Genomic DNA, 227,231 nt, shown 5'->3' with positions numbered 1-227,231 from the left:
GCCTTTGGCGGGATGGGCTCAGAGCGCGCATCCATTTGGAGTGCCGGAAAGCGGAGGCGCCGTGGCGGGGCCAGGCTGGCTGAGCGGTCTATTTGCGCAGATCTCCGCGTGGCAATCGCATTTCTATAGACAGCTCACCGGTGCGGTACGCGCCTGGCAGGCCGACGGAACGGCCGCCTGGGGCTTGTTAGGCCTCTCGTTTGCGTATGGCATATTCCATGCGCTGGGCCCAGGCCATGGCAAAGCCGTGATTGCTTCGTATGTCCTGGCCAATCGCCAGACCGCTCGCAACGGCGCGTTGCTGGCACTCTTGGCTGCGCTATTACAAGCCCTGGTCGCCATTATGCTGGTCGCTGTCATGGCCTGGCTGTTGCACGCGACGGCACCAGAAATGAATCGCGCCACGCGCTGGCTGGAAACCGCGTCATACGCATTGATCACGCTGTTGGGAGCATGGCTGGTCTGGAGCAAAGCGCTGCGGCCTTGGCTGCGCCGAGCGGACCATCGCCATGTCCATGGTGCAGAGCAGGGGCATGCGCACGGAGCCGCGCATGATGATCATGGTCATCACCATCATGACGACTGTGGTTGCGGGCACGTGCATGTCCCATCGCCCGATCAAGTCGCTGGTGCGCTGGACTGGCGCAAAGCCATGTCGGCCATCCTCGCGATGGGATTACGGCCATGCAGTGGCGCGCTCATTGTCTTGGTCTTTGCGTTGTCGCAAGACTTCTTCGCAGCGGGGATAGCCGCCGCGTTGGCCATGGGGTTGGGGACGGGGCTTACTGTTGCTGCATTGGCGGTTTTTGCCGTTGTGGCGGCGGGGGCTGCTACGCGGGTGGGGGCTTATGCTTCTGCTGTCTGGATGACTCGGGTGCGTGTGGCGATTGAGGCGGCGGCGGCGGTGTTTGTGTTGCTGCTGGGGGTGTTGTTGTTGGGGGGGCAGATTCGCGGAGGAGGGTGATTTTTGGGAGGCGCTTTTTGACGTTCCGGTTTGCGTTCTATTGGCGCCGACGTCCGCCGTGTCAAAGCGGTGCCGGCCCTATCGCCCGGTCTGGCCGCCTGCGCGGCCAGACTGCCCTTCACCAGCCTCGCCAGGCGGGGCGGCTGGGCAAACTCGCTTCGCTACGCTGCGCTCAAACATGCCCAGCCGACTACCCCCCGCCTGACAAGGCAGGTTCGGCGGGCTCTACGGGCCGGCACCGCTTTGACACGGCGGACGTCGGCTCACGTTGTCTGCATATGACGGATGTTCCTGCAGTGGTGGCACGGGCAGTGGCAACATCGTCGTTGATTGGCCGGCCGTGCACATTGCAACTTACGCCACGATTCAGCCGTGACCCGTGCCAGCCAGCGACCGCGGCATGCCACTACTGTGAGTCCCTGCCGGGTGTCTGGAAGCTGCACCGGCCCGTAGAGCGCGGATTTAGCCCGCGAAGCGGGCCGAGGCCCCTGGTCACGGGCCGAGTCCGTGCGATAGGGCCGGTGCGGCTTCCAGGCACCCGGCAGGGACGCCTTCCCAGAGATACATCCCGCCAGCGCTGATCGATCAGCAATCGCCGTAATTTTTTCTGCGTCAATAATTGATATGTTATATCATCTCGTAGTTTTTGAAATGATATAACATAGTCGAGACGGGAAATGACGTTAAACCCTCATCCGCTAGCGCTGACACTCTCTCTAGCGCTAGCCCCCGCCGTGCAGGCGCAACAAGCCCAAGCGGCCGATACCAATGCAGACACTGCTGCCACCTTGGCTCCCATCACCGTGTCGGCCAATCCGCTGGGCCTGGACCCCGACAGCATGGCCTTGCCCGCGCTGGTGCTGGACGGCAACGCGCTGATTGAGCGCCGTCAAGGCACCCTGGGCGATACGTTGAACGGTTTACCGGGCATCAACTCGGATACGTTCGGCGGCGGCGCCAGCCGGCCTGTGATCCGCGGCCAGACCGCGCCACGGGTCAAGGTGCTGTCAGACGGTTCGGAATTGATGGATGCTTCCAGCATTTCTCCCGACCACGCTGTGACGACAGAGCCCCTCTTGGCGCAACGCATCGAAGTCCTGCGCGGTCCGGCCACGCTGTTGTACGGCGGAGGCGCCATTGGCGGTGTCGTCAACGTGCTGGATAACCGTATCCCCACGGCAATCCCGGAGAAAGGCGTGGAGGCCGAAGCAGAGATTCGCGGTGCGACCGGCACCAACGAGCGTGCAGGCGCAGTGAGCATCACCGCCGGCACAGGCCAGTTTGCAGTCCACGTCGAAGGCATGAAACGTCGCACCGATGATTACGACGTGCCGGATTGGACCAGCAAAGAGCTGGCAGGCTCGTATAGCGAGTCCTCGCAAGGCAGCCTGGGCCTGTCGTGGGTCACGCCGCGCGGTTATGTCGGGGTGGCATTCACCTATCTGGACAGCAAATACGGCCTGCCCGGACACAATCACGAATATGAAGGCTGCCACCCCCATGGCACGCATCTGCATTGCAGCGGTCACGACGATCACGATCACGAGGGTGAAGACGGTCATGATCATGACCACGAACATGGTGAGGATGAGGATCCTCCCTACGTCAAGCTGCGCAGCAAGCGCGTGGACGTCCGTGCGGAATATACCGAGCCTTTTGCCGGATTCGAAAAGATCCGCTTTCGTGGCGGTCTGACGGATTATCAGCATCAGGAAATCGAAGGCGGAGAAGTCGGCACCACCTTTAAAAACCGCGGCTATGACGCGCGTCTGGAGTTGGAGCACAAGCCGCTGTACGGCTGGCGCGGTGTGATCGGTTTGCAGAATTCGTTCAGTGATTTCAGCGCTGAGGGCGAAGAGGCGTTCTTGCCGCGCAGCGATACGCAGTCGACGGGCCTCTTTTTGCTAGAGGAATATCGTCTGGCCGATTGGCGCTTTGAGGTTGGTGCACGCCAGGACTGGCAACGTATTTCTCCCGAGGGCGATAACCCGCGTTCCAGCCAATCAGGCACCTCTTTGTCGGCCGCCGCAATCTGGGACTTTGCGCCGCAGTATTCGGTGGCCTTGTCTTTGTCGCGCTCGCAGCGCCTGCCCAATGCGCAGGAGTTGTATGCAGACGGTGTGCACCTGGCGACGAATACCTATGAAATCGGCAATGCAGATTTGAGCAAGGAAACCTCGCACAATATCGATTTGACTCTGCGCAAGCATGAAGGCGACACGACGTTCAGCGTGAGCGCTTTCCATAATCGGGTCAAGAACTACATTTATGCGAACACGCTCGATCAGTACGAGGATTTCCGCTTGATCGAATACGCGCAGCATGATGCAGAATTCACAGGGATCGAGGGCGAGGTACGCCACCAGTTCAACAAGGTGTTTTCGGCCGGTGTGTTCGGTGACTACGTACGTGGCAAATTGACCGGCGGCGATGGCAATCTGCCGCGTATTCCTGCTGCGCGCGCGGGCGTGCGGGCCAACGTCAAGTGGCAGCAATGGTCCGGCGGCGTCGAGTATGCGCATGTGTTCCGCCAGAACGATATCGCGTCGTATGAATCAAGCACGGCGGGGTATGACATGGTGAATGCCGTGGTGAGCTATCGCAGTACGTTTGGCGCCGATACCGCTTATGAGGTCTATCTACGCGGGACGAACTTGCTGGATAAGCTAGCCTATAACCACGCGTCTTTTATTTCGACAGCCGCGCCGTTGGCGGGGCGTAGCGTGCTATTGGGCATGCGGGTGATGTACTGATCGCGACGTAAATCTAGGATTTACGTCCCGCACGTGGATGAGCCTGATCATAGGCTTTGGCCAGATGCTGAAAGTCCAGTCTGGTGTAGATCTGTGTCGTAGAGATGTTGGCATGCCCCAGCATTTCTTGCACTGCACGCAGGTCTTGCGCGGATTGCAGCACGTGGCTGGCGAAGCTATGGCGCAACACGTGCGGGTGTACGTGCGCAGGCAGGCCAGCTGCCTGCGCGAATTTCGCGAGCTGTGTTTGGACGACGCGAGGTGAGATGCGCCGGCCTCGTGTGCCGACGAACAGGGCATTGGCGTCGGTATCAGTAGCGCTCGCCGCTGCCAATTGGGACCTGACCTCGATCCAGCGTTGTAGGGCAGTCAATGCGGTTTGTCCGACGGGGACGCTGCGGCGTTTGCCGCCTTTGCCCAATACAACGACCTCGGCTTCGGCGAGGTTGAGCCAGCTCGACGATTCGTAGTCGGCAGTACGGGTGTAGTGCAAATCCAGCCCGACGAGCTCAGAGAGCCGTAGACCGCTGGAATACAGGAGTTCGAACATGGCGCGATCGCGCAAGCCCGCAGGTTCGGTAGCCAGTTGTGCCGAAGCATGGTCCAGCAGTGCCTGTGCCTGCTCTACGGATAGTGCCTTGGGCAGGCCGCGGGGCGCTTTGGGGGCGCGCACGCCGACAACGGGGTTGCCGGCCAGGTCGATCGTGAGCGCCCACCATTGATAAAAACCTCGCCAGGCGGCCAATGCGCGGGCCAGGCTGCGCGGTCCCAGGCCCTGTGCATGCAGACGGGCGGCAAACTGCCGGATGTGGCTGTTGGTGAGCTGTTCGAGCGGCAGCTTGACTGCGTGGGCCAAGGTGGCCAACTGGCGCAGGTCGCGTCGATAGGCGTCCAGCGTGTGAGGGGAATAGCGCCGATGGGCCTGCAAGTGTTGCAGCCACGCATCCAGGGGCTGAGGCAGGGATTCTGAAACGGGATCGGGAACTGGCTCGGTCATGATGGATAAGCCTCAGGTCCAGGCATCGCCGCTTTTACGGCGGGGGGCAGGCACGGGTTGGCCGGCCTGCGATCCGTATGGGTCAAAGGTAAGCACGGGATTGATGTGGTGTGCTCCTGATCCCTGTCCTCTCGATATGTCAGGCCGGATTCTGCGGCGCCGGCGTATTCAGCCGGCGCAGGGTTGCGGAAGCCAAGCGGCCGATCGCTTCGAGAAATACCGTGCCCATTTCCGGATTGAAGCGGACAGGATCATCAGACCCCAAGACGAGCAGGCCGATGCTGGGTTGATCGGACTCGAAACGCAGCGGAATCAAGGCCAGCGATTGAGGCTTGGCATCCAGCCAGTTCACGGCTTCGAATTCGGTGTCCGGGCCACAGTAGGGTGTTTTCAGGCTGTCGGTAAAGTCGCGCACGTCCTGCGAAACAGGCGCGCCGTAGCCCGTGGGAGTGAGTCCGGCCAGATTCCACAACCGCAGGCCGACATGATTCAGGTCGAATTGCTCGGCCAGGCCCAGTGCGATTTCGCCTGGCAGATGTTGCGGCTCGCTTTCGCCCAGCAGGCGCGCGCACCATTGCGATACATGATCGCCAATGGCCTCATTCGAATCGGCGTTGTTGATCAGCTCGTTAAGGCGCCATTCGAGTTCGCGGTTGCGTTCGCGCAGGGTCAGAATCTGCCGCTCACCCAGCGAAATGGCGCGCGTACCGTGCGGGTGCGGGACTTGCAGCGTGGCAAAGACCTCGGCGTGCTGATCGAAGAATTCCGGGTTGTTTTGCAGGAAATCCGCGATGTCCTGGGCAGTGAGAGCGGTATCGGTCATTGAGTGCGTAGCGTTTATCGGCCGAGGGCCATGGAGAAAACCAGCTTGTCGATATCGACTTGGCCGTTGTAGACAGAGGTGGCGGGGCCCGTCATGCGCAGGCGTTCGCCGTTCCAGTCCACGGTGAGGGTGCCGCCGCGGGTGTGGACCCGCACGGGCGAATCCAGCAGGCCGCGGCGAATGCCGGCAGCGACGGCAGCGCAGGCGCCAGTTCCGCAGGCCAGGGTCTCGCCCGCCCCGCGCTCGTATACGCGCAGCCGGATGGTGTTGCGGTCGACGACTTGCATAAAGCCCGCGTTGACGCGACGGGCAAAACGGCGGTGACGCTCGACCAGCGGGCCAACGATACCTACGGGAGCGGTGTCTACGTCGTCGACTTGTTGGACGGCATGGGGATTGGAAATGGCGACGGCCGAGACCTGCACGCTGCGCGGTGCATCGGCGGGCGCGTCGGGCAAGTCCAATTGCCACAATGTGTCCTCGCCCTGCGTGTGTGAGGCCAGGCCATCGGTATCGAACGGCAGGGCGGCCGGATCAAATCGGGTTACGCCCATATCCACGGTGACCTGTTCGTCGTCGCCCTCATCCAGCACCAGAATGCCGGTCGCAATCTCGGCGCGCAGCGGATTACGATCGGACAAATGTTGTTCGTGTACGAATCGCACAAAGCAGCGCGCGCCGTTGCCGCAGTGCTCGACCTCCGACCCATCGGCATTGAAAATGCGATAGCGAAAATCCGCGTCCGAACGTGTGGCCGGTTCGACCAGGAGAATTTGGTCGGCGCCGATGCCGAAATGACGATCGGCCAGGGCGCGCGCGCGCTCGGGCGTCATGTGGATGGCTTGGCGTACGCCGTCGAGCACGACAAAGTCGTTGCCCGCGCCATGCATTTTGGTGAAGTTCCAGATCATGGGAGGATTATCGCGCATTACGTGGGAGCGTGGCAGTAGGGGTGGCTGACCGGGGGAAAGCCGAGCCGCTCCGGATTTTCGTGTGATTCAGGTGACGGATGCCGCCAACGCCACACCTGCCGGGCATTCAATAATATTTGGCTTCGCCCAAGGGGCGTGTCTTAAAGCGCCGGTGAACCCAGTAATACTGGCTGGGGCAGCGCCGCACCCAGCCTTCTATGTGCAGATTCAAGCGGGCCGTGGCTTCCTCCAGGGAACCCTCGCCAGGGAAATCCGCCAGCGGGGGCAGGACTTCCACATGGTATCGGCCCGTGTCCGGATCCCAGAAATCGATCACGGGCACGACCGCGGCGTTCCATTTGCGGGCTAATTGGGCGGTGGCTTCGAGGGTGGCTGCCGGTACGCCAAAAAAGGGCACGAACACCGCTCCCTGGCGGCCAAAGTCCATATCGGGCAGGTAATACACCGGTCGAGGCGCGCGCAGATGGCGGATCAGATCGCGCACGCCGTCTTTGCGGCTCACGAGGAAGACTTCGTTGAATCGACCGCGGCCGTTACGCACCAGCGTGTCCACCGCGGGATCGCTCTGGGGGGTGTACATGGTGGCGCTACTGGGGACATCCATGCTCAAGCGCGTCGCGGCGGCGTCCAGTGCCACAAAGTGCGGTGCCAGCAGCAGGACTGGCCGGCCCTCGGCGATCAAGGCATTGATGCGCTCGGCTCCCTCGGTGGTCACCATTTCGCGAATGGCCTCGGGCGTGCCGTACCACAGGACGCCCCGGTCAACGATAGTCTGTGCCAGGGCGCGGAAGTGCGCCTGCATCATGCTTTCCCGCTCTTGTTCGGAGAGCTCGGGAAAACATAATTTCAGGTTCAGGCGCACGATCCGCACGCGCGAGCGGGCCAGTTTGCGGGTGAGCCAGCCGAGTCCTGCGCCAATGCGTTGGCGGGTAGACGGCCGAATGCGGCCAAACCAGGCGAATAGCGCGTTCAGGGCTCGCAGCTTGAAGTCATTCATGAGATGTCGGCCCTGGACGATGCGAAGGATGCGTGTCGGACGCCGTGTTTTCGGGCATGGGCGGGATGGGAGGCGCGCCGCGTGGCGTCTTGTAGCGGTTGTAGCTCCATAGATATTGATGCGGCACGTGGCGAATCAATTTTTCCATGGCGGCATTGAACAAGGCGGCCTGGGCTTGCGGGCCCTCTGGCAACGGGTCGGGCACGCGCGAGAAATGGACGCGCCAACCGCGGCCCTTTGGCAGGCGTTCGCCCGCCACGATAATGACGGCCACCTGGGTTTGTGTGGCCAGCTTGCCCGGCAGTGTCATGGTGTACGCCATGCGCCCGAAGAACGGTGCCCAGACGCCATCGCCTTCGCCAGGGGCTTGATCGGGCAGTAGGCCGACGGCTCCGCCTCGGCGCAAGGCCCGCACGAACTCACGCACGCCTTGCATGTTCGCGGGCACGGCCTTCAGGCCGGAGGTGTTACGCGCGGTATCGAGCAGTGGCGCAAAAGCCGCCACACGGGGGGGGCGGAACATGACGGTCATGGGGATGTGGAGAGCCACTGCCAAATAGCGTGCCGTGATCTCAAAACACCCCAAATGCGGCGTCAGGAACAAGATCCCGCGGTTTTCGGCCAACGCCGCTTCGACGACGTGCACGTCGTCGCAAACCGTTTTGGCGAGGCTGTCGGGGCCGCGGAACCAGACCTTGGGCATTTCCATCATCATGGCGCCGGTCTCGGATGCCGCGCGGCGGGCAAATGCCGGATCGGTATAACCCGCCTGGGCGGCATTTGCCCGCAGACGTTGCCGATATCGGCCCGGAAACGCATAGACCAGGCGGCCCAGCAGTCGCCCCGCCGCGTGCAAAACGGGCAGGGGAAGCAAGGCAAAGGCGCGAAACAAGGCAAGCAGCATGCGGGTCGTGGTCTGTGTCGCAGCGAGAAAGCCCCGATGCGAAGTATCTAAGGATAAGCGTATGAATTCATGCAATAAGCAGGGACCCGGCATTTTCGCCTAAAATGGGCTCTGTCGCCGAGTTAACCGACAACTTGCGGGGCGACGCCTGTTACGCGCATGCGTTTCGGGCAAAATCCGCTAAAGCGTCGCGCCCAGATCCTTATCCATTCAGGTTCAGATCCGCGCGCAACGCGCCTCGTTAAACCTGTGTGCCGGTTTTTTGCCGGTCTCGTAAGGACGTATCCGTGGCCAGTAACGATTTTCTCTTTACCTCTGAATCCGTCTCCGAAGGGCATCCGGACAAGGTCGCCGACCAGATTTCCGATTCCATTCTTGACGCCATTTTTACCCAAGACCCGAATGCCCGCGTCGCTGCCGAAACGCTATGCAACACCGGGTTGGTGGTGTTGGCCGGTGAAATCACCACCACCGCCAACGTCGACTATATCCAGGTCGCGCGCGACACTATCCGTCGCATCGGCTACGACAATACCGATTACGGTATTGATTACAAAGGCTGCGCGGTGCTCGTGGCCTATGACAAGCAGTCGCCTGACATTGCCCAGGGCGTGGACCGTACCTCCGAAGACTACTTGAATCAGGGCGCGGGTGACCAAGGCCTGATGTTCGGTTACGCCTGCGACGAAACCCCTGATCTGATGCCCGCTCCGATCTGGTACGCGCACCGTCTGGTGCAGCGCCAGAGCGAGTTGCGCAAGGACGGCCGCCTGCCGTGGCTGCGTCCCGACGCCAAGTCGCAGGTCACGTTCCGCTATGTCGATGGCCGTCCGGTCGAGGTCGATACCGTTGTGCTGTCTACGCAGCATGCCCCCGAGATCTCGCAATCGTCGATTCACGAAGCCGTCATCGAAGACATCATCAAGCCCAGCTTTCCTGATGGCCTGATCACGCCGAAGACGAAATTCCTGGTCAACCCGACCGGCCGTTTCGTGATTGGCGGCCCGCAAGGCGATTGCGGCTTGACGGGGCGCAAGATCATTGTGGACACCTACGGCGGCGCTTGCCCGCACGGCGGTGGTGCTTTCTCCGGCAAGGACCCCTCCAAGGTTGACCGTTCGGCGGCGTATGCAGCGCGCTATGTGGCCAAGAACATCGTGGCCGCTGGCCTGGCCCGTCAATGCCAGGTACAGGTCAGCTACGCCATCGGCGTAGCCGAGCCGATCAACATCACGGTGTACACCGAAGGCACCGGCGTGATCTCCGATGACCAGATCGCCAAGCTGGTGCGCGAGCACTTCGATCTGCGCCCCAAGGGCATCGTCAACATGCTCGACCTGCTGCGTCCGATCTACACCAAGACAGCAGCTTATGGCCACTTCGGCCGTGCCGAGCCCGAGTTCTCTTGGGAAGCCACCGACAAGGCTCAGGGACTGAAGAAAAGTGCTTAAGTCCGTTTCTGCTTGATCCGACAAAAATCCCGCCAAGACAGGCGGGATTTTTGTTTGCGCAACGAGGTCGTTGGAGTCGTTGACGCGGTTTGTGTCTCTGAAGACAGTACTTCCACGAAGGCGTTAATACTATCGGCGAGACCGCCACGTTATCCCTTGCGCCGCGGATATCCCTGGGCCCGAATCCGGTGCCACACAATTTGTTTTTCTTCCTCGGTCATGAAGACCCAGTTGGAGACTTCCATGGCCGTACGGCCGCAGCCACGGCAGATCTCGTCGAAAAGCGTCGAGCAGACGGCCACGCAGGGGGAATCGGTCGCAACAAAAGCGTTTTGCGACGGCTCTGTGTCGCCAGGGGCAGCCGTGTCGCCGCCAGGGGTGGATAGGGTGTGACTCATCAGGCGCAGCTTAGCATCCGCCGTGCGTCCCTTTTTGCAAGGCCCTGATGCAGGGTCGGATACTGCGGGGCGGAGCCTAGGCAAACAATCGTCGCGCTTCTTCCACAACCCGTTCCGGGATTTCTTCGGCCAGATAATGTGCGCCGGGCAAGGCACTGCCCGCGATATCGTCGGCGACGGCGCGCCATAGTCCTAGCACGTCGAAATTTTGTCCGACGGCGCCGCGCTCGCCCCAGAATACGCGCACTGGCATGCGCAGGCGTTCGCCTTGTGCGCGGCCGTCACGGTCGTGTTGCAGGTCGATGGTGGCCGAGGCGCGGTAATCCTCGCAGATGCCGGTGGCCCAGTTCGGCAGCTGGGCGCAGCGTTCGTATTCGGCCAATGCCTCGGGGGCGAACAGCGCCAGGCCCCCGGGCCGGCTGCCCATGACGGAGCGGATATAAAACACCGGGTCATGTTCGATCATGGTTTCGGGAATCGGCGCGCGTTGAATGAGCCAGAACCAATGAAAATACGCTTGTGCAAAGGCACGGGTCGTGCCCTCGTACATATCCAGGGTAGGCGCGATATCCAGCAACATCATGCGCCGCACGCGCGCGGCATGATCCAGCGCCAGACGATGTGCGACGCGCGCGCCCCGGTCGTGAGCCAGCACATCGAATTGCTCGTGGCCCAACGTGGTCATCAACTCGGCCATGTCACGCGCCATCTCGCGTTTTGAATGCGCGGCGTGATCGGACGTGGCCTCGGGTTTTTCGCTGTCGCCGTAGCCGCGCAAATCCGCGGCGATGCAGGTGTGAGTGCGAATCAGCTCAGGCCAGATGCGATGCCAGATGGCGTGTGTCTGAGGATGGCCGTGCAATAGCAGCAGTGGCGGTCCGTCGCCCTGGATGCGGGCGGCTATGCGTACGCCATTGACGACAAAGGTTTGCAAAGGCAGATCGAATAGTGAGTCGGTCACGTGCGTTCCAATTTCAGGGCATACAACAATACACGGGCAATCGCATGTCAAATCACCGTGGCGACGAACGTATCAACGCGCGGCGTCGAGCCGGCTGCGCACACGTTGGGCGACGTCTTTCATCCACGGGTAACGAGCCCAGTGCTGAGCTTCATATTGAGTAATCTCGTCCAGTTGCTGCAATGATGCGCCCACCATGTCTTGGCCTTGTGCAAACATCTGGCGATGTCGAGCCGACAAGGTGAACGTTGCCGTCCAATCATCATCGGCGCGCACTTGCCCGGCCATGACATCGATCTCGATGCGATTACTGTCGGCATTCGATACGCGCTGCAGCAGGGCGTCAATCTGCTCGACGGGCAAGGCGATCAACAACAGTCCATTGTTCAGCGCGTTAAAGAAGAAAATTTCACCAAAGCTCGGCGCGATCACCGCGCGGATGCCGAATTGCTGCAACCCCCAGACCGCGTGCTCGCGACTGGAGCCGCAACCGAAGTTCGGCCCCGCTACCAACACCGATGCATCTGCATATGCCGGTTGATTCAAGACGAACTCTGCGCGCGGCGCGCCCGCTTCGTCGAAACGTAAGTCGTAGAGCAGTCCGCGATCCAGGCCGGCCTTGTCGATGATGCGCAGGAATTGCTTGGGCATGATCTGGTCGGTGTCCAGATTGCTCAGTGGCAACGGCGCGGCGATGCCCTGGATGAGAGATGAGGCAGTCATGCGGCTTGCTCCAATGTGCGTGCGTCAACGATCCGGCCGGTCAATGCTGCCGCGGCGGCCATGGCGGGGCTCATCAAATGCGTCAGGCCGCCGCGTCCCTGGCGGCCCTCGAAATTGCGATTGGTGGTCGACGCACAGCGCTCGCCGGGACGCAGCATGTCATCGTTCATGGCCAGGCACATCGAACAGCCCGGCTGGCGCCATTCGAAGCCCGCTTCGATCAACTGTGCTGCGATGCCTTCGGCCTCTGCCTGGGTCCGTACCGCACCCGATCCCGGCACGATCATTGCGCGCACGCCGGCAGCGACTTTACGGCCTCGGACCATCGCGGCGACGATGCGCAGGTCTTCGATACGGCCATTGGTACACGAGCCGATAAACACGCGATCAATGGGAACACCCGCGATCGGTGTGCCTGGTTTCAAACCGATGTAGTCGATGGCTTTGCGCAATGCGATGCGTGCCAGCGTATCGGTTTCTTCCTCTGGATCCGGCACTGTACCGGTCACCGGCATCGCTTGATCCGGGCTGGTACCCCAGGTCACGAAAGGCGCGATCGATGCCGCATCGAATACGTATTCCGCGTCAAACTGCGCGTCTGCGTCCGAATACAAGGTACGCCAGTATTCACGCGCTTGTTCCAGGTCTGCGCCATGCAGTTGCGGAGCATGCTTCTCGACATAGCGACAGGTGATGTCATCCGGCGCAATCAACGCAGCGCGTGCGCCAGCCTCGACGGTCATATTGCACAAGGTCATGCGTGCTTCTGCCGAGAGCGCATCGATTGCCGAGCCGCAGTATTCCACCGCGTAGCCGCGCGCGCCTTGCGCACCGAGTCGATACACCACGTAGATCACGAGGTCCTTGGCCGATACCCCTGGCGGTAATGCGCCGTCGATGCTAATACGCATATTGCGGGCGACGCGATAGACCAGTGTCTGTGTCGCCAGAATGTGTTCCACCTCTGAGGTGCCGATACCAAAACCCAGTGCGCCCAGCGCACCGTAGGTTGTTGTATGGCTATCACCACATAACACCACCATGCCGGGCAGAATCATGCCGTGTTCGGGCGCGATCACATGTTCGATCCCTTGCAGCGGATCCGTCGTATCAAACAACGCAATACCCTGTTCATCGCAATTGCGCTTGAGATTGCGGGCTTGCCGCGATGATGCCGGATCCTGAATGACGCGGGACGCAGCAGGCGTTGGATGCGTCGGAATAATATGATCGACAACCGCCATTTGCTGGCCTGGTCGCAATACCTGCCGGCCCCGCGTAGCCAGGCCGCTGAATGCCTGCGGACTGGTGTATTCATTCATGATGTGGAGATCCACATACAGCAGGATATGCTCATCATCGATGCGGGCCACTTCGTGGCTCGCCACTAGTTTGTCATATAGCGTCATGGCAGCCATGATCAAAGGCTCCTTAGTTCGGTTCAATGCCGGCGGCCTGGATGACACCAGCCCAACGCTTCATCTCGGCAGCAACCATGTCGTCGGTTTGGCTCGGGGTGGAGATCAGCGGCTCAAAGCCTTCTTTTTTCATGCGTTCGACCACCTCCGGCGAACGCAATGCGTCGCCCAGCTTGGCATTAAGCGTGTCCACCACTGCCTGGGGGGTGCCCGCTGGCGCACTGATCACAAACCACGTGTTGAATTCGTAATCAGGCAGACCCGATTCGGCGATAGTGGGCACATTGGGCAAGAGCGGGGATCGCGTTTTTCCTGTGACGCCCAGAGGCTTGAGCTTGCCGCCGTCGACCTGCGGTTTTGCAGCCGACAGTACGGGAAAGCTCATCTGCACTTGACCGCTGATCGTATCCAGCATGGCGGGGCCGCCGCCTTTATAGGGCACATGCAGGATTTGTGTTTTGGAGACAGACTTGAATAGCTCTGCAGCCATGTGAAAGGTGCTGCCCGTTCCAGCCGATCCAAAGCTCAACGCATTGTCGGGCCGTGCACGCACATACGCCAGTAGCTCGGCGACGTTGTTGACCGGCAGGCTATTGGTGACCGTGAGCACATGCTGCGACGTCGCGATCGTGCCGACTGACCGCAGATCCTTCAGCGTATCGAAGGGCATGTTCTTGAATAACGACGGATTGATCGCCAACGACATCGTGTTGATGGAGAGGGTGTAGCCGTCAGGCTGGGCGCGTGCCACGGCCGCCATGCCGATATTGCCGGAGGCGCCCGCGCGGTTTTCCACTACCACGCTTTGTCCCAATTGCTTGGCCCAGGCATCCGCGATCAAGCGTGCCGTGATGTCGACGCTGCCTCCTGGCGCGAATGGCGCAACCAGCGTGATGGCGCGTTGGGGGAACGCCTGCGCCGAGGCGGATGGCGCGGCGATACAGCCCGCCGCCGATACGACGGCACAGAGGATCTGCCGGGAAAGCAATGACGTCATGGATGTCTCCTTTGGGGCCGCGAACATGGCACGGCTATGGTTCGATGTTGTGCAGCCAGTGTATAGGCCAAGTTTGTTCTTATAATTAATGAATAAATAAAGCGTTATTTAAAATAATTTAATAATAGGCAGGCGGAGGCGCCCATGAATGCCATCTCTGACTTGGCGTTTTTTTCACTGCTGGTGAAACACGGCAACTTGTCGGCAGCGGCACGCGAGCTCGGCTTGACGCCGCCTGCCGTGAGTACGCGGCTGGCCAATCTGGAGCGCCGGCTGGGCGTACGGCTGCTCAACCGCACCACCAGACGGGTGACCGTCACGCACGAGGGCGAGCGCTATCTGGCCGAAGGCAACCGCATCCTGGCCGATCTGGAGGCGTTGGAACGCAATATCGCCAGTGGCCAGGCTCAACCTCGGGGACTGCTGAGACTGAATGCCACGTTTGGTTTCGGCCGCGCCCACATCGTGCCGGCAGTGTCTGATTTCTCGCGCGCTTTTCCCGAGGTCGAGGTCCAGATGCGTTTGACGGATCGTCCCGTCAATCTATTGGACGAGGGCTTTGATGTGGCCGTGCGTTTTGGCGACATTCCCGATGCCCGGCTCACCGCACGCAAGATCGCGTCCAATCGCCGGCTGCTCTGTGCGTCGCCCCGCTATCTGCAGGCAGCGGGCGAACCGCGTACGCCAGGAGACCTGTCGCGTCATCGTTGCATCGTGGTGCGCGAAAATGATGTGGCCTATGGTACGTGGCATTTGCGCAGCGGCCAGCGTATGGAAACCGTCAAAGTGCGTGGCCCGCTCAGCTCGAATGATGGCGAGAGCGCACTGCAATGGGCCTTGGACGGCCACGGTATCGTCATGCGATCTGAGTGGGAAACTGCGGCGTATCTGCGGTCCGGGCGACTGCGGCAGGTGTTGTCCGATTGGCATACGCCGCCGGCCGACATCCATGCCCTGTATCCGGAGCGGCTGAATCTGCCGGCAAAGACCGTGGCATTCGTGGATTTTCTGGTGCAGCGTTTCGCCGGCCATGTCCGCCCGCCGGGCAGCGACCGGGACGTGTGGTAGATCCTCGTCTTGCAGCCGTCATATTTCTGTCTTTGACGTGTCACATTCAGCAGGCTAAATCGCGGGATCGATGACTTTCGCGCCGGGGATACCTATGCGTATCGTTTTGGTTACTGATGCCTGGCCCCCCCAGGTCAATGGCGTGGTCCGTACTTGGACCACCATGCAGCGCCTGCTGACGCAATGGGGACACGAACTGATCGTGGTCAATCCCAATGGCGCGCGGTCGATGCCGGCGCCGTCTGAGCCCGAGTTGCGCCTATGTCTGACGCCGGGCCGGCAGTTGCGCCGCATCCTGGGCGATACGGTGCCCGATGCCTTGCACATCGCTACCGAGGGGCCGCTGGGCCTGGCGGCGAGGCGCATGGCCCTGCGCAAGGGATGGCGATTCACCACGTCGTTTCACACGTTGTTTCCAGATTATCTGCAGGCCAGAATGGGCATTCCCGCATCGCTGCCTTGGCGATTCATGCGCTGGTTTCACCGTCCGTCAGCTTGTGTGCTGGTGCCGACGCCGACCGTACGCGACATTGTGGCCGCGCGCGGGCTGGCAAACCTGCGCGTGTGGTCCCGCGGCGTGGATGCGGCGCACTTTCGTCCAGGCAAGCGGGATGCGTTCGAGGATCTGCCGCGGCCGATTTTTCTGAACGTGGGGCGAGTGGCTCGGGAAAAGAATCTGGATGCGTTCCTGTCGCTGGATCTGCCAGGCAGCAAGGTGGTGGTCGGCACGGGGCCCGATGAGGCCCGGCTGCGCAAAGCCTATCCCAACGTCCGCTTCCTGGGCATGCAGCCCGATGCGAAACTGCCGGCCTATTATTCGTCGGCCGACGTCTTTGTGTTCCCCAGCCTGACCGATACGTTTGGCCTGGTGATGTTGGAATCCATGGCTTGCGGTACCCCCGTTGCCGCGTTTCATACCGAAGCACCGCTGGCGGTGATCGATGCCGGCGCCACGGGCTTCGTAAATGACGATCTGTCAATGGCGTGCCGCCAGGCGCTGGAACTCGACCGTACAGGTGTCCGCGAGGGCGCATTGAAGCGTACCTGGGAAAAGATTGCGCAGGATCTGCTGCAGGCGTTGGTGCCTTTGACGCCGGCGGGAGAGGCTGCCTGGCCCATCTCGGCAAATTCGGCCGCAACGAACTCACTGACGCCGCAGACATAAGGCGGCCCCCCTAGGCGTTTTGCGCCGCTTGGTTGCATCCCTCGTTGCACCCGGTACAATTCGTCTCAGTCCTGAGGAGCGCTGCGACGATCCCCGGTTTGTCCCTGTCGGGGCGGCCAGGCGGGTTGCCAGGCTCAGGAATCTCACCAGACGTCGCCCAGGCGGCGTCCAGCAACGGCGCTCACCTTTGTCGCAGCAGGCAAAGGCGGGCGCCTTTTCACGATTGGGTGTTCCGTACGGTTGCCTGCGACAAGCACTGCCGTTGATATCTAGGAGCACTCAACACATGACTACCACCCCCGATTTCCTCGTTGCCGATATTTCGCTGGCCGGCTGGGGCCGCCGCGAATTGGCGATCGCCGAAACTGAAATGCCCGGCCTGATGGCCATCCGTGAAGAATTCGCCGCCAGCCAGCCGCTCAAGGGCGCGCGTATCGCCGGCAGCCTGCACATGACCATCCAGACCGGCGTGCTGATCGAAACGCTGGTGGCGCTGGGCGCTGAAGTCCGCTGGGCATCGTGCAACATTTTCTCGACCCAGGATCACGCAGCCGCTGCGATCGCCGCGACCGGTACGCCGGTGTTCGCCGTCAAAGGCGAGACCCTGGAAGAATACTGGCAATACACGCACCGCATTTTCGAATGGCCCGAGGGCCGTCATGCCAACATGATCCTGGATGACGGCGGCGATGCCACGCTGTTGTTGCACCTGGGCGCACGTGCCGAGAAAGATATCTCGGTGCTGGCCAAACCGGGCAGCGAAGAAGAACGCGTGTTGTTCGCCTCCATCAAAGCCACGCTGGAACGCGATCCCAAGTGGTATTCCACCCGCCTGGCTGCCATCAAGGGCGTGACCGAAGAAACCACCACCGGCGTGCACCGTCTCTACCAGATGTCGCAAAAAGGCGAGTTGGCATTTGCCGCCATCAACGTCAACGACTCGGTGACCAAGTCCAAGTTCGACAACCTGTATGGTTGCCGTGAATCGCTGGTCGACGGCATCAAGCGCGCGACCGATGTGATGGTCGCCGGCAAGGTCGCCGTAGTCGCCGGCTATGGCGATGTGGGCAAGGGCTGCGCGCAAGCGTTGGCCGCCTTGCGCGCCCAAGTCTGGGTGACTGAAGTCGATCCGATCTGCGCTCTGCAAGCCGCGATGGAAGGCTTCAAGGTCGTCACCATGGAAGAAGCCGCTCCGCTGGCAGATATCTTCGTGACGGCCACGGGCAATTATCACGTCATTACCCGCGCGCACATGGACGCCATGAAAGACCAGGCCATCTTGTGCAACATCGGCCACTTCGACAACGAAATCGACGTCGCCTCGGTGGAAGACCTACAGTGGGAAGAAATCAAACCGCAGGTCGATCACATCGTGTTCCCCGATGGCAAGCGCATCATCTTGCTGGCACAGGGACGCTTGGTGAATCTGGGCTGCGCCACGGGCCATCCCTCGTTCGTGATGTCGTCCTCGTTTGCGAACCAGACCATCGCACAGATCGAATTGTTCACGCGTAACGAGGCTTACGAGCGCGGCCAGGTGTATGTACTGCCCAAGCAGCTGGACGAGAAGGTTGCTCGCCTGCACCTGAAGAAACTGGGCGTGAAGCTGACGACGTTGCGTCAGGATCAAGCTGATTACATCAATGTACCGGTCGAGGGCCCCTTCAAGCCCGAGCACTATCGCTATTGATCCTGTAGCACAATAGGTGGATGTTTAGGCCTGTGCATAGACCGCACGGCGCTACCCCGATGGGGGCGCCACTGCAATAGGTTATGCCAGGCCTGCTGTATCGCCGCGCCTCGGGCGCGGCGGATTTCGCCTACCTGTGGGCGCCTTACCGGAGAAAGCACGATGACTTTGATCTTAGTTTGGCTATTGAACGCGGTGGCCCTGTTGATTGTGGCTTATCTGTTGCCAGGCATCACAGTGGCCAGTTTTGGCTCGGCGCTCGTTGCCGCGCTGGTGTTGGGTTTACTGAACATGCTGGTCAAACCCGTGTTGGTGCTATTGACGTTGCCGATCACGATCGTCACGTTGGGTTTGTTTCTGCTGGTGCTCAACGCGCTGTTGTTCTGGCTGGCTGGCTCGATTTTGCGAGGCTTTCAGGTCAACGGGTTCTGGTGGGCCGTTGGGGGCGCTATTTTGTACAGCATCATTTCCGGCCTGCTTTCGCGCCTGATCCCCTGATTCCGATTTCCCCTTTTCGATTCTCTAATGACCGGACCTTCCCCTGCGGCCCTGAGCCTGGAGTTTTTCCCCCCGCGCGATATCGCCGCTCAAGAGCGGTTGGTACGCGCGGCCAAGCAATTGTTGGCCATTCAGCCTCGCTATGTCAGCGTGACATTCGGGGCGGGCGGATCCACGCGCGCCGGCACGGCCGATACCGTACGCATGCTGCAAAACCTGGGATGCGATGCCGCGCCGCATTTGTCCTGCATTGGTGCGACGCGTGACGACTTGAGAGGGATCCTCTCGGCCTATCGCGAGCAAGGCGTGCGGCGGCTGGTGGCATTGCGCGGGGATTTGCCTTCGGGCATGGGGGGCGATGCCGGCGAATTGCGTTATGCGGCAGATCTGGTCGCCTTTATCCGCCAGGAGACGGGCGACGCATTTCACATCGAAGTCGCTGCATATCCGGAAATGCATCCGCAGGCCGCGAGTCCGCAGGCAGACCTGAATCACTTCGTCGCCAAGGTCAACGCCGGGGCGGATGCGGCGATCACGCAGTATTTCTTCAATTCCGACGCGTATTTTGACTTTGTCGATCGTGCCCAGGCCAAAGGGGTCACGATCCCCATCGTGCCGGGGATCATGCCGATTACCAACCATACGCAACTGGTACGTTTCTCCGAAATGTGTGGTGCCGAGATTCCGCGCTGGATACGGTTGCGGTTGGCTGAATTTGGGGACGACAAGGCGTCGATTCGGGCGTTTGGCGTAGACGTGGTGGGTGAGTTGTGCCAGACCTTGTTGGATAACGGCGCGCCTGGCTTGCATTTCTATACGTTGAATCAAGCTGAGGCGGCGTTGGGGATTTGGCGGGAGCTGGATCTGACCGGGGCGCGGTAGGCTTCGCGTTATTGAAGGTTTGATTGGACCGTTGGTGTTCGTCGCGTTGACGTAGCGCTGGCGTTCTTGATCCGCCGGCGTCCGGTGTGCTGAGGCTGCGCCGGCCTAATCGCGCGGACTCGGCCCATGACCAGGGGCCTCGGTCCGCTTCGCGGACTAAATCCGCGCTCAAAAGGCCGGCGCAGCCTCAGCACACCGGACGCCGGCTCGCATTATCTTGCAGGCTATGTTTCACGTAGCTTGTGGCCTACACCGTTCATGGATGCCACTGTTGTGAGTCGCGGCTGGCGGCCAAGGCTGTGCCGGCCCGTAGAGCTCGCCGAACCAGCCTTGTCAGGCGGGGGGTAGTCGGCTGGGCATGTTTGAGCGCAGCGTAGCGGAGCGAGTTTGCCCAGCCGCCCCGCCTGGCGAGGCTGGTGAAGGGCAGTCTGGCCGCGCAGGCGGCCAGACCGGGCGATAGGGCCGGCACAGCCTTGGCCGCCAGCCGTGACGGCTTAATAGAGATACTGCATCAACACACAGACACCCCGACGCAGCCCCCGACATCCCGTCAACAAATCCCGCATCAAGAGGCTTGCGACTTTCCCGGATCCTGCGCGACAACCTGCAATGGTGTCGGACTATTCGGCGCCACCCCATTTGGCGTGAGCCGGTGCGGCTGGTGCAGTCGACCTGCGGCTGCCAGTGAGCCAGAGACGCCAGCATCCGTCCAAGTCGGATCGTCGATCTCCGTGAACACCTGACGCAGCCGTTCACCCCAGGTCTTGCGAATCATCCGAAAATATTCGTTGTCTTCGTCAATATGCGTGAAATGCGTCACACGCAGCGTATCTGCCTCGTAGACCAGCAGATCCAGCGGCAAGCCGACAGAGATGTTTGATCTCAAGGTCGAATCCATAGAGATCAGCGCGCATTTCGCCGCCTCATCCAGCGGCGTATCAGGACGCAAGACGCGGTCGAGGATCGGCTTGCCGTATTTGGCTTCGCCGATCTGCACATACGGACAGTCCGCGCTGGCTTCGATGAAATTGCCGGCGGAATACACCTGGAACAGCCGGCCGCGCTCAGCGCCGATCTGACCGCCAAAAATCAGATTGATATTGAAATCGACGCCATGCTCACTCAAGGCCTCGGCATCGCGTTCGTGAACACGACGTACAGCCTCGCCGACGCGGCGGGCTGCCTCGTACATATCCGGTGCCGACCAGAGCGAATCCGGGCTGTCGCTATCGAGCTGAGCCAACAGATTCACTACGGCTTGGCTGATAGCCAGATTGCCCGACGTGAGCAACACCATGACGCGGTCGCCCGGCTGCTCGAATACGTTGAGCTTGCGGGCGATGCTGACTTGGTCCACGCCCGCATTGGTGCGTGAATCGGAAAGAAAAACCAAGCCTGAATCCAGGCGGGCGGCAACACAGTAAGTCATGGTGAGTCGGTGAATAACAGCTAGCGTATTGTAGGGGGAGAAGAACGAGTCTGGCGGCGCGGCGTCAGACTCGTTTTGTCCCCCTTTATTTTGTTGATGCTTTAGTCGTTAACCGGCAACAGGCCAGCCGTGTAGTCATTGCTACTGGGTCTGCTGGCGAGCCGCCTGGACCTGTACCGACACGGTCATCGACTCCTCGCCGCCACCGTGCCGGACACCGCGCACGGGCGAGGCAGAATCATAGTCCCGTGCGACGGCCAGCCGGCAATGGCAATCGGAGGCAAATTGACGATTGGTGATGTCCACACTGGTCCAACCTATATCGTCCAGCCAGACATCGGCCCATGCATGGCTGGCAGCATGCTCGGCTTCGGTGTACAGGTAGCCGCTGACATAGCGGGCGGGAACGCCTATGCCGCGTACGCAGGCCAGGAACAGATGCGCGTGGTCTTGGCAGACACCGTGGCCCAGGGCCAGCACCTGATTGGCCGCCGTGGTCACGTCCGTCGTTCCGGGTTCGTATGCCACGCGGTCGCAAATGGCGCTGGCCAGCGTCAGAGCGTCGTTGGGGGTACGTAGACCATCAGGCAGCGTCGTGTGGACAAAATCCCGGATAGTGTCATCGCTTTGCGTCAAGGACGTGGGCACGCAGAAGGCATGCACAGGCAGGCGATTGTCCTCGGGATGCAGCCGTCCATCACGCAATGGGTCGATTTCGACCTGGCCGGTGACGCATAGATCAATACTGTCATGAGCGCTGGGCAAGGTCAGCATGTGCGTGATGTTGCCGTAAGCATCGACTTGTTGTTCCAGCGAGCCGGGGGCGTCGATGCGCCAGCGCAGGGCACGCTGATGGTCGTCCAGGCGCGGTGTCAGGCGCAGCGCCTGGATGCTATAGCTGACCGGTGCCGTGTAGCGATATTGGGTGACATGTCGAATGAGATGTTTCATGAGGGCTCCGGATGCTATGCCGCCAGCGGCACGAGAAAATCTTGGCTGATACGGTTGCCCAAGTCGTTGATGCGCTCTAGAAAGCGTTCCAGATAGCGGTGCAGGCTGCTGTGCAAAATGTCCTCGATACGCCCGTAGCGCAGTTCCGCATACAACAGGCCCGCACGGCGCTCGGTTTCGGCGGAGCGTTGGTTGGTCACGCGTGCCAAGTCTTCCGTCAGGGCTTGTACCGAGGCCAACAGCGAACGTGGCATATCCGGACGCAGGATCAGCAATTCCGCAACGCGATCAGGGGTGATGACATCGCGATAGACCTTGCGATAGATCTCCAGACCCGATACAGAACTGAGCAGTGATGCCCAACGATAGAACTCGCTGCTGCGCGCAGCGAGATCATCCTGCTCTTCGTGAAACTTCACGTCCAGCAGCCGCGCCGTGTTGTCGGCTCTTTCCAGATGCATGCCCAATCGCAGGAAATGCAGGGCTTCGTCATCCAGCATCGTGCCGATGGTGACGCCACGCACCAAATGGGCACGGAATTTCACCCATTCAAAAAATTCGCCGGGATTACGTTCAGGCAAATGGGTCTGCAAGTGTTTCTGCAGTTCCAGCCACGTCGTGTTGTACGTTTCCCAGACCTCGGTTGTCAGGCTGCCACGCACGGCACGCGCATTTTCGCGGGCTGCACGCAGGCACGAATAGATCGAAGATTGGTTCGTCGGCTCGCGCACGAGGTAATGCAGCACGTCCAGCGGCGTGACCGCTGGATAACGGGCGTCGTAGTCATGCTGCAGTTCGGAAATACGCAGAACGGCGCGCCATAGACTGTCGCGGGCGTGAGCGTCCTGTGGCATGAGGGACATCTGCAGGTTGACGTCCAGCATGCGGGCCGTGTTCTCGGCCCGTTCGATATAGCGGCACATCCAGAACAGATTGTCGGCGGTACGGCTCAGCATGGTCATTCTCCCAGTACCCAAGTGTCTTTAGTGCCGCCGCCTTGGCTGCTGTTGACGACCAGCGAGCCTTCGGTCAATGCGACGCGGCACAGGCCTCCCGGCACGGTGCGGATGTCTTTGCCGCACAGCACATAGGGACGCAGATCGACATGGCGGGGTGCGACGCCAGACTGCACGTAGGTCGGAATCGTCGATAGCGCCAGGGTGGGCTGAGCGATGTAGTTGCTGGGACGGCTGCGAACGCGTTCTTTAAAGGCCTCCACTTGGGCGCGAGTCGAGGTGGGGCCGACCAGCATGCCGTAGCCGCCTGCACCGTGCACTTCCTTCACGACCAGTTCGTGCATGTGGGCCAAGACATGCGATAACTCGTCAGGCCGCGAACAACGCCACGTCGGGACGTTGGACAGGATCGGTTCCTCCTGCAGATAAAAACGGATCATGTCGGGCACGTACTGGTACGTGGATTTGTCGTCGGCAATGCCTGTGCCGATGGCATTGGCCAGCGTGACGCGCCCGGCGCGGTAGACCGACAGCAGTCCCGGCACACCTAACGCCGAGTCGGCTCGAAACGAGAGAGGATCCAGAAAATCATCGTCTACTCGACGATAGATGACATCTACCCGGCGCGGGCCGCGCGTGGTGCGCATGTACACCGTGTTCTGGTCGACGAAGAGATCCTGACCCTCGACCAGTTCCACGCCCATTTGTTGTGCGAGGAACGCGTGTTCAAAATAGGCCGAGTTGTACATCCCCGGTGTCAACACGACGACCGTGGGTGCGTCGGTGCTGCGCGGCGCGACCTCGCGCAGGTTATCCAGGAGCAAATCGGGATAATGCGCGACGGGTTTGACCTTGAGGCTGCTGAACGCCTCGGGCATCAGGCGCATCGACATTTTGCGGTTTTCCAGCATGTACGACACACCGGACGGGACACGCAGGTTGTCTTCCAGGACGTAGAACTCTCCAGCGCCGGCGCGCACGATATCGACACCGGCAATATGGCAATAGATGTCTTCGGCGACGTCTACGTCCTGCATTTCCGGGCGGTACTGTGCGTTCAGAAAGACTTGCTGGGCAGGCACGATCCCGGCGCGGACGATGTCATGACCGTGATAGATATCCCGGATGAACATATTCAGGGCGCGTACCCGTTGTGTCAGGCCGGCTGACAGATGGGCCCATTCATCGGCGGGAATGATGCGGGGGATGAGATCGAAAGGGATCAGCCGCTCGGTGCCGGCCTCGTCACCAGCCACAGAAAACGTGATACCGACGCGGCGGAAGCTGAGATCGGCCTCGACCTGCCGCGCCACCATGGCATCGGTGGATTCCTGAGTCAGCCACTGTGAAAACCCCGCATAGTGGGGGCGTACCAGGCCCTGGGCGTCGACCATTTCGTCATAGGCCGACGAGGGGGCGGGTTGTGCATGCAGCATGGGCTCCTCCGGTATCCTGTGCGGGCCTGCCGCGTGATCCGGATGGAGCCTGCGGCCCGACAGGGGGCGCTGGGTCCTGCGCCATATCAAACTGTTAAGCAACCCTTGTGCCAGCTCTGACCAGGCCTGATACGGCCCGCGCCTGTGCTTTTCCGTTGTAGCAGAGGAGGTATGGGAGGAGTGAGAGGGTTGCCCCTAGGGTAAATTCACGCACCGTCATGGTGCGTGCACCAATTTAACGCAGCACAAAAGATCCCACGACTCCCCCGGATGGCGCATTGGGACCCAGCAGCGGGGGCTCGGGCAACCATCCATCGGGCGTCAGAATGGCGTCCAGCCGTTCGTCGTGCGAGGCGGGCTGGTAGTCCTCGTCCAGCAGGCCCTCGTTCCAGGCAATGCCGATAGCTGTGAACTCATGGCCGGTTTGCCTTAAATCGGCGAGGGTCCGGTCGTAATAGCCGCCGCCATAGCCCAGGCGGTCGGCCTGATCGGTATAGCCGAGCGTGGGGACCAGGATGACGTCGGGGCGCAGCGCCGGCCGATCGGCTGAGGGTTCCTGGACATTAAAGGGGCCGCATTCCAGCGTATCGCCAGGTGTCCAGGCACGAAACTCCAGCGGGGCGTCCGTGTCACGGATCGCCGGCAGGGCGATGGCGATGCCGGCGTCTGCCCATTGTTGCAGCAATGGACGTAGATCAGGCTCGCCTGCCAGAGGCCAGAAGGCCGCTACGGTCGCGGGCACCTTCGCTCCTTGCTTGGCCGATTGTTCCCGTACCGCATTGAGCCAGGTGAACAGCCTTCCTCGCATGAGCAGGCCGCCGCGGCTGCGTTGCGACTCGGGAATGTCGGTACGGGCTTGCCGTAATCGCGCGCGTAGCGCGACTGCGTTATTCTGTGCGGTATTTTGAGTGTTCATTCGGATCGGCGATGCGGCAGTGGCTTGAATCAAGACGTTATCAGAAATCTGCGGTTCCCGAGGCCCGCCGGGCCGGGATGCCGGGCCGCGTCGATCGGCGCGCCAGCCGCTGGTTACCGGCGCTGGCGTTGATCACCGTTGCGTGTTCGTCTGTGGATGCTCAGCAAGGGCAGGGCGCGCCTGCGGGTCGCACCCAGCCAGCCCAGGCGAGCCTTCACATTCCTGCAGTGAAGTTGGCCGGGCTGCCTCCAACGCCGCAAACATCGGCCTTTCAGGCGGTCCTTGCTGCGCGCGACGCCAACGACCGCAAGCAATGGTCGGTGCTCGGGATGGCCATCCCACAGGCGCGCGGCGATGTATTGGGCGACTATCCCCAGTTCTGGCTGTTGAACTATCAGGTGTGGAATGCGCCCAGCAGCGCTTTTCCCAAAGCCGATGTGACGCGGTTTTTGCAGGAAAACGGCAATACCTATTTAGGTGAACGTCTGCGCGGGAACTGGATCTTGGCCGCGACGCGCCGGGGCGACTTTGAAACCGCCCGCGATTTGGGCGATATCCCGAATGCGGGTTCGCAAACGCAATGCGCCATGCTGGAGGCCCGTCATATGACGGGGCAGCGCGCCACGGCAAAGCAGGCCTTGGCTGTGTTCCAGCCGGGGAAAGACTGCTGGAATCTATACGACCAGTTGGTCGCTGACGGTGTCTTGGGGTGGGATGAAATCCAACCGCAACTGCGAGAGGCCATCGAGACCAACCGTACCGGCGATGCCCGCAAGTTTGCCGCCTATATCTTCGAGCCCAAAGATCAGAAAGCCTACGATGCGCTGATGAAAAGCCCGATGAAGTGGTTGACCCGACAAGATCATCAACGAATAGGGCGTAATGAAAAAGAGTTGACCGCCATCGCGTTGGCACGCCTGGCGCGGCAAGACATCGACGTCGCCGACAGCTATTTGCGTCGCGAGTGGGCGAACAATCTGGCCAAATCCGATCTGGCCTGGGTCCGCAGCCAGTATGCCTTGATCCTGGCATTGAATCTCGATAGCCGAGCCGATAGCTGGTATCGCGAAGCCGGCAATACCGTTGCGCTGACCGAATACAACGGCGCATGGCGCGTGCGTTCCGCGCTGCGTCAGCCGAAAATCGATTGGCGCTGGGTAGAAGACTCGATCGAGCACCTGCCCAAGTCACAACAAGAGGAACCCGTCTGGGTCTACTGGAAAGCGCGTGCCGACGCCGCCCGCGGCCGTCATGAACAGGCCCAGCGTGCCTACACCAGCATCGCCGATCAGTACCATTTTTACGGGCAACTTGCCTCCGAAGAACTGGGGCGCAGCATCACGGTGCCCGCTCGGCCGGCTCCCGTGACAGACGCGGAAATGAACGAGGCCCGCGCCAATGCCAGCCTGCGCCGTGCGGTGCATCTATTCCGCTTGGGGTGGCGTTCAGAGGCCGTTGGCGAGTGGAATTTCGCCCTGCGGGGGATGTCGGATCGGCAGTTGTTGGCCGCTGCAGAGTTGGCCCGGGCCGAAGACATCTACGATCGGGTGGTCAACACCTCCGAACGGACGCAGAATGAAGTCGACTTTACGCAACGCTATATCGCTCCCTTCGAGGGCCGTGTGACGGCCCAGGCGAACGCGATTGCCTTGGATCCTGCCTGGGTATATGGCCTGATTCGCCAGGAATCGCGTTTTGTCATGAATGCGCGTTCGCATGTCGGCGCATCGGGCTTGATGCAATTGATGCCCGCCACTGCCAAATGGGTGGCCCGTCAGATCGGCATGGCCGACTTCACGCCGTCCAGCGTCAATGACTTCGATACCAACACCAAGCTGGGCACCAACTACCTGAGCATCGTGCTCAATGGTCTGGATGGTTCGCAGGTGCTCGCCAGCGCGGGCTACAACGCGGGTCCTGGACGGCCAAAGACATGGCGTGCGACGTTATCGCATCCGGTAGAGGGCGCCATTTTCGCAGAGACGATTCCGTTCACAGAGACGCGCATCTACGTCAAGCACGTGTTGTCCAACGCGACCTACTATGCCGCGCTGTTCTCCGGCCAACCGCAGTCGCTGAAAGCGCGTTTAGGGCGCATCGAGCCGACCAGCGCCGTACGTACCGCCGAGGTGCAGTGATGGTGTCGGCGAGCACGCCGGCCATGTCCGTGGCCGCCGCCGTTCAAGGGTTGGCTGCGGATCCTGTTGTGACCGGCTTGCAGGTGTATATCGTGGGCGGGGCCGTGCGCGATGCGTTGCTGGGCCTGCCTGCCGGGGACCGCGATTGGGTGGTGGTCGGGGCAACGCCCGAGGACATGGCGCGCCGCGGGTTTAGTCCCGTGGGTGGCGATTTCCCCGTGTTCCTGCACCCGCGCACCAAAGAGGAATACGCGCTGGCGCGCACCGAACGCAAATCGGGCCGCGGCTATAAGGGCTTCACCTTTTATACCGGCGCCGACGTGACCTTGGAACAAGATCTGCAACGCCGCGACCTGACGGTCAATGCGATTGCCTGCACGCCGGATGGGCAATTGCATGATCCCTTGAATGGGGCGCGTGATATTCAGGCTCGTGTGCTGCGGCATGTCGGTGACGCGTTTGCCGAGGATCCGGTGCGGATCTTGCGCTTGGGGCGTTTTGCCGCGCGATTTGGCGATTTCACGGTGGCAGATGAGACCTTGGCTTTATGCCGCCGCATGGTCGCAGCCGGCGAGGCTGACGCGCTGGTCGCCGAACGTGTCTGGAAAGAGCTGTCGCGCGGCCTGCTGGCGAGGGCGCCTTCGCGCATGTTGCAGGTCTTGGCCCAGTCGGATGCACTGGCGCGCGTGATGCCGGAACTGCAGCAGATCGACATCGTGGGCAGCGATCTGGATCGCGCGTCGCAAGCCACCTTGGCGGTGGCAGGGCGTTATGCCTTGTTGTGCCGTCTTACCCCAGAGCGTGAGGCACTGAGCCGGCGACTACGTGTGCCCACCGAGTGCGCGGATCAGGCGCGATTGCTGCCGATATTGCTCGACAGTTTCGACGCGGCAGACGCGGATGTGCAACTGCGGTTGATCGAACAAACCGATGCGCTGCGCAAGCCCGAGCGATTCGTCGCACTGCTGGAGACGGCTGCGATCGTGCACGACGGGGATGATGCGGCGTGGCGGCTGCGGCTTGACGCTGCCCGTGCTGTCGATGCAGGGGCCATTGCGCGACAATGTGCTGCAGATCCTCAGCGTATCAAGAGCGCGGTTCGCGCTGCACGTTTGCAGGCGCTGATCGAGTTGCCCCATTAGCAGGACGCCTGACGCCACGTTCAACTTGGTCGAGAGTCGATCAGGCTATTGTCAAAGGAACTGACGTGGCGTCGTCGGGCAATGCGATGCCGTGCAGTTGTCGTGCCGATATCAAAGCGCTGCCAATCGATCCGCGCGCTTGAACCCTTGCAGCGGTGTTGTAATGCCGCGCCCCACCGCCAGCACTTTGAACAGTTCCCCCATCTCCGATTCGCTCAGCAGCTTCTGCACGGGAGCAATGGCCTGGGCGTAACTGCGTGCGTCGACCGGGTCGTATCGCGCGAGTAATTCAGTCAGTCCGGCGTTCATCAGAAATCGCGCCTGTGAGGTGTAGCCCAGGACTTGCAAGCCAGCCTCATGCGCCGCATCCGCCATGGCGGTGAAGTCGACGTGTGCGGTGATGTCCTGCACGCCAGGGGCGACCAACGGATCCGCGTGAGCGTGATGGTGCAAATGGCACATCAGCGTGCCGCCCGCACGCTGCGGGTGATAGTACTCATTGCGTGGAAAGCCATAGTCCACCAGCAATGCCGCGCCATGCGTCAGCCAGCGGCCCATCGCGCGCATCCATGCCTCGGCTTGCAGATTGATCTCGGACATATAGCCAGGCAGGCTCGGCATACGAGCCGCGACCGCCTGGGCGAGTTCGAGGCCGGCGGGGCGGTCTTGCCAGGTGAAGCCACCGTTGGTGTCCAGGGCTACCCCACGTTCCAGTACAGTGGCATCCGAGTTCCAGCTAAAGAGCGACACCGGCATGGCGTCGAGCACTTCGTTGGCCAGCACACAGCCCGAAAAACTGTCTGGCAATGCGTCCAGCCATTGGACCCGATCACCGTACGATGCCAATCGCGTCTGTTGGCGTGCACGCAGGTCAGCAGACACCTCGATGATGCGGTATTGCGCGGGCAGGTCCATGCGGTCGAGCTCGCTCAAGACACTGTCGGCCAGCGCACCCGTGCCCGCACCGAACTCCAACACGGTGTTGGTCTCCGTGTCGTTCAATATTTGAGCGACTTGCCGGGCAAGCGTGTAGCCAAACAACGGCGTGAGCTCGGGGGCTGTCACAAAATCGCCTTGGGCAATAGGAATGCCGCGCGCGTCCGTGGCGGCGGTGGAAGCGAGCTTGATCGCCCCCGCCGTGTAATACCCCAGGCCCGGCGCATACAGTGCTTGCGCCATCCATTGGTCGAATGGCAACCAGCCGCCCGACGCCTCGATGGCGCGTCGCAAATGCGCGGCGGTGCGTGCGCTGTGCTGCGCGCTGTCGGGGTCCAGTGCGGGTAGGGAAGAAGAGGCCGGGCGATGCATGAACGTGGTCCGTTACTCCGAGATCCCTCGGCATCCGTGCCGAGGAGGAAAGGGGCGCAGTGGCAAGACTGCAGGATTATTGGATTGTCCCACGCTGGCCGGGTGGGAGTGATCCGCATGGCGCGCGAGGCTCGAATGTGACACTGCCCGCCGGACCGTCAGAAACGGCAGGGCGGGCAGTGTGGAGGCTGATCGCGAAACGGCAGCTAATACAGGAGCCGTTCCTGGATGGGCGCCCGCGACGTCATGGATGCCGTCGCGGATTCCATCGTGGACTTAGTCGCGACGTGCGCCAGCGGGTTTGCCAAAGCGCTTGCCCGGGCCGCCGTCGCGTTGGGCAAACGGCTTGGACGAGGGACGAAAACCGCTGGGACGGCGCTCTGCGCCGCGGAATTCGCCTTCGGCGTGGGCGCGGGGGCGGAATTCACCACGGGCTTGAAACTCGCCGCGAGGTTTGAATTCACCGCGTTGGCCGTCGCGTTGCGGGCGGTCACCAAAACCTGCGGTCGGTTGGGCATCGCGCTCAGCACGCCAGTCGCCACGCTGCGGGCGGTCACCGAACGAACGGGCAGGACGGGCGCCTGCGGGACGCTCGTCACGGCCGCGCCAGCCGCCTTCACGCGGTTGGAACTCGCCGCGCGGGCCGCCCGAACGGGGCTGGAAGTCACCACGGGGCTTGAACTCGCCGCGCGGCTGGAAATCGCCGCGGGGTTTGAATTCACCACGAGATTGGAACTCACCGCGGGGCTGGAAATCGCCACGGGGCTTGAACTCGCCACGCGGTTGGAATTCACCACGGGCACCGCCGTCGCGGGATTTATGCTCGCCACCGCGCCAGCCGCCTTCGCGGGGGCCGTCAGCACGGGCGCCGCCATGGCTGCCGCGTCCTTCACGGAACGGGCGGTCGCCGCCGAACCCGCCGGGGCGTTTGCCAAAGGGCTTGCCGCCACGGCCGGCGCCGCCGCCCGCAAACGGACGCGGCGTGCGCTTGGGTTCCAGACCGGCGATGGTTTCCGGCGTGATGGATTGGCCGATGTAGTGCTCGATACGGCGGACCTTGTGGCGTTCGGAGTGCGTCGCCAGCGTGAAGGCTTGGCCATCACGGCCGGCACGGCCCGTACGGCCGATACGGTGCACGTAGTCTTCGGCTTGCATCGGCAGATCGAAGTTGACGGCGTGGCTGATGCCTTGCACATCGATACCGCGCGCTGCGACGTCGGTCGCAACCAGAATGCGCAATTGGCCGCGTTGCAACTGGGTCAAGGTACGGGTGCGTTGGCGCTGGTTCATGTCACCGTGCAGCGCTGCAGCGGCAAAGCCCTGGTCGGCCAGGCGGTCGGCCAGATCGTCGGCGCCGCGCTTGGTGGCGGTAAAGACGATGGCTTGATCCAGCTTGGCGTCACGCAGCACGTGATCCAGCAATTGCATTTTGTGGCTGGCGTCGTCGGCGTACAGCAGGCTTTGCGTGATGTTGGTGTGCTTGTCTTTCTGGCCGGCGATTTCGATGCGTTGAGGCTCACGCATCATGGCTGCGGCCAGCTTGGCCACGGTGCCATCCAGCGTTGCCGAGAACAACAACGTTTGGCGTTCTTGGGGCAAGCGGGCGACGATGGTTTCGATGTCCTCGATAAAGCCCATGTCCAGCATGCGATCGGCTTCGTCCAGCACCAGCGTGTGGACCGTGTTCAGTTTGACGCGGCCGGCCTTCAGGTGATCGAGCAGGCGGCCCGGCGTGGCAACCAGCACGTCGACGCGACGCGACAGGGCTTTCAATTGGGCGCCATAGGGCATGCCGCCTACTACAGTGGCGGTACGCAGGCCAGGCAGATTGCGGCCATAGGAGCCGGTGGCTTCGGCGACTTGCAGAGCCAGTTCGCGGGTGGGCGTCAGGACCAGTACCTGCACGCCTACGCCCTTGTTGCCAGGCTGGCCAGCAATGCGGTTCAACGCAGGCAGCATAAATGCGGCGGTCTTGCCGCTACCCGTTTGCGAGGACACCATCAGGTCATGGCCGGCGAGTGCTTGGGGGATCGCAGCGGCTTGAACAGGGGTGGGGGCGGAGAAACCGGCTTCTTGGAGGGCCGACAACAGAGTAGGAGCGAGACCCAGCGTTTCAAAAGACATTACTTGTCCTTGCCGCATAAAGCGGCGCATGTGCCGGGATAGCCGAGATAATAGCGGCGAGATCCGGGCGACGGTTGATGGAGCATCGGGCCGACCGGATCAACCGTGCGCACGGCGCGTTTTCTGAAACGCGAGGCGGAAGGAAAGGAGGTCAGGAATCGATGGTGTTCGGCATAAGGTCGGGCAACTTTCCCCGACAAACTATGACTGCGAAAACCAATCGCGCAATTACACGCGTATGAAATGCCAGAACAATTTTGTGCAGTGCCGCGACTATAACCTGAATTCCCCTTGGAGTACAGCCCCCTGGTTTTTTTCTATTGCCCAGTCAATAGGGGGTTTTCCCTGGTCAATGAGCCACGTGTTCACTTTGGCGAAATGTCCGCAGCCCAGAAAGGGAACAGGAGGGCGGCGCGCGGACAGCGGCGAGGGATGATTGGCCGTCAATACCAGGTGATCGCTGTTGCTTGGCAGCAACGATTGCTTGGCTTGCGCATGGGCGCCCCAGAGCAGAAAGGCCTTGGGGGCGGGGTCGCGGGCGACCAGGCGGATCAGGGCATCGGTCACAGTTTCCCATCCTCGCTTGGCGTGCGATGCGGGCTGGCCGTCCTCGACAGTCAGCGAAGTGTTCAACAGCAAGACCCCTTGGCCGACCCAGGGGGACAGATCATTGCCTCGAGGCAAAGACGTGCCGGGGAAATCCTTGGCAATCTCGTTAAAGATGTTGCGCAAGCTGGGAGGGCGCTTGCAGTCATCGGGTACAGAAAACGCCAGTCCCTGAGCCTGGCCCGGGCCGTGATAGGGATCCTGACCCAGAATCACGACTCGCACGTCGGCTGGCGCCAGATGATCCAGGGCGCGAAAAGGGGTAGCTGGATACACCACCGCACCGGCGGTCAGGCGTGCTTCGACGTGGTCGATGATCCCGGAAAGCGCCTGCGCGACGCCAGGAGCCTGTAGGGCAGCCTGCCAGGCAGTGGGTAGATGGCTGGCTTGCGCAGCCAACGTGTTCTTGTGCAAGCGATTGTCATGTGCCATGGTGGAATTTTGGCACATGACTGAGCCAATCATGCCGGGGCCTTTCAGGCAGACATCCATTAGAACGTCCGAGCTGAAGTTCGAAATAAGACCCTGGACAGCGTCCGGCGCGGCAGTATTTGCCGCGTTGGAAACAGCTTGTAGTCATTTCCGCGTTTCATCGCACCTCGATGCGAGACAGACTTCTCGCTCGGGAGTAAAGTAAAACACGCTATACCGCAGTATCGGCTCGGCGTTTGATGACATGAAGGCATGTCGCGACTGAGCTGTTTTTCAGGAAAGACAGTTATGAAGTCCCGATTTTGGCGTGCGGCGGCGCTGGCCGTTGCGCTGGCCGCATGTAGCGGGCAAGTTTCTGCCCACGGCGGGTACCGCCATTATCACGGTGGTTATTACGGCGGTTCGGGCTGGTGGATTGGCGGGGCGCTTTTAGGTGCCGGCGTGGCATTGGCGCTGACCAGCGGTCCACGCTACGCATACAGCGGCGTCAGCTATACCTCGCCTCCCGTGTATTACTCACCCGGACCGTATGTGGCTCCGCCTGTCACCTACGTGACGCCGGCACCTGTGGTGACCTATGCGACGCCACGAGTGACCGTGGCGTCATCCAGCCTGAACGTTGTTGCCTATCCGGCTAACGGGCAAAGCGACTCCCAGCAACAGCAGGATCGCCTGGATTGCGAAAACTGGGCAATGAACCAGAGCGGGCTGGATCCTGACAACATCACCGAATACACCACGAGTGCATCGGCTGAGTCCTACACGCGCGCCATGGGAGCGTGTTTCAAGGGCAAGGGATACAGCATCAACTGATCGATTCGCCCATGCCTGTCAGCGTATAGGCAGCGCGTACATCAACCCGCCCTGATTCCATTGGGCGTTCAAGCCGCGCGCAATTTTCAGTGGGCTGCCCGCACCGACGTTGCGATCAAAACTCTCGCCGTAATTGCCGACCTGTTTGATGATGTGATACGCCCACTTGTCATCCAGACCCATGTTGGCACCCGCCCCAGGCGTCACGCCGAGAATGCGTTGGACATTGGGGTTTGTGTTTTTGGTTTGCTCGTCCACATTAGCCGAGGTGATGCCGTATTCCTCGGCCTCGATCATGGCAGACAATGACCAATGTACGATATTCAGCCAGCGATCATCGCCTTGGCGTACAAAGGGGCCGAGCGGCTCTTTCGAGATGATTTCGGGCAAGACGAGATAATCGTCCGGGTTTTGCAGCTTGGAAATCCGGATCGATGCCAGACCGGATGCGTCGGTACTGAAGACATCGCAGCGGCCCGAGGCAAAGGCATTGACGACCTCGTCGAAGGTTTCGATGACGACGGGTTTGTATTCCACCTTGTGAGCACGTGCCCAATCGGCCAAGGTGTTTTCATTGGACGTGCCCGTTTGCAGGCAGATCGTGGCGCCGTTGAGCTCAGTTGCGCTTTTCACGCCCAGCGATTTGGGAACGAGAAAGCCTTGGCCATCATAGAAATTGATGCCCGCATGGATCAGGCCGAGCGCAGTGTCACGCTGTTGGGTGACGGTCGTGTTGCGCGTCAGCACATCGATTTCGCCCGATTGCAGCGCGGTGAAGCGTTGCTGAGAATTCAGCGGGACGACTTTGAATTTGGTGGCGTCGCCAAAGACAGCGGCGGCGACGGCGCGGCATAGGTCCACGTCCAGACCGCGCCAGACTCCTTTGGCGTCCGGTGCTGAAAAACCCGCAAACCCCGTGGTAGTGCCGCAGCGGACTTCGCCGCGTTTTTTGACGACATCGAGTGTGGCGGCTTGTGCGCCAGCGAACGTGCCGAGCAACAAAGCGGCAGCGATTAGGCCTTTCGTGATTTTCATGGTGTGCTTCTCCCTCTACCTAAGCCGACGATCAAAGCGGCCCGTATGTGCGAACCCGACAGCGTAACGAGCTTGTTCGGGCTTGCCAAATAACGGGATGGAATAAGGATTCTACGCGGTGGCGGATTGGGGTGAGTCCAAGCGGGAGAGTTCACCTGTCCGTCAGTGCCAGAGCAGGGCGTTCATTGCTTCGACCAAGCGGTCGCGATAGCGAGACAGCAGCTGCCGGGTTTGCGCCTGTCTCGTGTGCCAGTCCGCAGATTCTGTGCCCGGCGGCACACGAGGCGCAGCCCAGATCGCGTCCGGATAATGCCGGTCGCCTTGCCAACGCGGTATCACGTGCCAATGCAGATGCGGCACCATGTTGCCCAGCGATGCCAGATTGATCTTGTCTGGGGCAAGGATGTCGCGCTGCACTTGTTCCACGGTATAGACCGCGCGCATCATCAAATCGCGCCCGTGCGTAGATAGGCTGGTCATTTCCGGCAGATGGCCGTGCCAGATGACACGCGTGAAGCCCGGGTAATCGGCATCCTCGACCTCGATCACACGCAGGTGCGTGCCCCGCCATAGGACAGTGCCGCCGTCTTCGCGGCAGAGAGGGCAATTAGGGTCGCGTGCGCTCACAGGACTTTCCGATATTGAATGAAGCCGGGTAGGTCGGCCACGCGGTCGTAGAGCTGCCGCGCGGTGGTGTTGGTTTCATGGGTCAGCCAATATACGCGAGCGGCGTTGGCGGCGCGAGCCTGTGCGTAGACGTGCTCGATCAGGTGGCGGCCGTGGCCGCCGCCGCGTACGTCCGGCGCGACAAACAGATCCTGCAAATAACAATAATCGCCAGGCGTCCAGGTCGACCGATGAAATATCCAGTGCACCAACCCTACTGCCCGTCCTTCGTGATAGGACAGCGCGGCGTGGACAGGCTCGGTGGGATCCAGCATCCGGGCCCAGGTGGTGCGCGTGGCGCTTTCAGGGATATCGACCTGATAAAACGCTTGATAGCCTTTCCATAGCGGCAGCCAGGCATCGAAATCGGTATCGGAAACGGGGCGGATATCAGGAGATTGAGCCATGATGGGTCACCAGGGAAGTTACAGGGTTTGTTCCAGCGCTGCGACGATGTTTTTTAGCACGTGTACGCGTGCATAGCGTTTGTCGTTAGTGCCGATGACGTGCCACGGTGCATGTTCCGTATCGGTACGCGCCAACATGTCGTTGGCGGCGCTGGCATATTGCTTCCATTTTTCGCGGTTGCGCCAATCGTCGGGCGTGATCTTGAAATTCTTGAAAGGCGAGCGTTCGCGTTCGTGAAAGCGTTGCAGTTGCTCTTCGGGGGTAATGGCCAACCAAAATTTCAGCACGATCGTGCCATGATCGGTCTGCTGGCGTTCAAAGTCGTTGATCTCTGCGTAGGCACGCCGCCAGTCGGCGGTCGAGGCAAACCCCTCGACACGTTCGACCAACACGCGGCCGTACCAGGAGCGGTCGAAAATCGCGATGCGGCCCTGCCGCGGCAGGCGGCGCCAGAACCGCCACAAATAGGGGTGCATCAGTTCATCAGGCGTGGGGGCGCTGATCGGGTGGATATCGACTTGCCGCAGATCGAGTGCGTGTGTGACGCGGCGGATGGCACCGCCTTTGCCGGCGGCATCCTGCCCCTCGAAGGCCAGGATCAAAGAACGTTCTCTGAACGCGTCTGATCGGACTGCGCGGGCGAGTTGGCCCTGCAGCAAGCCGAGTTCGGACTCGTAATCTTCCTTGTCCAATTTGGTGTGGTAATCGAGCTGCGCCAGACGGTCGGGGCTGTGCCGTCTGGCGAGACCGGGTGCGTTGAAAACCTGTGCCCTGGGTGTGGGAGAGCGATGCTGCAGGGCCTGCTGCACAGCCTGTGCTGTGCGTATTGCACGCATATGCTCGTCTGCGCTGGGGATGATGGTCCAAGGAGCGTGAGGGGGATTCAGATGCTCGATGACTTGCTGGCCCGCACGGCAGATCCGGTCATACTTTTTGTGGACTTTACGATCAGCGGGCTTGACCTGCCAGGCGGTTTCCGGGCTGGAGAGCAGCACCTTGGTGCGGTCGGCTTGGGCCTGGGCCGAGAGGTGGTACCAGAGCTTGATGATCTGTACGCCCTCGGCGGCGAGCCCAGCCTCAAAGCGCGTGATCGCTTCTGCGTAGGTTGTCATTCGACGCGGCCGTGGTTTTTTGCGTGAGGCTTCGAGTAATAGCGGCACGTACCACGAGCCGAACACAATGCCGGTCTTGCCCTTGGCTGGCAGCTCATTCCAGTAGCGCCAGAACGGAGGATGCTCCTGTTCGTCGAAGGTTGGCGCGCCAAACGCCAGGGTGTGGATATGGCGGGGATCCATCCACTCGTTGAGCAGATTGATGGCGCCGCCTTTGCCTGCCCCATCTATCCCCGATACGACGATCAACAGGCTGCGGTCAGCCCGTTCCAGCAGCCGATACTGCGCTTTGAGCAAGGCAGCGCGCAGCCGTGGTTCCTGCGCGTCGAATTCTTCTTTGGAAAGCGAGGGATCGGACTGGGCGTCTGCAAACATGGGTGGCATCTCGGGGCGAAAGTGGAGATGTCCGATGGTGCAGGATATCGGAATGAGGCACAAGCAAATCGTGACCGCTACGAGGCGGCCCAAGCAGGTCGGTGCCCTGTCATGCTGACAAACGAAAATCGGCAATTAGGGATTTCATGGAACAAGATCATTGGGAGGGTTACTCAGAGTGGCCATATCGGTGTTGTTTTGTGGCAATTTTTACTTGAGATAACGGGAATAAACCAAATGAACGTGATGAGTTCGATGACGATCGGCGGGGCCCTGCTGCGTAACGTCCATAGTTCGATGACGACCGGCGCGACCCTGCTGCGCAACGCCTACAGACCGGAGGTCGACGCCACGACGGCGCGGACCCAGCCGCGCAGCGATAGCGACGTGCGTGAAAGTTATAACGCGGCGGTCAACAAAGCCTATGAGGCCTTTGTCAAGGAGGCTGCGATCTACCATGACAACCAGGAATGCTTTGGCGAGGAATTGGCGCGTAAAGCGTTCGATACTCGGGACTCGATCAAAAAGGCCCATCAAGCCGAAACCTCTTGGTATGGGCAGATTTACATCTGGGCTCGCAACCTTTGGACGTATGGGTCGGACAATGCCACCTACGAGGGTCTGAGCAAGAAGAAAAACCCCGAAGAAATCGCATACTCGGCGTTTAAAACCGACGGGGGTGACATGGGGCTGACTGGCAATGGCTTCGGCGATATCCTGGATACGTGGAATGCCATCAAGGCCGACTGCGATCTGTACCCCGAGGACATTACTCCCGCGATGGTCGCCGTCTTCAAGGCGCAGCCCCACGGACAGGTCGACGTGGCCGCGATTCTGGCTGGCAACGTGGCCGACGTTCTGGTGTGGGACGAGGCCGAAATCGCTGCGATCGTGGCTGCGCGTCCGGCGAGCTCTGACATCGTGTCGAAAGATGAACTGATGGCCTCGGTGGTGCAGCATACGCCGCGCCGCAACCTCGTTGCCTATATCTGAGCCAATGAGCCATAAGCCAGCTTGGTAAAACGTAGTCCGGGAAAATGACAGGCCTAGCGGTTATCGAATTCGCCAATCTCGACATGCTCAGCGGTTCACCCAAAATGCAATCGGCGCATCCTGATGGACGCGCCGATTGCATGTCAGCTCGCGCTACGGCGGCGTCAGTCGTAAGAACGTATATCGTCGATGACTTTGCCATCATTGGGCAGGCTGCCCGCGTCGACCCATTGCACGTCGGCACGCAGTTTGGTGATGTCGCGGGCCGAGGTCGCGATGCGTTCGGCCAGGGCCTCGGAGTGATCGTCGGTCTCGACCTGAAGCACCATGCGATCGCTGCCCATTTGTCCGCTGACGACTAGCCGCGCTCGGCGGATTTCGGGATGGCGCGCCAGGATTTCAGCCACCTGCGAGGGATGGACAAACAGGCCTCGGACTTTGGTAGTCTGATCGGCGCGGCCCATCCAGCCTTTGATGCGCAGATTCGTGCGGCCGCAGGGCGACGTGCCGGGCAGTACCGCAGACAGGTCGCCGGTACCGAAGCGCACCAAGGGATAGTCGGGGTTCAGGGTAGTGACGACGACTTCTCCGACCTCGCCCTCAGGCACTGGTATGCCGGTGCCGGGGCGCACGATTTCCAGGATGATTTCCTCACCGACGACCAAGCCCTCGCGGGCCGGCGTTTCAAAGGCAATCATGCCGAGGTCGGCGCTGCCATAGGCTTGATAGCCATCTATACCGCGTGCTGTCAGCCAGTCTCGCAGCGAAGGAGGAAAGGCTTCTCCCGATACGAGCGCGCGGCGCAGCGACGGTAATGTCACGCCCAGCTCATCGGCTTTTTCCAGAATGATTTTCAGAAAGCTCGGCGTGCCTAGATAGCCGCTGGGCGCCAGATCGGCTATGGCACGGACTTGCTGTTCAGTCTGACCTGTGCCGCCAGGAAAAACCGTGCAGCCTACGGCATGGGCTGCGGTTTCCATCATCGAGCCCGCGGGGGTGAAGTGATATGAAAAGCAGTTGTGCGCCAACTCGCCAGACCGAAACCCTGCCGCATAGAGTGCGCGGGCAAAACGCCAATAGTCGGCGCGACTGCTTTCCGGTTCGTAGATCGGGCCAGGCGAAGCAAAGACGCGCAGCGCTTGCCCCCAACCGATGGTTGAAAACCCGCCAAAGGCCTTGGCAGGGCTGGCAGGACGGTTGCTGGCACGACTATGTTGCTGCTTTTCCAGCAATTCGTGCTTGCGCAAAACGGGAAGCGCTGCGAGCGCCTGGCGTGAATCCACGCCGCGTGGATCGACTCCGTGCAATTGTTCGGCAATGGCGGGTGCTCGAGCCATGGCATGTGCAACAACGCCCGGCAATGCCGCCATCAGATCGCGTTCGCGCTGTTCGGGGGCGCGGGTTTCCAGTGCATCAAAAAACGCAGGCATGTGATCGCACTCTATGAAAGGCCAAAAGGCGTAAACAAAGGCATTAAGGGTCAAGCCAGCCAGCGTTTGCGGCGCCGGTAGAACTTGTTATCGCGAAAGCTTTTGCGTTCTCCGCTGGAGATGCCCAGGTAGAACTCTTTGACGTCCTCATTGCGGCTGAGCTCGCCGGCATCGCCGTCCATCATGACGCGGCCGTTTTCCAGGATGTAGCCGTAGTCGGCATAGCGCAGCGCGATGTTCGTATTCTGCTCGGCCAATAGAAAGCTCACGCGCTCCCGTTGATTCAGGTCTCGCACAATTTCGAAAATTTCCTCGACGATTTGAGGCGCCAGGCCCATGGAGGGCTCGTCGAGCAGAATCATGTTGGGGTTGGCCATCAACGCGCGACCGATCGCGGTCATTTGCTGTTCGCCGCCCGAGGTATAGCCCGCCTGGCTCGTGCGCCGTTGCTTCAGGCGCGGGAAATATTGGTAGACGCGGTCCAAGGCTACTGCCGTGTCGCCGCGGCTGAGGTCTCGGGTATAGGCGCCCGTCAGCAGGTTGTCCTCAATGGTCAGATGGGCGAAACAATGGCGGCCCTCCATGACCTGTACGACGCCGCGTTTTACCAGCTCGGCAGGCGAGAGCTGGTCGATGCGTTGACCGCGGTATTGAATGGAGCCTTTTGTGACGTCGCCACGCTCGCCCTTCAGGAGATTCGACACAGCGCGCAGTGTCGTGGTTTTGCCCGCGCCATTGGCGCCCAGCAAGGCGACGATGCGGCCTTCGGGGACTTGCAGCGAGACACCTTTCAGCACCAGGATCACGTGGTTGTAGATGACCTCGATACCGTTGACGTCCAGCAACGGTGCAGCGATGTCGGGTGCCGTTGCCTTGGCTGCCCCCGAGTTTGTCATCGGGGTGCTGGCCACGGCGGACGGTTGGGCAGTGTTTGCAGCAGTCATAGCAGTTCCTGCGTGGTAGCCGCCAACGCACGAGGCGCCGGCGGCTGGTTCACATCAACCTTCGCATTTGCGAGGCGTGATGTTCTTTTCTTTGGCGTATTTCTCTGCCGCCTCTTTCACCAGCGGCCCGGTAACCGCCTTGTCGGCCTGGTACCAGTCGGAGACGACTTTGAAGTCTTTGCCATCCCACTGCACGATGCGCGCCCAGTCGTCACCCATGTGGTTGCTGCACGAGGTTTTCACCGGCCGCATGATGTCGCCAAAGCCCAATTCGTTCAGGCGTTCCTGAGTCAGGTTCAGGTTTTCAAAGCCCCAACGGACTTGCTCGGGCGTCAAGTGTTTGCCTTTGCCGAATTTTTCCTGCGCGGCGCGGATGGCCTCGACTTGCAGCATCGAGATCATCATGCCTCGGGTGTGCGCGATCGTACCGAGCGTGGAGCTGCCCGAGGCGTCGCTGCCCTGGCCTTTGTCGTAGACGTACTTTTTCAAGTCTTCGTAGACCTTGCCCTGGGCAGCGCTGTTGTGGATGGTGATCGCGTTATAGCCTTTGGCAACCGTGCCCAGGTCTTTGACGTCGCCCTCAGAGCCTGCCCACCAGATGGCATACATTTTTTCGCGCGGATAGCCTGTGGCCTGGGCCTCGCGTATGGCCGTCGGCGTCATGATGCCGGCGCTCCACAGCAGCACGTAGGCGGGGCGCGATTGGCGGATTTGCAGCCAGGTGGACTTTTGCTCTACCCCTGGCGCAGTGACCGGATAGAGCAGCAGTTCGAAGCCTTCCTTGGCCGCACGTTTTTGCAGCAGCGCGATGGGTTCTTTGCCGTAGGGGGAGTCATGGTAGACCAGGGCGATCTTTTTACCCTTGAGCTTGTCCATGCCGCCTTCTTTTTTGGCGATGTCCTGGATCATGACATCGGCTGCCGTCCAATAGGTGCCGAGCAACGGGAAGTTCCATTCAAAGACACTGCCGTCGACCGATTGCGAGAGGCCGTAGCCCATCGTTTCTACCGGGACTTTGTCGACGATGGCTTTGTCCGTCACGGCAAAGGTGATGCCCGTGGATTGGGTGTCAAAACCCGATGCTCCACCACTCTTGCCCTTCAGACGCTCGTAGCATTCCACGCCACGATCGGTGGCATACGCCGTTTCGCACTCTTCGTAGGTGATCTTGACGCCGTTGATGCCGCCGTCGCGTGCGTTGACCAATTTCAGATAGTCCAGTTTCCCGTCGGCCCAGGGGATGCCCAGCGGCGCGAACGAACCGGTGCGATACACCAAGAGCGGAACGAACTGCTCTTCAGCCGCCAGTGCTGGCGCGGCGGCGCTGAGGGCGCCTGCGGCGGCCAGGCAGGCCGCAGCCCATTTCAAGTTAAGACGCTTCATCTCCATTTACCTCCTGCTTGGTGTGATTGACACCAGGATTGGCCCGGTCTGAAGCCGGGTAGTCAAAGAGACTGCTGCGTCGCGGACGGCGGGCGGCAGCCGGGAACAGTACGCAACATCAATGCGGGAAAGGCCAGATTCGCAGCTTTTCTTTCGCGATACCCCAGAGTCGAGCCAGCCCATGCGGCTCGGCAATCAGGAAAAACACAATCAGCGCACCAAAAACCATGTGTTCGACGTGCGCTGCCGTGTCAACCGACAGCGAGAGCCCCAGCATATGCGGCACATTGGTCAGTGCGACAGGCACCAGCACGATAAAGGCCGCGCCAAAGAAGCTGCCGACGATGGAGCCGAGTCCACCGATGATTACCATGAACAACAGTTGGAACGAGCGCGCCAGATCGAATGCCAAGGGCTCCCAGGAGCCTAAGTGGATGTAGCCCCACAATGCGCCGGCCACCCCAACGATGAACGAGCTGACGGCGAACGCAGTGAGCTTGGCGTACATGGGGCGGATGCCGATCACCGCCGCTGCCACGTCCATATCCCGGATCGCCATCCATTGGCGGCCGATGGCGCCGCGCACCAGGTTTTTCGCCAGCAGTGCAAAGACCACGACAAAACACAGGACGAGCAGGTAGCGTTGCAGCGAGGTTTGCACGGGCATGCCAAAGACATTGAGCGGCGGCACCGACACGCTGCCCGATGAGGAGTAGTTTGTGAAAAACGGAATGCGCAAGAACGCCCAATCCACAAAAAACTGTGCCGCCAAGGTCGCGACCGCCAGATACAGACCACGGATGCGCAGACTGGGAATGCCGAACAACACACCGACGATGGTGGCAAAACACCCCCCCAGCAGGATCTGTATCACCAGTGGCAAGCCGGGAAAGCGCACACCGAAATTCCATGCCGCATAGGCGCCTACCGCCATAAAGGCGCCCGTGCCCAGTGAAATCTGGCCGCAATAGCCCACCAGGATGTTCAGGCCCACCGCTGCCAGCGACAAGATCAGAAACGGGATCAGGATGGCGCGCAGAAAATAATCGCTGGCCAACATGGGTACCGCAACAAAGGCCACTGCCAGCAGCAGCACCATGAAAATGCGGTCCTGGCGGATCGGAAAGATCTGCTGGTCGGCGCGATAGCCCGTCTTGAATTGGCCGTTTTCGCGATAGAACATGATGTCTCCCTCAGACCCGATCGATGATTTTCTCGCCGAACAGCCCCTGAGGGCGGAACAGCAGGAAGACAAGCGCCAACACGTAGGCGAACCAGATTTCGATGCCGCCGCCTACCAGAGAGCCCAGATATACCTCTGACAGTTTTTCCCCTACACCGATGATGAGCCCGCCGAGAATGGCGCCGGGTACTGAGGTCAGTCCGCCCAGGATCACCACAGGCAAGGCCCGCAGTGCCGCCGTGGACAAGGTGAACTGCACGCCGAATTTCGAGCCCCAGATAATGCCGGCGACGAGAGCGACCAATCCCGCTACGCTCCAGACGATGACCCAGATGCGATTGAGTGGGATCCCGATGGATTGAGCGGCCTGGTGATCATCCGCGACGGCGCGCAACGCGCGCCCCGTACTGGTGTATTGAAAGAAAATGGCCAGCGCGGCAACGAGCAGGGCGGCGACGACCGCGGCGGTCAGGTCCTCCAGGTTGATCAGGACACCGCCTTCAAAGACCGACTCCAAAATAAACGCCGGGTCTTTAGGCATGCCCACATCGATGCTGTAGACTGAGCTGCCAAAGGCTATCTGCCCCAGGCCATCCAGGAAATAGCTGATGCCCAGCGTGGCCATGAGCAGCGTGGTGGCCTCTTGGTTGACGAGATGACGGAGAACATAGCGTTCGACGACTACCGCCAGCACAAACATCAGCAAGGCGCTGATGATGAAGGCGAGCACGTTGGCCAGCAGCAGATTCTCGAATCCCAGCCATCGTGGGATCCATTCGGAGAATCGTGCCATCGATAGCGCCGCCACCAAGACCATCGCGCCTTGTGCAAAGTTGAACACGCCCGATGCCTTGAATATCAGCACAAAGCCCAAGCCGATGAGCGCATACAACATGCCGCTCATCAGGCCGCCGAACAAGGTTTCTAGAAAAAATCCCATGGTTCTGTTTCCGCCTTGGTGCTAGTGCGATACGCCCAGATAGGCTTGGATGACGGCTTCGTTGGCGCGGACCTCATCGGGTTTGCCATCGCCGATCTTCTTGCCGTAATCCAGAACCACAACGCGATCGGAAATGTCCATGACGACGCCCATGTCGTGCTCAATCAGTACGATGGTGGTGCCGAACTCGTCATTGACGTCCAAGATAAAGCGGCTCATGTCCTGCTTTTCTTCGATGTTCATGCCCGCCATGGGTTCGTCCAACAACAACAGGCGCGGCTCCATTGCCAATGCGCGCCCCAGGTCCACGCGTTTTTGCAAACCGTAGGGCAGACGCCCCACAGGGGTTTTGCGATAGGCCTGGATTTCCAGAAAATCGATGATGTTCTCGACGAACTCGCGATGGCGGATTTCTTCGCGCTCGGCGGGGCCCCAGCGAAAGGCCTGCGCGAGCAGGCCGCAGGTCATCCGCAGGTTGCGCCCGGTCATGATGTTGTCCAGCACACTCATGCCTTTGAACAAGGCCAGATTCTGGAAGGTACGCGCAATGCCCATTTCGGCGGCGCGGCGCGGGTTCATGCGCGAGTAGCGCGTGCCCTCGAATTCGATGCCGCCTTGTTGGGGCGTATAGACGCCGTTGATGACGTTGAGCATCGAGCTCTTGCCCGCGCCGTTGGGGCCGATGATGGCGCGGATTTCATGCTCGCGCACATTGAATGAAATATCGGTCAGCGCCTTCACCCCACCGAATGACAGAGAAATGTTCTGCAGGTCGAGCATGACCTTGCCGATACGCTGGTCGCGGTCTGTATGACTCATGATCTAGGCGGCCCGAGCGGTAATGGCGGGAAAGGTTTTGACCGGACGGATCTTGATATCCGCCGCAATCTTGCCGATACGGCCGTCTTCGAATTTGACTTCGGTCTCGATGTATTGCGTGTCTGAGCCTGCGAACAAGGCGTCGACCAGCATACCGTATTTCTGCGCAATAAAGGCGCGTCGAACCTTGCGGGTGCGCGTCAACTCGTCATCATCCGGGTCGAGTTCTTTATGCAGAATGAGGAAACGCGCAATCTGCGAGGCAGCGAGCTTGGGATCCAGAGCGAGATCGGCATTGATTTGTTCGATGCATTCTTCTATTAACCGGTACACCTCGTCTTTGCCCGCCAGATCGGTGTAACCCGCATAAGGCAACCCGCGACGCTCGGCCCAGTTGCCTACGGCCTCCAGGTCAATATTCACAAAGGCGCAGACGTGATCCCGATCAGCACCAAAGGCCACGGCTTCTTTAATGTGAGGAAAGAACTTGAGCTTGTTTTCCAGGTATTTGGGCGCAAACAGGCTGCCATCGGCGAGCTTGCCCACGTCCTTGGCGCGATCGATGATTTTCAATTGACCGTCGGTATCCAGATAGCCCGCATCCCCGGTGTGGAACCACCCGTCGGCATCGCGCGCTTCGGCGGTGGCTTGAGGGTTGCGGTAATACTCTTTAAAGAGGCCAGGGCTTTTGACGAGAATCTCGCCATTGTCGGCAACGCGGATCTCCACGCCGCTGACTGGCGGGCCAACCGTATCGTCACGGACCTGGCCATCGGGTTGCACGCAGACAAATACCGAGGTCTCGGTCGAGCCATAAAGCTGTTTGAGATTGATGCCGATGGACCGATAGAACACAAACAGATCGGGACCGATGGCTTCGCCGGCGGTATACGCTACCCGCACGCGGCTCATCCCCAGCGCATTGCGCAACGGACCGTAGATCAAGATGTTGCCCAAGGCATAACGCAACCGATCCCACAGGCCGACCGGTTCGCCATCCAGAATACGTACGCCGACCCGGCGGGCCAATTTCATGCAGGCCTGAAACAGGCTGCGCTTGATGCGGCCTGCGTCTTCCATGCGGATCATCACGTGCGTCAGCAGGCCTTCCAGCACGCGAGGCGGTGCGAAATAATAGGTCGGTCCGATATCGCGCATATCGATCGATATCGTTTCGGGAGACTCGGGGTGGTTCACGGTAAAACCGCTGACGAGCAGCTGCGTGTACGAGAACATGTTCTGCCCGATCCAGGCGGGAGGCAGATAGGCCAGCACGTCTTCTTGATCGGTGAGCTTTTCCAGTTCGGCAACGGCGCGGGCGCGATCGATCAAGGCATGGTGGGTCAACACGACGCCTTTGGGTTTGCCTGTCGTGCCCGAGGTGTAAAACATGGCTGCGGCATCATGCGGCCGCACGGTGGCGACGGACGCTTCGAAAAATCCCGGATGCTGTTCTGCGTGTTGTTGGCCGGTCGCCATCAGTTGATCATATGAACGCAGCATAGGATCGGCGTAATGACGCAGTCCTCGTGGATCGTCATAGATCACATGGGCCAGGTCGGGACACTGATCGCGCACTTCCAGCATCTTGTCGACTTGTTCTTGATCCTCGACTACCGCGACCGTGATGCTGGCGTCTTGCAGGACATAGACCATTTCCTGTGCGACGGCATCCTGGTAGAGCGGCACGGGAATGGCGCCTAGAGCCTGCGTGGCCATCATGGCGATGTACAGGCGTGGCCGGTTTTCGCCAATGACGGCGACGTGCATTCCGGGTGTTATCCCTAACGCTGCCAAACCATGCGCAGTCAGGCGTACGTCGCGCGCGACGTCGCTCCAGGTCAGGGTTTGCCAGATGCCCAGGTCCTTTTCGCGTATGGCGGGCCGCGACCCGCGTACGCTGGCATGCTGCAAGAGCAGGCCGGGAAAGGTGCTGGGTGCGGCCGACGTGTTGCCGTCGACGGCAGGCTGTGCATGCACCACGTTGTCTCCTCCGGTTTGGGGGCCACTGGTCCGATGTTCACACTGGCGGTATGAACATCGGGGTGGCGCTTGACCAGTTCATTTTCGATGTACGGCAACAGTAAGGTATAAGCTTGGTTAGTCGCCAACTGTCATGATCACGACATTCCAAGAATATTTAGGGTATTCCCGATGCAATTAACCGATTCTCTGCATCTCGCCGCAGCCTGGTTCCGAGTCTTGACCGACGAGCAAAAATCGCGCGTCGAGCGGGATATCGTGGTGCAGCCCGTGCAGGCAGGAACGATCATAGAACGCAAAGGGGAGCTTGCCCAGGCGTGGATCGGGGTGTTGGCGGGATTGATCAAAGTGTCGGTGGGCAACGCCGAGGGCAAAGTCGCCTCGTTGACCGGGGTGCCTGCCGGCGGCTGGATTGGCGAGGGCTCGCTGCTCAAGCGCGAAGTGCGCAAATACGACGTGGTGGCTTTACGCGATTCGGTGGTGGCACGCATGCCGGCGGCGACATTCGAATGGTTGCTTGACACCAGCATCCCGTTTAATCGCTATTTACTGCATCAATTGAACGAACGCGTGGCGCAATTTATCGGCAAGGCGGAATATGACCGTTTGCTCGATCCTGATGCCCGGGTCGCACGCTGTCTGGCGGAATTGTTCAATCCGTTGCTTTATCCCGGGATGGGCATGCGGCTGACCATCACCCAGGAAGAAGTCGGCTATCTGGCACGCGTCTCGCGTCAGCGCGCCAACCAAGCTTTGGGCAAACTCGAGGAGGCCGGCCTGCTGCGGGTGGAATATGGCGCGGTGCGCGTGCTGGATCTGAACGGATTAAAACGCTATGGCGCTGACGCGGTGAGCGGACAGCGCGATGAGTAAGCACCAAGGGCTGCGCTGCAAGCAGATGATGAGGAGGCGCGCAGCGTAAGCGCCACGTCAGCAACGACGATCGCGTAATCGTTGACGGTGAAACATCACGCTGTCGACCAGTGGGCAGAATGATTGCTCAGGCCAGGCCATTCCACGCCAATCGCATTGCCAGCGCAGCCATGATGACGGCGATCACGCCATCCAATATGCGCCACGCTTTGGGGTTGGCGAAATAGGGCGCAAACAGGCGCGATCCGACGCCCAGCACGATCAACCACAGGACGCTGGCGGTAACGGCGCCAGCAGCAAAGGCCAGCCGCGCATCATCGAATCCGTGTGCCAATGAGCCGATCACCATGATGTCCAGCCAGAAATGCGGATTCAACAAGGTGAAGCCCGCGGCCGCCAGCAGGGCTGCGGAACGTGAGGGAACGGCATGCTGCGCGGCAGTCAGACTGCCTTGCGCCCGAATGGCGCGTTGGGCGGATTGAAAGGCATACCAAGCCAGAAAGGCGACGCCGAACCACAGAATGGCATGCGTCAACCAGGGAAACCAATTCACCGCGGCCTGCAATCCCCACACACTGGCAAATATGCAGATGCCGTCCAGCAGGGCACAAATCGCCAGGATGCTGAGCAAATGCGCGCGCATCAATCCCTGCCGCAGAATAAAGGCGCTTTGCGCGCCGACCACGGCAAATAGTCCCAGTCCGGTGGCGGTGCCACTGGCCCAGGCGGTAAACAGGGCGGGGGAGGAGGCGAACGTGAACATTTTTGCAATCTACAAAACAGCGCCGCAGCAATTGCCGCGGCCAGGAGCGTATTTTGGCTTGCGCAAGATGTGAAATAAAGCTAATTTTGTTTAAGTTGATTAAGTTTTTCTAAATTGAGAACGGCGCTGTTTGCCGGAATAACGACAGATGAAAATCGATCACGGCAATCTGCGCGCCCTGGCCGCTGTGGTGCGCGAAGGGAGCTTCGAGCGCGCAGCCGCCGCGCTGAATGTGACGCCCTCGGCGGTGTCACAGCGCATCAAGTCGCTGGAGGCACGCATGGGGCGTTTGCTGGTGCAGCGTACGGTGCCGGTCGTGGCTACGCCCGACGGACAGGTGCTGGTGCAATTGGCCGATCAGACGGCCTTGCTGGAGCATGATGCACTGGATCGTCTGGGCCTGGAGGACGACGCCGTGACACAGGCCAGTCTGACGGTGGCCGTGAATCATGACAGCCTGGAGACCTGGTTTATGGATGCTGCGCGGCGCTTTGCAGCCCGCAGCCGCGCGACCCTGGATCTGCAATCCGAAGACCAGGACCATACTGCGGCGTTATTGCGCAATGGCTCGGTGCTGGGGGCGGTGACCGCTTTGGCAGATCCGGTGCAAGGCTGCCGTATCCATGCCCTGGGCAGCATGCGCTATGTCGCGACTTGTACGCCTGCATTTCATGCGCAGTACTTTTCCGCAGGCGTGAATGCGCGCACCCTGGCTCTCGCGCCGGTACTGGTGTTTAACCGCAAAGATGCATTGCAGGCGCGCTTTGCCCGCAAGGTCATGGGTGAGGAGCCGTGGCAGCCGCCTGTGTGGTGGCTGCCTTCGTCGCGCGCTTTTGTGCAGGCGACGCGGGACGGTCTGGGATGGACCATGAATCCGTTGCCCTTGATTCAGGATGAGCTCGGCACGGGTGCTTTAGTCCCATTACGTGCCCGTGCGGCAGAGGACGTCCCCTTGTATTGGCAACACTGGCGGGTAAACTCACAGGCTATGGAGGCCCTGACCGATGCGGTCCTGGCTGCCGCCGCGGACGGAGGTCTGATTCGGCGGCGTTAACTCGTCAGCGCTTAGGCTGACCGTCACGGAGAGGTTTTGCATGAAATTCCGTCAATGGGCGCTGGTCGCCGCCTTGGGGTTGTCTTCCGCCACATCGGCCTGGGCTCAAGATTACAAGGTCGGACAGATTGAGATCGATGATCTCTGGGTGCGTGCGTCGGCGCCTGGTCAAACCAATGGGGCAGGCTATCTGGACATTGATAACGACGCCAAGACGGCTGACCGTCTTGTGTCGGTGAGCTCCGATGCCGCCGAGCGGGTTGAATTGCATACCGTACAAGCCGAAAAGGGCGTGGCTCGCATGCGCCATCTCCCGGAGGGTATCGAGGTGCCTGCCGAGGGCGAGGTCAAGCTCGCCCCTGGCGGCTATCACGTGATGTTCATGAATTTAAAACAGCCGTTCGTTGCGGGGGCCGAGGTGCCGGCTACGCTGAAGTTCGAGAAAGCGGGCGAGGTGGCCGTGAAGTTCGAGGTCAAGCATATCGGGCATCAGCCGGATGCGGGTCATGGGGCACACATGGAGCATATGAAGCACTGATCTGTCAGGAGTAGTGCCGGGCGCCAAAAATCGCGCTGCCGATCCGGACTTCGGTGGCGCCTTCTTCGATGGCGATTTCGAAATCGCCGCTCATTCCCATGGACAGCCTGTCCAGTTCAACGCCCTCGATGGCCGCGTCTTTCAGGCGGTCACGCAGTTCGCGCAGCGCACGAAAACAATTACGTACGGCTTGCGAGTCTTCAGACTGTACTGCCAGGGTCATCAGTCCTTTCACATGCAAGGCGGGGCATTCCCGCACGACGGTCCGCAAGAAATCGGCTGCCTCTTCGGGCGGCAGGCCATGTTTGCTGGGTTCGGACGAGGTTTTGATTTGCACCAGCACGTCGATGTCGCGGCCCTCGGTGTGTAGCCGGCGCTGTAGCGCGTGAGCCAGTTCCAGGCGATCCAGTGATTGGACTTCAGAGGCATCGCGCGCTGCGTCTTTGGCTTTGTTGGTCTGTAGGTGGCCGATCATGACCCATTGCACGGGCAGATCTGCCAGCGCGTCGATTTTCTGGCGAATTTCCTGCGTTTTGTTTTCGCCGAAACGCGTAAAACCCAGGGCTGCCGCCTCGCGTACGGCGTCGGGGCCGAAAGTCTTGCTGACGGGTAATAGTGTGACACTGCCGGCTGGCCGGCCCGCGCGCGCGCAGGCCGCGTCGATGCGGGCGCGTAGTTGGGCCACGCGGGTCGACATCGAGTCATCGATACTCATAATGGATGAATACTGGGTAAAAGCATCATGATAATCGCGCCCGTGTTTTTATTGGCCATGTCCCATTGGCGAGGGCAGGCGCGTGTGCCTGGGCCGATTGCGGTCTGCTCGTGAAGAGACGCGTGCGCTTCGGTACCTGAGCTCCTTTGGGGCTGTCTGCAGCAGTCGTTGACCGTCCTCGGGGGCAGGCATAGAATTCTTTGTCATTTACTTATTCCGTTGGGCGCTAAGCTGTCTGTTGCGGCCCGGCGCTACGCTGACGCTGGATTCAGCGCTTACTTTTACCGGCTTTGCCCTTCTCATGTCGCTCGCAGCACCCCGCTACGCGTTCGCCGCGCCGTTCGAAACGCCTCCCGCTTCGCCCATTCGTTCCTTGATGCCGTATGCCATGAAACCGGGCAATATTTCCGTTGCGGGGGGATATCCCGCGCAGGAGTTGTTCGACGTGGAGGGCCTGACGGCGGCTTCGAACCAAGTCGTGGCGCGCTTGGGGGCATGCCTGCAGTATTCCAATATCGACGGGCAAGCCAGCTTGCGTACGGAACTCGCGCGCCTGACAGCCGAACGGGGCTTGGTTTGCGATCCAGACACCGAGCTGGCCGTCACCGGCGGGTCACAGCAGGCTTTGGCGCTGGTCAGCCGTGTCATGTTGCAACCCGGCGATCACGCGATTATCGAGAGTCCCGCGTTTCCGAACTCTGTCCAGGCTTTGCGTTACACCGGCGCCACTGTCCATACGGTGCCCTCGGGGCCAGATGGCGTCGACGTTGATGCGCTGGACGAGATGGCCGCCCGTATCAAGCCCAAAATAGTCTGTGTCGTTGCATCGTTCTCGAATCCCTGCGGCGCGACAATCAGCCGGCAGCGGCGTCTGCGTCTGCTCGAGCTGGCCGTCAAGCATCAGTTTCTGATCGTCGAGGACGATCCATATGGCGAACTGCGTTTTGCCGGAGACATGGTTCCGCCGATTGCTGCGTTGGCCGAGGGCGAGGCCCGCCATTGGGCCGTTTATATCTCGACCATGTCCAAGACCATGGCGCCCGCTTTGCGCATAGGCTGGATCGTCGCCCCGGCTGAGGTCCGCCGTCGCTGCGTCGGCGCCAAAGCCGCCGACGACATGGCGTCATCGGCCTGGATTCAGGAAGTCGTTGCTCAATACCTGGCCGACGGCCGCTACGCACAGCACGTCCCCCGCATCCAGGCCGCCTACGGCGCCCGGTGCGATGCCATGGCGCAATCCCTGAACCAGTCGCTCGCCGGCCGTATCGTGTTCAACAAACCCGAGGGCGGCATGTTTTTCTGGGCTCGGCTCAACGGCGACATCGATGCGACGCGCCTGTTGCCCTACGCCATTGAGCAAGGCGTCGTGTACGTCCCAGGCAAAGTCTTCTACGCCGATCCGGCGCAGGCCGACCTTTACGCCATGCGCATGTCGTTCGCCACCATGAACGAAAGCCAGATTGCCGAAGGCATGACCCGTCTGGGCCGTGCGCTGGATGCCTGCGAGGCAAATGCGCCAGTCTCTATCTCATTGGCAGCGTAAGCAACGGCCCGCCCACATTAATCGCAGCCCTCAAGCTCAAAATGCGACAAGCATAGCGCCCGGCCTACTAACCAAGGCAACCGTAATTAAAGCCGTAATTAAGAGACATTGCGAGCAGCGTTGCGGCGGCTAAAGGCCCATGCCGGCCCGTTGAGCAGCGGGCAGTCCCCGAAGGGGACCTCGGCGCCTGGTCTTGCGCCGAGCCGCTGCGATAGGGCTGGCATGGGCCTTTAGCCGCCGCAACGCTGCGTCTAAAGAACCCAATCTACCGCAAGTCGAACCCAACCTACCGCAAGTCCCGACCCCTCCTCATCCCGCACGTGCTCCGCCGAATCCCCCGCCCCAGCTCACCGCTGACGCCGATATAACAACGATATCTTCGCAAACGCGATCTGCAGTTCCTTCGTCCCGCCTTGAAACACAACCGGCCGCCCGCGCTGTGTAAAAACGACCAAGCGTTTCGAGAACAGCAGCGGCACGAATTTGGCAAAGTGAATATCCTGCCAGGCTACCTCACGCCGCGTAATCCACGTTTGATGCAGGCCTGCCTCGTCGATGGTGGTAATGGATTTTTGCATGTGCCATGACACCAACACCAATCCGAGAAAACACAGGATGACGATTGCGGCAACGACTGAATTGACTTGCTCGGGCGGCATCCGTATGGCCGACAGGGTGATCTGTACGCCGATGATGGCCAAGATAATCCAGGCCAGAATACGCACCCAATCCGGCCAGGCCTGGCCAGACAGCGGCAAGGGACCGATCTCGCGTAGCAGCGTTGCTTGTTCGTCCGTGGATGGGGAGGTATCAAAGGGGTTCATGGCCACAGACGATCATGCAGCTCGTTTGGCGGCGATGGCATTGCCGGCACGGCTGCCGCCCTTGCGGTTCAGATTGGCCGACATCCATTGGCCGATATCGACGACTGCATCGAAATCCACGCCGGTCTCGATATCCAGGCCGCGCAACATGTACAACACGTCCTCAGTGGCGACGTTGCCCGTCGCGCCTTTGGCGTAAGGGCAGCCACCTAGTCCGGCGACCGACGTGTGGTAAATGCTGATGCCGGTTTCCAATGCGGCCAGAATGTTGGCCAATGCTTGCCCATACGTATCGTGGAAATGTCCCGAAATCCGGCCGGGATCGACCACCCGGGTGACGGCGGCCATCACCTCGCGCACGCGCTGCGGCGTGCCTACGCCTATCGTGTCGGCCACATCGATTTCATCGCACCCTAGCGCCAGATAGCGCTGGGCGACATCGACGACGGCCTCGATCGGGACTTCGCCCTGGTAGGGACAGCCCAGCGCGCAACTGATGCTGCCGCGCAATCGCAGGCCCGCGGCGCGAGCGGCTTCGGCAACGGGCTCAAAGCGGGCGATGGATTCGGCGATGGAGCAGTTGATGTTCTTTTGCGAGAACGCTTCGCTGGCTGCGCCGAAAATGACGACTTCGTCGGCCTTGGCGGCCAGTGCGCCCTCCAGGCCTTTCATGTTCGGTGTCAGGACGGAGTAGATGACGCCAGGCTTGCGCTGGATGCGCGACATGACCTCGGCAGCGTCGGCCATTTGCGGCACCCATTTGGGCGAAACGAACGACGTGGCCTCGACATTGGGAAACCCCGCAGCGGTCAAGCGATCAACCAGCTCTACCTTGATGTCCGTGCTGATCAGTTCTTTTTCGTTTTGCAGACCATCGCGAGGAGAAACCTCGACGATTTTGACGCGTGAAGGCAAACTCATTTTTTTTCCTGGAAGGGCGGCGTACCGTGGGACGCATACCTACGATTGATGCTGATGACTAACATATAGTAATCCTATGCTGCCGAACCGGATGCACAAAGAGCTGGGCTGAACATCCGTGCTCGTTGGCTGAGACGTTGCAACGTCTATTTAACTATCGTCCGGCGACAGAGCGTGCTTGCCAGGCACCGTGCCAGTCATCTGAGGCGCTGAAATTGTCCTCCGTCCAGCCGGGCGATATGGCCGGCCAATTCCAGCTCGAGCAATTGCGTGGTCAGGGTGGGGATGTCGAGTCCGGTGCGGGCTTGCAAGGCGTCCAGATGCAGGGGATCGTAGCCAAGCGCTTGTAACAGTGGGGATTCGGGTATATCGACGTCGGCCACAGCCTTCTGATCGTCGACAGAGGTTACCGGCGAGCTTGCCGTGCGGGATGGCGGTGGCGATGTATCGGACGATTGCCCGCTGGCTCTGGTGCGCTTGGGAGTCCGCGTGCGGGACGTGGCGCGTGATGCGGCAGGCTGTGCGCCACCGAGTTCATCGGTGATGTCCTGAGCCGTCTCCACGAGCTTCGCTCCTTGCCGGATCAGGGCATGGCAGCCGCGTGATAATGGGGAATGGATCGAGCCGGGAATGGCGAACACTTCGCGGCCGCTTTCCCCCGCAAGGCGCGCCGTGATGAGCGAGCCGCTCTGGCGCGCGGCCTCGACGACCAGCACGCCGCGCGCCAAGCCGGCAACGAGACGATTGCGCTGCGGGAAATGGTGAGGCAGGGCGCCCATGCCCAGCGGCAATTCGGATATCAGGGCGCCATGCTCCGCGATGCGATGCGCGAGTTCGCGGTGTCCGGCGGGATAGACGCGATCGATGCCGGTTCCCATGACGGCGACGGTGCCCGCACCCTCGGGGCCTGCCAGCAGCGCGCCGTCGTGCGCCGCAGCGTCGATTCCTTGGGCCAGGCCGCTGATGACACACCATCCGTGGCTCGCCAGATGCCGGGCAAAGGCCCGGGCGTTTTCGCATCCGCCAGGAGTGGCACTGCGTGCTCCCACTACTGCCAGCGCCGGCTGAGTCAGGCGTGCCGGATCGCCATTGATATACAGCACGACAGGCGGGTCGGCGATGGTGAGCAGGCTTTGCGGATAGGCGGGGTCCGCCAGCGTCAGGATGTGGTGGCCCGGTTGCGCTACCCATTCCAGGCTCCGGTCAATCTGGGCCTGAATATCGGCCGGTGTGCCGGCCGCCAGCTGGATAGCCAGTTGTTGTGGCACGTAACGGGCCAGTGCCGGCGCGCTCAGCGCATAGATTTGTTCGGGTAGCCCCAACGCCGACAGCAGCGGATATCGCATCGACGGCGTCAGGTTCGGCTCCAGTGACAGGCGCAGCCAGGCAGAGAGTTCGGTAGCGGAATGGGTGAGCGGCATGATTCGCGAAAAGGCCGTCAGTTTGATGGCGGGGCCTTAGTGTCGCATGGGTCGGGCGAGTGCCTGGCGCCAGGAGGGACGAAAAAGACCTGGCAAAACTCGGCGGTCGAGTTTTTTCATAGGGCTATTAGTCGAAAACTATTAGAAATCATATGTCTAATGAATTATTATTAACGAGTCGCTGACTAATCAGCCCCATTCCTTCTGTTTGCCATGGCTTTACTTCCTATTCTTCATTACCCCGACCCGCGCCTGCACAAAAAGGCCAAGCCGGTTGCGGTGGTGGACGACCGCATCCGGAAGTTAGTGCGCGATATGGCCGACACCATGTACGACGCGCCCGGTGTGGGCCTGGCGGCTACGCAGGTCGATGTACACGAACGAGTCGTCGTGATCGATGTCTCCGAAGAAAGCAACCATCTGCGCGTGTTGATCAACCCTGAGATCACCTGGAAAAGCGACGATCGCCAGACCTACGAAGAAGGCTGCCTGTCTGTGCCCGGCATTTATGACGAGGTCGAACGCGCCGCGCGTATTCGTTACCGGGCGCTGGATATCGATGGCAATGCCTACGAGGCCGAGGCCGATGGGCTGTTGGCGGTGTGTGTACAGCACGAGCTGGACCATCTGGACGGCAAGGTGTTTGTGGAATACCTGTCCAACCTGAAACAGACCCGCATCAAGACCAAGCTGAAAAAAGCCGAGCGCGAAGCGCTGCGCGCCTGAGTTCGCCCAAGAGAGTTTTCGCGCCGGTGTGATGGTCAGCGTTCCGGCGGCCTGCTGGGAGTGTCATCGGGCTGCGTGGAGAATATGCGATCATCGCAGCGTTGCTGACTTTTGCCCGACGCGCGGTGACGCGTTTTACTGATCTCGGGTTTTATTGATCTTATGCGCCTGGTTTTTGCTGGAACTCCTGAATTCGCCCGCGTCGCGCTCGACGCTTTGTTGGCCGCCGGGCACGAGATCCCGCTGGTGCTGACGCAGCCGGATCGGCCTGCCGGCCGTGGGCTGAAGCTCACGCCCAGTCCGGTCAAGCAGGCCGTGTTGGCGGCGGGAATCCCCGTCGCGCAGCCGCGCAGTTTGCGTCTGGATGGACGCTATCCGGATGAGGCGGCGCAAGCCCGTGCCCAGCTGGAGCAAGCCGCGCCCGAGGTCATGGTGGTGGCGGCTTATGGCCTGATTCTGCCCGCTTGGACGTTGCAGCTGCCCGCACGCGGATGCCTGAACATCCATGCCAGCCTGCTGCCGCGTTGGCGCGGTGCCGCGCCGATTCAGCGGGCCATCGAGGCCGGTGACGCGGAAACGGGCGTCACCATCATGCAGATGGACGAGGGCCTGGATACGGGCGACATGTTGCTCGAACGCCGCGTGCCGATCAGCGATACCGACAGCGCTGCACAATTGCATGATGCCTTGGCCGCCGCCGGTGGCGAGGCCATTGTGCAAGCGCTGCAATTGCTGCAAGCCGGAGGCTTGCAGGCACAAGCGCAGCCTGCCGATGGCGTGACCTACGCTGCCAAGCTCGATAAGGCCGAGGCTGCGCTGGATTGCACGCAACCTGCAGCGTTGTTGGCGCGGCGGGTTCGCGCGTTCAATCCTGTACCCGGTGCGACGGTACGGTTGCCGGGCCTGGAGGCGCCGGTCAAGGTATGGCGGGCAGAGGCATTGGATACGGTCGTCACGCATGCGCCGGGCACGCTATTGCAGGCAACGGAGACAGGAATAGACATTGCGACGGGCGATGGTGTGCTGCGGTTGCTGGAGTTGCAGAAAGCCGGGGGCAAACGTCAGCCTGTGGATGTGTTTGTGCGGGGCTGGCAGCCCGCAGCTTGAGCCGCCGCGGGCCTCGCGAGGTTTCCCCGCAGCCTAATACAGCGTGTTGCGCACCCGCTCCGGTAATTCCCGGTCATACGTCACGCCGTCAAACGTGCCTGCACTGATATCGGCCAGCATTCGCCCCACGCTGGGCAGGCTGCTGCGGTCCACCTGCTTGGCCGCGTCCCAGAGTCCGGACCGCAAAATCGCGCGCGAACACTGAAAAAACACAGTCTCGACGTGTATGACCAAGACCGATCGAGGGGGCTTGTCATTCATCGCGAAGCGCGCCAATAGCTCGGGGTCCGTGCTGATGCTGGCGCGGCCGTTGACTCTCAAGGTTTCGCCAACGCCTGGGACCAGAAACAGCAATGCTACGCGCGGATCTGCCAGGATATTGCGCAGACTGTCGATGCGATTGTTGCCGCGTCGATCTGGAATCAACAGGGTCTTGTCGTCGGCTACCGTCACAAAACCGGCGGGATCGCCGCGTGGCGAAGCGTCCAGCCCCTCGGGACCGGATGTTGCCAGGATCGCGAATGGCGCCGCCTCGATAAAAGTGCGGTAGTGCGGGTGCACGTGATCCACTTCCTTGATGAGCGAGGCGCCGGCCGGCTGGCCATACAGCGTTTGCAGGGCGTCCAGATCGGTGATGCGGTAGTCGTCGTTGAGTTCCATGATCACGCTAGGGTCAGTTTGGCTGGTAGGTCGGAGACGGTCAGGATGATGTCGTCGGGATGATGTTCGCGCAGTGCGTCGACATGGTTATAACCCCAGGCTACGCTTGCGACGTGTACGCCCGCTTTGCGGGCAGCGTCGATGTCACGCATTTCGTCGCCCACCAGGATGCAGCGTTGCGGCGCGACGTTGTGGCGTGCCAATAACCTTTTGAGTTTGGCTGCTTTGCCAAACATGTCGGTGCCGCATTCAAAATCGTCGAACCACTGTTCGGCTTGCGGGCCCAGCACACGCTGGACATTGGCTTTGGAGTTGGAGCTCAGCACCATCATGCGCAAGCCGCTGGCGCGCAGGCGTGTCAGGGCTTCGGCCATGCCGTCGAATAGCTGTACCGTGGGTGCCACGTCGCGCATCATCTGGCGTACGTGCGCCATGATGGCGGGCAGTTTCCAGAGCGGCACACCGAGGAATTTCAGAATTTCGTGGGCGTTGCGATATCGCAGTTCGGCGCGCTCGGCGGCATTGGTTTTCCGAAAGCCGTATTTGTCTGCGACGTCGTCAAGGATGGATTCGAACCAGGGCCAGGTGTTGGCGAGCGTGCCGTCGAAATCAAAGGCGGCGAGATCGTATTTCAAGCGGTGCCACCGGTGGGATCTACGATATGGTCGCGGCGGATCCAATGCATGACCGGCGCCAGAGCCTCGATGGGTGGTGCAGCTTGTACCACGCGTTGCGGATCCGTCCAGGGATAGGGCAGCGCGGTGAGCCAGTTGAAAATCGCCGGGGCCGTGTCCGACGGCAAGTTCAACATGGTCTCAATCGTGATGGTCAGGCGGCGGGCCAAGTGAGGCTCGGTCTGGAATTCCCAGTCATAGCGGCCGCAACCGACACGAACCTGGCCGGTCGCTTTTTCGGCCATGCCGACAAACCAATCGCATGCGTAGGTATCCAGGATGGCTTCCTCGCCAGGATGCGCGAGGTAAAAGGTGAATACGTTCTCGTAGGTCTGGCCAAACGCGCGTACGAGTGTCTCGGTGATGGCGTCCAGGCCATGAGACTCAGGCGGAAAGGCGATCGCCTGAGTACGCAGCGTCATTTTCAGTACGGCATCGTTGGTAAATGCCCGAGCCATGTAGACGGGACGGTTTTCGTCTTTGGCATGCAGGTAATTCCGCATCACCGATGCGGTATTGAGTGCAGGTGCGTGGGCAGTAGACATGGCGAGTACGTGGTGAGCGGTCCGATCAATGCTCGCCCGGATCTATCCATTTGGAGACCGTAGGCGGCGTGTAGGCGGCATAGCGATCCAGCAGGTCAGCAGGCTGGTTTTCGACGATCAGCATGGCGCGGTGTTCGGCTCGAATGAAGGATTCTTGCGCCGCGTGGTTCAGAAAGCCGGCCAGTTGATCGTAGTAGCCGGCAATGTTCAGCAGGCCGCAGGGCTTTTGATGCATGCCCAGTTGAGCCCACGTCCAGGTCTCGAAGATTTCTTCCAGGGTGCCCGCGCCGCCGGGCAAGGCGATAAAACCGTCCGAGCGCTCGGCCATCATGGTCTTGCGTTCGTGCATCGACGCGACGACATGGAGCTCGGTCAAGTTGTTATGGCCGATTTCTTTACGCAGCAGGCCCTCGGGGATGATGCCGATGACGCGGCCGCCTTCGGCGAGGACGGCGTCGGCCACGGCGCCCATGATGCCCACGCTTGCGCCGCCATAGACCAGCCCGATATCGCGGCTGACCAGCTCATGCGCCAGCGCGCGTGCGCCCTCGACATAATCAGGCCGGCTGCCGGCATTGGAACCACAGTAAACGCAGAGATTCTTGATGGTCATAGTCAAAAAACGGGTCGAATGAGGGCAGGACGAAACTACCCGGAAAAGCTGATACTGGGTCTCTAGTTTACGCAAGTTGGCGGCAAGGCCCGGTCAGGGGCGGTCGGCCAGGGTAGGGACGGGCCCATTCGCCAGGAGAAATTCGGACCGAAAGCCGGGACCGGGACCGTTGGATTGAACCGTAACTCGCTGTCGCGGACGGCATTGGTATGTCTATGGGAGGACATGTCGTTGCGAGTGGAGAGGATCTTCTTCTCGTCTGAAATGCGCCTGCATGCCGTGCTTTGAGATGGCATATGAGGGTTTCAGGTGTCTACTCTGCAGCCTTGCTGCACAAGGGTGCAGCAAATTTCCTTACCTGGAGGGTAGTGATGCTAGCTGCAAGTCTGAATGAAATGATCAGAGAGAAGACATTCCAGATCGCCCAAAAGGCCGGTGGCCGAGCCAACAGGTGCCAGAGCGATTTCCTCCTGGCGCAACAATGTTCTGTCGAGGCTATGAAACCCATGCCCATGGGCCCAGGGCCTCATCCGCGTTATCGCATGATCTCTTACGACGACATGATGCTGACGGACTGATTGTCAACGCATTATCGGCGCGCGCATTCGTGCGCGCTATTCTGGTTTTTCAGAGAAAAAGTATAGAGATGATTGCCCAGGCGCCGCTCGATGTTCATATAGAAAATCTGCTCGTTTTCATTGAAAAAGCCGGATTGGATACAAGCCAAGTGCAGGATGAACAAACACTTTCGACGTGTTACATCGGAGCATTAGAGGCGCTGCAGGGCAGAAAAAGCAAGGGTAAATACCGGGAAACACACATCGTGTTCGACCATGACCAGGCGAGCGAATTCAGCCGCCTGCTGTCCGATGACGATTTGACGGTCTTGGACGACAAGAATCAGGCCGAGGTCATTGCCAGGGAACCAGATCCGCTCGTGGAAAAGAAAGCGGTTCTGCTGGGCTCTGCTATCGAATGTCTAGGTGTTCTGTCCTCTGAGCACAAGTGCCTATTCGATTTCTTGATCACCGATATATTTTTGATGCCGTCCAAAGAGGCTAGTGGTGGAAGCACGTCCTCTGCCATCGGCGTGATATGGGCAAATCCCAAGATTACCCATCGGATACCTGACGTGGTGGAGTTTATCGTGCACGAACTGACGCATCATGCGATGTTCATCGACGAGTATCGGTATGGACACTACGATCACCGCGCGCTCATGAGCCCCGATAGCTGGGCGCAGTCAGCCATCTTGAAAATCGCTCGTCCCCTGGACAAAGTGATTCATAGCATTGTGGTCGCCGCCGAGATCGTGATGTTTCGCGAAAAATTCATCGGACATCCATCGGCGCCGCTTGTTCATCCTCCGACGCCGAGAATCCTGGCGCAACTGGTTGCCTCACTGGATTCTGTGGAGCAGGTGATCGACCGACAAGAGCGTGCAGGGATTACGTCAGTGTCCTCTCGCACGAAAGCGCTGCTGTCCGGTGCTCGAGACATTGTGGAGTCCGACCGCCTTTGCAAGTATCGAACAACATAAAGATTAACAATGAGCCTTTCGTCTACTCGAGCTTCCACACGGATTTTTTTTGATCGTGCAGCCTTTCTCACGTTTATGCTGGTGGTGGTGCATCAGTCTCTCATCGCGTCGTCTGCGTATTTCCTGACGCAAACGATCACTGGTTACCAGCAGGGCACAGAGGTTGGTGTATATCTGGTCTTGTATTTTCTTTCGATGATTCTTCCATTTATCCCCGGTGCGCTTTCCTTTGTCATGGCGGAGCGCTGGACAAATGCTGTGCATCGGAAATTCACATTGGCCATGGCGTCGGCCGCCTATGGCAACCTCAATGAGTACCGGTCGACGGAAAGCAAGTCGGCATTCGAGTCAGCCATCTCGAGAAACTCATTCGACGTGATCTCATCGTATATCTTGTTGTCGCATGATTTTCTCAGTCTCGCACTCAACAGTATCCTGAGTCTTGCTGTCATAGGGTTGATTCTGCCGTCTGAGATCGTACTGGGATACTTCGTTAGTTTGACGCTCAGCGTTGGAATGGTCTATGCGCTGACCAAGGCCGTGCAAAAACTGTCTGTCGACGTAGAGCGGCGGCATGCAGATTACGGCAATACCTTGGGCAAAGCCTGGGACAATGCCGTGGTCGGAAATGCCTACAACTATCGTCTGTGGCTGGACGAGTTCAAGGCCGACGGGGCCAGCTACTATTCAAGCTCTCTGCGGCTCACCGCCTGCAAACAAGCTGGCAACGTCGGGATTGCCTTCGCGTCTCTGATTCCGACGGCCTATCTGGTGTATCACCTGCTGGTGCTTGAAAAAATAGAGGCCGCCGTCGTGGCGGCGATCATTGTGAATTTGACGCGGATCTTTCACATTCTCAATGCACTGAGTGCGCTGATTTACGAGATTGTCGAGTGGGCGTCCGCGTCTGCCCGTCTGCGCTATCTTTTTGCTTTCCTGACGCCGGCTGCCGTTGCCGATATCCCTCAATCGCCCTCGGGGAATGTGAGCGTGAACGGCGAACTGATTACTGACTATCTGGCGGTGCGGGAGGCGTTACGTCATCGCACATGCGGCAGAGTGACAATACGGGGTGAAAATGGCTCGGGCAAGTCCACGCTCTTGTTGTCGATCAAGCAGGCTTTCCCACATAAAGCCCATTTGTTGCCCGCGGGAAACAATCAGCTCTGTTGGCGTCTTGGGCGGCGCGACGCGATGTCGACGGGGCAGCGGGCCCGCGCGATCATCGACGAACTGCTGAAGCAAGGTGCGGACATTCAGTACCTCTTGCTCGATGAATGGGACGCGAACCTGGATCAGGACAACCGAAGTTGTATCGACGAATTGTTAGAGCGCCTCAGCCACGACAAGGTCGTGATCGAGGTGAGGCATTAGGTCCAGGCGAGGCTGGGCCCGCATTGGCGTAGGCGTGGGCAGGCCTTGCGCCTGCCCACCAACTAACGTGTTAGCCCGTAAAAGCCGGTCCCGTGTCGCCTCGGCTCAGATAAGATCGCCGTGCAGATCGTATTCGTCTGCGTCGGTCACGCGCACGCGCACCAGGTCGCCCGGACGCAGTTTGCGATCGGTGTTGACGTAGACGTTGCCGTCGATCTCCGGGGCATCGGCGCTGGAACGGCCGATGGCGCCGTCGGCTGCGATCTCGTCGATCAACACGTCGATCTCGCGTCCGACGCGGGTTTGCAGGCGGGCGGCCGAAATCGCCTGTTGGTGCGCCATGAAACGATCCCAGCGCTCTTGTTTGACCTCGTCGGGAACGGGGTTGGCCAGATCATTGGCAGGGGCGCCGTTGACCGGGGAATATTGGAAACAGCCGACGCGATCCAATTGGGCTTCGCTCATCCAGTCCAACAGGTATTGGAAGTCTTCTTCGGTTTCGCCCGGGAATCCCACGATGAAGGTCGAGCGCAACGTCAGATCGGGGCATTCTTCACGCCAGCGTTTGATACGCGCCAGGGTCTTGTCCTCGAACGCCGGGCGTTTCATGGCCTTTAGCACACGCGGGCTGGCGTGTTGGAACGGGATATCCAGGTAGGGCAGGATTTTGCCCTGTGCCATCAGCGGGATGACCTCGTCCACGTGCGGATAGGGGTACACATAATGCAGGCGCGTCCAGACGCCGAGTTCGGACAAGGCCGTACAGAGCTCGGTCATGCGCGTTTTCACGGGCCGGCCGTTCCAGAAACCGCTGCGATATTTGATATCCACGCCGTAGGCACTGGTGTCTTGCGAGATGACCAGCAACTCTTTGACGCCGGCCTTGACCAGGCGCTCGGCCTCGCTCAACACGTCGCCCACGGGCCGGCTGACCAGATCGCCACGCATGGACGGAATGATGCAGAAGCTGCAGCGGTGATTACAGCCCTCGGAGATCTTCAGATAGGCGTAATGGCGCGGTGTGAGCTTGATGCCCTGCGGTGGCACCAGGTCGATGTAGGGATCGTGATCGGTCTTGGGCGGTGCGGCCTGATGCACGGCGCGTACGACTTCTTCGTATTGCTGAGGTCCGGTCACGGCCAGCACGCTGGGGTGCACGTCGCGAATGACGGATTCCTCGACGCCCATACAGCCGGTGACAATGACTTTGCCGTTTTCGGCGATGGCTTCGCCGATGGCCTCCAGGGACTCGGCTTTGGCGCTGTCGATGAAACCACAGGTGTTGACCACGACGACGTCGGCGTTGTTGTACTCGGGTGAGACCTGATAACCCTCTGTGCGCAGTTGGGTCAGGATGCGCTCAGAGTCGACCAGGGCTTTTGGACACCCTAAAGAGACCATCGCTATGCTGGGTGCCCGCTTGGTTTCCATGTTGGAATTCCGATTTGTGAATATAACCCTATAGTTTACAACGGCTTAAGGCTCTTTGGCTGGGCGCAGGCCGGCGGATTCCTGACGCCTGACTTCGACAACGACGCGTTCTTTGCTGAGGGTGTCCAATCGTTGATCGATGAGCTTCCGATTGGCTTCATCCAGGTTCGCGTCCCATTCATCGAGCAAGAGATACTGGATGTCCGAGCCCTGTTGCAGGATCTCGTCGATGATGGCGCGGGTCCGTTGTCCTGCCGATATGTTGCTGTGCTTGAAACGCCAACAGAGAGGATTGTCACCGGCGGGCAGCAAATGGGCCTGTTGCGCAAACGCATGTTTGATCGACAGCAGAAGCGTGGATTTGCCGGCGCCATTTGCGCCGCGCAGGGTCATTCTGCCGAAGCGATGGCGACGCAGCATCTCTCGCACTGTCTGATAGTCGCTGATTGGCTCGCCGTTGAGGGTGATTGTCCCCGCAGGGGTCTGAGGCAATGGCGCGGTGGCAGCCGGTAATAGAAAAGCCCAGAGATAGCGCAGCCGGGCAGATGCACTGGCCCACTCGAACAGTTCATATATCAACCTGCCCAAGGAATTGAGAATATGGAATATCCGCGTCAGGTTGACGATGATCGCCGCAATGATGGCGGCCTCTATCTGTTCGATCACGAGCAGGTGATATACGAGATAGGCGGTCGGGATGAGAGCCGCTGACGCGATGGCGATGTTCCCGAGCTGTTTGTACGTGGTGAGCCGCTGGGACGAGGAATAGTACGAGGCACCAGTGGCGCGGAACTCGGCCATCCACAAGTGATAGTTGTAAGCGTTACCGAGCACCGCGTTGTCCCAGGCCTTGTGCAAAGTATTGCCGTAACCCGCGTATCGCCGTCCGGTGTCGACGGATAGCTTTCGCGTTCCTTTGGCAAGGAAGCAAACCATTGCCGTGCTGAGCGCCAGGCTGATGCCGTAGCCCAGTGCAATCTCGGGCGGCAGGATCATGCTAATCACCGCGACGCTCAGCACACTATTCAGTGTCAGGCTCAGAAGATCGTGCGACAACATGGCATACGACGAGATCACGTCGAAGGCGTTTCTACAGATCGTGGATTCGAATGCCGACTTGCGTTCAATCGATCGGTATTCGTCCAGGTTGCCATAGATCGTTGATGTCATGGCCAGTGTGAATTTCCGGTGTATGGCGTTGATCCAGCGCTGCATCGTCATAAATGACAGGTACCCGGGAATGAACGGAAGGATGATCGAGAGCAAGTACAGCGCGAGATATTCTTTTAGCGCCTGTTCTTCCTGATAGCTGATGATGGTTTGCGTCAGAAAATAAGCGGACGAGGCGATGAGAGACTGATGTAACGCCACTAGTACGACAGTGAGCATGGCCGCCGGGTCGGCAAATATCCACGTCAAGGGCCGTGCTGACAGGCGTGTCATTGGTCGGCCCTCATGCCACGGTTCGGTACATATCGTCGCCGCCGAATGCCGCGATCTCGCCGTCGACCACGCCATCCGGACTCAAGTATTGCATCGCGGTTCTCCCGTATGACAAGTTCGCCGTATCGTCTTGCAGTGATCCGTATTGAAAGTGAGAAAGGACGGCGAGCTTTTAACCGGCTCGATATTGAGCGGCCTTTCGGACTAAAGGACGTTGCAGGCCCTGATGGCTGGCATTTCTCCTGTTTCGTCCGATGATTTGCGTGGTTTAATCTGTCCCTAAATAGTTCTATCCCTGATGCGCTTGCCTGTCAGCGGCTACCATAGCGGGATTGCATAGTCATTGATGATCCACATGGTTTCCCCTGCTTCTCTTGATGTTCCTGAATCGCAACCCGCCCGGCCGGCGTTGTCGGTGGTGTTGTTAGCCGCGGCGGGCGCGGTGCGTGCCGTGATGGAGGGACGCTCGCTGACGGAGGCGCTCGCTGCTGTGCCAGCGCCGTTGCGGCCCGCCACGCAGGCGGTGTCTTTTCATGCCATGCGCCAGCTGGGCTGGGCCAGCGCGATCGGCAGCGGTTTGGTGCAGCGTTCGCCCGCCACGCAGTTTGATGCGCTGTTGAACGTGTCGTTGTCTTTGTTGAAGGTGGCCGGAGAGGTCGAGGCGTTACCGGGTATGCCGGTGTATGCCCCGCATACGGTGGTGAATCAGGCCGTGACCGCGGCGGCCAGCCAGCGCAGTCTGACTGCCTATAAGGGGCTGCTCAATGCCTGCCTGCGCCGTTTTTTGCGTGAACGCGACGCCATCGAGGCGGCGGTGGCTGACTTGCCCGAGGCGCGCTGGAATCACCCGCGCTGGTGGGTGGAGCGGCTGCGGCAGGCATATCCAGACCAATGGCAGGACATCCTGACGGCGGCGAGTGTTCCCGCACCGTTGACGGTGCGAGTCAACACGCGGCGCGCTAGCCGCGACCAGGTACGAGACGCGTTCCAGGCCGCGGGCGTTGAGGCCCAACCCGTGGGGCAGGCTGGTCTGGTGCTGGCCGAAGCCCGGCCTGTGACCCAATTACCCGGGTTTGCCGAAGGCTGGTGGTCGGTGCAGGACGCTGCCGCGCAACAAGCTGCTGTGCTGCTAGCTGTGCGCGCCGGCGAGCGCGTACTGGATGCCTGCGCGGCACCTGGCGGCAAGACGGCGCATTTGTTGGAAAACGCCGATGTGGAGTTGCTGGCGCTGGATTCCGATGCAGGGCGCCTGACGCGTGTGGGACAGAATCTGGACCGATTGGGCTTGCGTTCGGATCGGGTGGCCCTGGCCGCGGCCGATGCGGCAGACCTGGATGCCTGGTGGGACGGCCGGCCGTTTGACGCCGTGTTGGCCGATGTGCCTTGCACGGCCTCAGGTATCGTGCGGCGCCACCCCGACATCCGCTGGCTGCGCCGTGCACCCGACGTGGCGCGCACGGCGGCGTTACAGGCACGTATCGTGGATGCACTGTGGCGCACGGTGGCCCCCGGAGGACGGCTGCTATATGTCACCTGTTCGGTTTTTCCTGAGGAAGGCGAGCGCCAGGCCCAGGCTTTTGCCCGGCGCCACGCGGATGCGCAGCGCCAGGACGCTCCGGGGCAACTGCTGCCTGTTGCGGTCGGCGCAACACCTCAGGCCCAACACGACGGTTTTTTCTATGCGCTGTTTGCCAAGCAGTCTTGAATCGCCAAGAATAGCCGTAGGATGCGATCAGGTTACGAATATCGATGATTTCTCGCTTATTTTGTGCGTTCTTGCTGTTATTTTTGATGACACCATTGGGTGCCGGGCCGGCGTACGCCAGTGAGCCTACGGTAGCTCGTATTGAACCCGCCATTCGTGACGGGAAACTGGAAATCGATGCCGAAATCGATGTCCGGCTGAACGAGCAGTTGCGCGACGCTGCCGAACGCGGGCTGCCTCTGTATTTCACGGCCGATATTGTGATCAGCCGGGATCGGTGGTGGTGGTTTGACGAGACGGTGGTCGACACCAGCCGGACCTGGCGGGTGATCTATAACGCGCTGACCCGTCAATGGCGTGTCGGAACGGATTCGCTGAGTTGGCCCGTGTCTTCGCTGGATGAGGCCATGGACATGGTGCGCCATATTCGCCATTGGGTCTTGATCGATGTCTCGGAGCTCGATTATGAGGTGTCGTATCAAGGGCAGTTGCGGCTGCGGCTGGATACATCGCAGTTGACGCGTCCCTTCCAGGTCAATGCGCTCAATAGCAGTTCCTGGAGCCTGGGAACGCCTTGGACGGGTTTTTCGTTCGAATTGGCCAAGCCTCGGGATCCGTCATGAGAATGCTGCTGCGCATCGCGCTGATCATCGGGGCCATCAGCGGGCTGGCATTGTTGGGCCTGCTGGCCTGGTCGACCGGCAACGCGTCGCGGTTTGCCCGCTACTACGATATTTTGCTGGTGTTGAACGGTGTCTTCGCCCTGGCCTTGTTTGTCTGGGTGGTGGCGTTGACGACGCGGCTGGTGCGGCAGATCCGCCGCCGCCAGTTCGGCGCGCGGCTGACGGCTCGCTTTGCCTTGGCCTTTGCGCTGATCGGGGTGGTTCCAGGGGCGTTGATCTACATCGTATCGGTGCAGTTCATGTCCAGGTCCATTGAGTCCTGGTTCAATGTCCGTGTCGATAGCGCGCTGGAGTCCGGCCTGAACCTGGGGCGCGCTGCGCTGGATTCATCTCTGGCCGATCTGGATGCCAAGGCGCGGTCCATGGCGTCGGAATTGAACAATACCCCTGATCGCGACATCCCGTTGGCGCTGACTCGCTTGCGCGAGTCCAGCGGGGTGCAGGATGTGATGGTGTTTACCGGTGGCGGCCGCCTGGTGGCTTTTTCCACCGATCAGTACGGCCAATTGTTGCCGGAAATCCCGCCTGCATCGGTGTTGAACCAGCTACGGCTGGGGCGAGGGTATTCCGCTGCCGAGGCCGATGACGCCAGTCTGGCAGGCGGCAAAGACAGCCTGACATTGCGCGTGGTCATCCCGCTGACGACGCCTCAGCGTTTCGATACCTTGATGTCGCCGCCTTCCGAGCCGCGCTGGTTGCAGCTGCTGCAGCCAGTGCCCGAGCAGATTGCGGATAACGCCAACCGGGTGCAGCAGGGATTTCGCGATTATCAGGAACTCGCGCTGTCGCGGCTGGGGTTGCGCAAGCTCTATGGCATTACCTTGACCTTGGCGTTGTTGCTGGCCGTGTTCGCCGCGATTGCCGTGGCCTTGTCGCTGTCCAAGCGGCTGGTGCGGCCGCTGCTGCGTTTGGCAGCGGGGACTCAGGCGGTGGGGGTGGGCGATTATCGTCCGCTGCCGGAGCCTCCCGAGCGCGACGAGGTAGGGCAATTGACGCGTTCTTTCAATGCGATGACCCGTCAGCTGGACGAGGCGCGCCATATGGTCGAGAGCAATCGCCGCCAACTGGAGCGTTCAAACGTCTATCTGGAAAGCGTGCTGTCGAACCTGTCGTCGGGCGTGCTGGTATTTGACGAAAGCTTTCGCGTGACGACCGTGAATCAGGGCGCACAATCCATTTTGCAGGCCGATTTGCGTTCGGTCATCGGGCGGCCGCTGGAAACGGTCGATGGCATGCTGGAGTTCATCCAGATCGTACGCCAGGCCTTTGCCCAGCACGCGGCGGTGGGGTCCGAGCGTCTGCATTGGCAACAACAGTTCGAGATTTCCCTGGCGCCGTCGGCAGACTCGAACGAGTCTGCGCAAATATTGACCCTGTTGGCGCGAGGCACACATTTGCGGGTGGATGGGCGTGGCAATGGCTATCTGGTGGTGTTTGACGACATTACCGAGGTGATCTCGGCCAACCGCACGGTAGCGTGGGGGGAGGTAGCCCGCCGTTTGGCACACGAAATCAAAAATCCGTTGACCCCGATCCAGCTGTCAGCCGAACGCCTGGCCATGAAACTCGCCGACCGCCTGCAACCGGCGGATCGGCAGATGCTCGAGCGATCGACGAATACCATTGTGAATCAGGTGGGCTCGCTCAAGCAGATGGTGGACGATTTCCGCGAATATGCCCGCACGCCTCCTGCTGTGATGCAAACTATCGACTTCAATGCCTTGGTGGCAGATGTGCTGGCGTTGTATGGTTGGGATCCGGGAGAGAAACATTCGGCCCCGGGACGCGCCCTGGCGCCGGCCCTGAACCTGGATGTCTCGCTGGAGCCTGGCTTGCCGCATATCGAGGGGGATCCCACTCAGCTGCGCCAAGTCATTCATAATTTGCTGTCGAATGCGCGGGATGCCATTGCAGAGCAGGGAGCTGACGGACGTGTACAGGTGACGACGCAACTGATGGGAGAGTCCAATGGCGCCACGCAATCTGCGGTACGTTTTACGGTCGCTGATACCGGTCAGGGGTTTTCGCATAAAGTCATGCAGCGGGCTTTTGAACCGTATGTCACCACCAAGGCTCACGGGACTGGGTTAGGATTGGCAATTGTGCGCAAGATCGTGGAAGAGCATGGTGGGAAGATCGATCTGGGCAACCGCAAGGAAGGAGGGGCGCGGGTTTCGATATTATTGACCCGAGTGGCCCCCAAGGCCGCGGCTATGGACGCGGCTGCGCAAGAACAGGATAATGCGGCTACGCAATAGGTGGAAGGTTTATGGCCAGAATTCTGGTGGTTGACGACGAAGTTGGCATTCGTGAACTTTTGTCCGAGATTCTTTACGACGAAGGGCACACGGTCGAATTAGCCGAAAACGCGGCGCAAGCACGTGCCGCACGGCTGCGCATGCGTCCGGATCTGGTGCTGTTGGACATCTGGATGCCGGATACCGACGGCGTGAGCCTGCTCAAGGAGTGGGGCTCACAAGGGCTGTTGGACATGCCTGTCATCATGATGAGCGGCCATGCCACGATCGATACCGCCGTCGAGGCAACGCGTATCGGTGCCATGGATTTTCTCGAAAAGCCCATCACCTTGCAGCGTTTGCTCAAAACGATCGCAGCAGGCTTGGCGCGTGGCCGCACCTCGCATCCTTCCGCCGTGACGACGCCCCTGAGCGCGGTGACGCCGGTGGTGCCGCTGGAGGACGAGCTGGACCCGCCGTCGGCACTGACGTCTGTGACCAGCCTGCCACCCTTGGCCGAGGCGCCCCCCGCCTCCAGTGGCAAACTGGGCAGCATTGCACTGGATCAGCCGCTGCGCGAGGCGCGCGACGAGTTCGAGCGCATTTATTTTGAATATCATCTGGTTCGTGAAAATCACAGCATGACGCGCGTGTCCGAACGTACCGGTCTCGAGCGCACTCACTTGTATCGCAAGCTCAAGCAATTGGGCATCGAGTCGGCACGTAAACGCGGCACATGAAGATCCTCATCATGGGGGCAGGCCGCGTCGGGACCAGCGTGGCCGAAAATCTGGTGTCCGAGCAGAACGACATCACGGTGATCGACACGAATGTCGATCAACTGCGCTATCTGCAGGATCGCTTCGACCTGCGCGTGGTGCACGGCGATGGGACCCAGGTGGCCGTGCTGGAGGCCGCAGGGGCTGAGGATGCCGATCTGTTTGTGGCCTGTTCCGCTTCCGATGCGGCCAATATGGTCGGCTGCAAGATCACTCGACAGTTGTTCAATGTGCCGCGTCGCATTGCCCGTATCCGCATGCCGGATTTCGAGGACCAGCCCGAGCTCATGGGGGAGGAGGGCTTCTGTATCGACGCGCTGATCAGCCCCGAACGCAGTGTCACTGCGTATTTGCATAGCTTGATCGAGTTTCCCGAGGCCTTGCAGGTCGTCGAATTTGCGGATGGGCGCATCAGCGTAGTCACGGTGCGTGTCGGGCATGGCAGCCCGATGGCACATCATCCGATTGCACAGTTGCGCGAGGTATGGCCCGATGTAGCGGCCCGCGTGGTGGACGTAGTGCGCGATGGCCGGCCCCTGCAGGCTGACCGAGGGACCGTTATCGCGCCGGGCGATGAGGTCGTGCTGGTAGTCGATTCCCGGCATGCCCGCCGTGCTGTTCGGCAGCTGCGCGAGGCGGAAAAGTCTGTGCGCCGCGTCATGATTGCGGGCGGCGGCAACATCGGTCTGCGGCTGGCGCGTCAACTGGCCGAGGAAAATTACAGCGTGCGCATTATCGAGCACAACGAAAAACGCTGTGAATACCTGGTGGCCGAGTTGCCCAGCAGCGTGCTGGTGCTGCATGGCAGCGGCACCGACGAGGAGCTCCTCGAGCAAGAAAACATCGGCGATATGGACACCTGGCTGGCGCTGACCAGTGATGACGAAGACAACATCATGTCGTCGTTGCTCGCCAAGCGTCTGGGTGCGCGCAAGGTGATCGCGCTGATCAACCGCCCAGCCTATGGCGAGTTGATGCAGGGCAGCCATATCGATATTGCGGTATCGCCGGCGCAAGCCACCATGAGCGAGTTGCTGCGGCACGTCCGCCGTGGCGACATTGTGGTCGCGCACCGGTTGCGCCAGGGTGTGGCTGAGGCGATTGAGGTCATTGCCCATGGCGACCGCAGCAGTTCCAAGGTCGTGGGGCGCGCCGTTGGAAATATCCGTTTGCCCAAAGGGGCCAGCATTGGTGCGTTGGCGCGCGGTGACGAGATTTTGATGCCGGACGACGATACGGTCATCGAGACGGACGACCATGTCATTGTCTTTGTACCCTCGCGCCAGATGATGCCGCGCGTTGAAAAACTGTTCCAGGTTTCGGCGTCTTTCTTCTGATCTCGGATATCGTCACCCATGCGCCATACGGCCATTCACATTAGCGTTTGCGACTGCCTATGAAGCGCTTGTTGGCTACCCTCTACGTCGCGGGCCTGACCATGGGCGTCTTTGCGCTGACCATGCTGCTGCCGCTGGTGGTGGCATATTTGGGCGACGACGCGGGATTCACGGCGTTTCTGGATGGGTTTTTGCTGGCGTTTGGGGGTGGAGCCGCGGTCTGGCTCGTCACGCGGCGCGGGCGTAGCGAGTTGAATGCTCGAGATGGGTTTTTGCTGGTGGCGGTGGTATGGGTCAGTCTGCCGCTGCTGGCGTCGATCCCGTTCTTGATCTATTTCGACCGGGCCGGGATACCACTGTCGTTTACTGACGCGTATTTCGAGGCTATGTCGGGCTTGACGACTACGGGGGCGACTGTGTTGACGGGGCTGGATGATCTGCCGGCTTCGATCAATCTCTGGCGTGCCACCTTGGTCTGGATTGGCGGTTTGGGCATCCTGGTGCTGGCGGTGGCGATTTTGCCGCTGCTCGGGGTCGGAGGGCATCAGGTGGTGCGGGCCGAAACGCCAGGGCCAATGAAAGACGAGCGTTTGACGCCCCGTATTGCCAGTACGGCAAAAGCGCTCTACGCGGTCTATTTCGGGCTGTCCATATTGTGCCTGGTGGCCTATCGCGGCGTCGGGTTGTCGTGGTTCGAGGCCTGGTGCCACACGGCCACCACGATGGGGCTGGGAGGGTTCTCGACCAAAGACTCCGGCTTTGCCTATTTCGACTCGGTGCCGCTGGAGATCGTGTCGATGATTTTCATGACCTTGGCCGGGATCAATTTCGCGACCCATTTCAACGCCTTGCGACAGGGCAGTTTGCGCGCCTATCGTGTCTGTCCGCAAACGGTGCCATATCTGGTCATCATGTTGGGCGCGGGGCTGGTGATTTCCGCTTATTTGTACTTCCGCGGTGTCTACCATGATCCGCTGCTGGCGTTGCGCTACGGCATGTTCCACACGATTTCAGTGGCCACCACGACAGGTTATGCCACAGTTGACTACGCCACGTGGCCCTTGATCGCGCCTTTGACCATGCTGCTGTTGTCAGGGTTTGTCACCTCTGCCGGCTCGACGGGCGGGGGAATCAAGATGATTCGCGCCGTGTTGCTGGCCAAGCAGGCGCGTAACGAATTGGTCGTCATGCTGCATCCCAATGCCGTCAGTCCGATTCGTATGGGCGGACGTCTGGTGAATCAGCGCGTGATGGCGTCGGTGTTGGCTTTTATGATGGTCTATGGTTTGTCGATCGGTGTGTTTACCAGTCTGTTGCTGGTATCGGGCCTGGAGCCGATCACGGCCTTTTCTGCGGTGCTTGCTACGATCAACAATACTGGGCCGGGTCTGGGGCCGGTGGGGCCCATGGGTAATTTCGCAGTCCTGACCGATTTTCAGACTTGGGTCTGTACGTTTGCGATGTTGATCGGTCGGCTGGAATTACTGACCGTCGTGGTGTTGTTTACCCCAATGTTTTGGCGCAAGTAATCGGTAGTCCCCGCAGGCCCCCGCTACGCGACGGCGACGAGATACCGCGCCAGGGCGGCCAGATCCGGTTCCACTCCTATGCCTGGCGTGTCCGGCAGATGTAGCCAGCCGTCGTTCAAGTTTGTCAGCGGACATACCTGCTCGCGTAGCGGATTCGGATTCGCATCCACCTCGACCAATCCGGCTGGCCCCAGGGCGGCGCGCAGATGCATCGATGCTGCCAGCCCGATACCGCCGCCCAGCCAGTGCGGGCAGAATACCAGGCCCGCCTGTTCAGCCCGCCGCGCTACGGCCACGCAGCCCGAAATGCCGCCCCATTTGGCCACGTCGGGCTGCACAAAGCGCAGATGTCCATTCTGGATGGCGGCGTCGAAGTTGGCATGGTCACGGATGTTCTCGCCAGCCGCCAATGGAATCGGGGTGCTCTCGGCCAGTTGGCGCCACGTGTCCAAGGGTTCGTCGGCCGCCAGGGGTTCCTCGATCCAGTACGGCTCGTAACGTTCTAGCGCGGCGATCCGTCGCATTGCGTTCTCAGGTTCCCAAGCTTGATTGGCGTCTATCATGATCTGGGCCCGTGGGCCCAGCGCGGCGCGTATGGCCTCGAAATCGGCGATGTCCTTGTCGGGCTGGAAACCCACTTTGAATTTGAATGCGGTGTAGCCTTCCGCCTGTTTGGCCAGTGCTGTCTCGGCAACTTGCTCGGGCCCCAGTCCGCTGGCGTACAGGCGCACGCGGTTGTCGGCCTGTGGTGTATCGGCCAGCAAGCGCCATAGAGGCAGGCCAGCGCGCCGGGCCTGCATGTCCCACAGTGCCTGGTCGAGGGCGGCGATGACCTGTGCCAGAGGACCCGGTTCGCCAGCCTGCAGCGCCATGCGGCGCACACGCTGTGTCAACTGCCGCCACGTGTCGGCCGGTCTGTCGCTGGGCGTGCCTTCGGCCAGCGGGGCGACGATCTCGCGCATGATGCGCGCGCGGTGCTCGGCGCCCACGGTCGGGAAATTGCAAAACACCTCACCCCAACCCCAGGCGCCGTCGGTGGCGCTGACACGTACGAACACGGCGGGTCGGTTGGTCATGGTGCCGACGGCTGCGGCTACGGGGCGTTCAATCGGGGCGCGAAACACCCAGCATTCGATTTTGGCAATGGTCATCCGGTGCGTCGCTTATTCCACTGAGATACCGATGTCGGTGGCGACTTTGCGCCACTTAGTCAGTTCGTCGCCGATGTATTGGCGAAACGCCTGAGGCGTGCCCGCATCGGTGCTCAGTCCCGCTTCGGCCAGTCGCGCTTTGATGGCGGGGTCGGCCTGGATCTGGTTAATGGCCTGGTTCAGCTTGTCGACGATGGGGGCCGGCAGACCCGCGGGGCCAGCCAGCCCCTGCCACGCCACAGCCTCGAAACCGGGCAGACCGGCGGCCTCGGCGATTGTCGGGATGTCTGGGTACTCGGGCCGCCGCGTTGGGCCGCAAACACCCAGCACGATCAGTTTGCCAGCGTTGACTTGCTGCATCATCGAACCCTCGTCGGCGAAGATCATGTCCACGTGCCCTGCGACCAGATCGCCCACCAATGCGCCGGTACCCTTGTACGGCACGTGCAGCAGCTTGGTGCCGGTGCGCGACTGGAACAGCTCGGCGGCCATTTGCTGCATGCTGCCGGTGCCGGACGATCCATAGGTAAGTTTGCCTGGATTCGCCTTGGCATAGGCAATCAGCTCAGCCGCAGTGCGAGCCGGTACCTGGGGATTGAGCACCAACACGTAGTTGACATTCACCGTCTTGGTGATGGGCGTCAGATCGGCCAGCGGGTCAATGGGGGTGTTCTTGTACACGACCGGATTGATGCCCAGGATAGCAATGTTACCCACCAACAACGTGTGGCCGTCGGCCGGTGCACGTTTGACTAGTTCGGCGCCGATGTTGCCGCTGGCGCCGGGGCGATTTTCCACAATCACGGTCTGACCCAGGATGCGGGATAGCTCAGGCGAGACGATACGCGAATAGATATCTACCGCGCCGCCAGGTGAGAAAGGCACGATCAATCTGATGGGCTGGGTGGGGGAGGTGGACTGAGCGAAGGCGTGGTTGCTGGTTGAATAAGCCACGGCGGCCAGCATGGCACCACACAGGAACTGCCGCCGTGTGTAATGGAAAAGGGGGCGCATCTCGTCTCCTTGTGATGTGCGCCGCCTGTGTGGGATCGTGTAATCGGGGTGGCGGCTCTTGCAGGGATTATCGACAGTGTGGTGTTAAGCATCAATTATTAATATTTCATTAACCCATATAATTTTCATATGAGTAAATTGCATCCATTTCAGCCTGATGGGCAGCCGCTGTCGCCTGCTGCCGCGTATCGGCTGGACCGACTGCGGCTGCGTCACCTGCGACTGCTGGAAGTCATCGGCCGTGAAGGCTCGCTGGGCGCAGCCGCGCGTGAACTGGGCATCAGTCAGCCAGCGGTCACGCTGTTGCTGCGCGAGGTCGAAGACGTCTTTGGCATGCGGCTGGTCGAGCGCGATGCGCGTGGGGGCCGATTGACGGTCGCAGGCCGTCACGCGCGCGACCGGCTGGTTATCGCGATGGCGTCGGTGAATTTCGCCATCGGCGCGGCGCGGCAAAGCGGGCGCGATCCCACGCTCAGGGTAGGGTGCGTGCAACTGATCGGTTTCAGCGCCTTGCCTGAGGCCTTGGAGCGTCTGTCAGTACAAGGCCCGTTGCCATATATGCATATCGAGGAGGCCGAGGCCGTGACGCTGCTCGCCGCGTTGGCCGCCGGTGAGCTCGACTGCGTCATCGGCTGGCTGGACGAGACGATCGCCTCGTCCGTAAACCTGGATCTGCTTCATGTCGAACCGCTATGGTCGGGCCGCATGCAGGTGTTTGCCGCGAGCGGGCATCCTCTGGCTCGGCACAAGCAGGTGCGCGTGGCTGAATTAGCCGAATGTTCCTGGGTAGTGCCACACAGGGGATCGCGCACTTACGCGGCGTTCCAACGTCTGTTCCTGAACAATGGCCTGGCCGCACCACGGCCGCGAATCGTGTGCACGTCCATCCATTCCGGCATACATATGGTGGCAGGAGGGCAATTCGTCAGTGTCGGCCCGGATCGCCTCATCGCCCAGTACCGCGACAGCCTGGGTATCCAGCCGCTACGGGGCCGTGAGCTAGATACCGGGCCCACCTACTTGTCGTTTTTCACCCTGAAAGAAGCGGCCGATTTCGAGCCGACGCAGCAGCTCAGGGATGCCTTACTGGCCACCCAGTTCACTGACCTCAGTTGACGCCATGGGGAGAGCGCCGGCGTGCGCCGCATTCGTGTTCAAGCGGTGTTGAGCGTGCGAGCTTCTGTCACAATCTGGTCAGGTATCGACGTCAAAATACTAGGACAAACCCGAATTAGGGTTATCCCGCGCCTGTTCGGCAGCCCCATTTTTCGCGACCTTACAGGCTGAACCGCGCTGACAGCCGCGCCATTCCTAGTCTGTGAGCGTTTACTCACTTTTCTGTCACAGACAAAAACGCATTGATTCTTGAAGTTGCGCGTAAATGTCACGATTTTGATTCTTCTTGGCACAAAGTTGCGGCTATCATGAAGGCATAAGACACCGTCTAGTGCCCCCCGGGAGGTCGCCGGGCTTCAAGGCCGAATGGTGCGTCCCTACCAACGTACATAAAGGAGTCGGAGATGGAACAGATCCCGTTCGTCTCGTCCGCCCCAAACACGCTCGGCATTGAGTTGGAGTTGCAACTGATCAATCCACGCAGTTTTGATTTGGCTGCAGCAGCTGACGAGTTGTTGGTTCAGATGGCCAATCATCCTATCGCGGACCGGGTCAAACCCGAAATTACGCGCTCGATGATTGAGCTGAATTCTTCGGTACATGAACACCCCATGGGCCTGTTGGCCGAGATGCGCGAAATGCGCGACGCCCTCTGCGAGGCAGCTGATGCCGTGGGTGTTTCCGTGGCAGGCGGGGGTGCCCATCCCTTCATGCGCTGGCAAGAGCGCGCTATTTCCGATTCCCCCCGTTTTCAGTATCTGGCGGAAATGTATGGGTATCTGGCTCGCCAATTTACGGTCTTTGGCCAGCATATTCACCTGGGCGTGCCTTCGGGCGATGCGGCGGTGCGGATGGTGCACAGTCTGTCGCCCTATATTCCGCATTTTATTGCGCTGTCGGCCTCCTCGCCCTATTACGAAGGGGTGGACACGCTGTTTTCGTGCTGCCGCCTCAATGCGGTGAATAGCTTCCCACTGGCCGGTCATTTACCGGCGGAAGTCATGGACTGGTATCAATTCGAGGCGCATATGGCGCAACTGCGCCAGAGTGGCCTGGCCGAGAGCATCAAGGACCTGTACTGGGATATCCGGCCCAAGCCGGAGTTCGGTACGGTCGAAATCCGCGTGTGCGATACCCCGCTGACGGTCGAGCGAGCATGCCAGTTGGCGGCTTTTGCCCAAGCGCTGGCGGTATTGGTCTCGCGCGAACCGCAGCCGGCCTCCAAGGCCTGGCTGGCCTACCGCAGTAATCATTTCCAAGCCTGCCGCTTTGGCCTGCAGGGCAGTTATGTGACGCCGGACGGGCAGCGGCTGCGTTTGATTGACCACTTGCGGGCGTTGTTCCAGCGTCTGATGCCTATTGCAGACGAGCTGGGGACGCGCGACATGCTGGCCATGTTGCAAGAGGAAGCTGTCCGCAACGGCAATGACGCACGCTGGCTGCGCGGGCAATTCCACCGCGTGCGCGATTTGCCGGCCGTGGTCGAGTCGATGACTCGGGTGTGGCGCGGCGAGCGTGATGCGGCCGTGGTCGCCGAGGCTACCCCTCGACGCCGCATCCGTGCCACGTCTGAGCCTATGCACGGCGGCGTTCAGGCGCTGGCGACTCCTGAGGCCGGGCGGACTTCCGGCTGGGGTTCGGATCGCCTGCACTGAGTGGTGCGTAGCAGGGCCATTGCGGCACTGAACCATTCTGGAGCAGGGCGGTACGAGCCCTGCTGCTGCGAAAATCTGACTATGCAGCGGTGATCCGGCATTCGTCGTGGCGCGTCAGCTGCCCGCGCGGCGACCGCCGATGGCGCTGATCGACAGGTGGGTTTCGCCCGGCGCGCTGCGGCGTGCGGCCGCGCGCCAGGCGTGGCCATAGGACACTTCAATGGTCAACGGAATGACGCCTTCTGCGTTGCGTTGGGCTTCCAGCGCCGCGTGCAAGCGAGCCAGCCAATCGCGTCCTACCAGTCCCCTGCGGCGGCCGTTCGCAGGGTTGCCTCCCAGTGCTCGCACGTCTTGCAGCAGGCTCGCGGGGGTGCGATAGGTCAGCGTCAGGGTTTCCTGATCCATCACGGGATCGGAAAAGCCGTTTTCCACCAATAGGTCCCCGAAATCATGCATGTCCACAAATGACGGCGTTGCGGTGTGCAGGCCGGCATCGTCCAGCGCCTGGCGCAGTTCGCGCAGGGTCGCAGGCCCCAGACAGGAAAACATGGCCAGTCCGCCGACCTTGAGTATGCGGCGCCATTCGGCGAGTACCGCGTGCGGCGCCGGGTGCCAGTGCATGGCCAGATTGGACCAGACTAAATCCAGAGACTCCGGGGGCAGGCCCGTGTCGGCGAGATCGGCGCGCAGGAAACGCGGGCCGTTCTGACCACGGCCGATCAGTTTCCCGAGCCAATGGCCCACGCCTGCCGCGGCATAGCGCTCACGTGCATGGGTGAGCAGTGTTTCGCTGATGTCCAGGCCCTGGTAGGTGGCATCGGGATAACGTTCCCGCAGCAGAGGCAAATTGTCCCCGGCACCACAGCCGGCATCGAGCAGGGCCTCGGGTTGCAGGCGGATGTATTGCAGGCGGCCCAGCATGCGGCGGGCGACTTCGCCATAGAGGAATTGTGCGTCGGCCAGGTCGCCGCGGCGCGAAAACTGCCGTACGACGTGCGCGGGGTCCAGCGGCAAGGTCGGAGGCGTGACGGGTGTGGGGTGTGACATGAATGTCGCGCTGCTGCGTGGCAGCGCAGGAAAAGCATGGTGTGATAGCGGCCCTTGCGACTTGCACGAGCCCGAATGCTATCCATTATGGCCGATTCGCGTTTTCTCTACCGCCTGGGGGGTGTTACCCGGCGAATGTTCTCGCTGGTGGCGACGGATTGTCCTCTATGCGAGGGGCGGGCGGCCGGGGGCGGGCTATGCGCCGGCTGCCGCGATGACATTACGCAAACGATGCAAAACGCAGGATACCGCTGCACGCGCTGTGCGCAGCGCATGCTGTTCGGCGGGCAGGCATGCCAGGGCTGCGCCGATATGTGCCCGGTTTTTACGCAGGCCATCGCGGCGTTCGACTATGAGCCGCCGTTCGACAGCTTGATCGGCCGTTACAAGGCGGAGCATCGTTTTGGGCTGAGTACGACCCTGGCGCAACTGCTGGCCGGCGCTATCGCACGCGCAGGCGGCATAGCGCGAACCGGGTCGAGATCGGCGCCTTGCCAGCCAGAGCAGGTTGAGGGACGTGGGACGTACGCATTAAAGGCGAGTACGGTCCTGATCCCGATCCCCTCCAGCAGCGCCTCCTTGCGTCGGCGAGGCTTCAATCCCGCCGCTGAGTTGGCCGCCAGCTTGGGGGCTTGTCTGCAGTTACCCGTGCGGCGGGGGGCCTTGCGCCGCCTGCGCGAGGGCCCGCGTCAGGCATACAGCGGCCGTCAGGCGCGTCAGCGAGGGGCTCAGGGGCTGTTCGCCTGCGTCGCGCCTGTTCAGGGCCTGTCTATAGGTCTGGTCGATGACGTGATGACGACGGGCAGCACGGTCAATGCGGCGGCACATGCGTTGCTCCGCGCAGGGGCTGCGGACGTCACGGTGCTGGTGGCGGCGCGTACGCCGGTACGGGACCGCCATGCCTAGCGCTTTCGGCCGGCTGGGTCCCGCATTTTTCGCAGCGTAGACGAGCTCCCTGGCAAAATAGCGTCTTCGCGTGCCGCGTGTGCTGGTGCGCCAGGATGATATTCATGTTTCACGTCGTACTCGTTTGCCCTGAGATTCCTCCCAATACCGGTAACGTCATTCGGTTGTGCGCCAATACCGGAGCGCAACTGCACCTGGTGCGGCCGCTGGGATTTGATCTGGACGATACGCGCCTGCGGCGCGCGGGGCTGGATTATCACGAGTGGCAGCCTGTGCAGGTCCATGACACGTTGGCACAGGCGCTGGCCGCCACCGGCGCGCAGCCCGATCATTGCTATGCCATGACCACGCGTGCAACGCATAACGTGTCAGAGGTGGCATTCGTGCCGGGCGATGTGTTTGTGTTTGGCCGTGAGACGGCTGGGCTGTCTGCCGAACACATGGCCATGTTTGCTTCATCGCAGCAGATCCGTTTACCCATGTGCGAGGGGCAGCGCAGCTTGAATCTGTCCAATGCGGTGGCGATTACGGTGTTCGAAGCATGGCGGCAGAACGGCTACGCCGGCGGATCATAGTGTCCGCGCGATGCCGTATGGTGTTCCGGCATCGAGCGATACTTGCAGGGATGGCGGCATGGCGGGTGCCGCCATGTGCCGTCGCTGTCGTGTTCGCCTTCGCGGCGTATCGCTCAATCCAGCGATAATCCCAACCGCTTGATCACTGCATTCCAGCGCGCCTGATCTTTCTGGATGCGATCGGTCAATTCGGCCGGACTGGATGGGGCAGGCGTGAAGTACTGCTGCGCCAGTTGTTTACGCACAGCGTCGCTGTTGATGATCTGTGCCAACTCCTTGTTCAGGCGCTCCACAATCGGAGCCGGCGTGCCCGCGGGGGCGAAGATGGCGTTCCAGGAGATGGCTTCAAAGCCCGGATAGCCTTGTTTGTCCATGGTGGGAATACCCGCCAGGGACTCGCTGGGCTGCAGGCTGGTGATGGCCAGGGCTTTGACTTTGCCGCTTTGGACTTGCGGCATCGCGATGGCAGGCACCATGAATCCAGCCTGTACATCACCGGCGATGATGGCGCTGATGACCTGCGGAAAGCCCGAATACGGAATTTGCACGAGGTCGATGTCTGCCTCGCTTTTGAACATTTCCATGGCCAGATGCGCCGAGCTGCCGGGGCCGACGGAACCGTAGTTCAGGGCGCCCTTGCGCTCGCGCGCCAGTTTGACGAAATCCGCGACGTTTTCGACGGGTAATGTCCCCGGGACCGTCAGCACATTGGGGCTCGTGGCGACCAGTGTGATGGGCTGCAGGTCTTTGAGCGGGTCGTAGCCCAGGGTTTTCTTGTACAGCTCGGGGGCGGTGACCATCGGGCCGTTGATGGTGTAGACCAAGGTGTAGCCATCGGGCGCGGCCTTGGCGACCATGCGGGTACCGATGTTGCCGCCTGCGCCGGGTTTGTTATCGATGACGATGGGCTGGCCCAGTGCTTGTGACAGCGGCTCGGAAATGGTCCGCGCCAGCAAGTCCGGCGATGAGCCCGGCGGAAAGGGCACCACCATATGGATGGGGCGTTCGGGCCACGCGGCCATGGCACTGGTCGGCAGTACGGCGGCAATCAATAGCAGGGGCAGGCAGCGCAGCAGAGCGCCAGCGCGAAATGGGCGGGCAAGGGGCATGGTGAGCTCGTTGATTTGTCTCGATGTTGATATGGTTTTGTGGAGCGTATTGTGAGGGATATGTTGGTGCGGCGGTAGGGGATCTCGGTGCTTGGCGTGCGCGAGGATCGGCGCTGACGTCAAAATTTCTGCTCGTGTCGGACGGTCGATGCGTGTTGGCGCGGTGCTGCCGTGCATCGAATCATGCGTGAGCTAAATTTCCAGTCGCGCCTCGCGTGCCAGGAGTGCAGATACCGCGGTCACCGGGGCGACGCCCTCGAACAGCACGGCGCATACCGCCTCGGTAATGGGCAATTCCACACCCAGTGTGCGAGCGCGCTGCAGCGCTGCACGCGCGCAGCGCACGCCCTCTGCGGTGATGCCGCTGGCCAGAATATCGGCCAATTTACGCCCCGCGCCGATTTCCAGGCCGACACGGCGGTTGCGCGATAGTTCGCCGGTAGCGGTCAGGACCAGGTCTCCCAAGCCGGTCAGGCCAGCAAAGGTTTCGCCCTGGGCTCCCAATGCGACACCAAAACGGCTCATTTCCGCCAGGCCGCGCGTGATAAGCGCCGCGCGGGCGTTGGTGCCCAGGGCCAGGCCATCGGAAATACCGCAGGCGACCGCGATCACATTTTTCAAGGCGCCGCCGACTTCCACGCCTGCAACGTCGGTGCTGGCGTAGACGCGTACTGCGCCGCCATGCAGGGCGGTGGTCGTGGCGCTGCGCACGGTCTCGTGTTCGCTGGCGATGGTGAGGGCGACAGGCAAGCCCTGCGCGACTTCGCGGGCGAAAGACGGCCCGGACAGGACGCCGCCGGGGATATTCGTACCGCTCAAGGCTTCGGCCACGATCTCATGCGGCAAGCGGGCTGTGTCGGCCTCGAAGCCTTTACAAGTCCACACCACGGGGGTGTGTGCCAAGCCCAATGCGGGCAGGCGGGCGGCCAATTCGCGGCAAATCGCATCCAGGCCCGCGACAGGCACGCCCAGGATGATCAAGGTCTGCGACGGCGCAGCGGCCAAAGGCGCCAGAGCCTCTGCCAGATCACTGGTGATGCCCAGGGTATCGGGCAGCGCAACATCTGGCAGATAGCGTGTGTTCTCGTGGGATTTTGCCATCGCCTCGGCCTGCGCGGCATCGCGTGCCCACAGCGTCGTGCGATGGCGGCGGCTGGCAGCGGCGGCCAGCGCCGTGCCCCAGCTACCCGCGCCGAGAACGGCAATGTTCAAAGGAGCGGGTGCTTGGGTCATACGTGCGAACGCAGTCGATTACTGGCGAGTCGCGCCGGGCGGCAGGATGATGCCCGAGTCTGCGCCGTTGGTGCTGCCTTCTTGCTGTTGGGCCAACTCGGCCAGGCGTTGCTCGTACAGCGCCTGGAAATTGACCTCGGCCAAATGCAGTGCCGGCAGCGAAGTGCGGGTGATGGCATCGGCGATGTTGGCGCGCAGGTACGGATACAGCATGGTGGGGCAGACGATGCCCAACAGCGGGTCCATTTGTTCGGCGGGAATATTGGCCAACTCGAAAATGCCGGCTTGCGTGCCTTCGACCAGATACAGGACCTTGTCGTTGACGCGGGTCGTCACAGTAGCCGTCACGGTGGATTCGAAAATCGATTCGGCCAGGCGCTGGCCGCCGACGTTGATGCTGACTTCGACTTGCGGCTGCTCTTGTTCCAGGAACACGTGAGGCGCATTGGGCATTTCCAGCGACAGGTCTTTCAGGTAGACGCGTTGCAGATTGAACGCAGGCGATTCGCCGCCTGCCTGCTGGTTGTTTTGATCCTGTTCAGCCATGAGAATTTCCGGGTTGTAGGTGGACAAAAAATAAAGGCGGGCGGCGCGCGGACCGTCAGCCGTTGAGCAGCGGCAACAAGCCGCCTGAGCGATCCAGCGCGATCAGGTCGTCGCAGCCGCCAACGTGTTTGTCGCCGACAAAGATCTGCGGCACGGTACGGCGGCCGGTGCGTTCAATCATGACGTCGCGCTGGGCTGGATCTTGATCGATGCGGATGATTTCCAGGTCGGTGACGCCACGCTCGGTCAAGAGCGCCTTGGCGCGCGCGCAATAAGGACAATAATCCTTTGAATACATGACAACTTTATTCATGCCGGGCTCCAGGTCAGGGTTTCTGAGTGACGGGCAGGCCAGCCGAGGACCAGGCGCGCATGCCGCCTTCGAGCACGGAAACTTCGGCAAAGCCCTGCGTGCGCAGGCGGGCGGCGATGCGATTGGAGTCGCGGCCGGTCTCGCAAACCAGCAACAGCGGCTTGTTTTTGGGCAGCGAGCTGGCTTTTTGCTCGACCTCGGCAGCCGGCAAGCTGCGTGCCTGGGCGATGTGGCCCGCCCGGAATTGCTCGGTCGGCCGAACGTCCACCCAGACGCCTTGGCGCTGGTTGATCAATTGAATGGCTTCGGCAGTGCTGAGGCCTTTGCCGCCTCGACCCTTGCGCAGCGCCGGGACGGCGAGCATGATGCCCGACACCAGCACCACGGCGACGATGAAGATGTTTTCTTTAGCTACCAAGAATTGCAGAAGATCCACAGAGGTTCCTGAAAGGGGGACAAGCTTGCACAATACGCATCGCTCGTCTGGACACGGCGGCCTGATTCGGACCCGCATCATACTGGGTTAGCGTGCGGTCAGGTCGAAATGCCTGCCGCTTACGGTAAGAAACCCAGAGTTGCCGGGAAAAACCAGGAGCAAAATCGCTCAATTATAAAATGAGCGCATTCGTCAACTTCAAGCCAGCCCTCGGGCGGCCCAAAACCATGTACAAACTCGTTCTGATGCGTCACGGCGAAAGCCAATGGAATCTGGAAAACCGCTTCACCGGATGGACCGATGTCGACCTGACCGACACCGGCCGCGAACAGGCCCGCAAGGCAGGTGAGCTGCTTAAAAAAGAGGGCTACGAATTTGACCTGGCGTACACCTCGGTGCTCAAGCGCGCTATCCGCACGCTCTGGATCGCGCTGGACGCCATGGACGCGATGTACACCCCGGTGGGAATCAACTGGCGCCTGAACGAACGCCACTACGGCAACCTGCAAGGCTTGAACAAGGCCGAAACCGCCGCAAAATACGGCGATGAGCAGGTGCTGATCTGGCGCCGTGCCTACGCGATCGCCCCTGAACCCCTGGCGCTGGATGACAAGCGTCATCCTCGTTTTGACGATCGTTATGCCAAAATCCCGGCTGATCAATTGCCGGCGACCGAATGCCTGCAAGACACCGTCGCCCGCGTGTTGCCGTTCTGGAATGACTCCATCGCACCGGCCATCCGCGCCGGCCGCCGGGTGCTGGTAGCGGCCCACGGCAACAGCTTGCGTGCTCTGATCAAGCACTTGGACAATATTTCTGATGACGACATCGTGAGCCTGAATATTCCTACGGGTCAGCCCCTCGTTTACGAGTTGGATGCAGACCTGCGCCCGATCCGCCATTATTATCTGGGCGATGCAGCGGAAATCGAGGCCGCAATGGCCGCGGTTGCCGCCCAAGGCAAGGCGAAAAAGGACTGATTCATGCGGTTTGTGGCAGGTTTGCTGTTGACGGTGGCTGTGGCGGTGACGCCATGGCCCGGCGTTGCGGCGTCGTCGGATCTGGCAGACCGCCAGTCCGACGCCGAGCGGCAGCAAGCCGAGCTGCGTGAGCGCATCGATACCCTGCAGAAATCGCTCGAGGATCGAGAGGCTGCACGCAGCGAAGCCGCCGACGCGTTAAAGGCCTCAGAATCGGCGATCTCGCGCATCAACCGCCGGCTGCGCGATCTGGCTGCCGACAATGATCGGGCCGAGGCCGACTTGGCGGGTCTGGAAAAGCAGATCGTTGCGCAACAGCAAGCGTTGCAGCGCAAGCGTACCGAACTGGGCGATCAATTGCGCACCCAGTACACCAGCGGCCTGTCTCCGTGGACCGCGTTGCTGTCGGGCGATGACCCCCAGCAACTGGGCCGTAATCTCGGTTATTTGGGCTATGTCTCGCGCGACCGAGCCGAAACGGTACAGGCATTGCGGCGTGATCTGGATCGTTTGGCCGAACTGCAGGGGCAAGCGGATGCGCGTCGCGCAGAGATCCAGCGCACGGTCGCCGAAACCACTGAGCAAAAGGCCGAGTTGGTCAAACAGCAGTCCGAGCGCGCGACGTTGTTGGCCCAACTGGAAGGGCAGATCGCCGCGCAACGCGCTGAGGCGCGCAAATTAGGGCGTGATGACAGCCGCCTATCGACCCTGATCGTCGATTTGGAAAAAGCCATCGCCGAGCAGGTGGAGGCCGCGCGTCGCGCCGAAGAGGCCCGGCAACGCGCCGAGGCCGTCCGCCGTGCGCAAGAGGCGCGTCTGGCCGAGGAAGCACGGGTCAAGGCCGAAGCCGCCCGCGCCAAGGCCGAGGCCGAACGTCAGGCCGCCATGGCTCGCGCCGCTGAGGCGGCAAAGGCCGAGCAAGCGGCCAAAACAGAACAAGCCCGGGCTGCCGCTCAGGCTAAACGCGATGAAGCCGCGCGTGACGCGGCGCGAGCGCGTGAGCAAGTCGAGGCCGCTCGCGAACGCGAGCGTGCTGCCAGCGAGCGTCAACGCGGCGCTGTGGCATTGGGCGATTGGGATGCGCTGAGCCCGGCAAACCAGGGCGATGTGCGAGTGAGTCAGCCACCACCGGCCCGGCCAGCAGAGCCGCCGGCACGCGCGGCTGCTCCGGCGTCACCGCCCTCGAGTCGTCAGGCGGACGACGCCGCTGACAGTGATGAGGCGTCTACGCAACAAACTGCGCGCCGTGCAGCACCGCCGCCCAGCACAGGAAATGGCCTGCGCCACGGATTGACTGCGCCTGTCCGTGGTACGGTACAGGGTCGTTTCGGGGTGGATCGTCCCGATGGTGGCGTCTGGCGGGGCATCGTGCTGCGTACGGCCGCAGGTACCCCAGTCAAGGTCGTTGCCCCCGGCACAGTGGTTTACGCCAGTTGGCTACGGGGTTTCGGTAACTTGATCATTGTCGATCATGGCAAGCAATATATGACGGTATATGCCTACAACCAGAGTCTGCTCAAGCAGGTTGGAGACACCGTAGCCGCTGGCGAGGCCATCGCAACGGTAGGCTCCACCGGCGGGCAGGTGGAATCGGGCCTATACTTTGAGATTCGATATCGAGGCACCCCGGTGGACCCGGCCCAGTGGTTGGCCTTATAACCTCCGGCTCAAAATCAGGAAGTGTGCATGGGCACTCGCAAGTTTCGCGGTTTAGGTTTGATGGCTACCGGTGTGGTGGCGGGCGTTTTGCTCAGCGTAGGTGTGACAGCACTGGCGCAGCGAGGCAGTCCCCTGCCGCTGGACGAGCTCCGGCAGCTCAGCAATGTGTTTGCCGCCATCAAAAACAACTACGTCGAGGCGGTCGACGACAAGACGCTGATCGATAACGCCATATCGGGCATGGTGTCCAATCTGGACCCCCATTCCGCCTATCTGGATGCGGATGCATTTAAAGAAATGCAGAGCACCACACAGGGCGAGTTCGGCGGTCTCGGCATCGAGGTCGGGGCCGAAGACGGTTTCGTCAAAGTCATCTCTCCCATCGAAGACACTCCCGCCGCGCGGGCCGGTGTGATGGCTGGCGACCTGATCATCAAGATCGACGATACGCCCACCAAAGGCATGACCTTGAACGACGCCGTCAAGCTCATGCGCGGTGCGCCGAAAACGCCCATCACGCTGACTTTGGTGCGGGCCGACAATCCACAACCCATTGTGGTGAAGATTGTTCGCGACATCATCAAGGTGCGCAGCGTACGCAGCAAGATGCTCGACGGCGGCGTGGGTTACGTCCGCATCGCGCAGTTCCAGGAAAAAACCGGCACCGATCTCGCGCGTCACCTCAAAGACCTGGGTGCAAAAGGCGCGCCCAAGGGCCTCGTGCTGGATCTGCGTAACGATCCGGGCGGGCTGCTGACCAGCGCGATTGGTGTAGCGGCCGCGTTCCTGCCGCCCGATGTGCTCGTGGTGTCCACGGATGGCCGCACGCCGGATTCCAAGCACAAATACCTGGCGACGCCCGCGGAATACGCGCGTGGCGAGGGCAACTATCTGTCGGATCTGCCCGGCTGGGTCAAGACCGTGCCTATGGTCGTGCTGGTAAACGTCGGTTCGGCTTCAGCGTCGGAAATCGTGGCGGGCGCGCTGCAAGACTACAAGCGCGCCAAGGTGCTGGGCAACCGTACCTTTGGCAAGGGTTCGGTGCAGATCATTCTGCCGCTCAGCCAGGATACGGGCGTCAAGCTCACGACCTCGCGTTATTTCACGCCCAAGGGACGCTCCATCCAGGCAACCGGTATCGAGCCTGACTATGTGGTGGCCGATACGGCCGACGGTGATCTGTTCCGTCTGCCGCGCGAAGCCGATCTGCAGCGCCATTTGTCGAACAACCAGAGCGACGAAGTCAAATCGCTGCCTGGCGGGGACGAATCGTCGCCGGTGGGCAAGGTGTTCGAGTTCGGCGGCAAAGACGACTTCCAACTGCAGCAGGCGCAAAATGTGCTGGCAGGCAAACCCGTACAAAAGGGCTCTGCCCGCGCGCAGGCACAGGCCAATGCCAAACCTGCCGTCAATGGCGACACAGAGCGCCTGACGATCACGCCGTCTGGAGTGCAACCCGCCAAGAACAAATGAACGACCAGCAGTTATTGCGTTACGCCCGGCATATCTTGCTAGATGAGCTGGGCATCGAGGGCCAGGAAAAATTCCTGGCGGCTCGAGTGCTGGTAGTGGGCGCGGGCGGGCTCGGTTCTCCCGCGGCCTTGTATTTGACGACGGCGGGGGTGGGCGATATCACCCTGGCGGATGACGATATCGTCGAGTTGAGCAATCTGCAACGCCAGATTCTGCACGGCGAGGCGAGCGTCGGCCGACCCAAAGCCGAATCGGGTCGCGATACGCTGGCGGCCTTCAATCCCGAGACGCACGTGACCGCGCGTGTCGAGCGCCTGGACGGCCTGGCTCTGGATGAGGCCGTCGCGGCTGTGGATCTGGTGCTGGACTGCACCGATAACTTCAGCACACGGCACGCCATCAATCGCGCCTGTGTGCTTCATCGCAAACCGCTGGTCTCTGGGGCGGCGATCCGTTTCGACGGTCAGGTCAGCGTGTACGATCTGCGTCGCGACGATGCGCCCTGCTATCACTGCCTGTTTCCCGAGGCCGATGACGTCGAGGCCGTGAACTGTGCGACCACAGGGGTTTTCGCCCCGCTTGTGGGCATCATTGGCGCCATGCAGGCGGCCGAGGCCCTGAAGCTCCTGGCTGGCATTGGCGAGAGTCTGTCGGGCCGATTGCTGTGGTTGGACGTACGCAGTATGCAATGGCGCAGCGTCAACGTGCACCGCGATCCCGAATGCGCGGTCTGCGGGCACCGCGGGCATCAGGCCCAGCACGCAGCCTGAGCAACCACCCAGTACGGATTCCTGGCGGAGCCTGGTAGCCTGCCTTTGCGCCTGGTATGGCTGCCTAAAAAGTTTTCATATAACCTGATAAATAATCTACAATCATCGCATGCTGACCAAATCCACCACCCTCACCGAGCAGGTCGCCAGTCAACTGTCGGCCGACATTGGCGCGGGCGTTTACCCCGTGGGCGCCAAATTGCCGACGGGCAAGGCGCTTGCGCAGTTGTACGGCGTCAGTGCCGCGGTGATTCGCGAGGCGACCGAGCGGCTGCGCGCACAGGGCCTGGTCGAAAGCCGCCAGGGTGCGGGCTGTACGGTGATATCGCGTACCGTCAGCCGGGGGTTTCAGGTACCCGGCCATTCCTCGCTCAGCCGCGACGAATTGGCCAGCGTCTACGAACTGCGTATGGAGCTCGAGGGCGGTGCTGCGGCCTTTGCCGCGATGCGGCGCACGGACACCGATCTGGCCGAGATGTCACGCTGTCTGGAGCACCTGCAAAACCATCTGCATCATCCCGAACTCGCTGTCGAACAAGACATCGCTTTTCACGCGGCGATTGCCGTGGCCACGCATAACGCCTATTACCAGCAACTGCTGCAGTATCTGAATCTGCAGGTGCGCGAGGCGGTACGCATGGCACGCGACAACACACTGCAGCATCAATCCGAGCGCATTGTCGATGTGCATCAAGAGCACGTCGATGTATACGAGGCTATTACGGCCCGCGATGCTGTCGCTGCCCGACAGGCTGCCGTGCGGCATTTGCAGCGCGCCGCCGCGCGTTTGCAGCTGGATTTTTCGACCATTGATGCCGCGTCGGCGCCGATGGCCACTACGCCTGCCGATCTGGTCGCGCGCACTACGAAATCTGCACGGGCGACCTAGCCCATTCTCCGATTCCTCGATCTTTGCATCTTCTGTCTGAACACTATGACTACTTCCGATTTTGCGCAGCGCCTGGTCCGAGCTCTGGGCCCCGATACGGTATTGACCGCAGCCGATGACATCGCTCCGTGGTTGTCAGATTGGCGTGGTTTGTATAACGGGCAGGCCCAAGCTGTCGTACGTCCACGTACCACTGAAGGGGTAGCGCAGTGTCTCGCGTTATGCCAACAAGCCGGCGTACCTGTTGTGCCTCGCGGTGGCAATACCGGCCTGTGTGGCGGTGCGACGCCGGATCAGGCGCCAGCCAACGTGGTGCTGTCGCTGGACCGCATGAATGCTGTGCGTTCCATCGATACCATCGCCAATACCATGGTGGCCGAGGCTGGATGCATTCTGGGCAACCTGCGCCGCGCTGCCGAGGATGTGAATCGCTTGCTGCCCCTCAGCCTGGCTGCGGAAGATTCTTGCCAGATTGGCGGAAACGTCTCGACCAACGCGGGTGGTGTCAACGTCGTGCGCTATGGCATGACGCGCGAGCTGGTACTAGGTATCGAAGCGGTGTTGCCGACGGGCGAGATTTTTCATGGCCTGCGTACGCTGCGCAAAGACAACACGGGGTATGACCTCAAACAATTGTTGATCGGCGCTGAGGGCACACTGGGTGTGATCACCGCTGTGGCATTACGCTTGTTTCCTCGCAATAGTGTGCGTTCCGTGGTGCTGGCGGCGGTGCAGTCCCCTGAGCAGGCCTTGCAATTGGCCGAGTTGGTCAACGAGCAATGTGGTCCGCGTCTGCAGGCCTACGAGTTTTTCACGGGTGATTGCGTGGACTTGGTGCTGACGCATGCGCAAGGCGTACAAGAGCCCTTTGCACAGCGTTATCCCGGCTATGTGCTGATGGAGTTGGCCGACACGGCCGATGAGGATGCGCTGAATGCGTTGTTGGAAAACGTGATGGGCGCCGCGTTGGAGCGCGAGTTGTGTCTGGATGCTGCTGTCTCGACGTCGTTGGCTCAATTGCAAGCGCTCTGGAAATTACGCGAAGAAATCTCCGAGGCCCAGCGTGCTGATGGTCCGCATCTCAAGCACGACATTTCATTGCCGATCGAACAGATTCCGGCATTCATGCAATCTGCCGAGCAGCGTGTCCGTGCGGCTTATCCAGATATCCGGCCGTTTATCTTCGGGCATTTCGGTGACGGCAATCTGCACTACAACCTCTCGCGTCCGGCAGGGGCGCCACGCGAATGGGCAGCCGAGCAGGGTGATGCCGTGACGGATATCGTGCTGGACGAAGTGAATCGCTACGGTGGCAGCATCAGTGCAGAGCATGGTATCGGTCAGCTCAAGCGGGATCATTTCCTGCATAGCAAGGATCCGCTGGAACTGCGATTGATGCGGGACATCAAGCGGATTTTTGATCCGGCGGGGATTTTGAATCCTGGGAAGTTGCTGTAGACCCGAATTTGGTTGTGGGTCACGCGGAATTGACGGTGTTTTGTAGGTTGTCTTTGTTGAGCGCTGGATGTGGCTGTCGAGAGGTTGGAGTTCTTTCGGCGTCGTGGCGGGGCGGTAAGCGTGTGGGGGCTTCGCGTGGTCGGTCGGACGCCTTCGCGTCCGACACCGCTTCGTCAACCTCGTCGCTGCGCTCCTTCGGTTTCCCTCGCTCGACCACGAGGCGCCCCCACACGCTTACCGCCCCGCCACGACTCACAGCATCTCAAGCCTGCTGCATCGTCATCTGTTTTTTGTCGGCAGTGTCAGCGGCTTTTAGCACTGTGGACGTTAACCGCGTCCCGCATCGACATCGATCGTTTCACGCCCTGGCGTTCGCATTCCCAGCATCCGCGGCCAGCCTCTACTGTGAGTCCGTGTCGCGAGCCAGGAGTGTCATGCCGGGCCGTAGAGCGCGGATTCAGTCCGCGCAGCGGACCGAGCCCCCTGCTCATGTGGGGCGAGTCCGTGCGATAGGCCCGGCATGACACTCCTGGCTCGCGGCACGGACGTCTAAATAGAGACGCCCGATGCAATCAAACGATCAAGTCTGCTGATAAATCTCAGCCCCCTTGCGTACAAACTCTACCGCCTTCTCCCGCATCCCTTGCTGCAACGCATCTTTCGCACTGACCCCTTGCGATGCCGCGTAATCACGCACGTCCTGCGTGATCTTCATGCTGCAGAAATGCGGCCCGCACATCGAGCAGAAATGCGCGACTTTCATTGAGTCTTTAGGCAAGGTCTCGTCGTGAAATTCCTTGGCCGTATCAGGATCCAGACCCAGGTTGAACTGGTCATCCCACCTGAACTCGAACCGCGCCTTCGATAGCGCATTGTCGCGAATTGCCGCGCCTGGATGGCCCTTGGCCAGATCCGCTGCATGCGCGGCGATCTTGTAGGTGATGATGCCGTCCTTGACGTCTTTCTTGTTGGGTAACCCCAGGTGTTCTTTGGGCGTGACGTAGCAGAGCATGGCCGTACCATACCAGCCAATCAGCGCAGCGCCGATGCCGGAGGTGATGTGATCGTAGCCAGGGGCGATGTCAGTGGTCAGCGGGCCCAGGGTATAGAACGGCGCCTCGTGGCAATGCTCGAGCTGCAACTCCATGTTTTCCTTGATCATCTGCATCGGCACATGGCCCGGGCCCTCAATCATGACTTGCACGTCGTGTTTCCATGCGACTTGAGTCAGCTCACCCAGTGTCTTGAGCTCGGCGAATTGGGCCTCGTCGTTGGCGTCGTAGCCCGAGCCAGGCCGCAGTCCGTCGCCCAGCGAAAAGCTGACGTCATAGGCCTTCATGATTTCGCAGATGTCCTCGAAGCGCTCGTACAGAAAGCTCTCCTTGTGATGCGCGAGACACCACTTTGCCATGATGGAGCCGCCGCGTGAAACGATGCCCGTCATGCGATCGGCGGTCATGGGAATGAACGGCAGACGTACGCCCGCATGTATTGTGAAATAGTCCACGCCTTGTTCGGCTTGCTCGATCAAGGTGTCGCGGAAAATCTCCCAGGTCAGCTCTTCGGCTTTGCCATCGACCTTTTCCAATGCCTGATAGATCGGCACGGTACCGATGGGCACGGGCGAATTCCGGATGATCCATTCGCGGGTTTCGTGGATGTGTTTGCCGGTAGAGAGGTCCATGACCGTATCGCCACCCCAGCGGATGGACCAGGTCATTTTTTCGACTTCTTCGCCTATGCCCGAGCTGACTGCGGAATTGCCAATGTTGGCGTTGATCTTGACCAGGAAATTCCGCCCGATGGCCATGGGCTCGACTTCGGGATGATTGATGTTGGCGGGGATGATGGCGCGCCCACGGGCCAGTTCCTCGCGTACAAATTCGGGCGTAATGACCGCGGGGATGGCAGCGCCGAAGGATTGCCCAGGATGTTGGCGCAGCAGGCGGCGGGCCATTTTCTCGCCATCGGGGCCGCTGGCGCGCAGCGTTTCCAGATAGTGTTCGCGCCGCAGGTTCTCGCGGATGGCGACGAATTCCATTTCCGGCGTGATGATGCCGCGCCGTGCGTAATGCATTTGCGAGACGTTCGCGCCGGTTTTGGCCCGGCGGGGTGGGCGTTGCAGATCAAAACGCATCGCCGTCAGTTTGGGGTCGGTCAGGCGGGACTGCCCGTATTCGCTGGTCGGCCCGCTGAGCAGTTCGGTGTCGTTGCGTTCTTCGATCCAGGCCTTGCGCAGTGCAGGCAGGCCGCGGCGAATGTCGATGTGAGCATCGGGATCGGTGTAGGGGCCGCTGGTGTCGTACACCGTCAGCGGTGGATTGCTTTCGCCACCGAACATGGTGGGCGTTGCGTCCTGCGAAATTTCCCGAAAAGGCACACGGATATCCGGCCTGGAGCCGATTTCGTAGACTTTGCGGGATTTGGGCAGCGGTGCGACGGCCGCAGCATCGACTTGCGCCGTAGCGGCGAGGAACTTGGGGTTGGCATTCATGGAAAGCTCCAATAATGAGGTTGGAGCCGATTGGGGATGGATTCCGGGCCAGATAGGACGAACCCGGCCCTGGGAGACAGGCCTGGCGCGGAATACGCTCCCAGCATCGGCATTATCCGTACTGGTACGAAGGGACTCTCTCAACACGTCTGCCTGGAAAAGGCGACGAGTACCCCTGCGTGAAACCGAAGTATAGGTGGTATCGTGGTTGTATGGTCGTATTTCGCCGCTTTACATCTGCATACGGTTGGGGCTATCGGGACACGCGACGGCCCTGTACACTTTTTGTAAGCTGGGTGGCGGTCAGCGACCCGGCATGCAGCTCCCTCAGTCATTGAAAAAGGAATAACCATCATGCAACTCACTATGCGCAAACTGGCTCCCGCGCTGGCTGTTCTCACGCTCGCACTGGCCGGCTGCCAAACTCCGCCGAAGCAAGGGGCAGAAGGTGCTAAAAGCGATACCGCCACCCCCGGGACTCCGGCTCAGCCGGCGACGGCTTCCGCAGTTGAGTTCTATGTGGCTCAAGCGACGACGGCGCCTGGCCTGACGGAAGTCAAGATTCCCGATGGTTCATTGTTCATCCAGCGTCAGCCTGTGCTGACGCGTGCGGACCTGAGCGAAGCCGCCGCCTTGGTCGATCGTCAAGGACAGAACTTCGTCGGCCTGCGCTTCACAGAGGCTGGTGCCCGTAAATTGAACGAGGTGAGCAGCCAGAACATCGGCAACATGCTGGCGTTGGTCATCGATCGCGAGCTCGTTGCCGCTCCGCGTATTGCCGAGCCGCTGAACCGTGGCGTCCTGGCTTTTGGTGTACCGTCGGCCCAGGCTGCGTCGGATATCGCTGCCAAGATCCGTGGCGATCAAGGGCAAGCCGCTCCGGCTAATGGCGCCGCACCTGCCGCGCCAGGGACGCCTGCTCCGGCAGCTCCGGCTCCGGCTGCACCGGCCCCCGTCGCGCCGCAATAAACACGCTTGAGGCGTCGAGGCGGTGTCAGCCGCCCATAAAAAGCCCCCGCGCTGCGCCTTCGCCTTGCACCCCCCAAGAGGGGGTGTTTTTGTCTTGGCGCGGCCCGGTGGTAAAGAAAAGCCCCCACGCTGCGCCTTCGGGCTTGCTGCCCCCCAAGGGGGGGGGCTTTTGTTTTGGGGCGGCCTGGCAACAAAAAGGCCTGGGATGATCACCATCCCAGGCCTTTTTGTGACGCGTAGGGAACGGATCCGGTTTAACGGATCCGTCGGATCAATCCTCTTCTACGAAGGTTTCCTGACGTTTCTTGCGGATGGAGGGCAGTGCCACCAACACGACCAGAATCAACGCCGCCGCCAGCAAGGATGCAGACAAGGGGCGTTCGACAAAGGTGAAGAAATCACCGCGCGACAGCAGCAGGGCGCGACGGAAGTTTTCTTCCATCATGGGGCCCAGCACCAGGCCCAGCAGCAGCGGGGCACCTTCGCACTTCAGTTTCGACCAGAAATAACCGATCACCCCAAAAATGGCCGTGGTGAAAATGTCGAACGTGTTGTAGTTCAACGAATACACCCCGATCGTGCAGAACACGAGAATCGCCGGGAACAGAATGCGATAGGGGACTTTCAGCAGTTTGACCCAGACGCCGATCAACGGCAGGTTCAGCACGACCAGCATCAGGTTGCCGATCCACATCGAGGCGATCAGACCCCAGAACAGTTCCGGGTGGCTGGTCATGACCTGCGGGCCCGGTTGAATGTTGTGGATGGTCATTGCACCAACCATCAGTGCCATCACGGCGTTACCCGGGATACCCAAGGTCAGCAGCGGGATGAACGAGGCTTGCGCACCAGCATTGTTGGCCGACTCGGGGCCAGCGAGACCCGCCGGGTGGCCTTTGCCAAAACGCTCCGGTTCTTTGGAGATTTTTTTCTCCAAGGTGTAGGAGGCGAATGCCGACAACACGGAACCGCCGCCGGGCAAAATGCCCAGTATCGAACCCAGCGCCGTACCACGGATGATGGCAGGCGCTGCTTCGCGGAATTCTTTTTTGTTGGGGTACAGCGAACCGATCTTGTCTTGGAGTTCGACGCGGTTTTCTTTTTGTTCCAGGTTGGACAGAATTTCCGCAAAACCGAACACGCCCATGGCTACGATGGCAAAGTCGATACCGTCTTGCAGCTCGGGGATGCCGAAGTCATAGCGGGCCACCCCCGAGTTGACGTCCGTACCCACCATGCCCAGGAGCAGGCCCAACAGGATCATGCAGATGGCTTTAGGCAGAGAGCCCGAGGCCAGCACGACTGCACCAATCAGGCCCAGGGTCATCAGCGAGAAGTACTCGGCGGGACCGAACTTGAACGCGATTTCCGACAGAGGGGGAGCGAAAGCCGCGATCAACAGCGTGGCCACGCAACCAGCGAAGAACGAGCCGATGGCTGCCAACGATAGCGCGGCACCTGCTCGTCCGTTGCGTGCCATCTGGTGGCCATCCAGCACGGTCACCACTGCAGAGGTTTCACCTGGTAGATTTACCAGAATAGCGGTGGTGGACCCGCCATACTGTGTACCGTAGTAAATCCCCGCCAACATGATCAGGCCGGCCACGGGGGGCAGCACATAGGTGATCGGCAGCAGCATGGCGATCGTCGGGACGGGCCCCAGGCCGGGCAACACGCCGACCAGGGTGCCTAGAATGCAGCCCAGCAAGGCGTACAGCAAGTTTTCAGGCGTGAACGCTACGGAGAACCCGAGCGCCAAGTGTTCCATCAATTCCATGATTATGTCTTCCCCTTGTTTTTAGTTCATGCCCAGAAACGACGGCCATAGCGGGAAAATCAATCCCAGACCCTTGATGAACGCCAGCCAGCAGAACACAACAAGGAAAATGGCGTTGAGCAATGCGACGCGCCAACTGAATTCATGGCTGGCGATACTGCTGCCTACGACCAACAGGAACAGCGAAACGTACAGACCCAGCGGGCGCAGGAGTACACCAAACAAGACGACGGAGCCGATGATGATGAACAGAATCTTGAAATCGAACTTGTCGATGGTGGTTTCCGTGGCTTTTGGAGAGATGGCTCCCAAAGCCACTACTGCTCCCAGAATGGCCAGGCATATCCCGAGCCAAAAAGGAAAATAACCGGGGCCCATCCGGGCGGATGTCCCCATCGAGTACTGCGTGGCGCCATACGCAAATCCCAGGCCGATTAGGGTAAACATCACCCCCGACCAGAAATCTTGCTTGTTCCTTAGCTGCATAAAAGGTCTCCCGTATTGTGTCGTGCCATACTGCTCGAGCATGGGTGGCGGAGACGTAATGTCTAAGGACGCATGAAGCTTGGACAAAAAAACGTATAAAAAAATATGGCACGGCGGCGCGAGCCATATCAGGGTTGCCAAGCGTCCGGACACTAAGCGCACCGCCAGCACGCAAAGTCCAAGTCGAATGGATCGTATCACGATGTAGTTTAGAATTCTGTTGGTGAATCCTCTAACTATTCAGGGGGCAAAGATCGACACGCAGGAATTGCAGCCGGCGGATTTTGCAACCTTGGCCGAGTTTCGTTATGCCTTGCGCTGCTTCACGGTTTTCAGTGAAGCCGAGGCGCACGAGCAGGGATTATCCCCGCAACAGCACCAGGCATTACTGGCCATCAAGGGTAGTGGGGCGCAGGCTCTGACTGTTGGCGAGCTTGCAGACAAGCTCTGTATCAAGCATCACAGCACCGTTGAACTCATCAGCCGATTAGTGCGCATGGATATGGTGTCGCGCTCGGTCGATCCCGACGATGGGCGGCGTGTACGGATCGCTTTGACCGCCTTGGCCGAAGCCAAATTGCAGGCGCTGTCCGCCGTGCATCTCGAGCAACTGCGGCGCATCGGGCCCTTGCTGATTAAATTATTGGACCAGTTCGGTTCTTCAACTCACTGAAAAAACGACCACCAGATGGACATTACCCCTGAATTGCGTGCTGTTTTCACCCCTGCCGGGCACCTGCGTGCGTCGATCAACCTGGGCAATCCGATTTTGGCCGGACGCAATGCCGCCGGCGAGCCTGCGGGCGTATCGATCGATCTGGCGCGCGAATTCGCCCGTCGTCTCGGGGTCGAGATCGAATTGGTGGTGTTCGATACCGCCGGTAAATCCGTCGATGCCGTGACGGCCGAACAGGCCGATATCGGCTTTTTTGCGGTGGACCCGGTGCGCGGCGCCGGTATCGCATTTACGGCGCCCTATGTGTTGATCGAGGGCGCCTATCTCGTCAAAGACGGCTCGCCGCTGCAATCCAACGACGAGGTGGACCAGGCCTCACACCGTGTCGCGGTCGGTAAAGGCAGCGCATACGATTTGTACCTGACGCGTGAGCTCAAGCATGCCGAAATCGTCCGAGCCCCGAGTTCTCCGGCTGTGGTCGATACTTTTCTCGAACAGGGGCTGGAGGTGGCTGCGGGCGTACGCCAGCAGTTGGAGTCGGATGCGCAGCGTTTGAGTGGCCTGCGTTTGTTGCCGGGCCGTTTCATGGTGATTCGCCAGGCGATGGGGTTGCCCAAAGGGCGTGATGCCAGAGCGGCAGCGCTGCTCGGCGCCTTTGTCGAGGAAATGAAGGCCAGCGGTTTTGTCGCTGACGCGCTCACGCGTCACGGCATTCAAGGCGCCTCGGTAGCACCGACTGAACCCCGAGATTAAATTCTCATATTAGGGAAAATCCTAGGATCACTGCAGCCCAAATCGTTGTGTTCACACAACGATTTGGCTGTGTAATTGCTATTCGTCAGGTACTGTTAGAGGATTTTTCGTGTGGCAACACGATCTGCGACGCGGCCTGCCTGCCTGGCTGGCGTCATGAGCGCCGCGGACGCTCATGACGACTCGCTTTTTGTACCCGCCAGAAGCAGAACGGATTGATTAATCCGCCGAGTCGGATGCCGGGTCCTGCACCCGTTGCTTGATTTCTTCGTGGTGTTTTTCCATCTCTTGGCGTAACGCGCGGCGTTCGCTTGCTGCTTCGTAGCGCTGGCGCTGCTCCAGGGTATGCAGGACCAATGGCGGGACGGCTGTCGGCTGACCGTTATCGTCGACTGCCACCATCGTGAAATAACAGCTGTTGGCGTGGCGCACGATTTGTTTGCGGATGTCTTCGGTGATCACTTTGATGCCGATTTCCATCGAGGTCCGGCCCGTGTAGTTCACGGACGCCAGAAACGTGACCAGTTCTCCGACATGGATCGGTTGCCGAAACACGACTTGGTCGACGGACAGCGTGACGACGTAGTGGCCCGCATAACGGCTGGCACAGGCATAGGCGACCTGATCCAGATACTTCAAAATCGTGCCGCCGTGGACGTTGCCTGCAAAATTCGCCATATCGGGCGTCATCAGGATAGTCATCGACAATTGGTGATTGGTTTCTTGCATGGCAGATCGTGCGAGTGGAAAACGCCATGGTAATCGCTGGGCTTGTTGTTTTTGCAAAACTTGACGATACGCTGCCATTAAATAGGGGTACGATCACAAGCTCCATCCCTTGGAGAGGCCCATCATGTCATCATTATCCAAACGTTGCATGGCCGAGTTGATCGGTACTTTTTGGTTGGTGTTAGGCGGTTGCGGCAGCGCGGTGCTGGCTGCAGGTTTTCCTGAACTGGGTATTGGTTTTGCAGGCGTTGCCCTGGCGTTCGGGTTGACGGTGTTGACCATGGCTTATGCGGTAGGCCATATCTCAGGCGGGCATTTCAACCCGGCAGTCACGGTAGGCCTCGCCGTAGGGGGGCGTTTTCCGATGCGCGAGATTCTGCCTTACGTGGTGGTGCAAGTGATCGGAGCGATATTGGCGGCCGCCGTGCTGTATTGCATTGCGAGCGGCAAGCCAGGCTTTGATCTGGTGGCAAGCGGTTTTGCCGCGAACGGTTATGGCGACCATTCTCCGGGCAAGTATGCCTTGGGCGCTGCACTGACATGCGAAATCGTTCTGACGTTTGGTTTTCTATTCGTGATTTTGGGCGCTACTGATAAGCGCGCGCCGGCCGGCTTTGCCCCGATACCGATTGGCCTGGCCCTGACGCTGATTCATTTGATCAGTATTCCTGTGACGAATACTTCGGTGAACCCGGCGCGCTCTACGGGTCCGGCGTTGTTTGTCGGAGGATGGGCGGTGGAGCAGTTGTGGCTGTTCTGGGTGGCGCCGATTGTGGGCGCTATTCTGGCCGCAGTGGTATACCGTTTCGTAGCGGGGCGCCAAGACGCATGAGAAACCGTCGCCCCATTTGATGGAGCGACACGTGTCTCAGTCTGAAAAAATCATGTTGGTCACCGGCGGCGGCCGGGGAATAGGCGCCGCGGTGGCACGCCTGGCTGCCCGCCGGGGTTATGCCGTTTGCGTGAATTATCGTCATCGTCGCGAGGATGCGGATGCGGTGGTGCGAGAGATTCAAGCCAATGGCGGGCGAGCCATTGCCGTCGGCGCGGACGTTGCCGATGAGGCACAGGTTGTGCAGCTGTTTCAAACCGTGGACCGGGAGTTGGGCAGGGTGGATGCTCTGGTCAACAACGCCGGCATACTCGAGACGCAATGCCGGCTCGAGGACCTGGATGCTGCCCGTGTGACGCGCATTCTGATGACTAATGTTGTCGGCGCGGTGGTGTGTTGCCGCGAGGCGGTGCGTCGCATGAGTCCGCGTCATGGAGGACGGGGCGGCGCTATCGTGAATGTGTCTTCGGTCGCGTCTCGTTTGGGATCGCCTGGGGAGTATATCGATTACGCGGCGTCGAAAGGCGCGCTGGATACGTTGACGATCGGTCTGTCTAAAGAGGTGGCGGCTGATCAGATTCGGGTGAATGCGGTTCGGCCGGGCACGATTTATACCGAGATGCACGCTAGTGGCGGGGAGCCTGGGCGGGTGGATCGATTGGCCAGTGCGATTCCGTTGCAGCGGGGCGGGACCGTTGAGGAGGTAGCGGGGGCGGTGATGTGGTTTTTTTCCGATGAGGCGGGGTATACGACGGGGTCGTTTATCGAGGTTTCTGGTGGGAAATAGGCTTGGTTTAGTTAGTTATTAGGTTAGGCGTTGGTTTGCTGACATAGGATGGGCTCATTAGGCGTCCCTGCTGGGTGCGTGGGCGCCGCGCCGGCCCTATCGCTCGGTCTGGCCGCCTGCGCGGCCAGACTTCCCTTCACCTGCCTCGCCAGGCGGGGCGGCTGGGCAAACTCGCTCCGCTGCGCTGCGCTCAAACATGCCCAGCCGACTGCCCCCCGCCTGACAAGGCAGGTTCGGCGAGCTCTACGGGCCGGCACAACGCCCACGCACCCGGCAGGGACTCACAGTGGTGGCATACCGGGGGTGTTCAAGATTTGTTTCGGGTTGCAGCCGTGTGCCTCGAGTGGACACGGGCTGATGCTGAGCGCGGCCGTCGTGCCTTCGATCAGACGCCGATGGAGCTGGGGCGACGTGTGATCAGGCCGCTGTATTGGATGGTGTGCTTTGGCGTTCTACGGCCGAGAGTGGAGCAATACTGTGTGCTCGGGCGTTCAAATGCCGGTATTGGGGTAATTGGGGCCGGCGTCATGGAAGCCGCCGTTGCTGTACGGGTTGACTGCGCCGGGGTGTGGAGGGCCTGGGTCGTTGAGCGATGCGCAGCCGGTGAGGAGTGCGGTGAGGGCGATTAGCGCGAGGGTAGTGCGCAGGGCTGGCAGGGTTGCACGAGAGGATTTCATGGCGGGTCTCCGGGAGTTGCGGTGCGCAGAGGTCTGCTCACCGCAACTCTAGGGGTTAGCGCATCAGGCGTGCCAATTCGGCGCCGGGGTCTTCGGCGCGCATGAAGGCTTCGCCTACGAGGAATGCGTCGACTTTGTGGCTGCGCATGAGCTTGACGTCGTCGGGGGTCAGGATGCCGCTTTCGGTGACGACGCGTTTGCCGGCCGGGATGTGCGGCAGCAGATCCAGGGTGTTTTGCAGGCTGGTTTCGAAGGTGCGCAGGTTGCGGTTGTTGATACCCAGCAGGGTGGTCTTGAGGCTGAGGGCGATGTCCAGTTCTTTGGCATCGTGCACCTCGACCAGGACGTCCATGCCCAGCTCTATTGCCAATGTTTCCAGGTCGCGTAGCTGGTTCGGCGCCAAGGCGGCTACGATCAGCAGGACGCAGTCGGCGCCCATGGCACGGGCCGAGATGACCTGATAGCAATCAATCACGAAATCCTTGCGCAGCACGGGCAGCGGGCAGGCCGCACGGGCACGACGCAGGTTGTCGTGCGAGCCCTGGAAAAATTGCACGTCTGTCAGTACGGACAGGCAGGCCGCACCGTGTACGGCATAGGTGGCGGCGATCGCGGCGGGGTCGAAGTTTTCGCGCAGGACGCCCTTGGAGGGCGAAGCCTTTTTTACCTCGGCAATCACGCCGGCATGGCCTTGGGCAATCTTGTCTTCGATAGCTTGGGCAAAGCCGCGTACGTCCTGGCGAGCCTGCGCTTCGCGCAATAGCTCCGCTTCGCTACGCAACTGGCGTGCCGTGGCGATCTCCTCTGCCTTGACGGCGAGGATCTTCGCGAGAATGTCGTTCATTTTTGAAATTTCCGGGTATAAGCGCAGAATTCTTCCAGCTTGGCGCGGGCCGAGCCGTTGGCAAGTGTTTCAAAGGCCATCGATAGTGCCTGGCCGATGGTATCGGCTTTGTTGCCGGCGTAGATCGCCAGCCCTGCGTTCAGGGCGACGATGTCGCGGGCAACGCCTTCGACATTGTCTAGGGCCTGGATGACAAGTTCGCGAGACTCCTCGCGGTTGGTCACTTTGATTCCCCGATTAGACACCATTGCCAGCCCGTAGTCTTCTGGATGGATCTCGTATTCGCGGATTTGCCCGTCTTTGAGTTCGCCGACCAGGGTGGCGCCGCCCAGCGATGCCTCGTCCATGCCGTCTCTGCCGTGCACGATCAGGACATGCCGCGAGCCCAGGCGCTGCAAGACGCGTACCTGGATGCCGACCAGATCGGGGTGGAAGACGCCCATCAGTTGGTTGGCAGCGCCCGCGGGGTTGGTCAGCGGTCCCAGGATGTTGAAAATGGTGCGCACGCCCAGCTCTTTGCGGATCGGGGCGACGTTTTTCATGGCGCTGTGGTGCGCGGGCGCGAACATGAAGCCGATGCCGGTGGCCTGCAGGCATTCGGCGACTTGTTCGGGGCTCAGGACCAGATTGGCGCCCAGGGCTTCCAGCACGTCGGCGCTGCCCGATGACGATGATGCGCTGCGGCCGCCATGTTTGGCGATGGGTACGCCAGCGGCGGCGGCGACAAACATGGCTGTGGTCGAAATGTTGAAAGTGTGACTGCCGTCGCCGCCTGTGCCGCACATGTCCAGCAGGTCGTTGGGATTAGGGGTAATGACAGGCGTGGCGAACTCGCGCATGACCTGCGCCGCGGCGGTGATTTCTCCTACGGTTTCTTTTTTGACGCGCAGGCCCATGATGAGCGCACTGGCGATTTGGGGCGACATCTCGCCACGCATCAGCATGCGCATCAGGTGCAGCATTTCGTCGTGGAAAATTTCACGGTGTTCGATGCATCGGGTCAGCGCTTCCGTGCAGGTGATGGTCATGATGGTTGTCCCCTGGTTATTAGATGTTCAAAAAATTGCGCAGCATGTCATGCCCGTGCTCGCTCAGGACCGATTCAGGATGGAACTGTACTCCGTACAGCGGCAGCGTTTTGTGGCGAACCCCCATGATGTCGCCGTCGGGAGCAGTGGCGGTGACTTCCAGGCAGTCAGGCAGGGTCTTGGGGTCGATGGTCAGCGAGTTGTAGCGGATCACGGTATACGGCGTCGGCAGGCCGGCGAATATGTCGGTGCCGGTATGCGAGACCTGTATCGTTTTGCCGTGCATAATTTGCTGCGCTCGCACAATGTCGCCACCGTAGGCCGCGCCGATGGCCTGATGGCCCAGGCATACGCCCAGAATGGGAACTTGTCCGGCAAAGCGCTGGATGAGCGGGACGGAGACGCCGGCTTCGGCCGGTGAGCACGGGCCGGGCGATACGCAGATGCGATCGGGTTTCATGGCCGCGATTTCGTCCAGGGTAATCTGGTCATTGCGGACAACCTGTACGTCTTCGCCGAGTTCGCCGAAGTACTGCACGAGGTTGTAGGTAAAGGAATCGTAGTTGTCTAGCATCAGCAGCATGGGGCACCTGCGAGGATGAATGGCGCGGTCGCTTGGAATCCGTGCATTGTTCTTTAAGAGGCGGCCTTGGACGCGTCGTTCAAGGGTGGCCGTCGGCCGCTGCGTATTTGGTTCGATATCGGTAGTGACTGGCCTTAGATCGGTTCGTCCAATCCGTGTTGCACTTGCTCAGCTGCACGCAACACCGCGCGAGCCTTGGCTTCGGTTTCGGCCCATTCCATCTCGGGGTTGGAATCGGCAACGATGCCGGCGGCAGCCTGGACGTACAGCATGCCGTTCTTGATGACGCCGGTGCGGATGGCGATGGCGACGTCCATTTCGCCGCCGTAGCTCAAGTAGCCGGCTGCGCCGCCATAAATGCCACGGCGCACAGGTTCGAGCTCGTCGATGATTTCCATGGCGCGGACTTTGGGGGCGCCAGTCAAGGTGCCCGCGGGGAACGCTGCGCGCAGCACGTCCATGCTGCTCATGCCGGGATTCAGATTGCCGGTGACGTTCGACACTAGATGCATGACATGTGAATAGCGTTCGATGGTCATGGTGTCGGTGAGCTTGACGGAGCCGACTTCGGCGACGCGGCCCACATCGTTGCGGGCCAAGTCGATCAGCATGACGTGTTCTGCAATTTCCTTGGGGTCGGCCTGCAGTTCTGCGGCCAGGGCCAGATCCTGCTCGGGCGTGGCGCCGCGTTTGCGGGTGCCTGCCAGCGGGCGGATGGTGACTTGGGATTTGGCGACGCCGTTGTCCTGGATTTGCTCTTGGCGCACCAGGATTTCGGGGGATGATCCGACCACCTGAAAGTCGCCGAAATTCCAGTAGTACATGTAGGGCGAAGGGTTCAGCGAACGCAGTGCGCGATAGAGCGAGAGCGGCGAGTCGCGAAATGGTTTGGAGATGACCTGACCGATCTGGACTTGCATGAGGTCGCCGGCGGCGATGTATTCCTTGGCGCGATGTACGGCGGCGAGATAGTCTTCTTTTTTGAAGTCACGCTGTTCGTCGGTCAGCATGCTGGGGTGGCTGTAGGGAATGTCGACGGGGCGGCGCAGGCGGGTCCGCAAATCGAGCAGGCGGCGTTGGGCGCGGCTGTAGGCTTCGGGCTGACGTGGATCGGCGTACACCATCAGATAGGTGCGGCCCGCCAGGTTGTCGACGATGACCAGTTCGTCGACGTGCATCAGCATGATGTCGGGGGTGCCTCCGTCCATGCCGTCGGGAAATGGCTTGACGGCGGGTCCGAGGCGCGGCTCGATGTGGCGCACGGTGTCGTAGCCAAAATAGCCGGCCAGGCCGCCGCAGAACCGCGGCATGCCGGGGGGCAGGGCGACTTTGAAGCGCGCTTGGTATTGTTCGATGAACGCGAGCGGGTCGCCCTCGTGGGTTTCGGCGATCTGGCCGTTGTGCAGGACTTCGGTGGTGGTGCCGCTGGCACGGATCACTGTATGGGCCGGCAGGCCGATGAATGAATAACGCCCAAAGCGCTCGCCGCCCACGACGGATTCCATCAGGCAGCTCATGTGGCCGTTTTGCGGGCCGCTATGGGCGAGTTTCAGGTAAATGGCCAGCGGCGTGTCCAGGTCGGCGTAGGTTTCCGAGATGAGAGGGATCCGGTTGTATCCCTGGGCCGCCAGAGCTTTGAATTCGATTTCGGTCATTTTCAGATTTCTCGTTGGTGACCGGGCGCATCAACAAAAAAGCCCGGTCCAGTGTGTGGGTCCGGGCTTTGGCGCTGTTTTTATGCAGCTGCGGCGCTGGGATGCTGACGCGTCCAGGGCCGGGAAGGAACTATCGCCACCCGGAAGACAAACGCCACCAACGCCACGAGGCGTTGCGCATTTGGTTCGAGAGGCGAGCGTTCATATGAATCGGGTCGAAGTAAAAATCAAGCCTGTTGCTGTTCGGCGTTTTTGCGGGCGATCCACTCGGCCGCTTCAGCAATGCTGGCAACTATACCATCGACATCCAATCCGTGCACGTCCTGGCCTTCGTTGTAGCCGTACGGTACTGCCAGCACCTGGATGCCGGCAGCGCGGCCGGCTTGGGCGTCGTTGACCGAGTCGCCAATGGCGAGCGCCTGGTCAGGGGTGACGCCCAGGCGTTCGCAGGCGTAGAACATCTGGTCAGGATCGGGTTTGCGGCGCTCGCAGGTGTCGCCGCAGACGATTTCCTGGAAAAAGCCCGCCAGGCCTGTGCGTTGCAACAACGGAATGGTGAATTCGGTGGGCTTGTTGGTGACGACGGCCAGCTTGAGGCCCTGCTCGCGCATGGCTTTCAAGCCCTCGATGACGCCGTTGAAAATGGTGGCCTTGTCGCCGTTGACCAGGTGATAGTGCCGGTAGAACGACTCGCGGGCGCGCTCGAACTCGGCGGGCTCAGGGTCGGCTGCGTGCAAGGATCCGGCTAGGGCGCGGCGTACAAGGTTGTCTACGCCTTTACCTACGAAGGTCGCCACGATGTCTTCGTGCAGGGCGGGCATGCCCAGCTCGATGCGCATGGCGTTGGCGGCATGGGCTAGATCAGGGATGGAGTCTAGCAGGGTGCCATCTAGGTCTAGGAGGACGGCTTGGAAGGTGGGCATGAGGGGGGTCCGTCGTAATAAGGTTTATGGCGTTGAAAAGGGGCCAGAGGTGAGTTCTTAAGGCGTTTGTCCCAGCCGGTGAGCGGTGGCGGGCCGGCCTGGTCGGCTGACTCGTCCCCTCAACGGGGACTCGGCCTTCGTCCACATCCCATCGGCGGGCCGGGGGCCAAACTCGCTTCGCTCAGACATGGCCCCCGGACTGCCCCCGCCGATGGGATGCGGACTCGGCAGCCTCCGACAGGCCCACCCGCCACCGCTCACCGGCTGGGACAAACTCACGTCAGAGGCACATTGACGGGTTGGCACGGCTTTTTGGCCTTTTTTCCGCCCGGAGATGTGCGACGGCACGGGGCTTAAACCGTCAGTGTTCCGGCTTTGGCGATTTCGTCGCGCAGGTCCTGGATGACTTTGGTGTAGTCGGGTTTGCCGAAAATGGCCGAGCCGGCGACAAAGGTGTCCGCGCCGGCGGCGCGGATTTGTGCGATGTTGTCGACTTTGACGCCGCCGTCCACCTCCAGCAGGATGGGCTGACCGCCGGCCTGGACCCAGCGGTCGATGCGCTGGCGGGCGTCGCGTAGTTTGTCCAGCGTGGAGGGGATGAAGCTCTGTCCCCCAAAACCGGGGTTGACCGACATCAACAGGACGACGTCCAGCAAGTCCATCACGTGGTCCATGGCGTCGAGAGAACTGGCCGGGTTGAACACCAGGCCGGCCTGACAGCCGTGATCGCGGATCAATGACAGGGTCCGGTGCACATGACGCGAGGCTTCGGGGTGAAAGGTGATGATGTTGGCGCCAGCCTTGGCGAACTGGGGGATCAGCTCGTCCACGGGCTCGACCATCAGGTGCACGTCGATCGGCACCTGGACGTGGGGCCGGATGGCGGCGCACACCATGGGGCCGATGGTCAGGTTGGGAACGTAATGGTTGTCCATCACGTCGAAATGGATCCAGTCGGCGCCGGCGGCGACGACGTTGCGGACTTCCTCGCCCAGGCGGGCGAAGTCTGCGGACAGGATACTGGGGGCGATACGGGTGAGGGCCGAGGATGAGGCGGGCATGATGATCAGGTTTCCACGGGCATAATGTGCCATTATTGTAATTTGCCGCGCGTGACGGTCGCCTGACAGGGCTATTTGTCGCTCGGCGCGTTGTCCAACCGCCTTTGTGCTCCTCGGAAAAGGCCCGTGAAACCGTACGACCTGACCGTCTCCGTTGCTCCGCGATTCGTGCCCGAGCAATCTGATCCCGCCGAACAGCAGTATGTGTTCGCCTATACCATCCGCATCACCAACACCGGCGAGCATCCCGCGCAGGTCATCAGCCGTCACTGGATCATCACCGACGGCAACCAGCACGTCGAAGAGGTCCGCGGGCTGGGCGTGGTGGGCCAACAGCCCTTGCTGGCTCCCGGCGAAACGTTTGAATACACCAGCGGCTGTCCGCTGCCTACGCCTGTCGGTACCATGCGAGGGACTTACCATTGCGTGGGCGAAAACGGCATCCCGTTTGAGGTGCCGATTGCCGAATTCCTGCTGGCCATGCCGCGTACCTTGCATTGACGGATTGACCGTCCCACTAGATTGCCCATGAATCGTTTTCTGAAATTGTTGTGCCTGCCGCCCTTGTTGGCGGCGTTGGCGTCATGCACCACGCCGCCCCCTTCCGGAGGCGGTGAGCCTGGTCAGCCCGGCTCGGTTAATGTGTCTGATACGGGGCCTTTGGTGGTGCCGCCGTTGACCGCGTTGCGGGATACGCCCGCGCGGACGCTGGCCGGCCGCTTCCAACGCGCCGCCTGGGCTGAATTGCCGGGGTGGAGCAATGATGATCTGTCGCGTTTCTGGCCGCTGTTTTTGCGCAATTGCCAGGGCCTGATGCGGCAGACGACCGGCAATCTGGCGGCCCCGGCGCGTGCGACGCCGCGTGCATGGCAGCCGGTGTGCGCGGCGGCCGTCAATCTCGGCAATACGGCCCCGGATGCAGCGACGGTGCGTCAGTTCTTGCAGACCCAGTTGCAGCCCTGGCGCTTGAATGGTGCCGATAACCGGCCTGCATCCAATACCGTGACCGGATATTACGAGCCCCTCGTGACTGGCTCGCGCACGCAAGGTGGTCCGTATCAATGGCCGTTGTACGCGGTGCCGGACGATTTGCTGACGATTGATCTGGGGGCGGTGTATCCCGATCTGGCCGGCAAACGGGTGCGCGGCAAGCTGGTGGGCAAGCGCGTGGTGCCTTATGACACGCGCGCGGCGATCGAGTCTTCGGGCAACCGTCCGCCGGTGATTGTCTGGGTGGACGATCCGGTCGATAACTTCTTTTTGCAGGTGCAGGGCTCCGGCCGCGTTTTGCTCAAAGACGGCCCCGACGCGGGTACGACGATACGTGTTGCGTATGCGGATCACAACGGTCAGCCTTATGCGTCGATTGGCCGTTGGCTGATTGACAAAGGCGAGCTGCGCGCCAATGAGGCGTCGATGCAGAATATTCGCGCTTGGGCACAGCGTAATCCCGCACGTGTTCAGGAAATGTTGAACGCCAACCCTGCCGTGGTGTTTTTCCGTGAAGAGGCGGTGATTGATCCCGAATTGGGGCCCAAGGGGGCGTATGGCATCGCGCTCGCCGCGCATCGCTCTATTGCCGTGGACACCAGTTTTGTGCCGTTGGGCACGCCCGTGTTTCTCGCGACCACCTGGCCGGCGTCGGACCGCCCGTTGCAGGGGCTGGTCTTTGCCCAGGACACGGGGGCAGCAATCAAAGGCGCGGCGCGCGCCGACTTTTACTGGGGGTTTGGCGATGAGGCCGGCGCCCAGGCCGGCCGTATGAAACAGCGCGGCCAGATGTGGGTTCTGTGGCCGAAGCAGGCTGGGGAGCCCTCCGCGCGATGACTAGCCCGATTGTGATTTGCGGTGCCGGGATTGTGGGGCTGGCCAGCGCCTTGGCGCTGGCTCGGCGCGGTCAGAAGGTGACGTTATTGGCACCGCCCACGACAGTGCCGGCCGCCAGCGCCGATGTCTACCATCCGCGGGTCTATGCGATTTCTCCGGCCAGCCAGCGCTTTTTGGCCGAGCTTGGCGTCTGGGATGCCATACCTGTCTCGCGCATTACGCCGGTAGAGGCGATGGAAATTCATGGCGATGCGGATGGGCGGGTAGAACTGAACGCCTGGCAGGCGGCCCAGCCGCAGTTGGCGTGGATTGTGGAGTCCGGTGAAATCGAGCGTGTGCTGCTGCAGGCTGTGCGCATGTTCGGGATCCCCTGGTTGACAGAGCGTTGTGTCGATTACCGCCAGGGCGCGGTGCAAACCAGCGCTGGCGGTTGGATCAAAGCCGAGTTGTTCGTGGGCGCCGATGGCGCCTCGTCGCCGCTGCGTACCGCTGCAGGTATGCAGCACACGTCGGTGCCGTATAACGACACGGGTCTGGTGGTGCATCTGAATGCCGAGCGGCCGCATCACGGCACGGCATTTCAATGGTTTCGCGACGACGGTGTGTTGGCGTTGTTGCCCTTGCCCGATACGGCCGATGGGCCTCAGGTATCGATGGTGTGGTCCATGCATGACGCGCAGGCCGAAACGCTGCAGGCCTTGGGCCCGGATGCGCAGGCGGCTCAGTTGGAGCAAATGCTCTTGCATGCAACCCATGGCCGTCTGGGCCGGTTGCAGGTGCGCAGCAAACTGCACGGATTCCCGCTGACTCTGGATCAAGGGCGCATGACGGCGCCTGGCATTGCCTTGGCGGGCGACGCGGCGCATCGCGTGCATCCCTTGGCCGGCCAAGGCCTGAATCTGGGCTTGGGCGATGTCGAGGCATTGGCCCGTGTCGTGGCCGAGCGCGAGCCTTATCGCCAGGCCGGTGATGAACGCGTGTTGCGCCGTTATCAGCGTGCCCGTGCGGAATCGGTATTGGCGATGCGTGTGGCTACCGACGGCCTGCATCGTTTGTTTGGCGCACGCAACGCGCCGCTGGCATGGCTGCGCAACGCAGGGATGCGTTGGGTGGATGCGGCGCCGCTGGTGAAACGTTATTTGATCGATGGCGCCTCGCGTAACTGAGACGCCCGAAGGAGCATGAATGAGTTTCCGTTTTTCGTCTTGCGTGGCCAAGGTATTGTGTGCCGCTGGGCTCGTATGGTCAGTGGGCGCCTGGGCGCAGGCTGCATCGTCGGCACCGGCAGATGCGGCTTCGGCCGGACAGTCGGCCAAGAGTGATGCCTCCGCGTCGGATCCTGCCGCCCAGGCGGTCGCCAAACGTTTTGGTGAGTTGTTTACCGATTTGGAGGTCACTGCCGCGCGCCGTACGCCGTACGGGATTTACGAGGTGCAGATCGGTAGCGACCTGATCTACACCGACGAAAAGGTCACGTGGGTCATGGAAGGTCCGCTCATCGATGCCGCTACGCGTCGCGACGTGACGCGCGAGAGCCTGGAAAAACTGGGCTCGGTGTCGTTCGATCAATTGCCGCTGGACTTGGCCGTCAAGCAGGTGCGCGGCAACGGGGCGCGCAAAATGGCGATTTTCGAGGACCCTAACTGCGGCTATTGCAAGCAATTGCACAAGACGCTGAAAGACGAAGACAACGTCACGATTTATACGTTCCTGTATCCCATTCTGGCGCCGGATTCGACCACCAAGTCGCGTGATGTGTGGTGCGCCAAGGATCCGGCCAAAACTTGGCAGGATTGGATGCTCGACGGCAAAAAGCCGCCGACCGCCGAGTGCGATGCGCCGATTCAGCAGGTTCTGGCCTTGGGCCAAAAACTGATGGTGCGCGGCACGCCCGCGATTTTTTTCCAGGACGGCAGCCGGCTTAATGGCGCTGCGCCGTTAGAGATGGTTCGGAGCCATTTGGGCAAATAACCGGAGACTTACCGTGAGTACGGATACGATCAGCATTGCGTTACTCGATGATTACCATGGCGTGGCCGAGCGTTACGCTGACTGGACGACGCTAGGGCCGCAAGTGCGCGTCCAGGCGTTTCGCGATTATTTGCCCGAGAGCGATCGAGTCGCGGCCTTGCAGTCTTTTGATGTGATCGTTGCGATGCGTGAGCGCACGCCGTTTCCGGCAACGCTGATCGAATCCTTGCCCAAGCTGCGCCTCTTGGTCACCACCGGGATGCGTAATCTGGCGATCGATCTGGACGCCTGCACGCGTCGCGGCATCGTCGTGTGCGGTGCGCCGGGCAGTCCGGATGCCAACACCGCGACCTCGGAGCTGGCCTGGACGCATATTCTCGCCTTGTTCAAGAACTTGACGATCGAGGACGCCAATATGCGCCGCGGTCTGTGGCAAACTGGGATGCCGCGGCCTATCGCGGGCAAGCGGCTCGGTGTGGTCGGCCTCGGCAAACTCGGTACCGCGGTGGCCCAGGTGGGCAAAGCGTTCGGGATGAGCGTGCAAGCCTGGAGCCCGAATCTCACGCCCGAGCGGGCGGAGCAGGCAGGCGTCGAGTACGCGTCCAAACAGACCTTGTTTGCCGAAGCCGACGTGATCAGTTTGCATCTGATCCTGAGCGATCGTACGCGCCACGTAGTGGACGCGGCTGCATTGTCGGCAATGAAGCCCTCGGCATTTCTGGTCAATACGTCGCGTGCTGGGCTGGTGGATCAGGAGGCTTTGCTGGATGCGTTACGCAAGGGGCGTATCGCAGGAGCCGGGTTGGATGTTTTCGAAGAAGAACCGCTGCCGCCCACCGATGCACTGCGTGCGTTGGACAACGTCGTTCTGACGCCGCACCTGGGATATGTCAGCCCCGAAAACTTCACTGCGTTCTATCGCAGTGCGGTCGAGTCGGTGCAGGGGTGGATGGCAGGCAAGCCGGTACGCGTGTTGAACGCTTGAGTGAGGCGTGGCCGGGGCCTGGTGAATGCGTACCGCTCGCGCAACGACTTCTCCGGCAGTTTTTTTACCTGCGCGTGAACACGATTTTTTGCTCGGCTATCGGCTCGTCTGTCGAGCGATGGCTGCGCGTGGTGTCGCTATCGTCAGCATCGTCATGACAGCCCTGATCTGTGTTCGACGCGGCATCATTGGCGGGGTCTACTGTGTCAAACGCGGTATCGCCATTGACGTCCGGCACGCCCGTGGGCTTTAGCCCCACGAAATCAAACAAGTCACGATCCATCAAGTGTGAAGGCACTACGCTGGACAGCGCGCTGAACACATTCCACGAGCGTCCTGGATGTTGGCGATCCCAATCGCGGATCATGCGCGCGACTTCCTGGCGTTTCAGGTTTTCCTGAGAGCCGCAGAGATTGCAAGGGATGATGGGGAACTGTTTGAGTTTCGCGTACGCGATCAAGTCGCTTTCGGGCACATAGGCCAACGGCCGGATCACCGTATGGCGGCCGTCGTCCGAGACGAGTTTCGGTGGCATGGCCTTGGCCTTGCCGCCGTAGAACAGGTTCAGGAAGAACGTGGCCAGGATATCGTCGCGATGGTGGCCCAGCGCGATTTTGGTAGCGCCCAGTTCGTCGGCCACGCGATACAGAATGCCGCGCCGCAGGCGCGAGCACAGCGAACACATGGTCTTGCCCTCGGGGATGACCCGGGTCACGATCGAATAGGTGTCCTGCGTTTCGATATGAAAGGGCACGCCGAGCGAGGTCAAATAGGTAGGCAGCACGTCGGGCGGAAAGCCCGGCTGTTTCTGATCCAGATTGACCGCGACGATATCGAACGGAAAGGGCGCGCGTTTACGCAGGCTGATCAGGATATCGAGCAGTGCGTAGGAGTCTTTGCCGCCGGACAGGCACACCATGACGCGGTCGCCCGCTTCGATCATGTTGTAGTCGCTGAGCGCGCGCGTCGTTTCGCGCGCCAGGCGTTTGGTGAGCTTGTTGCCTTCGTGGCGGATTTTTTCTTCGGCGCGTGTGCGAAAGGTCGCCGGGGTGTCGCTGATAGCTTGCATGAGAGTTACGCCGTCACAGCGGCTTAACGATTGATCTGAATTTCTACGCCGACGGCGGCGCAGTCCGAAAACGCCATGGGCTTGCTGATGCGCAGTTTCACGGCGCGTACCTCGGCAAAGTCGCGCAGCAGCCGGCGGGCAACTTGTTCGGACAGGGTTTCGATCAAGTTCACATGAGCCTGAGTGCATTCCTCGACGATGGCTTCGCGCAGGCGGCGGTAATCCAGCACACTGTGGATGTCATGGTCGTCGACATCACGGGTGATATCGACGTCGAATTCCGCATCGATGTGCAGCGGCTGTGTGGCCCGGCGTTCGTGTTCCAGAATGCCAATGCGGGCATCCAGGGCCAGCCCGGAAAGGAAAATGCGGCGTGTAGGCATGATGTCTACCTGGTAGAGAGAACCGGAATTGTAAGGCGACCGGCGCCTATCGCTACAATTCCCGCTATACGCCCCTCGGTTTGGCCGGGAGGGCGCAAGATAGCAACACACGGAATACGACAACCATGCAGCAATATGACGCGATCATCGTGGGCGGCGGTCCGGCCGGCGCCTCGTGCGCGATTTGGCTGGCTCGCCTGGGTTTGTCCCCCTTGCTGGTCGAGGCGAGTTCACGCCTGGGAGGCTTGGGTAACGATAACCCCTTTGCCGACGATTGGATCGCGGTGTTGCCGGGGGTGACTGGTCAACAGACGGCGGCCAATATCGCCGAAAGCGTGCGGACAGCTCAGGTGCCGGTGCGTTTGACGGCTCGTGCGCAGCAAGCCCGCCGTATCGAGAGCGGTTTCGAGGTGGACATTGGTATGGCAGGCGGGGGCACGGAGACCGTGTCCGGCCGATCCTTGGTGATTGCCTCTGGCGTGCGTGCGCGTGGCCTGCCCGGACATCCGGCTGGCGTCACTTGGCCTGGCGTATTTATCGGCCCGGGCTCGTCCATCGTGGCGCAAGACTACACGGGTCTGTCTGTCGCCGTGCTGGGCGGGGGCGACAATGCTTATGAGAACTTCGTCTACGTGCGTAATCGAGGTGCGCGCGACGTACATCTGTATGCGCGCAGTGTGCGCGCGCAGCAGCAGTGGGTGGCCCGTGCCGGACGCGAAGGCGTACACGTGGGTCCGTATCACGTCGATCCCCTGGCGCGTACGGTGGATGGGCGCACCTACGATCTCATTCTCGTGTTTTATGGCTGGGAGCCGCAGGCGGCGTTCGCCAATGGGCTGGGACTGCAACACGGCGAGCGAGGCTACATCCACACCGACAGTGCCACGGCCGAGACGACAGTACGGGATGCCTATGCCATCGGAGAGGTGGCCAATCGCATGCATCCTTGTGTCGTGACGTCGATGGCCGATGGCATCGTGGCCGCCAAGGCGATCCAGCGCCGCTGGGAGCGCGGCATGGTGTGATGCGGTGCGTGGGCGAGCGCTACCGCACCCGCTTGTCGCGCTCGTGATGCGCCTGGCACGGCCTTGCCCGATGTGCCGTCTCGCGTCTCAGTATTTGCCGGTCAGGAGTTCACCGGCGTCCGGGACGCGGGTCTCCAGCTCCAGCACCTGCAACATGCGATAAACCGTCGCGGCAGCAGCCGTGATGACCGGCAGGCCCAGCCGGTCCTGCACCGGCTGAATCGACGCCAGCGACGGCATTTGTACGCAGGCCGACAGTACGACGGCATCCACGCCACGCGTGTTCAGGCGGTTGACGTGCTCGGCTGGCGCCAGCGGGTTTTGGGCGCCGACCTGCAGATTGTCCGGAATTTCCAGGGACACACTGTCGAGAACTTCGATGCCTTCGTTTTCGATGTAGTCCACGACCAATTTGGTCAGGGGCTTCATGTAGGGGGTCAAAATCGCGACTTTGCGCGCGCCGATGGCATGCAGGCCTTCGACCAGCGCACCTGCGCTGGAGATGACCGGGGCAGGCCCCCCGTTGTCGACGGTGGCCTGGTGTAAACGTTCTTGGGAAACTCGGTGATAGCCCAGGCCTTGGCTCATGATGGCTACCAGGCAGGCATAGCCCAGAACGTCGACGCGGGCATCCGACAGTTCTTGTGCGCAGCGGTCGGACTCCTTGTCCATCGAGGCTAGTTCCGCGGCGGTGACCTGCTTCATCCGCATCCGGCTGGAATGAAAGGTGTAACGCTCGGGGGCAAAGGCCTCGCGCCGCCGCAACATCGCGGGGATTTCCGTTTCCATGGTTGTATTGGAGCTCGGAACGATTTGGCCGATACGAATGGTACGGGGCGACGAGGTCATATGAAATCTCCAGAAAAAAGGCGCAACGCGCCCTGCCGCCCAGCAGGGCGGAACACAGAAGGTGTAATGTCAGAACGGACGGAAAGGGCGGATCGCCGGTGCGTTATTCGGCGCTGATGCCTGCCTCTGCCACGGTACGTTTCCAATAAGCCAGTTCAGTATCGACGCGTTTTTGCAGTGTCGCTGGCCCTTCGAAACGAGCCTCGATGCCGGCAGCTTGCGCGTTTTGCTGAGTAGATGCTTGTTTGAGTGCGGCCTCGACGCTGGTCGCCAGCTTGTCGATGACCGGCTGTGGTGTGCCAGCCGGCGCGAACAATGCGACCCACGACTCCAACTGATAGCCGGGCAAGCCGGCTTCGGCCGTTGTCGGTACGTCGGGCAACATGGGGTGGCGCTTGTTGCTGGTGACGGCCAGCGCTCGCAGTTTGCCGGTTTGCACGTGACCCATGACGGAAGGGGGCGTTGTGATGAAAACCTGGACATTGCCCGCCAGTACATCCTTGATCGCAGCGCCAGAGCCGCGATAGGGAACGTGCGTCATGTCGGCCCCGGTCTGTTGCTTGAAAACCTCGGTTCCCAGGTGCGATACCGAGCCTACGCCCTGCGAGGCATAGTTGATTGCACCCGGGGACTGTTTCACCTCGTTGATAAAGTCCGTCAGCGTGGCGGCCTTGATTTTGGAAGGATTGACCGCGATCACATTGCTGGAGATCGTGATGAGACCCACCGGCACAAAATCTTTCGGTGCCCAAGGCAGATTGTTGCTCAGGTTGGGGTTGCCCACGTGATAGGCGGAGTACGAGACCAGCAGCGTATAGCCATCGGGCTGGGATCTGGCCACGGCTTGATAGGCGATATTGCCGCTGCCACCGTCCTTGTTTTCCACGACCACGGTTTTGCCTAACGCGGTGCTCAGAGGTTCGGCGACGATGCGTGCCGAGGTATCGACCAGCCCGCCGGGAGGGTTGGGGACGACCAGTGTCACCGTACGGGTAGGGAAATCGTCGGCCGCCTGGGCTGTGAGGGTCATCGCAACGAGGATGGTGGCTGCAAATAGCTTCTGCATCGGCGTCTCGTAGTGTTTTTCTGCGTTCTATAGGGAAGATTCAGGTTCATTTTGCACCCGCGGAACAATAGTTTCCAATATCGTTTTTGTCTTATTTGATATCTTTGGCAAATTATTCCTCGTGATCGTATGGTACGTTCGCCGCAGCGATCTCCGATCTTGTTTGACATCACCTCCTTGACGGTTCATCTCATGGAACTACGCCAACTCCGTTATTTCGCCGTATTGGCAGAAGAGCTGAACTTCACCCGTGCCGCCGCGCGGTTGCATATTTCACAGCCGCCGTTGAGCCTGCAGATTGCGCAGCTGGAACGAGAGTTGGATGTGCGTCTGTTTGATCGGAATAACCGGCGTGTGGCTTTGACCGAAGCAGGCGCGGCGTTCCTGAATGATGTGCGTCTCACGCTAGGCCGTCTTGCCGACGCGACGCTGCGGGCGCGCGATGTGGATCAGGGGTTCGCGGGCCGCATCGAGATCGGCCTGTCCGGTTCCCACTTCATGGGGCCGGTGCCGGCATTGATCGCGCGTTACACGCAGAGGCATCCTCAGGTTTCGGTATTGCTGAACGAGATGAATCCGGCTGCCCAGCTTGAGGCCTTGCGAGGCCATCGCATCGACGTCAGCATCTCTCGGACCAAAGTCGATGATGAGGTGTTGCAGTCCGTGCCCTTGTGGTCCGATCCGGTGATGGCGGCATTGCCGCGCGGGCACGCACTATCAAACCGCCGACGTCTGAAGCTTGCGGATCTGGCGAATGAGACATTTGTGATGTTGCGCCAGGAGACCTCGGGATTCGCTCGTGCGTTGGTCCAGGCTTGCGCGCAGGCAGGGGTGGCGCTTCGAGTGGCCCAGACGGTTGCCGAGGTGCCGGCGCAATTGGCGCTGGTCGAAGCAGGCCTGGGCGTGGCCCTGGTGCCACGTTCAGCCTGCCAGCAGTTCGGTGATCGTATTGCGGTGTGTGCCTTGCCCGCCAATCTGGTCAATGGCATGGTCTATGCCGTGACCCACAGACAGGGCGAGCGGCGAGCGCTGGAGCCCTTTTTACGGGCCGCAGTAGAAATAGGGCAAGAGCAGCGCCCCATCCCGGGCTGTGGATAGCCTGGGCGGCGCCTGCGTCTATTGCCCTCCGGCGAGGTGTTACGCCGCCGTCGTCAAGACACAATCCAGCAGTTCGGGCGCGGCCAGCCTGACCTGGAATGCGCGCAACTCGTCGCGCCGGAATACGTGAATAGTCACCCGTTCCCCGGGCCGATATTGAGCGAGCAACTGGTCCAATCCCGCGGGGGCATCGACGCGCAGACCGTCAACCGCAACCAGTACGTCGCCCGCGGATAGGCCGCCTTTATGGCCAGCCCCGCCCTCCAGCACCGTTGCCAGCGTCAACGTGTCGCCTTGCTTGCGCGTGCGCACATCCAGCGACGGAATGTTGAGCGCGGCTTTCCAATTCATGGCAATACCGTGAGGCTCGAGCAGTTCGGCCAGCGGTACGTCGGCGGTGCCGTAGGCATAGCGCGTGATAAAGCGGCGGGTATCGACGCCCGTGGCTTCGCGGATCAGGGCAGGCAGGTCATCCTCGCCCAGACCTTGAGCCTGGCCCTGATAAAAGGCCCGGCCATAACGTTGCCACAGCAGTCGCATGACATCATCCAGCGAGTGCGTCCCGGCGCTGTCGCGCCGGATCAGCAGATCCAGGCCCAGCGCAACCAAAGAGCCCTTGGTGTAATAGCTGACCAGCGCGTTCGGCGAGTTCTCGTCCTGCTTGTAATAGCGCGTCCAGGCGTCGAACGAGCTCTCCGCCACAGATTGTTTGTGGCGCCCTGGCGAGCGCGCCACGCCGGTGATGGTCTTGCCCAGCAGGCGCAGATAATCGGGCAAACCTATCGTTCCCGAGCGCAGCAGCATCAGGTCGTCGTAATACGAAGTAAATCCTTCGAATACCCACAACAGCCTGGTCAGGTCCGGTTGCTGCAAACCGTATGGCACAAAGGCCGCTGGTTTGATCCGTTTGACATTCCAGGTGTGGAAGTACTCGTGGCTGACCAAGCCTAGAAATGTGCGATAACCTTCGCCCTGGCCTTGCTGGCCGATGACGGGCAGATCCTTGCGCGACGCCATCAACGCGGTGCTGGCGCGATGTTCCAGTCCGCCGTAGCCATCGCCAACGACCATGGTCATGAACACATAGCGATCGCTGCTGTCCAGGAATGGCGCGCGCTTGGTCCGAGGCTCGAAAAACGCGATTTGCGTTTCGCAGATGCGGCGGGCGTCTTCGGTGATGCGCGCCAAGTCCAACTTCGGGATCACGCCCGTAAAGACCAATTCGTGTTCGGCGCCGTGAGCAGTAAATCGGGCAACCTGGGGCGTACCCATTTCCACGGGGTGGTCAATCAGGGCATCGTAATCGGGCGCGCGGTACAGGCCGAATCCGTGCCGGCGTGCCGCGCCGCGATAGCCTTGCGCCTCGGGCAGACTGGTATAGACCTTCCAGCTCTCGATGCCGCGGGGCGGCGCCAGATCCAGCAGGCACGGCTTGTGATCCTGGCCTTCTACGCGCAGAAAAACACTCGTCCCATTGAAAAAGCCGTGAGTTTCATCCAGATGCGCGCCGCGCACGGACAAGTCCCAGGCATAGACAACGTAGTCCACCTGCAGCGGCCCCGTACACGGAGAGGCTTGCCAAGTATGGTTGTCCGATTTGGTGACGGCGACCGGCCGGCCGCCGGCGCGGGCACGCAGCGTCTCGATCTGGCGCGAGAAATCGCGGATCAGATAGCTGCCTGGGATCCAGGCCGGCAGGGTCAGGCGCTGGCCGGCCGGATCGGGCTCCGGTATCGTCAGGGTAATCCGGTAGCGATGGCCGGCGGGATCGTGGGGCTCGAGGCGGTAAATTACGGATGTGTCCATTCCATTATCTTACTTGCACTTATTCAGGAGACAGTTGATGAGCGAGTCGTTTGTGTTGGTAGAGACCCGTGGCCGGGTGGGCTTGTTGACGTTGAATCGCCCCAAGGCGCTCAACGCGCTGAACGACCAATTGATGAATGAGCTGGGCGCCGCCCTGCTGGCGTTCGAGGCCGACGAGGGCATCGGCGCAATCGTCATCACCGGCAGCGAAAAGGCGTTTGCCGCCGGCGCCGACATCGGCGCCATGAAAGACTGGTCGTACATGGATGTCTACGGCAGCGAATACATTACCCGCAATTGGGAAACCCTCAAGCGTATCCGCAAACCCGTCATCGCCGCGGTTTCGGGCTACGCCCTGGGCGGCGGCTGCGAGCTGGCCATGATGTGCGACATCCTCATTGCCTCCGATACGGCGAAATTCGGCCAGCCGGAAATCAAGCTGGGCGTCATCCCCGGGGCCGGTGGGACGCAGCGTCTGCCGCGCGCCGTGGGCAAGGCCAAAGCCATGGATCTGGCGCTGACGGCCCGTATGATGGGCGCCGAGGAGGCCGAACGCGCGGGGCTGGTGTCCCGCATTGTGCCGGCGGACAAACTGTTGGACGAGGCGATCGAGGCGGCGACAGTGATCGCCTCGATGTCATTGCCCTCGGTCATGATGGCCAAGGAATGTGTCAACCGCGCGTTCGAGTCCTCGCTGAACGAGGGCCTCTTGTTCGAGCGCCGTGTATTCCATTCCCTGTTTGGTACCGAAGACCAAAAAGAAGGCATGGCAGCCTTCGTGGAAAAACGTCCACCCGCCTTCAAGCACCGCTAATGGCGCCTCACAGTAGTTGCGGCCTGTAACCTTTGTGTTACCCCGGATGATCGCATCCGGGCCTATTCTGTTAACGCGTGATGCCGAAGAGGCCGTCCTGGAGACGGGATGGCCGGCTCGTTTTCCTATAACGAACAAGGAGCCCTCCATGCCTTACCGCGTTGTCTCCCGGTCTACACACCGGTCCCAAGCCATACTCGCCATTGCATTGAGCGCCGGTTTTGCTTGCGCCGCATGGGCACAGTCGCCGCAGCCGTCGATGCGGATGGTGTCTCAGGCACCGGTTGTCAGTCCCGCCGTGTCGGCCCAAGAGCTGCATGAGATTGCCGTTGATGCCTATCTCTATGCCTATCCGATGGTCTTGATGGAGGCAACGCGGCGTGCCTCGACGCAGGTACAAAATCCGCTGGCGGGCAGGGCGCCGATGAATCGGTTCGGTCATCGCACCGCATTTCCGGAGCCCGGTGCGACCGATGTCGGTTGGCCGAGTGCCGATATGTTGTATTCCAATCTTTGGTACGACGTCAGCTATCAGCCCCTGCTCATTCGCGTGCCTGCCTCGGGTGGCCGTTACTACGCGCTATCACTGCTGGACATGTGGTCGGACGAATATGCGTCACGAGGCACCCGCGTGACGGGTAATGGCGAGCAGGCTTTCATGATCGTCGGCCCGAACTGGCAGGGACACGCGCCATTTGGCACCGATGTCGTGCGCAGTCCTACCGGCACCGGCTGGTTGATCGCACGCATTCAGACCGGTGGTCCGGCTGAGTACGGGGCAGTAAATCAGTTTCAGGCGAGTATGACGGCTACGCCTGTGGCGGCGGCTGCTCCTGCGCCCAGCCTAGTGACACCGCTCCGGCGCGGCGCAGCCAAGCCGGCGACATGGCCGCAGCAACAAGTCCCCGGTACCGGGCACGCATTGACCGGATCTGCGTCGCCCTCCATGACGTCCACGTCCTACGTGACGTGGGAGCCCCAAGGGTCTGCCGGGCAGCAGGTCGCGTCGATGTCTCCTGCCACGTTCTTTACCCTGTTTGCGGAGTTGTTGCGCACGAATCCGCCGCACGATAACGACAACGCTATTCTGACCCGCATGCAACGCATCGGCCTGGCGGGGTCGCAGCCGTTTTCTTACGACCGGCTCGATCCGGCCGTGAAGCAAGCGCTGGACGATGCCCGGACGGTGGCCGGCCGCCGTATTGCTGACACGGTGACCCGACTGGGCACCCCCTTGAATGGCTGGAATACCGTGTTGTCGGGCATTGGGACGTATGGCACCGACTATGTCCGCCGCGCGGCCATTGCCTACGCCGGGTTGGGCGCAACCACGCCGAGCGAGGCGCTGTATCCGGTCACAGCCGTCGATGACGACGGCAGGCGGTTGCGCAGCGACGATGACTACATCCTCCACTTTGACAAGGGGCAATTGCCGCCGGTCAATGCCTCGTGGTCGCTGACCTTATATAACGAGGCGAACAACCTGGCTCCGAATCGTGCTGGCCGATATACGGTGCGCAGTACGGATCCGTTGAAATACAACGCGGACGGGTCGCTGGATATCTACATCTCGCCAGACGATCCGGGGGACGGCAAGAGGGCGAACTGGTTGCCAACCCCAGACCAGGGACATTTCAGCCTCAGCATGCGTCTGTACTGGCCTAAAGATCTGGCTTTGGACGGCGAGTGGGCGCCCCCGCCTGTAGAGCGCGATTGAGCTCTCCGGAGGCAACGGTGTTGTATCGTTGCCTCCGGCACCAATTCCTTGGCCGCCGACTATCTTTTGATTTGCTCGACTAGGGAAAAACCCGCTATACTTTACGGGTTTGACGCTTGCGGGATAACACGTGTGGTGAACCACCGCGCACGTCTTTAGCGCAAGAGCGGGGAATCCTGATGCAACAAAGCCTGGTAGAACAAAATCCGGTGCTTACTGATGCCGATCGCGCGGCACTTGATGCTCAGGCTTGCCGAGGGCTCTTGAGGGTATTGGCGGCGCAGGGGGCCATGGGGCTCGCAGCAGCGGCAATTGCGGGGATCATTGCGGGGACGGCGGCTGGTTGGTCAGCGCTGGCGGGAGCAGGGGCGTATTTTGTACCCAACGCATTATTTGCGTTGCGGTTACTCGTGAACGTGCTCAAATCGGGCCGGGCGAGTCCTGTTACCTTTTTCCTCGGTGAGATGGTCAAGCTGCTCATGACGGCATTGCTGTTGTGGCTGCTGGCTCGAGTTGCGCACGACTGGCTGGTTTGGCCGGCGGTGCTGCTGGGCTTGGCTTTCACGCTCAAGGGCTATCTTCTGCTGTTGATGTTCCGCAAGTTGTCGTAGTTGCTTAGAAATCATGCAAACGGTCGGTTCGCGAGAGCCGGCCACACAGCAAACAGGGTAGGGTTCAAATGGCAGCCGCCAGCGACGTATCGCCTCAGTCCGCGTATATACAGCACCATCTGGTGCATCTGAACAATATTGGCGAGAAACAATCCGTTATCGCCCAGTTCGACGTCATCAACTACGACTCGATATTCTGGTCCGTGCTGATGGGGTTGGCTGCCGTTCTGTTCCTCTGGGCTGCTGCCCGTCGTGCGACCTCCGGTGTACCCGGCCGTTTCCAGGCTTTTGTCGAAATGATCGTCGACATGGTCGACGAGCAGGCCAAGGGCATCGTCCATAACGCCAAGAGCCGTCTGTTCATCGCGCCGTTGGCGCTGACCGTTTTCATCTGGATCGTCCTGATGAACGCGCTCGACTTGATCCCGGTTGACCTGCTGCCCTCCCTCATGCGCTGGACGGGTCTGGGTGCACACCACGGCGATCCCATCTACTACCACCGTATTCTTCCTACCGCTGACCTGAACGTGCCGATGGGCATGGCGCTGGGCGTGTTGCTGCTGATGTTCTACTACGGCATCAAGATCAAGCATCCGGGCGGCTTCCTCAAAGAACTCTTCACCGCTCCGTTCCATGCGCATGGCATCGGTGCGCTGCTGCTGGCGCCTGCCAACTTCCTGCTCAACCTGATCGAATACGCCGCGAAATCGGTGTCGCTGGGGATGCGGTTGTTCGGCAACATGTTCGCTGGCGAACTCGTGTTCATGCTCATCGCTCTGTTGGGCGGTGCCTGGACGGGCCTGAACGCTGCCAGCGTTGGTTTCGGTATTGGCCATGTGCTGGCCGGTTCGGTGTGGGCCATCTTCCACATCATGATCGTGCTGTTGCAGGCTTTCATCTTCATGATGCTGACGCTGGTTTATCTCGGCCAGGCTCACGAAGGGCATTGACCCCTTTTTCCCGGCACGGGCAGCCTTGTCCGTGCCGGGACGCAAGATTTTCTTGCATTCCAAGCAGTATCCGTTTTCTTACAATTTGACTTCAGATTTCTAACCAAGGAGTTGTCATGACCAACGTCGCTTTCGTTGCTCTCGCTTGCGGTCTTATCATCGGTTTGGGTGCTATCGGCGCTTGCATCGGCATCGCATTGATGGGCGGCAAATACCTGGAAGCTTCGGCTCGTCAGCCTGAACTGATGAACGCCCTGCAAACCAAGATGTTCCTGTTGGCAGGCCTGATCGACGCGGCGTTCCTGATCGGTGTGGGTATCGCCATGCTGTTCGCTTTCGCCAACCCGTTCGTAGGCTAAGCCCCAACGGCTCATGGCAACGCCCGTCGCTGCGGTGACGGGCATGACGCCGGCGGTACGCGGAATCCTCCGCTGCAGGTCGGCAAAGTATCGAGTGCTCCGCGACGCCACTAGTGCGCCCGGGGCCGTAAGGTGTTAAAGGAACGACCGTGAATCTGAACGCGACGATCTTTTTCCAGATGCTCGTGTTCTTCGTTCTGGGTTGGTTCACGATGAAATTCGTGTGGCCCCCCCTGACGAAGGCGATGGACGAGCGCCGCCAAAAAATCGCCGACGGCCTGGCCGCCGCCGAGAAGGGCAAGGCCGATCTGGCCCAAGCCCAAGCGCGCGTCAGTCTGATCGAGGCTTCTGCCAAGTCTGAAAACCATGCCCGCATCATCGAGGCGGAAAAGCAAGCTGCCGCGCTGATCGAGCAGGCTCGCCGCGAAGCCGAAACTGAACGCGCCCGCATCATCGCCCAAGCGGCGCAGGATGCCGCGCAGGAAGTCCAGCGTGCTCGTGATGTCCTGCGCGACGATGTTGCTACGCTGGCAGTCAAGGGTGCTGAACAGATCCTCAAGCGCGAGGTTGACGCCCGCGCTCACGCCGAGCTGTTGACCCAGCTCAAGGCGCAGCTTTAATCCGGGAACGCCATGGCTGAACTTTCCACTGTCGCCAGGCCCTACGCCGAAGCTTTATTCAGCGCGGCACGCGACGACAAGGCCGGCTTGCCGGCCTGGGCCGATCTGATCGGCGAGCTGGCCCAAGTAGCCGACAACACCGACGTGCGCGAAGCAATGTCCGATCCCCGATTGGAAGACGCGCAGCGCGTGGAGTTGTTTACCGGTTTGATCAAAACCCAGCTGCCTCAGGCGGTTCGTAATTTCATCGAACTGCTGGTAGCGAACGATCGTCTGCTGTTGCTGCCCATCATCGCCAAACAATTCGTCGCGCTGAAAAATCGCCACGAAGGCACGGCGCAGGCGGAAATCACCAGCGCGTTCGAACTCAGCGATGCCCAGGTCAAAGAACTGGTCGATGCGCTCGAAACCAAATTTGGTCTCAAGCTCAGTCCCAGCGTCACTGTCGACAAGTCGCTCATCGGCGGCGTGCGGGTGGCGGTCGGCGACCAGGTGCTCGATACTTCCGTACAAGCCCAATTGGCCCGCTTGCGGGATACGCTGGCCGCGTGACGCGCGCACGGCCAGATAAACAGGATTCCAGGAGTCAATATGCAACTCAATCCCTCCGAGATCAGCGAACTGCTCAAGAGCCGCATCGAGGGCCTGGGCGCTTCGGCTGACATTCGCACCCAGGGCACCGTCGTGTCCGTGACTGACGGCATTACCCGCATTCACGGTCTGTCCGACGTGATGCAGGGTGAAATGCTCGAGTTCCCCAACAACGTCTTCGGCCTGGCGCTCAACCTCGAGCGCGATTCCGTCGGCGCCGTGATTCTGGGCGACTACACCGGTGTGTCCGAAGGCGACCAGGTCAAAACGACCGGCCGTATTCTCGAAGTCCCCGTGGGCCCCGAGCTGAAAGGCCGTGTGGTCAACACGCTCGGCGTGCCGATCGACGGCAAAGGCCCGATCAACGCCAAAGAAACCGACATCATCGAAAAAGTGGCTCCGGGTGTGATCGCCCGTCGCTCGGTGTCGCAACCGCTGCAAACCGGTATCAAGGCTATCGATTCGATGGTGCCTATCGGCCGCGGCCAGCGCGAACTGATCATCGGTGACCGTCAAACCGGCAAGACCGCTGTTGCCGTCGATACCATCATCAGCCAAAAAGGCAAGGGCGTTACCTGCGTCTACGTCGCCATTGGTCAAAAGGCATCGACCATTAACAACGTGGTGCGCAAGCTCGAAGAGCACGGCGCCATGGAATACACCATCGTCGTGGCCGCCTCGGCCTCTGACTCGGCCGCCATGCAGTACCTGGCCGCCTACGCCGGTTGCACGATGGGCGAATACTTCCGCGATCGCGGCGAAGATGCCCTGATCATTTATGATGACCTGACCAAGCAAGCCTGGGCCTATCGTCAAGTCTCGCTGCTGCTGCGTCGTCCTCCTGGCCGTGAAGCCTACCCGGGTGATGTGTTCTACCTGCACTCGCGTCTGCTCGAGCGTGCTGCTCGTGTCAACGAAGACTACGTCGAGAAATTCACCAACGGCGCTGTCAAGGGCAAGACCGGCTCGCTCACCGCGCTGCCGATCATCGAAACCCAGGCAGGCGACGTGTCGGCTTTCGTGCCGACCAACGTGATCTCGATTACCGACGGTCAGATCTTCCTGGAAACCGACCTGTTCAACGCCGGTGTCCGTCCCGCTATCAACGCCGGTATCTCGGTGTCGCGTGTGGGTGGTGCCGCGCAGACCAAGGTCATCAAGAAACTGTCCGGCGGTATCCGTACCGACTTGGCGCAGTATCGTGAACTGGCCGCCTTCGCGCAATTCGCCTCCGACCTTGACGACGCGACGCGCCGTCAGCTCGAGCGCGGCAAGCGCGTGGTCGAACTGCTCAAGCAGCCTCAATATCAACCGCTGCAAGTGTGGGAATTGGCCGTGACGTTGTACACCGTCAACAACGGTTACCTGGATGACGTGGACGTGGCACAGGTTCTGCCCTTCGAAAAAGCGCTCAAGGATCAACTCAAGGCCAAGCATGCTGGCCTGATCCAGCGTGTCGAAGACACCAAGGAACTGTCCAAGGACGACGAAGCCGAATTGGCTGCTGCCATCCAGGATTTCAAGAAGCACGGTGCTTTTTAAGGCAATGTCTGGCGTAGCGGCGGGGCTTGTCCCCGCCCTACGGTAGGGCGGGGACAAGCCCCGGCCGCCTCCCGCCGAGCCGTTACAACAGGAAAGCGCAATGCCCGGAATCAAGGAAATCCGAACCAAGATCAAGAGCGTGCAAAACACGCGCAAGATCACCAAGGCCATGGAAATGGTCGCTGCATCCAAAATGCGCAAGGCGCAGGAGCGGATGCGCGCGGGCCGTCCGTACGCCAACAAGGTGCGCGAAATTGCTGCGCACTTGATGCAGGCCAACCCCGAATACAGTCATCCGTACCTGATCGAGCGCGACGTCAAAGCGGTCGGCGTGGTGCTGGTCACCACCGACAAGGGGCTGTGCGGCGGCTTGAACACCAACATCAGCCGCGTCACGCTGGCCAAGCTGAAAGAATTCGAACAGCGCGGCATTGCCGTGCAGGCGACGGCTTTCGGCAACAAAGGCCTGGGTCTGTTGACTCGTATCGGCGCCAAACTGGTTTCGAACGAAGTTCAACTGGGCGACAAGCCCGACCTCGACCGATTGCTGGGCGCGATCAAGGTTCAGCTTGACGCTTACCTCAATGGCGAGATCGACGCGTTGTATGTAGCGGCCACCCGCTTTGTGAACACCATGAAGCAAGAGCCGGTGTTCCTGCGTCTGCTGCCGCTGTCCAGCGGTTTGGATGATCCCTTCCAGACGGGCGCCGAGACTTTGAGCAACATCTCTGAAGTCAAATCGAACTACAGCTGGGACTACATCTACGAACCCGATGCCAAGGGCGTGATCGACGATCTGTTGCAGCGTTACGTCGAAGGCCTGCTGTACCAAGCCGTGGCGGAAAACATGGCTTCGGAGCAGTCGGCCCGGATGGTTGCCATGAAGGCCGCATCGGACAACGCTAAAAAGGTTATCGGCGAACTGCAACTGGTCTACAACAAGACCCGTCAGGCGGCGATCACCAAGGAAATTTCGGAAATCGTAGGGGGCGCGGCCGCTGTGTAAGCAGGCTGCATCCCGTCAAAAAGCTATCAAGCAAGGAATCGACATGAGCAACGGAACCATCGTTCAGTGCATCGGCGCCGTGGTGGATATTCAGTTCCCCCGCGATCACATGCCCAAGATTTACGAAGCCCTCACGCTGACCGACGACTCGTCGCCGTTCGCTGAAAAGGGTCTCACCCTGGAAGTCCAACAACAGCTGGGCGACGGCGTGGTACGTACCATCGCCCTGGGCTCCAGCGACGGCCTACGCCGCGGCATGACGGTCGTGGGCACCGGCGCGCCGATCTCGGTGCCCGTCGGTCACGGCACGCTGGGCCGCATCATGGACGTGCTCGGCCGTCCCATCGACGAAGCCGGCCCCATCCAATCCGAAGAAAAGCGCGCCATTCACCAGGCTGCTCCGCGTTTCGACGAGCTGTCGCCTTCGGTCGAACTGCTCGAAACCGGCATCAAGGTTATCGACTTGGTCTGCCCGTTCGCCAAGGGCGGTAAGGTCGGTCTGTTCGGCGGCGCCGGTGTGGGCAAGACCGTCAACATGATGGAGCTGATCAACAACATCGCCAAACAGCACAGCGGTTTGTCGGTGTTTGCCGGGGTGGGCGAACGTACCCGCGAAGGCAACGACTTCTACCACGAAATGGAAGAGTCCAACGTGTTGGACAAGGTCGCCATGGTGTTCGGTCAGATGAACGAACCCCCGGGTAACCGTCTGCGTGTGGCACTGACCGGCCTGACGATGGCCGAGAAGTTCCGCGACGAAGGCCGTGACATCCTGTTCTTCGTTGACAACATCTACCGTTACACCCTGGCCGGTACCGAGGTTTCGGCACTGCTGGGCCGTATGCCTTCCGCCGTGGGTTACCAGCCGACGCTGGCTGAGGAAATGGGCGTGCTGCAAGAGCGCATCACCTCGACCAAGACCGGTTCGATCACCTCGATCCAGGCCGTGTACGTGCCTGCGGATGACTTGACCGACCCGTCGCCTGCCACGACCTTCCAGCATTTGGACTCGACCGTGGTGCTGTCGCGTGACATCGCTGCACTGGGTATCTACCCGGCCGTGGATCCGCTGGATTCGTCCAGCCGTCAGCTCGACCCGCAAGTCGTGGGCGAAGAGCACTACGCCGTGGCCCGTGGCGTGCAGCAAACCCTGCAGCGCTACAAAGAACTGCGCGACATCATTGCGATTCTGGGTATGGACGAACTGTCGCCCGACGACAAGCAAGCCGTGGCCCGTGCGCGTAAGATCCAGCGTTTCCTGTCGCAGCCGTTCCACGTGGCCGAAGTCTTCACCGGCTCGCCTGGTAAATACGTGCCGCTGGCCGAAACCATCCGTGGTTTCAAGATGATCGTCGACGGCGAGTGCGATGCGTTGCCCGAGCAGGCTTTCTACATGGTCGGTACCATCGACGAAGCCTTCGAGAAGGCCAAGAAACTGCAATAAGGATCTGATATGGCTACCCTGCATGTGGATGTCGTCAGCGCAGAAGAAGCGATCTTTGCCGGTGAGGCAAAGTTCGTGACCCTGCCTGGCGAGGCGGGTGAGCTGGGCATTCTGCCCGGCCACACCCCGCTGATTTCGCGCATACGCCCTGGTACGGTCAAAATCGTCCGTCCCGATGGCGCCGAGGAAAACATCTTCGTCGCCGGGGGCATCTTGGAAGTGCAGCCGGGTTCGGTGACGGTGTTGGCCGATACGGCCATTCGCGCCGCCGATCTGGACGAAGCCCGTGCCGTTGAGGCACGCGCCAAGGCCGAAGAAGCCCTGCGCAACGCCAAGGACAAGGCCGATATCGCCGTTGTCGAAGCCGAGCTGGCCATGTTGGCAGCCCAGGCCGTGGCAGCACGCAAATTGCGCCAGACTCGCAGTACGCACTAAGCACGACGGTATGCTTCCCTGACGTTGATCGTCAGGGGCAATACTTTCGAGCAAGCAGAAAAGGCAGCCTCATGGCTGCCTTTTTTATTGCTGCGTGCATGCGAGGGCATGTTGGTATGAAATCATTGCGTAGCGCTGCCGCCCAACGCCAGATACAGCGTGACATCGTTCAGTAATTGATCGCGTCGGCGCTGTGCCAGCGATAGCTCCGCATCGCGCAGCGTTTGCTGCGCATCCAGCCAGGTGCGCAAGTCCGCTGCGCCTGAGCGATAGCGCACACCGTACATTCGCTCTACATCTCGCGCGGCATCGAACGACGCTTGCGCAGCGTCGACCTGCGTGACGAGTTGATCGCGCGCGCTCAGTGCGTTGCCTACCTCTTTCAGTGCCGTGTACAGCGTCGTCCGAAAATTGCTCGCGGAGATCTCATATTCCGTCTTGGCGATGTCGGTGTTCAACTGCATCTGAGGCAGGTTCAAGAATGGCAGTGTCAGACCCGCACCCAGTGTGCCCAGCGGGTTTTGCAGGACATCAGATAGCGCGCTGCTGCTGGTGCCTACGCTACCCGTGAGCGTGAGCGCAGGATAGTAGCTGCGGGCCGTAGCCTTGATATTGGATAACGCCTCGCGCAAGCGCAATTCTGCGGCTCGCAGATCCGGCCGCCGGCCCAGCAGTTCCGCAGGTACGCCGGCCTGCAGGGGCGGGCTCTGGGCGTCGTCCAGATTCCCCGGCTCATCGCTCAAGGGCCAGGGCGCGCCATCACGCAAGACGGCAATGGCGTTGCGTGTTTCCACACGTTCTTGCAGCAATTGGCTCTGCGCGATCTGTTGTGCTTGCACGTTCTGCTGTGCTTCTCGCAGCTCGAGTTGCGAGACGGCGCCTGCGCCGAATTGCACCTGCACCAGTTGCAGGATCTGTTGCAACTGATCGAGATGTGCCTGCCCTGACGCGATGCTTTGATTCAGATAGGCCAAGGTCCAGTATTGTTCGCAGACCTCTGCGACCAATGACAGGGCTGTGTTTTCTTTGTCCTCTGCTGTCGCGCGAGCTTCCCAATCCGCGACATCGCGCGCGGCGCGCAGACGTCCCCATAGATCGATTTCCCAACTCAATGACAGATTGGCGTTACTGCTGCGTTGTACTGAGTCGTGCGTGTCCAGATAGCGGCTGCCGTTGGTGTTGACGCTGCCACTGGGTTGCGGCCAGAGATCGTTGCTGGCCAGGCCTGCCTGCAGACGGGCCTTGCGCAGGGTCAATCCGGCTGATGCCAGGTCGGCATTGACCGCGAGGACATCGGTGATCAGCCGGTCCAATCGTGCATCGCCAAAGCCCTTCCACCACGCCTGTTTGGCGATGTCCACGGCGGGATGCGTAGCATGCAGGGTAATGGGATGTTGCGAGCCATTTGCGGTGGTGATGCCCTGGTTGTAATTCGCAGGGACTTGCAGCTCGCGCGTTGGCGGTGCATCGGTCGAGGCGCAGGCCGACAGCAGCGCGACGCCGGCCATGACAACAGAGAAACGGAAAAATGACGATTTCATTCGCGTGCCAACGCCTCTACCGGATCCAGTTGCGCAGCATTGCGTGCGGGCAGAAAACCGAACACCACGCCTATCAGGCTGGAACATACAAAGGCCGCAATAATGGAAAAACTCGAAAACGACAGACTGAAGCCGCTGCCTGCATGGATCAGCCAGCCAACACTCAGCGCACACAACACACCAAGAACACCGCCCAGCATGCAGACCACGACGGCTTCGATCAAAAACTGCTGCATGATGTCGCTCTGGCGCGCACCCACTGCCATACGTACGCCTATCTCGCGAGTACGCTCGGTGACAGAGACCAGCATGATGTTCATCACGCCTATCCCTCCTACGATCAACGAGATCATCGCAATCGCGCCGACCATCAAGGTCATGGTTTGCGTCGTTTTCTCGATGGTTTCGCGGATTTCTGCGGTGTTGTTCAGAAAGAAATCCTGCGTGCCGTGACGCAGCAGCAGTACCTTGGTAATGGCCTGCGCCGCAGCATCCATCGGCGTATCGTCACTGACCCGTACCGTGATGCTGGACAGATAAGATTGCCCCAACATGCGAGACATGACAGACGTATATGGTACCCAGGCACGCAGGTCGCTGCTGTTGCCAAAGCCCGTCGTTTGTTTCTGTGTCACGCCTATCACCATGCAAGGCACTTGACCTAACAAGATGATCTGACCGATAGGATCTTCTCCATGCGGAAAGAGCTGCGCGCGGGTGTTCGGATCGATCACGACAGTTCGATCGATACGATCGACGGCCTGGGCATCAAAGAAAGCGCCTTCGTGGATCTTCAGTCCCTTGGCCCGGAAATATTGATCGCCAACGCCATAGACTTGCGTGGTCACCGAGATGTTTCCCCGGCGAGCGGTGACGGATGTCGACACGTTAGGCGTGACGCTATCGACATAGCTCTGGCTGGCCAGGGCCTGCGCATCCGTGGCTCGCAATGTCTGGACTTTGCCCGATCGCATGTCGCCAAATCCACTGCCCGGATACACGTCAATGGTATTGGTGCCCAGCGAATTGATATTGCTCAGTACTTGTTCTTGCGTGCCTTTGCCCAATGCGACGACCAGCACCACTGATGCGATGCCGATCACAATCCCCAACATGGTCAGCAGGGTACGCAGCCGATGCGCGTTCATGGCCAGCAACGCCATGCGGAAGGCTTCGGCAAAGCGGTCCCATTGCGCCAGCAGTTGAGTGACCAGCCCTCGGGGTGCGGTAGCGGCTGGCAGATCCTCGTCATGTTGATCTGTGCGCGATACGTTCGGCACCGCGTCGCGCACAGGCATGGACGTCGAGGTCAATACCGAGGGATTTTCCCGGTCGGCAATCATCGCGCCATCGTGCAGCTCGATAATGCGCTGCGCATGCTGCGCGACCGACATGTCATGAGTCACGAGAATAATCGTGTGCCCTTGGGCATGCAGCTCTTGCAGAATGCCCATGACCTCTTCACCCGACCGGCTATCCAGCGCACCAGTAGGTTCGTCGGCCAGAATGACCTGCCCGCCATTCATCAAGGCACGCGCAATACTGACGCGCTGCTGCTGTCCGCCAGACAATTGGCCCGGACGATGGCCGATACGATCCGCCAGCTTCAGGCGCGCCAATAACTGATGTGCGCGCGCATGCCTGGTACTGCGGGCTTGTCCTGCATACACTGCGGGTACTTCGACATTGCCTTGCGCATTCAGATCGCCCAGCAAGTGGTAGCGCTGGAACACAAACCCGAAATGCTCGCGCCGCAATTGTGCGAGCTCATCCGGTGACATCAAATGCGTCTCGCGTCCCGCGACGCGATAGACGCCTTCGGTGGGACGATCCAGGCAGCCCAGGATGTTCATCAGGGTCGATTTGCCTGACCCCGATGCGCCGACAATAGCGACCATCTCGCCTGCGTGGATATCCAGATCCAGATGCTTGAGCACCGTCAGGGTTTCGTCGCCCGCAGGAAAGCTGCGGCTCAGCCCGCGCAGTTGCAGCAGTGCGTCGGACATATCAGAAACCCATGGGCGGAGGGCCGCCGCGTCGGCGATTGTTCGCAGCGGTGGCGTTGAGGCCTGCAGCGGCTTCGCCCACCACGACGCGCTCGCCCTGCTTCAGGCCAGACAGCACTTCGACATTCGCACGATTATTGATGCCGATCTTGATGGCGCGGGGCTGCGGACGTCCGTCCTGGCCGACGACCTGCACCATGTAGCCGCCATCGGGACCCTGCGGCCCGAGCGCCGTTGCAGGGATGATCAAGGCGTCCTGGGCATCGGCGAGCACGACGTGGACTTCGGCCGTCATATACGTGCGCAGCTCATTGGACGGATTGGCGATGTCAAACAGCCCGTTGTAATAGATCGCCGTGCTCGTCGAACTCGAGCTCGAACTGGAGGCGCTGGACGAACTGGTGGAGTCTTCGCTCGTGATCGATTCCGGCGCGGGCTCTATTTTTCGCAGCGTGCTTTCGTAGCGTTTGCCGGTATTGCCCAGTATCGTGAAATAGACCTTCTGGCCCGCTTTGGCGCGTACGACATCGGCCTCGGATATCTCGGCATAGACCGTCATGGTGCTCAAGTCGCCCAGCATGACTATCGTAGGGGTGCTTTGATTGGCGTTGACCGTCTGGCCCTGTTTGGACACCACGGCCAACACCGTGCCATCCATCGGGGCCGTGATCTTGGTGTAATCCAGATTCGTCTGTGCGGTAGAGACGCTGGTCTCTTCGCTGGCGATGGACGCATTCAAGGCGCGGATCTGCGCCCGAGTGGCGTTCAGATTGGCCAGCGCCGTATCGTAGTCCGCCTGGGATGAGGCCTGTGCAGCGAGCATGGTTTGTTGCCGCTTATAGGCCAGTTCGTATTGCCGCAGGTTTGCTACCTGCACGTCGCGCGAGGCTCGGGCATTTTCCAATGAGGCTTGAGCGCTTTTCAGGGCATTGACCTGGGTCCGAGAATCAATTTCGGCAATCAGATCGCCGGATTTCACCTGATCGCCGAGTTCGACCTTGAGTGATTCGATGCGGCCGGAGGCCTGCGCGCCCACGCTGACCAGTTTGGACGGTTTGATGGTGCCCACGGCCACGACCGAGTCTTCTATGCTGCCTCGGGTCACCGGCGAGGTCGCCAGGCTGGGGGTGGCAGGCTTGGGCCAGAATAGCATCGCGGCGACAGCGGCGATAAGCAGGCACACGACAATCAGCCAGGTGCGGGGGCGGCGAAAAAAGGAGGACTTCACTTGATTAAGCTCAGCGGATGAGGCCGAGAAAGGGAGGAGGGCATGTTGTGCGGATCGAGGCAGAGACTAACATCAACAGAAGCGAACGGCGCCGATCTTAGCCGTTTCAGCATGCCCGGGGTGGGCTTCGAAACGCCCTGAAGCTGTTACAGTCTGAAGGCCCGCATGCGCAGCCGCAATGCTCAGAATATGTCGTTCTTTGTCAACATGGCCTTGGGGTATGTCGTAACATATCAATCGCATAGAGGACCTGCTACGTCGCGACAAAAAAAACCGCGTGCAATTCAGGTGAATAAAATGGATGCTCCTTTCCATGAACGAGGAACTCTGCGTGCACCGCTTACTCATCGTCGATGACGATGTGGACATCCGAACCCTGCTGGCCGAACAACTAGGCCGCGCGGGCTATCGGGTGGTTACCGCCAGCCAGGGCACTGAAATGCGCTCTATCCTGGACCGAGAACACATCGATCTGATTGTGTTGGACTTGAACCTGCCCGGCGAAGACGGCCTGACCCTATGCCGGGATCTGCGGGCCAAATCGAGAACGCCCGTCATCATGCTGACGGCGCGCGGCGAGGCCATCGACCGGGTGCTGGGCCTGGAGATGGGGGCCGATGATTATCTGGCCAAGCCTTTCGAGCCGCGCGAATTACTGGCGCGTATTCGCAACGTGTTGCGCCGCACCGAGGCGCTGCCCGTCAATCTCGAGCCGCTCGCCATCCGCCGGGCTCACTTCGTGGGCTGGATGTTCGATCTGGAGCGGCGTCATCTGGTGGACCCGGGCGGACGCGTCATCATGTTGTCGGGGGCGGAATTCCGTTTGCTGCGCGTGTTTGTCGGCCATGCCAACAAGATCCTTTCGCGCGAGCAGCTGGCCTCGCTGACCTCGCGCCGCGAATACGAGGGACAGGAGCGAGCCATCGATCTGCAGGTCAGCCGCTTGCGTCATAAATTCGGCACGGCGGGCGGCAGCATCGGTCCGATCAAAACCGTGCGCAACGAAGGCTACGTCCTGGCCGCAGCGGTTACGTTGGAATGAAACGCCTGCGCCGGTTCTTCGGTACGATGGCCGGCCGGCTGTTTCTGATCTTGCTGTTGGGAATGTCAGCCGCAGCGTTACTGGCGACCGTCCTGGCTGAAGCCCGCCGTCAACAAGACGAAGAGCACCAGAATATGGTGCGTGCAGCCGATCGTTTGCATGGTTACGTCAACATGCTGGACAACAGCCCGGCAGAATTGCGGCAGCGTCTGATCGAGTTAGGTGGACCCGGTATTCATCGCGCGCCCTCTGATGTCCAGACAGAGGAGCCGGACACGAAGTTTGCCCAGGTATTGGCCTCGCAGTATGCGCGCTTTTCCCAGGTCCGTGTGCAGACGGCGGACGAGTTCGTATGCCGTCCCCCGCTGCCCGATTTCGTGCCGCAACCTGGGCGAGATGATGAGTTCGATCCCGACATGCCAGAGCCGACGTGCCGCATTGTCCAGATTCAACTGCAGGACGGTACACCGCTTGTGCTGGCAATGGGCGGTCCGCCCGTCATGCGGGTCAAGGCGCTTGCGGCAGACCCGATTTATATTTCGCTGCTCACCCTATGCATTGGATTGCTGGCATTTACGGTGGCGCGTCTGGCCAGCCGGCCTTTGCGTCAACTCGCCGATGCGGCCGATGAGCTGGGGCAAAATCTGGAGCGGCCGCCGTTGATATTACGCGGCCCGCTCGAAGTCCGCCGTGCGGCCGATGCATTCAACGCCATGCAACGCCGCTTGCAACGGCACCTGGAGGAACGCACGCACATGTTGGCGGCGATCACGCACGATCTGCAGACGCCCATGACGCGTTTGCGCCTGCGCTTCGAGGACGTTGCCGACGAAGCGTTGCGCGAACGATTGATTGCCGATTTAGGCGCGATGCGGGCGCTGGTCCGAGAGGGCCTGGATCTTGCGCGCAGCGCCACCACGTCAGAGGCGCCCGTTGCGCTGGATCTGGATTCTTTGCTGGAAAGCATCATTGAGGACGCGGCAGAGACCGGCCATGACGCGGTATTTGAACAAGGCTGTGGTGCAGTACTGATGCTGCGGCCTTTGGCCATGCAGCGGCTTTTTTCGAATTTGGTGGACAATGCCTTGAAGTACGGGCATCAGGTTCGAGTCTCTGCCCGCGCCGACGAGAGTGGTGTAACGGTTGAGGTGTGCGATGCCGGGCCAGGCATGCCGGCAGACATGTTCGAGGCGGTATTCCAGCCGTTTGTCAGGCTAGAGACATCTCGCTCTCGCGAGACAGGCGGGGTAGGTTTGGGGCTGACCATCGCTCGCACCCTGGCTGCCAACGATGGTGCCACCGTAACGTTGAGCAACCGCACAGAAGGAGGATTGCAGGCGACGGTCCATTGGTCGCGTCCGCGCTATGCGGACAAGTCCTAATCGTTGCCCCTCAAAGCCCCTCAATTTTCAGGATAGGCGCTATGTTGGCGCCACCCCTATCATTTGGTGTCAAATAGGTGGCGTTTTCGCGCGTGAGCGATTCAATGCCAAACTGGCTCTGTCCAGTGAATAAAAAGAACAACATGCCAAATGTAGAGAGAGGATTCATGTCTGATGTCATCCTGCCGACGGTCACCTCGGCGCAAACGCCTGAGGTGCGCCAGCGATTGCTGACCTCGCTGTCCACTATCGTGGGCGCTTCGCAGGTGCTCACGGACGATCGGGCGATGCGCCGCTATTGCACCGGTTTTCGTTTCGGCCGGGGCAAGGCACTCGCGGTCGTGCGCCCTGGCTCGCTGGTCGAGCAATGGAAAGTCCTGGAACAATGCGTGGCGGCAGGCGTGGCCATCATCGCCCAGGCGTCGAATACCGGCCTGACGGGCGGCTCTACCCCGCATGGCGAGGACTACGATCGCGATATCGTCATCATCAGCACCAGCCGCATCAAGAAAGTGCACGTGATCGAAGACGGCCGCCAGGTGGTATGCCTGCCGGGCTCGACGCTCGATCAGCTAGAGCGAGTGCTCAAGCCATTGGGGCGTGAGCCGCATTCGGTCATTGGATCATCTTGTATTGGGGCGTCGGTCATCGGCGGCGTGTGCAATAACTCGGGCGGCTCTCTCGTCAATCGTGGGCCCGCCTATACAGAGATGGCGCTGTACGGGGCTGTTGATGCAGAGGGAAAACTGCATCTGGTCAATCACCTGGGTATCGAGCTTGGGGCCGATCCGGAATCGATCCTGGCCAAGCTCGAGAGCCGTGGGTTTTCGGACCAGGACGTCGTGCGTGACGCCGGCGCCGCCTCAGATCATGGCTACGCCAAGCATGTCCGTGATATCGATGCCTCAACCCCTGCTCGCTACAACGCCGACCCGCTGCGTTTGCGCGAGGCCTCGGGCTCTGCAGGCAAGGTCATGGTCTTTGCGGTCAGACTCGATACCTTTCCCGCCGCACGTGGCGCCAAGGTGTTCTATATCGGTACGAACGACACCTCGGTGCTGACTGACATTCGTCGTCATGCATTAGGCACGTTCGAGCATCTGCCCATTGCTGGTGAATACGTGCATCGAGATGCTTTTGATGTGGCGGCGCGCTATGGCAAAGATCTCTTCTGGATCATCGAGCATTTCGGCACGGATCGCTTGCCGGCGTTCTTCAACCTGAAAAATCGCTGCGACGCATTCTTTGAACGGCTCGGTATTTTTCCCGCCAATCTCAGCGACCGTCTGATGCAATTTTTCAGCCGGCTGCTACCCAATCATCTGCCGGCTCGGCTGCTGGCTTATCGCAATGAGTACGAGCATCACCTGATGCTCAAGATCCCGGCCGAAGGGGTCGCCGAAGCACAGGCCTTTTTATCCCAGTATTTTGCACAAGGCCGAGGCGGTTATTTCGAATGCACCGAGGAAGAAGGCAGGAAGGCCTTTCTGCATCGCTTTGCGGCAGCCAGTGCGGCGGTCCGCTACCGGGCTGTGCATGGTTCGACGGTAGAAGACATCGTTGCATTGGACATCGCATTGCGGCGCGACGACCGCGATTGGTTCGAGCGTCTGCCGGCGAAGTTCGATGATGCGATCGAGATGAAACTGTACTACGGGCATTTTTTGTGCCACGTTTTTCATCAGGACTACATCATTCGCAAGGGGCACGATTGCATGGCGATCGAGCACCAGATGCTGGAACTGCTGGATGCCAGAGGCGCCGAGTATCCCGCCGAGCACAATGTAGGCCATCTATATCAGGCCAAGCCGCAGTTGCAGGCTTTTTATAAGAAGCTGGACCCGTGCAACTGCTTTAACCCGGGTATTGGATTTCTGTCCAAGTACGTGAATTATCGGGAGTAATGCCGCGACGGCTAAGGTGCCCGCATTGTCGGCTACCACCGTCCTCCAGCGCCGCCACCGCCGCTGGAGCCACCGCCAAAACTCCCGCTTGATGAACTGCTGCTGCCTCCGCCGCCACTACTGGAACCGCCGGAACTGGAGCTGTCGCTGTCGCTCAGTACAGCGAGCGCAATGAAGCCCAGTGATTTTTTATAGTCGCAATACGCGCACGTCTGGATGCGCTCGCCTTTTCCTTCCTCGGAATAGGTCGAGGGTTCTATGACTTTGATCGCTGGTTTTTTCAGAGTCTGTGCATGGCATTGCGGGCAGATGCTGAACGACTTGGCCTGCTTCCCGGCAAAGCCGCTGAGCTGATTGGCGCCGGTTTTCTGGTTGATCCAGATCTCATACGATTTTGACTCGATTTTCTCTTCGCATTGCTGCTCGCTGGTGAGATAGCGCATCAAGTCCTTCGGCGTCAGCTTGTCGCGGCTCTGACGTGACCAGTCTCCCGAGTTGTCGGGTGGCGTCGCCCGCAAGCGCGCCAGTCTGCCGTTTTTCACGACTCCGGCGTAGGCCAGATAAGCAAACGGTGCGAGCACCAGTGGCAATAGACTCCAGCGCGTGAATGAGGTGCGCATGTCCAAGGCTGTCTTTTTATCCTTGGTGCTGCGCTCAAGCAGGGTGGAGCAGGCGTGGTAATGAAAACTCAATATCAACGCACAAAACGTCGCGACAAAGTAGGGCAGGTTCTTGAATTGATAGACCTGTTCGATCGTTTCCGTCAAAAGAAAAACAAACAGGCTCATAAAGAGCAGGAACACATAGGTGAAGAGTCCAAGCCAGAAAGGATGGCCTTCGTACTTGGTGCTCTTTATGGCAAATCTCTTCAGTACGCGTTTACGTGCCAGGCTCATCCACAGCATGGCGACGGCAAACAGCACGATCACAAAGCCGGATTTATCGAGTGCCTCGCTGTGTCGGTTCCAGAAGGTCGGTTCGTAGGCTTTTAGGCCTTCCAGCTCCAGTGCGTGCTCAGGTGACAGAAACACGCTTTCTATTGCCTTGGCCGCAGACAAGACTGCCATATCCGTATTGCCGGACTGCAAATACGGAACGAGATAGCGTTCTCCGATCTGCTTTAACAAGGCATCCGGAAATATACCTTCCACGCCGTAGCCGCTGATAAACCGGTATTCGTGCCGGTCCATCGCGAGGAAAAGCAGCAGACCGTTATTGGCCCCTTGTTTGCCGATGCCCCAATGATTAAAGAGATCGAGCGCAAATTGAAAATCGCTGCCGCCCTGATAATCATTGACCACTGCGATGGCGAATTCGCTGCCGTTCGTTTGTTCGATGGTGGCGCTGATGGCATCGAGTTCTGCGACGGTGCTGCCTTGTAGATTGCCGTCCGGGTCGCTGACGTAATGGCTATCGCCGCGGTCTTTGGGATTGGGTAGCGACTCGACGGAATACTGAGCATAGGTATTGATGCTCAAGAGCAGGCCGATGAGTGTAGAAACCAGCAGAAGAAATTGCCGAGGCATCGCGTATTCCGGCAGCGTTGTGACGAGAGCTCGCATCATAGCGTGGCAAACTTTCGGGGTTCGCCGGGTTCGTAACAACTTTTTGCACGGCGTCAGCGTTTGCCGGAAGGCGTGCACGGCCCGTGACTGTTGCGATAATTCGATGTGTTATGCAGATAATTCGAAGTTACGCAGATAATCGTCACGGTAGCATGCCTGAAATTCTGATAATTCCAAGGAGACGACATGCTGTCGCGATACTGTCGGCGCTGGGTGGCCGCGTTTGCTTTGACGTGTACAGTCTCGGCCCCGAGCGCCTGGGCCGGGCCTGATGACGATACGCTAGTGGTGGCTTTTCAGCGCGAGGTGGTGAATCTGGATTATCTGTACACCACGTCGCAGGAACACGTGATCCTGTCGGATCTCACTGATGATCGTTTGTTTGATGTCGATACGCAGACCAACGAGATCTCGCCCATGCTGGCGACCTCGTATACCTACGTGGACGACACCACAATCGATGTGACGTTGCGCGAAGGAGTGCATTTCCATAGCGGTGCTTCATTCTCGGCTGACGATGTGGTCTACACGTATAACTGGGTGCTGTCGCCAGACAGTGGTACCCGTGCGTCAGGCACGGTGAGCCGCTGGCTCGAGCGTGTCGAGAAGCTCGGCCCGTACCAGGTTCGCTTTCATTTGAAGGATGTATACCCCCTGGCATTGCGCGATATGGCGCGTCGTATCCCGATTCGTCGCGATGGCGCTTATCAAGTCGATGGTAAAGACGATCGTGGTGCCCAGGCGCTACGTCCGGATGGATTGGGGCCGTACCGCGTTGAGTCCTTTGAGCCAGGGCAGCGTGCTGTGTTGGTGCGGTTCGACAATTACTATGCCGGCAGCCCCAAGGGGCGTGCTGCGATTGGCCGCATCGTTGCACGTACGATTCCCGACTGGGGAACGCAGCAGGCGGAATTGATGAGTGGTGGTGTGGACTGGGCGTACGACATGCCGCTGGATGTCGCGCAGAGTATGGCGGCAAGTGGACGCGCAGTCCATCAGGCCGGTCCCAGCTTGCGCGTCAGCTTCGTCGTGCTGGACGCAGGGGGTGTGGCAGGTCCGAGTTCGCTGACCGATCTCAACGTGCGACGCGCCTTGAACTACGCTGTCAATCGCAAGGCCATTGCGGAATTTCTGGTGGGGGGAGTTGCCCAGCCGTTGTTTACGGCTTGTCATCCCGCGCAGTTCGGTTGTTCGCAAGATGTGCCGCACTACGCTTATGACCTGAACAAGGCCAAGTCCTTGTTGGCCGAAGCCGGATACAAGAAGAGCGAACCGCTGGAGCTGTGGGCCTACCGTGATCGTGCCGTGGCAGAGGCCGTAGCCGCCGATCTGTCGGCTGCCGGTGTCAACGTCAAGCTGCGCTATGGTCAATTGGCGTCGTTGGATCGTGCGCGAGCCGAAGGCAAGATTCGCGCCTATATCGGTTCATGGGCCAATGGCGGCACGGCTGACACGGCGATGATCGCACGCGTCCATTTTGGTGACACCGATCGCAATCTGTCGCGCAATCCACAGGTGGCCCAGTTCGTCATGGATGCCGAGCGCACGAATGACAAGGCGCGTCGCACCGACCTGTACCATCAGGCCCTGCAGATCATCGCCGACCAGGCGTACTGGATTCCGCTATACACCTATTCAGTGAACTACCTGATGTCGCCCGTCCTGGATTTCCCTATTCCTCCTGATGGTCTGCCGCGTCTCTACGAGGCGCGCTGGAAACAACCCTGAACCGGGCATGCCGTATACCGCCTGATGTGGCGGAGCGTATTTTCCTAGACGGAGACTATCCATGTTGCGCTTTGCGCTGAGACGCCTTGGTTTGGCGGTTCTAGTGGCGTTGGCGGTGTCATTTGCCACGTTCATGCTCTTGAATCTGGCGACCGATCCTGCCCAAGCCATTGCAGGCGAGAATGCCGAACCCGAGTTGGTCGAGCAAATTCGCCATGAGTATGGTTTCGATCGGCCATTTCTCGAGCGCTACGGGAGTTGGCTGTCCGACGCCGTGCGCGGCGATTTCGGCCGTAGTTACTACTGGCACGATTCGGTGGGGCAACTGGTTGCCAAGCATGCACCGCCGACGATTCGTCTGGCTTTGATGTCGATTGCGGTGACGGTGCTCCTGGCGATTCCTTTGGGCGTGGTGGCGGCCTTGAGGCCGAACTCCGCGCTGGACCGGCTCTCGCTGGGCGTGGCCGTATCGGCGCAGGCGATCCCGAATTTCTGGTTGGGATTGATCCTCGTAATTTTGTTCAGTGTGATGGTTCCGATCTTTCCGGTCTCTGGTGATTCGACCTGGTTGCATTATGTGCTGCCGGCTCTGGTGCTGGGGACCAGTTCGGTACCCGCTGTGATGCGATTGACTCGTGCGGGGCTGATCGAAGTCATGGGGTCTGATTATGTGCGCACAGCACGTGCCAAGGGCTATCGTGGCGCGTCGCTGTTGATGCGGCATGCCATGCGCAACGCCATGCTGCCCATCGTCAGTGTGTTGGCGGTGCAGTTGGGGCAGAAGTTCGGTGGGTCGGTGATTGTGGAGTCGATCTTCGCGATCAATGGCCTGGGCCGGCTGACGCTGCAATCAATTCTGGGGAGTGATATTCCGACCGTGCAGATGTTGATCTTCATCTTTGCATTGGTATTCATAGTGATGAACTTTTTGGCGGACATGCTCAATGCTGTGCTCGATCCGCGCATACGCATGGGGTGAGGCACGTGAATCGAGAACAGACTTTGCGAGTTGATACGGTGTCGATGCCGGTGAGCGATGCGCCGGACGTTGCCGATGACCTTGACGCGCAACGTCGCCAGGCATTCTGGCGACGTGTGCGGGGACATCGCGGGCTGCAGGCGGGTGCGCTGATTTTGTTGGTATTGACGGTAGTAGCTGTCGGTGCGCCGTGGCTGGCGCCTCATGATCCCTATGCGCAATCGCTGGCCCACCGCCTGCTGCCTCCGGTCTGGCAAGCCGGGGGCTCATGGGACTATGTGCTGGGTACGGACCAGGTCGGTCGCGATTATCTCAGCCGCCTGATCTACGGTACGCGCATTTCACTCATCGTCGGTTTCGGCGCGGCGAGTGTCGGCTGTGTGATCGGCGTGACACTGGGTGTGTGCGCGGGATACTTCGGCGGACGGGTCGATTCGCTGGTCAGCTTTTTACTGACGTGCCAGTTGGCGTTACCAGGGTTGCTGCTGGCGATGGCGCTGGTGTTCATCATTGGGCCATCGCTCTGGGTGGTGATCGGCATCATCGGGGGACTGCACTGGACGTATTACCTGGTAGTGACACGCACCAGCACGCTGCGCTTGCGGCAACTCGATTTTGTTGCGGCGGCACGAGCCGTCGGCAGCAATCGCCGCCAGATTCTGTTTCACGAAATCTTGCCCAATCTGCTCAATCAGATCATCGTGGTGTTTACGTTCGAGATCGGCATTGCGGTGCTGGCCGAGGCAGCACTGTCGTTCCTGGGGGTCGGTATCCAGCCCCCTACGTCTTCGTGGGGGTTGATGATATCCGAAGGAAAGATGGCCATTTTCCATCGTCCGTGGCTGGTAGTGCTGCCTGGCATGGCGCTGTTCCTGTTGGTCATGGGAGCCAACTTGCTGGGTGATGGACTGCGCGACGTGACCTCGCCGGACAAGCGCAACTAGGCGCAATACGATTTGCGGGAAGCTATTCAAATATGTCTACCAATTCGTTATTGAAGATCGACGGACTCGACGTCACGCTGCCTACCCCCGGCGGGCCGCTGCACGCAGTCCGCGGCATGACTCTCTCGTTGGGGCGTGGCGAGGCATTGGGTATCGTAGGCGAGTCCGGCTCGGGTAAGTCAATGACGGCACTGGCGCTGATGCGTCTGCTGCCTGACGGGGCCGAGCTGCGTGCTCGGTCCATCCGTTATCGGGAAGACGATCTTACTGCGCTGTCTGATGCACGTTTTGCCGCGACTGTGGCAGGCCGCCGCATTGCGATGATTTTTCAAGAGCCCATGACGTCGCTCAACCCTGTTTATACGATTGAACGGCAGATGACCGAACTGATGGTTCGCGACGGCAGCAGCCCGTCTCAGGCACGTGAGCGGGCACTATATCTGTTGGACCGTGTCAAGGTGCCCGATCCGGTCCAACGTCTGCGCAGCTATCCGCATCAATTGTCGGGTGGCCAGCGCCAGCGTGTGATGATTGCCATGGCGCTAATGACTGAGCCGCAGTTGTTGATCGCTGACGAGCCTACTACCGCATTGGATGTGACTGTACAGGCGCAAATTCTGGATTTGCTGGCAGAGCTGCGTCAGGACCTCGGCATGGCGATGATCCTGATTACGCACGATCTGGCCGTGGTGGCCAACGCGGTGGATCGAGTCATGGTCATGTATGGCGGGCAGCCGCTGGAGTCGGGGCCGACTCGCGCCGTGCTGAGCGACCCGCGTCATCCCTATACGCGCGGGTTGTTGGGTTGCACACCCGGAAAAGGTGCACGAGGCGCCCGGTTGAACGCCATACCCGGTATTGTCCCTTCGTTGATCGGGCCCCAGCAGGGTTGCATCTTTGCGCCGCGCTGTGCCTATGCGAGCGCCTCGTGTCGCGTTGCAGACATTGTGCCCGCGAAACGGCAAGACGACGGCTGGTACCGCTGTCTGCATCCACGGGGACTGGATGCGCCACAGGATGATCGCAGCACGGCATCTACGTCGTCTCGCTTGCCGAATGATGAGCGCCTCACATCGTCTCCCGTCTCAGCCGCCGAACCAACCTATGTGTTGGCGGCGCAGGACGTCGTGCGCACATTCAGTCAACGCAAGGGACTATTCGGTCAGCCATTTACTGTGCGTGCGGTCGATCACGCATCGCTGGTGGTGGGGCGAGGCGAGACGCTGGCCGTGGTGGGGGAATCTGGGTCCGGCAAGAGCACATTGGCTCGCATCCTGTTGGGCCTGGATGAGCCGGATCAGGGGCGCATCATGCTGGGCGGGCATGAGATCGGAACTCTATCGCCACAGGCTCGCGCGCGTTTGGTACAGCCCGTGTTCCAGGATCCCTATTCTTCTCTGAATCCACGCCGGTCGGTGGGAGATATCGTTGCCCGTCCTTTGGCTTTGCACGGCGAGATCGGTGCGGCCCAGCGGCGTACAGAAGTCATACGGATTTTGGAGCGTGTCGGCCTGCCGCAGCGTGTGATCAATAGTTTTCCTGGGCAGTTATCAGGCGGACAGCGGCAGCGTGTGGCGATTGCCCGTGCGCTTATCCTGAGGCCGCAACTGCTGCTGTGCGATGAGCCGACCTCGGCGTTGGACGTATCGGTGCAAGCGCAAATACTCAACCTGCTGCAGGATCTGCAAGAGGAGTTTGGATTATCCATGTTGTTCATTACTCATGATATCGGGGTCGTACGCCAGATTGCCGACCGGGTAGTCGTGATGCGTGCTGGCCGCATTGTGGAGGAGGGAGCGGCAGGCACCGTGTTGACCCGGCCGTCACACGAGTACACGTCATTGTTACTGGATTCAGTGCCGTCACTTGAACGTGCTTTTGCAGGGGCTGCAGCATGAGCGCCACACGTACGACAGATGGGCAGGGATCGGCTCTCTCGCTTGGCAATGACAACGGGACACAGCAATCGGGGCGTACGGCGAGCCGTGAGGCTCTACCCGATTCCGTCACCGACCTGTTTTCCACCGAGCAGACATGGCAAACCTGGCTGGACATCGAAGCCGCGCTGGCGCTGTCCCAGGCCAGTCTGGGTTTAATTCCAGCAGCGCATGCACAGCGTATTGCAGCACATGCGACCTTGCAGCATCTCGATTTGCCCGCATTACGCGCGGACATACAGCGCACTATGGCGCCAGTGTTATCGGTCGTGCATGCACTGGCTCACGCGTGCGGAGATGAGGCAGGCGGCTACGTGCACTGGGGTGGAACTACCCAGAATATTATCCTGGGTGGGCGAGTGCTTCAGATGCGGCGTGTGCATCGCCTGTTGCTGGCCCGCATCGGACGCGTCTTGGAAACCCTGGCGACGCTGGCCGAGGCCAGTTCTGGTGCAGTGATGGCGGGCCGTACCAATCGCAAACACGCATTGCCGATCACCTTTGGATTCAAGGTCGCGAGTTGGATTGAGGAGCTGACGCGTTGCGTACAACGGTTGCGTCAGGTGGAGCCCCGCACGTTTTCGCTGGTATTCGGTGGCGCCATCGGCGCTATGCATACGTTCGGGCCTGACGGCATGCTGTTGGCTAATGTGATGGCCAAACGCCTTGAACTGGGTAGTCCGTTAGTGCACTCGCGTGCCATGCTGGATCCCTTTTGCGAATATGTGCTGGTCCTGTCGCTGTTTGCCATGACGTGCTCGCGTATCGGCAATGAACTTTACACCCTGATGGCCGATGAAATCGGCGAAGTAGCCGAGTCATTGCCTGAAGGGGTGGTCGGCAGCAGCACGATGCCGCATAAGGATAACCCCAAGCACGTGGTCAGTTTGATCGCCCGTGCAGCGCGATTGCGTGCATTGGCTGCTCCAGCGCTTGAGGCTGGGCAGCCCAGCCATGAAGGTGACTCTGCCACGAATCAGCAGTTGTATGGCCTGATCGACGAGGCGTGTCCACTGGCGTATGACGTGGCGGTAAGACTGGACGATCTGTTGGCACTGATTCGTTTCGATGCGACACGCATGCTTGAAAACTTGGCGCGTTCGGCGGATGTGATTGCTTCTGAACATCTGATGATGGTGTTGGCGAGGACGTTAGGCCGTCAAGATGCCCATGATCGTGTACATGCGGCGATCCGGCAGGCACGTCGCCAGGGGTGTTCGCTGGCGGATGTGCTAATGAAGCAATCGGACGTGGCGGCGCACTATACGCGAGAGCAAATTGCGCAGGCGCTGGACCCTGCGCAATATACCGGCAATAGCCGCGATATTGCGCTGCGGTCGGCGACGCTGGCGCGTGACGTGGCGGCAGAGATTCACGCCAGCGGACTTGGATCGCACAGCTAGGCAGGTCCGCCCGGTTTCAACAGTCTAAAGCTGGGCGCCGCCTCGGCGTCTTCGCGGCATAGCCGGCGGACATAGGCACGCAGACAATCGAGAAATAAATCGACCAAGGGCGGCCGGCCCGAGGGAGGAAAAATGCAGGCATAAGTGACCCAGCGCTCAGGTGTGATGGGCCGGAAAACGACACTGTCTGTTGGCAGCAGGCGCGCACAAGTGCGATCCATGATGGAGATTCCGTTGTTGTCGCGCACCAGTTGCTGGACCATGAGCGTGGAGGTGGTCTCGATGGCGATACGTGGCGTGGCGCCGACCGTAGCGTAGATTTCGTCCAGACGCCGACGCCACAGCTGGTGAGGTTGTAGCGATACGATGGGTTGGTCCAGCAGATCTTCGGCGCGGATGGCATCGTGCGTGGCCAAGGCATGATGGCGTGGCAGCAAGGCCTCCATACGTACTTGCAGCACAGGTTCGACCTGTAACTCGACGATGGCGTTGCTGATGGGCAGCGAAATCAATCCCAGGTTGTAGCGGCGCCGCGCGACTTTGTTTTCGATTTCGAAGCGGCCCTCAATGTGGATGCGGCAATCGAAATCGGGGTCTTGGCGCCGCATATCGCTGATGGCAGGTGATACCAGGCAAGTCCCTAGCGGGACCGAAGTCACCAATGTGAATTTCTCGCGATTCTTGCTGCGTATGTCTTCTGCAATGCGCGGGATTTCGTCCACGCCCATCAGTATCTGCTCGGCCTCCTGGAAGAACAGCTCTCCTTCCGGAGTCAAAAGCAATCGGCGACGCGCCCGCGTGAACAGCCTGAGGTTGATTTCGTCTTCCAGCAGGGAAATCAGGCGGCTGGCCGCGGATTGACTCAAGTGCAGACGCTCCGCAGCCGAGGCCAAAGAGCCATGCAGCACGATCAGCCGAAACAGACGCAACGATTTCAGATTCATGGCGTGGATGGGAAGTCGGGATGCTATTTCATTATTTCGAAGACATCATTACTTAATTCGAATAATCGGTTCATTCAAGAGCGATAGGATGCCAGAAGACTTCGGATACATCCATAAAAAAGAACGCGGAGGCGACGCCGCCCCACGATTACAGGAGACAAACTTGAAACGATCCCTCGTCGCAGCATTGGCCATATTGGCCGCCACTGGTGCTGGCGCCGCGCGCGCAGACCTCGCATCGGGTGCAGGCGAATATGAGTTCCGTAATACGGATACTGGGCAGCCGGTCCATGTGTACTACTTCAAGCCCGAGGGCTATAGCGCCGATACGCCGGTGGTAGTGCTGCTGCATGGCATCAAGCGTAATGCGCAGACATATCGCGATGGCTGGATCGACATCGCACGTCAACGCAAACTGATGGTGCTGGCGCCGCTGTTTACCCGCGAGACCTATCCCGGAGCCAATGGTTATAACCTCGGCAACGTATTTCACGCAGTATCGCACCCTGAGATCACTGGCAAGGCCAAGCCTGCCGAGAGGAATCCGCCAGCGCGATGGAGTTTTGCCCTGCCTGATGCAGTGTTCACCGACTTTGCTCGGCGTGAATCTACCGCGCAAGCAGGCTACACGCTATACGGCCATGGCGCCGGCGCGCAATTTGCACACCGCTATGCATTATTTCGGCCGAAAAGTCTGGCCTGCCGCATCATCGCCGCCAATCCGGGTTGGTACACCTATCCTGATGCCAGTGCCGATTGGCCCTATGGACTGCGCGATGTGACCGGCGTGGACGGCCAGCAGGTGGATGCCTATCTGGGTGCACCGCTGTTGTTGATGTTGGGCGATGCCGATGTGCATCAGGCAGGAGTGATGCGTAAGACTGATGACGCACAGGCGCAAGGTCCGAATCGCAAGGCGCGTGGCGAGCGTTTCTATGCGCACGCACAACAACTGGCGAAACAGCACGGCACGGCGTTTACCTGGCAGTTGCAGCATGTCACCGAGGCAGGACACAGCAACGATCAGATGGCCGCTGCGGCAGCCGCGCGCGTTGCTGCTTGTCCCATGCGCTAGAGCTTTATCTACGAACGATTTCGTCGCGGCCATGTTGGCCGTGGCCGGGTGCGCACATGCGCGGCGCCCGAGACGGGGCGGTATTTAATGGAGGAGAAAATAGATGAAAAAAAACGCGATAACTATGCGAGTCCTGGCGTTTGCCACGATCGGGCTGGTTGGCTCGGCGCACGCCGAAAGCAGTGTCACTTTATACGGTCTGGTCGACCTGGGCTATATGTATGACTACGACGAAAGCAAGGGATCGTCGCAGAGTATCGATAGCGGCAACGAATCCGGATCGCGCTGGGGGATTAAGGGAGAGGAAGATCTGGGCAACGGGCTGAAGGCGGTTTTTCAATTGGAAAGCGGTTTCGATGCCGACACCGGTATGGCGGCGCAGTCCGGTCGATTGTTCGGCCGCTGGGCATACATTGGCTTGGCAAGCGATACGTTGGGTGAGGTGCGTCTGGGCCGTCAATGGGTATTGGGCCGTGAATGGGGCGGCGTAGCGACACCATTCACGATTGCCTGGTCGCGCTCGGGGTTGGGCACCACATTTGGCTACAACGATGGCGATTTCGGCGCCAGTGGGATAGCGGACAACATGGTGATGTGGCGTTCGCCCAAGGTACGCGGTTTCGAGGCGGCGGTGGGATATAGCTTCGCCATCAACGGCGACGAGGAGTTCGGCACAGGCAACAACGATCGCATGGTGACAGCTGGTGTGCGCTACAGCCGCGGACCGTTGCGCGCCGCGCTGACGTACGAACATTCGTATGCGGATCAACGCCGGTCCGCCAGCAACGCCAGTAATTGGCAGCTCGGGGCGTCGTACAATTTTGAGGTGATCCGTGTCTACGCCGGAGCCGGGCGCATCAGTGACGCCAACAAAGGTCCTGCCAAGGACTTGGACAAGGATTACGCCTGGACGGCAGGGGTGAGTATCCCCGTGGGACCAGGGTCGCTGCTGGCGTCCTGGCAGCAGACGACGAACTCGAAGATAAAGGGGTACGCGGTCGGTTACCAGTATGATTTGTCCAAACGCACAGATCTGTATGTGTTTTACAACCACAGCGAAACGCGCGATATGAAGACGAGCGAGGATAACGAGCGGCGACAGGCCAGCGTGGGTATCAGGCATCGTTTTTAGTGAGCGCGATTTCCTGATATCGGAGTGTCGCACATGCTACGCAATGCCTTGTTGATATCAACAGTTCTTTGGTTCGGCGTCGGTCACTGCGCTGGCGTGCCGCAAGCCGATCTTACGATAACGGTCGACAAAGATTTGCTCAAGTACGGTGGCGTGGTGACCGTCTATCCGATTCCTGTTTCTGCCAAGACCTGGGCAGACATCGCGGGCGAGGATGCACAGACTGCTATTCGCCTCGATAGCCGATATACCAAGGTGCAATTACGATACCCCCAAGGAGGGAAGTTTTCGTATCGGTTCCGGCCTGTGGATGGAACCCCTCATGCCAACGCGCATGCCACGCAGGTGCTGAGCATCATTGGGGTAGACCAGGACGATCGAGGCCCACCCATGACGGAGGGTTTTAAAAACGCCTATTCGTCTGGTGGCCGAATCATCCGTGTGCCGCCGATGGCGGAGCTCGCCGGAGGCGATGACGCCACGAAGACGAACGCTCGGTGGGGGGTGACGGAACGCTATGATGAGCCGCCGCCCGCGGATCAGCGCAGCGCTCGCGCATTGGTTGCGATTGTCGAGTATGTGCCGCAAAAGTTGCCGCTGCAATGTCAGGGTGGCAAGCGCGTACAGGTGTGTACGATTGCTGACGATCAATGGCCCGCTCTCGAGGCGCGTTGGTGGCGTGCAATCGCAGAACAGCGTTTGGAGCGCTTGAGAGACCGCGCGCTGCGCAATTGCTACGACAGTAATCGCAGCCTTTTCGGAGGCGGGACCTGCGTGGCCGATCCAGAATCCGACGAACCTGCCTATTTTTACCGGAAATGAGATTAATCCGGCAGCTGCCCTGCAGCGCTGGCCCCCGACGGGACTGGCGCTGTGACGCGCGTGACCAGCACCTGATCCACGCGATAGGTATCCACGTCCATTACCTCGAACTTGTAGCCTCCCAAGGTCACGACGTCAGTGCGGCGCGGCACACGGCGTAGCGCGTCCATGAGAAAACCGGCGAGGGTTTCGTATTCTTCGCCGTTCAAATGTTCCTCGATGCCTAGTACACGGCCTACATCCTGGATGGGCGTGGCGCCATCGATCAGCCATGAATTGTCATCGCGCTGAATGATGAAGTCTTCGTCCCATGGCGACACCAGTTCACCCATCACGGTGCTCATGACATCGTTGAGCGTGACCAATCCCACTACCAAACTGTATTCATTGACGATCATCGCGAAATCTTCGCCGACCTGACGAAACTGCTCCAGGACCTCGGCCAGCGTGAGCCTGTCCGGCACGACCAGTGCTTTGTGAATGAGTTTGCTGTCGGTCAGGGAGATCGATTGTCCGTTCAGCAATCGCTGGTACAGGTCGCGCGTGTCCACATAGCCCACGACGTGATCGATATCGCCGCGGCAGACCGGATACGTGGAAAAGGGCTCTTCGGCGATGCGAGCGCGGATGATGTCCTCGGGCGCGTCCTGCTCGAACCATGCAATGCGGTCACGTTGCGTCATGGCGCTGGAGACCGTGCGGGTGTCCAGTTCAAAGATGTTTTCAATGATACGTTGCTCGCCGCGCGCCAGCACGCCCGAGCGTGTGCCGGCCTCGGCCAGTGCCAGAATGTCATCCGAGGTGATGCGTTCGTCACGGCGCGTCGGCAACCGCAGCAAACGCATCAGTTGATCGGCGCTACGCGAATAGACCCAGACCAGCGGCGAAAAAATCCGTACCAGCATGCGCATAGGCCCGATCACACGCAAGGCAAAGCGCTCGGGTTCGGCCATGCCCGCCTGTTTGGGAATGAGATCGGTCAGGATGATGAACAGCGATGTCACCAGCACGAACGAGCCGATAAAACCCAGTGATGCGGCCATTTCCGGCGGCAGCCATTGGCTGAGAAAACGCGAGAAAGTGGGGCTGAAGATGCCTTCGCCCACAATACCACCCAGTATCGCCAATGCGTTGACGCCGATTTGAATTGCCGTGAAGTAATGGCCCGGCTGTTGCTGCACACGTAGAACCTCCTCGGCCCGCGGGTTGCCGTCTTCGGCAAGTTGTCGCAGGCGCAGGCGGCGCGAAGCAGCGATGGAGATCTCGGCAATAGAGAAAAAAGCCGACGCGATCAGCAGCGCGAGTAGCAGCAACAGATTCTGGCCTAGGGTCATCTACGAGAGACAGGGCGGCTTGAGCCCTCAAAATGGGACACACCTTGATTCTACCTTGTGCCTCCCACGCGCTTCATGACCTCGATGCTGATGACGGGAATCGGCAAGCCCGATATCCCGGGCTCGGCGTGACGATTTGATGGTCGAAAACCGATTCGTCGAGCCAATCGGCGGTTTCGTCGAAAAAAAATGGTACGCCGTATCGTTTCTTGTTAGGTTTCGCCGGACCCACCCCTGCCCGGAGAGACTCATGCCGTACCCGCTCGCACGCAAACGCCGCCAATTGATGCGCAAAACGCTATTGACCGTGAGCCTGAGCATGGTCTTCGGACCGCTGGCGGCCCGGGCCGATGACATGGTGTGCAGTTCGGACGCGGCGTGCATCGAGCTGGATCAGGGCGCAGTCCTCGACGACAAAGAGGGCTTGGCCTACCGCGGGGACGACGGGTCACACGATGGCGATAGATCCGGAAAGAACGGCGCCAGACTCGAATTGCTGGACCATGGCGCCAATTTCAACCTGGATCCCGTGGTCGGTGGAACTGCGCTGTCCAACGTGCCGGGCGCCATGTATCTCATCTCGCAGGGTGGCGATGGGCATGACGAGGGTGACGGCGGCCATGGCAATACCGTGCGGCTGGAAAGCGCCGGCAGAGTGCAGATGGTGGTAGGTGACAGCAACGACGGGCTGGGCCAAGTCGACGCCGTTCTGTTTGCCGCCAGCGTTGGCGGCAATGGCGACGGCGAAAAACACGATACCGATGACGATGGCGGAAATAACAATAACAACACCTATGGGGGCGATGGCGGCATGGGGAGCCGGGCCGAGGTTCGCACATACGATACGAGCGAATATCGCGTTGCGGGCGAGATCCGCAGCCATATGTACGGCATCTATGCCACCAGCGAGGGCGGCGACGGCGGCGATCAGAACTCGTCGGTGTTCGGTGACCAGTACGGCGGTACGGGTGGCGATGGAGGCGAAGTCAGCATTACCAACCGGGGCTCGTTCTATTTTTCCGGCGCGGCGCTGGCAGGCAGTGTTGGCGAGAAACTGACAATCCATGACGGCGTCCAGGTAGCGATTCTGCGCGCCGAGTCCAAAGGCGGCGATGGCGGTTATGGCAACGGCAAGGCGGGCGATGGCGGCAACGTGAGCGTCGACCATCAGGCCGGCCTGCTGTCACTCGATGGGGCCACCGGCGACAACGTGTCGATATATGGCGTCCGTGCCACATCCGAAGGCGCGGAGGGCTATGGCTCGGAAGATAATTCGAATCAGGGCGGTTCAGGTGGCGACGGTGGCCGGGTTGATGTCACGGTTGCCAGCGATATCAGCATCGACGTGCCTGTCGCATCGGGCGCCATCGTCCAAGCCGTATCCGAAGGCGGTAAAGGCGGGGAGGCACCGAAGAAAGATCATAGCGGCGGAGAGGGCGGCGACGCGGGCAACGTGACGGTGACGTTGGCGCCAGGTGCGGCACCCTACGTGCTGCGTACTACGGCTGACGGTATGGTCGGCATACAAGCCCAATCGAAAGGGGGCTTCGGTGGTGACGGTGAGGACTCTCTCGCACTGGCCGGCAAGCCGGGCGGCGCCGGGTTCGGCGGAGATGCCGGTCGCGTGACGGTGAATGTTGATTCGGGGGCCTCGATCGAAACCACGGGCACTCACGGAACAGGTGTCGTGGCTTGGTCCGTGGGTGGAGGGGGCGGCACGGGCGGCGATTTCTACGCCATTCTGGGCGGCTCCGGCGGCAAGGGCGGTGATGGCGGCCTTTCTGGAGACGTGAGCGTCTACAACGCCGGGAATATTCGCACGGACGGTGACTGGGCCTTTGGCATCGATGCGCAATCGAATGCGGGTGGCGGCGGTGCAGGCGGTATCAGCACCGGCATCATCGCCAGTGTCGGCGGCGATGGCGGCGTGGGCGGTCAGGCGGGTACGGTGGTGACCAGTAATGCTGGCGACATCACGACCGCAGGGTACGGAGCCATCGGGATCAGTGCGCAAGCCATCGGAGGCGGCGGCGGCAATGCCGGCGTCTCGTTCGGACTGGTGTCGGTCGGAGGCACCCCGGGCGAGGCCTCGGGTGATGCGAATGGCGGCACGGTGTACATGTCGAATGCGGGATCGATCGTTACTGTGGGCGACGCTGCGCCAGGCATGAGCGGACAGTCGATTGGTGGCGGTGGCGGTAATGCCAGCGGCAATGTCGGCATTATCACCATCGGCGGCGTTGGCGAGGCCGCCGGTGACGGCGGTGAGGTCCATATCGACGGCGGCGAATCGGGCTCCACAGGGCAACTGGGGACGATCTGGACCCAGGGCGATTTCTCTTACGGGGTGATCGCGCAGTCGATCGGTGGCGGCGGCGGCAACGGCGGCAACAACTTGAATTTTGGCGTCACCGGCTCGTTGGGGGTCGGCGGGGCAGGCGATTCAGGCGGTGACGGGGGCAGGATCAATTTTTCTGGCACGAGTCCGGCCTCGATCACCACATCAGGCGAGAATGCACACGGCATCCTCGCGCAATCGATCGGCGGTGGCGGCGGTGCTGGCGGCGACATCTTGCATGAAGGGTTCGATTTTTTCTCCCTGTTGGTAGGCGGGCGCGCGGGTGATGGCGGGGATGCCGGCGACATCGGCTTTTCCTGGGAAAACCTCGCCGTGGACACGTCCGGCAGCGCTGCACGCGGCGTAACGCTGCAGTCCATTGGCGGCGGGGGCGGCACGGGCGGCGGCATCCGCACCGCCAACTTCGCCATCGAGGGGCAACTCGTCATTGGCGTGGGCGGCAATGGTGGGGACGGTGGCGACGGCGGCAAAGTCGAGGCCCGAATAGGCAACTCTTCCATCACGACGCGTGGCCCGGGCGGTGAGACGGACGGCAACAAGGTGTCCGATTCCACGGCGATTTCCCTGCAGTCGATCGGCGGCGGCGGCGGCTCCGGCGGCAGTGTGACGGATCACAGTCTGGTGATTGGCATTATCTTCACAGAGGTCGGCACTGCTGTGAGCTGGGACAACCTGATCATGGTGGGGGGACACGGCGGCAAGGGAGGCGATGGCGGCGATATTGCGCTGGATGTCTGGGATTCCTCTGTCAGCACGCAGGGCGAATTTTCAAACGCTATCTTGACCCAGTCAATCGGCGGCGGTGGGGGCGATGGAGGGTCTGCGCACGCCTTTTCGTTTGATCCTGTGATCGGCCTGGAAAGTATCAACATCCAGGCTGAAGCCGTCGTGGGTGGTCAATGCCGCGATGCCAACGAGACTTGCGTGGGAGGTGACGGCAAGGATGTGAGCGTCAATCTGGGCGACTGGGATGGTGTGGGTCAAACGGTCGTGCAGACCGATGGAGATTATTCCAACGGCGTGCTGGCACAGTCCATTGGCGGCGGCGGCGGTGATGGCGGCTCGGCCAATGCGTATTCTTTCGATACCGAGACGGGTGTGGCGTTCAGCGTCAACTCGCTGATCTCCGTGGGCGGCAAAGGGGGAACCGGGGGCGAGGCCGGCGACGTCTACGTGAACACGGATGACAGCGTGCTGATTGCCACCCATGGCTCCGGTGCGCGTGGCATCGTCGCGCAAAGCGTGGGCGGTGGCGGTGGCACTGGCCAGGGCACCGATGTCTATCTGAGCGTGGACGGTCAACTCTCCAAAGAATTGCCGGGCGGCGTGGCCCTCGATGTCGGCGTTGGCATGAGCGGCGGCGAGGGGGGCAAGGGGGCGGCGGTCACCGTGAACAACGCGGGCGATATTTACACAGATGGCCGCGACAGTGATGGCGTGCTGGTGCAGTCCGTTGGTGGCGGAGGCGGTGTCGGCGGAACGATGGGGGCCGATGATGGCGACATCCTGGATGCCGTGTTCAATCTGTACAAGGCCCACCAGGACAGCGACATCGTCGTCGCCAATGGCACGCTTGCCGTGAAGGTCGGCGGCACGGGGGGCAAGGGCGGTGATGGCGGGGCGTCCAGCCTGAATCAAGATGGTGGCGTCTACACATCCGGTGATTATGCGGACGGCCTCGTGGTGCAATCGATCGGCGGTGGCGGCGGCATCGGCGGTGCGAGCATTGCTTCGACTTACGAGAACTGGCTGGACGTGAATATTTCCGTAGGCGGTCAGGGCGGCATAGGCGGCCAAGGCGGTCAGGCCCAGGTGGCCTTGGGGGCGAGCGCGGACATCGGCACGCAGGGCTACGGCGCCTACGGGGTGCTGGCGCAATCCATCGGTGGCGGAGGCGGCCAAGGCGGCACCGGCACACTGGCGACCAAGGGGCGGATCATCATCGGCGCCGGTGCCGGCGGAGGCGGCGGTGACGGTAATAACGGCAGCGAGGTGGGCTTTACCTCGACTAGTAGCAACGCAATCCAGACCTACGGCGACACCGCGCATGCCGTGGCTCTGCAATCCATAGGTGGTGGCGGCGGGGCGGGCGGACTGACCATGGGGTCCGGCGGCACACCGTTCGGCGCCTCGCTAGTCCTCACGTTATCGGTCGGGGGCATGGGCGGCAACGGCGGCGATGGCGGCAACGTGAATGCTTGCACAGGGAACGATTGTGCCGTTGTCAACATTCTGACCGGCGGCGATATGGCGACTGGCCTGGTGGCCCAGTCGGTAGGCGGTGGTGGCGGTATTGGCTCGATGGGCGATCCAGATGAAGAGAACACACACACGCTCAAGCTGGATCTCGGCTTGACGCTGGGCGGTGCGGGGGGCGACGGCGGCAATGGCGGCGCCGTCGCCGTCCAGGGTGACTACAACATCGTTACCGGTGGCGCTTTCTCGCACGGTATCGCGGCGCAATCGATTGGCGGTGGTGGCGGGATGGCTGCGGTGACGGACCCGTTGGGTACGTTGCAGCCCACTTACGAAGAAGGCCAGGCCGGGATCGGCGTGCGGGCTTCGCTAGGCAGCCTGGCTGACGGCGCAGGGGGTGACGGTGGCGCCGTGTATGTGTCGGCTAATGGCACGCTCCAGACCTGGGGAGATGGCTCGCACGCCATGGTGGCTCAATCGGTCGGCGGTGGTGGCGGTATGGCGGGCAGTGTGATCAATAGCGATACGCCTGCCCCCAGCGATCTGCTTATCGAGCGGTCGCTCGTGCTGGGCGCCGATGGCAGCGCCACAGGTGCTCCCACGGGCGGTACCGGAGGCGAGGTCACGCTGGAGACAGGCGCCACTATCGAAACGTATGGCCGCGGCTCGGTTGGCGTCATTGCACAGTCCGTGGGCGGAGGCGGAGGCATTGCCAGCGTTAGCCAAGCCGTTGATCCGGGCCAGGTACGCCTGGGCGGAGGCGAGGGCACCTGGGGCGATGGCGGCGAGGTGTCAGTGACGTTGTCCGGTGGTGAAATCAACACCCATGGCACGGGCGCGCACGGTGTCGTGGCGCAATCGGTCGGCGGTGGCGGCGGCATCGGCGGCGACTTGGGGCAGGCCCTATCGGTGGACGGTGCGGCGTGGGCTGGCAACGGCGCCCAAGTGACCGGCAGCGGCGGCAAAGTCGGCGTGTCGGTGCAGAATCGGGTCTTTACGAACGGCAACAACGCCCATGGCGTAGTTGCCCAATCCATCGGTGGCGGCGGCGGATTGGCCGGTTCCGCGCAGGGCGGCTTTGCCGGCAGCGTGAGCGCCGCCATGGACAATGCCGATAATCGGGCCAGCGAGGTCGACGTGAACGTCAGCGGTATGGTTGGCGCGAGCGGAGACGGCAGCTCGGGTGTCTTTGCGCAGAGCGAAGGCGCATCCCGGCAAGGCGGAACGGTCACCGTCACGGTCGACGGCAGCGTCGCGGGCGGTTCGGGCAATGGTGCCGGTGTCTGGATCAGCAGCAACTCGACCGACCGGAGTTCCCTGGTCATCAACAGCGCTGGCCAGGTATCCGCACTATCCGGCACAGCCGTGCGTTATGACGGCGAAGCCGGTCTTGCCATCCAGAACAGCGGCCTGTTGTCGGGTAGCGTGTATTGCAGCACGGCGGGAACGTGTGACCTCGCCAACGCGCCGGCCGGCAAAATGTCGGCAGCGACTGTCTATCAAGCCAACGTGACGAATGCAGGCCAATTGATTGTGAATCCGCCTGCTGATTTGTCCGCCCGCTTGACCGCAGCTAACGACACGCCGGCCGGTTCGTTCGGCCGCCTGATCGTGGCCGGCAATTACACACAAGTCAGTTCAGGCGTACTGGTGTCCTCGGTCGATTTTGCCAACATGCGTGCGACGAGCATGACCGTGCAAGGCAATGCGACATTGGATGGAAGGGTTGAACTCAGCGCTGTCAGTCTGCTGCCCGGACGCGAGCTGACGCTGCTTGACGTGCAGGGCAGTTCGACCGGTACGCTGCAGGCCAGTGACACACCGATTTTTGATTTTGATGTGCGGCGAGTGGGCCAGCAGCAGCGCGTCAGCGTCAAGGGCGCCGATTTCAATGCTGCGAGCCAGGGGCTGGCCCGCAATCAGCGTGCGGTTGCCGGTCACCTGCAAGACATCTGGGATCGTGGCGGCAATGCCGAGATGGCGCCACTGTTCGCTGTGTTGAACACCGCATCGAGTTACGGGGCAGGGACCTATCGGGACCAACTGGAGGGTTTGTCGCCGGGCGTGGCCTTGGCGCCAGCTGTGCAGATGATGGCAGGCATGTCGAACTTCGCCAGTTCAATGATGTCGTGCCGCGATATGGAGCGCACAGGGACGGACGGGCGCGAACAGGATTGTTTCTGGGGCCAGGTCTCCCGGCGCAGCGCAGACCAGGATGAGGCCGAAGGCACATCGGGATATTCGTTCGACAGCAATACTTACCAAGTCGGCGGGCAGCACGAATTCCGCCCGGGCTGGTTCATCGGCGGATCGATGGCTTATCAGAACAACAGTTTGCGTGCCGACAATGGCCGCACGGGCGGCAGCGGGGATGCGGGCTACGCTGGCGTTGTGCTCAAGCACCAGGATGGACCGTGGGTATATGCAGCCGCCATCAGCGGTGGCTATGGGTCGTACGATCTGGATCGCACCATCGGCATCGACGGCTATGACCGCGAAGCGAGCAGCAGCCCCGATGTCTACAGTGCCGGCATGCGTCTGCGTGTGTCACGCCATATCGGGGTCTCTGAGCAGTTTTATCTCAAGCCCTATGTGGACCTGGATGCGCTCTATGCTCGTATGCCCAGCTACACCGAGTCAGGTGGGCCCTTGAGTCTGCATGTGGATAGCAGTGATCAGTTTGTCGTAGGTTTGTCGCCGATGCTGGAAATCGGTGGGCGAGTCGATCTGCCACAGGGCGCCACCATGCGGCCCTATGCCTACGCAGGTGCGTCATTCCTCAGCGATGACTCATGGGATGCCCAGGCGCGCTTCAAAGGCGCTCCGGCAGGCAGCGACGGGTTTACGACCTCGCTGCCTGGCGACAATGTGATCGGACGTTTTGGCGTGGGGCTGCAGGTCAACAACCAGTCGGGGCTGGATTTCCGGCTGCAGTATGACGGCGAAGTGTCCAGCAAGACCACTAGCCATGCCGGACAACTCAAGGTGATGTATCGGTTCTGACGCCGCGCTAGCCGGTCGCCCCGTGGCGCTTTGCAATACTGCGGTGGATAATGTGCGGGCCATGAATCCATGTGTCTTCGACGTGTGCCAGGCGGTGTTCCTCCATGCCTTGCACGAGCTGCTGCGTCGAGACATCGATGTCGTCGGTAATGGGCTTCGGATCGATACCGATACCGAGCACCAGCAAGGCCATGACACCGAGCAGCGCGAATTCTCGGCGGCTCAGATCCTGGAGTGCGGCTACGCGGGCGTTAGTCACGACACCGAAAATTACGCGCTTGTACATCCAGAGCGTATAGGCCGCGCTCAGGATCAAAGTCAGCGCAGCGATCGCACCAATCCAGAAATTGGCTTTGATCGCCGCCATCAGGACCAGGAACTCGCCGACAAAACCTGAGGTGCCAGGCATGCCGATGTTGGCCATCGCGAACAACATTGCGAATACCGCGAACTTTGGCATGGTCTGCACTACACCGCCATAGGCGTCGATCGTCGCACTGTGCGTGCGATCGTAGAGCATGCCTGTACACAGCAGCATGGCGCCCGAGACGATACCGTACGAAATCATTTGCATGACTGCACCAGCCGTGCCCATATCGGAAAACATGAACAGGCCGAGCGTGACCAGACCCATGTGGGACACCGTCGAATAGGCCAGCAGCCTGCGCAGATCAGTTTGCATGAGCGCGACGATACTGGCGTAGACCACGGCGATCAGCGAAAGCACGATCATCATTGGCGCCAGATAATGACTGGCATCCGGCAGCAGCGGCAGATTAAAGCGCATCAGGCCATAACCGCCCATCTTGAGCATGCCCAGCATGACAGCAGCGCCGGTCGGACCATCGAGGTGAACATTGGGCAGCCAGGTATGCACCGGCCACATAGGTACCTTGACCGAGAACGCACCTAGAAAACCGATGAACAGCGCGATCTGCACGCTAAACGGCAGCTGCAGTGCATGCCAGCGGGTCAGGTCGAAACTGTGCGCTTCGAAATAAAGGTAAAGCACCGACACCAGCATCATCAACGAGCCGGTGAACGAGAAGAAGAAAAACTTGATCGCAGCGTGATTGCGATTCTGGCGTCCGTAGACCCCGATCAGCAGGTACAAGGGTAACAGCGTCGCTTCGAAAAACACAAAGAACAGCAAACCGTCCTGTGCCGAGAACACGCCTTGCATCAGGCCCGAGAGCACCAGGAAACTACCGTAATAAGCGCCCATGCGCGTATTGATCGTGCGCCAGGATGCGAGCACCACCACGATCGTCGTCAGCGCCGTGAGTGTGATCATCCATAGCGAGATGCCGTCAACACCCACATGCCACGCAGCATCAAATGATGGGATCCAGCGTGCATACTCGACGAACTGCAAGCCTGGTACCGAGCCTTGGAAGCCGTGTACGAGAGGGATGGCAGGGAGTGCGCTGATCAAAGCGGCAATCAGCGATAGCCAGCGGACAGCATTCGGATGCCGGTCGTTGCCAAGCGCCATGACAAGCGCGCCGGCCACGATGGGCACCCATATCAATAACGACAGGGTGGGAAACATTTAAGCGGACGTATCCTTGTGTGCTGCACAAAAATGGGGAAAAAATCTCCTCATTGACGCGACCAAGAACGAATCATGCCTGTGCGATCCAGAATGCCTGGACCGTGGGAAACCATTGTGAATAAATGATTACAGGAAAAATGCCAGATGTGGCGGCGCCAACAATGACAGAAAAAATCCGTGGTTGAGGGACTTTTTTGCACCGCAGCGAATGGTACAGGGATTTTCTTTCAACGGCCTGACTACGCCCGTGTTGATCGACGTGACGAGTCATCGCCTATAAACGGCCGTCAACTGCCCGAGGCTGGAAAGTGTTTGTCGAAAAGCACCTTCATTGCGCCGATGAAGTCGTTGACCACCTTGGACCGCGGCTGATGTGATGGCAGGACCATCGAGAACGTATAGTAAATATCCGGAACGAGCGGGCGGCAGACGATACGCGGGTCCCGCAGTTGGGTGGCAGTGAAGGGATCCGAGATAGTAATACCCAGCCCGGACGCGACGAGGCTGCAGGCCGAGTGCGCGAACGTCGTTTCCATGACATGCCGGCATCGTACTCCTGCCGAAGCCATCGCCATATCGACACGTAGACGAAGCGGGCTATTCGAATGCAGCGAGATCAATGGCTGGTCGTGCAGATCCGTGATGCGCACGGCTTTCTTCCGAGCAAGCACATGACCTCGGGGGAGTACGCAGACTGCTGCAACCGAGGCTTGCTGGAATGCATCGACGCCCGGGTACTCCGTGCCCATGAAGCCGATATAGCCAACGTCGACTTGATTTGCTGTCACTAATTCCAGCACGTCCTGTGATGGGCAGACATCCATGGAGACGGACACTTTTGGGTGCGCTTGCGAGAATGCCTGAATACCCTCGCTCATGAATCCCAATCCCAATGCGCTGATGGTGGCGATGCGCAGGTTGCCGACCCGCGCCGCCTTGAGATCAAGCGCAACGCGTTCGATCGACTCCATGCCCTGATAAAAACGCTCTACCTCCCGGAAAAGCCGCCGGGCTTCTGCTCCTGGGATGAGGCGGTTGCCTTCACGCCGGAACAACCGGATGGACAGCGCTGTTTCCAAGTCCCTGATCAATCGGCTGACGGCGGGTTGGCTGATTTCCAGCAGTTCCGCCGCGAGCGTCATGCTGCCTGCAGACATGACTTTACGGAAGGCTTCGAGCTGTCTTGGATTGAGTGACATAGGTGAATGGGCCACCGGTATCTAAAGCAGATGAGAACGGCTTCAGCACTTTGAAAAGGACGCCACGGATGAAGAGCCTTGCCTGGGAAAGCATAACATTTAATTATGTGCGTCCAATGATTTGTGCAGTTGTTTATGAATGGCAGGCGCGCCAAGATTCACACATCGACGTTCATTGAATCGGAAAAGGCATGGTTCGGATAGGTATTGATGTGGGTGGCACGTTCACGGATTTCGTGATGGCCGATAGCGAGACGGGGTCATTGTGTTATTTCAAAGTGCCATCGTCTCCTGCGGATCCGTCGATAGCGATTGCGCAGGGCGCACGCGAAATGCTGGAGCGCTTTTCAGTTGAGCCACGCGATGTCGCGTATTTCGGGCATGGCACTACGGTGGCGACCAATATGGTGATTGAACGCCGGGGCGTAACAACCGGCTTGGTGACAACCAAAGGTTTTCGCGATGTCCTGGCAATCGGGCGCCAGACGCGCCCCGCGCTATACGACCATGCTGTTCACAAGCCTGAACCGCTCGTTCAGCGGCGTCATCGTGTGGAGGTAGACGAGCGCCTTGCCGCCAGCGGTGATCTGCTGCGGGAGCTGGATGAGGAGTTATTGGCTGAGCAGGTCAGAAAATTAGTAGCCGATGGCGTGCAATCCATTGCGGTGGCGTTTCTCCACTCCTACCGCAATCCCGTTCATGAAGAGCAAGCGCGTCGCGTGATCCAGCAGGTGGCGCCGCAGCTGCACGTCAGCATCTCTTATGAAGTGTTGCCTGAATTCCGGGAGTTTGAACGAACGTCGACGACCGTGCTCAATGCATACGTTGCACCTCGCATGCAAACTTACCTGGATCGTTTACGCACTCGACTTAACGACGTCGGCGTGGGCGTTGAGCCGCTGACATTCCATTCCAACGGCGGTTTGATGCCGTTGAAAACGGTGGAAAATCTGCCGGTCCTCACCTGCCTGTCCGGCCCCGCAGCAGGCGTTGTCGGCTCTACGGTGATTGGCGCGGCCGCGGGAATATCGGAGATCATTACGTTTGACGTTGGGGGCACCAGTACCGACGTGTCGCTCATTACGGGCGGCCATCCCAGTTTCACTTCGGACCGACTGGTAGCTGGGCATCCCGTAAAAATGCCAATGATCGATATCCATGTCGTCGGTGCCGGAGGTGGCAGCATTGCACAACTCGACGATGTCGGGGCTCTGAAAGTCGGCCCCAGGAGCGCTGGTGCGGTGCCTGGACCCGTCGCGTTCGGGAAAGGTGGAGAGGAGGTCACGCTCACGGATGCGAATATCGTCCTGGGCCGGCTCAACCCAGAGCGGTTGCTCGACGGACGTATGACGGTGGATCGAAGTCGGGCGGTAGCTGTCATTGATGAGCGGATTGCACGGCCTTTGGGATTGAGTGTGGAAGAGGCCGCCCATGGGATTTTGAAAATTGCGACGGCAAATATGAGCCGCGCCATCCGCGCCGTCTCGACCGAGCACGGTTACGATCCGGCAGATTTCACGTTGTTCGCATTTGGTGGTGCAGGTCCGCTCCATGCTGTAGAAGTGGCACAGGAGTGTGGGATCGGCCAGGTGTTGGTACCGAAAGAGCCGGGTACGCTGTGTGCACGTGGCATTCTGCTGGCTGATGTCAGCCGCGATTTTGTGCGAACGCAGTTGGTTCCTTTGAACGGAGATACCTGGCTTACTGTGGGACGTGTTTTGCAGGACATGCAACAGGAGGGCGACGCGTGGTTGGCACAGGAGGATGTTCCGCGGGCTAGTCGTCGATTCCATTTCCATATAGACGGCCGTTACCGCGGCCAAACCCACGATATCCGAGTCCTGGTGGACGCCGAGCGTGACGGCAATATGCAAGGGTTCGTCGAGGCATTTCATCAGGCGCATCGCGCTCAGCACGGTCACGACAATCCGGGGCGCGTCATCGAAATCGTCAACTGTCGAGTACAGGCCGTTGGTCTGGTTGCCAAGGACAGTCTATCGAATCCCACACAGCCGGCGACGGCGCCCTCATGGGATCAGCGGCGAGTATATTTTGGCGGCGACACGGGTTGGTTGATGACCACGGTTTATCGGCGTGATTCGTTACCCGCCGGTATGGCATTGGCGGGCCCCGTCATCATTGAGGAGATGAGCTCCACCACGGTCGTGCTCCCTGGTCAATCCGCAGTGATTGACCTGCTCGGAAATATCCTCATTCGAAGCTAGAACGTTATAGGGAGCATATTCATGAGCCAACAACATGCTGTTTCGCCGGAACGGGACTTCGATCCTATTGCTGTCGAGGTATTCACCAACCGTCTCCTTGCCATCACTGAGTCGATGGCGAGCAACATCATGCGCGCTTCGTTCTCGCCGCAGATCAAGGAGCGTAGAGATTTTTCTGTCGGTATGTTCGATCGCTGCGGACGCTTGATCGCGCAGGGCACGCATATCCCCGTGCACCTGGGGTCACTGATGGGATCCGTCGAGGCCGTGCTGGACAGGTGGTCGGTGACCGAAATCCACGAAGGCGACGTGTATGTGTGCAACGACCCCTACGCCGCAGGCGGAACACACCTACCCGATATTTCCATTATTACGCCTGTTTTTGTCGATGGCTTGCTGGCGGCCTTCGCTGCCAATATCGGGCACCACTCCGATGTGGGAGGTGTGGTGCCCGGATCGACATCCGCGAGTGCACGCAGTATCTATGAAGAAGGGCTGCGGATTCCTATCATTCGTGTCGCACGGGCTCATCAGGTCGATGATGATCTTATCGGGATGATCGCGCTGAACTCCCGGCTGCCGGAGGAGCGTGCGCTCGATCTGCGTGTTCAGATCGCCACCAATGAAAAAGGATCGATTGCCGCTCAGACACTGATCCGCCGTATGGGAGGCGTCACCGGCTTCCAGCGCGCCGTGGATGACTTGTTGCTGTATACCCTGCGACGGACCGAGTATCGCATCGCTGCGCTGCCACAAGGCAGCATGGCCTTTACCACCTGGCTCGATGATGATGGCACCGGCCAGGGCGACCGTGTGCCGTTGACCGCTGCGGTCTACAAAGACGGTAAGCAGCTGGTCGTTGATTTGGCGGGCAGCGGCGCGCAATCGCGCGGAGGTCTCAATGTATCGGAAAGCGCGTTGCGTGCGACGGTGTACTACTGCGTAAAGGCGATGCTGGATCCTGATCTCATGGCGAACCGGGGGATGGCCGACGCCATCGTTATCCGGGCACCCGAAGGGTCCATCGTCAATCCCCGATCACCCGCAGCGTGCGGTGCGCGCACGATTACGTGTCAGCGCCTTGCCGGTGCCATCATCGGCGCGTTTCGAGGACTGGTGCCGCGCGAAAGATCGATCGCTTCAAGCATGGATACCATGCCGACGATTTCGTTCTCTGGTGTCCATCCCAATAGCGGTGGCATTTATCTCTGCGGTGAGACGCTCGGCGGTGGAGCGGGGGCCAGCGATACTGCCGACGGCATGGACGGTATCCATGTACATATCACCAACTCCCGCAATTTACCGACGGAGATACTCGAGCATGAATTTCCCTTGCGCGTCGAATATTACGGATTCGCCGTTGACTCTGGTGGTGCCGGCCGTCATCGCGGAGGTCTGGGAATCGTGCGCGAAGTTCGAGCGCTGCAGGATGACACGATTTTCTCGGCACGCTCGGACAGTCATGTACAAGGGGCTGTCGGGGCAGAGGGCGGTTGTGAGGGCGGGCGTGGCACGTTGTTGCGCAACCCTGGCCGGGATAACGAAGAAATCTTGTCGTCCAAGGTGAGGCATCTCGTCCTGGCAAAAGGTGAGACCGTTCGCATTCAGACCCCTGGGGGAGCCGGATTTGGTGATCCCGCATTACGGTCGTACCAAGCCCTGGCCGCTGACCTATTGGACGGTTTGGTCTCTACAGACACCGCGCGTCAACTGTATGGTGAGGATCTGACCAGCAAGGCTTTGGCTTTTCAATAATCACATCTCAAGGGGATGAAATGAAAAAGATCTGTTCAGTCATGTCGCGGTGTGCGACATGGCTCGTTGCAGGCATTGGGCTCATCTTGATTACAACGAGCCCATCGATGGCTCAGACGGACTATCCGGCTCGTCCTGTCAGGATAGTCGTTCCTTTCTCGGCCGGCGGCTCGACTGATCAGATCGCCCGTTCCCTGGCCGAAGGTTTGAGCAAACTCTGGCAACAGCCCGTGGTCATCGAAAATCGCGACGGGGCGAGTGGTTTGATCGGATCGCGGGTGGTCGCTGAGTCCAAGCCCGATGGATACACCTTGCTGTTCGGCACACAGACCACGCAATGCGTGTTGCCCCACATTGTTTCGCAGATGCCCTACGACGCTGAGCGCGCTTTTGTTCCAATCACTGAGCTGGTCTCCATTGCCCAGGTATTGTCGGTGCCGCCTTCGTCTCCGTTCCGTTCTTTGGAAGAATTCGTGACCTATGCGAAAGGCCATCCGGGCGAATTGACCTTTGGCGGCGGCGTGGGAGCCACCACCCATATGGCAATGGAGCTATTCATGTCGCAGGCCGGTATCCAGTTACTGGGTATCCCTTATAAGGGATCTGCTCTGTCGATGAATGACTTGCTGGCGGGCCGTTTGGATTCGATGTTCGACGTCATTATGACGAGTCTTCCACATATCCAGGCAGGGCGTTTACGCGCATTGGCGGTGACCAGCGCGCAACGACAGCCTCTCTTGCCCGATGTGCCGACGGTAGCCGAACTGGGATATCCCGGGTTCGAGACGAACGTTTGGTTCGCATTGTTTGCTCCACAGAATACGCCGGCCGAGATCGTCCAGAGAATTGCCGAGGATAGTCGCAAGGTAATGACCGAACCCGCGCGTCGCCGCATTTTCAATGAATCGGGTTTTCAGATTGTCGCCAGTGATCCGGCTATCTTTGCAAAACGGGTCCAGCTCGAGAACGAAAAGTGGGGGCAGGTGGTCAGAAAGGCCAATATCAAGCTGGAGTGAGCGCCCTGGAGGCTATTACTGGACGCGGCAGTGAGCGGACAAGTCGTCACAAAGCAGTTCGCTCGAGCCTGCCGCCGGAAACATGGAACTTCGTATCTGCTACTCGCACCGCGTAGTTTCCCATTGTTTGAACCTGTTCTCGGTCGATTCCTTCACACAGCAATAGCCCATTGTCCGTGATCGCATACACACGGCACGCATCCGCTGCAAAAACTCGGTTCAGAAATTGCAGCGTCGAGGGATCGATACCCGCGATAGGCTTGCGATAGCTCCCCCCGAACAGCATGTGGCCATGTGCGTCGATCAACAGCTGGTCGTGGACGCCGCGTGCGCTGGCGGGATCGACCTTGCCGGGTTTGGTGACGGGCTTGCCGCGATAGAGCAGGGTATCCCCCAGGCGCGCGAATGAATGCCCGAGGGCGTGTACTGCTGAAGGGTCGTCAATGCCACGCTTGCGCACGCCTTCCACGATCAACCCCTTTGCATCGCGGGCGTAGCTGTCGCCTAACACCTCGAAGCTCTTCATATCGGCCTTGACGATGAAAAACTCGGGCATCGGTGCATTGCTGTCGAGATAATAAGCCTGTCCTTTGTCCCTGAACCAAGGGCCGTCGGCCTTTTCGAAGCTCGCCGCATTTGCTCCCCTTACAGGCTCGCGTCCATAGCGTTCAAGGCCTGGAATGAAATAACGCAGACCGTGCCGGTCCTCGCCGAAGACATCGGCGATATGGCGGAAACTGTCGTGGTCGATGTGATCAAGCGATACCCATTCCCCGTCACGAGGGCGCAGCGGTCTCACCAGGATTCTGTTGCCATCACTGAAATAAGGACCACCTACCGATACCGGTTGGTCGGTAGAGGATGGCGATGCTTCGCGTCTGGTCTTTTCCCGATGCCACCAGCTATCAGCGATCTCGGGGTGGGCCTCGAAATATTCTTTCCAGTGTTTGAATTCGCCCGAGACGGATTGAGGTTTTCCAGCGTAATAGGGCCGGTCTTTGTCATAGGCGCAATACTGACCGGCCTCCGAGGCGCAGGTAAAGCTCTCCCTATCGGCGTCGAGGATGGGTTCGTTTTCCCAATAGATATGACGCTTGTCCGCGAAATACATGCCCTCATCGCCAATGGAATGGAACGTCGATGCATCCGCGCCATCTATCGCCATGCCATATGCATAAACCTTGCGGCTGTCTTTTGCATAGTGGCTTTCATCGACGTGGATGCCGGGCTTTTGTCCGCGTCCATAGTAGTAGCTGACGATTTCGAATGTGCCGGGTTCCTCGGTCGGCAAGCGGCGGTTGGTGATGTAGTAGGCCGCAGCTTTGTCGGCGCCATAGCGCTCGTTCAGTACGGCGAAGCTGTCAGGATCGGCGCCGCGGGCGACAAACCAGAATAGCTTCGTGGGCGTTTCGCCCTGACCGTAGACACGCTGGTCGTCGCAAAACCACCGGTCGCCAAGCTGCCGGAAAGTCAACGGATTCACACCGTCAAGCGCGGTGCCCTTGCGGTCCGAGATCGGCGCGCCATCGACATAGACGTGGCTGCCATTATGGACATAGCGAATGGTCGGGAAACGCCGCTCGCAAATGTAGTGCGCCGTCCAATCCACGTTTGCAAAGGGGCCGATGTGCGGATTGCCATGGATTGCCTGCCTCAGGGCGGTGAGCGCGCGGCGCATGCTGAAAGGCCCTGGTTGGAGTGAGGGCAGCGAGATGCCTCCGTGTGCCATCAGATGGTCGAACAGCCTGCTGTCCTGTTCCGGTTCGGCAAGCCCGTCGCGCTGGTAAGCGCCCGTCACCCAGCCGGTGTTGGCAAAGTGCAGCTGCCGATAACGCTCGTTGCACTGCTTTAAACGCACAGCATCAATGCCGAGCAATGACAGTATTTCTGCGCGTGGATATCCGGCGTCTCTAAAGAGACTGGCGGCATACCAGTGTGCATAGGCGAGCGGAAAGAATTCGGTCAGCTCTGTTTTCTTCAATTTGCCTCATCCTTTGCTTTGTCTGTTGATGTTGATCCCCTCCGTGCCGGCCCTCGACATTCATCAAGAGTACGCTAATCAACGAGCATACTTGGTTTCGCTGCCAACTCTCGTTGACGGTTCGAGTCACGAGTTGTCACATTGACGGTCAAGCTCGGCACAAAATGCAATGTACTTGTCATTATGAGTCGTGATAATCGTTTCAACCAGTTGGAGAGAGAAGTGCGGGTGCCAGCACGATCATGGCGGGATCTTTGCGGCTTGATGGCCGCAGCGTCAATCGGTTTATGGTTTGTATCGTGGCCAGTGTGGGCGGCACCGGAAAGTGAAGATGCCGTGCTGCAGAGCGCATATCCCTATGTCGTCGTCGAGCAGGATCTGAAAGAGGTTCTGCGTGAATTGCGGCGCAATCTGGGCATCCCTGCGGTGATCTCGGATAAGGTCGGCGGCGTTGTTCGCGCGGGTGCGCAGCACGACGGCACGGTAGCGACTTTCATGCACCGTTTGGCGGCTGCGCATGATCTCGTCTGGTATCTGGATAAGGGTACGTTGTTTGTCACCACGCAACAGGAGAGTGTCACGCAGTGGTTGGAGGCAGCGCATCTCGGTGCGCAACGGCGCGCAGAGATCGCCAAGCTGTGGTCTCAAAAAGGAGAGGGTGTCAGCGTTACGGTGGATGATGCGTCACGTAGTTTGATTGTGACGGGGCCTGCCGAATTTCGTGAGCGCGTGGCTTCCGTAATCTCCACAAAGCCGTCTCCTCCTGCCGCACGAGGTAGCGGCATGGGCGTAACGGTGTTTCGCGGTGCATCGGGCGGCCAGCATGTCGTGGTGCCTCGTTGAGTTTTGCTTGGGGCCATGGGCCCGAGATTGATTAAAGGAGTAAGGCGATGTCGATTACCCCCGTAGATAGTTCATCGATTACCGAGCCGGTGACTAACGATGCAGCATTTGATGACGCCGTGAAAAACGCCAAGGAAGATCCCGAATCGTCCGAGGCGTTGGATCAGGTGATCGAACAAGGCGTCGGGTTCCTGATGCAGACCATCGTGTCGCCGCGTATGAACGAGATCCTCAGCGAAGCGACGTCCGACGAATAATCCGGCAACTGCCGTCATACGAAACGCGATGGAATTGCCCAGTCATCTTGGCGTTACGCCGAACGCGGTACTCCCTACTGACAGCGTGAGTCCTGTCTCGCAGAATCTATTTGAGGCGATGGCCGAGCTCGCCCGTGACAGACATCTCACCGATCTGGGGCAGGTTGGCCAAGCATTGTCTGGGCATCTGGACAGCTATCTGGAACGCACCAGGTCGTTTTCCGAACGCGTCAAGCAGATGTCCAGCGGCGATCCTGTTTACAGCGATTCGCTTCGGACCATGAATACCGGCGCCGAGCGTACTGACCCACGCGTGATGACTGTCCTGCAATCTTTGAGTGTGATGTTCGATTACTCGATCGAGACGCAGGTGGTCGTGCGCAGTGCCACGCAAGTCTCGGGCGCAGTTAACACATTGTTGCGAGGACAGTAAGTGTACAAACGGCTCTGGCGCTGCACGATGCGTGTGGCCGTGGTGCTTTTCAGTGTCGTGGTGCTGCAAGCCTGTCAGGCGGACCTGTATTCGGGCCTGGACGAGCGCCAGGCCAATCAGATGATCTCGGAGCTTTCGAAGCATGGTGTGCAGGCGGGACGGAAAGCGGCCAAGGACGGCAGCCTGACGGTCACCGTTGACGAGAGTCAGTTCGCCACGGCGGTGCAGATCCTGGAGGCGTCAGGATTGCCAGAGGCGCACTTTGCATCGCTGGGAGATGTATTCAAGAGCAACGGGTTAGTGGCTTCGCCGACGCAGGAACGGGCGCAATTCGTATACGCCATGAGCCAGGAACTCTCGAACACGGTGTCGCAGGTCGATGGCATTCGTACGGCACGCGTACATGTGGATCTGCCCGATGACGATGCAAGACGCCGCACGAACAGAGCAGCCTCGGCGGCCGTGTTTGTGCGATATGACGCCGGTGTGGACATCGAGCCGCTAATCCCCAAGATAAAGTCGCTGGTCGCGGGCAGTATTTCCGGCCTGGATTACGAGCGCGTCTCTGTCATTCCCATCGCAGCACCGGCGCAGGCTGGCTCAGATATACCGAGAATGACCACGTGGATGGGCATTTCGATTCCTGAGCAAAGCGCAGGAAAACTGACGCAGCTGGCGGTCTTGATGGTCTTGCTTATCGCGGGGTTGGCCGCTGTTGCGACGTGGTGGAGAGCCCGCCGCTCATTACGATCAGTCCGCACCTATCGTCAATCTCCCGGCAATGGCTGATTCCACTATCGTGAGCCGGCCCTGGAAGGATTTTCAGGACGACCCATTGCCGGGGGTGCATGCCGATTACATCGCGGACTGTCTGCGGCCGCTTCGCATGCTGGACGAAGCAGCGTTTTGGACCGCCGTTGGGCAACAGCGTGAACGCACACTACTTGTCAGGCTGCTGCAGCAACAGTATGCATTACCGCCCTTATCGGTCTTGCAGCCTGCGTCGCATGATGCGGCCTTGATGGCGTTGAGTGCCGAGGCATGGCGAGATGCCGCAGCTGCCTGCGGCTTGATGTATTGGTCGCGGAGTCTGGCACGCGAGGTGCGTGGTCCTGTTTTGAGGCAAATCGAACAGCGCTTGGGCAGAGCTTGGTGGCATTGGGTAGAGCTAGGCTTGGCGGAGTCTATAGAGGCAGAAAGGGTTCCCCAATCTAGCGCGACGCCTGATGAGCCATTGGCATGGCCGTCCTGGATACAGCGTACAGGCCAAGAGATATTGGAGGCCTGGCGAAATGATTTGGATCCCGGCCTCTTGGCGTGGGCCGGGCTCAAGAACGCGCCAGGCGACGAGGTCACGCCCCATGTCCGGCAACTGGATCATCCGTACGGAAAACGTCTGTTGCTTCGTCTGAGCGCGCTTGTTGCCATAACGCCGGAGGCCGCATGAGCATTCAGAGAAAGCCCGAAATCGAAATCCCCATTCTGCGCGCCGAAAGCGTCGCGGCTTGGCGCGAGGGTGAGCAGTTCCTCGAGCGGGCAAAACGGGACGCTGCAGTGACGATGCAGCAGGCAGCGATCGACGCACAGCAAGTGCAAGAGCAAGCACGGCAGCAGGGATACGACGACGGCCGGCAAGCGGGGCTGGAAGACGCCGCCCGTCTCGCACTGGAGATTACCCGGGCGCGCGATGACTACCTGCAGTGTCTGACGCCGCAGCTGATACAGGTGGTCGATGCCGCTGTGCGCAAGATTCTGGGGAGTCTGGATGATATTGACCTGATCGAACGTGTCGCAGCCAATGCCATGCAGGGTCTGCGCGGACCCCTGAAAGTCACGCTGCGCGTACCGCCAGGGTTCGCTGACGCGTTGCGCGAGCGCGGTGCGCTTGCAGATAAATACAAGATCTGCCTGGTCGAAGACGGCATCCTGCAAGGCTCAATGTGTTTTCTGGAAACGCCGTTAGGCACCATCGAACTGAGCGCTCAGACCCAGTGGGAGCGGATTTTTCGAACGGTGTCTCCTGCGGAGGGAACCGAACTGTGACCGCGGCCGTTGCGATAACAGCAGAACGCGATCCGATGGCTGCCCTCAAGGCCGCCATTGAGCACGCCGATAGCCGGCCATATCAAGGCAAGGTGCTGGAAGTACGAGGGCAGACTATCCGGGCCTGGTTGCCAGGCGCTCGTCTGGGCGAGTACGGTCATATCGAGCCGTTATCCGATCGAGGGCAGAGCATCCCTGTGGAAGTCGTCGGCTTTGAGAGCGAGCATGCATGGCTGGCGCCGATGGCCAACGTGAACGGGATCAGTGCCGGCAGCCCGGTGCTCCGAACGGGCCGTGAATTTCATATAGCTGTGGGACACGGCCTGCTGGGCGGGGTCATCGATGCTTTTGGCCGCAGCCTGGATGCTCGCTCGCCCATCCATTCGAGCGAGCTTGAACTGCGTCCCGTCGATGTGCCCGCGCCGCCTGCCATTCATCGCAGACGGATTCAGCGACCGTTCTTTCTAGGGGTGAGGGCGATCGACGGCATGCTGACGGTGGGTCAAGGGCAGCGTATCAGTATTCAGGGCGAAGCCGGAGCTGGCAAATCCTCATTGCTGGCGTCCATGTTGGCGGGGGCCAAAGCAGACGTGATCGTCCTTGCCTTGATCGGCGAGCGCGGGCGCGAGGTGAGGGAGTGGGTCGAGGATGCCATGACAGCGCAGACCCGATCACGTACGGTTACGGTGGTGGCAACATCGGACCGGCCGGCCATGGAACGGGTCAAAGCGGCAGCAACGGCAACCAGTGTGGCCGAGTACTTTCGCGATTTGGGAAAGCATGTACTGCTTTTGGTCGATAGTGTGACGCGTTACGCACGTGCCTGGCGGGAAATCGGCCTGGCCGCAGGAGAGCCTCCGACGCGCCGCGGTTATCCGCCTTCGGTATTTGCTGCATTACCGGATCTGATGGAGCGCGCGGGGCCGGGCCGAGTGGGCAGCATCACGGGGATCTACACGGTTCTGACAGAAAGCGAAGGCGAGGCCGATCCCATTGCCGAAGAAGTGACGTCTATCGTGGACGGCCACATCGTATTGGATGCGCAGCTGGCGCGCCGCAATCGTTTTCCCGCGATCGATATCCTGAAAAGCCGTAGCCGGTTGATGGAGAAAATCGTCTCCAGTAATCATTCAAAGGCTGCTGCGCAAGTGCGTGAGCTGATGGCACGCTACGCTCAGATCGAACTGTTGATGCGCCTGGGTGAGTATGTGCCAGGCACTGAGCCAGAGACGGATCGCGCTATTGAGCGCCACGAAGCGATCGAGCGCTTTCTGCGGCAGGATAGGGATTCCATTTCTACGTTTGCCGAGACCGAACGCCAACTGCGAGGGTTGATCAGTTGAGTCTGGACGTAAACGACCTGATGGCGCTGAAAGAAGTACGTGCCCGGCGAGAAGAGCGGATGTCGATATTGCGTCGTCAGCATGCGCATCGATGCGCGCAACTCGAACAAGACGTGCAGCAGGCACGCCTGCGTGCCGAACGTTTGGCGCATGAAATCAAGGGGCGGCAAGACAAACGATGGCAAGTGTTGCTCAGCGGGTCGTTTGATCACATCGATCTTTTGTCGGTGTCTGTACAGGACGAGGCGGATGCTGAGCATGTCGAGCAGGCAGAACATCATCTGCAGGGCCTCTTGGCGGCATTGCGCGAGGCCATCGCACGTTGGGAAGAGATTGTCGATCGCCATATCACGGCTCTGCGCAAACTGGAAAGCTGGGGGCAGTTCGTAAACGATGAAGGCCGGCAGCGCGCGAAGCGCGATGCGCTGCGTGCGGAGATGATCCAGGACGACATGCGCGGAGCTCGACATGCTGGATGATGGCAACACTCAGCAGATCAGGGCGCTCTGGCCGTCGCTGCCCGTCTATGACAAGTCCTGCGCCGCATTGACGGGGACGGGCGATACCTGGGCATTAACGGATTTCCCCGTATTGGGCCAGAACCTGTCATGCCGTGTGAGTCGCGCCCTTGATACGGCACTGCCCCCGTCATGCAGCGTAAGCCTCACGTGGAAACGAGGCCAAGGCCGGTTGCATGTCGATGGTGGCTGGCTGAATGCCCTATGTGTCAAAGCAGGGTTGTCAGCGCCCGAACAGGATGGATGGTCATGCACAGGTCTGCCATTGACGGAGTTTCTGCTGCGCTGGCTGCTATCGGGCCTGTTCAATCAATTGAGTATGGCATTCGAGGGGGATCCTATCGTCGAGGCGCCGTCGGCGTGCTCCGGCATGGACCGCGGTGCACGCCTGGCGTTGACATTGCGCGCCGCAGACGCGTCGGAAAAAACCTGCATATGGTTGGATCTGCCTCAATCGTTGTTGGCGGTCCTGCCTCGAAAAAAAGAGGACGAGTGCGACGCATTATGGCAACGCGTGCCTTTCGTTGCGAGCCTTCAGGCCGGACATCAGGCGCTGCCGCTGCATCAGTTGGAATCGTTGGCGTACGGCGATGTTGTGCTGTTGTGTAAACCGCTGGACGCATTGCAACTGGTGCTGCCTTCTGGTCAGCAGTCCGATGTCCGGATCGATGGCAACCATTACGTCGTCACCAACGGTTGGTATGTGGATGAAAGAAGAGAGGTCTCTGTGAGCACGGTCAATGAGCAGGTGAATAGTATTGGCGACGATATGTTCGAGCACATGAATGTTCAATTGGTGTGCGAGGTCGGCCGGATATCTTTGACGATAGCCGAGTTGAAGTCCCTGAAGCCGGGAGCCGTGCTGCCCATGGAACGGCGCGCGCAGCAAGCTGTGGATCTGATCGCGAACGGGTTGAAAATCGGACAGGGGGAATTGGTCCGCCTGGACGACACGCTGGGTGTGAGAGTGACCAGGCTGGCGAAATCGAATGGCTGAGAGCTCGCCGAATCTCGCGCTGATTATTCTGCTGGTCGCGACGGTTGGTCTGCTGCCGTTGATCATCGTGACGATGACGGGCTTTCTGAAAATCTCCGTTGTGCTGTTTCTGATCCGTAATGCGCTCGGAGTACAGCAGACGCCACCGAACCTGGTGCTATACGGTATCGCCCTGATCCTCGCCAGCTATGTGACAGCGCCGCTGATAGGCGAAATCGGATATCAGTTCCAGGACACGCAGATACAGCTGAACTCCGTCCAGGACTTGAAAGACATCGCCGAACGAGTGCGTATCCCGTTGCAGGCACACTTGGCCAAGTATGCGACGCTCGAAGAGCGCGAGTTTTTTCTCAATGCGACCGATGGGCTCTGGTCCGAGCAGGCCCGCCATAACCTGAAAGACGACGATCTTGTGGTTCTGGTGCCGGCCTTTGTCGGCTCGGAGCTGGCTCGTGCCTTTGAGATTGGGTTCTTGCTCTATATCCCGTTCCTGATCATCGATTTGATCGTATCGAATCTGCTCATGGCGATGGGGATGATGATGGTATCGCCGACGTTGATCTCCGTGCCATTGAAGATTTTCTTGTTCGTCGTGGTCGACGGCTGGTCGAAACTGATGCACGGACTTATTTCGAGTTATGGGGGGTGATCCCGCATGGACAAGACGCTGATCATTTCCATCATGAACAAGGCGTTGATGACCGTACTGCTATTATCGGCGCCGGCGCTGCTCATTGCCATTTTGATAGGTTTTGGCGTGGGCTTGCTGCAAGCCTTGACACAGATTCAGGATCAGACACTGCCGCAGGCGGTCAAACTGGTGGCCGTCTTGCTTGCCTTGATCGTCGGGGTGCCTATGCTGGCGGGACAGGTGTCCAGTTTCGCGGATCAACTGCTGACTGGTTTCCCTCTGTGGACGCGCTAGCGGTTTCTCCGATCTCCAGTTGGGTATCGATCTGGGTAGAGGTTGCGTATCCAGTATTGACGGCGGCGTCTCTCGCTATGGCCCGGTGTTTGGGGGTGGTGCTGATTTCACCGGTCTTTAATCGCCTCGGCATGACGGGGCTGCTGCGGTCGGTGGTCGCCCTGGTGTTTTCGCTGCCGGCGGTTCCCATGCTGTTGCCGCTGGTGACCGCTGAGACGTCACACTCGCCGCTCGCATTCGTCGGGATGCTCGGGGTGGAGATGATTGTCGGCATGCTCCTGGGCGCCGTCTATGGCGTTCCCATTTGGGCTGCGGAGGCGGCCGGTGAACTGATTGATCTGCAGCGCGGCTCCACCATGTCGCAACTGCTGGATCCGATGTCTGCCACCGAGTCCAGTGTCACCGCCACGTTGTTCAGTATTTTGGTTATTGCGCTGTTCTTCCTGTCGAACGGTCTGTTCGTGTTGTTGCGCGGTATCTATGACAGCTATGCCATTTGGCCCGTTGGCGAGTTGTTCCCGGCACTTCAAGAGGGGACGGGACTGGCAGTCCTCGGGCTGCTTGATCACGTCCTTGCGTTGGCGGTACTGATGGTTGCACCCTTGATGGTGGCCATTCTGGTAGCGGATCTGTTGCTGGCTTACTTGTCCCGGATGGCACCCAGTTTGCATGTGTTCGACTTGTCCATGCCGGTCAAGAATCTGCTATTCGTGGTGTTGATGGTGTTGTACATGGCGTTTCTGATACCGGATATGTTGACCGCTCTCGATACGGTGACGAGCGTTTCCGATTGGGTTGCCCAGGACGTGGTGCATCCATGAGCGGCGATAGCAGCGAAGAGAAATCACAGCCCGGATCACAAAAGAAAATCCAGGACTCGCGCAGGAAAGGCCAGGCGCCCAAGAGCCAGGACATGATCACGGCGCTGGTCGTGTTGGTATGTACGATTTATCTGGGGTTCTCCGCGCCGCAGATCGCGGCGCGTGTCAGATCGCTGTTTCAAGAGATCTCGGATGCGTTGGGGGATCGGCACCAGGTGTTTGCGCAGGTATGGCCTACTCTCGTTGCAAAGGCACTGGACGTGCTCATGACGGCTACGTTTCCCATATTGATTATTGTTGTCTTTGTCGTTGTGCTTGGCAATCTGGTGATCTTGAAGGGATTTATATTTTCGGTAGATCCAGTCAAACCTGATTTCAAGCGTTTGAACCCCGTCGAAGGGTTCAAGCGCCTATTCAGCGCGCGTAATCTGGTCGAATTTCTGAAATCGCTATTCAAAGTGCTGGTGCTGGGCGCCGCCTTCATCCTGGTCTACAAGACAAGCCTGCCCTATTTATTTGGCGCACCTTCCTGCGGCCGACAATGCATCTATATGTCGTTCAGGCAGCTGTTTATTCCCCTTTCGATCACGGCGATTCTGGCGTTCTTCGTGACGGGATTGATTGATTTGCTGTTGCAGCGATGGCTTTTTGCACGAGATATGCGCATGTCGCATAGTGAACTCAAGCGCGAGCGGAAAGATACCGATGGTTCCCCGGAAATCCGCAAGGAGCGCACGCGGCAGCGCAACGCACTGCAGAGCTCGTCATCAGCTCGCGGGGCGCATATGGCTTCGATACTTGTCGGTGCAGACAATGCCTGGACGGTAGGGTTGCGTTATCGCCGCGGAGAAACCAAGGTGCCCGTCGTTGTGTATGTTGCTGCACCGGAAGCGTCATCGCAGATATGGACTGCGGAGAACAGATACAGCATGCCGTATATATACGATCCGGCCCTGGCCAGGGAAATTACGCGGCGGACCGCAGTAGGAGAAGCCTTGCCAGAGCAGTTCTTTGATCGTGTGGCGAGGATCCTGGTCAAAGAGGGCTTGATATGACGCATATGCCATCCCCAACACGAAAGGCAGTCTGTTCATGCTGAACGCTCGTGATCCGTGTTGTAACGATGTGAAAACGTAATGTACGCGTCACGAGTGAACGACACAATGAATTGCTCGTTGTGAATCGAGTCCGGCCTTGACGGCTGGTTCATTGATGAATGTTTTGTCCAATTTTTTCTGGAGTTAGCTATGAGCAATGTGACCCCGACCTCTGGTGGTGCTGAAGGTTCGATCGAGAAAATGGAAGCCGCGTTCGATCGCGCGATCGAACTGTCGGCCAAAGTGACTGAAATCACGACCGAAAAAAAGGCTGAGCTCGACGCCTCCAAACAGCGTCCGCAGAACTAATCGCTGCCTCGAGGCCGAAGTCTTGGCTTCGGCCTTTCCCTATTTCCACATATGTCCGTTTTCGTGAGCGAAACGCGTACACCACAACTCATTATCTTGAGCGGCGTGCACAAAGGCGCAGCCGTCCCGCTCGAGGCGAATGCCGCGTATCGGCTTGGGGCAGATGTTGCGTGTGACATTGTGCTGCGCGATGCAGGCATTGCCTCCCACCATGTCACGTTGAACATCGCAGAGGGCGAGCTCAGTCTGGCATCGCATGCCGATCTCGTTCAGACGGATCGAAAACTGAAAATACTAGACGGCCATGTCTGCGAGAGCCGGCTGCCGTTGTCTTTCAGCATTGGCGATACCCGTATGCAGGTCGCGTATTCCCGCGATGGGCATGCATCGAGGTCTTCGGCAGTGTCCTCGAGGTTGAAGGTCTTACTTCCCGCCATGGTGGGAATATCGGTCGTGCTGGGCTACATGTTGTGGTATCCCGTTGGCGTCGCCAGCGAGGCGAACGCACAAGCAAGCCTGAATGCGCTAGCAGAGCCTGCAAAAAAATTGCCCATCGACCTCGTGCGGCGTCAACTGGAATCCCGTTTGAAGGCATCGGGACTGGGACAACTGCAGGTAAGGGCAGGACAGAGCCAGATGGAAGTCTCTGGCGAGCTGCCCGTCGATACCAGAGCGCAATGGCATGAGATTCAGATGTGGTTCGATCGCGCCTATGGCAAAGACTATTTACTCCGGTCGAAGCTGACAGAGGCGCAAGCAGTGCGGATGGCGATCCAAGCCGTCTGGACCGGCGCATCACCCTACATTATCGATGGCCAGGGACAGCGCCGATATCCCGGATCCGTGGTGGAAGACGGCTGGGTGCTGGAGAAGATCGACCGGCACGAGGTGGTGCTGGTCAAGAATGGTCAGCAGCATATTTTCCGCCTCTGACGGATAGAGACGAGTATGCGGATAACCCGGGCTGATATCGATCTGTGGCGCGCTCGCGAAATGCAGGGCATGCGCCGTTTGCGCGAAACGGCGCCCACCCCTGCGCTGGAAAGACGATTTGAAGCCGAGGCGAAAAAACCGGCAGCGCGACGCCGCGGCCAGGTCGGAAGTATCGATGCGGGAAACGCCATTCCACCGTTGGGAGACGTCCTGGAGGAAACCAGCGGGAATGTCGTGGTTCTGCGTCATCTGATCAATCGTGTGCTGCCTGCGCTGCCTATGTCAGAAGACGTCAGGCAATGCGCCAGCGCGTTGTTCGCCGAGGATATGGATCATCATCTGCGCGTGCTGGATGCGGTGCCGCGGGGCGATAAAGAACAGGAAATCGATGGAGAATCTGGACAATCTGAGCCTGCAGTGGCTGTGCCGCCGAGCTGAATTGTTGTCGGAAAACGGTTATGTTCATCGCGGACTGGTGTACCAATTGGTCGCATATCACATGCAGCCCGATGACGAGAACGTGCTGCATGGCTTGGCGAGAATATTCGCAGCGGCGGGCGATGGCGCGCGTGCGCTGGACGTCGTTGGCAAGTTAGAGGCCATGGGAGTCGATGCAGCGGACTTGTCGATGGTGCGGGCGAATGCATTTCTGGCAATGGGTAATACAGAGGAAACCGCGAAGATACTGGCACAGCATCTGGACACGCTGGGGAAAATAGAATGAACGGAATGAACGCTCAGTTGAATCGCATTCTAGGCGCCGCTGCGCGGCGCAGCGATATGATCGTCGCTTCTTTCATTCTGACGGCAGTCGTCATGATGATCATTCCATTCCCGACCTATGTGGTGGATGTGATGGTCGGCTTTAACATCGCGTTTGCTGTGCTCATTCTGATTGTTGCGTTTTATAGCGCCCGGGCGGTGGATTTTTCCGTTTTGCCCCCAGTGATTCTGTTGAGCACGTTGTTTCGCCTGTCTCTGTCGATCACGACGACACGGCTGATTCTGCGCGATGCAGACGCCGGCGAGATTGTTGCCGCATTCGGCGAGTATGTGATTGCGGGTGACGTCGTGGTGGGTATTGTTATTTTCTTGATCATCACGATTGCGCAATTCATCGTCATTACCAAAGGCGCAGAGCGCGTGGCAGAAGTCGGTGCCAGATTCACGCTGGATGCGATGCCAGGCAAGCAGATGAGCATTGATGCCGATCTGAGAAATGGCGATATTGACCAGACACAGGCCAAGGCGCGCAGATTGAATCTGGAGCGCGAGAGCCAGCTTTTCGGTGCAATGGATGGCGCGATGAAGTTCGTCAAAGGTGACGCTATTGCTTGTCTTGTCATCCTTTGCGTCAATCTGTTCGGCGGTATTGTGATCGGCACGATGCGGCATGGGATGTCGTTTGCCGAGGCGACGCATACTTATTCACTCTTGACAGTGGGTGACGGCCTGATTGCTCAGTTGCCGGCACTGATGACGGCGATCGCGGCAGGCATTGTGGTGACCCGCGTTAATTCCGATCGCGGTGTCGACCTGGGAGCGGAAATCGTTGAGCAACTCGGCGCCAACACCAAAGTGCTCTCGCTCTGCACGGCTATTCTGATTTTTCTAGCACTGGTGCCGGGTTTTCCAGCCTATGTTTTTTTGGGATTGGCATTGATATCCGGAACAGGAGCCTATGCGACATGGCGCAAACAGCGCGCCGATATGATCGATCATGCGCATCCTCAACAAGACGAGGTGGTCGCGGCCGCGCAAGCGCTCGAACCGCAACCGGATCCTTCCCGGCAGACTGCGGCTGATTGGGACGATGCACAAACGGGGCGTCTATTGCTATGCTTGAATCCATTGACGGCCCAGACACTACCGCTGAGATCACTGCAATTGTCGCTCGCCGAGGCGCGCGCGCGGGCCGAGCAGGCGTTGGGAATTCCTTTTCCTGCGGCGGGGCTCAAGCTTGATCCTGCGCTCGCAGATGCCACGTTCAGTATCTGCATAGACGGCATCCCCGTGGCTGGCGGCCTATTGCATCACGACTGCGTTTTTATTGTTGGTGATTTGACGGCTGTTGACATGTTGAATCTGCCCGGGCAGGCGAGGCTCACTTTTGATGGTCGGGCCGCGGCCTGGGTCTCGGATGACCATATACAGGATTTGGAGCGCCTAGGAGCGGTCTGCCTGGCTCCGGTGGAGGCACTGGGTGAATACGTGTCGATGGCGCTGATTCGCCATGCGCCTGAGTTTCTGGGTGTGCAGGAAACACGCCAGCTCTTGAACGAGCTCGATCAAAGCCATCCCGAATTGGTTCGACAGTCGTTGCAAGTCGTGCCGTTACCGCGTCTGGCGGAGGTGTTGCGTCGATTGTTGGAGGAACGTGTCTGCATCCGGAATTTGCGCAACATTCTGGAGGTCGTTGTGCAGGTCTCCGACGCAAGATCGTTGCCTGTCCTGGCAGAGAACATACGCGTGGCATTGGCGCGTCATCTTTGCCATCAGTACGCAGATGTACATCGCACGATTGGCGCGTACGTGCTGTCGCGTGAGCTGGAACAGAACATTCGCAAAGAGACTTTCCCTGATGACAAGAAACAGATTCATACGTTGTCCATCGACTTGAGCAGCACGTTGATCGATGGCCTGCAGTCTGCGCCTCAGGGGGCCTCTGCCTCAGCCCAGCCCGTGCTGATGGTCGCTGCAGATATCCGACGATATTTGCAGCAGCATCTGGCAAAGCACGGGGTTGCCATTCCTGTGCTGGCGTATACAGAGCTGGCCTCGGGGTATGTGTCGCATCCATTGGCTGTCCTCGGCGCAGATGGGGTGGCTCAAATACCGGAGTCCGGCGCATTCCAATCGGATCATGCCCTGAGGGAGGCAGCGTGACCTATTTTCGTGGTGTTGTCATGGTGCTGCTGAGTCTGATGCTCTCGACATCATTAGCCCGAGAGACGGGCGAGTCCTCTGCTGTGTCGGTGGCTCAGGGGGACGGCCGGATGCTGCGTTTTAAACAGGCAATCGATTCGATAATGATCGCCGACGAGGCTGTGGCGGATGTCCAGATCATCACGAGCCGTGCTGCCTATCTGTTCGGAAAATCGATTGGCACGACACGGATCACCGCTCTCGATGCTAACCAGAATATCGTCATGGATACCGCAGTACACGTCGGGACCGGGGCTGGGGACGGCAATGTACAGGAGCGTGCCGCAGGCAAGCGCGTGGTAGCTCGCGGTCGTGTGAAAGATCTCGGGGATGCCGTCGAACAGGGTGCGTTGCTATCCGGCTATGCCAGCGACGGCGTGCAGCCCGTGAACATGATGACGCAATCGGATTTGCCTCAGATCAATTTACGCGTGCGTTTCGCGGAGGTATCCCGCCAGGAGCTGCTGGCGTACGGGGTGAACTGGAGCGCCTTGTTCAATTCGGGCTCGTTCTCTTTTGGCTTGGTGACGGGAGGCCCGCTGGCCGCGGCACAAGGGGCCACCAATATCGTGTCGGGAGGATTCAGCTCGGGCAGCGCAACGGTTGATTTGCTGTTGGATGCGCTGCAAACCAATGGCGTGCTGGAAATTCTGGCGGAGCCGAATATCACCACCGTAACGGGGCGTACGGCGAGTTTTCTGGCGGGTGGAGAGATCCCGGTGCCGGTGCCGGTGACGAATGAGATGATTGGCATCGAGTACAAGCCCTACGGCGTGTCGCTGGTCTTCAGGCCGGTCCTGTTACCCAACGACCGGATCTCGCTGCAGGTTCGTCCAGAGGTCAGTACGCTGTCCAGTGCAGGGCTTGTCGAGGTATCGGGGGTTGATATTCCGTCGTTCAGTGTGCGGCGGGCCGATACCCAGGTGGAGATGGCCAGCGGCCAGACGTTTGCGATTGCGGGTTTGTTCCAGCGAAACAGTTCATCGGACATCGATAAGCTCCCGTTGCTGGGCGATATTCCCATCCTGGGACAGCTTTTTCAGTCCAAGCGGTTTCAGCGTAACGAGACTGAGCTGGTCATCCTGATTACGCCGTATCTGGTCAAACCCGTGTCGGGTAAAGCCAGTGCGACGCCCTTGGATGACGCTCACGAGAATCCCGCCCGCTTGGTCGTCGGCGGCCCGGCCGGACTGCAGGGAGCTTCTGATTTTGGTTTTTATGTGTATTAGATCGAGACGGTCATGCGAGTAGCGATGCGTGGGTTTATGGCGGTGGCTCTGATGTATTGCATGTACGGATGTACGAGCATGTCCCAGTCGGGATATTCCGACAGCTATCGTCCGTTGCAAGCAGGGCCGCAGACAGATTTACGCTACCTACCGCAGGCATGCCTGGCCGACGACATGATCGGCACGGTGCCGCGGCTACCCCCTGGCTGCGCCAATGCGTTGAACCTGGCTGAGATGGTGATCGATCAACGCGATCTGAGCCGTGGCCGCGAAATGGGACCGGCCCTGGTCGGGCCAGCGGCCTCTGCCGTTGAGCAATATTTGGGGGTCAGGGAAGACCAGGAGGCCGATCGCCGTAAACAGCTCGAAAGCGAATCGGCGATCACGAATTAGGAAGCGGCGCGACGGGGGCCGGCGCAGAGGTCGGGATAATACCGATCGCCGATGCGCGTTGGATCGGATCTGCGATCGCCCGGATGCGTTTGGCCCGGGCTATCAGCGCCTTTCGAGCCGGAGCGGGCATGCCTTGCAGCGCCTTCTCCGCTTGCTTGTCCTGGCGGGCAAGCACCAGGATCAACGCTTGCCGCCGGAAATGATGAGGCTCTGCAAGCGGCGATGCTGTAACGGCAGCGATCTGCTCAATCGCGGCTGGCATGTCATCGCTCAGAGCATAAACCATCGCTTGGTTCGCTTTGATTTCCAGATTGCCGGGCGCCAGTGATTCAGCGGTCTTGAGTGCCTGATGCGCCTGCTCGAACTCGCCGTTCAGTGTGGCGGAAATTCCCAGCAAGTTATAAGCACTGTAGGTGTTGATCTTGGGAGCGGCTGTCGCGATGAGTGCCTGGGCGCGCTCGGTATTGTGTTCGAGCAGTGCGGCATAACCCAGACCGAGAACTGCCTCTGGATCTTCCGGGCGCAGTTGATAGACTTTTCGAAAGGCCTGCGACGCCGCTTGCGGGTTGCCATTGCGCAACTGCGCCTGACCCAATGCCAGCTGTATGTCGGGATTGTCCGGCATGGTGGCGGCCGCTCGTTCGTATAGGGTGACGGCCGAGGCGACGTCGCCGCGCCGGGACAGGTCTTGCGCGAGACGCGTCAAACGCGCTTCTTGGGTCGATAGTGTGGGCGCTGTGGTGCAGCCACCTAGTAACGCCAGCGTCAGGGCGACGGGCAGCCAATGCCGGGTCAGGTCTGTCACGTAGAGTCTTTCAGCAGAGTCAGCCAACAATTAGAGCAGCCCAGCATGACACAGCGATGAAAAAACACAGTCCTTGCACACCTAGTACCGCGTAGGGTGACAAGTGTGCAAGGATCTGGGTAAAGACTTAGTTCTGCGGGCGTTGTTTGACTGCGTCCAGCTCGCCTTTGAGTTCGGTCGTGAGTTCCGTGACCTTGGCCGATAGCCCGATCGCGCGATCAAAGGCGTCTTGCATGTTGGCGATAGACTCGATGGTCGTGCCGTTCAGCCCGCCTTGGGCTGCCCAGTCGAAATTCCACGAGCCCGACAAGCCGTCAGCACCCGCGACGTCATGTGTCTCGATTGCTGTAAAGACATCTGGGTGGCTGATCATGTATTGCGCGGCAGCGGACACATCGGCAGGTACGTTGCCCGACGTGTTATTGGCCAATTGCTTTAGCTCGTCTGCATTGATGGCCGATTTACCGTTGCTTTTGAGATAGTCGGCGATGATCTGGCTCGACTTGGAGATGTTGAGCTTTTGTTCAAAGACCAGAGCTGAATTGTCTCGAACGAAGGACGAGTTTCCTACGGCTTGAGTGGGGGCTGTCACGAACATCTCCTTGATATGGGGGAGGGGATATGCAGATTGTGATGAGGTGTTGTTGCGTGGACATGTCACCACCGACATGTCCGATACTCATATGTCAGGTCACGAGGCGATGGTAGAGTCTTCGCCCGGCCATTCGTCATCGGGGATGTCGCCGATGTCGCCGTTTTTCACGCCATCAATCTCGTACTTGGTCAGATAGGTGCCGAGCGTATCGCCGAAGTCATCGGACCGCTTCTGATGCTTGCCCTCTTCGATGAGGCCCGGCAGCAGCGATACGATCACTCCTATCCCTGCCGCAGTCCAACCCAACGCCCCAGCAAAGACAGGGACAATGTTGGGGACTTTGCTGATGAGATTCGGCAATAGGGCGTTACCCAGTCCCCAAGCACCTTCGACCATGGAGGCCAATCCGGCGATGGCGCCGATAGAGCTTGACGTGATGGTCAGGCCACCGGTAACCGTGTCTCCATTCCGGATCGATTTGACCCCGTCAAAGATGCCATAGGCGCCCATGACGACGCCGGCGGCGCCGCCCAGGCCCTTGGCGCCTTCTTCGAACTTCTTCGCCAGGTCGGCCCGTTTATCGTACAAGGCCGGCTTCGTATCTTTTGCGTCCTGGGCGGCCTGGTTCTCGGGCGAGACGTCGTCCAGCAGCGATCCCACGCTATTCATCAGGTCGTCGTCGAGCTTGCCCTTCAGGCCTTTCAGGTATTGGGTATAGCCCTTCATCCCGCCTTCGGTCAGCAGGGTCGCAGTCAACACCGAGCCTGCGGTGATGTTGACGATATCTTTCTCCGTGGGCTTGCCGTTGGTGCCAATTCCACGCGCGATTGTCATGCCAGCAATGAAGAGCCCGCTCACGCCATGGAGGACTCCCTTGTCATAGGCTCCCTTGGCGTTATTGTTGGGATCGAGATTGTTGAGGCTGCCGGTCTTGTCCAGCGTCTTCGTCCCTTGGCGGTAAACATCCCAAGTCGCTCTGAAACCAGCCAAGATCTGGTCTGGTGTGGACTTCTTGCCATTGTCGTTGACGAAAAGCTCGGGGTTCTCCTTGACGACCTCTTCAATATATTTTTTTACTTTTTTCTCGTCGAGCTCGTCGCCGCCATTGATCCCGAATGCCTTCTTCATATCGTCGAAGGAGGCATCCTTGAGGATGTTTTCATTGCCGATTTTCGAGAAATTCTCTTCGAGCTTGTCGTCGAACTTACCGGTGAATTCGGGGTCGAGCGCAGAGTTGTAGAGCGCGACCTCCATGTTGAATACGCTGGCAGCTTCTTCAAAGGAGTTATCTTTCAGCAGCTCCTTCAGACGGTCTCCAGACACCAGGGACTTCTCGTAGAAGTCCTTGAAATCTGTTTCGTGGTCAGATTTCTTGATGGCTTCTTTGATGTCTTTGGGTTCCTCGATCCCCAGCGCGTTCTGATAGGATTGCGCGGTTCCGATGAACTCTGCCAATACTGCCTGCTGGGCGGACTTTCCGTCCTTCATGTTCGTTTCCCACGACGTGTTCAGAGCATTCCCGCTCTTGATTTCTTTGTCGTAGGTATCTTGTACAGCTTCCTTGAGGCCTTTATTGTCTTCCATCAGGCCTTTCAAGGCACTGGCGGTTTTTTCGCTCAGCGTTTTGGTGACTTCCTTGTCGTCCTGCAGGATCTTGATGTGATCATTCAGGTCCTCGAATACCTTGTCCTTGTCCGGGTGGACGCGTGCACGGTTAGCGATGGAGACTTTCGAGTAGTCATCCTTCCACATGCCAGCGGATGCGCCATCCACCATCAATTGCTGGGCATGTAGCAGGTCCTGCAGAACGGCTGCTTTTTCGTCGCTGGAATATTTCTCTGGATGCTCGAAAATATCGCCGTCGAATTTACTGACATCAATATCCGAGAACGCGCTCCGTTCCGCAGCATCGGAAAGAAAGGACATCAATGACGCAGCATCCTTTGGCGCCGACTTGCTGAGCCAGGTCTGTATGTCTCCCTTGCTGAGGTCGCCGTCTTGTCTTTGTGCCAGGGAGTGCTTCGCGTTGTCGACGATATCGAAGGCGCCAGGTTGAGACCAGAACTCCAATGCTTCCTTGGTCTCGTCGCTCAGATCCTTGGCGGTATCTGTATATCGCTTCAGCGCGTCGGCATCCAGATATTTACCTGCCCCCGCTTTTTCACGAATTTTGTCGTAGTTTTCCTCTAGGATGGCGGCATATTGGGCTATCTGCTTTGACCCTTTGTCGGCATCAGGATTGGCTTTCAAGTAGTCTTTGTAGCTCTGGATGTCCTCTACCTTGTCGTTAATTCCAGACGTCTTTGAGAGATCGCCCTTGAGTGCGTCGAAACCGTATTTGCCGAAATCCTGGAGGCGGCCTGCCTCTGTGTCGGGCTTGGCCTCGCGACTCGACGTGAATCCATTGATTTTTCCATCGCCGACACTTTCGCCGGTGAGTTCTTTGCCATTGCTGTCGAATTGTTCGACATGCCTGAGAAGCTGCGTCGCACGATAGGCGGCATCTGCATTCGTGTCAAAGTCTCCGATACGCTCTTTCAGCAGATCGCGTACGCCGCTATGATCACCGAGTTCCTTCAGCAGAGGATCGCCGTCGATGATCTCTTTCGCGGATCGATCATCGCCTTCGGGGCGTTCCCACTGAATTCCCAAGTCTTCCGCCTTTTTGCGCGCGTCCTTGTCGTTGGCCACGTCTTTATAGTCAGTAAGCTTGCCCTTGAGCGCGGAAAAGCCCTCTTTGCCAAAGTCCTGCAGACGGCCTGCTTCCGTGTTCGGTTTGGCCTCACCACTGTTGGTGAATCCGTTGATTTTCTGGTCGCCGACATCACCACCGACCTGACGCTTGCCGTCTTTGTCGTACTTTTCGATATGGTCCAGGAGCTGCGCGGCCCGATAGGCAGCATCTGCGTCTTTATTGAAATCGCCGACCCGCTCTTTCAGCATATCTTTCACGCCACTCTGATTTCCCAGATTCTTGAGCAGCGGATTGTTGTCGATAATGTCCTGGGCTGAGCGGTCATCGCCTTTAGGGCGCTCCCATTCGATTCCAAGATCCTCTGCCTGTTCACGTGCTTTCGAGTCGTCGGACACGGAAGAGAGATCTTTCAGCTCGCCGTTGAGGTTCGAGAATCCGTATTTGCCGAAATCCTGCAGGCGGCCCGCTTCCGTATTGGGCCGGGCCTCGTCACTGCTGGTAAAGCCGTTGATTTCACCATTGTTTACATCTTTGCCGGCAAGGCGATTTCCGCTCGCATCGTATTTCTCTACGTGTTCAAGTACCTGCACGGCGCGGAATGCAGCGTCGGCGTCTTTGTCGATGTCGCCGCCCACGCGTTGTTCGAGAGAGTCTCTGACGCCGCTCTGATTGCCCAGGTTTTTGAGTAGTTCGCTGTCTTCAATGATTTCCTGTGCGGAGCGTTTGTCATCATCCGGCCTTTCCCACAGAATGCCTGCATCTTTTGCATCTTTTTGTGCCTGTTCCCATGCGGCTGTGTTGTCGGGATCAACCGATTTCGGGTCGACAGGGCTTGATGCAGTGACGTTAGACATAGAGATTGTTCCTTTCTGTCATGGGATTCGGCACGGACATGGCAATGCATTGCTCATGGAGTCCTTGGGGATTCGTATGAGCATTGTTATGTCTTGCGATGACAGTGGGATGAACCCGGCTGCATTCTTTGGCAGCAGGTCAAAAGGAACTCAGGAGGCGTGGGGTGTCAGCCCATTGGCACGATTGACGCTAATGGAGAATCGGCCGCGGTACGGTATCAAGGCGCACGCCGCGCCAAAACCTCATCACGCGGCCCTGCATCCACCACGCGTCCCGCCTCCATGACGACGATCGTGTCAAAGCGGCTGAGCAGGCTGGGCCGATGCACAGAGGCCACGATACACGCCGTGGGAAACGCGGCATACATGCGATCGAACACCTGGCCTTCGGATTGCGGGTCCAGCGCGCTGGTGGGCTCATCCAGCAGCAGCAGGGAACTGCCCTGCGCCGCCAATGCCCCTCGTGACAGGGCCAGGCGCTGCCGTTGCCCGCCAGACAGATTGCTGCCGCGTTCGTTGACCGGGCTGGCCAGGCCGTCGGGCATGCGTTGCAGCACTTCGTCGAACACGCCGGTATGTACGGCGGACTGCAGTGCTGCTGACGTGGCAGGCTCGCCAAAGGTCAGGTTTTCCTCCACGCTGGCTTCGAACACCTCGGCTTCTTGCGGGATCAACGTAGCCAATGTGCTCAGTTCGGCCCAGTCTACTGACTTGCCGTCGCGCAGCAGTTCGCCTTGCTGCGGCGGATATAGGCCGGCCAGCGTGCGCAGCAATGTGCTCTTGCCACCGCCGCTGGGTCCGATCAACGCGATGCGCGACCCCCGGCGCAAGACCAGATCGACATCATGCAAGCCGCCGCGCCCATCGGCGGAATAGCTCCAGGTGAGGCCACGCAGCGCCAAGGTTTGCCATGGCGCATCGGGCACGATGGCGGGCACGGTGGCCTGCGGGTCGCCCGGCGCCCGCCAGATGGGCTCGGCGCTGCTGAAGTCGGTGTGGATACGTGAGAAGCTCTGGAAGTTCGACGCAATGGCGCTGACGACTGAGGCGACCTGCTGGGCATATTGATAGATCATGAAGATCGTGCCCAGCAGCACGGCTTGTCCGGGCTCGCGATGTTGCAGTACGTAGTGGACCACGAGTATCCAGGTCAGGCCCATGCCCATCAGGTCTACCACGCACCATTTGACCTCGTTGACCCAGAGCGCTCGGCGCAGCGGCACCATCATGGTTGCCAGGCGACGGCCCAGAATTTTGCGCGAGGCAGCTTGCAGCCGCAGGCCAATGACCGTCCCGGCATTGCTGACAAAATCGAGCAGCGCCGCAACATAACGGCGTTCCTCATCGTTCTCGGAACGCGCCAGCCGCATCAGCACGAGGTCGAAACGCAAGGTGATGAGTGCAATCACCAGATAGCCGCCAACGGCAATGCTGCCGCTGGCCTGAGACAGCAAGAACAACGCTACCAGAGGGCCAACGAAGTTCAAGGCACTGTGCAAATAGCCATACATGCCCCGCGCGAATGTCGACAAGGCACGGCTGGATTGCAGCACGCGGTGCTGCAAGTCGCCCGAGTGACGGCCATCGCGCCAGGTCAGCGGTGCGGCAGCGATACGGGCGTAGAGCTCGTCGGCCAGTTGCTCCCGTGCGCGTACGCCAACTTGGCCCTCCAGTACGCGTCCGGGGCCGTGAAATACCCAATGCATCGCGTAGCAACTGACCAGGAACATGATCCACAGGCCGGCCGTCGGCATATCGTTTTGCTGCAGGGCATTGATGGCGTGGCCCGCCAGCCAGGGCAAGGTCAACTTGATCAGCTGCGCGCCGGACAGCAGGGTGATGGCGCCGATCAGGTGCCGCCGTTTGCCATCGGCATAGCGCCACAGCGCGCCACACAGCTCGAGCGCTGCGCGGGTCATGCCGATAGAGGAAGATGAGGAGGATGAATCAAGCTTCATTGTGCAGGGGCGGCAGGTCGGAGGTTGGGACTAGTGGGTCAGCAGACGGTTCAGCGCATCTTGCGCTAAATCATAGGCGGTGAGACCGGGCAGTCGGGCCATGAATTTTTCACGATTATTGCCGGACACGGGAGCAGACCATAACGCGACGGCATAAAGCATGTGGCCGCTGTGCGTCAGCGTTGCCAAGAGATCTCCCGCCTCGCCACCGGATTTCGACCGAATCTCGAAACGAAAACGATGTTTCGTGCCGCTGGCCCCCTCGGATAGAGGAAGGGCGTCGTTTGAGAGCAGCTTGGCGTCGCCAAAGTCAGGAGACTGCTTGGCCATGAAATCGCGCAGCAGGCTCTGCCCATCACGAGTCATGTCAAAACCGTTGGGTGTCTCAAGGGCGGCAAGCCACACGAGTCCGGCATTCTTGCCATCGCGTTTACGCACCATGTGCATTTCTGCCGGAACCGCGCCGTTGAAGTCATTGATGACCACCTGCCACGCGGGCGAGACGTTCAGCGTCGCGGCATGCTGGCCGAGTTTTAACGGGATATCCTGCATTTCCGCCCAATGGCTGGCGGGCTTTCCATCGGCAAAGCGGATGTCGTCGAGCATCGTCCGGGCGAAGGTCTCCACACTCTTGCCTGTTCTCATTGCTGTTCGCTCATCGTGTTTTCCCGTCGTCGCCGTCACAAAGTGAAAGACGAGCAGCTTTGTCCCGCGCGTCAGGCAGCGAGTGAAGCCTACCTGTACCGGTTTGCCTTCGTCAGCCTTGAGGCTACGCAGGTCCGCCGAGGCCGAGTCGTCCGAAACGGAAAGAGAAATCACATCCAGCCCTGTTGCTTGCACCTCATACGCGCAAAGGCGCACAGCGGCAGCGGGATACTCCAGATCGAAAGCGACGATGCTGACGTCTGCTGGGACGGTCTTGGATGGCGTCACTTTGCCCACTACCACCGAGCGTCCGGCCGTGTTGGGCTGGCGAGGCTCATAGTTCACGGTTTGAAGGGTGGCCCCTTTGGGCAGGGCAATGTCCGCGCGCAGGTCGGGGGCGCCGAAATTCAGCGTCTTTGTTTGCCAGCCTGTCGGGGGCGAGGCGGCGACGCACCAAGTTGTTGTCATCAGGCCGATGAGCATGCTGCCAAGGAGGCGCAGTGTGGTGTCGTTGATTTTTTTTCTCATCATTTGTGTCTGCTAAAGGTCGTCGATATGGGCGATGGGAAACGTCGGGGGGGATGAGAATCTTGACGCAAAAACTTCTGCTATATACAATAGCTATATACTATTTCTCCCCAAGGAGTAATGACATGTCTATAGGCACTGTGTTTATCAATAATCGCACACAAGCCGTCCGGCTCCCTCTAGACGTGCGTCTGCCCGAAGGCGTGCGCAAGGTAGAAGTGCGTGTCAGAGGGAATGAACGCATCATTGCACCCGTTGGCCAGACCTGGGATAGCTTTTTCATGGACGGGCCTGCTGTTACTGATGACTTTATGTCCGAACGAGCCGGCCAACATCAGTCAGAACGAGAGTCGCTCTGATGCTGCGTTACCTGTTAGATACCAATATCGTTATCTACGTCTTGAAACGGCGCCCTATAGAGGTACTGTCTACTTTCAACGCAAATGCCAGTCGCATGGCGATCTCGTCTATTACGTTGGCTGAGCTCGTACATGGAGCAGAGAAGAGCAGCCGAGTCAGCGAGAATTTGTCTGCTGTCGAGGATTTTTGTAGCCGGCTTGAGGTGCTTCCGTATGGTGCCAAGGCTGCCCAACACTACGGCGCTATTCGAGCGGTTCTGGAAAAGCAGGGTCAACCTATTGGTGTAAACGACTTGCACATTGCAGGGCATGCACGAAGTGAAGGCCTCGTGCTGGTAACGAACAACGAATCGGAGTTTGCCCGCGTTCCCGCGCTTGAGGTGGAGAATTGGGTCGTCACCTGAGAGGGTTTACAGTGTCCCGGATCGTGGGTCCAACTCACGTTTGTGCTGGATGATGCTCGACACCAGGCCATAGGCGACGGCATCTTCAGCTGGCATCCACAGATCGCGTTCGATATCCATGCGCACTCGTTCGATGGGTTGGCCGGTTTCGCGCGAGATGACCTGCGCGATACGTTCGCGCGCTTTGATGATCTCCTTGGCCTGTAGCGCCATGTCACTGGCGGGGCCAACTGCTCCGCCACTGGGCTGATGAATGAGAAAACGGGTCTGCGGCAGGCAGTAGCGGCGCTCGCTGGGAGCTCCTAAGAAAAGATGAGTGGCCGCGCTGCCAACCCATCCGGTGCCGACCATGTTGACGGGCGCCGAAATAAAACGCACCACATCATGAATGGCGTCACCCGATTCGAGATGCCCTCCCGGGGATGAGACGATAACGGTGATCGGTGCGTCCGAGTCGGCATCCAGCGCCAGCAGTTTGCGCACCGTTTCGCAAGCAAGTGCGTCCGTAACGGTACCGAATACCAAGACTGTCCTGGAACGAAATGCCTTTTCTTCCAGAAAGGTGCTGTCGCGCAGTGTTGAGGGGCCGGGTTGCGTGTCTATCTGTTGTGCAAACATATACTATGGTTCCTTGGTGTTGATTCATTTAGTAGACGAACGAACAGGTGTTTGCGTGACATATCCAGATGACTCTGCTTTCTCAATCGATGATGAAGTACTGCACCGCCGCCTCGTTGCATTAGCTCGCCACTGGTTGGCCGTTGGCGAAGAGGCTGACGAACTGGTGCAGGACACATGGGAGCGCGCCCTCGACGGCACGCTACCTTCCGACGCCAAAAGCCGCGAAGCCTGGATGATTACTGTGCTGCGCAACCTCTGCATCGATGCCTGGCGGCGTCAGGAACGGCTACGGATCATCAAAGATCGGCTTTTGGAGGAGGACTCGCAGGCATCTGGCGTGGATTCTCCCGAACGATTGGTCGACCAGGCGCAGCGTGTGGAGCAGGCCCTGCGGCATCTGATTCGCGTCTTGCCGGCAGGCGAAGTCGCGATGGTTCTTCTGTATGAGGTGTTCGATTACAGTCACGCCGAACTTGGCGCATTGACGGGGCGCAACGAGGTTGCCTCACGCCAGCAACTGCACCGTATATTGCAGCGGGTACGCCGCATCGACCCAAAGGACGACCCCATAGACGACGATTCAAGCGACTTGCTCGTCCTATGTTATTGGACGTTGGTGCAACGCGACCCTGCCGGGTTGGTCGCTGTGTTGCGGACTTCTCAGCCTCAGGCGATGGCGCTTTCGGCTCAGGCTGCTGGGTATGAGGCCCACGACACGGCGCCATTGCCAATGGCCACACCGACTCGGATCGCAGGTTTGTTTACCCCGTCGTTTTGGGCCGTCAGCGGCTTTTATTTTTATCAGCCAAGCATTGAGGAGGTCGCTGAACTCGCCTGATCGCTTTGGGCGATGGCTGTCAATCAGGTCATATCCCGATCCCATCCACCCGACACCCGGGTATATGTAGTCTTTCCTATAGCAACAACCCGGGAGACGGATTTGAAGAAACTACCATTCTTGATAGCGGGAGTAATGGCGATGGCGGCACAAGCGTATGCGCAGGACAAGCCCACAGTCCAGTTGATCGCCACAGGCGGCACGATCGCGATGAAGATCGATCCGGTCAAGAAAGCGCCGGTGCCCGCGATTTCCGGCGACGATTTGATGGCCACCGTGCCCGACGTCGCAAAGTACGCCAAAGTCGAAGTCAATAACCTATCTAACGTCCCGTCCGACTACATGGACCCGGTGCGCTGGACAGCCCTGACCAAGGCGGTCGAAGAAACGCTGAAACGGTCCGATGTGGCGGGTGTGGTGGTGTCGCATGGCACGGACACACTCGAAGAAACCGCGTTCTGGCTGGATACGACCGTCAAGTCGGACAAGCCTGTGATCTTGATCGGCGCCCAGCGCAATGCTTCATCATCGGACTTCGACGGCCCGCGTAACCTGCTCAATGCGGTACGCATTGCGGTCGACGACCAGGCGAAGGGTAAGGGCGCCATGCTGGCCATGAATAACCAGATCAACGCCGCGCGTTATGTCACAAAGACGCACACGGCCAATGTAGAGACCTTTCAGTCGGGTAGCTATGGCTTGATCGGTGAAGTCTATGCGGACAAGGTCGTCATCGACCGCGCGCCGTTGCGCCGCCAGCACATCCCGATTGTTGCCACGGAAATGCCGCGGGTGGATATCGTCGCCATGTACGGGGGCGCCGATGACCGCATGCTGCGCACTGCGGTCGATCAGGGCGCCAAGGGTATCGTGGTGCAGGCCCTGGGCATGGGCAACGTCAACATGCCTATGTTCGAAGGGATCAAATACGCGCTGTCCAAAGGGGTGCCGGTGGTCATTTCAACCCGGGTACATAACGGCCGAGTCATGGCGAACTATGGTTTCGAAGGCGGCGGCAAGACGCTGGCCGATGCAGGCGCCGTCATGGCGGGCGACCTGACCCCACAGAAATCGCGCATTCTATTGATGTTGCTGCTGCAGCAGGGCAAGGCGGGCAAGGCAGATATCCAGGCCGCGTTTGATCTGTAGCGGGATCGGCTAGCGGGTGCCTTCTCGTAGCGCCTAATCGAAATCGATCAGGCGCTACCACTGCCACTGGGGATCGTTCCTAACCCAGTCACGCCTCGGGTGGAGGCGCCTTGCCAGGCTCATTCGGACGGACAGGACGCTTTGGTTCGTGTCGAAATGGATCGGGAGCGTCGCCCGGAACAGGCTGCTGACGTCCGGGGGCTTTCTTCCCAGGGAGATCGCCAGGGAACTGATCCGGGCGGTCTGACTCCGGACGGTCGGGCTGGCCGTTCTGATCTACGCTTTGCTGATTCATATGCATGGATATTTCCTTTTGATTGTAGGAAGCAGCATGACGCTGCATCCACATCCTAAATATCCAGCGACAAGCTAGATAGATCGCGTCATACTGATTTTTCTAGTAATTTTGGCTCACCTATCCGGCCGGCATTCGACTATCAATCGCATAAAAGGGGCGAGATGAAACAGTTGTCCACCGTCTTCACCACCGAACGCCGTCATCTTCTGGAAATCATCGATGGATTGGTAGAAGGCATCATCCTGCTGGATATGAACCGGCATATCGCCTGGGCCAATGACACAGCCTTGTCCATGCATGGCGTGGCCAATCTTTCCGATCTGGGTGGTACGGCTTCGGGGTATCGCAAGCACTATAAGCTTCGATATCGTAATCAGCGCAAATTGCTGGCCGCCCAATATCCCATGTACCGAGCACTGGCGGGAGAGTCATTCAACGATATCGTCGTGGAAGTCACCAGCGCGCGCGATTCGGATTTCTATCGAGTCCATCAGGCCAGAAACCTTGTGCTCAGCGATGCACAAGGCAATCCCGAAGGCATTGTGCTGGTGCTTCTGGACGTCACCGAGCGCTACAGCGCCGAAGAACGCTTCGAGAAGACGTTCAACACCAACCCCGCTCCGGCAATCATCTGCTCACTAGAGGACATGCGCTACGTTAAGGTCAATCAGGGCTTTCTGCAGATGACGGGTGACGAGCGTCAGAACGTCCTGGATCATCACTTTGATGAGATCGACATACTCGGTAATTCGCCACAGCGAGAGAGCGCCGAAGAACGGCTGAAGGAGGGGCGGACCATCTCACAAATGGAAACCTGCATACCGCTGCCGGATGGCACCGACAAACTGGTGGTCGTCGCCGGCCAACCGATAGAGGTCGGCGATGCTGAATGCATGCTTTTTACTTTCAACGACCTCGAGCCACGGCGCAAAGCGGAAAATGCGCTGCGCTATAGCGAGGAGCGTTTTTCGAAAGCGTTTCGGTTAGCACCCGTGCCCATGGTGCTGAGCACGCCTGAAGGCCATGTGTTGGAGGTCAATGACGCGTTTGTCGAGACGACAGGCTATGCGTTAAACGCTCTGAGCGAGAATAAAGCATTAGCCCATCTGTGTGCTGAGGCGAGTGTCTACGACGAGACAATGGCCAAGTTAGAGGAGGGCGCAGGAGTTCGAAACCGGGAGTTCAAACTAAGCACGCAAGACGGACAAGTACTGGACTGCCTGCTGTCAGCCGAACCTGTTGTTATCCAGGATGAACCCTGCATTCTGAGCGTGATTCAGGACATCACTGAGCGCAAGCGCAGCGAGACCGAACTGATGGCCGCTATCGAAGCCGTCATGCAGGATACTTCCTGGTTCAGTCAGACGGTGATCGAGAAACTGGCCCAAATCCGCCAGCCGCAGGGGGCCCCCAAGGCCGATGCTCAATTGGCCGATCTTACGCCGCGTGAACGCGAGATACTCGGTCTGATGTGTCAGGGTTTGAGTGATCCCGATATTGCGCAGCATCTGAGCGTGTCTCGTCACACGGTGCGCAATCATGTTGCGTCGTTGTACAGCAAGCTCCAGGTGCACCGGCGCAGTGCTGCGATCGTCTGGGCACGGGAACGCGGCATTGTGGGATATGAAAAGCCGCCGCGCGGCCGGCGAAAGGCCGACCGGTAGTTTGATACTAGAAAAAATAGTATTTCCTTCGCTTCTTGGGTTCGATAGCGCTTTTTATAGTGCAACCATCCGGCCTGCGCTTCGCAGAGGTGCTGCCGGGTACTTCTTCAATGCACGAATAGGGAGACCGTTATGGATAACGATCGCATCAAAGGCGCAGCTAAGGAAGTCAAAGGCAATATTAAGGAAGCTGTGGGCAAGGTGACTGGCAATCGCCAGACCGAGGCCGAGGGTAAGGTTGAAAAGACAGTCGGTAAAGTCCAGCGCAATGTCGGCGAAGCCAAGGACGAGGTTCGCGATGCATTCAAAGACAAAAAGTAATTAAGTTCGAAGCCGATGCCAAGACGCATTTTGGCAAATAAGCGGGATTCGAAAAGGACACACCATGAAAAGCAAAACATTGGCCCTGGCGATGACACTGCTGCTGACGGGCTTGATGGCGGGTTGCAACACGATGCACGGGGCAGGCAAGGATATCGAGCGCGGTGGTGAAAAGATCCAGGAGCAGGCCCGATAAGGGTCGACTTGCAAGCTCGAGAAGCGACCCACTATGAGTGGGTCGCGTCTAAATCCGCCCAGTAAAGAGCGGCAAGCGCGACTCGATACGACGCAGTAGTTCGGCCGCCGCTGTCGACAGCGGTCGGCCCAATCGCACCATCAGTTGCATCTCGGCCTGATGCAGCACGGGATGGTCGATGGGCACCAATACCAATGATCCATTGGCCACGTCATGTGTGACGCCCAGGTCAGCCATAAGCACGACGCCCGCGCCGCTCAAGGCATAGTGCCGCAGCACGCCTAGCGAATTCGTCGTCAAGGCGGGCGATATATGAATCTTCTCGGTGAATTCCAGCATGTCGACCATGCGCCGCAGTCCGTAAGGCGCCGTCATCAGCGCCAAGGGATGCTGTAGCAGTTCCTTGATCGAGATCGCCCTGCGACGCCGCGCCAGCGGATGATCGGCGCGTACTAGCGCGCCCACGGGGATACGCTGCTTCGCGCGCACTCGTACCTCGGGATGTTGCGGTGGATTGAACGCCAGGCCGATGTGTACACGGTCACTGCGTACGGCCTCTACCACCTCGTCGACCGATGCAGTATTGATGCCTATGCGTATATCGGGAAACTCCTGACAATAGGGCGCCAGCGCATGCGTCATCAACGCTTCTATCATGCCTTCACTGAGGCTGATCTCGATACGTCCGCGTCGCATGCCCCGCAGGGCGTGCAGCCTGTCTTCCAGGTGCTCGTGCTGGGCACGATAGCCTCGGAGGAATTCCTCCAGCATTTCGGCAGCTTCGGTCGGCGCCAATCCGCGCGCTCGGCGCTCGAACAGCGGCAGGCCGACCTCTTTCTCCAGCAGCTGGATCTGTCTGCTGATCACGGACGGTGACATATCCAGCTTTTCAGCGGCACCACGTATTGATCCGCAGACGATGACTTCGTGCATGTAGCGCAAACGCGCCTGATTCAATTCGTTCATTGTGCTCGCCTGTCGATGTCTGACGGCTGCTGCCTGCCGCCAGGTACCGTCGCAGCATGATTGTTGCCTAAAAGCGAACGATAAGTGATAACCAGTGCATTGTCTACAACACTCGGGTCTGCGAAGATCGCCCCTGGAACTTGCACAACCACTACCACAATACATAGGGAAAACTCGCATGAACCATGGCGCCTCGTTGCCAGGAACCCGCGACGTATACGCGTCTGCGGACCTGTCCTCCATCTATCGCAAGATCAATTGGCGCCTGCTGCCGCTACTCGTTCTCTGCTACACCTTTGCCTATCTGGATCGCGTCAACATCGGCTTTGCCAAGCTGCAGATGCAGGCCGACGTCGGCATTTCCGATGCGGTCTACGGACTGGGGGCGGGTATCTTCTTTCTGGGATATGTGCTGTTCGAGGTGCCCAGCAATCTGCTGCTGGTGCGTATCGGCGCGCGCAAAACAATCTGCCGCATCATGATTCTGTGGGGGCTGACCTCGGCCAGCATGCTGTTCGTGCAGGGCGAGTACAGCTTTTACGCGCTGCGCTTCCTGCTGGGCGTATTTGAGGCCGGCTTCGCACCCGGCATGATCTTCTTCCTGACCTATTGGTACTCTACCCGGCGCATGGCGGGTGTCATGGCAGTCGTGATGTGTGCCGGCCCGCTGGGTGGCATGCTGGGTGGACCGGTGTCCGCCTGGATCATGACGCGCTTTAGCGGTGCGCATGGGCTAGACGGCTGGCAATGGATGTTTCTGCTGGAGGGCCTGCCCTGTGTGCTGTTGGGGATTGTGGCCTTCATATGCCTGGCTGACAAGCCGGAAAAAGCCCATTGGCTGTCGCCGCAAGAACGTGATTTGCTGGCGGCCGACCTGCAGACGCGGCAGGCCGCACACGCGACGCATGCATTCAAGGACGTGCTGAAAGATCCCGGCATCTATGCATTGGCCATCCCGTATTTCTGCCTCATCAGCGGCCTGTACGCGGTCAGTTTCTGGTTGCCGACCTTGTTGCAGCAGTCGGGCCTGCACGACACCATGCAAATCGGCATCTGGTCGGCAATCCCGTACATCGCCGCCATCGCGGCCATGTTCGTCCTGTCGCGCCGCTCGGACCGGCGGCAAGAACGGCGTTGGCACGTGACTGCGCCAGCCATTCTCGCCGGCGTCCTTCTGGTCGGCGCTCTGTTGGTACCCGATCATTTTCTATTGTCGATGACGATGCTGTCGCTAGCGACCGCCTTGATGTGGGCGGCCTACACCGTATTCTGGGCGATCCCGTCGCAACACTTGAAAGGTCCGGCGGCAGCCGGGGGCATCGCGCTGATCAACAGCATAGGCCTGCTGGGCGGTTTTGCCAGCCCCACATTGATAGGCTGGATCAAAACGTCGACCCAGTCGTTGAGCGCCGGTCTGTACGTCATCGCCGCACTGCTCGTCGTCGGTGTCCTGCCCATACTGTTTACCCGCCACGCTCGCATGCAAGGTTGAATACTGCCATGAAAATTCTCGTCGCTGGTTTCCAACATGAGACCAATACTTTTGCACCCACGCAGACCGACTACGCAAACTTCGAGCGCGGCGAAGGCTTTCCCGCCATGACGCGGGGCGCGGATTTGCTGGCTTTCGCCGATATCAACATACCGGCGGGAGGCTTCATCCGCGCCGCGCAAGCCGCCGGGCACCAGATCGAACCGGTCATCTGGACCGCCGCCAGTCCCGCGGCACACGTCACGCGGCAAGCCTATGAACGTATTGCGGCCGAGATTATCGATGCCGTGGACCATCGCGAGTACGATGCGATTTACCTGGACCTGCACGGCGCCATGGTCACCGTCGACGCCGATGACGGCGAGGGAGAACTGCTGTCGCGCCTGCGTGCCCGCGTTGGCAACCGCGTGCCGATCGTGGCCAGCCTGGACCTGCATGCCAACGTGACAACGGCAATGTTGCGTCACGCGAGTGGCATGACTGCCTTTCGCACCTATCCGCATGTGGACATGGCCGACACGGGCGCTCGCGCGTATCGGTTGCTCGAAGATCTATTGCAGCCGGACAGCACGTTGCACACGCGGTCGTTGCGCTTGCCATTCTTGATCCCGATCAATGGAATGTGCTCCATGCTGGAGCCAGCAAAATCCATATACGCCACGCTGGCATCGCTGGAAGACCGGTTCGGCCTGGCATCCCTGTCGTTTACGCCGGGCTTTCCCGCGGCAGACTTTCCGGAATGCGGGCCGGTGGTGTGGGGACATGGTAGAGATCCCGATGCGGTAGAGCAGGCCGTGCAGGCATTGCATGACGCCGTGCTACAGGCTGAGCCGCTATGGGCCGTCCCTTTTCTGGAGCCGTCCGAGGCCGTACGCCAAGCCCAGGTCCTGGCGAGGGATGCCGGCCGACCAGTGATCATTGCCGATACGCAGGACAATCCGGGAGCAGGGGGAGACTCGAATACGACAGGCATGCTGCGCGCGCTGATCGAAGCCGATGCACAAGATGCCGCGCTGGGCCTGTTATGGGATCCGCAAGCCGTACAGCAGGCAGTGCAGGCGGGAGTGGGTAACCGGGTCACCCTGTCCTTGGGTGGCAAGTCGCGGATACCGGGAGACGAGCCCGTGAATGGCGAGTTCGACGTCGAGTACATTGGCGACGGCAAATGCCGTTTCGACGGCCCCATGATGCACGGCGTCCAAGCCGACGTGGGGCCGGTCGCCTGCTTGCGCCTGGGCGGAATCCGCGTGGTGGTCAGTGCAGGTAAATCACAAATGCTGGACCGGAATCTATTCCGTACGGGTAACGTGCAACCGGAACAGATGAAAATCTTGGTGGTGAAAAGCTCGGTGCATTTCCGAGCTGATTTCCAGCCTATAGCTGAAGATGTCCTGGTGGCGAAGGCGCCCGGTCCCATGAAGGCCGACAGTGCTGACTTGCCCTGGACACGCTTGGCGCCGGGAATGCGCATGCGCCCGATGGGCGAACCATTCGTGCCGCCGCAGTCCTGAATGCAGCATGGCTGCGGATTTCCGTGGCCGGCATCGTGACCGGCAATAGATTTCCATAGCGGAGGACCCTACACTAGGGCAAACAACTTCCTGCGCTAAGGAGCCATCATGTCGACGTTGAACGATATTTGGCTAACGGTGGTGAGCGAGTTTTCCGATATCGCGGACATTAAAGAAGCGACGGTGATAGTGCTTCGGCTGGGCCTGGCCGTCATTCTGGGTGCGGCAATCGGCTATGAGCGCGAAATGAAAGGAAAGGACGCCGGTTTGCGAACCCATATGCTGGTGTCTCTAGGCGCAGCCATTTTCGTTCTGGTTCCTAGCGCCAGTGGAATGCAGGTTGCCGATATGAGCCGGGTAATGCAGGGCGTGATTGCAGGGGTGGGCTTTCTCGGCGCAGGCGCCATCCTCAAGCAGGAAAATGATCGCGTCGTCAAAGGTTTGACAACGGCAGCCAGCATCTGGATTGTCGCCGCCATTGGTGTTGCCGCGGGATATGGCCGCGAAGCCACCGCCGTGGCCAGTACTCTGATCGCCTTATTTGTTTTGGCGGTCGTCAATCGGTTCGAGAAAAAGATACCCAAGAACGACACCCCTGCGCCTCGCTCTGAGGATCAGTAGCGAGGGTAGCAAGACGTCGACGCCGATACCTAGAACCACTACATGACCAAAAAGTAATGAAAAGCTCATTTGACGCATAGGGGTCGCCCAAACGGATAATTCGGGTCCGCAGTTTCGCGCACTGGAGCGGAGCTGAACTCGATAAATTCCAAGGAGACAACTACATGCGTCGAGTCGACTACCGCGACTTGCTCGGGGGCGGATTGATCACGGTTGCCGGGGCTGCAGCCATGTACCATTCATTGACCTCATTCACCCTCGGCACGTCCGACCGGATGGGGCCCGGCTATTTTCCCGCCCTCGTCGGCGGCGTGCTGGCGTTGTGCGGGCTCGCAATACTGATCCCCGCACTGCTGCGTGCAGGGCCCGTGCCCACATTCGAATGGCGACCGCTGCTCTGGATCAGTCTGTCAACGCTCGCATTTGCGTTGCTGCTTGTTCCGTTCGGCCTGATTCCCGCAATCATCGGGCAGACTATTCTGGCCGGTATTTCGGATTGCAAACTGTCCTGGAAGGGGTCGCTGATTCTTGCCGTGGGCGTTGCCGTCGGCGCGACCTTGCTCTTCAAGGTAGCCCTGGGCCTGATTGTGCCGGTCTTCGCCTGGCCCTGGTAGGAGAGAGTAAAAATGGAATTACTTGGCAACCTCGTCCTTGGTCTGTCAACCGCGCTCGCCTGGAACAATCTTCTTTGGTGTGTTATCGGCGTAGCACTGGGCACGCTGATCGGCGTAATACCGGGCGTCGGAACGCTGGCGACCATGTCGCTGCTGTTCCCTATCACCTACCACCTGGAGCCGACCGCCGCGCTGATCATGCTGTCCGGCATCTGGTATGGCAGTACCTATGGCGGGTCGACTGCCTCGATTCTGCTGAATCTTCCGGGAACACCGGCCAACGCCGTGACCTGCCTGGACGGGTTTCCGATGGCCAAACAAGGTCGGGGCGGCGTGGCGCTGCTCATGACGACCATTGCCTCCTTTGTCGGGGCCAGCGTGGGTATCGCCTTGTTGACGCTGTTCTCCGAGCCTATTGCCAACATCGCGTTCAAGTTCGGCCCGGCCGAGTACTTTGCGATCATGGTGCTGGGCCTGGTGGCGGCTTCTGTCGTGTCGTCCGGTTCAGCAATCAAGGGCATCACCATGGTCGTAGGCGGTGTGCTGCTGGGTCTGGTCGGCACCGACGTCAATTCGGGTGTGTCGCGCTTCGACTTCGGTTTTCCCGAGTTGCAAGACGGGGTGGGCATCGTCGCACTGGCCATGGGGCTGTTTGGCATTACCGAGATCATCGCCAGCATTAATCATGTGAAGGCGGCTGACAGCAAAATGGACGTATCCATGAAGAGCATGCTCCCGACGCGTGACGAGGTCAAGCGCTCGTGGGGAGGGATGGCGCGCGGATCGGGCATAGGGGCATGGTTGGGCGTGCTGCCTGGCGTAGGCCCCACTGTGGCAGCCTACATGGCCTACGCAGTCGAGAAACGGGTCTCAAAAACGCCGGAGCGCTTCGGCAAGGGAACCATCGAGGGCATCATGGCGCCGGAGACCGCCAACAGTGCGTCCGACATGGCCTCCTTCATTCCGACGCTGACGCTTGGTATCCCCGGCAGTGTGACGATGGCGTTGATCATCGGTGCGATGATGATCCATGGCATCCAGCCCGGCCCGCAAATGCTCACCGAGCAACCTGCCATGTTCTGGGGCCTGGTGATGAGCTTCTGGATCGGCAATATCGTCCTGGTGATTTTGAACGTGCCGATGATCGGTATGTGGATCCGTGTGCTGACGATTCCGTATCACATCCTCTATCCGGCGATCGTGATGTTCGTCTGCATCGGCGTCTATGGCGTCAACAATAATGTCTTCGACGTCTACCTTGTGCTGCTGTTCGGCATTGCCGGCTATGTGCTGCGGGTGCTCGACTTCGAGCCTGCCCCGCTGTTGCTCGGCTATGTGCTTGGCCCGATGCTGGAAGAGAATTTCCGGCGTGCCATGCTGCTCTCGCGAGGTAGCTTCCAGACTTTCATCGAACGTCCGATCAGCATGTGGGTGCTGGCCCTGACGGCAGTCTTGCTGGTGTGGGGCGTGTGGAGCAGCCTGCGCCAGCGGTCGGCCGTGGCGCTCTCCGACTCAACCCCGAAAGCAGCTTGACGTAAGCCGGCCCCCCTTGGGACCGGCGGCAATTGTGTAAGTCACTGCCTCTATCCGACGATAAGGGCGTTCTGATGGCCCTCGCAGTGTCAACTGTGTGTTGAATTCAGAGGCAGTGACAAGATGACTCGCAGGCCTGGCTGAGCATTGGCAAAAGAGAGCGTACCGCCGTGCAAACCGACAATATTCATTACGCTGGTCAAGCCCAAACCATGGCCTTCCGAGGATGGATCTGATCGGTAGAAGTGTTTGCCCAGGTGCTCATACTCGGTAGCGGGCAGCCCAGGCCCATCGTCCTCGATCGTAACGAGCCCCGTATTCCCTTGCTTGATTACGTTGACCACTACCTGACTGGTGGCATACTTAATCGCATTGTCGAGCAGATTAGCGAGCGCACTGGCGAGCAGATTGACATCGCCAGTCAGCGTGACGTTATCCAGGTCCTTGCGGTGTAACGCAATCCCTTTGTCTTCCGCTAACGCCTCGTACATCTCCATTACGTCGGTGACGATGACGTTCAACTCGCAAGGCTTAAACGAACGACGTTGTATGCCTGCCTCCATCTCGGCTATTTGCAAGAGTTTTTCCAGCAAGACATTTAGACTCTCGATGCCTTCTATTGCACGTTGATTCGCCTCCAGCACTTCAGTCACAGGTACGTCCGGCCGTTGCGCTGCGCGTAATCCGCCAACAATGCGAGTCAGCGGAGTACGAAGATTATGTGCAATGGTGTCCGAGATGTGCCTGGCGCTCTTCATCAAGAGTTCGATCCTATCCAGCATCGTGTTGATGTCGCGATTAAGCAGCGTGAACTCGTCTTCGCGTGTCGGAGGAGAGATACGTTTGGAGAGTTGGCCCGCACCGATTTGCTGCGTGGTTCGGCGGATGTGGCTAACGCGGTACGCTAATTCTCTTCTGAAGAGGTACGTTCCCAGCAGCACCAGCAGTACCGCCAAAAAAATCGCTGCTGCCGTAGCCCGACCAATCAATGCCGTGATGTCGCTAATCTCGCTCAGATCCTGGCCTACGACTAGCGTTTCTCCATTGGCCAGGATTTGGACTTTTAGACGACCTCGCGTAGGCGTGCCGTCTTGAATCACCTCGGCGTCAAAGACTTCGGTAGATGTTGCTTTGAGTGATGGGGTATCTGCGAGATTTCCGGCGAGTTTCCGACCATCTTTATCAAGTAGCAAATAGATCTCTCGGGGCGAGTCGATGCGATCCGACAGCGTCAGTTCAATCGCCGATATCAGAGCGACACGGCTACCCTCCTCATAAGTCACAATAAGGCGTTGTGCTGTCGCTGTTATTTGTCGCGCATACTCAGTGCGCAATGCTCCAATAAATTGAACATATATGAATACGATCAATATCAACGTCGTCAAAATCGCCAGCAACCCATAGTTCAACGTCAGGCGAAAGGAAATGGAGTTCCACAGGCGTCGAAAAAAATACGTCATTCTTCTGCGAGTTTTCTATCGTGGAGATCTGGCTTGTCAGAGATCGTGTATCCCGCGCCGCGTATCGTGTGAATCAGCGGGGTGGCGGAATTGGAATCTATCTTGCGGCGCAATCTGCTGACCTGAACATCAATAACATTCGACTGCGGATCAAAGGTGTATCCCCAAATCGTTTCAAGCAACATCGTTCGTGTCACGATCCTGTGCATATTGAGCATGAGATAGACCAATAAACGGAATTCCTGCGGTTGCAAGGCAATCGATTGGCCGGCACGGTGCACTTTCTGGGTAGCGACATTGACCGTCAAATCTGCAACGCGCAGTTGTTTGACTTCCAGATGGTCGGGGCGCGTGCGCCTGACTAAGGCATCCATTCGAGCGACGAGTTCAGAAAAGGAGAAAGGCTTGACCAGATAGTCATCGCCTCCTGCTCTTAGACCATCAACCCGATCGTCAACCGCCGACAGCGCGCTCAGCACCAAGACCGGCGTCTTTTTCCCTAATGCTCGCAGGGTGGATAGTATTGAAAGGCCATCGATATGATTGGGCAATATGCGGTCCAGAATGATGATGTCCCACTTTTCCTTCATGGCATTTTCAAGGCCACTCACTCCATCCCTGCTAACGCTGACCATGTGCCCGAGCTCCGTCAGGCCATTGGCGAGATAACGAGCGTTTTCCCGGTCGTCCTCAATGATAAGACACTGCCACATAGTTATTTCCAATGCTTCGGCTGCCTTCGTCCGTCACCGCGACCCTTATCGACTGAGTCAGTAACGACGTTGGCACCCTATATCAGCCTTTTTCCTGACTAAATGGTAAGGCAAGCGTAATACGCTCAGGGCTGGTTTTGACTAAGATCATTCAGCATACCCCAAGTTATTTCCTTGCCTTAAGAAGGTTGCGTAGTGAGTATTCATGTCAGCCCCAGTCTGGATCAAGACCAACTCATTTGTAAGCCGATAAGTTTCTACGAGCTGGTTGAACTCATGACGTATGGGAGATCCCCTTTCAACCCATTGGCTAGTATTCGGTTTGCTTCATTACGTTCTGCCATCATAAATAAAAAAGTGATGGCTGACATGGCTGCAACGAGCATCTCGAGTTTTCCGAATAGAACGTCTGTCCAGGCGTCTGCTGCCTCGAGCGCCATCGGATATCAGTCATGGGACCTGCTGGAGCACGAGCTCTCTATAGATTGGGGTGGTGACGATGCGTTTGCACCACCCATCTATATCGTTTCGACTATTCGTGCATTATCAGAATCATTATTTCTCAGCGCAGGCATGGAAGCGTTTTTGAATCGTACCTCACGCTTCGCCGGTGCTCCGGGGCAACGGCGGTCAGTGCGCTCCACAGTCATGCCGGTATCTGACGACGGCACGCTGACGGTGACATTGTGGTCGCGCAATCACACTGTAGAGGATGATCAACACTCAGTGCTACGGTTGCCTGTTGATTTGAGAACGCTGCTGACGAGTGTTCTCGTATCTCCGAAGGTGCCAACCCGGTTCTTTGAATTGGTTTCGGATCTTGTGCAGCGAATCAGTCGTGCCAGGGTATCTCACGCAAACTGGTCAATCACATCGGCTGCGGTGAGGACCGAAACACGGCCGAGGAACATGAGTCATATGTCCATAGATTGATAGACTGCTGATTGTAGGAACCTTCGCTATTTTGGAACCGACGAATGGCAATGGCATCACTTTTTTGCGAACCCAAACGGCAAGCCTAGACAACCGCGCGGTGCCGTTCGATGCAAACATCGAGCACTTCTCCACCGGGCCGTCGCCACCAGTCCATATCGGAAAAAATCTCGACTTCGCTGTATCCAGCGTAGCCCGCCGCCTCTACCCATCCGCGTATCTTGCGCAGCTCGATGACGCCGTCGCCCATCATGGCACGGTCCGACAGCAGGTGACGCGTAGGCAGTCGCCAGTCGCAGACATGATAGGCCATGAGCCGCCGCTTGCCGGCGCGCGCGATCTGGTTTTGCAACGCCGGATCCCACCAGACGTGATAGACATCCACGGCGACGCCAAGCATGGCAGGGACCGTGTGATCGTCGGCTGGATCGAGCTCGTCGCACAGGTCCAGCGCATGCGCCAGAGTATTGATGCAGGCGCGGTCGGCCGCCTGCATAGGGTGTAGCGGCTCGATGGCCAGCGGCATACCGATCTCTCGCGCATACGCGAGCGATGCGGCGATACCGTCGCGCACCTCGTTTCGTGCCCGAGCAATGTCCTTGTAGTGTGGTGAGCCCTCCAAGGCGCCTGGCAACGCGCCCACCACAAGCACCAGGCAGGGCGCATCCAGTGCCTTGGCCTCGTCCATGGCGCGGCGGTTGTCATCCAGCGCTGCCTGTCGCGATTGAGCCGTCGAGCCGGTGAAAAAGCCGCCCCGGCAATAACCCGATAAGGCAATGCCGGTATTCCGTAATTGAGCTCGGATTTCGGATAGACCAGCCGCGGCGACCTGATCCCGCCATGGGCTGATCGCGCGTATGCCGCGTGCGGCGCATTGTTCGATGATCCGCGGCAGAGGCGTCTCTACACCTTCCTGCTTGCGGACTGTTGCGGTGTTGACGGAGAGCCAGGAATGGTCGTTCGAGAAGTCGCGCATGCCGTTACTCGATGCCGTGCAATGCGAGCAGGGTGCGCATGCGGCGCACTGCCAGCTCCGGTTGTTCCAACAGCCCCGCTTGGTCGGCGAGCCGGAATAGTTCGGCTAGGTGCAGCACCGATCGCGCACCCTGTTGGGCGCCGACCATCGTGAAGTGATCCTGGTGTCCATTGAGCCAGGCCATGAACACGATCCCTGTCTTGTAAAAGCGTGTGGGCGCCTGGAAGATATGCCGCGATAGTGGGACCGTCGGACCCATCAGTGCGTGGAAGCGCTCGGCATTGCCCTGCGCCAGCTCACCGAGAGCGGCGCTGGCAACGGGGGCGATGGCGTCGAAAATGCCCAGCAGCGCGTCGCTGCGGTCGTGGCGTGGATGATCGCCATAGCTGTCGCCTGCAATGAGCTGGGCATAATTGAAGTCGTCGCCGGTATACATCCGTACGCCTTTGCCGTCGTTGCCGCCGTGCATGGGCAGGCGCCTGCGCATGGCGATTTCCCGCTGCGCGTCAAGTAGTGAAATCTTGATGCCATCGACCTTGCTGGCGTGTGCGGAGATGATGTCCAGTGCGGTCTGTGTTGCCTGATCCAGATTTTCCGTGCCCCAGTAGCCGGCCAACGCGGGATCGAACATGTCGCCCAGCCAGTGCAGGATCACAGGTTCGCGAGCTTGTTCGAGCAGGCGTCCATAAACGCGGGTGTAGTCGTCGGGCGAACGGGCCACCCGGGCCAGTGCACGGCTTGCCATGAGGATGATCCGGCCACCCAGTTTTTCGATCGCCGCCATCTGTTCCTCATAGGCATGGATGACGTCGTCCACGCTGGTCGCGTCCTCGGGGGCGAGGTGGTCGGTGCCGCAACCGCTGGCCACCAGCGCGCCCGGCACGTCGTGCGCTGCGTCCAGCGATCGGCGGATCAGTTCCAGCGAGGTAGGCCAATCCAGCCCCATGCCGCGCTGCGCAGTGTCCATGGCTTCGGCGACACCCAATCCCAGCGACCAGAGATGTTGCCGATAGGCGATGGTGGCATCCCAGTCGATAACGGCGTGCACCCAGGGGTCGCGGGTTGTTAGCGGGTCGGCCACGACATGGGCGGCCGAGTAGGCAATGCGGTCGAAAGAGACTGTTGACGGGCGTGCAGGCACGATTCCGCGCAAGGTGTAGGGCGCAAGCGGCGTCCTTTCCGAGACGGGAAGGGATAATGTCAATGCCATGTGAACTCCTGAAGAGAGCGGCGCAGGCGGGGCCTGTGGCGGTTAGATCGAAAGCGGTTCGAGATCGACCCAGCGCCGGTCGCGCCAGCTTTGCAGCGCGGCCTCCACCAGTTGCACTCCCTTGGCCCCTTCGGGCAGCGTCCAGGTGTAAGGTGCGTCTTCGACGACATGGCGGATGAAGTGTTCCCACTGAACCTTGAAGCCGTTGTCGTAGACCGATGAGTCGGGAATCTCCTGCCACTGGTCAAAGAAGTTCATCGATTGTTTGACGTCTGGATTCCAGACCGGGCGAGGTGTGGCGACATGTGATTGGGCGCGGCAGTCAGACAGGCCGGCTACAGCAGATCCGTGTGTGCCGTCGACGTGGAAAGTCACCAGGTCGTCGCGGCGCACTCGAGTGGCCCAGCTCATGTTCAACTGCGCGATCACCGGCTCGCCGCCATGGCCGAGCAATTGCGCTGTGGCGTAAGCGGCATCGTCCGCCGTGCAGGGGTAGGGCTTGCCAGCCTCGTCCCAACGCTGCGGGATATGCGTGGTTCCGAGACATGAGATGGACTGGACATCGCCGAACAGGTTATCCAGGACATATCGCCAATGGCACATCATATCCAGAATCATGCCGCCGCCGTCTTCGGCGCGATAGTTCCAGCTTGGCCGTTGAATGGGTTGCAGGTCGCCCTCGAACACCCAGTAGCCGAACTCCAGGCGTACCGACAGCATGCGACCGAAGAAACCGGCGCGACGCAGCATGTCTAGCTTGCGCAGGCCCGGCAGGAACAACTTGTCCTGCACTGCGCCATGCTTGATCCCGTAGTCCCGGCCAGCCTGCTGCGCTAGTCGCGCGATCTCGACTGCCTCGTTCAGATTGGTGGCGATAGGCTTTTCGCAATAGACGTGTTTGCCTGCCTGGATGGCGCGGGCGAGCAGCGCGGGGCGCATCTGCGTGGTGCCGGCATCAAAGAAAACAGTGTCCTGCGCGTTGGCCAGGGCCGCATCCAGATCGGTGCCCCACCGCTCTATGCCATGCGTACGCGCCAGGGCTTCGATTTTCTCGGCATTGCGACCGATAAGGATAGGGTCGGGCATGACCTTATCACCGTTGGACAGCGCCACGCCGCCTTGGGCACGTATGGCGACGATGGAACGGATAAGGTGTTGGTTCATCCCCATGCGTCCGGTGACGCCGTGCATGATGATTCCAAGCCGCTGCGTAGGCATGATGGTTTTCCTTCGAGTAGTAGAGGTGGCGTGCGCGCCGTTACTGCGCCGAAATGCCGGCCGCCTTGACGATGTCGGCGTTGGTGGCGATTTCCTTTTCGATGTACTGATCGAACTGCTCGGGTGTCAGCGTCCAAGCCTGAGCTCCAAGCTCCAGAAAGCGGGCCTTGACTGCATCCGATTCGAGTGCCTGGACAGCGGCGGCGTGCAGTTGGTCAATGATGGGGCGCGGTGTTTTCGCCGGCGCCAGCATGCCGATCCAGAAATTGAATTGGGCTCCGGGTACACCGGCCTCGATCACAGTGGGCACATCAGGCAGCGCTGCCGAGCGATCGGCCGAGCCTACAGCCAGCGGCAGCAGGCGTTTCTCCTTGATCTGGCCGATGACTGGGGCGATGGGCGAGAAGTAGTAATCGACGCGTCCGGCCAATACTTCGGTGACGGCTTCGGAGGACCCCTTGAAGGGGATGTTCACTGCCTCGATGTTGGCGGCGTCTTTGAACTTTTCGGCATTCAGGTGCGTAGCGCTGCCTTGACCGGCTGAGGCGAAATTCAGTGTGCCGGGATTCGCGCGTGCGGCGGCCAGCAGGTCGGCCACGGTTTTGTAGCCTTTCTCGGGAGACACAACGAGCACGTTGGGCAGCGAGGCGATCGGCGTGATGCCCGCAAAATCGGCCAGCGTATCGAAGGGCAGTTTTGCGAAGGTCGACGGACTGACCGTGTGCGAGGAGGAATGAAGCAGGAGCGTGTAACCGTCCGGCGCGGCGCTCGCCACGGCCTGCTGACCGATGGTCCCGCTGGCACCGCCACGGTTCTCGATCACGAAAGGTTGGCCCAGGTTTTCACCCATTTTGTCGCTGATGGCGCGGGCGATGATGTCGACGGTGCTGCCGGCGGCGAACGGCACGATGACGCGGATCGGTCGAGTTGGGTAGTCGGCCGCCATGGCAGGCAGAGTTGTGCAGCACAGCAGCGATGCAAAGAAGCTGCGCAGCAAATGATGGCGCAAGGACATGACCGGTCTCCTGTTTTCTCGCTCTTGGCGTCGCATCAGCATCGAGTGTTGGTGCGATTTAAATCACCAAATGGTGAATTAAGAAAATAATAGAGGCCACGCTCCGTTTTTGTCAACGGGGTGATTTGCTAGTTTCTGAGCACGTAGCCGAGGACCACATCGCAGATGTGGGAGAGCCTTTCCTGGTGTGCCTTGGGGGTCATCAGGTCGCGTCCGAATACTGCCGACAGCGTGTAGTGATTGGACAAATAAAAGTAGGCCATGCCGGCGATGGAGACGTAGAGCTGCATCGCGTCGATGCCCCCGCGAAAGAGTTGCTCGCGCCGGCCGCGTTCCAGAATTTCACCCAGTGTTTCTATTAGCGGAGAATTCATTTCGCTGATCCTTGCGGAGCGTGCGAGGTGTTGCCCCTCATGCAGATTCTCGCTGTTGAGCAGCGTGAGAAACTCGGGGTGCTCGATGTAGTAGTTCCAGGTGAATTCGGTGAGGCGTCGGATGGCCTGGGCTGGCGGCATGTCGTGCAGGCGCAGTGCCTGTTCCGCTTGGCGGATGCGCGCATACGTGTTTTCCAGGACTGCGAGGAACAGTGCGTCCTTGCTCTTGAAGTAGTAGTAAATCAGGCGTTTGTTGACATCGGCCCGTTCGGCAATGCGATCCATGCGCGCTCCAGCCAGGCCATGGCTGGAGAATTCGGCAATCGCAGCATCCAGGATGATCTGTTGCGAGCGGTCGGCATCGCGAGAGCGGATTTCGGGAGGAGCTGGATCTGGCATTGTTAACTATATGGGGAATTACGGAAAAATGTAAAGAGGGTTTGTCATAGTATCCGAGATCGAGAAATCATCCGTTGCTGCGAGAGCTCTCGGCAACTTCGGGCGTATAGTCTTCATCGAAGAAATCACGAATCGCTTTGTACGCGACGAGGCGATTTTTTTCGAGCAGGACGAGGTGCGTGGCTTCCCCAATCTCAACCCATTTCCGGTATGTCGCATTCTTCAGTTCGAGGAATAAAGCCTGAGCGAGGTCGATGGGTACGTCGATATCCCATTCGCCATGAATCAGCAGCACTGGGACCGAGATTTCTGAGGGGTTGTAATACTTGCGACCAACGGCCCAATAGTCGCGGATGTCTTGGATGGGCCCGTTGCTCGCACGCATCAAATTTGGCGTACGTTCTTGGCTCCACGGATCTTCAGCTAGGGTAAAGTCCGCCCATTGCTCAAACCAGCCATCCGGTATCAAAGTAGCGCGTCCATACTCGGGCGCGGTGCTCAGCCAGCGAGCCTTGCTTTCCCGTACCGGAACCAACCGATAGGCGCTCAATGGACCTCCCGCATCGATCGGGATCGGCTTGTCGCTTAGCCACTGAGGCGCGAGCAGTGCGAGTTTCTTAACTTTATCCGCGTTGCGGCTGGTATAAGCGCCAGCGACTGTGCCGCCCCAGGACATGCCGAACACGCAGACACGCTCCAAGCCACGAAGCGAGCGAACGTGATCCACCACCACACCCAAGTCGTGGACGCCTACATCCGTCCCGATCACTGGGGCTGAGTCGTCTGCAGGCGATTCCATCTCCGATGGGCGTGACGAATGTCCGTAGCCCCGGACATCCAGAGCGTGGACGTCGTAGCCCGCTGCCGCCAGAAAGTCGAGGAAAGACATGCCGTTGAATGGAACATCGTAAAGGCTGCCTGACGAAAACGTCGCGCCATGAACGATCACGATGGTGCGATCTGCACGGAAGCGCATCATGGCGGCAGGACGCTTGTTGCGTACGTGAATTTCAATACCTGTGTCGTTGGTCGGCACGTGGTATTGCTCGAAAACGAGGTCTGTTCCGCAGGATGAGTATTTTTTGGTCATGGTGAGTTCCCTGAAAGTGGCTTATTCATAGCGCCAGTCAAAGTGATCGCCGCGGCGCGTCACGTAGCCAACAGAACTCTCCGCGAAATGTGGCGTGAAAAAAAGCAACTGGCGATCGGCTGCATATTCGAGTGCCCATCGACGGGACGCACGTGCCTCATCCGGCCATTCACAGAAAACGGAGTTCCAGTCCGGGCGAATGACTTGCAATGGATGGTGCATGACGTCGCCACTGAGCAGTGCCGCTGTTCCTTTGGAGCGCAGCTCAATCGACATATGCCCGATGCTATGTCCCTTTGATGGCCGGAAAATAAAATTATCGAGATATTCACCGCCGTCGTTACTGATACGGTCGGCCTGTCCGGAAGCGATAATTGGCGCAACGCTGTCTTCGTAAACGCCCAGACTTGGCACGTTGACGTCGTTATGGCTTGCCGGACTACTGTAGTAGTCCTCTTCGGCATGCGAGAACACATGGCGTGCATTCGGGAAGGTAGGAATCCAGCGGCCGTCTACGAGTCTTGTATTCCAGCCGACATGATCGACGTGGAGATGCGTATGAAGAACGTAGTCCACCTCTTCCGGATTCACCCCGGCCGCAGCCAGACGCTGGAGGTAAGGTGTCTGCAATCGATGGAAAACCGTGTTTCGTGGCCGTTCCTTGTTGTTGCCGGAGCCGGTGTCGATGAGGATCGTATGGTGTTTGGTCCGCACCAGCCAAGTATGGATGCTCTGAATCAGATTTCCAGTAGCGGCATCCATGTTGCTGGGTGTGAGCCAGTGCAGGTTTCTTTCCAGCTCTGCAGCGTCCCAGTCCGGGAATAGAAAAGACGGCTGAGCGACATTCAACCGCATTTCTTCGATCTTTGTGACGGTCACGTCACCGATCTGGTACGTCTTGTTTGTATGAGGCATATTCAATAGGATCTGTTTGTCGGGTTGCTGCACGGACGTTCCGTGCTCACTTTCTTTGACGCTCGTGAAAGCTTAAGTGCGATACCCAAATGACCGTTAATTGTTAGATTCGATGGGAGGTATCGGCATGTTCGATATGAAAAGATCGGAGTTGTACCTGCTGATCTCGTTGGACACATTGCTGGACGAATTGAACGTGACGCGCGCAGCGCAGCGTCTGCACATCAGTCAGCCGACCTTGTCGGGCCATCTGTCTCGCCTGCGCGAGCTGTTTCAGGACCCGCTGCTCGTGCCTTCGGAAACGGGGCGTGGCATGGTGCCGACTGAGCGGGCGCTTGCATTGCGTTCGAGCTTGGCCGATGCTCTTGTCAGGCTCCGCGACGCTGTGGCTCAGCCGCATGAGTTTGATCCCAATACCTCGGCAAGAACCTTTGTTGTCGCTACAAATGACAGCGTGTTTACGATCGTAGCGTTGGACGTAATGGCAGAGGTGATGAGTTATGGCAATCCGGAGTTGCGGATGGCCGTCGTGCCCGCCGACGACGCCGGGCTGGTCGAGCGCATGGCGCGTCGTGAGGTCGATTTGTTTCTCGGGGATATCGACAAGGTGCCGGAGACTCTGAAGGCACGGTTTCTGCTCAGCGACGATTTCGTGCTGGCGCAACGTCATGGCCATCCTCGGGGGACCGGTACACCGGATTTGGCAGAGTATTGCGCTCTACGCCATATCGTTGTTTCATCCCGTGCAGACTTCTCCACTCCTGTGGACACGGTCTTGGCAAGACTCGGCGCGATGAGAAATGTAGTCGCTACTGTGCCCAGTTACAACCAAGTGGCACTTGTTCTGTCTCAGACTGATGGCGTGGCCAGTCTTCCGCAGAAATTGCTGCAGCGCTATGCGGCGTTTGTGGATTTGATCCCTCTCCCATTTGATATTCCATCATTTCGCCTGGCGATGGCATGGCATCCGCGGGCACACAGTGATCCTGCTGGCATGTGGATCAGAGATCGCTTTCTTGAAGTCGGTGAACGAGCAGAATCTCAGCGTTTGGACTGAGACCAGCTTCCGGTTCAGACAAGCAGTTAAGCCGGTTATATCTGTTCACACGTTGCTGGCGGATTGGTGTTACCCGTGGAACACCTCAATTCGAGGTGCTTTTGATGTTCCCCTTCGTTAGTTTGAGCCAGCAACTGTGGAACGCCATTTCACAAGACCCCGCAAAAGAGTCGCACCAGCATCTGCGATGTGCCGCTCCACCAAATGGCAGGCTTGTTCTACGTCGCGCTTTTTCACTGCTGCCAGTAATTGCCGGTGCTCGCGCTGGGAGTCAGGATCCCAGGCCACAAATGGCGCCGTCACATGCATGTAACGCATGCGTGACTCGTGCAGCATGTGGATGCTGGCGAGCAGGCGGGGCATCGCGCATGGACGGTATAGTGTTTCATGGAATGCGCGATTGGCAGCTTCCCATGCCTGCATGTCCTGTGCCTTGTCGCCTGCTTCGATGGCGGCGTTGGCTCGCTCCAGGTCGTCCGTCTCCATGGCTGGGATCGCGTGACGTAAGGCGAGCGACTCCAGCGCTCCCCGCATGCGCGTGATTTCCACGATGGATGCCTCGTCCAGCAAACTCACGCGTACACCTTTGCGCGGCTCGCTCACCAGCAGTCCGCGTGCCTCTACCCTGCGGAATGCTTCTCGCACAGGAACATGACTAGTGCCGAACTCGGCAGCCAATGCATCCTGGCCCACTTTCTCCCCGGGCTGAAGCTCGCCTGTGATAATGCGGTCGATCAGCGCGCGCGCGATTCGCGCAGGCCAGGTGGCGTCATCACGATTCGACACTGTGTCATGAGCCGGTTTCATTCGACTGAGTCCGTTTGCCATAGTGCCCCGCTCACGGACTGCACTTTGGCTGCAAGGGTGCCATCGGAGACCAGTAGCTTCAATTTGGCGATGTCATCGTGAACCCAACGGTCATCACCTAGCATGGCAGGCACCGCATCTCGGACGGTAGACCATGCCACTCTGGTCCCGACACCGACAGGGTAGGCGCTCAAGTCTGGCTCGGCTAGATCCAAGGCTTGGGCTGCAAGCATCAGTTCCGAGGCAATCACTGTCTGAGTATTCTCGACCACGATGCGCGTGCGTCGTGCTGCGAAACATGAATTACTGATGTGGTCCTCCGTATTGCCTTTTGCGGGAAGGCTGGTAGCACTGGCGGGACTGCACATGCCCATGTTTTCCAGAACCAAACCCGTACCCATGCTTTGCACGACAGAAAAACCCGTATTGATCCCGGGCCGCTCTGCGATCAGGTTGGCCGGCAAACCGAAATTGCATGCTGGATCGATGAGCCGCGCGCTCCGGCGGTCGCAGATTGCGGACAAATCGGTTACCGCCAGGCCGAGCAAATCCATTGCCTGAGCGATGTACTGCCCATGGAAATGTCCACCTGAGACGATGGCATAGCCTTCATCTTCCGGGAAGATGAGAGGGTTGTCGGTCGCACTGTTCATCTCGGTGGCAAGAATGCCATCGACATAATCAAGCGCATCAAGTACCGGACCGTACACCTGGGGAACACAGCGCAGGGAGTAGACATCTTGTATGCGCGGCGGAATTGGCGGCATGTGGGGCAGGCCGGCACGTGCGGGATCAAGCCCGGGCGTGCTGCGCAAGCACACTTGGCGGGCCGGTTCGCTGCAGCGTCGACTTTCTGCGACCATTCGGCGAATTGCTGCGGCAACCCGCCTCTGGCCGCGATGCGGGCGAGCTTGCATGACTCGGTCGTCGAAGCACGACAGCTCGCCGCGTAGCGCTTCCAACGACATGACCATCGAAATCGTGGCGCTTGTCAATAGCTCGCGAGCGTCGTGAGCTGCCAAGACGGCGTACGCGAGCGAGGCGGTAGCGCCGTTGATCAGCGCTGTGGCGTCCTTCGCTTGAACGTCGATTGTTGGTTCCAATCCTGCAAGCGCGAAGGCGCACTGCGCAGGCATTTCCTTGCCTCGATAGGTCACCCTGGATTCCGCCAAGCCCATCAGGGCACCGCTCATTAATGCGAGCGGTGCCAGATCTCCACTCGCGCCGACGCTGCCTTTGGCGGCAACTACGGGAGTGATGCCCAGATTGAGCATAGCGACGAGCCTGTCGATAATGGCGACGCGGACACCAGAATGATTGCGGGCAAAGGCGTTAACGCGTAACGCCATCATTGCACGCACGACTTCCTCCGGCATGGGCTCGCCCGTGCCAGCCGAATGCGATCGAACCAAGCTAGCCTGGAAATCTGCTATTTCCGCTGGAGCAATGCGCTGGCTCTTAAGTGCACCCACACCTGTGTTGAACGCATACATCAAGGGGGCCGAATCATTGAGCCAATGCGTCTCGATATAGCCACGTGTTTTGTTCAACGCGTCGCGTGTAGCGTCGTCAAGGGCTACCTTCGCACCGAATCGCGCAATTGCGACCACGGCATTTGCATGCAGGCGCATACCGTCCAAAACGACGGTCGATCTGTTCATCATGTCCATGATGAGGCAGTTTAGTTTATATATTATCTATTGTATACATAATCAAGTGCCCGGACGTGAGCGTTGAACGGATGCCACGAGAAGGCTAACCGATGCCGCTAGCAGAACAAGATCTTTGAGAAGAAATTGGCCAGGCGAAGCTGAAATCGCGGGAAATCCACCCGCGGTCATTTCCGCGACGCCAGGGGTCGTCAAGAAAAACGTGAGTGTGACCAGGTAGGTGCAGATCGACATCGCCGCGCCCAAGGCTGAGAAGAAAGGTTTGAAAGCGCCCAGGATCAGTGCCGCGGCCGTCGACAATTCTAGGGCGCCAATCACATAGCTCGCACCTTGAACACCAAAGAGGGTATGTAACCAGCTCATGATGGGGCTGTTCGCGATCAACGGCGCGATGCCATCGGCTTCATAAGCGGTGAATTTCATCCCGCCAAACCAAAGAAAGATGACAACCAACGCCCACCGGTTGAATGCCAGAAGCGAGAAGGATCCAGTACCCTTTTCAGCAACTTGGAGGAGAGGCCGATTTGCACCAATAGCGCCGGTTGTGCGTACGCCAAGAGGACTCGTAGCGTGGCTCATGAGATGACTCCTTACATAAAGTAGTGGATAAGAGCCTCCACTTTACGAGGCCCTGGTGCGCATATCGAGCCTAAATCTTTGCAATAAAATACCAATAAGGATCAAATTCGATAGAATCGTCTCATCCCCACCTTCTCGCATAACAGGCCATGTCTCAAAGCGATTGGCTGAGCCAACTTCTGCGTCTCCTCACCGTTACGGGTCAACTCGAAGTTCGCTGTGTCTATGACGCGCCGTGGCGGCTGGACGAGCCTGCCAGCGCGGTCTACGAAATCCCCTATCACGTCCTACTGCAAGGCCGGGCCATTATTGAAGACCCGGAAACAGAAGCAACACAGGAATTGATTGGCGGGGATATCGTGCTACTGCCGCACGGATCTTCCCACGTCCTGCACGATGGAAGCGGAAAAAAACCAAGAATGGCGCATGACCGCCAAGGCTCCGCGGGATGGATGCTGAGCGAGAACACGGGCCGTGGTGAACGGCTGGACATGTTATGTGGGCGATTTCGAATCGCCCCTCCTCATGACCGGCTGATTCGCAATTACCTGCCCAGACGTCTCGTGGTGCGAGTAAAAGGTGATCCTGACGAGACTGAAACCGGCTCCACAATCAGCCACCTGGCCAACTTGGTCGGACTGATGCGCATGGAATCCAGCGGCGAAAAAGTGGGTGGATATGCCATCCTCAACGCGTTGTCTTCGGCACTGTTCGCGCTGACGTTGCGTGCAGCCAGCGAGTCGCAGCAAGCCCCGGAAGGCCTATTGGCGCTGGCCAGCCATCCTCGACTCGCCCCGGCAATTTCCGCGATGTTTGCCAATCCTGCCCAAAACTGGAATCTGCAAAATCTGGCCGATTTATGCAATATGTCCCGCGCCACCTTCATGCGGCATTTTCAGGACAATTTAGGGCGCTCGGCTTTTGAACTATTGGTCGATATCCGTATGAGCCTGGCTGCCAACGAATTAAAGAAACCCAATATGTCGACTGACACTGTCGCCTACTCCGTCGGGTATCAGTCAGTCTCTGCGTTCCGCCGGGTATTTACCGACAAAATGGGCATGACACCAGGGCAATGGCGTCGTCAGGCACAGGAAGTGGCAAGGTAATGCCTTGGATGAATGAGTTCGTAAAGCATGTCCCAATCTGTCTCGCAAGAGGTCAATACGCACGGCGCTTAGTGGAGATCTCAGTACCTCACGAGAAACAGCAGGTCGTCGGACCCGCACTCGGCAAGCGGTGGGCTCTTAATCAGGGATATAACTCGGCCTTCACTCCCGTCTTGTGCGGTTCGTACAAATCCAAAACTGCTGCCGTGGCATCTGCAGTTGAGTTCGCTGCCGATTTGATCCGAGCCTTACGTGCGGCCGAAGGTTACCCGAGGTGTAATAGAGGCGATGGCAGGATCGACGCCCCTGCTAGGGCGGCGCATGTCGTTCATTGCATTGACTCCGGCTTACCCAGATAGCTGATGTTGAAAAAGATCTTTGATCGGCTACGTGTATCGATGAGGGATTTTGCGGAGATGACGCTAGGGGTAAACGCGAAAAATGGATACCAACCTGGAATAATTTTCAGCGGAAAAAATTCAATTTTTTATCGTTCGCAGCGCTGATAGACTGCCCTGCTACTTATGAACGAAATGCGGGAAGGGCGCAATGATTTCACGTCGGAGCATTCTGAAACTGGGCTACGGTAGTGTGCTCGTGGCGGGGGCCTCGTTGGGGCGCGTACAGGCCAGTTCTGCGCCGGTCAGCATCGTCATCCCAGGGCCTCCGGGAGGCGGCGCGGACGCGATTGCCCGTATTGTGGCGGAGAAACTCGGCTCGAAGATCAACGAGACAATCATCGTTGAAGCCCGTCCCGGGGCCGGCGGCCTGATCGCGAGCAACTACGTGAAACGCCAGGTTCCAGACGGCAAGGTGCTTTACCTCAGCTCGTCCATGCTGGTCACTGCACCCGCTGTATATCCCGAGCTACAGAAACTGGACCCGGTGGCCGACTTCACCCCGTTGGCCAGGCTGTCTGTGAACACCTACCTGTTCCTGGCACGCAATCAGTTGCCCGTTTCCGACGTGCGCCAGTTCATCGACTATTGCCGCGCGAATCCCAAGAAAGTAACGATAGGAACCGTGGGGCAGGGCTCGTCAAGCCACCTTGCTGCCGCGTACTTGGTCAAGGCAGCGAACCTGGATGTCACCATCGTGCATTACAAGGGCTCGGCGCCCGCGAACCAGGACTTGATGGGGGGATTCATCGACGCAAAGTTCGAGAATCTCGCGGGTACCCGTGCGACGCTCGATTCCGGAAAAGTCAGAATCCTGGGCGTGTCCAACGCAGAGAGGTCGCCGCTGTTTCCGGATATTCCCACCGTGAACGAGTCGGTGCCGGGTATGGTCGTCGATGACTTCTTCATCATCGTCGCGCCGAAAGGGATGGACAAGCAGCGCGCACAGGCGCTCAGCAAGCACCTTGCCGAAGTGGTTCAGATGCCCGATGTGCAAGCCAAGCTGCGCGAGCAGCTCGGCGCCATTTCCGCACCGCTCGACCCCGACGAAACCGTGAAGTACATGCGCGAGTCGTTCGACAGGACAAAGACCTGGGCGGCCGATCTGCTCGGAACGGGCGAGATGGCAAGCAGCTAGTTTTCGGAGTCCGGGCGATTTATATTTTGGTCGCACGCAGTCTGAAACGTCACGAGCGACGCGGTGCCAGCGCGCGGCGCTCGGAGGCGGCGATGCGCTACATCCCTGCGGACACCTGTCTTCGGCGCGACGTTGCGTACATTCCGGTGCGTCAGCCTGGCTGCGGGATCCATGCCATGGAGGTGTAGACTTATTCCCAATCGGTATGAACAGGACAGGTGCCATGACGACCTTCCGGGAACTGGAGGCTTTTGTCGCGGTGGTGGATATGGGGTCCTTCGAGAAAGCGGCTCGCAGCCTGGATACATCGCAGTCAGCCATATCGCGCCTGATCAATGAGTTAGAAGGGCAGTTCAAGCACCCTTTGTTCAATCGGAACCATCGGTCGGCGCAACTCACGATTGAAGGGCAGGAAGTATTGCGGCAAGCGCGGGCAATTCTGCGCCAGCGTGTCAACCTCATGGAGCGTTTCGCCAGCCCGGAAATCGTGGCTTCGACACTGCGTCTTGGAGTGACGGAGCTAGCGGCGGTGACATGGCTCGGATCTTTTGTTGTGGATTTGCGGGCTCGGTATCCCCGCATTCGCCTGGACTTGAAAGTGGATTCGTCCATCCGCTTGTTCGAGCAGATGCGAGATGGTCATCTGGACATAGCGGTTGTGCTCGAATCCACGCGTTCGGCGAACATGGCCAGGATTACCGTCGGCTCCGCGGCATTCGGGTGGTTCTGCGCAGCCCGTCGGTCCATGCCCAAGACATTGAAGCTGTCGCAATTCGAGCAGGAGACGCTTCTGCTGCAAGGCACGGGCGGCAGCTCGGGAAGCCAGATCGTGAACTGGCTGATCGATCGTGGGGTAAGGCCCGCAAACATGATCCAGAGCGACAGCCTGGCCGCGTTGTCGGGGATCTGCGCCGCCGGCCTCGGGATAGCCGGCCTCCCATATGCAATTGCCTCGGATGCCGTGGCGTCAGGGTTGCTCCAGGAGGTGACGGTTCCGCTTGGCGCAATCAGCATGGCGTACATCCTGCTGATAAAAATAGACTCGATTACCGACTTTCACCGGACGGTGGCCGATCTGGTGAAGCGCAATTGCAACTTCGACAGCGCGATGGCGACTCAGCATCGCGTGGCCAGACGTTGAGGGCGGGACATGCCGACTATCAAACAATTGCAGGCGTTCTACTGGCTCGCCCGTCTGGGGACGCTCAACTGTGCCGCGGAAAGACTGCATGTCACGCAATCGGCCGTCACTAAACGGATACAAGAACTGCAGGCCATTGCAGTTCAGCCGCTGTTCGAGAGGGACGGCCGCAAAAGCCAGTTGACCCCATTCGGAAGGGAACTGGAAGCCGAGTGTGTAAAGCTGCTGGGCTTGCTCCAGGGTCTGGACACGCTGAAAAGCCTGAGTCATCCGCCCGTCCGGCTGCTGCGGATCGGCCTCACCGAAATGGTGGCGCTGACATGGTTTGCTGACTTCCTGCGCCATATGAAGCAGCTCTATCCGTCCATCACGGTTCAGCCGGAGATTGACCTGTCGCTCCTGCTCCAAGATAAGGTGGAAGAGGGACGGCTGGATTTCGCCATCCTTCCCGATTTTCGTACGTCGGACTCCATGGCCAAGGTGGGCGTCGGCGAAGTCCAGTTCGGCTGGTTCGCCGCACCCGGCGTCTTTGGGGCCGGCGATGTGCACACCATGCACGAGTTGGCGACGCAGCCGGTGATCGAACAGTCGGAGAATTCGATCATTACGGTCGCGTGCAGCCGGCTCTGGGAAAGTGCCGGGGTGCGTCCGGAACGCATCTATGGTGGAAACAACGTGCAAGCCCTGGCGGGTTTGATCTCTGCTGGCGTGGGTGTCAGCTGTCTTCCGATTGCCCTTTTCAAGAACGAGATAAGAGCAGGCTCCCTCGACCTGGTCAAGACCTCGACGCCGGCGCCATCAGTAAGCTACTCCTGCTGCTTTCTGAAGCACCCGAATGCGACGCTGGGGCACCGTATCGCCGAGGTGGCGAGAGATTGCAGCACCTTCGCAGGCGTTTCCGGATCGGCCGCGGGTAGGACGGCCAGGCGCGGTCGCCGCAGGGCGTCGACCGCAGTGTAGCTTTCCTGGCATGCATTTGTGCCGGAGTAACTCGTTCAAATCCAGTGGGGCCGGTCAGCGGGTAGAGCCTATTCTTTTTGGCACAAAAGAAAATGCCCAGCTTCTAGGGCTGGGCATCGAATTCGTGGTGGCCTGGGGCGGAATCGAACCACCGACACGCGGATTTTCAATCCGACCCCAGAATTGGCCGGAGAACTAAGCCAGATAAGGGTTTGGCCTTAAGAATCCGCACATTTGTCTTGTCCGTTCTGCATCCCTTTCCCCAGGGAACAGTCCGTTAAAACTACTGTTTATGCGACGTTCTTTTGGCCTGGCTGGATAGAGTTGGGAGCCACAGTTTCTCGCCACCGCGCCTTGACGTATGTTTCCGTGGTGGACTTGTGGCGATGGCCGCATAGCATTTGAATACGTTCGATCCTTTCTCCCGAAAGCCATAGATCAGTTGCGCCCTTACCCTTGAGGTCACGGAACCCGAAAGATGGCATGTTCTCCAACCCTTTGCGCTTGCGGGCCTTGGCCTGGGCGCGGGTGAGCATCGACGTGATTCCGCTGTAGGTATAGGCGTTTCCGTCAGCGGTGTGCACGATGGGTTGGTGCAACACCGGGTTAGGCCCGATTGCTTGCTCGATCATTTCCAGCAGCCTCCCGGTGAGTTCTATCTCCAACACTTGACCAGTCTTGTTCTGCGTCACCCGCAAAACCTTTTGGTCCCCACGGCGCCGGACGTTTGCAGCTGTCCAGCCCGTCATGTCGCTTTCTGGCCGCTGCAAGGTACGGTATACCAACTCCATCATCAGCCGGACGGGGGCGGGGGCACAGTCATAGACGGCAAGGTACTCTTCGTCGGTCACATACCTATCCCGAGGCTTTTCAGTGTTGCGCTGAATCCCACTTGCGCGCATGCAAGGGTTAATCCGGATAGTTGTCTTGCCTTTACGGATGAGCCACGACAGGCAAGATGAGAGGCAGGCTCGTTCCCGGTTGGCTCGCACGGCGCGTCCGGCCCGTTTGCCTTCGTCTAAATACAACTGCACCAACTCAGGAGTTACCGCCTCTGGTGTCATTTTCCCGAAGAATACCTTCAGCTCGACGGCGTTTTCTTCGTAGTCGTCACGCGTTCTTTTGGCTAGG

Annotated in this window: 206 protein-coding genes and 1 riboswitch (2 of these 207 running past the window's edge); of the genes, 112 read left to right on the top strand and 94 right to left on the bottom strand. The window is 59.8% G+C overall.

All coding sequences use genetic code 11. The features are described from left to right. A protein-coding gene (locus ACYVI2_RS10170; protein WP_460490301.1) for a nickel/cobalt transporter crosses the window boundary here: on the top strand, positions 1 to 964 show its 3' portion. Its footprint begins 53 nt before the window's first position; only the last 964 of its 1,017 coding nucleotides appear in the window; its start codon lies beyond the left edge, outside the window; it ends in the stop codon at positions 962 to 964. Positions 965 to 1,641: 677 nt separating this feature from the next. Beyond that, complete coding sequence (locus tag ACYVI2_RS10165) at positions 1,642 to 3,717, top strand: TonB-dependent receptor domain-containing protein (protein ID WP_415822439.1); 2,076 nt, start codon at positions 1,642 to 1,644, stop codon at positions 3,715 to 3,717. A gap of 13 nt (positions 3,718 to 3,730) precedes the next feature. On the opposite strand, the gene xerC is transcribed toward ACYVI2_RS10165, so the two are convergent. The 5 genes from xerC to ACYVI2_RS10140 all read right to left on the bottom strand — a co-directional run bounded on the left by xerC (position 3,731) and on the right by ACYVI2_RS10140 (position 8,370). Continuing rightward, complete coding sequence (gene xerC / locus ACYVI2_RS10160; protein ID WP_415822440.1) at positions 3,731 to 4,714, bottom strand: tyrosine recombinase XerC; 984 nt, start codon at positions 4,712 to 4,714, stop codon at positions 3,731 to 3,733. A gap of 139 nt (positions 4,715 to 4,853) precedes the next feature. Further along, positions 4,854 to 5,537: a DUF484 family protein gene (locus tag ACYVI2_RS10155; protein WP_415822441.1), complete on the bottom strand. Its 684-nt coding sequence runs from the start codon at positions 5,535 to 5,537 to the stop codon at positions 4,854 to 4,856. Between the two features lie 14 nt (positions 5,538 to 5,551). Next, complete coding sequence (dapF, locus tag ACYVI2_RS10150; protein ID WP_415822442.1) at positions 5,552 to 6,466, bottom strand: diaminopimelate epimerase; 915 nt, start codon at positions 6,464 to 6,466, stop codon at positions 5,552 to 5,554. A 109-nt stretch (positions 6,467 to 6,575) separates the two neighbouring features. Beyond that, positions 6,576 to 7,466 (bottom strand): lysophospholipid acyltransferase family protein, encoded by an 891-nt coding sequence (locus tag ACYVI2_RS10145; protein ID WP_415822443.1) that lies wholly within the window; start codon positions 7,464 to 7,466, stop codon positions 6,576 to 6,578. Then, entirely contained in the window at positions 7,459 to 8,370 is a 912-nt protein-coding gene (locus ACYVI2_RS10140; protein ID WP_415822444.1) for a lysophospholipid acyltransferase family protein, read from the bottom strand. The genes ACYVI2_RS10145 and ACYVI2_RS10140 overlap by 8 nt, the downstream gene beginning before the upstream one ends. Before the next feature lie 287 nt (positions 8,371 to 8,657). Between ACYVI2_RS10140 and metK the strand changes: the two genes are divergently transcribed. Next, positions 8,658 to 9,821, top strand: a complete 1,164-nt coding sequence (metK, locus tag ACYVI2_RS10135) for a methionine adenosyltransferase (RefSeq protein ID WP_415822445.1) — start codon at positions 8,658 to 8,660, stop codon at positions 9,819 to 9,821. 149 nt (positions 9,822 to 9,970) lie between these two features. Here metK and ACYVI2_RS10130 read toward each other — a convergent pair whose 3' ends face one another. The 5 genes from ACYVI2_RS10130 to ACYVI2_RS10110 form a co-directional block, all read right to left on the bottom strand. After that, positions 9,971 to 10,219: a DUF1289 domain-containing protein gene (locus ACYVI2_RS10130; protein WP_415822446.1), complete on the bottom strand. Its 249-nt coding sequence runs from the start codon at positions 10,217 to 10,219 to the stop codon at positions 9,971 to 9,973. A gap of 76 nt (positions 10,220 to 10,295) precedes the next feature. Continuing rightward, the gene (locus ACYVI2_RS10125) at positions 10,296 to 11,180 is read right to left on the bottom strand and encodes an alpha/beta fold hydrolase (protein ID WP_415822447.1); all 885 of its coding nucleotides are present in this window, start codon (positions 11,178 to 11,180) and stop codon (positions 10,296 to 10,298) included. A 72-nt stretch (positions 11,181 to 11,252) separates the two neighbouring features. Beyond that, positions 11,253 to 11,903 (bottom strand): 3-isopropylmalate dehydratase small subunit, encoded by a 651-nt coding sequence (leuD, locus tag ACYVI2_RS10120; protein ID WP_415822449.1) that lies wholly within the window; start codon positions 11,901 to 11,903, stop codon positions 11,253 to 11,255. Then, positions 11,900 to 13,321, bottom strand: coding sequence for a 3-isopropylmalate dehydratase large subunit (gene leuC, locus ACYVI2_RS10115; RefSeq protein ID WP_415822450.1), 1,422 nt, complete (start codon positions 13,319 to 13,321; stop codon positions 11,900 to 11,902). Before leuC ends, leuD begins: the two co-directional genes overlap by 4 nt. A 13-nt stretch (positions 13,322 to 13,334) precedes the next feature. Then, positions 13,335 to 14,318, bottom strand: coding sequence for a Bug family tripartite tricarboxylate transporter substrate binding protein (locus ACYVI2_RS10110; RefSeq protein ID WP_415822452.1), 984 nt, complete (start codon positions 14,316 to 14,318; stop codon positions 13,335 to 13,337). Positions 14,319 to 14,462: 144 nt separating this feature from the next. Here ACYVI2_RS10110 and ACYVI2_RS10105 point away from each other — a divergent pair, with 144 nt between their 5' ends. From ACYVI2_RS10105 to metF, 5 genes are all read left to right on the top strand, one after another. Beyond that, positions 14,463 to 15,386, top strand: coding sequence for a LysR family transcriptional regulator (locus ACYVI2_RS10105; RefSeq protein WP_415822453.1), 924 nt, complete (start codon positions 14,463 to 14,465; stop codon positions 15,384 to 15,386). 94 nt (positions 15,387 to 15,480) lie between these two features. Next, positions 15,481 to 16,551 (top strand): glycosyltransferase family 4 protein, encoded by a 1,071-nt coding sequence (locus ACYVI2_RS10100; protein WP_415822454.1) that lies wholly within the window; start codon positions 15,481 to 15,483, stop codon positions 16,549 to 16,551. A 67-nt stretch (positions 16,552 to 16,618) separates the two neighbouring features. Next, positions 16,619 to 16,741: riboswitch (S-adenosyl-L-homocysteine riboswitch) on the top strand. Between the two features lie 96 nt (positions 16,742 to 16,837). Continuing rightward, complete coding sequence (gene ahcY, locus ACYVI2_RS10095; protein WP_415822455.1) at positions 16,838 to 18,241, top strand: adenosylhomocysteinase; 1,404 nt, start codon at positions 16,838 to 16,840, stop codon at positions 18,239 to 18,241. Positions 18,242 to 18,403: 162 nt separating this feature from the next. Continuing rightward, entirely contained in the window at positions 18,404 to 18,739 is a 336-nt protein-coding gene (locus ACYVI2_RS10090) for a phage holin family protein (protein ID WP_094824185.1), read from the top strand. A gap of 27 nt (positions 18,740 to 18,766) precedes the next feature. Continuing rightward, positions 18,767 to 19,621, top strand: coding sequence for a methylenetetrahydrofolate reductase [NAD(P)H] (gene metF, locus ACYVI2_RS10085; RefSeq protein ID WP_415822457.1), 855 nt, complete (start codon positions 18,767 to 18,769; stop codon positions 19,619 to 19,621). A 565-nt stretch (positions 19,622 to 20,186) separates the two neighbouring features. Here metF and ACYVI2_RS10080 read toward each other — a convergent pair. From ACYVI2_RS10080 to ACYVI2_RS10060, 5 genes are all read right to left on the bottom strand, one after another. Beyond that, a complete protein-coding gene (locus ACYVI2_RS10080; RefSeq protein ID WP_415820941.1) occupies positions 20,187 to 21,050 on the bottom strand; it encodes a peptidase in 864 nt (287 codons plus the stop codon). Positions 21,051 to 21,191: 141 nt separating this feature from the next. Beyond that, positions 21,192 to 22,001, bottom strand: coding sequence for a transglutaminase family protein (locus tag ACYVI2_RS10075; RefSeq protein WP_415820940.1), 810 nt, complete (start codon positions 21,999 to 22,001; stop codon positions 21,192 to 21,194). 14 nt (positions 22,002 to 22,015) lie between these two features. Continuing rightward, positions 22,016 to 22,957 carry an alpha-E domain-containing protein gene (locus tag ACYVI2_RS10070; protein WP_415820939.1) on the bottom strand — a complete coding sequence of 314 codons (942 nt, stop codon included), beginning with the start codon at positions 22,955 to 22,957 and terminating at the stop codon, positions 22,016 to 22,018. A gap of 2 nt (positions 22,958 to 22,959) precedes the next feature. Continuing rightward, positions 22,960 to 24,393, bottom strand: coding sequence for a circularly permuted type 2 ATP-grasp protein (locus ACYVI2_RS10065; RefSeq protein WP_415820938.1), 1,434 nt, complete (start codon positions 24,391 to 24,393; stop codon positions 22,960 to 22,962). A 235-nt stretch (positions 24,394 to 24,628) separates the two neighbouring features. Then, on the bottom strand, positions 24,629 to 25,309 hold the full coding sequence (locus tag ACYVI2_RS10060; RefSeq protein WP_415820937.1) for a 5-formyltetrahydrofolate cyclo-ligase: 681 nt from the start codon (positions 25,307 to 25,309) through the stop codon (positions 24,629 to 24,631). Positions 25,310 to 25,320: 11 nt separating this feature from the next. Between ACYVI2_RS10060 and ACYVI2_RS10055 the strand changes: the two genes are divergently transcribed. Continuing rightward, positions 25,321 to 27,447, top strand: a complete 2,127-nt coding sequence (locus tag ACYVI2_RS10055) for a lytic transglycosylase domain-containing protein (protein ID WP_415820936.1) — start codon at positions 25,321 to 25,323, stop codon at positions 27,445 to 27,447. A 23-nt stretch (positions 27,448 to 27,470) separates the two neighbouring features. Then, positions 27,471 to 28,589, top strand: coding sequence for a CCA tRNA nucleotidyltransferase (locus ACYVI2_RS10050; protein WP_415820946.1), 1,119 nt, complete (start codon positions 27,471 to 27,473; stop codon positions 28,587 to 28,589). Positions 28,590 to 28,700: 111 nt separating this feature from the next. Here ACYVI2_RS10050 and ACYVI2_RS10045 read toward each other — a convergent pair whose 3' ends face one another. The 3 genes from ACYVI2_RS10045 to ACYVI2_RS10035 form a co-directional block, all read right to left on the bottom strand. Beyond that, entirely contained in the window at positions 28,701 to 29,897 is a 1,197-nt protein-coding gene (locus tag ACYVI2_RS10045; protein ID WP_415820935.1) for a class I SAM-dependent methyltransferase, read from the bottom strand. A gap of 276 nt (positions 29,898 to 30,173) precedes the next feature. Continuing rightward, positions 30,174 to 32,021 carry a DEAD/DEAH box helicase gene (locus ACYVI2_RS10040; RefSeq protein ID WP_415820934.1) on the bottom strand — a complete coding sequence of 616 codons (1,848 nt, stop codon included), beginning with the start codon at positions 32,019 to 32,021 and terminating at the stop codon, positions 30,174 to 30,176. A gap of 273 nt (positions 32,022 to 32,294) precedes the next feature. Further along, positions 32,295 to 33,059, bottom strand: a complete 765-nt coding sequence (locus ACYVI2_RS10035; protein WP_415820933.1) for a uracil-DNA glycosylase — start codon at positions 33,057 to 33,059, stop codon at positions 32,295 to 32,297. A gap of 288 nt (positions 33,060 to 33,347) precedes the next feature. Between ACYVI2_RS10035 and ACYVI2_RS10030 the strand changes: the two genes are divergently transcribed. Next, positions 33,348 to 33,872: a hypothetical protein gene (locus ACYVI2_RS10030; RefSeq protein WP_415820932.1), complete on the top strand. Its 525-nt coding sequence runs from the start codon at positions 33,348 to 33,350 to the stop codon at positions 33,870 to 33,872. Positions 33,873 to 33,890: 18 nt separating this feature from the next. Here the strand turns inward: ACYVI2_RS10030 and ACYVI2_RS10025 are convergent, their stop codons facing one another. The 4 genes from ACYVI2_RS10025 to pap all read right to left on the bottom strand — a co-directional run bounded on the left by ACYVI2_RS10025 (position 33,891) and on the right by pap (position 37,468). Continuing rightward, on the bottom strand, positions 33,891 to 34,907 hold the full coding sequence (locus ACYVI2_RS10025; RefSeq protein WP_415820931.1) for an amino acid ABC transporter substrate-binding protein: 1,017 nt from the start codon (positions 34,905 to 34,907) through the stop codon (positions 33,891 to 33,893). Between the two features lie 162 nt (positions 34,908 to 35,069). Then, positions 35,070 to 35,534: an HIT family protein gene (locus ACYVI2_RS10020; RefSeq protein ID WP_415820930.1), complete on the bottom strand. Its 465-nt coding sequence runs from the start codon at positions 35,532 to 35,534 to the stop codon at positions 35,070 to 35,072. Then, positions 35,531 to 35,980, bottom strand: a complete 450-nt coding sequence (locus ACYVI2_RS10015; protein ID WP_415820929.1) for a GNAT family N-acetyltransferase — start codon at positions 35,978 to 35,980, stop codon at positions 35,531 to 35,533. The genes ACYVI2_RS10020 and ACYVI2_RS10015 overlap by 4 nt, the downstream gene beginning before the upstream one ends. Positions 35,981 to 35,998: 18 nt before the next feature. After that, entirely contained in the window at positions 35,999 to 37,468 is a 1,470-nt protein-coding gene (pap, locus tag ACYVI2_RS10010; RefSeq protein WP_415820928.1) for a polyphosphate:AMP phosphotransferase, read from the bottom strand. A gap of 237 nt (positions 37,469 to 37,705) precedes the next feature. On the opposite strand from pap, the gene ACYVI2_RS10005 reads away from it, so the two are divergent. Next, positions 37,706 to 38,461: a hypothetical protein gene (locus tag ACYVI2_RS10005; RefSeq protein WP_415820927.1), complete on the top strand. Its 756-nt coding sequence runs from the start codon at positions 37,706 to 37,708 to the stop codon at positions 38,459 to 38,461. Between the two features lie 164 nt (positions 38,462 to 38,625). Here ACYVI2_RS10005 and ACYVI2_RS10000 read toward each other — a convergent pair whose 3' ends face one another. The 7 genes from ACYVI2_RS10000 to ACYVI2_RS09970 all read right to left on the bottom strand — a co-directional run bounded on the left by ACYVI2_RS10000 (position 38,626) and on the right by ACYVI2_RS09970 (position 47,140). Beyond that, a complete protein-coding gene (locus ACYVI2_RS10000) occupies positions 38,626 to 39,891 on the bottom strand; it encodes a phenylacetate--CoA ligase family protein (RefSeq protein WP_415820926.1) in 1,266 nt (421 codons plus the stop codon). A gap of 50 nt (positions 39,892 to 39,941) precedes the next feature. Next, positions 39,942 to 40,787: an ABC transporter ATP-binding protein gene (locus ACYVI2_RS09995; protein ID WP_415820945.1), complete on the bottom strand. Its 846-nt coding sequence runs from the start codon at positions 40,785 to 40,787 to the stop codon at positions 39,942 to 39,944. A 102-nt stretch (positions 40,788 to 40,889) separates the two neighbouring features. After that, on the bottom strand, positions 40,890 to 42,224 hold the full coding sequence (locus ACYVI2_RS09990; protein ID WP_415820925.1) for an ABC transporter substrate-binding protein: 1,335 nt from the start codon (positions 42,222 to 42,224) through the stop codon (positions 40,890 to 40,892). A gap of 112 nt (positions 42,225 to 42,336) precedes the next feature. Continuing rightward, positions 42,337 to 43,401, bottom strand: coding sequence for a branched-chain amino acid ABC transporter permease (locus tag ACYVI2_RS09985; protein WP_415820924.1), 1,065 nt, complete (start codon positions 43,399 to 43,401; stop codon positions 42,337 to 42,339). A gap of 10 nt (positions 43,402 to 43,411) precedes the next feature. Continuing rightward, positions 43,412 to 44,341, bottom strand: a complete 930-nt coding sequence (locus ACYVI2_RS09980; protein ID WP_094824202.1) for a branched-chain amino acid ABC transporter permease — start codon at positions 44,339 to 44,341, stop codon at positions 43,412 to 43,414. Positions 44,342 to 44,362: 21 nt separating this feature from the next. After that, on the bottom strand, positions 44,363 to 45,160 hold the full coding sequence (locus tag ACYVI2_RS09975; protein WP_415820923.1) for an ABC transporter ATP-binding protein: 798 nt from the start codon (positions 45,158 to 45,160) through the stop codon (positions 44,363 to 44,365). 3 nt (positions 45,161 to 45,163) lie between these two features. Then, positions 45,164 to 47,140: an AMP-dependent synthetase/ligase gene (locus ACYVI2_RS09970; RefSeq protein ID WP_415820944.1), complete on the bottom strand. Its 1,977-nt coding sequence runs from the start codon at positions 47,138 to 47,140 to the stop codon at positions 45,164 to 45,166. A gap of 174 nt (positions 47,141 to 47,314) precedes the next feature. On the opposite strand from ACYVI2_RS09970, the gene ACYVI2_RS09965 reads away from it, so the two are divergent. Then, the gene (locus tag ACYVI2_RS09965) at positions 47,315 to 48,016 is read left to right on the top strand and encodes a Crp/Fnr family transcriptional regulator (RefSeq protein WP_415808153.1); all 702 of its coding nucleotides are present in this window, start codon (positions 47,315 to 47,317) and stop codon (positions 48,014 to 48,016) included. 127 nt (positions 48,017 to 48,143) lie between these two features. On the opposite strand, the gene ACYVI2_RS09960 is transcribed toward ACYVI2_RS09965, so the two are convergent. Then, positions 48,144 to 48,779 (bottom strand): LysE/ArgO family amino acid transporter, encoded by a 636-nt coding sequence (locus tag ACYVI2_RS09960; RefSeq protein ID WP_415820922.1) that lies wholly within the window; start codon positions 48,777 to 48,779, stop codon positions 48,144 to 48,146. Positions 48,780 to 48,927: 148 nt separating this feature from the next. On the opposite strand from ACYVI2_RS09960, the gene ACYVI2_RS09955 reads away from it, so the two are divergent. Both ACYVI2_RS09955 and ACYVI2_RS09950 read left to right on the top strand, forming a co-directional pair. After that, complete coding sequence (locus tag ACYVI2_RS09955; protein WP_415820921.1) at positions 48,928 to 49,833, top strand: LysR family transcriptional regulator ArgP; 906 nt, start codon at positions 48,928 to 48,930, stop codon at positions 49,831 to 49,833. Positions 49,834 to 49,873: 40 nt separating this feature from the next. Next, complete coding sequence (locus ACYVI2_RS09950) at positions 49,874 to 50,371, top strand: copper chaperone PCu(A)C (protein ID WP_415820920.1); 498 nt, start codon at positions 49,874 to 49,876, stop codon at positions 50,369 to 50,371. A gap of 4 nt (positions 50,372 to 50,375) precedes the next feature. Here ACYVI2_RS09950 and ACYVI2_RS09945 read toward each other — a convergent pair whose 3' ends face one another. Continuing rightward, positions 50,376 to 51,086, bottom strand: coding sequence for a YggS family pyridoxal phosphate-dependent enzyme (locus tag ACYVI2_RS09945; protein ID WP_415820919.1), 711 nt, complete (start codon positions 51,084 to 51,086; stop codon positions 50,376 to 50,378). 301 nt (positions 51,087 to 51,387) lie between these two features. Here ACYVI2_RS09945 and ACYVI2_RS09940 point away from each other — a divergent pair, with 301 nt between their 5' ends. After that, entirely contained in the window at positions 51,388 to 52,629 is a 1,242-nt protein-coding gene (locus ACYVI2_RS09940; protein WP_415820918.1) for an aminotransferase-like domain-containing protein, read from the top strand. 347 nt (positions 52,630 to 52,976) lie between these two features. Here the strand turns inward: ACYVI2_RS09940 and ACYVI2_RS09935 are convergent, their stop codons facing one another. The 3 genes from ACYVI2_RS09935 to dprA form a co-directional block, all read right to left on the bottom strand. Then, a complete protein-coding gene (locus ACYVI2_RS09935) occupies positions 52,977 to 53,453 on the bottom strand; it encodes a hypothetical protein (protein WP_415820917.1) in 477 nt (158 codons plus the stop codon). 12 nt (positions 53,454 to 53,465) lie between these two features. Continuing rightward, entirely contained in the window at positions 53,466 to 54,374 is a 909-nt protein-coding gene (locus tag ACYVI2_RS09930; protein WP_415820916.1) for a hydroxymethylglutaryl-CoA lyase, read from the bottom strand. Between the two features lie 197 nt (positions 54,375 to 54,571). Then, a complete protein-coding gene (gene dprA, locus ACYVI2_RS09925; protein ID WP_460490300.1) occupies positions 54,572 to 55,795 on the bottom strand; it encodes a DNA-processing protein DprA in 1,224 nt (407 codons plus the stop codon). 213 nt (positions 55,796 to 56,008) lie between these two features. Here dprA and def point away from each other — a divergent pair, with 213 nt between their 5' ends. Then, on the top strand, positions 56,009 to 56,521 hold the full coding sequence (gene def / locus ACYVI2_RS09920) for a peptide deformylase (RefSeq protein WP_415820914.1): 513 nt from the start codon (positions 56,009 to 56,011) through the stop codon (positions 56,519 to 56,521). A gap of 162 nt (positions 56,522 to 56,683) precedes the next feature. Beyond that, a complete protein-coding gene (gene fmt, locus ACYVI2_RS09915; RefSeq protein WP_415820913.1) occupies positions 56,684 to 57,628 on the top strand; it encodes a methionyl-tRNA formyltransferase in 945 nt (314 codons plus the stop codon). Positions 57,629 to 57,661: 33 nt separating this feature from the next. On the opposite strand, the gene ACYVI2_RS09910 is transcribed toward fmt, so the two are convergent. Genes ACYVI2_RS09910 through ACYVI2_RS09895 form a run of 4 tightly spaced genes read right to left on the bottom strand, consistent with a single transcriptional unit; the run spans position 57,662 to position 60,120 of the window. Further along, on the bottom strand, positions 57,662 to 58,288 hold the full coding sequence (locus ACYVI2_RS09910; protein WP_415820912.1) for a pyridoxamine 5'-phosphate oxidase family protein: 627 nt from the start codon (positions 58,286 to 58,288) through the stop codon (positions 57,662 to 57,664). Between the two features lie 2 nt (positions 58,289 to 58,290). After that, positions 58,291 to 58,923 carry an HAD-IA family hydrolase gene (locus tag ACYVI2_RS09905; protein WP_415820911.1) on the bottom strand — a complete coding sequence of 211 codons (633 nt, stop codon included), beginning with the start codon at positions 58,921 to 58,923 and terminating at the stop codon, positions 58,291 to 58,293. Beyond that, positions 58,920 to 59,507, bottom strand: coding sequence for a hypothetical protein (locus ACYVI2_RS09900; RefSeq protein ID WP_415820910.1), 588 nt, complete (start codon positions 59,505 to 59,507; stop codon positions 58,920 to 58,922). The genes ACYVI2_RS09905 and ACYVI2_RS09900 overlap by 4 nt, the downstream gene beginning before the upstream one ends. A gap of 25 nt (positions 59,508 to 59,532) precedes the next feature. Then, positions 59,533 to 60,120: an LOG family protein gene (locus ACYVI2_RS09895; RefSeq protein ID WP_415820909.1), complete on the bottom strand. Its 588-nt coding sequence runs from the start codon at positions 60,118 to 60,120 to the stop codon at positions 59,533 to 59,535. 607 nt (positions 60,121 to 60,727) lie between these two features. Here ACYVI2_RS09895 and ACYVI2_RS09890 point away from each other — a divergent pair. Both ACYVI2_RS09890 and ACYVI2_RS09885 read left to right on the top strand, forming a co-directional pair. Then, positions 60,728 to 61,660: an aKG-HExxH-type peptide beta-hydroxylase gene (locus ACYVI2_RS09890; RefSeq protein WP_415820908.1), complete on the top strand. Its 933-nt coding sequence runs from the start codon at positions 60,728 to 60,730 to the stop codon at positions 61,658 to 61,660. A gap of 9 nt (positions 61,661 to 61,669) precedes the next feature. Further along, positions 61,670 to 63,034: a hypothetical protein gene (locus ACYVI2_RS09885; RefSeq protein WP_415820907.1), complete on the top strand. Its 1,365-nt coding sequence runs from the start codon at positions 61,670 to 61,672 to the stop codon at positions 63,032 to 63,034. Between the two features lie 105 nt (positions 63,035 to 63,139). Here the strand turns inward: ACYVI2_RS09885 and rimO are convergent, their stop codons facing one another. Both rimO and ACYVI2_RS09875 read right to left on the bottom strand, forming a co-directional pair. After that, positions 63,140 to 64,465: a 30S ribosomal protein S12 methylthiotransferase RimO gene (gene rimO, locus ACYVI2_RS09880; RefSeq protein WP_415820906.1), complete on the bottom strand. Its 1,326-nt coding sequence runs from the start codon at positions 64,463 to 64,465 to the stop codon at positions 63,140 to 63,142. 45 nt (positions 64,466 to 64,510) lie between these two features. Then, positions 64,511 to 65,908, bottom strand: a complete 1,398-nt coding sequence (locus ACYVI2_RS09875) for an ATP-binding cassette domain-containing protein (RefSeq protein ID WP_415820905.1) — start codon at positions 65,906 to 65,908, stop codon at positions 64,511 to 64,513. Positions 65,909 to 66,263: 355 nt separating this feature from the next. Between ACYVI2_RS09875 and rsmB the strand changes: the two genes are divergently transcribed. Genes rsmB through ACYVI2_RS09845 form a run of 6 tightly spaced genes read left to right on the top strand, consistent with a single transcriptional unit; the run spans position 66,264 to position 74,178 of the window. Next, positions 66,264 to 67,613 carry a 16S rRNA (cytosine(967)-C(5))-methyltransferase RsmB gene (gene rsmB, locus ACYVI2_RS09870; RefSeq protein WP_415820903.1) on the top strand — a complete coding sequence of 450 codons (1,350 nt, stop codon included), beginning with the start codon at positions 66,264 to 66,266 and terminating at the stop codon, positions 67,611 to 67,613. A 44-nt stretch (positions 67,614 to 67,657) separates the two neighbouring features. After that, positions 67,658 to 68,236: a DUF4390 domain-containing protein gene (locus ACYVI2_RS09865; protein WP_415820902.1), complete on the top strand. Its 579-nt coding sequence runs from the start codon at positions 67,658 to 67,660 to the stop codon at positions 68,234 to 68,236. Next, the gene (locus ACYVI2_RS09860) at positions 68,233 to 70,554 is read left to right on the top strand and encodes a sensor histidine kinase (RefSeq protein ID WP_415820901.1); all 2,322 of its coding nucleotides are present in this window, start codon (positions 68,233 to 68,235) and stop codon (positions 70,552 to 70,554) included. Before ACYVI2_RS09865 ends, ACYVI2_RS09860 begins: the two co-directional genes overlap by 4 nt. A gap of 11 nt (positions 70,555 to 70,565) precedes the next feature. Continuing rightward, positions 70,566 to 71,273, top strand: a complete 708-nt coding sequence (locus ACYVI2_RS09855) for a response regulator (protein ID WP_415820900.1) — start codon at positions 70,566 to 70,568, stop codon at positions 71,271 to 71,273. After that, a complete protein-coding gene (trkA, locus tag ACYVI2_RS09850; protein ID WP_415820899.1) occupies positions 71,270 to 72,649 on the top strand; it encodes a Trk system potassium transporter TrkA in 1,380 nt (459 codons plus the stop codon). The genes ACYVI2_RS09855 and trkA overlap by 4 nt, the downstream gene beginning before the upstream one ends. 59 nt (positions 72,650 to 72,708) lie before the next feature. Further along, complete coding sequence (locus ACYVI2_RS09845; RefSeq protein WP_415820898.1) at positions 72,709 to 74,178, top strand: TrkH family potassium uptake protein; 1,470 nt, start codon at positions 72,709 to 72,711, stop codon at positions 74,176 to 74,178. Between the two features lie 23 nt (positions 74,179 to 74,201). Here ACYVI2_RS09845 and ACYVI2_RS09840 read toward each other — a convergent pair whose 3' ends face one another. Both ACYVI2_RS09840 and ACYVI2_RS09835 read right to left on the bottom strand, forming a co-directional pair. Continuing rightward, on the bottom strand, positions 74,202 to 75,329 hold the full coding sequence (locus tag ACYVI2_RS09840) for a mandelate racemase/muconate lactonizing enzyme family protein (protein WP_415820897.1): 1,128 nt from the start codon (positions 75,327 to 75,329) through the stop codon (positions 74,202 to 74,204). Positions 75,330 to 75,341: 12 nt separating this feature from the next. Next, positions 75,342 to 76,343, bottom strand: coding sequence for a Bug family tripartite tricarboxylate transporter substrate binding protein (locus ACYVI2_RS09835; protein ID WP_415820896.1), 1,002 nt, complete (start codon positions 76,341 to 76,343; stop codon positions 75,342 to 75,344). A gap of 129 nt (positions 76,344 to 76,472) precedes the next feature. On the opposite strand from ACYVI2_RS09835, the gene ACYVI2_RS09830 reads away from it, so the two are divergent. After that, positions 76,473 to 77,459, top strand: a complete 987-nt coding sequence (locus ACYVI2_RS09830) for a LysR substrate-binding domain-containing protein (protein WP_415820895.1) — start codon at positions 76,473 to 76,475, stop codon at positions 77,457 to 77,459. 404 nt (positions 77,460 to 77,863) lie between these two features. Beyond that, on the top strand, positions 77,864 to 79,114 hold the full coding sequence (locus tag ACYVI2_RS09825) for a YbdK family carboxylate-amine ligase (RefSeq protein WP_415820894.1): 1,251 nt from the start codon (positions 77,864 to 77,866) through the stop codon (positions 79,112 to 79,114). Positions 79,115 to 79,228: 114 nt separating this feature from the next. On the opposite strand, the gene ACYVI2_RS09820 is transcribed toward ACYVI2_RS09825, so the two are convergent. Further along, entirely contained in the window at positions 79,229 to 80,161 is a 933-nt protein-coding gene (locus tag ACYVI2_RS09820) for a methyltransferase domain-containing protein (protein WP_415820893.1), read from the bottom strand. A 75-nt stretch (positions 80,162 to 80,236) separates the two neighbouring features. On the opposite strand from ACYVI2_RS09820, the gene ACYVI2_RS09815 reads away from it, so the two are divergent. Then, a complete protein-coding gene (locus ACYVI2_RS09815; protein ID WP_415820892.1) occupies positions 80,237 to 81,067 on the top strand; it encodes a ComF family protein in 831 nt (276 codons plus the stop codon). 104 nt (positions 81,068 to 81,171) lie between these two features. Then, on the top strand, positions 81,172 to 81,642 hold the full coding sequence (locus tag ACYVI2_RS09810; protein WP_415820891.1) for a tRNA (cytidine(34)-2'-O)-methyltransferase: 471 nt from the start codon (positions 81,172 to 81,174) through the stop codon (positions 81,640 to 81,642). Between the two features lie 113 nt (positions 81,643 to 81,755). On the opposite strand, the gene ACYVI2_RS09805 is transcribed toward ACYVI2_RS09810, so the two are convergent. From ACYVI2_RS09805 to ACYVI2_RS09785, 5 genes are all read right to left on the bottom strand, one after another. Continuing rightward, positions 81,756 to 82,751, bottom strand: coding sequence for a Bug family tripartite tricarboxylate transporter substrate binding protein (locus ACYVI2_RS09805; RefSeq protein ID WP_415820890.1), 996 nt, complete (start codon positions 82,749 to 82,751; stop codon positions 81,756 to 81,758). Between the two features lie 192 nt (positions 82,752 to 82,943). Beyond that, positions 82,944 to 83,984, bottom strand: a complete 1,041-nt coding sequence (locus ACYVI2_RS09800; RefSeq protein ID WP_415820889.1) for an NAD(P)H-dependent glycerol-3-phosphate dehydrogenase — start codon at positions 83,982 to 83,984, stop codon at positions 82,944 to 82,946. Positions 83,985 to 84,002: 18 nt separating this feature from the next. Beyond that, positions 84,003 to 84,530 carry a protein-export chaperone SecB gene (gene secB / locus ACYVI2_RS09795; RefSeq protein WP_415820888.1) on the bottom strand — a complete coding sequence of 176 codons (528 nt, stop codon included), beginning with the start codon at positions 84,528 to 84,530 and terminating at the stop codon, positions 84,003 to 84,005. A gap of 55 nt (positions 84,531 to 84,585) precedes the next feature. Then, positions 84,586 to 84,843 carry a glutaredoxin 3 gene (grxC, locus tag ACYVI2_RS09790; RefSeq protein WP_415820887.1) on the bottom strand — a complete coding sequence of 86 codons (258 nt, stop codon included), beginning with the start codon at positions 84,841 to 84,843 and terminating at the stop codon, positions 84,586 to 84,588. A 13-nt stretch (positions 84,844 to 84,856) separates the two neighbouring features. After that, positions 84,857 to 85,279, bottom strand: a complete 423-nt coding sequence (locus ACYVI2_RS09785) for a rhodanese-like domain-containing protein (RefSeq protein WP_415820886.1) — start codon at positions 85,277 to 85,279, stop codon at positions 84,857 to 84,859. A gap of 227 nt (positions 85,280 to 85,506) precedes the next feature. Here ACYVI2_RS09785 and gpmA point away from each other — a divergent pair, with 227 nt between their 5' ends. The 6 genes from gpmA to ACYVI2_RS09755 all read left to right on the top strand — a co-directional run bounded on the left by gpmA (position 85,507) and on the right by ACYVI2_RS09755 (position 92,508). After that, positions 85,507 to 86,259 carry a 2,3-diphosphoglycerate-dependent phosphoglycerate mutase gene (gene gpmA, locus ACYVI2_RS09780; protein ID WP_415820943.1) on the top strand — a complete coding sequence of 251 codons (753 nt, stop codon included), beginning with the start codon at positions 85,507 to 85,509 and terminating at the stop codon, positions 86,257 to 86,259. Between the two features lie 3 nt (positions 86,260 to 86,262). After that, positions 86,263 to 87,918 (top strand): murein hydrolase activator EnvC family protein, encoded by a 1,656-nt coding sequence (locus ACYVI2_RS09775; RefSeq protein WP_460490299.1) that lies wholly within the window; start codon positions 86,263 to 86,265, stop codon positions 87,916 to 87,918. A gap of 27 nt (positions 87,919 to 87,945) precedes the next feature. Continuing rightward, positions 87,946 to 89,391, top strand: coding sequence for a S41 family peptidase (locus tag ACYVI2_RS09770; RefSeq protein WP_415820884.1), 1,446 nt, complete (start codon positions 87,946 to 87,948; stop codon positions 89,389 to 89,391). Beyond that, positions 89,388 to 90,161 carry a HesA/MoeB/ThiF family protein gene (locus ACYVI2_RS09765; protein WP_415820883.1) on the top strand — a complete coding sequence of 258 codons (774 nt, stop codon included), beginning with the start codon at positions 89,388 to 89,390 and terminating at the stop codon, positions 90,159 to 90,161. The genes ACYVI2_RS09770 and ACYVI2_RS09765 overlap by 4 nt, the downstream gene beginning before the upstream one ends. A 109-nt stretch (positions 90,162 to 90,270) precedes the next feature. After that, a complete protein-coding gene (locus ACYVI2_RS09760; protein ID WP_415820882.1) occupies positions 90,271 to 91,050 on the top strand; it encodes a FadR/GntR family transcriptional regulator in 780 nt (259 codons plus the stop codon). 45 nt (positions 91,051 to 91,095) lie between these two features. Next, a complete protein-coding gene (locus ACYVI2_RS09755; protein WP_415820881.1) occupies positions 91,096 to 92,508 on the top strand; it encodes an FAD-binding oxidoreductase in 1,413 nt (470 codons plus the stop codon). Positions 92,509 to 93,088: 580 nt separating this feature from the next. Here the strand turns inward: ACYVI2_RS09755 and thiC are convergent. After that, positions 93,089 to 95,002, bottom strand: a complete 1,914-nt coding sequence (gene thiC / locus ACYVI2_RS09750) for a phosphomethylpyrimidine synthase ThiC (protein WP_415820880.1) — start codon at positions 95,000 to 95,002, stop codon at positions 93,089 to 93,091. A gap of 354 nt (positions 95,003 to 95,356) precedes the next feature. On the opposite strand from thiC, the gene ACYVI2_RS09745 reads away from it, so the two are divergent. After that, positions 95,357 to 95,971 (top strand): SecDF P1 head subdomain-containing protein, encoded by a 615-nt coding sequence (locus ACYVI2_RS09745; protein WP_415820879.1) that lies wholly within the window; start codon positions 95,357 to 95,359, stop codon positions 95,969 to 95,971. 271 nt (positions 95,972 to 96,242) lie between these two features. Here ACYVI2_RS09745 and ACYVI2_RS09740 read toward each other — a convergent pair whose 3' ends face one another. Both ACYVI2_RS09740 and ACYVI2_RS09735 read right to left on the bottom strand, forming a co-directional pair. Beyond that, positions 96,243 to 97,748 (bottom strand): tripartite tricarboxylate transporter permease, encoded by a 1,506-nt coding sequence (locus ACYVI2_RS09740; protein ID WP_415820878.1) that lies wholly within the window; start codon positions 97,746 to 97,748, stop codon positions 96,243 to 96,245. A gap of 21 nt (positions 97,749 to 97,769) precedes the next feature. Next, positions 97,770 to 98,234, bottom strand: a complete 465-nt coding sequence (locus tag ACYVI2_RS09735; RefSeq protein ID WP_415820877.1) for a tripartite tricarboxylate transporter TctB family protein — start codon at positions 98,232 to 98,234, stop codon at positions 97,770 to 97,772. A gap of 223 nt (positions 98,235 to 98,457) precedes the next feature. Here ACYVI2_RS09735 and ACYVI2_RS09730 point away from each other — a divergent pair, with 223 nt between their 5' ends. Together ACYVI2_RS09730 and ACYVI2_RS09725 are read left to right on the top strand one after the other, a co-directional pair. Then, complete coding sequence (locus ACYVI2_RS09730; RefSeq protein ID WP_415820876.1) at positions 98,458 to 98,907, top strand: MarR family winged helix-turn-helix transcriptional regulator; 450 nt, start codon at positions 98,458 to 98,460, stop codon at positions 98,905 to 98,907. Between the two features lie 15 nt (positions 98,908 to 98,922). After that, positions 98,923 to 99,663, top strand: coding sequence for an ABC transporter substrate-binding protein (locus ACYVI2_RS09725; RefSeq protein WP_415820875.1), 741 nt, complete (start codon positions 98,923 to 98,925; stop codon positions 99,661 to 99,663). Between the two features lie 219 nt (positions 99,664 to 99,882). Here the strand turns inward: ACYVI2_RS09725 and ACYVI2_RS09720 are convergent, their stop codons facing one another. Beyond that, positions 99,883 to 100,392 carry an acyl-CoA thioesterase gene (locus ACYVI2_RS09720; protein WP_415820874.1) on the bottom strand — a complete coding sequence of 170 codons (510 nt, stop codon included), beginning with the start codon at positions 100,390 to 100,392 and terminating at the stop codon, positions 99,883 to 99,885. A 124-nt stretch (positions 100,393 to 100,516) separates the two neighbouring features. On the opposite strand from ACYVI2_RS09720, the gene aqpZ reads away from it, so the two are divergent. After that, positions 100,517 to 101,224 carry an aquaporin Z gene (gene aqpZ / locus ACYVI2_RS09715; protein WP_415820873.1) on the top strand — a complete coding sequence of 236 codons (708 nt, stop codon included), beginning with the start codon at positions 100,517 to 100,519 and terminating at the stop codon, positions 101,222 to 101,224. A 52-nt stretch (positions 101,225 to 101,276) separates the two neighbouring features. Next, positions 101,277 to 102,011: an SDR family oxidoreductase gene (locus tag ACYVI2_RS09710; RefSeq protein WP_415820942.1), complete on the top strand. Its 735-nt coding sequence runs from the start codon at positions 101,277 to 101,279 to the stop codon at positions 102,009 to 102,011. A 491-nt stretch (positions 102,012 to 102,502) separates the two neighbouring features. On the opposite strand, the gene ACYVI2_RS09705 is transcribed toward ACYVI2_RS09710, so the two are convergent. The 7 genes from ACYVI2_RS09705 to rpe all read right to left on the bottom strand — a co-directional run bounded on the left by ACYVI2_RS09705 (position 102,503) and on the right by rpe (position 108,782). Further along, positions 102,503 to 102,688 (bottom strand): hypothetical protein, encoded by a 186-nt coding sequence (locus ACYVI2_RS09705; RefSeq protein ID WP_415818944.1) that lies wholly within the window; start codon positions 102,686 to 102,688, stop codon positions 102,503 to 102,505. Between the two features lie 55 nt (positions 102,689 to 102,743). Next, positions 102,744 to 103,532 (bottom strand): indole-3-glycerol phosphate synthase TrpC, encoded by a 789-nt coding sequence (gene trpC / locus ACYVI2_RS09700; protein ID WP_415818943.1) that lies wholly within the window; start codon positions 103,530 to 103,532, stop codon positions 102,744 to 102,746. After that, positions 103,529 to 104,560 (bottom strand): anthranilate phosphoribosyltransferase, encoded by a 1,032-nt coding sequence (trpD, locus tag ACYVI2_RS09695; protein WP_415818942.1) that lies wholly within the window; start codon positions 104,558 to 104,560, stop codon positions 103,529 to 103,531. The genes trpC and trpD overlap by 4 nt, the downstream gene beginning before the upstream one ends. 19 nt (positions 104,561 to 104,579) lie before the next feature. After that, entirely contained in the window at positions 104,580 to 105,143 is a 564-nt protein-coding gene (locus tag ACYVI2_RS09690; protein WP_415807821.1) for an aminodeoxychorismate/anthranilate synthase component II, read from the bottom strand. A gap of 134 nt (positions 105,144 to 105,277) precedes the next feature. Continuing rightward, a complete protein-coding gene (gene trpE, locus ACYVI2_RS09685) occupies positions 105,278 to 106,798 on the bottom strand; it encodes an anthranilate synthase component I (RefSeq protein WP_415818941.1) in 1,521 nt (506 codons plus the stop codon). Between the two features lie 227 nt (positions 106,799 to 107,025). Next, the gene (locus ACYVI2_RS09680) at positions 107,026 to 107,721 is read right to left on the bottom strand and encodes a phosphoglycolate phosphatase (RefSeq protein ID WP_415818940.1); all 696 of its coding nucleotides are present in this window, start codon (positions 107,719 to 107,721) and stop codon (positions 107,026 to 107,028) included. Positions 107,722 to 108,074: 353 nt separating this feature from the next. Further along, complete coding sequence (gene rpe / locus ACYVI2_RS09675; RefSeq protein ID WP_094824305.1) at positions 108,075 to 108,782, bottom strand: ribulose-phosphate 3-epimerase; 708 nt, start codon at positions 108,780 to 108,782, stop codon at positions 108,075 to 108,077. A 126-nt stretch (positions 108,783 to 108,908) separates the two neighbouring features. Between rpe and apaG the strand changes: the two genes are divergently transcribed. From apaG to ACYVI2_RS09650, 5 genes are read left to right on the top strand one after another with little or no spacing between them, the layout of a single operon-like run. Continuing rightward, on the top strand, positions 108,909 to 109,283 hold the full coding sequence (apaG, locus tag ACYVI2_RS09670; RefSeq protein ID WP_094824250.1) for a Co2+/Mg2+ efflux protein ApaG: 375 nt from the start codon (positions 108,909 to 108,911) through the stop codon (positions 109,281 to 109,283). 27 nt (positions 109,284 to 109,310) lie between these two features. Then, positions 109,311 to 110,609: a murein transglycosylase A gene (mltA, locus tag ACYVI2_RS09665; protein WP_415818939.1), complete on the top strand. Its 1,299-nt coding sequence runs from the start codon at positions 109,311 to 109,313 to the stop codon at positions 110,607 to 110,609. After that, positions 110,606 to 111,775, top strand: a complete 1,170-nt coding sequence (locus tag ACYVI2_RS09660; RefSeq protein ID WP_415818938.1) for a UbiH/UbiF family hydroxylase — start codon at positions 110,606 to 110,608, stop codon at positions 111,773 to 111,775. The genes mltA and ACYVI2_RS09660 overlap by 4 nt, the downstream gene beginning before the upstream one ends. Positions 111,776 to 111,794: 19 nt before the next feature. Beyond that, a complete protein-coding gene (locus ACYVI2_RS09655) occupies positions 111,795 to 112,580 on the top strand; it encodes a DsbC family protein (RefSeq protein ID WP_415818937.1) in 786 nt (261 codons plus the stop codon). A gap of 28 nt (positions 112,581 to 112,608) precedes the next feature. Next, positions 112,609 to 113,565, top strand: a complete 957-nt coding sequence (locus ACYVI2_RS09650) for a D-2-hydroxyacid dehydrogenase family protein (RefSeq protein ID WP_415818952.1) — start codon at positions 112,609 to 112,611, stop codon at positions 113,563 to 113,565. Between the two features lie 64 nt (positions 113,566 to 113,629). Here the strand turns inward: ACYVI2_RS09650 and ttcA are convergent, their stop codons facing one another. Together ttcA and folB are read right to left on the bottom strand one after the other, a co-directional pair. Continuing rightward, entirely contained in the window at positions 113,630 to 114,634 is a 1,005-nt protein-coding gene (gene ttcA / locus ACYVI2_RS09645) for a tRNA 2-thiocytidine(32) synthetase TtcA (RefSeq protein ID WP_415818936.1), read from the bottom strand. A 23-nt stretch (positions 114,635 to 114,657) separates the two neighbouring features. After that, on the bottom strand, positions 114,658 to 115,017 hold the full coding sequence (gene folB / locus ACYVI2_RS09640) for a dihydroneopterin aldolase (protein ID WP_094824254.1): 360 nt from the start codon (positions 115,015 to 115,017) through the stop codon (positions 114,658 to 114,660). A gap of 125 nt (positions 115,018 to 115,142) precedes the next feature. Here folB and ACYVI2_RS09635 point away from each other — a divergent pair, with 125 nt between their 5' ends. Continuing rightward, the gene (locus ACYVI2_RS09635; protein ID WP_415818935.1) at positions 115,143 to 116,042 is read left to right on the top strand and encodes an NAD(P)/FAD-dependent oxidoreductase; all 900 of its coding nucleotides are present in this window, start codon (positions 115,143 to 115,145) and stop codon (positions 116,040 to 116,042) included. 87 nt (positions 116,043 to 116,129) lie between these two features. Here the strand turns inward: ACYVI2_RS09635 and ACYVI2_RS09630 are convergent, their stop codons facing one another. Further along, positions 116,130 to 116,891, bottom strand: a complete 762-nt coding sequence (locus ACYVI2_RS09630) for a maleate cis-trans isomerase family protein (protein ID WP_415818934.1) — start codon at positions 116,889 to 116,891, stop codon at positions 116,130 to 116,132. 103 nt (positions 116,892 to 116,994) lie between these two features. Then, entirely contained in the window at positions 116,995 to 117,957 is a 963-nt protein-coding gene (locus tag ACYVI2_RS09625; RefSeq protein ID WP_415818933.1) for a Bug family tripartite tricarboxylate transporter substrate binding protein, read from the bottom strand. Between the two features lie 192 nt (positions 117,958 to 118,149). Here ACYVI2_RS09625 and ACYVI2_RS09620 point away from each other — a divergent pair, with 192 nt between their 5' ends. After that, positions 118,150 to 119,055: a LysR substrate-binding domain-containing protein gene (locus tag ACYVI2_RS09620; RefSeq protein WP_415818932.1), complete on the top strand. Its 906-nt coding sequence runs from the start codon at positions 118,150 to 118,152 to the stop codon at positions 119,053 to 119,055. A 39-nt stretch (positions 119,056 to 119,094) separates the two neighbouring features. On the opposite strand, the gene ACYVI2_RS09615 is transcribed toward ACYVI2_RS09620, so the two are convergent. Then, the gene (locus ACYVI2_RS09615; RefSeq protein WP_415818931.1) at positions 119,095 to 120,861 is read right to left on the bottom strand and encodes a M61 family metallopeptidase; all 1,767 of its coding nucleotides are present in this window, start codon (positions 120,859 to 120,861) and stop codon (positions 119,095 to 119,097) included. A 37-nt stretch (positions 120,862 to 120,898) separates the two neighbouring features. On the opposite strand from ACYVI2_RS09615, the gene ACYVI2_RS09610 reads away from it, so the two are divergent. From ACYVI2_RS09610 to ACYVI2_RS09560, 11 genes are all read left to right on the top strand, one after another. Further along, the gene (locus ACYVI2_RS09610) at positions 120,899 to 121,675 is read left to right on the top strand and encodes an enoyl-CoA hydratase (RefSeq protein ID WP_415818930.1); all 777 of its coding nucleotides are present in this window, start codon (positions 120,899 to 120,901) and stop codon (positions 121,673 to 121,675) included. A 148-nt stretch (positions 121,676 to 121,823) separates the two neighbouring features. After that, on the top strand, positions 121,824 to 123,392 hold the full coding sequence (locus ACYVI2_RS09605; protein ID WP_415818929.1) for a DUF1254 domain-containing protein: 1,569 nt from the start codon (positions 121,824 to 121,826) through the stop codon (positions 123,390 to 123,392). Between the two features lie 179 nt (positions 123,393 to 123,571). Next, positions 123,572 to 124,003: an ATP synthase subunit I gene (locus ACYVI2_RS09600; RefSeq protein WP_415818928.1), complete on the top strand. Its 432-nt coding sequence runs from the start codon at positions 123,572 to 123,574 to the stop codon at positions 124,001 to 124,003. Positions 124,004 to 124,071: 68 nt separating this feature from the next. Next, the gene (gene atpB / locus ACYVI2_RS09595) at positions 124,072 to 124,953 is read left to right on the top strand and encodes a F0F1 ATP synthase subunit A (RefSeq protein WP_415818927.1); all 882 of its coding nucleotides are present in this window, start codon (positions 124,072 to 124,074) and stop codon (positions 124,951 to 124,953) included. 116 nt (positions 124,954 to 125,069) lie between these two features. Next, entirely contained in the window at positions 125,070 to 125,312 is a 243-nt protein-coding gene (atpE, locus tag ACYVI2_RS09590; RefSeq protein ID WP_003815363.1) for a F0F1 ATP synthase subunit C, read from the top strand. Between the two features lie 149 nt (positions 125,313 to 125,461). After that, positions 125,462 to 125,932, top strand: coding sequence for a F0F1 ATP synthase subunit B (locus ACYVI2_RS09585; RefSeq protein ID WP_415818926.1), 471 nt, complete (start codon positions 125,462 to 125,464; stop codon positions 125,930 to 125,932). 12 nt (positions 125,933 to 125,944) lie between these two features. Continuing rightward, positions 125,945 to 126,484: a F0F1 ATP synthase subunit delta gene (locus ACYVI2_RS09580; protein WP_415818925.1), complete on the top strand. Its 540-nt coding sequence runs from the start codon at positions 125,945 to 125,947 to the stop codon at positions 126,482 to 126,484. Between the two features lie 39 nt (positions 126,485 to 126,523). Next, positions 126,524 to 128,065, top strand: a complete 1,542-nt coding sequence (gene atpA, locus ACYVI2_RS09575; protein ID WP_415818924.1) for a F0F1 ATP synthase subunit alpha — start codon at positions 126,524 to 126,526, stop codon at positions 128,063 to 128,065. 100 nt (positions 128,066 to 128,165) lie between these two features. Beyond that, positions 128,166 to 129,071, top strand: coding sequence for a F0F1 ATP synthase subunit gamma (gene atpG / locus ACYVI2_RS09570; protein ID WP_415818923.1), 906 nt, complete (start codon positions 128,166 to 128,168; stop codon positions 129,069 to 129,071). 43 nt (positions 129,072 to 129,114) lie between these two features. Then, a complete protein-coding gene (gene atpD / locus ACYVI2_RS09565) occupies positions 129,115 to 130,515 on the top strand; it encodes a F0F1 ATP synthase subunit beta (RefSeq protein ID WP_415818922.1) in 1,401 nt (466 codons plus the stop codon). A 9-nt stretch (positions 130,516 to 130,524) separates the two neighbouring features. Continuing rightward, the gene (locus tag ACYVI2_RS09560) at positions 130,525 to 130,950 is read left to right on the top strand and encodes a F0F1 ATP synthase subunit epsilon (RefSeq protein WP_415818921.1); all 426 of its coding nucleotides are present in this window, start codon (positions 130,525 to 130,527) and stop codon (positions 130,948 to 130,950) included. A gap of 122 nt (positions 130,951 to 131,072) precedes the next feature. Here the strand turns inward: ACYVI2_RS09560 and ACYVI2_RS09555 are convergent, their stop codons facing one another. Genes ACYVI2_RS09555 through ACYVI2_RS09545 form a run of 3 tightly spaced genes read right to left on the bottom strand, consistent with a single transcriptional unit; the run spans position 131,073 to position 135,725 of the window. After that, the gene (locus tag ACYVI2_RS09555) at positions 131,073 to 132,491 is read right to left on the bottom strand and encodes an efflux transporter outer membrane subunit (RefSeq protein ID WP_415818920.1); all 1,419 of its coding nucleotides are present in this window, start codon (positions 132,489 to 132,491) and stop codon (positions 131,073 to 131,075) included. Further along, complete coding sequence (locus tag ACYVI2_RS09550; RefSeq protein WP_415818919.1) at positions 132,488 to 134,497, bottom strand: MacB family efflux pump subunit; 2,010 nt, start codon at positions 134,495 to 134,497, stop codon at positions 132,488 to 132,490. Before ACYVI2_RS09550 ends, ACYVI2_RS09555 begins: the two co-directional genes overlap by 4 nt. Position 134,498: 1 nt before the next feature. After that, positions 134,499 to 135,725 carry an efflux RND transporter periplasmic adaptor subunit gene (locus ACYVI2_RS09545; RefSeq protein ID WP_415818918.1) on the bottom strand — a complete coding sequence of 409 codons (1,227 nt, stop codon included), beginning with the start codon at positions 135,723 to 135,725 and terminating at the stop codon, positions 134,499 to 134,501. A 331-nt stretch (positions 135,726 to 136,056) separates the two neighbouring features. Here ACYVI2_RS09545 and ACYVI2_RS09540 point away from each other — a divergent pair, with 331 nt between their 5' ends. Then, positions 136,057 to 136,767 (top strand): response regulator, encoded by a 711-nt coding sequence (locus tag ACYVI2_RS09540; protein WP_460490298.1) that lies wholly within the window; start codon positions 136,057 to 136,059, stop codon positions 136,765 to 136,767. Then, a complete protein-coding gene (locus ACYVI2_RS09535) occupies positions 136,764 to 138,149 on the top strand; it encodes an ATP-binding protein (protein ID WP_415818916.1) in 1,386 nt (461 codons plus the stop codon). Before ACYVI2_RS09540 ends, ACYVI2_RS09535 begins: the two co-directional genes overlap by 4 nt. Before the next feature lie 10 nt (positions 138,150 to 138,159). Here the strand turns inward: ACYVI2_RS09535 and ACYVI2_RS09530 are convergent, their stop codons facing one another. Beyond that, positions 138,160 to 138,318, bottom strand: a complete 159-nt coding sequence (locus ACYVI2_RS09530) for a hypothetical protein (RefSeq protein ID WP_415818915.1) — start codon at positions 138,316 to 138,318, stop codon at positions 138,160 to 138,162. Here ACYVI2_RS09530 and dld point away from each other — a divergent pair. Beyond that, the gene (gene dld, locus ACYVI2_RS09525; protein ID WP_415818914.1) at positions 138,317 to 140,053 is read left to right on the top strand and encodes a D-lactate dehydrogenase; all 1,737 of its coding nucleotides are present in this window, start codon (positions 138,317 to 138,319) and stop codon (positions 140,051 to 140,053) included. The genes ACYVI2_RS09530 and dld overlap by 2 nt on opposite strands. A 32-nt stretch (positions 140,054 to 140,085) precedes the next feature. On the opposite strand, the gene ACYVI2_RS09520 is transcribed toward dld, so the two are convergent. Continuing rightward, positions 140,086 to 141,618 (bottom strand): TPM domain-containing protein, encoded by a 1,533-nt coding sequence (locus ACYVI2_RS09520; protein ID WP_415818913.1) that lies wholly within the window; start codon positions 141,616 to 141,618, stop codon positions 140,086 to 140,088. Positions 141,619 to 141,804: 186 nt separating this feature from the next. On the opposite strand from ACYVI2_RS09520, the gene ACYVI2_RS09515 reads away from it, so the two are divergent. From ACYVI2_RS09515 to ACYVI2_RS09495, 5 genes are all read left to right on the top strand, one after another. Continuing rightward, on the top strand, positions 141,805 to 143,346 hold the full coding sequence (locus tag ACYVI2_RS09515; protein WP_415818912.1) for an ABC transporter substrate-binding protein: 1,542 nt from the start codon (positions 141,805 to 141,807) through the stop codon (positions 143,344 to 143,346). 61 nt (positions 143,347 to 143,407) lie between these two features. Further along, positions 143,408 to 144,325, top strand: a complete 918-nt coding sequence (locus ACYVI2_RS09510) for an ABC transporter permease (RefSeq protein ID WP_415818911.1) — start codon at positions 143,408 to 143,410, stop codon at positions 144,323 to 144,325. A gap of 5 nt (positions 144,326 to 144,330) precedes the next feature. Further along, positions 144,331 to 145,269 (top strand): ABC transporter permease, encoded by a 939-nt coding sequence (locus tag ACYVI2_RS09505; RefSeq protein WP_415818910.1) that lies wholly within the window; start codon positions 144,331 to 144,333, stop codon positions 145,267 to 145,269. Positions 145,270 to 145,301: 32 nt separating this feature from the next. Then, positions 145,302 to 147,167 carry a dipeptide ABC transporter ATP-binding protein gene (locus ACYVI2_RS09500; protein ID WP_415818909.1) on the top strand — a complete coding sequence of 622 codons (1,866 nt, stop codon included), beginning with the start codon at positions 145,302 to 145,304 and terminating at the stop codon, positions 147,165 to 147,167. Further along, positions 147,164 to 148,609, top strand: coding sequence for a lyase family protein (locus ACYVI2_RS09495; protein ID WP_415818908.1), 1,446 nt, complete (start codon positions 147,164 to 147,166; stop codon positions 148,607 to 148,609). Before ACYVI2_RS09500 ends, ACYVI2_RS09495 begins: the two co-directional genes overlap by 4 nt. On the opposite strand, the gene ACYVI2_RS09490 is transcribed toward ACYVI2_RS09495, so the two are convergent. Beyond that, complete coding sequence (locus ACYVI2_RS09490; RefSeq protein WP_415818907.1) at positions 148,606 to 149,553, bottom strand: LysR family transcriptional regulator; 948 nt, start codon at positions 149,551 to 149,553, stop codon at positions 148,606 to 148,608. The genes ACYVI2_RS09495 and ACYVI2_RS09490 overlap by 4 nt on opposite strands. Before the next feature lie 163 nt (positions 149,554 to 149,716). Here ACYVI2_RS09490 and ACYVI2_RS09485 point away from each other — a divergent pair, with 163 nt between their 5' ends. The 3 genes from ACYVI2_RS09485 (at position 149,717) to ACYVI2_RS09475 (ending at position 152,582) form a co-directional block, all read left to right on the top strand. Continuing rightward, positions 149,717 to 150,628 carry an alpha/beta fold hydrolase gene (locus ACYVI2_RS09485; RefSeq protein WP_415818906.1) on the top strand — a complete coding sequence of 304 codons (912 nt, stop codon included), beginning with the start codon at positions 149,717 to 149,719 and terminating at the stop codon, positions 150,626 to 150,628. A 103-nt stretch (positions 150,629 to 150,731) separates the two neighbouring features. Then, entirely contained in the window at positions 150,732 to 151,760 is a 1,029-nt protein-coding gene (locus ACYVI2_RS09480; RefSeq protein ID WP_415818905.1) for a porin, read from the top strand. A 33-nt stretch (positions 151,761 to 151,793) separates the two neighbouring features. Continuing rightward, positions 151,794 to 152,582, top strand: coding sequence for a hypothetical protein (locus ACYVI2_RS09475; RefSeq protein WP_415818904.1), 789 nt, complete (start codon positions 151,794 to 151,796; stop codon positions 152,580 to 152,582). A 2-nt stretch (positions 152,583 to 152,584) separates the two neighbouring features. Here ACYVI2_RS09475 and paeA read toward each other — a convergent pair whose 3' ends face one another. Further along, on the bottom strand, positions 152,585 to 153,916 hold the full coding sequence (gene paeA / locus ACYVI2_RS09470; protein ID WP_415818903.1) for a polyamine export protein PaeA: 1,332 nt from the start codon (positions 153,914 to 153,916) through the stop codon (positions 152,585 to 152,587). 250 nt (positions 153,917 to 154,166) lie between these two features. On the opposite strand from paeA, the gene ACYVI2_RS09465 reads away from it, so the two are divergent. After that, a complete protein-coding gene (locus ACYVI2_RS09465) occupies positions 154,167 to 161,474 on the top strand; it encodes a hypothetical protein (protein ID WP_460490297.1) in 7,308 nt (2,435 codons plus the stop codon). A 7-nt stretch (positions 161,475 to 161,481) separates the two neighbouring features. On the opposite strand, the gene ACYVI2_RS09460 is transcribed toward ACYVI2_RS09465, so the two are convergent. Beyond that, positions 161,482 to 163,026 carry a complex I subunit 4 family protein gene (locus ACYVI2_RS09460; RefSeq protein WP_415818901.1) on the bottom strand — a complete coding sequence of 515 codons (1,545 nt, stop codon included), beginning with the start codon at positions 163,024 to 163,026 and terminating at the stop codon, positions 161,482 to 161,484. A gap of 290 nt (positions 163,027 to 163,316) precedes the next feature. Continuing rightward, positions 163,317 to 164,228 (bottom strand): LysR substrate-binding domain-containing protein, encoded by a 912-nt coding sequence (locus ACYVI2_RS09455; RefSeq protein WP_415818951.1) that lies wholly within the window; start codon positions 164,226 to 164,228, stop codon positions 163,317 to 163,319. Positions 164,229 to 164,419: 191 nt separating this feature from the next. On the opposite strand from ACYVI2_RS09455, the gene ACYVI2_RS09450 reads away from it, so the two are divergent. The 3 genes from ACYVI2_RS09450 to ACYVI2_RS09440 all read left to right on the top strand — a co-directional run bounded on the left by ACYVI2_RS09450 (position 164,420) and on the right by ACYVI2_RS09440 (position 169,224). Then, entirely contained in the window at positions 164,420 to 166,453 is a 2,034-nt protein-coding gene (locus tag ACYVI2_RS09450) for a hydantoinase/oxoprolinase family protein (RefSeq protein WP_415818900.1), read from the top strand. Between the two features lie 21 nt (positions 166,454 to 166,474). Further along, positions 166,475 to 168,208, top strand: coding sequence for a hydantoinase B/oxoprolinase family protein (locus ACYVI2_RS09445; protein ID WP_415818899.1), 1,734 nt, complete (start codon positions 166,475 to 166,477; stop codon positions 168,206 to 168,208). 107 nt (positions 168,209 to 168,315) lie between these two features. Continuing rightward, a complete protein-coding gene (locus ACYVI2_RS09440) occupies positions 168,316 to 169,224 on the top strand; it encodes a Bug family tripartite tricarboxylate transporter substrate binding protein (RefSeq protein WP_415818898.1) in 909 nt (302 codons plus the stop codon). A gap of 46 nt (positions 169,225 to 169,270) precedes the next feature. On the opposite strand, the gene ACYVI2_RS09435 is transcribed toward ACYVI2_RS09440, so the two are convergent. Beyond that, positions 169,271 to 171,205: a DKNYY domain-containing protein gene (locus tag ACYVI2_RS09435; RefSeq protein ID WP_415818897.1), complete on the bottom strand. Its 1,935-nt coding sequence runs from the start codon at positions 171,203 to 171,205 to the stop codon at positions 169,271 to 169,273. 336 nt (positions 171,206 to 171,541) lie between these two features. Between ACYVI2_RS09435 and ACYVI2_RS09430 the strand changes: the two genes are divergently transcribed. The 20 genes from ACYVI2_RS09430 (at position 171,542) to ACYVI2_RS09335 (ending at position 186,271) form a co-directional block, all read left to right on the top strand. Then, positions 171,542 to 172,048: a hypothetical protein gene (locus ACYVI2_RS09430; RefSeq protein WP_415818896.1), complete on the top strand. Its 507-nt coding sequence runs from the start codon at positions 171,542 to 171,544 to the stop codon at positions 172,046 to 172,048. A gap of 47 nt (positions 172,049 to 172,095) precedes the next feature. Beyond that, on the top strand, positions 172,096 to 172,305 hold the full coding sequence (locus tag ACYVI2_RS09425) for a hypothetical protein (RefSeq protein ID WP_415818895.1): 210 nt from the start codon (positions 172,096 to 172,098) through the stop codon (positions 172,303 to 172,305). Between the two features lie 28 nt (positions 172,306 to 172,333). Further along, positions 172,334 to 172,738, top strand: a complete 405-nt coding sequence (locus ACYVI2_RS09420) for a hypothetical protein (protein ID WP_415818894.1) — start codon at positions 172,334 to 172,336, stop codon at positions 172,736 to 172,738. Continuing rightward, positions 172,739 to 173,527 carry a type III secretion system inner membrane ring lipoprotein SctJ gene (gene sctJ, locus ACYVI2_RS09415; RefSeq protein WP_415818893.1) on the top strand — a complete coding sequence of 263 codons (789 nt, stop codon included), beginning with the start codon at positions 172,739 to 172,741 and terminating at the stop codon, positions 173,525 to 173,527. Continuing rightward, positions 173,520 to 174,185, top strand: coding sequence for a hypothetical protein (locus ACYVI2_RS09410; RefSeq protein ID WP_415818892.1), 666 nt, complete (start codon positions 173,520 to 173,522; stop codon positions 174,183 to 174,185). Before sctJ ends, ACYVI2_RS09410 begins: the two co-directional genes overlap by 8 nt. Continuing rightward, a complete protein-coding gene (locus ACYVI2_RS09405) occupies positions 174,182 to 174,781 on the top strand; it encodes an HrpE/YscL family type III secretion apparatus protein (protein WP_415818891.1) in 600 nt (199 codons plus the stop codon). The genes ACYVI2_RS09410 and ACYVI2_RS09405 overlap by 4 nt, the downstream gene beginning before the upstream one ends. Before the next feature lie 35 nt (positions 174,782 to 174,816). Then, positions 174,817 to 176,124, top strand: a complete 1,308-nt coding sequence (locus tag ACYVI2_RS09400) for a FliI/YscN family ATPase (RefSeq protein ID WP_415818890.1) — start codon at positions 174,817 to 174,819, stop codon at positions 176,122 to 176,124. Next, on the top strand, positions 176,121 to 176,603 hold the full coding sequence (locus ACYVI2_RS09395; protein WP_415818889.1) for a hypothetical protein: 483 nt from the start codon (positions 176,121 to 176,123) through the stop codon (positions 176,601 to 176,603). Before ACYVI2_RS09400 ends, ACYVI2_RS09395 begins: the two co-directional genes overlap by 4 nt. Further along, complete coding sequence (gene sctQ, locus ACYVI2_RS09390) at positions 176,593 to 177,639, top strand: type III secretion system cytoplasmic ring protein SctQ (protein WP_415818888.1); 1,047 nt, start codon at positions 176,593 to 176,595, stop codon at positions 177,637 to 177,639. Before ACYVI2_RS09395 ends, sctQ begins: the two co-directional genes overlap by 11 nt. After that, positions 177,632 to 178,288, top strand: a complete 657-nt coding sequence (gene sctR, locus ACYVI2_RS09385) for a type III secretion system export apparatus subunit SctR (RefSeq protein WP_415818887.1) — start codon at positions 177,632 to 177,634, stop codon at positions 178,286 to 178,288. The genes sctQ and sctR overlap by 8 nt, the downstream gene beginning before the upstream one ends. Positions 178,289 to 178,294: 6 nt before the next feature. After that, a complete protein-coding gene (locus tag ACYVI2_RS09380) occupies positions 178,295 to 178,564 on the top strand; it encodes an EscS/YscS/HrcS family type III secretion system export apparatus protein (RefSeq protein WP_415818886.1) in 270 nt (89 codons plus the stop codon). Then, a complete protein-coding gene (gene sctT / locus ACYVI2_RS09375) occupies positions 178,552 to 179,385 on the top strand; it encodes a type III secretion system export apparatus subunit SctT (protein ID WP_415818885.1) in 834 nt (277 codons plus the stop codon). Before ACYVI2_RS09380 ends, sctT begins: the two co-directional genes overlap by 13 nt. After that, complete coding sequence (locus ACYVI2_RS09370) at positions 179,382 to 180,440, top strand: EscU/YscU/HrcU family type III secretion system export apparatus switch protein (RefSeq protein WP_415818884.1); 1,059 nt, start codon at positions 179,382 to 179,384, stop codon at positions 180,438 to 180,440. Before sctT ends, ACYVI2_RS09370 begins: the two co-directional genes overlap by 4 nt. 192 nt (positions 180,441 to 180,632) lie before the next feature. Next, positions 180,633 to 180,791, top strand: coding sequence for a hypothetical protein (locus tag ACYVI2_RS09365; protein WP_415818883.1), 159 nt, complete (start codon positions 180,633 to 180,635; stop codon positions 180,789 to 180,791). 63 nt (positions 180,792 to 180,854) lie between these two features. Then, a complete protein-coding gene (locus tag ACYVI2_RS09360) occupies positions 180,855 to 181,724 on the top strand; it encodes a SctD/MshK family protein (protein WP_415818882.1) in 870 nt (289 codons plus the stop codon). A 15-nt stretch (positions 181,725 to 181,739) separates the two neighbouring features. Then, positions 181,740 to 182,162: a hypothetical protein gene (locus ACYVI2_RS09355; protein WP_415818881.1), complete on the top strand. Its 423-nt coding sequence runs from the start codon at positions 181,740 to 181,742 to the stop codon at positions 182,160 to 182,162. Then, positions 182,113 to 182,448, top strand: coding sequence for a tetratricopeptide repeat protein (locus tag ACYVI2_RS09350; protein WP_415818880.1), 336 nt, complete (start codon positions 182,113 to 182,115; stop codon positions 182,446 to 182,448). Before ACYVI2_RS09355 ends, ACYVI2_RS09350 begins: the two co-directional genes overlap by 50 nt. Further along, positions 182,445 to 184,610: a type III secretion system export apparatus subunit SctV gene (gene sctV / locus ACYVI2_RS09345; protein ID WP_415818879.1), complete on the top strand. Its 2,166-nt coding sequence runs from the start codon at positions 182,445 to 182,447 to the stop codon at positions 184,608 to 184,610. Before ACYVI2_RS09350 ends, sctV begins: the two co-directional genes overlap by 4 nt. Next, the gene (locus ACYVI2_RS09340; protein WP_415818878.1) at positions 184,607 to 185,878 is read left to right on the top strand and encodes a type II and III secretion system protein family protein; all 1,272 of its coding nucleotides are present in this window, start codon (positions 184,607 to 184,609) and stop codon (positions 185,876 to 185,878) included. Before sctV ends, ACYVI2_RS09340 begins: the two co-directional genes overlap by 4 nt. Before the next feature lie 78 nt (positions 185,879 to 185,956). Continuing rightward, positions 185,957 to 186,271 carry a hypothetical protein gene (locus ACYVI2_RS09335; protein WP_415818877.1) on the top strand — a complete coding sequence of 105 codons (315 nt, stop codon included), beginning with the start codon at positions 185,957 to 185,959 and terminating at the stop codon, positions 186,269 to 186,271. Here ACYVI2_RS09335 and ACYVI2_RS09330 read toward each other — a convergent pair. The 5 genes from ACYVI2_RS09330 to ACYVI2_RS09310 all read right to left on the bottom strand — a co-directional run bounded on the left by ACYVI2_RS09330 (position 186,261) and on the right by ACYVI2_RS09310 (position 194,354). Further along, positions 186,261 to 187,076, bottom strand: coding sequence for a tetratricopeptide repeat protein (locus ACYVI2_RS09330; protein WP_415818876.1), 816 nt, complete (start codon positions 187,074 to 187,076; stop codon positions 186,261 to 186,263). The genes ACYVI2_RS09335 and ACYVI2_RS09330 overlap by 11 nt on opposite strands. 127 nt (positions 187,077 to 187,203) lie before the next feature. Next, positions 187,204 to 187,668, bottom strand: a complete 465-nt coding sequence (locus ACYVI2_RS09325) for a hypothetical protein (protein ID WP_415818875.1) — start codon at positions 187,666 to 187,668, stop codon at positions 187,204 to 187,206. A 99-nt stretch (positions 187,669 to 187,767) separates the two neighbouring features. Then, positions 187,768 to 191,220, bottom strand: a complete 3,453-nt coding sequence (locus ACYVI2_RS09320) for a type III effector HrpK domain-containing protein (protein ID WP_415818874.1) — start codon at positions 191,218 to 191,220, stop codon at positions 187,768 to 187,770. Positions 191,221 to 191,438: 218 nt separating this feature from the next. Further along, positions 191,439 to 193,178: an ABC transporter ATP-binding protein gene (locus ACYVI2_RS09315; RefSeq protein WP_415818873.1), complete on the bottom strand. Its 1,740-nt coding sequence runs from the start codon at positions 193,176 to 193,178 to the stop codon at positions 191,439 to 191,441. 30 nt (positions 193,179 to 193,208) lie between these two features. Then, on the bottom strand, positions 193,209 to 194,354 hold the full coding sequence (locus tag ACYVI2_RS09310; RefSeq protein WP_415818872.1) for a hypothetical protein: 1,146 nt from the start codon (positions 194,352 to 194,354) through the stop codon (positions 193,209 to 193,211). Between the two features lie 122 nt (positions 194,355 to 194,476). On the opposite strand from ACYVI2_RS09310, the gene vapB reads away from it, so the two are divergent. Both vapB and vapC read left to right on the top strand, forming a co-directional pair. Beyond that, positions 194,477 to 194,710: a type II toxin-antitoxin system VapB family antitoxin gene (gene vapB, locus ACYVI2_RS09305; RefSeq protein ID WP_415818871.1), complete on the top strand. Its 234-nt coding sequence runs from the start codon at positions 194,477 to 194,479 to the stop codon at positions 194,708 to 194,710. Continuing rightward, the gene (vapC, locus tag ACYVI2_RS09300) at positions 194,710 to 195,114 is read left to right on the top strand and encodes a type II toxin-antitoxin system tRNA(fMet)-specific endonuclease VapC (protein ID WP_415818870.1); all 405 of its coding nucleotides are present in this window, start codon (positions 194,710 to 194,712) and stop codon (positions 195,112 to 195,114) included. Before vapB ends, vapC begins: the two co-directional genes overlap by 1 nt. A 6-nt stretch (positions 195,115 to 195,120) precedes the next feature. Here vapC and ACYVI2_RS09295 read toward each other — a convergent pair whose 3' ends face one another. Further along, positions 195,121 to 195,732, bottom strand: a complete 612-nt coding sequence (locus ACYVI2_RS09295) for an ATP-dependent Clp protease proteolytic subunit (RefSeq protein ID WP_415818869.1) — start codon at positions 195,730 to 195,732, stop codon at positions 195,121 to 195,123. A 55-nt stretch (positions 195,733 to 195,787) separates the two neighbouring features. On the opposite strand from ACYVI2_RS09295, the gene ACYVI2_RS09290 reads away from it, so the two are divergent. The 5 genes from ACYVI2_RS09290 to ACYVI2_RS09270 all read left to right on the top strand — a co-directional run bounded on the left by ACYVI2_RS09290 (position 195,788) and on the right by ACYVI2_RS09270 (position 200,201). Further along, positions 195,788 to 196,573, top strand: coding sequence for an RNA polymerase sigma factor (locus ACYVI2_RS09290; RefSeq protein ID WP_415818868.1), 786 nt, complete (start codon positions 195,788 to 195,790; stop codon positions 196,571 to 196,573). 141 nt (positions 196,574 to 196,714) lie between these two features. Beyond that, the gene (locus ACYVI2_RS09285; RefSeq protein WP_415818950.1) at positions 196,715 to 197,722 is read left to right on the top strand and encodes an asparaginase; all 1,008 of its coding nucleotides are present in this window, start codon (positions 196,715 to 196,717) and stop codon (positions 197,720 to 197,722) included. 459 nt (positions 197,723 to 198,181) lie between these two features. After that, entirely contained in the window at positions 198,182 to 199,684 is a 1,503-nt protein-coding gene (locus ACYVI2_RS09280; RefSeq protein ID WP_415818867.1) for a PAS domain S-box protein, read from the top strand. Positions 199,685 to 199,816: 132 nt separating this feature from the next. Further along, the gene (locus ACYVI2_RS09275) at positions 199,817 to 200,005 is read left to right on the top strand and encodes a CsbD family protein (RefSeq protein WP_415818866.1); all 189 of its coding nucleotides are present in this window, start codon (positions 199,817 to 199,819) and stop codon (positions 200,003 to 200,005) included. Positions 200,006 to 200,096: 91 nt separating this feature from the next. Further along, complete coding sequence (locus tag ACYVI2_RS09270; RefSeq protein WP_254924430.1) at positions 200,097 to 200,201, top strand: entericidin A/B family lipoprotein; 105 nt, start codon at positions 200,097 to 200,099, stop codon at positions 200,199 to 200,201. Positions 200,202 to 200,249: 48 nt separating this feature from the next. On the opposite strand, the gene ACYVI2_RS09265 is transcribed toward ACYVI2_RS09270, so the two are convergent. Further along, positions 200,250 to 201,167, bottom strand: coding sequence for a LysR family transcriptional regulator (locus ACYVI2_RS09265; protein WP_460490296.1), 918 nt, complete (start codon positions 201,165 to 201,167; stop codon positions 200,250 to 200,252). Positions 201,168 to 201,345: 178 nt separating this feature from the next. Between ACYVI2_RS09265 and ACYVI2_RS09260 the strand changes: the two genes are divergently transcribed. The 5 genes from ACYVI2_RS09260 (at position 201,346) to ACYVI2_RS09240 (ending at position 206,938) form a co-directional block, all read left to right on the top strand. Further along, positions 201,346 to 202,659, top strand: coding sequence for an MFS transporter (locus tag ACYVI2_RS09260; RefSeq protein WP_415818864.1), 1,314 nt, complete (start codon positions 201,346 to 201,348; stop codon positions 202,657 to 202,659). 8 nt (positions 202,660 to 202,667) lie between these two features. Then, a complete protein-coding gene (locus tag ACYVI2_RS09255) occupies positions 202,668 to 204,170 on the top strand; it encodes a M81 family metallopeptidase (protein WP_415818863.1) in 1,503 nt (500 codons plus the stop codon). A gap of 108 nt (positions 204,171 to 204,278) precedes the next feature. Beyond that, complete coding sequence (locus ACYVI2_RS09250) at positions 204,279 to 204,791, top strand: MgtC/SapB family protein (protein WP_415818862.1); 513 nt, start codon at positions 204,279 to 204,281, stop codon at positions 204,789 to 204,791. A 164-nt stretch (positions 204,792 to 204,955) separates the two neighbouring features. Next, positions 204,956 to 205,405 carry a tripartite tricarboxylate transporter TctB family protein gene (locus ACYVI2_RS09245; RefSeq protein WP_415818861.1) on the top strand — a complete coding sequence of 150 codons (450 nt, stop codon included), beginning with the start codon at positions 204,956 to 204,958 and terminating at the stop codon, positions 205,403 to 205,405. 12 nt (positions 205,406 to 205,417) lie between these two features. Next, complete coding sequence (locus ACYVI2_RS09240) at positions 205,418 to 206,938, top strand: tripartite tricarboxylate transporter permease (RefSeq protein WP_415818860.1); 1,521 nt, start codon at positions 205,418 to 205,420, stop codon at positions 206,936 to 206,938. Between the two features lie 89 nt (positions 206,939 to 207,027). On the opposite strand, the gene ACYVI2_RS09235 is transcribed toward ACYVI2_RS09240, so the two are convergent. After that, positions 207,028 to 208,398: a sensor histidine kinase gene (locus tag ACYVI2_RS09235; RefSeq protein WP_415818859.1), complete on the bottom strand. Its 1,371-nt coding sequence runs from the start codon at positions 208,396 to 208,398 to the stop codon at positions 207,028 to 207,030. Then, on the bottom strand, positions 208,395 to 209,111 hold the full coding sequence (locus tag ACYVI2_RS09230) for a response regulator transcription factor (RefSeq protein WP_415818858.1): 717 nt from the start codon (positions 209,109 to 209,111) through the stop codon (positions 208,395 to 208,397). Before ACYVI2_RS09230 ends, ACYVI2_RS09235 begins: the two co-directional genes overlap by 4 nt. Positions 209,112 to 209,306: 195 nt before the next feature. On the opposite strand from ACYVI2_RS09230, the gene ACYVI2_RS09225 reads away from it, so the two are divergent. After that, complete coding sequence (locus ACYVI2_RS09225) at positions 209,307 to 210,044, top strand: hypothetical protein (protein ID WP_415818857.1); 738 nt, start codon at positions 209,307 to 209,309, stop codon at positions 210,042 to 210,044. 85 nt (positions 210,045 to 210,129) lie between these two features. On the opposite strand, the gene ACYVI2_RS09220 is transcribed toward ACYVI2_RS09225, so the two are convergent. The 7 genes from ACYVI2_RS09220 to ACYVI2_RS09190 form a co-directional block, all read right to left on the bottom strand. After that, positions 210,130 to 211,020: a sugar phosphate isomerase/epimerase family protein gene (locus ACYVI2_RS09220; protein ID WP_415818856.1), complete on the bottom strand. Its 891-nt coding sequence runs from the start codon at positions 211,018 to 211,020 to the stop codon at positions 210,130 to 210,132. 4 nt (positions 211,021 to 211,024) lie between these two features. Then, positions 211,025 to 212,230 carry a dihydrodipicolinate synthase family protein gene (locus ACYVI2_RS09215; protein ID WP_415818855.1) on the bottom strand — a complete coding sequence of 402 codons (1,206 nt, stop codon included), beginning with the start codon at positions 212,228 to 212,230 and terminating at the stop codon, positions 211,025 to 211,027. Positions 212,231 to 212,272: 42 nt separating this feature from the next. Beyond that, on the bottom strand, positions 212,273 to 213,448 hold the full coding sequence (locus ACYVI2_RS09210; RefSeq protein WP_415818854.1) for a Gfo/Idh/MocA family protein: 1,176 nt from the start codon (positions 213,446 to 213,448) through the stop codon (positions 212,273 to 212,275). Between the two features lie 40 nt (positions 213,449 to 213,488). After that, positions 213,489 to 214,394, bottom strand: coding sequence for a tripartite tricarboxylate transporter substrate binding protein (locus ACYVI2_RS09205; RefSeq protein WP_415818949.1), 906 nt, complete (start codon positions 214,392 to 214,394; stop codon positions 213,489 to 213,491). A gap of 197 nt (positions 214,395 to 214,591) precedes the next feature. Then, positions 214,592 to 215,236, bottom strand: a complete 645-nt coding sequence (locus tag ACYVI2_RS09200; protein ID WP_415818853.1) for a TetR/AcrR family transcriptional regulator — start codon at positions 215,234 to 215,236, stop codon at positions 214,592 to 214,594. Positions 215,237 to 215,303: 67 nt separating this feature from the next. Continuing rightward, positions 215,304 to 216,326: an alpha/beta hydrolase gene (locus tag ACYVI2_RS09195; RefSeq protein WP_415818852.1), complete on the bottom strand. Its 1,023-nt coding sequence runs from the start codon at positions 216,324 to 216,326 to the stop codon at positions 215,304 to 215,306. Between the two features lie 21 nt (positions 216,327 to 216,347). Further along, complete coding sequence (locus ACYVI2_RS09190) at positions 216,348 to 217,274, bottom strand: MBL fold metallo-hydrolase (RefSeq protein WP_415818851.1); 927 nt, start codon at positions 217,272 to 217,274, stop codon at positions 216,348 to 216,350. A gap of 94 nt (positions 217,275 to 217,368) precedes the next feature. On the opposite strand from ACYVI2_RS09190, the gene ACYVI2_RS09185 reads away from it, so the two are divergent. Beyond that, the gene (locus tag ACYVI2_RS09185) at positions 217,369 to 218,298 is read left to right on the top strand and encodes a LysR family transcriptional regulator (RefSeq protein WP_415818850.1); all 930 of its coding nucleotides are present in this window, start codon (positions 217,369 to 217,371) and stop codon (positions 218,296 to 218,298) included. Between the two features lie 117 nt (positions 218,299 to 218,415). On the opposite strand, the gene ACYVI2_RS09180 is transcribed toward ACYVI2_RS09185, so the two are convergent. The 3 genes from ACYVI2_RS09180 to ACYVI2_RS09170 are packed head-to-tail and all read right to left on the bottom strand — an operon-like array spanning position 218,416 to position 221,354. After that, on the bottom strand, positions 218,416 to 219,105 hold the full coding sequence (locus ACYVI2_RS09180) for a GntR family transcriptional regulator (RefSeq protein ID WP_415818849.1): 690 nt from the start codon (positions 219,103 to 219,105) through the stop codon (positions 218,416 to 218,418). Next, the gene (locus tag ACYVI2_RS09175; RefSeq protein WP_415818948.1) at positions 219,102 to 220,766 is read right to left on the bottom strand and encodes an HAL/PAL/TAL family ammonia-lyase; all 1,665 of its coding nucleotides are present in this window, start codon (positions 220,764 to 220,766) and stop codon (positions 219,102 to 219,104) included. Before ACYVI2_RS09175 ends, ACYVI2_RS09180 begins: the two co-directional genes overlap by 4 nt. A 51-nt stretch (positions 220,767 to 220,817) precedes the next feature. Beyond that, the gene (locus ACYVI2_RS09170) at positions 220,818 to 221,354 is read right to left on the bottom strand and encodes a YkgB family protein (RefSeq protein WP_415818848.1); all 537 of its coding nucleotides are present in this window, start codon (positions 221,352 to 221,354) and stop codon (positions 220,818 to 220,820) included. A 149-nt stretch (positions 221,355 to 221,503) separates the two neighbouring features. Between ACYVI2_RS09170 and ACYVI2_RS09165 the strand changes: the two genes are divergently transcribed. From ACYVI2_RS09165 to ACYVI2_RS09150, 4 genes are all read left to right on the top strand, one after another. Beyond that, positions 221,504 to 222,463, top strand: a complete 960-nt coding sequence (locus ACYVI2_RS09165; RefSeq protein ID WP_415818847.1) for an AraC family transcriptional regulator — start codon at positions 221,504 to 221,506, stop codon at positions 222,461 to 222,463. A 549-nt stretch (positions 222,464 to 223,012) separates the two neighbouring features. After that, positions 223,013 to 223,999 carry a Bug family tripartite tricarboxylate transporter substrate binding protein gene (locus tag ACYVI2_RS09160; RefSeq protein WP_415818846.1) on the top strand — a complete coding sequence of 329 codons (987 nt, stop codon included), beginning with the start codon at positions 223,013 to 223,015 and terminating at the stop codon, positions 223,997 to 223,999. Between the two features lie 223 nt (positions 224,000 to 224,222). Continuing rightward, positions 224,223 to 225,140, top strand: a complete 918-nt coding sequence (locus ACYVI2_RS09155) for a LysR family transcriptional regulator (RefSeq protein ID WP_415818845.1) — start codon at positions 224,223 to 224,225, stop codon at positions 225,138 to 225,140. A gap of 9 nt (positions 225,141 to 225,149) precedes the next feature. Continuing rightward, positions 225,150 to 226,100, top strand: coding sequence for a LysR family transcriptional regulator (locus ACYVI2_RS09150; RefSeq protein WP_415818844.1), 951 nt, complete (start codon positions 225,150 to 225,152; stop codon positions 226,098 to 226,100). A 290-nt stretch (positions 226,101 to 226,390) separates the two neighbouring features. Here ACYVI2_RS09150 and ACYVI2_RS09145 read toward each other — a convergent pair whose 3' ends face one another. Continuing rightward, positions 226,391 to 227,231, bottom strand: partial view of a tyrosine-type recombinase/integrase gene (locus ACYVI2_RS09145; RefSeq protein WP_460490295.1) — the 3' portion only. Its footprint extends 239 nt past the window's final position; the window shows 841 of its 1,080 coding nt (coding positions 240-1,080); its start codon lies off the right edge, out of view; its stop codon occupies positions 226,391 to 226,393.

This window comes from Bordetella tumbae (assembly GCF_054780995.1).
Note: the sequence above shows the minus strand (reverse complement) of the source record. Positions and strands in the feature narration are given on the sequence as shown.

What these genes read in the sequence shown, in the direction of transcription:
- ACYVI2_RS10165 (WP_415822439.1), top strand. Translation starts at nt 1,642, where the DNA reads ATGACGTTAAACCCTCATCCGCTAGCGCTGACACTCTCTCTAGCGCTA.
- xerC (WP_415822440.1), bottom strand. Translation starts at nt 4,714, where the DNA reads ATGACCGAGCCAGTTCCCGATCCCGTTTCAGAATCCCTGCCTCAGCCC.
- ACYVI2_RS10155 (WP_415822441.1), bottom strand. Translation starts at nt 5,537, where the DNA reads ATGACCGATACCGCTCTCACTGCCCAGGACATCGCGGATTTCCTGCAA.
- dapF (WP_415822442.1), bottom strand. Translation starts at nt 6,466, where the DNA reads ATGCGCGATAATCCTCCCATGATCTGGAACTTCACCAAAATGCATGGC.
- ACYVI2_RS10145 (WP_415822443.1), bottom strand. Translation starts at nt 7,466, where the DNA reads ATGAATGACTTCAAGCTGCGAGCCCTGAACGCGCTATTCGCCTGGTTT.
- ACYVI2_RS10140 (WP_415822444.1), bottom strand. Translation starts at nt 8,370, where the DNA reads ATGCTGCTTGCCTTGTTTCGCGCCTTTGCCTTGCTTCCCCTGCCCGTT.
- ACYVI2_RS10130 (WP_415822446.1), bottom strand. Translation starts at nt 10,219, where the DNA reads ATGAGTCACACCCTATCCACCCCTGGCGGCGACACGGCTGCCCCTGGC.
- leuD (WP_415822449.1), bottom strand. Translation starts at nt 11,903, where the DNA reads ATGACTGCCTCATCTCTCATCCAGGGCATCGCCGCGCCGTTGCCACTG.
- leuC (WP_415822450.1), bottom strand. Translation starts at nt 13,321, where the DNA reads ATGGCTGCCATGACGCTATATGACAAACTAGTGGCGAGCCACGAAGTG.
- ACYVI2_RS10110 (WP_415822452.1), bottom strand. Translation starts at nt 14,318, where the DNA reads ATGACGTCATTGCTTTCCCGGCAGATCCTCTGTGCCGTCGTATCGGCG.
- ACYVI2_RS10105 (WP_415822453.1), top strand. Translation starts at nt 14,463, where the DNA reads ATGAATGCCATCTCTGACTTGGCGTTTTTTTCACTGCTGGTGAAACAC.
- ACYVI2_RS10100 (WP_415822454.1), top strand. Translation starts at nt 15,481, where the DNA reads ATGCGTATCGTTTTGGTTACTGATGCCTGGCCCCCCCAGGTCAATGGC.
- ahcY (WP_415822455.1), top strand. Translation starts at nt 16,838, where the DNA reads ATGACTACCACCCCCGATTTCCTCGTTGCCGATATTTCGCTGGCCGGC.
- ACYVI2_RS10090 (WP_094824185.1), top strand. Translation starts at nt 18,404, where the DNA reads ATGACTTTGATCTTAGTTTGGCTATTGAACGCGGTGGCCCTGTTGATT.
- metF (WP_415822457.1), top strand. Translation starts at nt 18,767, where the DNA reads ATGACCGGACCTTCCCCTGCGGCCCTGAGCCTGGAGTTTTTCCCCCCG.
- ACYVI2_RS10080 (WP_415820941.1), bottom strand. Translation starts at nt 21,050, where the DNA reads ATGACTTACTGTGTTGCCGCCCGCCTGGATTCAGGCTTGGTTTTTCTT.
- ACYVI2_RS10075 (WP_415820940.1), bottom strand. Translation starts at nt 22,001, where the DNA reads ATGAAACATCTCATTCGACATGTCACCCAATATCGCTACACGGCACCG.
- ACYVI2_RS10070 (WP_415820939.1), bottom strand. Translation starts at nt 22,957, where the DNA reads ATGCTGAGCCGTACCGCCGACAATCTGTTCTGGATGTGCCGCTATATC.
- ACYVI2_RS10065 (WP_415820938.1), bottom strand. Translation starts at nt 24,393, where the DNA reads ATGCTGCATGCACAACCCGCCCCCTCGTCGGCCTATGACGAAATGGTC.
- ACYVI2_RS10060 (WP_415820937.1), bottom strand. Translation starts at nt 25,309, where the DNA reads ATGAACACTCAAAATACCGCACAGAATAACGCAGTCGCGCTACGCGCG.
- ACYVI2_RS10055 (WP_415820936.1), top strand. Translation starts at nt 25,321, where the DNA reads ATGCGGCAGTGGCTTGAATCAAGACGTTATCAGAAATCTGCGGTTCCC.
- ACYVI2_RS10050 (WP_415820946.1), top strand. Translation starts at nt 27,471, where the DNA reads ATGTCCGTGGCCGCCGCCGTTCAAGGGTTGGCTGCGGATCCTGTTGTG.
- ACYVI2_RS10045 (WP_415820935.1), bottom strand. Translation starts at nt 29,897, where the DNA reads ATGCATCGCCCGGCCTCTTCTTCCCTACCCGCACTGGACCCCGACAGC.
- ACYVI2_RS10040 (WP_415820934.1), bottom strand. Translation starts at nt 32,021, where the DNA reads ATGTCTTTTGAAACGCTGGGTCTCGCTCCTACTCTGTTGTCGGCCCTC.
- ACYVI2_RS10035 (WP_415820933.1), bottom strand. Translation starts at nt 33,059, where the DNA reads ATGGCACATGACAATCGCTTGCACAAGAACACGTTGGCTGCGCAAGCC.
- ACYVI2_RS10030 (WP_415820932.1), top strand. Translation starts at nt 33,348, where the DNA reads ATGAAGTCCCGATTTTGGCGTGCGGCGGCGCTGGCCGTTGCGCTGGCC.
- ACYVI2_RS10025 (WP_415820931.1), bottom strand. Translation starts at nt 34,907, where the DNA reads ATGAAAATCACGAAAGGCCTAATCGCTGCCGCTTTGTTGCTCGGCACG.
- ACYVI2_RS10015 (WP_415820929.1), bottom strand. Translation starts at nt 35,980, where the DNA reads ATGGCTCAATCTCCTGATATCCGCCCCGTTTCCGATACCGATTTCGAT.
- pap (WP_415820928.1), bottom strand. Translation starts at nt 37,468, where the DNA reads ATGTTTGCAGACGCCCAGTCCGATCCCTCGCTTTCCAAAGAAGAATTC.
- ACYVI2_RS10005 (WP_415820927.1), top strand. Translation starts at nt 37,706, where the DNA reads ATGAACGTGATGAGTTCGATGACGATCGGCGGGGCCCTGCTGCGTAAC.
- ACYVI2_RS10000 (WP_415820926.1), bottom strand. Translation starts at nt 39,891, where the DNA reads ATGCCTGCGTTTTTTGATGCACTGGAAACCCGCGCCCCCGAACAGCGC.
- ACYVI2_RS09995 (WP_415820945.1), bottom strand. Translation starts at nt 40,787, where the DNA reads ATGACAAACTCGGGGGCAGCCAAGGCAACGGCACCCGACATCGCTGCA.
- ACYVI2_RS09990 (WP_415820925.1), bottom strand. Translation starts at nt 42,224, where the DNA reads ATGGAGATGAAGCGTCTTAACTTGAAATGGGCTGCGGCCTGCCTGGCC.
- ACYVI2_RS09985 (WP_415820924.1), bottom strand. Translation starts at nt 43,401, where the DNA reads ATGTTCTATCGCGAAAACGGCCAATTCAAGACGGGCTATCGCGCCGAC.
- ACYVI2_RS09980 (WP_094824202.1), bottom strand. Translation starts at nt 44,341, where the DNA reads ATGGGATTTTTTCTAGAAACCTTGTTCGGCGGCCTGATGAGCGGCATG.
- ACYVI2_RS09975 (WP_415820923.1), bottom strand. Translation starts at nt 45,160, where the DNA reads ATGAGTCATACAGACCGCGACCAGCGTATCGGCAAGGTCATGCTCGAC.
- ACYVI2_RS09965 (WP_415808153.1), top strand. Translation starts at nt 47,315, where the DNA reads ATGCAATTAACCGATTCTCTGCATCTCGCCGCAGCCTGGTTCCGAGTC.
- ACYVI2_RS09960 (WP_415820922.1), bottom strand. Translation starts at nt 48,779, where the DNA reads ATGTTCACGTTCGCCTCCTCCCCCGCCCTGTTTACCGCCTGGGCCAGT.
- ACYVI2_RS09955 (WP_415820921.1), top strand. Translation starts at nt 48,928, where the DNA reads ATGAAAATCGATCACGGCAATCTGCGCGCCCTGGCCGCTGTGGTGCGC.
- ACYVI2_RS09950 (WP_415820920.1), top strand. Translation starts at nt 49,874, where the DNA reads ATGAAATTCCGTCAATGGGCGCTGGTCGCCGCCTTGGGGTTGTCTTCC.
- ACYVI2_RS09945 (WP_415820919.1), bottom strand. Translation starts at nt 51,086, where the DNA reads ATGAGTATCGATGACTCGATGTCGACCCGCGTGGCCCAACTACGCGCC.
- ACYVI2_RS09940 (WP_415820918.1), top strand. Translation starts at nt 51,388, where the DNA reads ATGTCGCTCGCAGCACCCCGCTACGCGTTCGCCGCGCCGTTCGAAACG.
- ACYVI2_RS09935 (WP_415820917.1), bottom strand. Translation starts at nt 53,453, where the DNA reads ATGAACCCCTTTGATACCTCCCCATCCACGGACGAACAAGCAACGCTG.
- ACYVI2_RS09930 (WP_415820916.1), bottom strand. Translation starts at nt 54,374, where the DNA reads ATGAGTTTGCCTTCACGCGTCAAAATCGTCGAGGTTTCTCCTCGCGAT.
- dprA (WP_460490300.1), bottom strand. Translation starts at nt 55,795, where the DNA reads ATGCCGCTCACCCATTCCGCTACCGAACTCTCTGCCTGGCTGCGCCTG.
- def (WP_415820914.1), top strand. Translation starts at nt 56,009, where the DNA reads ATGGCTTTACTTCCTATTCTTCATTACCCCGACCCGCGCCTGCACAAA.
- fmt (WP_415820913.1), top strand. Translation starts at nt 56,684, where the DNA reads ATGCGCCTGGTTTTTGCTGGAACTCCTGAATTCGCCCGCGTCGCGCTC.
- ACYVI2_RS09910 (WP_415820912.1), bottom strand. Translation starts at nt 58,288, where the DNA reads ATGGAACTCAACGACGACTACCGCATCACCGATCTGGACGCCCTGCAA.
- ACYVI2_RS09900 (WP_415820910.1), bottom strand. Translation starts at nt 59,507, where the DNA reads ATGTCTACTGCCCACGCACCTGCACTCAATACCGCATCGGTGATGCGG.
- ACYVI2_RS09895 (WP_415820909.1), bottom strand. Translation starts at nt 60,120, where the DNA reads ATGACCATCAAGAATCTCTGCGTTTACTGTGGTTCCAATGCCGGCAGC.
- ACYVI2_RS09885 (WP_415820907.1), top strand. Translation starts at nt 61,670, where the DNA reads ATGAGCCTTTCGTCTACTCGAGCTTCCACACGGATTTTTTTTGATCGT.
- rimO (WP_415820906.1), bottom strand. Translation starts at nt 64,465, where the DNA reads ATGGAAACCAAGCGGGCACCCAGCATAGCGATGGTCTCTTTAGGGTGT.
- ACYVI2_RS09875 (WP_415820905.1), bottom strand. Translation starts at nt 65,908, where the DNA reads ATGACACGCCTGTCAGCACGGCCCTTGACGTGGATATTTGCCGACCCG.
- rsmB (WP_415820903.1), top strand. Translation starts at nt 66,264, where the DNA reads ATGGTTTCCCCTGCTTCTCTTGATGTTCCTGAATCGCAACCCGCCCGG.
- ACYVI2_RS09865 (WP_415820902.1), top strand. Translation starts at nt 67,658, where the DNA reads ATGATTTCTCGCTTATTTTGTGCGTTCTTGCTGTTATTTTTGATGACA.
- ACYVI2_RS09860 (WP_415820901.1), top strand. Translation starts at nt 68,233, where the DNA reads ATGAGAATGCTGCTGCGCATCGCGCTGATCATCGGGGCCATCAGCGGG.
- ACYVI2_RS09855 (WP_415820900.1), top strand. Translation starts at nt 70,566, where the DNA reads ATGGCCAGAATTCTGGTGGTTGACGACGAAGTTGGCATTCGTGAACTT.
- trkA (WP_415820899.1), top strand. Translation starts at nt 71,270, where the DNA reads ATGAAGATCCTCATCATGGGGGCAGGCCGCGTCGGGACCAGCGTGGCC.
- ACYVI2_RS09845 (WP_415820898.1), top strand. Translation starts at nt 72,709, where the DNA reads ATGAAGCGCTTGTTGGCTACCCTCTACGTCGCGGGCCTGACCATGGGC.
- ACYVI2_RS09840 (WP_415820897.1), bottom strand. Translation starts at nt 75,329, where the DNA reads ATGACCATTGCCAAAATCGAATGCTGGGTGTTTCGCGCCCCGATTGAA.
- ACYVI2_RS09835 (WP_415820896.1), bottom strand. Translation starts at nt 76,343, where the DNA reads ATGCGCCCCCTTTTCCATTACACACGGCGGCAGTTCCTGTGTGGTGCC.
- ACYVI2_RS09830 (WP_415820895.1), top strand. Translation starts at nt 76,473, where the DNA reads ATGAGTAAATTGCATCCATTTCAGCCTGATGGGCAGCCGCTGTCGCCT.
- ACYVI2_RS09825 (WP_415820894.1), top strand. Translation starts at nt 77,864, where the DNA reads ATGGAACAGATCCCGTTCGTCTCGTCCGCCCCAAACACGCTCGGCATT.
- ACYVI2_RS09820 (WP_415820893.1), bottom strand. Translation starts at nt 80,161, where the DNA reads ATGTCACACCCCACACCCGTCACGCCTCCGACCTTGCCGCTGGACCCC.
- ACYVI2_RS09815 (WP_415820892.1), top strand. Translation starts at nt 80,237, where the DNA reads ATGCTATCCATTATGGCCGATTCGCGTTTTCTCTACCGCCTGGGGGGT.
- ACYVI2_RS09810 (WP_415820891.1), top strand. Translation starts at nt 81,172, where the DNA reads ATGTTTCACGTCGTACTCGTTTGCCCTGAGATTCCTCCCAATACCGGT.
- ACYVI2_RS09805 (WP_415820890.1), bottom strand. Translation starts at nt 82,751, where the DNA reads ATGCCCCTTGCCCGCCCATTTCGCGCTGGCGCTCTGCTGCGCTGCCTG.
- ACYVI2_RS09800 (WP_415820889.1), bottom strand. Translation starts at nt 83,984, where the DNA reads ATGACCCAAGCACCCGCTCCTTTGAACATTGCCGTTCTCGGCGCGGGT.
- secB (WP_415820888.1), bottom strand. Translation starts at nt 84,530, where the DNA reads ATGGCTGAACAGGATCAAAACAACCAGCAGGCAGGCGGCGAATCGCCT.
- grxC (WP_415820887.1), bottom strand. Translation starts at nt 84,843, where the DNA reads ATGAATAAAGTTGTCATGTATTCAAAGGATTATTGTCCTTATTGCGCG.
- gpmA (WP_415820943.1), top strand. Translation starts at nt 85,507, where the DNA reads ATGTACAAACTCGTTCTGATGCGTCACGGCGAAAGCCAATGGAATCTG.
- ACYVI2_RS09775 (WP_460490299.1), top strand. Translation starts at nt 86,263, where the DNA reads ATGCGGTTTGTGGCAGGTTTGCTGTTGACGGTGGCTGTGGCGGTGACG.
- ACYVI2_RS09770 (WP_415820884.1), top strand. Translation starts at nt 87,946, where the DNA reads ATGGGCACTCGCAAGTTTCGCGGTTTAGGTTTGATGGCTACCGGTGTG.
- ACYVI2_RS09765 (WP_415820883.1), top strand. Translation starts at nt 89,388, where the DNA reads ATGAACGACCAGCAGTTATTGCGTTACGCCCGGCATATCTTGCTAGAT.
- ACYVI2_RS09760 (WP_415820882.1), top strand. Translation starts at nt 90,271, where the DNA reads ATGCTGACCAAATCCACCACCCTCACCGAGCAGGTCGCCAGTCAACTG.
- ACYVI2_RS09755 (WP_415820881.1), top strand. Translation starts at nt 91,096, where the DNA reads ATGACTACTTCCGATTTTGCGCAGCGCCTGGTCCGAGCTCTGGGCCCC.
- thiC (WP_415820880.1), bottom strand. Translation starts at nt 95,002, where the DNA reads ATGAATGCCAACCCCAAGTTCCTCGCCGCTACGGCGCAAGTCGATGCT.
- ACYVI2_RS09745 (WP_415820879.1), top strand. Translation starts at nt 95,357, where the DNA reads ATGCAACTCACTATGCGCAAACTGGCTCCCGCGCTGGCTGTTCTCACG.
- ACYVI2_RS09740 (WP_415820878.1), bottom strand. Translation starts at nt 97,748, where the DNA reads ATGGAATTGATGGAACACTTGGCGCTCGGGTTCTCCGTAGCGTTCACG.
- ACYVI2_RS09735 (WP_415820877.1), bottom strand. Translation starts at nt 98,234, where the DNA reads ATGCAGCTAAGGAACAAGCAAGATTTCTGGTCGGGGGTGATGTTTACC.
- ACYVI2_RS09725 (WP_415820875.1), top strand. Translation starts at nt 98,923, where the DNA reads ATGGACATTACCCCTGAATTGCGTGCTGTTTTCACCCCTGCCGGGCAC.
- ACYVI2_RS09720 (WP_415820874.1), bottom strand. Translation starts at nt 100,392, where the DNA reads ATGCAAGAAACCAATCACCAATTGTCGATGACTATCCTGATGACGCCC.
- aqpZ (WP_415820873.1), top strand. Translation starts at nt 100,517, where the DNA reads ATGTCATCATTATCCAAACGTTGCATGGCCGAGTTGATCGGTACTTTT.
- ACYVI2_RS09710 (WP_415820942.1), top strand. Translation starts at nt 101,277, where the DNA reads ATGTTGGTCACCGGCGGCGGCCGGGGAATAGGCGCCGCGGTGGCACGC.
- ACYVI2_RS09705 (WP_415818944.1), bottom strand. Translation starts at nt 102,688, where the DNA reads ATGAAATCCTCTCGTGCAACCCTGCCAGCCCTGCGCACTACCCTCGCG.
- trpC (WP_415818943.1), bottom strand. Translation starts at nt 103,532, where the DNA reads ATGAACGACATTCTCGCGAAGATCCTCGCCGTCAAGGCAGAGGAGATC.
- trpD (WP_415818942.1), bottom strand. Translation starts at nt 104,560, where the DNA reads ATGACCATCACCTGCACGGAAGCGCTGACCCGATGCATCGAACACCGT.
- ACYVI2_RS09690 (WP_415807821.1), bottom strand. Translation starts at nt 105,143, where the DNA reads ATGCTGCTGATGCTAGACAACTACGATTCCTTTACCTACAACCTCGTG.
- trpE (WP_415818941.1), bottom strand. Translation starts at nt 106,798, where the DNA reads ATGACCGAAATCGAATTCAAAGCTCTGGCGGCCCAGGGATACAACCGG.
- ACYVI2_RS09680 (WP_415818940.1), bottom strand. Translation starts at nt 107,721, where the DNA reads ATGCCCACCTTCCAAGCCGTCCTCCTAGACCTAGATGGCACCCTGCTA.
- rpe (WP_094824305.1), bottom strand. Translation starts at nt 108,782, where the DNA reads ATGCCCGCCTCATCCTCGGCCCTCACCCGTATCGCCCCCAGTATCCTG.
- mltA (WP_415818939.1), top strand. Translation starts at nt 109,311, where the DNA reads ATGAATCGTTTTCTGAAATTGTTGTGCCTGCCGCCCTTGTTGGCGGCG.
- ACYVI2_RS09660 (WP_415818938.1), top strand. Translation starts at nt 110,606, where the DNA reads ATGACTAGCCCGATTGTGATTTGCGGTGCCGGGATTGTGGGGCTGGCC.
- ACYVI2_RS09655 (WP_415818937.1), top strand. Translation starts at nt 111,795, where the DNA reads ATGAGTTTCCGTTTTTCGTCTTGCGTGGCCAAGGTATTGTGTGCCGCT.
- ttcA (WP_415818936.1), bottom strand. Translation starts at nt 114,634, where the DNA reads ATGCAAGCTATCAGCGACACCCCGGCGACCTTTCGCACACGCGCCGAA.
- folB (WP_094824254.1), bottom strand. Translation starts at nt 115,017, where the DNA reads ATGCCTACACGCCGCATTTTCCTTTCCGGGCTGGCCCTGGATGCCCGC.
- ACYVI2_RS09635 (WP_415818935.1), top strand. Translation starts at nt 115,143, where the DNA reads ATGCAGCAATATGACGCGATCATCGTGGGCGGCGGTCCGGCCGGCGCC.
- ACYVI2_RS09630 (WP_415818934.1), bottom strand. Translation starts at nt 116,891, where the DNA reads ATGACCTCGTCGCCCCGTACCATTCGTATCGGCCAAATCGTTCCGAGC.
- ACYVI2_RS09625 (WP_415818933.1), bottom strand. Translation starts at nt 117,957, where the DNA reads ATGCAGAAGCTATTTGCAGCCACCATCCTCGTTGCGATGACCCTCACA.
- ACYVI2_RS09620 (WP_415818932.1), top strand. Translation starts at nt 118,150, where the DNA reads ATGGAACTACGCCAACTCCGTTATTTCGCCGTATTGGCAGAAGAGCTG.
- ACYVI2_RS09615 (WP_415818931.1), bottom strand. Translation starts at nt 120,861, where the DNA reads ATGGACACATCCGTAATTTACCGCCTCGAGCCCCACGATCCCGCCGGC.
- ACYVI2_RS09610 (WP_415818930.1), top strand. Translation starts at nt 120,899, where the DNA reads ATGAGCGAGTCGTTTGTGTTGGTAGAGACCCGTGGCCGGGTGGGCTTG.
- ACYVI2_RS09605 (WP_415818929.1), top strand. Translation starts at nt 121,824, where the DNA reads ATGCCTTACCGCGTTGTCTCCCGGTCTACACACCGGTCCCAAGCCATA.
- ACYVI2_RS09600 (WP_415818928.1), top strand. Translation starts at nt 123,572, where the DNA reads ATGCAACAAAGCCTGGTAGAACAAAATCCGGTGCTTACTGATGCCGAT.
- atpB (WP_415818927.1), top strand. Translation starts at nt 124,072, where the DNA reads ATGGCAGCCGCCAGCGACGTATCGCCTCAGTCCGCGTATATACAGCAC.
- atpE (WP_003815363.1), top strand. Translation starts at nt 125,070, where the DNA reads ATGACCAACGTCGCTTTCGTTGCTCTCGCTTGCGGTCTTATCATCGGT.
- ACYVI2_RS09580 (WP_415818925.1), top strand. Translation starts at nt 125,945, where the DNA reads ATGGCTGAACTTTCCACTGTCGCCAGGCCCTACGCCGAAGCTTTATTC.
- atpA (WP_415818924.1), top strand. Translation starts at nt 126,524, where the DNA reads ATGCAACTCAATCCCTCCGAGATCAGCGAACTGCTCAAGAGCCGCATC.
- atpG (WP_415818923.1), top strand. Translation starts at nt 128,166, where the DNA reads ATGCCCGGAATCAAGGAAATCCGAACCAAGATCAAGAGCGTGCAAAAC.
- atpD (WP_415818922.1), top strand. Translation starts at nt 129,115, where the DNA reads ATGAGCAACGGAACCATCGTTCAGTGCATCGGCGCCGTGGTGGATATT.
- ACYVI2_RS09560 (WP_415818921.1), top strand. Translation starts at nt 130,525, where the DNA reads ATGGCTACCCTGCATGTGGATGTCGTCAGCGCAGAAGAAGCGATCTTT.
- ACYVI2_RS09555 (WP_415818920.1), bottom strand. Translation starts at nt 132,491, where the DNA reads ATGAAATCGTCATTTTTCCGTTTCTCTGTTGTCATGGCCGGCGTCGCG.
- ACYVI2_RS09550 (WP_415818919.1), bottom strand. Translation starts at nt 134,497, where the DNA reads ATGTCCGACGCACTGCTGCAACTGCGCGGGCTGAGCCGCAGCTTTCCT.
- ACYVI2_RS09535 (WP_415818916.1), top strand. Translation starts at nt 136,764, where the DNA reads ATGAAACGCCTGCGCCGGTTCTTCGGTACGATGGCCGGCCGGCTGTTT.
- dld (WP_415818914.1), top strand. Translation starts at nt 138,317, where the DNA reads ATGTCTGATGTCATCCTGCCGACGGTCACCTCGGCGCAAACGCCTGAG.
- ACYVI2_RS09530 (WP_415818915.1), bottom strand. Translation starts at nt 138,318, where the DNA reads ATGAATCCTCTCTCTACATTTGGCATGTTGTTCTTTTTATTCACTGGA.
- ACYVI2_RS09520 (WP_415818913.1), bottom strand. Translation starts at nt 141,618, where the DNA reads ATGATGCGAGCTCTCGTCACAACGCTGCCGGAATACGCGATGCCTCGG.
- ACYVI2_RS09515 (WP_415818912.1), top strand. Translation starts at nt 141,805, where the DNA reads ATGCTGTCGCGATACTGTCGGCGCTGGGTGGCCGCGTTTGCTTTGACG.
- ACYVI2_RS09510 (WP_415818911.1), top strand. Translation starts at nt 143,408, where the DNA reads ATGTTGCGCTTTGCGCTGAGACGCCTTGGTTTGGCGGTTCTAGTGGCG.
- ACYVI2_RS09500 (WP_415818909.1), top strand. Translation starts at nt 145,302, where the DNA reads ATGTCTACCAATTCGTTATTGAAGATCGACGGACTCGACGTCACGCTG.
- ACYVI2_RS09495 (WP_415818908.1), top strand. Translation starts at nt 147,164, where the DNA reads ATGAGCGCCACACGTACGACAGATGGGCAGGGATCGGCTCTCTCGCTT.
- ACYVI2_RS09490 (WP_415818907.1), bottom strand. Translation starts at nt 149,553, where the DNA reads ATGAATCTGAAATCGTTGCGTCTGTTTCGGCTGATCGTGCTGCATGGC.
- ACYVI2_RS09480 (WP_415818905.1), top strand. Translation starts at nt 150,732, where the DNA reads ATGAAAAAAAACGCGATAACTATGCGAGTCCTGGCGTTTGCCACGATC.
- ACYVI2_RS09475 (WP_415818904.1), top strand. Translation starts at nt 151,794, where the DNA reads ATGCTACGCAATGCCTTGTTGATATCAACAGTTCTTTGGTTCGGCGTC.
- paeA (WP_415818903.1), bottom strand. Translation starts at nt 153,916, where the DNA reads ATGACCCTAGGCCAGAATCTGTTGCTGCTACTCGCGCTGCTGATCGCG.
- ACYVI2_RS09465 (WP_460490297.1), top strand. Translation starts at nt 154,167, where the DNA reads ATGCCGTACCCGCTCGCACGCAAACGCCGCCAATTGATGCGCAAAACG.
- ACYVI2_RS09460 (WP_415818901.1), bottom strand. Translation starts at nt 163,026, where the DNA reads ATGTTTCCCACCCTGTCGTTATTGATATGGGTGCCCATCGTGGCCGGC.
- ACYVI2_RS09455 (WP_415818951.1), bottom strand. Translation starts at nt 164,228, where the DNA reads ATGTCACTCAATCCAAGACAGCTCGAAGCCTTCCGTAAAGTCATGTCT.
- ACYVI2_RS09450 (WP_415818900.1), top strand. Translation starts at nt 164,420, where the DNA reads ATGGTTCGGATAGGTATTGATGTGGGTGGCACGTTCACGGATTTCGTG.
- ACYVI2_RS09445 (WP_415818899.1), top strand. Translation starts at nt 166,475, where the DNA reads ATGAGCCAACAACATGCTGTTTCGCCGGAACGGGACTTCGATCCTATT.
- ACYVI2_RS09440 (WP_415818898.1), top strand. Translation starts at nt 168,316, where the DNA reads ATGGCTCAGACGGACTATCCGGCTCGTCCTGTCAGGATAGTCGTTCCT.
- ACYVI2_RS09425 (WP_415818895.1), top strand. Translation starts at nt 172,096, where the DNA reads ATGTCGATTACCCCCGTAGATAGTTCATCGATTACCGAGCCGGTGACT.
- ACYVI2_RS09420 (WP_415818894.1), top strand. Translation starts at nt 172,334, where the DNA reads ATGGAATTGCCCAGTCATCTTGGCGTTACGCCGAACGCGGTACTCCCT.
- ACYVI2_RS09410 (WP_415818892.1), top strand. Translation starts at nt 173,520, where the DNA reads ATGGCTGATTCCACTATCGTGAGCCGGCCCTGGAAGGATTTTCAGGAC.
- ACYVI2_RS09405 (WP_415818891.1), top strand. Translation starts at nt 174,182, where the DNA reads ATGAGCATTCAGAGAAAGCCCGAAATCGAAATCCCCATTCTGCGCGCC.
- ACYVI2_RS09400 (WP_415818890.1), top strand. Translation starts at nt 174,817, where the DNA reads ATGGCTGCCCTCAAGGCCGCCATTGAGCACGCCGATAGCCGGCCATAT.
- sctQ (WP_415818888.1), top strand. Translation starts at nt 176,593, where the DNA reads ATGCTGGATGATGGCAACACTCAGCAGATCAGGGCGCTCTGGCCGTCG.
- sctR (WP_415818887.1), top strand. Translation starts at nt 177,632, where the DNA reads ATGGCTGAGAGCTCGCCGAATCTCGCGCTGATTATTCTGCTGGTCGCG.
- ACYVI2_RS09380 (WP_415818886.1), top strand. Translation starts at nt 178,295, where the DNA reads ATGGACAAGACGCTGATCATTTCCATCATGAACAAGGCGTTGATGACC.
- ACYVI2_RS09370 (WP_415818884.1), top strand. Translation starts at nt 179,382, where the DNA reads ATGAGCGGCGATAGCAGCGAAGAGAAATCACAGCCCGGATCACAAAAG.
- ACYVI2_RS09365 (WP_415818883.1), top strand. Translation starts at nt 180,633, where the DNA reads ATGAGCAATGTGACCCCGACCTCTGGTGGTGCTGAAGGTTCGATCGAG.
- ACYVI2_RS09355 (WP_415818881.1), top strand. Translation starts at nt 181,740, where the DNA reads ATGCGGATAACCCGGGCTGATATCGATCTGTGGCGCGCTCGCGAAATG.
- ACYVI2_RS09350 (WP_415818880.1), top strand. Translation starts at nt 182,113, where the DNA reads ATGGAGAATCTGGACAATCTGAGCCTGCAGTGGCTGTGCCGCCGAGCT.
- sctV (WP_415818879.1), top strand. Translation starts at nt 182,445, where the DNA reads ATGAACGGAATGAACGCTCAGTTGAATCGCATTCTAGGCGCCGCTGCG.
- ACYVI2_RS09335 (WP_415818877.1), top strand. Translation starts at nt 185,957, where the DNA reads ATGTCCCAGTCGGGATATTCCGACAGCTATCGTCCGTTGCAAGCAGGG.
- ACYVI2_RS09320 (WP_415818874.1), bottom strand. Translation starts at nt 191,220, where the DNA reads ATGTCTAACGTCACTGCATCAAGCCCTGTCGACCCGAAATCGGTTGAT.
- ACYVI2_RS09315 (WP_415818873.1), bottom strand. Translation starts at nt 193,178, where the DNA reads ATGAAGCTTGATTCATCCTCCTCATCTTCCTCTATCGGCATGACCCGC.
- ACYVI2_RS09310 (WP_415818872.1), bottom strand. Translation starts at nt 194,354, where the DNA reads ATGATGAGAAAAAAAATCAACGACACCACACTGCGCCTCCTTGGCAGC.
- vapB (WP_415818871.1), top strand. Translation starts at nt 194,477, where the DNA reads ATGTCTATAGGCACTGTGTTTATCAATAATCGCACACAAGCCGTCCGG.
- vapC (WP_415818870.1), top strand. Translation starts at nt 194,710, where the DNA reads ATGCTGCGTTACCTGTTAGATACCAATATCGTTATCTACGTCTTGAAA.
- ACYVI2_RS09295 (WP_415818869.1), bottom strand. Translation starts at nt 195,732, where the DNA reads ATGTTTGCACAACAGATAGACACGCAACCCGGCCCCTCAACACTGCGC.
- ACYVI2_RS09285 (WP_415818950.1), top strand. Translation starts at nt 196,715, where the DNA reads ATGGCGGCACAAGCGTATGCGCAGGACAAGCCCACAGTCCAGTTGATC.
- ACYVI2_RS09280 (WP_415818867.1), top strand. Translation starts at nt 198,182, where the DNA reads ATGAAACAGTTGTCCACCGTCTTCACCACCGAACGCCGTCATCTTCTG.
- ACYVI2_RS09275 (WP_415818866.1), top strand. Translation starts at nt 199,817, where the DNA reads ATGGATAACGATCGCATCAAAGGCGCAGCTAAGGAAGTCAAAGGCAAT.
- ACYVI2_RS09270 (WP_254924430.1), top strand. Translation starts at nt 200,097, where the DNA reads ATGACACTGCTGCTGACGGGCTTGATGGCGGGTTGCAACACGATGCAC.
- ACYVI2_RS09265 (WP_460490296.1), bottom strand. Translation starts at nt 201,167, where the DNA reads ATGAACGAATTGAATCAGGCGCGTTTGCGCTACATGCACGAAGTCATC.
- ACYVI2_RS09260 (WP_415818864.1), top strand. Translation starts at nt 201,346, where the DNA reads ATGAACCATGGCGCCTCGTTGCCAGGAACCCGCGACGTATACGCGTCT.
- ACYVI2_RS09255 (WP_415818863.1), top strand. Translation starts at nt 202,668, where the DNA reads ATGAAAATTCTCGTCGCTGGTTTCCAACATGAGACCAATACTTTTGCA.
- ACYVI2_RS09250 (WP_415818862.1), top strand. Translation starts at nt 204,279, where the DNA reads ATGTCGACGTTGAACGATATTTGGCTAACGGTGGTGAGCGAGTTTTCC.
- ACYVI2_RS09245 (WP_415818861.1), top strand. Translation starts at nt 204,956, where the DNA reads ATGCGTCGAGTCGACTACCGCGACTTGCTCGGGGGCGGATTGATCACG.
- ACYVI2_RS09240 (WP_415818860.1), top strand. Translation starts at nt 205,418, where the DNA reads ATGGAATTACTTGGCAACCTCGTCCTTGGTCTGTCAACCGCGCTCGCC.
- ACYVI2_RS09235 (WP_415818859.1), bottom strand. Translation starts at nt 208,398, where the DNA reads ATGACGTATTTTTTTCGACGCCTGTGGAACTCCATTTCCTTTCGCCTG.
- ACYVI2_RS09230 (WP_415818858.1), bottom strand. Translation starts at nt 209,111, where the DNA reads ATGTGGCAGTGTCTTATCATTGAGGACGACCGGGAAAACGCTCGTTAT.
- ACYVI2_RS09220 (WP_415818856.1), bottom strand. Translation starts at nt 211,020, where the DNA reads ATGCGCGACTTCTCGAACGACCATTCCTGGCTCTCCGTCAACACCGCA.
- ACYVI2_RS09215 (WP_415818855.1), bottom strand. Translation starts at nt 212,230, where the DNA reads ATGGCATTGACATTATCCCTTCCCGTCTCGGAAAGGACGCCGCTTGCG.
- ACYVI2_RS09210 (WP_415818854.1), bottom strand. Translation starts at nt 213,448, where the DNA reads ATGCCTACGCAGCGGCTTGGAATCATCATGCACGGCGTCACCGGACGC.
- ACYVI2_RS09205 (WP_415818949.1), bottom strand. Translation starts at nt 214,394, where the DNA reads ATGGCGGCCGACTACCCAACTCGACCGATCCGCGTCATCGTGCCGTTC.
- ACYVI2_RS09200 (WP_415818853.1), bottom strand. Translation starts at nt 215,236, where the DNA reads ATGCCAGATCCAGCTCCTCCCGAAATCCGCTCTCGCGATGCCGACCGC.
- ACYVI2_RS09195 (WP_415818852.1), bottom strand. Translation starts at nt 216,326, where the DNA reads ATGACCAAAAAATACTCATCCTGCGGAACAGACCTCGTTTTCGAGCAA.
- ACYVI2_RS09185 (WP_415818850.1), top strand. Translation starts at nt 217,369, where the DNA reads ATGTTCGATATGAAAAGATCGGAGTTGTACCTGCTGATCTCGTTGGAC.
- ACYVI2_RS09180 (WP_415818849.1), bottom strand. Translation starts at nt 219,105, where the DNA reads ATGAAACCGGCTCATGACACAGTGTCGAATCGTGATGACGCCACCTGG.
- ACYVI2_RS09175 (WP_415818948.1), bottom strand. Translation starts at nt 220,766, where the DNA reads ATGAACAGATCGACCGTCGTTTTGGACGGTATGCGCCTGCATGCAAAT.
- ACYVI2_RS09170 (WP_415818848.1), bottom strand. Translation starts at nt 221,354, where the DNA reads ATGAGCCACGCTACGAGTCCTCTTGGCGTACGCACAACCGGCGCTATT.
- ACYVI2_RS09165 (WP_415818847.1), top strand. Translation starts at nt 221,504, where the DNA reads ATGTCTCAAAGCGATTGGCTGAGCCAACTTCTGCGTCTCCTCACCGTT.
- ACYVI2_RS09160 (WP_415818846.1), top strand. Translation starts at nt 223,013, where the DNA reads ATGATTTCACGTCGGAGCATTCTGAAACTGGGCTACGGTAGTGTGCTC.
- ACYVI2_RS09155 (WP_415818845.1), top strand. Translation starts at nt 224,223, where the DNA reads ATGACGACCTTCCGGGAACTGGAGGCTTTTGTCGCGGTGGTGGATATG.
- ACYVI2_RS09150 (WP_415818844.1), top strand. Translation starts at nt 225,150, where the DNA reads ATGCCGACTATCAAACAATTGCAGGCGTTCTACTGGCTCGCCCGTCTG.